This window comes from Psychrobacter sp. 1Y10 (assembly GCF_052259005.1).
Taxonomy (GTDB): Bacteria; Pseudomonadota; Gammaproteobacteria; order Pseudomonadales; family Moraxellaceae; genus Psychrobacter; species Psychrobacter saeujeotis.
This window is the reverse complement of sequence record NZ_JBQQES010000007.1, coordinates 1-188,642: the sequence shown is the minus strand read 5'-3', so window position 1 is coordinate 188,642 and position 188,642 is coordinate 1. Positions and strand designations below refer to the sequence as shown.

The 188,642-nt window shown below is 41.8% G+C and carries 148 protein-coding genes, 4 tRNA genes, 1 other RNA gene and 2 pseudogenes; 96 read left to right on the top strand and 59 right to left on the bottom strand.

Translation table 11 applies throughout. The annotated features are described in order from the left end of the window. The first annotated feature begins 220 nt into the window (after positions 1-220). Positions 221-631 carry an OsmC family protein gene (locus ACTXGH_RS10560; RefSeq protein ID WP_439261282.1) on the top strand — a complete coding sequence of 137 codons (411 nt, stop codon included), beginning with the start codon at positions 221-223 and terminating at the stop codon, positions 629-631. A gap of 385 nt (positions 632-1,016) precedes the next feature. On the opposite strand, the gene ACTXGH_RS10555 is transcribed toward ACTXGH_RS10560, so the two are convergent. The 3 genes from ACTXGH_RS10555 to ACTXGH_RS10545 form a co-directional block, all read right to left on the bottom strand. Further along, positions 1,017-1,991, bottom strand: coding sequence for a purine-nucleoside phosphorylase (locus ACTXGH_RS10555; protein WP_439261281.1), 975 nt, complete (start codon positions 1,989-1,991; stop codon positions 1,017-1,019). 319 nt (positions 1,992-2,310) lie between these two features. Then, positions 2,311-3,657, bottom strand: coding sequence for a DUF1501 domain-containing protein (locus ACTXGH_RS10550; protein ID WP_439296433.1), 1,347 nt, complete (start codon positions 3,655-3,657; stop codon positions 2,311-2,313). Between the two features lie 76 nt (positions 3,658-3,733). Beyond that, positions 3,734-5,218: a hypothetical protein gene (locus ACTXGH_RS10545; protein ID WP_439296432.1), complete on the bottom strand. Its 1,485-nt coding sequence runs from the start codon at positions 5,216-5,218 to the stop codon at positions 3,734-3,736. 410 nt (positions 5,219-5,628) lie between these two features. On the opposite strand from ACTXGH_RS10545, the gene ACTXGH_RS10540 reads away from it, so the two are divergent. Both ACTXGH_RS10540 and ACTXGH_RS10535 read left to right on the top strand, forming a co-directional pair. Beyond that, the gene (locus ACTXGH_RS10540) at positions 5,629-6,093 is read left to right on the top strand and encodes a flavodoxin family protein (protein ID WP_439261276.1); all 465 of its coding nucleotides are present in this window, start codon (positions 5,629-5,631) and stop codon (positions 6,091-6,093) included. An 81-nt stretch (positions 6,094-6,174) separates the two neighbouring features. Further along, positions 6,175-6,831, top strand: a complete 657-nt coding sequence (locus tag ACTXGH_RS10535) for a DUF938 domain-containing protein (RefSeq protein WP_439261275.1) — start codon at positions 6,175-6,177, stop codon at positions 6,829-6,831. A 38-nt stretch (positions 6,832-6,869) separates the two neighbouring features. Here the strand turns inward: ACTXGH_RS10535 and ppc are convergent, their stop codons facing one another. Next, a complete protein-coding gene (gene ppc / locus ACTXGH_RS10530; RefSeq protein ID WP_439296431.1) occupies positions 6,870-9,650 on the bottom strand; it encodes a phosphoenolpyruvate carboxylase in 2,781 nt (926 codons plus the stop codon). A gap of 84 nt (positions 9,651-9,734) precedes the next feature. Then, positions 9,735-10,547, bottom strand: coding sequence for a dienelactone hydrolase family protein (locus ACTXGH_RS10525; RefSeq protein WP_439296430.1), 813 nt, complete (start codon positions 10,545-10,547; stop codon positions 9,735-9,737). A gap of 407 nt (positions 10,548-10,954) precedes the next feature. Here ACTXGH_RS10525 and ACTXGH_RS10520 point away from each other — a divergent pair, with 407 nt between their 5' ends. Next, positions 10,955-13,042, top strand: coding sequence for a catalase (locus tag ACTXGH_RS10520; protein WP_439261270.1), 2,088 nt, complete (start codon positions 10,955-10,957; stop codon positions 13,040-13,042). A gap of 236 nt (positions 13,043-13,278) precedes the next feature. Then, the gene (locus ACTXGH_RS10515; RefSeq protein WP_439296429.1) at positions 13,279-14,073 is read left to right on the top strand and encodes an MBL fold metallo-hydrolase; all 795 of its coding nucleotides are present in this window, start codon (positions 13,279-13,281) and stop codon (positions 14,071-14,073) included. A 79-nt stretch (positions 14,074-14,152) separates the two neighbouring features. Here the strand turns inward: ACTXGH_RS10515 and ACTXGH_RS10510 are convergent. From ACTXGH_RS10510 to leuS, 7 genes are all read right to left on the bottom strand, one after another. After that, positions 14,153-14,228: transfer RNA gene (locus tag ACTXGH_RS10510), tRNA-Lys, on the bottom strand. Positions 14,229-14,449: 221 nt separating this feature from the next. Next, a tRNA-Lys gene (locus tag ACTXGH_RS10505) sits at positions 14,450-14,525 on the bottom strand. Between the two features lie 378 nt (positions 14,526-14,903). After that, positions 14,904-16,853 carry a MacB family efflux pump subunit gene (locus tag ACTXGH_RS10500; RefSeq protein WP_439296441.1) on the bottom strand — a complete coding sequence of 650 codons (1,950 nt, stop codon included), beginning with the start codon at positions 16,851-16,853 and terminating at the stop codon, positions 14,904-14,906. Positions 16,854-17,051: 198 nt separating this feature from the next. Beyond that, entirely contained in the window at positions 17,052-18,392 is a 1,341-nt protein-coding gene (locus tag ACTXGH_RS10495) for an efflux RND transporter periplasmic adaptor subunit (protein ID WP_439296428.1), read from the bottom strand. 264 nt (positions 18,393-18,656) lie between these two features. After that, positions 18,657-19,727, bottom strand: coding sequence for a DNA polymerase III subunit delta (holA, locus tag ACTXGH_RS10490; RefSeq protein WP_439296427.1), 1,071 nt, complete (start codon positions 19,725-19,727; stop codon positions 18,657-18,659). Positions 19,728-19,802: 75 nt separating this feature from the next. Continuing rightward, positions 19,803-20,480, bottom strand: a complete 678-nt coding sequence (locus tag ACTXGH_RS10485; RefSeq protein WP_439296426.1) for an LPS-assembly lipoprotein LptE — start codon at positions 20,478-20,480, stop codon at positions 19,803-19,805. Between the two features lie 61 nt (positions 20,481-20,541). Further along, entirely contained in the window at positions 20,542-23,229 is a 2,688-nt protein-coding gene (leuS, locus tag ACTXGH_RS10480) for a leucine--tRNA ligase (RefSeq protein WP_439296425.1), read from the bottom strand. Positions 23,230-23,443: 214 nt separating this feature from the next. Here leuS and ACTXGH_RS10475 point away from each other — a divergent pair, with 214 nt between their 5' ends. Beyond that, on the top strand, positions 23,444-23,821 hold the full coding sequence (locus tag ACTXGH_RS10475; protein ID WP_439296424.1) for a Spx/MgsR family RNA polymerase-binding regulatory protein: 378 nt from the start codon (positions 23,444-23,446) through the stop codon (positions 23,819-23,821). 85 nt (positions 23,822-23,906) lie between these two features. Here the strand turns inward: ACTXGH_RS10475 and argB are convergent, their stop codons facing one another. From argB to ACTXGH_RS10425, 10 genes are all read right to left on the bottom strand, one after another. Further along, a complete protein-coding gene (gene argB / locus ACTXGH_RS10470) occupies positions 23,907-24,818 on the bottom strand; it encodes an acetylglutamate kinase (RefSeq protein WP_439296423.1) in 912 nt (303 codons plus the stop codon). 148 nt (positions 24,819-24,966) lie between these two features. After that, positions 24,967-26,859 (bottom strand): phosphohexomutase domain-containing protein, encoded by a 1,893-nt coding sequence (locus ACTXGH_RS10465; RefSeq protein WP_439296422.1) that lies wholly within the window; start codon positions 26,857-26,859, stop codon positions 24,967-24,969. 113 nt (positions 26,860-26,972) lie between these two features. Further along, the gene (dut, locus tag ACTXGH_RS10460; protein WP_439261253.1) at positions 26,973-27,437 is read right to left on the bottom strand and encodes a dUTP diphosphatase; all 465 of its coding nucleotides are present in this window, start codon (positions 27,435-27,437) and stop codon (positions 26,973-26,975) included. 155 nt (positions 27,438-27,592) lie between these two features. Further along, on the bottom strand, positions 27,593-28,996 hold the full coding sequence (locus ACTXGH_RS10455; protein ID WP_439296421.1) for a magnesium transporter: 1,404 nt from the start codon (positions 28,994-28,996) through the stop codon (positions 27,593-27,595). Between the two features lie 238 nt (positions 28,997-29,234). Continuing rightward, positions 29,235-31,268, bottom strand: a complete 2,034-nt coding sequence (locus ACTXGH_RS10450; protein WP_439261249.1) for a UvrD-helicase domain-containing protein — start codon at positions 31,266-31,268, stop codon at positions 29,235-29,237. A gap of 310 nt (positions 31,269-31,578) precedes the next feature. Beyond that, positions 31,579-32,586 carry a porphobilinogen synthase gene (gene hemB / locus ACTXGH_RS10445; protein ID WP_439261247.1) on the bottom strand — a complete coding sequence of 336 codons (1,008 nt, stop codon included), beginning with the start codon at positions 32,584-32,586 and terminating at the stop codon, positions 31,579-31,581. 238 nt (positions 32,587-32,824) lie between these two features. Beyond that, positions 32,825-34,618 (bottom strand): efflux transporter outer membrane subunit, encoded by a 1,794-nt coding sequence (locus ACTXGH_RS10440; protein ID WP_439296420.1) that lies wholly within the window; start codon positions 34,616-34,618, stop codon positions 32,825-32,827. Further along, positions 34,615-37,839 (bottom strand): efflux RND transporter permease subunit, encoded by a 3,225-nt coding sequence (locus ACTXGH_RS10435; protein ID WP_439261244.1) that lies wholly within the window; start codon positions 37,837-37,839, stop codon positions 34,615-34,617. The genes ACTXGH_RS10440 and ACTXGH_RS10435 overlap by 4 nt, the downstream gene beginning before the upstream one ends. A gap of 35 nt (positions 37,840-37,874) precedes the next feature. Continuing rightward, positions 37,875-39,272, bottom strand: a complete 1,398-nt coding sequence (locus ACTXGH_RS10430; RefSeq protein ID WP_439296419.1) for an efflux RND transporter periplasmic adaptor subunit — start codon at positions 39,270-39,272, stop codon at positions 37,875-37,877. Between the two features lie 879 nt (positions 39,273-40,151). Beyond that, positions 40,152-41,177, bottom strand: coding sequence for a polyprenyl synthetase family protein (locus tag ACTXGH_RS10425; protein WP_439261240.1), 1,026 nt, complete (start codon positions 41,175-41,177; stop codon positions 40,152-40,154). 436 nt (positions 41,178-41,613) lie between these two features. Between ACTXGH_RS10425 and rplU the strand changes: the two genes are divergently transcribed. The 17 genes from rplU to ACTXGH_RS10340 all read left to right on the top strand — a co-directional run bounded on the left by rplU (position 41,614) and on the right by ACTXGH_RS10340 (position 61,578). Continuing rightward, on the top strand, positions 41,614-41,925 hold the full coding sequence (gene rplU / locus ACTXGH_RS10420) for a 50S ribosomal protein L21 (protein WP_439261238.1): 312 nt from the start codon (positions 41,614-41,616) through the stop codon (positions 41,923-41,925). A 91-nt stretch (positions 41,926-42,016) separates the two neighbouring features. Next, positions 42,017-42,274: a 50S ribosomal protein L27 gene (gene rpmA, locus ACTXGH_RS10415; protein ID WP_068034744.1), complete on the top strand. Its 258-nt coding sequence runs from the start codon at positions 42,017-42,019 to the stop codon at positions 42,272-42,274. A 491-nt stretch (positions 42,275-42,765) separates the two neighbouring features. Next, entirely contained in the window at positions 42,766-43,458 is a 693-nt protein-coding gene (lolA, locus tag ACTXGH_RS10410; protein ID WP_439296418.1) for an outer membrane lipoprotein chaperone LolA, read from the top strand. A gap of 872 nt (positions 43,459-44,330) precedes the next feature. Further along, positions 44,331-44,954, top strand: a complete 624-nt coding sequence (ndhC, locus tag ACTXGH_RS10405; RefSeq protein ID WP_439296417.1) for an NADH-quinone oxidoreductase subunit A — start codon at positions 44,331-44,333, stop codon at positions 44,952-44,954. Positions 44,955-45,024: 70 nt separating this feature from the next. Next, positions 45,025-45,693 (top strand): NuoB/complex I 20 kDa subunit family protein, encoded by a 669-nt coding sequence (locus ACTXGH_RS10400; protein ID WP_299219093.1) that lies wholly within the window; start codon positions 45,025-45,027, stop codon positions 45,691-45,693. A 148-nt stretch (positions 45,694-45,841) separates the two neighbouring features. Then, positions 45,842-47,617, top strand: a complete 1,776-nt coding sequence (gene nuoC, locus ACTXGH_RS10395) for an NADH-quinone oxidoreductase subunit C/D (RefSeq protein ID WP_439296416.1) — start codon at positions 45,842-45,844, stop codon at positions 47,615-47,617. A 140-nt stretch (positions 47,618-47,757) separates the two neighbouring features. After that, the gene (nuoE, locus tag ACTXGH_RS10390) at positions 47,758-48,267 is read left to right on the top strand and encodes an NADH-quinone oxidoreductase subunit NuoE (protein ID WP_299219096.1); all 510 of its coding nucleotides are present in this window, start codon (positions 47,758-47,760) and stop codon (positions 48,265-48,267) included. After that, the gene (nuoF, locus tag ACTXGH_RS10385) at positions 48,264-49,688 is read left to right on the top strand and encodes an NADH-quinone oxidoreductase subunit NuoF (protein WP_439296415.1); all 1,425 of its coding nucleotides are present in this window, start codon (positions 48,264-48,266) and stop codon (positions 49,686-49,688) included. Before nuoE ends, nuoF begins: the two co-directional genes overlap by 4 nt. A 10-nt stretch (positions 49,689-49,698) precedes the next feature. Further along, the gene (gene nuoG, locus ACTXGH_RS10380) at positions 49,699-52,836 is read left to right on the top strand and encodes an NADH-quinone oxidoreductase subunit NuoG (protein ID WP_439296414.1); all 3,138 of its coding nucleotides are present in this window, start codon (positions 49,699-49,701) and stop codon (positions 52,834-52,836) included. Between the two features lie 52 nt (positions 52,837-52,888). After that, on the top strand, positions 52,889-53,881 hold the full coding sequence (gene nuoH / locus ACTXGH_RS10375; protein ID WP_439296440.1) for an NADH-quinone oxidoreductase subunit NuoH: 993 nt from the start codon (positions 52,889-52,891) through the stop codon (positions 53,879-53,881). 44 nt (positions 53,882-53,925) lie between these two features. Continuing rightward, a complete protein-coding gene (nuoI, locus tag ACTXGH_RS10370) occupies positions 53,926-54,474 on the top strand; it encodes an NADH-quinone oxidoreductase subunit NuoI (RefSeq protein WP_058368352.1) in 549 nt (182 codons plus the stop codon). Beyond that, positions 54,471-55,178 (top strand): NADH-quinone oxidoreductase subunit J, encoded by a 708-nt coding sequence (gene nuoJ, locus ACTXGH_RS10365; protein ID WP_439261226.1) that lies wholly within the window; start codon positions 54,471-54,473, stop codon positions 55,176-55,178. The genes nuoI and nuoJ overlap by 4 nt, the downstream gene beginning before the upstream one ends. Before the next feature lie 98 nt (positions 55,179-55,276). Further along, positions 55,277-55,585 (top strand): NADH-quinone oxidoreductase subunit NuoK, encoded by a 309-nt coding sequence (gene nuoK, locus ACTXGH_RS10360; protein ID WP_439261304.1) that lies wholly within the window; start codon positions 55,277-55,279, stop codon positions 55,583-55,585. 4 nt (positions 55,586-55,589) lie between these two features. Beyond that, positions 55,590-57,464 (top strand): NADH-quinone oxidoreductase subunit L, encoded by a 1,875-nt coding sequence (gene nuoL / locus ACTXGH_RS10355; RefSeq protein WP_439296413.1) that lies wholly within the window; start codon positions 55,590-55,592, stop codon positions 57,462-57,464. A 1-nt stretch (position 57,465) separates the two neighbouring features. Then, positions 57,466-59,094 carry an NADH-quinone oxidoreductase subunit M gene (gene nuoM, locus ACTXGH_RS10350; protein WP_058368355.1) on the top strand — a complete coding sequence of 543 codons (1,629 nt, stop codon included), beginning with the start codon at positions 57,466-57,468 and terminating at the stop codon, positions 59,092-59,094. 3 nt (positions 59,095-59,097) lie between these two features. Beyond that, positions 59,098-60,576: an NADH-quinone oxidoreductase subunit N gene (locus ACTXGH_RS10345; protein WP_439296412.1), complete on the top strand. Its 1,479-nt coding sequence runs from the start codon at positions 59,098-59,100 to the stop codon at positions 60,574-60,576. 168 nt (positions 60,577-60,744) lie between these two features. After that, a complete protein-coding gene (locus tag ACTXGH_RS10340; RefSeq protein WP_439296411.1) occupies positions 60,745-61,578 on the top strand; it encodes a ferredoxin--NADP reductase in 834 nt (277 codons plus the stop codon). A gap of 114 nt (positions 61,579-61,692) precedes the next feature. Here the strand turns inward: ACTXGH_RS10340 and ACTXGH_RS10335 are convergent, their stop codons facing one another. Continuing rightward, positions 61,693-62,463, bottom strand: coding sequence for a hypothetical protein (locus tag ACTXGH_RS10335; RefSeq protein ID WP_439296410.1), 771 nt, complete (start codon positions 62,461-62,463; stop codon positions 61,693-61,695). A gap of 399 nt (positions 62,464-62,862) precedes the next feature. On the opposite strand from ACTXGH_RS10335, the gene ACTXGH_RS10330 reads away from it, so the two are divergent. Both ACTXGH_RS10330 and ACTXGH_RS10325 read left to right on the top strand, forming a co-directional pair. Beyond that, positions 62,863-63,750: an energy transducer TonB gene (locus tag ACTXGH_RS10330; protein ID WP_439296409.1), complete on the top strand. Its 888-nt coding sequence runs from the start codon at positions 62,863-62,865 to the stop codon at positions 63,748-63,750. Positions 63,751-63,930: 180 nt separating this feature from the next. After that, positions 63,931-64,806 carry a mechanosensitive ion channel family protein gene (locus ACTXGH_RS10325; protein ID WP_299219117.1) on the top strand — a complete coding sequence of 292 codons (876 nt, stop codon included), beginning with the start codon at positions 63,931-63,933 and terminating at the stop codon, positions 64,804-64,806. A 45-nt stretch (positions 64,807-64,851) separates the two neighbouring features. Here the strand turns inward: ACTXGH_RS10325 and ybeY are convergent, their stop codons facing one another. Then, complete coding sequence (ybeY, locus tag ACTXGH_RS10320) at positions 64,852-65,457, bottom strand: rRNA maturation RNase YbeY (RefSeq protein ID WP_439296408.1); 606 nt, start codon at positions 65,455-65,457, stop codon at positions 64,852-64,854. Positions 65,458-65,730: 273 nt separating this feature from the next. Further along, entirely contained in the window at positions 65,731-66,828 is a 1,098-nt protein-coding gene (locus ACTXGH_RS10315; RefSeq protein ID WP_439296439.1) for a PhoH family protein, read from the bottom strand. 584 nt (positions 66,829-67,412) lie between these two features. Between ACTXGH_RS10315 and ACTXGH_RS10310 the strand changes: the two genes are divergently transcribed. From ACTXGH_RS10310 to ACTXGH_RS10295, 4 genes are all read left to right on the top strand, one after another. Beyond that, positions 67,413-68,666: an FAD-dependent monooxygenase gene (locus tag ACTXGH_RS10310; RefSeq protein WP_439296438.1), complete on the top strand. Its 1,254-nt coding sequence runs from the start codon at positions 67,413-67,415 to the stop codon at positions 68,664-68,666. Positions 68,667-68,913: 247 nt separating this feature from the next. Next, positions 68,914-70,167, top strand: coding sequence for an FAD-dependent monooxygenase (locus ACTXGH_RS10305; RefSeq protein WP_439296407.1), 1,254 nt, complete (start codon positions 68,914-68,916; stop codon positions 70,165-70,167). Positions 70,168-70,184: 17 nt separating this feature from the next. Next, positions 70,185-70,775, top strand: coding sequence for an OmpA family protein (locus ACTXGH_RS10300; protein WP_439296406.1), 591 nt, complete (start codon positions 70,185-70,187; stop codon positions 70,773-70,775). A 77-nt stretch (positions 70,776-70,852) separates the two neighbouring features. Further along, positions 70,853-71,533, top strand: coding sequence for an OmpA family protein (locus ACTXGH_RS10295; RefSeq protein WP_439296405.1), 681 nt, complete (start codon positions 70,853-70,855; stop codon positions 71,531-71,533). Positions 71,534-71,557: 24 nt separating this feature from the next. On the opposite strand, the gene ACTXGH_RS10290 is transcribed toward ACTXGH_RS10295, so the two are convergent. The 3 genes from ACTXGH_RS10290 to nadA form a co-directional block, all read right to left on the bottom strand. After that, positions 71,558-72,466: a LysO family transporter gene (locus ACTXGH_RS10290; protein ID WP_439296404.1), complete on the bottom strand. Its 909-nt coding sequence runs from the start codon at positions 72,464-72,466 to the stop codon at positions 71,558-71,560. Positions 72,467-72,575: 109 nt separating this feature from the next. After that, on the bottom strand, positions 72,576-74,489 hold the full coding sequence (nadB, locus tag ACTXGH_RS10285; RefSeq protein WP_439296403.1) for an L-aspartate oxidase: 1,914 nt from the start codon (positions 74,487-74,489) through the stop codon (positions 72,576-72,578). Between the two features lies 1 nt (position 74,490). After that, on the bottom strand, positions 74,491-75,630 hold the full coding sequence (gene nadA, locus ACTXGH_RS10280) for a quinolinate synthase NadA (protein WP_439296402.1): 1,140 nt from the start codon (positions 75,628-75,630) through the stop codon (positions 74,491-74,493). Between the two features lie 313 nt (positions 75,631-75,943). Here nadA and ACTXGH_RS10275 point away from each other — a divergent pair, with 313 nt between their 5' ends. The 4 genes from ACTXGH_RS10275 to ACTXGH_RS10260 all read left to right on the top strand — a co-directional run bounded on the left by ACTXGH_RS10275 (position 75,944) and on the right by ACTXGH_RS10260 (position 80,596). Beyond that, positions 75,944-76,999, top strand: coding sequence for an NUDIX hydrolase (locus ACTXGH_RS10275; protein ID WP_439296401.1), 1,056 nt, complete (start codon positions 75,944-75,946; stop codon positions 76,997-76,999). Positions 77,000-77,303: 304 nt separating this feature from the next. Then, positions 77,304-78,185 (top strand): carboxylating nicotinate-nucleotide diphosphorylase, encoded by an 882-nt coding sequence (gene nadC, locus ACTXGH_RS10270; protein ID WP_439296400.1) that lies wholly within the window; start codon positions 77,304-77,306, stop codon positions 78,183-78,185. 165 nt (positions 78,186-78,350) lie between these two features. Then, a complete protein-coding gene (locus ACTXGH_RS10265) occupies positions 78,351-78,992 on the top strand; it encodes a MarC family protein (RefSeq protein ID WP_439261204.1) in 642 nt (213 codons plus the stop codon). 317 nt (positions 78,993-79,309) lie between these two features. Next, positions 79,310-80,596, top strand: coding sequence for an NAD(P)-binding domain-containing protein (locus tag ACTXGH_RS10260; RefSeq protein ID WP_439296399.1), 1,287 nt, complete (start codon positions 79,310-79,312; stop codon positions 80,594-80,596). A gap of 106 nt (positions 80,597-80,702) precedes the next feature. Here ACTXGH_RS10260 and ACTXGH_RS10255 read toward each other — a convergent pair whose 3' ends face one another. Further along, positions 80,703-81,305: a LysE/ArgO family amino acid transporter gene (locus tag ACTXGH_RS10255; RefSeq protein ID WP_439296398.1), complete on the bottom strand. Its 603-nt coding sequence runs from the start codon at positions 81,303-81,305 to the stop codon at positions 80,703-80,705. Positions 81,306-81,488: 183 nt separating this feature from the next. On the opposite strand from ACTXGH_RS10255, the gene ACTXGH_RS10250 reads away from it, so the two are divergent. Both ACTXGH_RS10250 and ACTXGH_RS10245 read left to right on the top strand, forming a co-directional pair. After that, on the top strand, positions 81,489-81,737 hold the full coding sequence (locus ACTXGH_RS10250; RefSeq protein WP_439296397.1) for a hypothetical protein: 249 nt from the start codon (positions 81,489-81,491) through the stop codon (positions 81,735-81,737). 608 nt (positions 81,738-82,345) lie between these two features. Then, positions 82,346-83,056 (top strand): hypothetical protein, encoded by a 711-nt coding sequence (locus tag ACTXGH_RS10245; protein WP_439296396.1) that lies wholly within the window; start codon positions 82,346-82,348, stop codon positions 83,054-83,056. A gap of 232 nt (positions 83,057-83,288) precedes the next feature. Here the strand turns inward: ACTXGH_RS10245 and ACTXGH_RS10240 are convergent. After that, positions 83,289-83,474 (bottom strand): annotated as a pseudogene (locus ACTXGH_RS10240) (IS110 family transposase); the annotation flags it as partial. 108 nt (positions 83,475-83,582) lie between these two features. Between ACTXGH_RS10240 and ACTXGH_RS10235 the strand changes: the two are divergent. Further along, positions 83,583-84,155, top strand: a complete 573-nt coding sequence (locus tag ACTXGH_RS10235; protein WP_439296395.1) for a hypothetical protein — start codon at positions 83,583-83,585, stop codon at positions 84,153-84,155. A 334-nt stretch (positions 84,156-84,489) separates the two neighbouring features. Here the strand turns inward: ACTXGH_RS10235 and ACTXGH_RS10230 are convergent. Continuing rightward, positions 84,490-84,986 (bottom strand): annotated as a pseudogene (locus ACTXGH_RS10230) (transposase); the annotation flags it as partial. 268 nt (positions 84,987-85,254) lie between these two features. On the opposite strand from ACTXGH_RS10230, the gene ACTXGH_RS10225 reads away from it, so the two are divergent. From ACTXGH_RS10225 to ACTXGH_RS10215, 3 genes are all read left to right on the top strand, one after another. Continuing rightward, the gene (locus ACTXGH_RS10225; RefSeq protein WP_439296394.1) at positions 85,255-85,977 is read left to right on the top strand and encodes a hypothetical protein; all 723 of its coding nucleotides are present in this window, start codon (positions 85,255-85,257) and stop codon (positions 85,975-85,977) included. A 154-nt stretch (positions 85,978-86,131) separates the two neighbouring features. Beyond that, positions 86,132-86,740, top strand: coding sequence for a hypothetical protein (locus tag ACTXGH_RS10220; RefSeq protein WP_439296393.1), 609 nt, complete (start codon positions 86,132-86,134; stop codon positions 86,738-86,740). Positions 86,741-86,754: 14 nt separating this feature from the next. Beyond that, positions 86,755-87,312, top strand: a complete 558-nt coding sequence (locus ACTXGH_RS10215) for a hypothetical protein (protein WP_439261197.1) — start codon at positions 86,755-86,757, stop codon at positions 87,310-87,312. A gap of 133 nt (positions 87,313-87,445) precedes the next feature. Here ACTXGH_RS10215 and rluB read toward each other — a convergent pair whose 3' ends face one another. Further along, positions 87,446-88,372, bottom strand: a complete 927-nt coding sequence (gene rluB / locus ACTXGH_RS10210; RefSeq protein WP_439261196.1) for a 23S rRNA pseudouridine(2605) synthase RluB — start codon at positions 88,370-88,372, stop codon at positions 87,446-87,448. Positions 88,373-88,979: 607 nt separating this feature from the next. On the opposite strand from rluB, the gene ACTXGH_RS10205 reads away from it, so the two are divergent. The 19 genes from ACTXGH_RS10205 (at position 88,980) to ACTXGH_RS10115 (ending at position 110,443) form a co-directional block, all read left to right on the top strand. After that, on the top strand, positions 88,980-90,044 hold the full coding sequence (locus ACTXGH_RS10205; protein WP_439261194.1) for a polysaccharide biosynthesis/export family protein: 1,065 nt from the start codon (positions 88,980-88,982) through the stop codon (positions 90,042-90,044). 15 nt (positions 90,045-90,059) lie between these two features. Then, positions 90,060-90,491 carry a low molecular weight protein-tyrosine-phosphatase gene (locus ACTXGH_RS10200; protein WP_439296392.1) on the top strand — a complete coding sequence of 144 codons (432 nt, stop codon included), beginning with the start codon at positions 90,060-90,062 and terminating at the stop codon, positions 90,489-90,491. A 9-nt stretch (positions 90,492-90,500) separates the two neighbouring features. Further along, positions 90,501-92,714, top strand: a complete 2,214-nt coding sequence (locus ACTXGH_RS10195; RefSeq protein ID WP_443561737.1) for a polysaccharide biosynthesis tyrosine autokinase — start codon at positions 90,501-90,503, stop codon at positions 92,712-92,714. A gap of 27 nt (positions 92,715-92,741) precedes the next feature. Then, positions 92,742-94,703, top strand: coding sequence for a polysaccharide biosynthesis protein (locus ACTXGH_RS10190; protein ID WP_439296390.1), 1,962 nt, complete (start codon positions 92,742-92,744; stop codon positions 94,701-94,703). A gap of 73 nt (positions 94,704-94,776) precedes the next feature. After that, positions 94,777-96,054, top strand: coding sequence for a Vi polysaccharide biosynthesis UDP-N-acetylglucosamine C-6 dehydrogenase TviB (gene tviB / locus ACTXGH_RS10185; protein WP_439296389.1), 1,278 nt, complete (start codon positions 94,777-94,779; stop codon positions 96,052-96,054). A gap of 31 nt (positions 96,055-96,085) precedes the next feature. Further along, positions 96,086-97,114 carry an NAD-dependent epimerase/dehydratase family protein gene (locus tag ACTXGH_RS10180; RefSeq protein ID WP_439296388.1) on the top strand — a complete coding sequence of 343 codons (1,029 nt, stop codon included), beginning with the start codon at positions 96,086-96,088 and terminating at the stop codon, positions 97,112-97,114. A gap of 12 nt (positions 97,115-97,126) precedes the next feature. Beyond that, on the top strand, positions 97,127-98,383 hold the full coding sequence (locus ACTXGH_RS10175) for a flippase (RefSeq protein ID WP_439296387.1): 1,257 nt from the start codon (positions 97,127-97,129) through the stop codon (positions 98,381-98,383). Continuing rightward, positions 98,373-99,455: a sugar-transfer associated ATP-grasp domain-containing protein gene (locus tag ACTXGH_RS10170; protein ID WP_439296386.1), complete on the top strand. Its 1,083-nt coding sequence runs from the start codon at positions 98,373-98,375 to the stop codon at positions 99,453-99,455. The genes ACTXGH_RS10175 and ACTXGH_RS10170 overlap by 11 nt, the downstream gene beginning before the upstream one ends. Before the next feature lie 132 nt (positions 99,456-99,587). Next, positions 99,588-100,622 (top strand): ATP-grasp domain-containing protein, encoded by a 1,035-nt coding sequence (locus ACTXGH_RS10165; RefSeq protein ID WP_439296385.1) that lies wholly within the window; start codon positions 99,588-99,590, stop codon positions 100,620-100,622. A gap of 205 nt (positions 100,623-100,827) precedes the next feature. Beyond that, the gene (locus tag ACTXGH_RS10160) at positions 100,828-101,943 is read left to right on the top strand and encodes a glycosyltransferase (RefSeq protein ID WP_439296384.1); all 1,116 of its coding nucleotides are present in this window, start codon (positions 100,828-100,830) and stop codon (positions 101,941-101,943) included. A 203-nt stretch (positions 101,944-102,146) separates the two neighbouring features. Further along, positions 102,147-103,136, top strand: coding sequence for an O-antigen ligase family protein (locus tag ACTXGH_RS10155; RefSeq protein ID WP_439296383.1), 990 nt, complete (start codon positions 102,147-102,149; stop codon positions 103,134-103,136). 21 nt (positions 103,137-103,157) lie between these two features. Beyond that, a complete protein-coding gene (locus ACTXGH_RS10150; protein WP_439296382.1) occupies positions 103,158-104,285 on the top strand; it encodes a glycosyltransferase family 4 protein in 1,128 nt (375 codons plus the stop codon). Between the two features lie 134 nt (positions 104,286-104,419). Further along, the gene (locus ACTXGH_RS10145; protein ID WP_439296381.1) at positions 104,420-104,974 is read left to right on the top strand and encodes a sugar transferase; all 555 of its coding nucleotides are present in this window, start codon (positions 104,420-104,422) and stop codon (positions 104,972-104,974) included. Continuing rightward, a complete protein-coding gene (locus tag ACTXGH_RS10140; RefSeq protein ID WP_443561736.1) occupies positions 104,974-105,933 on the top strand; it encodes a methionyl-tRNA formyltransferase in 960 nt (319 codons plus the stop codon). Before ACTXGH_RS10145 ends, ACTXGH_RS10140 begins: the two co-directional genes overlap by 1 nt. Then, entirely contained in the window at positions 105,930-106,610 is a 681-nt protein-coding gene (locus tag ACTXGH_RS10135) for a PIG-L deacetylase family protein (RefSeq protein WP_439296379.1), read from the top strand. The genes ACTXGH_RS10140 and ACTXGH_RS10135 overlap by 4 nt, the downstream gene beginning before the upstream one ends. Before the next feature lie 120 nt (positions 106,611-106,730). Continuing rightward, positions 106,731-107,384 carry an acetyltransferase gene (locus ACTXGH_RS10130; RefSeq protein ID WP_439296378.1) on the top strand — a complete coding sequence of 218 codons (654 nt, stop codon included), beginning with the start codon at positions 106,731-106,733 and terminating at the stop codon, positions 107,382-107,384. 48 nt (positions 107,385-107,432) lie between these two features. Further along, positions 107,433-108,395, top strand: coding sequence for a DUF4184 family protein (locus ACTXGH_RS10125; RefSeq protein WP_439296377.1), 963 nt, complete (start codon positions 107,433-107,435; stop codon positions 108,393-108,395). A gap of 305 nt (positions 108,396-108,700) precedes the next feature. After that, positions 108,701-109,036: a hypothetical protein gene (locus tag ACTXGH_RS10120; RefSeq protein ID WP_439296376.1), complete on the top strand. Its 336-nt coding sequence runs from the start codon at positions 108,701-108,703 to the stop codon at positions 109,034-109,036. Between the two features lie 195 nt (positions 109,037-109,231). Next, entirely contained in the window at positions 109,232-110,443 is a 1,212-nt protein-coding gene (locus ACTXGH_RS10115) for a DegT/DnrJ/EryC1/StrS family aminotransferase (protein ID WP_439296375.1), read from the top strand. 27 nt (positions 110,444-110,470) lie between these two features. On the opposite strand, the gene scpB is transcribed toward ACTXGH_RS10115, so the two are convergent. The 8 genes from scpB to mrdA form a co-directional block, all read right to left on the bottom strand. Then, on the bottom strand, positions 110,471-111,016 hold the full coding sequence (scpB, locus tag ACTXGH_RS10110; protein WP_439261173.1) for an SMC-Scp complex subunit ScpB: 546 nt from the start codon (positions 111,014-111,016) through the stop codon (positions 110,471-110,473). A 22-nt stretch (positions 111,017-111,038) separates the two neighbouring features. Further along, on the bottom strand, positions 111,039-111,845 hold the full coding sequence (locus ACTXGH_RS10105; RefSeq protein WP_439261300.1) for a segregation and condensation protein A: 807 nt from the start codon (positions 111,843-111,845) through the stop codon (positions 111,039-111,041). A gap of 211 nt (positions 111,846-112,056) precedes the next feature. Then, on the bottom strand, positions 112,057-113,124 hold the full coding sequence (trpS, locus tag ACTXGH_RS10100; RefSeq protein ID WP_439261172.1) for a tryptophan--tRNA ligase: 1,068 nt from the start codon (positions 113,122-113,124) through the stop codon (positions 112,057-112,059). Between the two features lie 123 nt (positions 113,125-113,247). After that, positions 113,248-114,339, bottom strand: coding sequence for an LpxL/LpxP family acyltransferase (locus ACTXGH_RS10095; protein WP_439296374.1), 1,092 nt, complete (start codon positions 114,337-114,339; stop codon positions 113,248-113,250). A 341-nt stretch (positions 114,340-114,680) separates the two neighbouring features. After that, complete coding sequence (rpsI, locus tag ACTXGH_RS10090) at positions 114,681-115,067, bottom strand: 30S ribosomal protein S9 (protein WP_299188314.1); 387 nt, start codon at positions 115,065-115,067, stop codon at positions 114,681-114,683. 10 nt (positions 115,068-115,077) lie between these two features. Next, complete coding sequence (gene rplM, locus ACTXGH_RS10085; RefSeq protein WP_299219188.1) at positions 115,078-115,506, bottom strand: 50S ribosomal protein L13; 429 nt, start codon at positions 115,504-115,506, stop codon at positions 115,078-115,080. 196 nt (positions 115,507-115,702) lie between these two features. Beyond that, positions 115,703-116,386, bottom strand: a complete 684-nt coding sequence (rsmD, locus tag ACTXGH_RS10080) for a 16S rRNA (guanine(966)-N(2))-methyltransferase RsmD (RefSeq protein ID WP_439261170.1) — start codon at positions 116,384-116,386, stop codon at positions 115,703-115,705. A gap of 12 nt (positions 116,387-116,398) precedes the next feature. Further along, the gene (gene mrdA, locus ACTXGH_RS10075) at positions 116,399-118,378 is read right to left on the bottom strand and encodes a penicillin-binding protein 2 (protein ID WP_439296373.1); all 1,980 of its coding nucleotides are present in this window, start codon (positions 118,376-118,378) and stop codon (positions 116,399-116,401) included. Between the two features lie 511 nt (positions 118,379-118,889). Between mrdA and ACTXGH_RS10070 the strand changes: the two genes are divergently transcribed. The 6 genes from ACTXGH_RS10070 to adk all read left to right on the top strand — a co-directional run bounded on the left by ACTXGH_RS10070 (position 118,890) and on the right by adk (position 125,840). Further along, positions 118,890-120,224, top strand: a complete 1,335-nt coding sequence (locus tag ACTXGH_RS10070; protein ID WP_439296372.1) for a DUF445 domain-containing protein — start codon at positions 118,890-118,892, stop codon at positions 120,222-120,224. Positions 120,225-120,483: 259 nt separating this feature from the next. After that, positions 120,484-122,499, top strand: a complete 2,016-nt coding sequence (locus ACTXGH_RS10065) for a heme lyase CcmF/NrfE family subunit (protein ID WP_439296371.1) — start codon at positions 120,484-120,486, stop codon at positions 122,497-122,499. A 1-nt stretch (position 122,500) separates the two neighbouring features. Continuing rightward, positions 122,501-123,154: a DsbE family thiol:disulfide interchange protein gene (locus tag ACTXGH_RS10060; protein WP_299219197.1), complete on the top strand. Its 654-nt coding sequence runs from the start codon at positions 122,501-122,503 to the stop codon at positions 123,152-123,154. A 68-nt stretch (positions 123,155-123,222) separates the two neighbouring features. Beyond that, positions 123,223-123,708 carry a cytochrome c-type biogenesis protein gene (locus tag ACTXGH_RS10055; RefSeq protein ID WP_439296370.1) on the top strand — a complete coding sequence of 162 codons (486 nt, stop codon included), beginning with the start codon at positions 123,223-123,225 and terminating at the stop codon, positions 123,706-123,708. Further along, a complete protein-coding gene (gene ccmI / locus ACTXGH_RS10050; protein WP_439296369.1) occupies positions 123,705-124,985 on the top strand; it encodes a c-type cytochrome biogenesis protein CcmI in 1,281 nt (426 codons plus the stop codon). The genes ACTXGH_RS10055 and ccmI overlap by 4 nt, the downstream gene beginning before the upstream one ends. A gap of 198 nt (positions 124,986-125,183) precedes the next feature. After that, the gene (gene adk, locus ACTXGH_RS10045; protein WP_439296368.1) at positions 125,184-125,840 is read left to right on the top strand and encodes an adenylate kinase; all 657 of its coding nucleotides are present in this window, start codon (positions 125,184-125,186) and stop codon (positions 125,838-125,840) included. A gap of 161 nt (positions 125,841-126,001) precedes the next feature. Here adk and secB read toward each other — a convergent pair whose 3' ends face one another. The 4 genes from secB to rsgA all read right to left on the bottom strand — a co-directional run bounded on the left by secB (position 126,002) and on the right by rsgA (position 128,859). Then, entirely contained in the window at positions 126,002-126,454 is a 453-nt protein-coding gene (gene secB / locus ACTXGH_RS10040; protein WP_299219203.1) for a protein-export chaperone SecB, read from the bottom strand. A 199-nt stretch (positions 126,455-126,653) separates the two neighbouring features. Beyond that, a complete protein-coding gene (gene grxC, locus ACTXGH_RS10035; RefSeq protein ID WP_299219205.1) occupies positions 126,654-126,917 on the bottom strand; it encodes a glutaredoxin 3 in 264 nt (87 codons plus the stop codon). A gap of 232 nt (positions 126,918-127,149) precedes the next feature. After that, complete coding sequence (locus tag ACTXGH_RS10030) at positions 127,150-127,605, bottom strand: rhodanese-like domain-containing protein (RefSeq protein ID WP_299219207.1); 456 nt, start codon at positions 127,603-127,605, stop codon at positions 127,150-127,152. A 150-nt stretch (positions 127,606-127,755) separates the two neighbouring features. Next, positions 127,756-128,859, bottom strand: coding sequence for a ribosome small subunit-dependent GTPase A (gene rsgA, locus ACTXGH_RS10025; RefSeq protein ID WP_439296367.1), 1,104 nt, complete (start codon positions 128,857-128,859; stop codon positions 127,756-127,758). Positions 128,860-129,087: 228 nt separating this feature from the next. On the opposite strand from rsgA, the gene orn reads away from it, so the two are divergent. Continuing rightward, positions 129,088-129,675: an oligoribonuclease gene (gene orn / locus ACTXGH_RS10020; RefSeq protein WP_439261162.1), complete on the top strand. Its 588-nt coding sequence runs from the start codon at positions 129,088-129,090 to the stop codon at positions 129,673-129,675. A 230-nt stretch (positions 129,676-129,905) separates the two neighbouring features. On the opposite strand, the gene ACTXGH_RS10015 is transcribed toward orn, so the two are convergent. Further along, entirely contained in the window at positions 129,906-130,751 is an 846-nt protein-coding gene (locus ACTXGH_RS10015; protein ID WP_439296366.1) for a UDP-2,3-diacylglucosamine diphosphatase, read from the bottom strand. A 56-nt stretch (positions 130,752-130,807) separates the two neighbouring features. Then, positions 130,808-131,323 (bottom strand): peptidylprolyl isomerase, encoded by a 516-nt coding sequence (locus ACTXGH_RS10010; protein ID WP_299219215.1) that lies wholly within the window; start codon positions 131,321-131,323, stop codon positions 130,808-130,810. 246 nt (positions 131,324-131,569) lie between these two features. Here ACTXGH_RS10010 and ACTXGH_RS10005 point away from each other — a divergent pair, with 246 nt between their 5' ends. The 6 genes from ACTXGH_RS10005 (at position 131,570) to ACTXGH_RS09980 (ending at position 138,101) form a co-directional block, all read left to right on the top strand. Then, positions 131,570-133,297, top strand: coding sequence for a glutamine--tRNA ligase/YqeY domain fusion protein (locus ACTXGH_RS10005; RefSeq protein ID WP_439296365.1), 1,728 nt, complete (start codon positions 131,570-131,572; stop codon positions 133,295-133,297). 125 nt (positions 133,298-133,422) lie between these two features. Next, positions 133,423-134,436 (top strand): patatin-like phospholipase family protein, encoded by a 1,014-nt coding sequence (locus ACTXGH_RS10000; protein WP_439296364.1) that lies wholly within the window; start codon positions 133,423-133,425, stop codon positions 134,434-134,436. Between the two features lie 142 nt (positions 134,437-134,578). Then, on the top strand, positions 134,579-135,325 hold the full coding sequence (locus ACTXGH_RS09995; protein WP_439296363.1) for a phospholipase D family protein: 747 nt from the start codon (positions 134,579-134,581) through the stop codon (positions 135,323-135,325). Positions 135,326-135,523: 198 nt separating this feature from the next. Next, entirely contained in the window at positions 135,524-136,162 is a 639-nt protein-coding gene (locus ACTXGH_RS09990; RefSeq protein WP_439296362.1) for a peroxiredoxin, read from the top strand. Positions 136,163-136,325: 163 nt separating this feature from the next. After that, positions 136,326-136,982, top strand: a complete 657-nt coding sequence (locus ACTXGH_RS09985) for a glutathione S-transferase family protein (protein WP_439296361.1) — start codon at positions 136,326-136,328, stop codon at positions 136,980-136,982. A gap of 252 nt (positions 136,983-137,234) precedes the next feature. Continuing rightward, positions 137,235-138,101 carry a DUF4377 domain-containing protein gene (locus ACTXGH_RS09980; protein ID WP_439296360.1) on the top strand — a complete coding sequence of 289 codons (867 nt, stop codon included), beginning with the start codon at positions 137,235-137,237 and terminating at the stop codon, positions 138,099-138,101. Between the two features lie 131 nt (positions 138,102-138,232). Here the strand turns inward: ACTXGH_RS09980 and ruvC are convergent, their stop codons facing one another. Beyond that, complete coding sequence (gene ruvC / locus ACTXGH_RS09975) at positions 138,233-138,817, bottom strand: crossover junction endodeoxyribonuclease RuvC (protein WP_299219227.1); 585 nt, start codon at positions 138,815-138,817, stop codon at positions 138,233-138,235. A 143-nt stretch (positions 138,818-138,960) separates the two neighbouring features. Here ruvC and ACTXGH_RS09970 point away from each other — a divergent pair, with 143 nt between their 5' ends. Next, complete coding sequence (locus ACTXGH_RS09970) at positions 138,961-139,581, top strand: FxsA family protein (RefSeq protein ID WP_439261149.1); 621 nt, start codon at positions 138,961-138,963, stop codon at positions 139,579-139,581. A 110-nt stretch (positions 139,582-139,691) separates the two neighbouring features. Here ACTXGH_RS09970 and ssrS read toward each other — a convergent pair. Next, positions 139,692-139,887: non-coding RNA, 6S RNA (gene ssrS, locus ACTXGH_RS09965), on the bottom strand. A gap of 241 nt (positions 139,888-140,128) precedes the next feature. Here ssrS and gpmI point away from each other — a divergent pair. Together gpmI and ACTXGH_RS09955 are read left to right on the top strand one after the other, a co-directional pair. Then, on the top strand, positions 140,129-141,766 hold the full coding sequence (gene gpmI / locus ACTXGH_RS09960; RefSeq protein WP_439296437.1) for a 2,3-bisphosphoglycerate-independent phosphoglycerate mutase: 1,638 nt from the start codon (positions 140,129-140,131) through the stop codon (positions 141,764-141,766). 355 nt (positions 141,767-142,121) lie between these two features. Next, entirely contained in the window at positions 142,122-143,621 is a 1,500-nt protein-coding gene (locus ACTXGH_RS09955; RefSeq protein ID WP_439296359.1) for a S41 family peptidase, read from the top strand. A 95-nt stretch (positions 143,622-143,716) separates the two neighbouring features. Here the strand turns inward: ACTXGH_RS09955 and ACTXGH_RS09950 are convergent, their stop codons facing one another. The 3 genes from ACTXGH_RS09950 to ACTXGH_RS09940 all read right to left on the bottom strand — a co-directional run bounded on the left by ACTXGH_RS09950 (position 143,717) and on the right by ACTXGH_RS09940 (position 148,032). Continuing rightward, positions 143,717-145,378: a sigma-54-dependent transcriptional regulator gene (locus ACTXGH_RS09950; protein WP_439261146.1), complete on the bottom strand. Its 1,662-nt coding sequence runs from the start codon at positions 145,376-145,378 to the stop codon at positions 143,717-143,719. Between the two features lie 173 nt (positions 145,379-145,551). Further along, positions 145,552-147,333: a sensor histidine kinase gene (locus tag ACTXGH_RS09945; RefSeq protein ID WP_439296358.1), complete on the bottom strand. Its 1,782-nt coding sequence runs from the start codon at positions 147,331-147,333 to the stop codon at positions 145,552-145,554. A gap of 63 nt (positions 147,334-147,396) precedes the next feature. Beyond that, positions 147,397-148,032 carry a response regulator gene (locus ACTXGH_RS09940; protein ID WP_299219237.1) on the bottom strand — a complete coding sequence of 212 codons (636 nt, stop codon included), beginning with the start codon at positions 148,030-148,032 and terminating at the stop codon, positions 147,397-147,399. A 500-nt stretch (positions 148,033-148,532) separates the two neighbouring features. Between ACTXGH_RS09940 and ACTXGH_RS09935 the strand changes: the two genes are divergently transcribed. Both ACTXGH_RS09935 and ACTXGH_RS09930 read left to right on the top strand, forming a co-directional pair. Then, entirely contained in the window at positions 148,533-149,606 is a 1,074-nt protein-coding gene (locus tag ACTXGH_RS09935) for a serine hydrolase (RefSeq protein ID WP_299219239.1), read from the top strand. A gap of 101 nt (positions 149,607-149,707) precedes the next feature. Then, positions 149,708-150,385: a thiamine phosphate synthase gene (locus tag ACTXGH_RS09930; RefSeq protein ID WP_439296357.1), complete on the top strand. Its 678-nt coding sequence runs from the start codon at positions 149,708-149,710 to the stop codon at positions 150,383-150,385. A 40-nt stretch (positions 150,386-150,425) separates the two neighbouring features. Here the strand turns inward: ACTXGH_RS09930 and ACTXGH_RS09925 are convergent, their stop codons facing one another. Further along, positions 150,426-150,755, bottom strand: a complete 330-nt coding sequence (locus ACTXGH_RS09925) for a TraR/DksA family transcriptional regulator (RefSeq protein ID WP_439261143.1) — start codon at positions 150,753-150,755, stop codon at positions 150,426-150,428. Positions 150,756-151,118: 363 nt separating this feature from the next. Here ACTXGH_RS09925 and ACTXGH_RS09920 point away from each other — a divergent pair, with 363 nt between their 5' ends. From ACTXGH_RS09920 to ruvB, 5 genes are all read left to right on the top strand, one after another. Then, on the top strand, positions 151,119-152,336 hold the full coding sequence (locus ACTXGH_RS09920; protein ID WP_439296356.1) for a phosphoglycerate kinase: 1,218 nt from the start codon (positions 151,119-151,121) through the stop codon (positions 152,334-152,336). Positions 152,337-152,661: 325 nt separating this feature from the next. After that, positions 152,662-153,048 carry a hypothetical protein gene (locus ACTXGH_RS09915; RefSeq protein ID WP_439261139.1) on the top strand — a complete coding sequence of 129 codons (387 nt, stop codon included), beginning with the start codon at positions 152,662-152,664 and terminating at the stop codon, positions 153,046-153,048. A 458-nt stretch (positions 153,049-153,506) separates the two neighbouring features. After that, positions 153,507-154,544 carry a class II fructose-bisphosphate aldolase gene (gene fba, locus ACTXGH_RS09910; RefSeq protein ID WP_299219248.1) on the top strand — a complete coding sequence of 346 codons (1,038 nt, stop codon included), beginning with the start codon at positions 153,507-153,509 and terminating at the stop codon, positions 154,542-154,544. A gap of 114 nt (positions 154,545-154,658) precedes the next feature. After that, positions 154,659-155,279, top strand: coding sequence for a Holliday junction branch migration protein RuvA (gene ruvA, locus ACTXGH_RS09905; protein WP_439296355.1), 621 nt, complete (start codon positions 154,659-154,661; stop codon positions 155,277-155,279). A gap of 170 nt (positions 155,280-155,449) precedes the next feature. After that, positions 155,450-156,430, top strand: a complete 981-nt coding sequence (ruvB, locus tag ACTXGH_RS09900; RefSeq protein ID WP_299188522.1) for a Holliday junction branch migration DNA helicase RuvB — start codon at positions 155,450-155,452, stop codon at positions 156,428-156,430. 78 nt (positions 156,431-156,508) lie between these two features. Here the strand turns inward: ruvB and ACTXGH_RS09895 are convergent, their stop codons facing one another. The 5 genes from ACTXGH_RS09895 to ACTXGH_RS09875 form a co-directional block, all read right to left on the bottom strand. Then, a complete protein-coding gene (locus tag ACTXGH_RS09895) occupies positions 156,509-157,951 on the bottom strand; it encodes an FAD-binding oxidoreductase (RefSeq protein ID WP_439296354.1) in 1,443 nt (480 codons plus the stop codon). A gap of 29 nt (positions 157,952-157,980) precedes the next feature. Beyond that, positions 157,981-159,642: an ABC1 kinase family protein gene (locus ACTXGH_RS09890; protein ID WP_439296353.1), complete on the bottom strand. Its 1,662-nt coding sequence runs from the start codon at positions 159,640-159,642 to the stop codon at positions 157,981-157,983. Between the two features lie 81 nt (positions 159,643-159,723). Continuing rightward, positions 159,724-160,431 carry a ubiquinone biosynthesis accessory factor UbiJ gene (locus ACTXGH_RS09885; protein WP_439261129.1) on the bottom strand — a complete coding sequence of 236 codons (708 nt, stop codon included), beginning with the start codon at positions 160,429-160,431 and terminating at the stop codon, positions 159,724-159,726. Positions 160,432-160,528: 97 nt separating this feature from the next. Next, the gene (gene ubiE / locus ACTXGH_RS09880; protein WP_439296436.1) at positions 160,529-161,488 is read right to left on the bottom strand and encodes a bifunctional demethylmenaquinone methyltransferase/2-methoxy-6-polyprenyl-1,4-benzoquinol methylase UbiE; all 960 of its coding nucleotides are present in this window, start codon (positions 161,486-161,488) and stop codon (positions 160,529-160,531) included. Between the two features lie 319 nt (positions 161,489-161,807). Then, positions 161,808-162,521: an FFLEELY motif protein gene (locus ACTXGH_RS09875; protein ID WP_439296352.1), complete on the bottom strand. Its 714-nt coding sequence runs from the start codon at positions 162,519-162,521 to the stop codon at positions 161,808-161,810. Positions 162,522-162,819: 298 nt separating this feature from the next. Here ACTXGH_RS09875 and ACTXGH_RS09870 point away from each other — a divergent pair, with 298 nt between their 5' ends. Further along, positions 162,820-164,421, top strand: coding sequence for an ATPase (locus tag ACTXGH_RS09870; protein WP_439296435.1), 1,602 nt, complete (start codon positions 162,820-162,822; stop codon positions 164,419-164,421). A 444-nt stretch (positions 164,422-164,865) separates the two neighbouring features. Beyond that, the gene (locus tag ACTXGH_RS09865; protein WP_439261123.1) at positions 164,866-166,473 is read left to right on the top strand and encodes an inorganic phosphate transporter; all 1,608 of its coding nucleotides are present in this window, start codon (positions 164,866-164,868) and stop codon (positions 166,471-166,473) included. A gap of 105 nt (positions 166,474-166,578) precedes the next feature. Here ACTXGH_RS09865 and ACTXGH_RS09860 read toward each other — a convergent pair whose 3' ends face one another. Beyond that, positions 166,579-168,231 carry an aminotransferase class I/II-fold pyridoxal phosphate-dependent enzyme gene (locus ACTXGH_RS09860; protein ID WP_439296351.1) on the bottom strand — a complete coding sequence of 551 codons (1,653 nt, stop codon included), beginning with the start codon at positions 168,229-168,231 and terminating at the stop codon, positions 166,579-166,581. Positions 168,232-168,619: 388 nt separating this feature from the next. On the opposite strand from ACTXGH_RS09860, the gene msrB reads away from it, so the two are divergent. The 13 genes from msrB (at position 168,620) to ACTXGH_RS09795 (ending at position 186,827) form a co-directional block, all read left to right on the top strand. Then, a complete protein-coding gene (gene msrB / locus ACTXGH_RS09855; protein WP_439296350.1) occupies positions 168,620-169,045 on the top strand; it encodes a peptide-methionine (R)-S-oxide reductase MsrB in 426 nt (141 codons plus the stop codon). A 109-nt stretch (positions 169,046-169,154) separates the two neighbouring features. Next, on the top strand, positions 169,155-169,640 hold the full coding sequence (locus ACTXGH_RS09850; protein ID WP_439261120.1) for a glutathione peroxidase: 486 nt from the start codon (positions 169,155-169,157) through the stop codon (positions 169,638-169,640). Between the two features lie 296 nt (positions 169,641-169,936). After that, positions 169,937-170,012: transfer RNA gene (locus tag ACTXGH_RS09845), tRNA-Val, on the top strand. A gap of 36 nt (positions 170,013-170,048) precedes the next feature. After that, positions 170,049-170,125, top strand: a tRNA-Asp gene (locus tag ACTXGH_RS09840). Between the two features lie 1,475 nt (positions 170,126-171,600). Beyond that, positions 171,601-171,972: a hypothetical protein gene (locus tag ACTXGH_RS09835; RefSeq protein ID WP_439296349.1), complete on the top strand. Its 372-nt coding sequence runs from the start codon at positions 171,601-171,603 to the stop codon at positions 171,970-171,972. A gap of 108 nt (positions 171,973-172,080) precedes the next feature. Then, the gene (locus ACTXGH_RS09830) at positions 172,081-174,375 is read left to right on the top strand and encodes a tyrosinase family protein (RefSeq protein ID WP_439296348.1); all 2,295 of its coding nucleotides are present in this window, start codon (positions 172,081-172,083) and stop codon (positions 174,373-174,375) included. Between the two features lie 903 nt (positions 174,376-175,278). Continuing rightward, positions 175,279-175,548, top strand: coding sequence for a hypothetical protein (locus ACTXGH_RS09825; RefSeq protein WP_439296347.1), 270 nt, complete (start codon positions 175,279-175,281; stop codon positions 175,546-175,548). A gap of 111 nt (positions 175,549-175,659) precedes the next feature. Further along, a complete protein-coding gene (locus ACTXGH_RS09820; protein ID WP_439296346.1) occupies positions 175,660-178,602 on the top strand; it encodes a tyrosinase family protein in 2,943 nt (980 codons plus the stop codon). Positions 178,603-178,985: 383 nt separating this feature from the next. Next, complete coding sequence (gene phbB, locus ACTXGH_RS09815; RefSeq protein WP_439296345.1) at positions 178,986-179,747, top strand: acetoacetyl-CoA reductase; 762 nt, start codon at positions 178,986-178,988, stop codon at positions 179,745-179,747. A gap of 123 nt (positions 179,748-179,870) precedes the next feature. Then, positions 179,871-180,590 carry a phasin family protein gene (locus ACTXGH_RS09810; protein ID WP_439261093.1) on the top strand — a complete coding sequence of 240 codons (720 nt, stop codon included), beginning with the start codon at positions 179,871-179,873 and terminating at the stop codon, positions 180,588-180,590. Between the two features lie 241 nt (positions 180,591-180,831). Further along, entirely contained in the window at positions 180,832-182,979 is a 2,148-nt protein-coding gene (gene phaC, locus ACTXGH_RS09805) for a class I poly(R)-hydroxyalkanoic acid synthase (protein ID WP_439296344.1), read from the top strand. Between the two features lie 111 nt (positions 182,980-183,090). Then, the gene (locus tag ACTXGH_RS09800; RefSeq protein WP_439296343.1) at positions 183,091-185,616 is read left to right on the top strand and encodes a DUF3141 domain-containing protein; all 2,526 of its coding nucleotides are present in this window, start codon (positions 183,091-183,093) and stop codon (positions 185,614-185,616) included. A gap of 209 nt (positions 185,617-185,825) precedes the next feature. Beyond that, positions 185,826-186,827, top strand: coding sequence for a D-cysteine desulfhydrase family protein (locus ACTXGH_RS09795; RefSeq protein WP_439296342.1), 1,002 nt, complete (start codon positions 185,826-185,828; stop codon positions 186,825-186,827). A 244-nt stretch (positions 186,828-187,071) separates the two neighbouring features. Here ACTXGH_RS09795 and ACTXGH_RS09790 read toward each other — a convergent pair whose 3' ends face one another. Next, positions 187,072-188,052 (bottom strand): glutathione S-transferase family protein, encoded by a 981-nt coding sequence (locus ACTXGH_RS09790; RefSeq protein WP_439296341.1) that lies wholly within the window; start codon positions 188,050-188,052, stop codon positions 187,072-187,074. Positions 188,053-188,642: the final 590 nt, after the last annotated feature.

The following is a 188,642-nucleotide window of genomic DNA, read 5'->3' as shown; positions in this document are numbered from 1 at the left end:
CAGAAGTGAAACATCATCGCGCCAATGGTAGTGTGGCTCCGGCCATGTGAGAGTAGGTCATCGTCAGCTCTCTATTCTAAAAGCCCCCTTTGCATAAGCAGAGGGGGCTTTTTTTTGTCTGGGATTGGGTAGGGCTTTAAGGAATAGCTACTGGTCATTGCTGCTGCATTCTATTACACTATTTCTATATTTAAGTTAACTTCCTTAGAAAGGATAGAGTATGACAACATCAAAAGTAACCTACCAAGGCGACCTACGTACTACTGCCATACATTTGCAATCAAACAATGAAATCATTACTGATGCTCCGACTGATAATCAGGGTAAGGGCGAAGCATTTTCACCGACTGATTTGCTAGCGACCAGCTTAGCCAGTTGTATGTTGACGATTATTGGTATCAAAGCGCAAGATATGGAAATTGATATTGCAGGCACTACGGCTGAAGTGACCAAAGTTATGGCAGCTGACCCCAGACGAGTCAGTGAAGTTCATGTTGCTATTACCTTTAATCAACAGCTTGATGAAAAAACACAAAAGATATTCTATAACACCGCGCTCATGTGCCCGGTTGCGAAAAGTATCCATCCTGATATCATGCAAAAGGTGACTATTGATTCTAAAGAATATTAATTCTAGAAACTAGCACAAGTGATTTTCGATGATGTTAATCGTGTATATCTCGGTACTAATTTGGTGTCAAAGCCGTCGATACAGTGACTGATGTTGTAGCTACTATTGAAGAGAGTCAGTAAAGTGAATATGATCATTATATTACCAAGGCAGCTTGTGGTGTGTGAAATAAGCTTTGCCGTCAGCCTATTTTAGTTAATTATCTTTCACTTTTTCAAATAATTTTAGGTTTAATTGTATAGGGGTAATGCAACGAACCTAAAATGATAAAGCTTGCCAAAACCGAATTCTGGCAAGCTTTACTACTGTTATAACGTTCAAACAACGTTCATGAAGTGCTTTTTTGGAAATGAATCAGCTAGATATAAATCCTGAATCTTGGTTCTTATTTTTGCTCAAGTTTTGGTACACCGTCTTCCCAAACATCCCAGTTATCAACGATATGATCGACAGTTTCTGATCCTACCAATACTATATTTTCCACTGTTTCTGAAAAGCCACCAGCGGTTTCTCCTGGAGCCGGATCTAGGTGTTGAAGGGTAGTCTCATTTGGATGACCTTGATCAAAGTTCACCGCACCACGTAAGCTCATTATCCGCTTAGTCCCTACAGTTCTATCTAGTACTTGCGCTATGGCAGCGGCTTCCATTTCAGTGATCACGTAATCATCTGCGTTATACAGCTCAGTGATATATTGAGCTTGTTTTGACAAGCCTGGACCATGAAAAAACGTATCTCCTGTCATATGAGTTCCTACCGTTATAGCTGGACTACGTCTTGCCTCAGCATTTGGGTATCTCATTCGATAGTCATTGGCTTCTTTTGAATCTTTTAAAGAAACTGACTCACTCAAATGTAGATTCCATTTAAGTAATTCAGGGTTGAGTTGATAGCGACGAATATCCTCATAGCCTTTGCGCGGTGTAAAAGTAGGCGCGCCTTTTTCACCTTCTTCTGCTTTCCAGCGGTGACCTAAGTCATAGTCCACCAGCCAAGATGCCCAGCTGACATCTCCTATAGTACCTTTATTAGGTGGTGTGCCTGCGACGCCACTTAGAATGAAATAACTCTTTGTAAAGTCAAATTTAGGAGAGAGTGTTATTGCTTGCACAGATGCTGAAGATCCTACTTTACCCATGCCTAATACTGACCCACAAACACCCTCAGAGTTACAGTAGACTGGGCTGTGAGCACCTTTTACTTTTATGGGCTTACTATCTGCGAAATATTGATTATACCAATGCTGAAATTCGCCGGCTTTATCTCCACTATTTTCACCAATTTCAAACATCGCGGCGATAAATACTTTTACTTTGATCTCATCTTCAGGAGTTTTAGCTTGCGCACTACTACAGAACATAAGCATGGTAGTAAAAAAGGATAAATAGAAAAAACGTTCTTTTATAAACATGTTTGATGCCTATTTGAAATATGGGGTTCTAGGTTAATTGTTTGATTAGAAGTAGCTAAAATTTCTGCTAAAACTAGGAGAGTTTACTTTGCGTAGAATAACATAATCTGCAAATAGGCTGCAGAGGGCGGTATGCACTACTACTGTTTATTATAAAGGTAATATAACGAACCTAAAACGATAAAGCTTGCCAAAATTGAATTCTGGCAAGCTTTATTGCTGTTATAACGTTCAAACACCTTTCATAAAATGCTTTTTTAAAAACTAATCAGCTAGACATAAAGCCTAAATCTTGATTATTAAATTTATGCAAATTCGGCGCTACCATGGTTAGATTATTATCTGAGACACCAAACCATTTAGCCAAAGTCGCTGAATACTGATCGATAGATGTCGTAGGTAACCACGCACCTTCACCGACATCAATGGCTGTATTTAGACCTATCTCTGGAGCTTGACCATAAAAATCTCTACCTTTTACAGCGCCGCCCATAATGAAATGGTGACTTCCCCAGCCGTGCTCTGATCCGTTACCATAGCTATTCAAAGTTCGACCGAACTCTGACATCGTGAAAGTGGTAACATTTTGAGAAACGCCTAACTCTTCAGTAGCTTCATAAAAACTTCCTAATGCATCATCAAGTAGACGCATCAACGTATCATGTCGCCCAAGTAGATCATTATGTGTGTCGAACCCTTTAAGTTTCACAAAGAATATTTGACGTTTGGCACCCAGCTTATCTCGTGCTTTGATAAGTGATGCTACTGTTTTTAACTGTTGCGCTAATGTATTTTCGGCTGAAAATTCAGTTGAAATAGTTTTTGCGTCTTGGATGGCAGATAACATCATTGATTCATTGGTGGAGTTTGCAACTGTACTGTCATCGGACGAAGTAAATAAACTACTTAGTGCTTCTGAAAAGGTCGTCGTACCAGATACTGATGACCCTTCTTCAATACCTCCAGTAATTTTGAGACCATCAGAGGTAACTGTCAATGGGTTGGTCTTTTCGCCTGTTAGAAATACATTATCATCATCGGTACTGATACAAGAAAACGTTCCATGGGAGTTTTGTTTTATGATTGCATCACCAATTCTTCCACCCCAGCCTTCTCTAAAAGAATCCGACGCGGTGCTTTGCCAGTTTTGTTTTTGATTATAGTGAGCAAATAAGCCTCTGGGTAACGCTACTGATCGATTCTTATACTGATCCATTGAGGTAGGTTGCACTAAAGATCCTACGTTTTGTAAAACTGCCAGTTTTTTTAAGTGAAACAAGCTATTTAGACGCTTAAGATTAGGGTTAAAACCCCATTTTAGACCGCTAGCTAGCTGAGTTGTAGGTATTAAAGGTAGTACATTTGATCGATCTAATGCAATGTCTTGACGTATCTTATGATAAGTTGCATAGCTGGATGTGTCGATAGGAATCAAAGTATTGGCTTGATCATTACCTCCGTCTAATAGGACACAGACCAAGGCTTTATAGTCTGAGCCTGCTGTTGCTGCTCTCGCTTTGTTAGCTGATAAGCCCATAGCCATAGGTGCAACAACACCAGCACCTGCTAAATAACTTAAACGCTGTAAAAAGGCTCTTCTTGATAACTCATTCACAATAACTTTCCTATAATCTTTATTACTTTATTGGGTACTAGACCATTGAACTGCGTTACTACTAATAAAAATATTATTAACTATAATTTTTATTACCTGTGACATTTTGAACAACGACATTGGTCGAAGGATCAACTTTAAAGCTTGCAACTTTAGTATTAGTTTTAGTATTAATATTTCTGGCAATACAATCTTCGCCAAGAGTAATTAGCCAGCTAAAAGATATCGTATTATCTAGTTTAATATTCTGAAACGTACAGTCCTCAAGTAACTTTTCATACTTTGATGTCATAATAACGCGGTTATTATATGTACCACCTTCAACAGTAATGCCTCTAAATGCTTTCTGTTTAGATTTTGATGTCAGCCTGATGTATGGGGCATGTCCATCGTGATTACCTTCTTTGATCATAAGACAGTTACGGATAGTAATATCAAAGTAATTGCGATTATTACGATTGTTATCTTGTATTATGATCTGACGACCTCCAGACGAGTTGCTAGCATTGATAAACTCAATGTCTTCATATAATACATTGCCCCATTGAAGAGAAGAGGTAGGTGGTTCAATATCAGCAAGGTATAAACCGCCATAGGTTGGTGAAGAGTCATTTCGGCTGGGGTTTGTAGAATAGACATATACATCTTTTTTAAACCGAACGACGCCATTTTTAAGCGTTATACCAAAGCCTGATGCGATAGTAAGACAGTTTCTGTTAGATGGACCTATTTTAAAATCACTGGCTTCAAAGTTCATTTCCCCGTTGCCACGTATATATAAGCTGTCGTATATCGCTCCTTCAGAGGTAAAGTTGCTAAACTTACAATCTTTGCCCCATATCCACATGCAATAGATAGAGGTGGCCAATGGGCTGTTAGTGTCAGCATGCTTTATAGTTTGACCTCTAAAATGGATGCCGGTCGCTTGAAAGCCATTTCCTTTTTCACGAACTTCAAGCACTGCCGATCTAGATTTAGCATAAAAGTAGGTTTCACCCGTACCGAACAGCCGAATATTAGGTACTCTAGGCTTCAACGCTACCTCATACCTACCATCTGGAAATATAATGTTCGCCCCTCCGCGCTTAGCTGCATCTTCAAGGGCTTCTTCGGGTGTACTATAATTACCCTTATAATAGATGGTGTCTTGATTAGGGTCAGGGTATACGCCCTCAAAATTTTGAGGAGGCAGTACTTCGCCATCCTTTACAAACATACGATTGTGGTGGTAGGCACGGCCACCATTCATATTGAGGCGCGCATAATGAGCATCTGTAGGGGCAGTAACAGTGATGCTTTTAGAATATCTGTCTCTTGCGGATACCCGTTTGATAAAATCTCTGTTGCTATCGTAATAGGCAATATAAATAAATGTGTCACGACCTCTAGGTTGTTCGCTAGAGATGTTATATTTAGCATTTGGCTCTACTTTAATAAAGTCAGATATATCACAACCACGATTATTAACAACGATACCGTCGCTTCTAACCATTTTACCTTCTGAAACTGTATTCAAATTTAATAAATTATCATTAGCAGATCGATTCTGGCTAATACTCATAAATACTCCGTTTGTTTAACTCAAATTGGCTCAATTACTTAAATTTGTAGGACTACAATATGGTTTCGTTTTACATATGTTGAGAAGTTAACGTTTAATTTTAACTTTGGTATCGCGATTGTGAGTATAGACTAGCTTTATTTCTATAAAACCTGTAACAACTGAAAAATTGTAGTAATCGAGTTTTTGAAACTGTGTCCATTTGCATAAGTCTTATACCTATGTAAAATAGTGTAATGAGATCATTCTATATAACCACTATCACTAACAGGCATAACAACTTGAGCAACCTTGGATCGATAGTATGCAAAAAGTATTCCATAACAATGCTATTGAGTGTCTTTTCCCCAAAATTATCTGTTGTGATATTATTCAAAAAATGACTATTAACCGTTATAAAGGTGATTAATATGGCTACCAAAACCTTACTTATTGTCGCGCATGCGCCATCACCGAATACCGTAAAGCTCGCACAAGCGGCTTATGACGGTGCTAATCATCCTGATATAGATATCAATGTCATTCTAAAGTCGCCCCAAGATACGCAGCCTGAAGATGTATTGGCTGCTGATGCATTATTATTAGGGACGACAGAGAACTTGGCTTATATGGCAGGTTTGACCAAAGATTTTTTTGATCGCTGCTACTATCCGGTGCTCGAAAAAAAGCAAGGGATGCCATTCGCTTTATATATTCGGGCAGGACAAGATGGCACAGGGACCAAACGTGCGCTACAAACGATTACGACGGGGCTACGTTGGGAATGGATTCAAGAAGCACTTATTTTACAAGGCGATTGGCAAGAGACGTTTAGCGAGCAAGTAGAAGAGCTGGCAATGACATTGGCCGCGGGTGTAGAGGCGGGTATCTATTAGGTCAATGTGGTAGGTTGTTGTTGCCTATATCCATTATTGATATCAGTGCTTTATTAAAACAGCATTATAAGGATGGCCGTAGTGTTTAATAATAATTCAGATAATACGCAATCCATTTCTCCAGACGGAATGCCATTTTCGCAAGCGTGTGAAAACAATAAAGCACCTATCTTAGATGTACTGCAAAAAGAGCTACAAGAGCATACTCATGTCTTAGAAGTCGGCTCAGGTACCGGTCAGCATAGTGTTTACTTTGCACCAAGATTGCCACACCTACAATGGCAAACCAGCGATGTAATTGATAATCATCAGGTGATACAAGCTTGGCATAATGCCTATCCCGCATCAAACCTGTATGCACCGTTGGCTTTTAATTTGTTAACAGATTCTATTCCAAAAACTAATACTGACGAACCTTATGACGCTGTATTTACCGCTAACACGTTACATATTATCGCTTGGCCTTTGGTTGAGAGGTTGTTTGAGTTGGTCGGAGAAGCATTACCGTTAGACGGCAAGCTGATTGTTTACGGGCCATTTAATGAAAACGGACGCTATACCAGTGCGAGTAACCAGCAGTTTGATAGCAGTTTGCGCCAGCGTGATGCTGGTAGCGGTATCCGGCATAAAGAAGATATCATCGCTTTAGCCAACACTCACCATTTAACATTAATAACTCAATATCAAATGCCAGCGAACAATCAAATTTTAGTTTTTCAAAAAGTAACCGCTAACTAAGTCAGCGGTTATTTGCGTCTTAATATCAGTATCAAGTTCTAACCAGTATTACGTAGTCCTGCTGCTAGGGCGTTGATACTGCGAATTAGCGGATCTTCTACGGCCAGTTTGTCAGTATTTTCGGCATTATTATTATTAGATTGTCGCATACGCTTTAGTAGCTCGATCTGAATATAGTTGATCGGGTCTAAGTAAGCATTACGCCATTGTAAAGAGGACGCCAGCTCTTGCTGTGTGGACAATAATGAGGTTTGTTCAAGTAGGGAGTTCAGACCAGAGTGGGTCAGTTCGTGCTCTTGCTCGACGGCCTGCATGACTTGTGTGCGTAAGTGTTCGTCTTTACACAGCTGACTATAAGCATGGGCGATATTCATCTCCGATTTGGTAAAAGCCATTTCAATATTGCTGATAAAAACACTAAAAAATGGCCAGTTCTTATGCATCTCTTTCATTAAGTCTTCATTTTGTTTGACACTGTCTAAAGCAGTGCCGACCCCATACCACGCTGGCAGAGTAAAGCGTGCCAACGACCAGCCAAATACCCAAGGTATCGCCCGAATCGTTGATTTGCTTGGTAGACCTTTTTTGCGGTGGGCAGGGCGTGAGCCGATATTTAGTAAAGAAATCTCTTGTACGGGCGTGGCTTCGGAGTAAAACTGGTAAAACCCTTCTGTATTATCTGTCAGTGCTCGATATTGCTGCTCGCCTGCATCGGCCAGATCCGTAAACAGTGCTTCATAGCTATCAAGCTGGGCGGGCTGCTCTACAAAACGTGACGAGCTGGCTTTTAGTGCGCCTGTGATACCCATGGTCAGCTCAAATACCGCCGTATCTGGATTGGCGTACTTGGCATAGAGCACTTCGCCTTGCTCGGTAAACTTGATTTGTCCGTTTAACGTACCAGCAGGCTGAGCGGCGATAGCCTGATGGGTTGAGCCGCCGCCGCGACTGACAGAGCCGCCACGGCCATGGAACAGACGGGTGCTGATGCCGTAATGGTTGGCAATACGAGTGATGGTTTGCTGGGCGCTATACAACTGCCAAGCCGAGGTAATAATGCCGCCATCTTTTGAAGAATCTGAGTAGCCCAGCATAATCTCTTGAATATTGCCTGAGTGCTCAAGCAGCTCGCGATATAGGGGGTTGTCCAGTACCGTTGGCATGATTTTATCGATGTTTTTGAGGTCTTCGATGGTCTCAAACAATGGCGCTACCGGCAAGGCGGCAAATAAGTGTCCGTCGTCATCGATACCAGATAAACCAGCAAAACGCATCAGCAGCAGTACTTCTAGCAGCTGACTGGCGTTATTGGTCATGGAGATGACATAGCTGCCAAAGGTATCGTCGCCGACCAGTTTGCGCAGTTTGGCCACTGATTGCATCAATGCCAGCTGCTCACGGGTTTGCTCGCTTAAATTATCGGTATAAATCAGCGGCGTGCCTGGTTTTTGTAGTAGGCGGGTTAGCCACTCTTGGCGCTCTGCTTCGCTTAGCGTTTTATAATCGGGCAAGTTGGAGGCATTGGCAAAAATATCGGCAATGACCTCGCCATGATAGCCTGAGTCTTGGCGAATATCGAGCGCGGCCAGATGAAAGCCGCAGGTTTTGACCAAGCGGATGGTATCTAGTAGCAGCCCTTCGGCATGTGCACTATCATGTGTGTTGACGCTTGTACGGATAAGACGTAAATCATCCAATAGCGCAGTCGGTGACAGATAAGCATTTTGTGCTGCATTCTCGTCTGTGCCTTGGCTTTGGATATGCTGGTTAGTGGCTTTTATTTTAGCGAGGATAAGCGACAACAATCTACGGTATGGCTCATGGTTGTAATCATCAGGGTTGTAACAAAAGACCTGTTGCTCCAGCTCGCTATAGTCTTTAATTCGCTCATAAATCTCGGGCGCGATGGTAACAATGCTATCGCTATGGATCAGCTCACGGCGCAGCTTTCGGATCAATACTTGATAATGGCGCAGCACAGTATTGGCATGCATCAACACTGCCATTACCGTGGTTTCATGAGTGACAAAGGGGTTGCCGTCTCTGTCGCCACCAATCCAAGAGCCAAAATTGACAAAAGCGGGCAGCGCATAGTCACTAAGCTCTGGATAAATCTCTACGATCGCGTCTTTGATATTGCGATAGACTTTAGGAATAGCGGTAAAAAGACTGGCGTTAAAATAATGCAAGCCATTATTGATTTCGTCATAGACCAAAGGCTTGCGAGTACGGACTTCATCTGACGACCATAGTAGATCAATGGTTTCGGCCGTTTTTTGTTTGGCCTGCTCAAAGGCAAGGCTGCCCTCAGGGTAAGTGCTCATGGCATCCGTGTGCTCATATAACGTTTGCAAAATATTCATCGTCGTACGGCGGCGCGCTTCGGTAGGATGCGCGGTAAAAACAGGCATAAATTTTAATTGATCAATCAGCTCTTTGATTTGTGCAGGTTCAATCTGACGCTCGCGGCACTCTGATAAAGTGCGACGAAAGGAGCCTTCCCAGCTTTGGTTCGACTCTGCACGCATCGTGCGGCGCTGTTCTCGCAAAAAGTTTTCTTCGGTTAAGTTTGCCAAAAAAAAGTAAATAGAAAACGCGCGAATGACGTTTTTTAGTGTTTGATTGTCTAGTGAAGCGATAAGCTCGATAAGTTGTTGCTTTTGTCCTTCATTATGCTCGCGGCGCTCTTGAATAAAACCTTGGCGTAAGGTCTCAATGGTATCTAACGTCTGCTGCCCAGATTGACGAGAAATGGCCTCACCCAAAAACGATCCTAATAGTCTAGTGCGCGCACGCAATACCTCATTATCTAACAACATAGCTATCCTTATTAATGAAAAATAGGGAATATACCCAGCAAAACCGTGCTGCTCTTATAATCTAACTGATAATATAGCTTAACGCTATTGATATTCTTCAGCTAAAAAATCCAAATAACGCTGCCAAGAGCGCTCATCTGCGCGAGCATCGTATCTATCAGGGTTATTAAAATCAGTAAAGGCATGAACTGCGCCGCTATACGTAATCATCTCATGAGGTACTTTGCTTGCTTTTAAAGTTTTACCCAAAGTAGTGAAGTCTTCTAACGGAACCGCTTTGTCAGCTGTACCATGAAAAACTAAAATCTCGCCACTCGTTTTATCATAATTTTGACCTTTTGGAATTTCGAGTCCACCGTGAAAGGGTACAAACGCTTTTTGCGGGAATCCTGATCGTGCAAGCTCTAAAGCAACGGTACCACCAAAACAGTAACCCATCGTCACGCCTTCGCGGACATTATTACCTTGAGCCTGTCCAGTGTTTAAAGCGGCCGCTAGAATACGGCGCATTTTACTGCGATCGTCGTATAGCGCCGTGGTCAAACGTTTTTTGTCTTCCAATTCAGTGGGGCGAATACCTGTGCCAAAAATATCGGCGGCCAACACGTTGTAACCTTTTCCGGCCAGCATATCAGCACGTTTACGCTCGTAGTCCGTTAATCCATCCCAGTCATGAATCAATAAGATAAAAGGCGCATTGGGCTGGTCAGCTTTGGCGTAATAGCCTTGATAAGGCTGATCGTCGACTTTATAGGTAATGTCTGTAGAGGTAATAGCTGCAGCTGTTTGGCTAAAAGTGAGAGCAATTAAACCTAATGAAGTTCCCAGCATTAATGAGCGATAAAGGCTCTTATAAGAAGAGTTAGATGTGGTTAATGACGTTAGTAACGGTGACATAGTAGATAGCCTCATAATTTAATAAAAGAGAGATAAATAGGTGGCTAACTATGGCGTCCAGTTATTTATCATCGGCGTTTATTACTTTATAAAATAATACCTTAAAGAAGATCTACATTACAAGAATCGTTTTTTAAGAGACGTAAGCTAAAAAAATAAAGGTCTTTCTAGTTTAAATGTATAAAATTTAACTAAATATCAACAAGGTTCACCATATAAGCAACTTATTTTTTGGGTAAGATAGTTTGGAAACTTATTATTTACTTTCGTTTTAACAATAATTGGTAGTGCTATCAACACAGACAACTGAACGACATATGAAGTCATCATTATCTCCAAGGATATAAAAACTGTGTGGGCACTTTACTCATGGTCCTAAAAGGCCTATTTATTAGCTAGGATATATTATGAAGAAGAATATCGATCATACTGACCCCGCAAAAGATATGAACCCAGCACGTGGAAATGGCGGTGAAACCCATCAACGTGCAGACGAGGATGGTAAAGTTTTGACAACGCAACAAGGCGTTGCTATTTCTGATAATCAAAATTCGTTAAAAGCTGGCCCACGTGGTCCTACTTTGTTAGAAGATTTCGTCATGCGTGAGAAGATCAACCATTTTGATCATGAACGCATTCCTGAACGTATCGTCCATGCTCGTGGTAGTGCTGCTCATGGCTACTTTGAGTTGACAGAGTCGTTAGAAGAATTTACGACAGCAAAGATCTTGACAGAAACTGGTAAGCAGACACCTTTATTTACTCGTTTCTCAACTGTTGCTGGTAACAAGGGTTCAAAAGATACGCCGCGTGATGTCCGTGGTTTTTCAGTAAAAATCTATACCGAAGAAGGTAACTGGGATATTGTTGGTAACAATATGCCAATCTTCTTTATTCAAGATGCTATCAAGTTTCCAGATTTAATACATGCAGTAAAACCAGAACCAGATCGCGGCTTCCCGCAAGCCGCTTCTGCACATGACACTTTTTGGGATTTTGTTTCATTAAGCCCTGAAACTATGCATAATCTTATTTGGTTGATGAGTGATCGTGCCTTACCGCGCAGCTTTAGCATGATGGAAGGCTTTGGCATTCATAGCTATCGTCTTTTAGATAAAGATGGTAAGAGTACCTTTGTACGTTTTCATTGGAAGCCAGTAGCAGGTGTGCAGTCACTTATTTGGGATGAAGCAGTTAAAATTTCTGGCGCTGACCCTGATTACAATCGCCGTGATATGTATGAAGCGATTGATAATGGCAAGTACTTTGAGTGGGAGTTTGGTGTTCAGTTATTTACTGAAGAAGAAGCCAATGAGTTTCCATTTGACCATCTAGATGCGACGAAACTGATTCCAGAAGAGATGGTACCCGTCAAAATCATCGGTAAAATGGTCTTAAATCGCAACCCAGATAATTTCTTTGCTGAAACAGAGCAAGTAGCATTTTGTCCATCGCACTTGCCACCTGGTATCGATTTCAGTAACGATCCCTTATTACAGGGACGTCTGTTTAGCTATTTAGATACGCAGCTTAAGCGTCTGGGTTCACCAAACTTTGCTCAAATTCCAATCAATGCGCCAAAATGCCCATTTGCCAATAACCAGCAAGATGGACATATGCAAATGCAAGTGCCGAAGACCCGCGTACTTTACGAGCCACAAAGTTTGGATTTAGATCGTCCACGTGAAAGCGTCAAAAAGGGCTTTGAGTCGTTCCATGAAAAGCTAGATGATGGCGTTAAAGGACGCATTCGTGCAGAAAGTTTTGCAGACCACTATAGTCAGCCGCGTATGTTCTATCGTAGTCAAACACCAGCCGAGCAAGCGCATATTGCGACTGCTTACGCATTTGAGCTTGGTAAAGTAGATACCCCTCATGTACGTACCCGTATGCTTGGGCATTTGCTACATATCGATGAAGACTTAGCAAATCGCGTAGCAACTGCATTGGGTATGGAACTGCCAGAACCTGCTGATGCTGCAGCGCCCGTACAGGATATGGCAACTTCTGAGCCGTTGCAGACGATTGGCCGTACGCCCAAATCTTTAAAGGGACGTTTGGTTGGTATCTTAGTTGCTAAGGGTTCAAAACATAGCGAAATCAAGAAGTTTGAAGACGCCATTAATGCTCAAGGCGGTATGGTAAAAATCGTTGCACCGAGTAAAGAGGTCGAATTAGATGACGGTACACGTATACAAGCAGATGAGCGTGTAGCAGGCGCACCCTCGGTATTCTTTGATGCAATAGTAAGTATCATCATGCCAGATCAAGCCAAAAAGCTGGCCAAAGACAGCTCAACCTTAGATTGGTTTACTGATGCTTATGTCCATTGTAAAGCGATTGCGTATTGCGGGGCGACTGAAGAATTCATCTTAAGTAAGCTACCAGTAGAAAAAGACAGTTTTGTCACGCCACTTGCTGATTTGGATGCTTTCATCGAAAATGCTAAATCGCGCTTATGGGAGCGTGAACCAAAGGTTCGTGATCTTGCATAGTTGACTAATACTGTATAATTTTTAATCTCTATCTTAAACTCAGCCTCTGTGCTGAGTTTTTGCTTTTTATTGATAAATATATAGGTTTTTGGTTTAAGCCTGCTGCAAGGTTATCTATAGTCACAAGCGTTCACTCAAAGTCGTTTATTTTAAATTGATGAACGCTATACTAAAGACTTTGTTGACATTGAAAGGAAGCCTCGCGATAAGAATGAATAATGAGGTAGGGAATCCAAATGAGCTTATGTGAAATCATGCGTTTAGAAGGGTATATTCAAAGTATATATCTTGCGGTATATCCGGACAAGATTATGTTATTAGATGGAGGGTGTCGACCTGACGTAGCGCTGGTACTCGACTATATTATGACGACGCTGCAACGACCGATAACGGATCTAAAAGTTGTTGTGGTCACTCATATGCATCCAGATCATGCCGGTGGCGCGCACAAATTCAGAGAAGCGACAGGTTGCATGATTGTATCTGCGGACAAAGATAATCAATGGTATAAAGGTATCGCTGGCCGTACCATGCATGTTGTGGATATGAGCCTTGCTCAATACGTCGCTAAGCGGCAAGGACGTCCACCTAGGAATTTGTATTATCCAGCTCATCTTAAACCCGATATCACCGTCAAAGGTAAAGACCATATACCGTATTTTGAGGAATGGCAGGTCATTGAGACGCCAGGGCATACAGATAGAGATTTATCACTATTTCATATACCAAGCCGGCAAGTATATACAGCAGACTTAATTATCAAACTGCGTCATAAGTTTGTAGTGCCTTTTCCTATTTATGATCCTAAAATCTACATTCAATCTTTGCAACAGATAAAGGATCTAAAGCCTTCAATAGTCATGATGGCACATGGGCGTCAGCTGCCTATAGATGGAGCAACTTTTGATATGTTGATTGCTCAAGCTCCTAAGGAGCCGCGTACGGTGAAAGATACGATTAAACATAAACTGCTATGGCGAAAAGATGCTGGTTTTAATTTCTTTAAGCGCGATCGCAATACTAAGCGTTAAAGAATGAATAAACGTTAAGAGATAACAAACGAAAAAAAGCCCTATCACTATATTGTATAGTGATAGGGCTTTTCAAATATGGTGGGCCGACCGCGACTCGAACGCGGGACCAATTGATTAAAAGTCAACTGCTCTACCAACTGAGCTATCGGCCCTGAGAAGCGTATAAAAAAGCACTGCTTTTTTAGCTTCGCAAGAGAAAATCCTTTAAATAGGATTTTCTAATACTTATGCATATAATCAATGTATCTGACTGTATGCAAGAATAATTTCCTTAAAGGGAAATTACATAAAACTTAATACCTTAGAGGTATCTTTTTACTTATTAACCAACTACCGGATAGGGTAGAACGATAAACAAGCGTCAAACTAAATATGGTGGGCCGACCGCGACTCGAACGCGGGACCAATTGATTAAAAGTCAACTGCTCTACCAACTGAGCTATCGGCCCTGAGAAGCGTATAAAAAAAGTATTGCTTTTTTAGCTTCGCAAGAGGAAATCCTTTAAATAGGATTTTCTAATACTTATGCATATAATCAATGTATCTGACTGTATGCAAGAGAATTTCCTAAAAGGGAAATTCTAAAAGCTTAACTTCTTTATATATCAAGTTATCAATATTAAAAGAGGCATTAAGCTTGGCTTCTCGTTCAGAAATTTTGTATCCCTAAACGTGAGAGCACATTATATATATTATTGTGACAATTACAACCCCGCTTTATAAAAAAAGTCCAAATCTTGTGTAAATTCTTCTATTTCTTTAACGTTTTTTCATTCTCTCTATTTTACGTAGCGTATATTTTGACAGATTACATCGATCATCTGCCGCTAATCTCTAGAAAGTGCTTCAACAGGGTCCAGTTTAGCTGCATTGCGAGCAGGTAAGAAACCAAAGACGACCCCGATAAGCGTCGAGCAAACAAAAGCTGCAATGATAGACGTTGGTGAGTAAATAACTTTAAAACTATCACCGCCTACATTATTGATTAATTCACCGATAGCAAACGCTAACCCAATACCTAATAAGCCGCCCAAAATACAGACGAGTACGGCTTCTATCAAAAACTGCTGCATGATATCGTTTTGACGAGCTCCAACAGCCATACGTACACCAATTTCATTAGTGCGTTCCGTGACCGATACTAGCATAATATTCATCACACCAATACCACCAACGATCAATGAGATAACAGCAACCGATGAGATGAGCAGTGTCATCGTACCTGTGGTCGATTCAATGGTCTGACGAATAGAGTCTGAGTTAATAATATTAAAATCATCTGTACCATGGCGACCTTCTATTATGTCGGAGATAGCCGACTCAGCTACACTAGATGAGACACTATCATCTAACAGTGCTATAAAACTATCAATATTTGCACTACCAGTTATACGTGACATCACAGTGGTATAAGGCATATATATGGCGGGTGTCGTGCTACTTGGCCCAAAGCCACTGTCGCTTGCCTCAAGGACGCCAACCACGCGTCCAGGCACACTACCGATGAGTATGACTTCGCCGATAGGGTTATCTATATCTGCAAAAAAAGCACTTTTAGCATTGTCATCGATAATAATATCTTGACTGCGAAGGTCGATACTTTGCGAATCGAAACCTTGACCTAATGCCAGCGTCTCACCAGTGACCTCTAGGTAATGCTCACCAACACCATTGATGGTCGAGTCTTCTTGCACGCTGCGATAGCGTACACTAGAGCTGGTATTGACTTGAGGGCTCACATTGATAACATACGGTTGACTGCTGACCGCTTCTGCATCTTCTGGTGTGAGGTTGTCATCATTATATTTACGTCGCGGGTCGCCTCTAGGGTAGCCGTCATTGACGGTGATGGTATTGGTTCCTAGCGAGCTAATATTTGCGAGAATTTGCTGCTGAGAGCCTTGACCAAGACCAACGATAGACACAACTGCAGCGATACCGATGATAATGCCTAACATGGTCAGCAAGGTGCGCATCTTGTGTGCACGCATGGCAAGTAATGACATCTTTAATGCTTCAAAAAAGCGATCGATAAAGCTAGCAAACGCACTTTTTCGGTGTTGACTAAGAATAGGTTCTGGCTGTTTTTCGGTTGGTTTGTAGTGCTCCGTTTTATAATCTGCTATAACGTAGCCATCTTTTAGTTCAATCACGCGCTCGGCTTGGGCCGCAAGTTTGGGATCATGGGTAACCATGATGATGGTATGACCTTGAGCATTTAGGTCATGTAAGATGGCCATCACGTCTTCGCCAGATTTACTATCTAGGGCACCTGTTGGTTCATCTGCTAAGATGACATCGCCACCATTCATCAGGGCGCGAGCAACAGAAACACGCTGCTGTTGGCCGCCTGAGAGCTGGCTAGGACGATTATTTACCTTTTCGCCAAGACCTAGATCGGTCAAGAGCTTTTCGGCGCGATTGATTCGTGCCTCAGTGTTCATACCAGCATATACGGCAGGGACGGCGACGTTGTCTTTGGCGCTAATGTCACCAAGCAGGTGGTAGCGCTGAAAGATAAAGCCAAAATGCTCTCGGCGTAACTCAGCCAGCTCATCTGCCTCTAGTTTGTTTGCTGATTGACCATAAATCTTATAGTCACCTGCTGTCGCCTGATCTAAGCAACCTAAAATATTCATTAGAGTAGACTTACCAGAGCCAGATTGCCCGATAATCGCGACCATTTCACCTTGATTAATCGTTAAATTAACGTCGTGCAATACACGAATGGTTTGCTCGCCGGCAGCAAACTCTCGAATAATACCCGACAGCTCCATAATGGGCTTGTCAGCGGTAGCTGCAGTATTGATATTATTCGGTGAGTTTGTTTCTATCGAAGCGCTAGTGCTGTCGGTCGGCTGTTTAGCAGATTGAGATATAGTCATAGCAATGTCTTTAATCAAAGATAGTGAGTGTCGTGATAAAAGGGCTAATATTTTTAAGCCCTTTTATCCTTAACATAGTCAAAGAATGAGTTACCTCCTTGGAGTAGCACCAGGTATACGAGTACCACCACCACGGTTTTCTGAAGCATTGGCACTACCTTCACCAATAATGACTTGCTCACCTTCTTCTAATCCGCTTAAAATTTGCGCATTTACTCGGTTATCAATGCCTACTTCTACTGTGCGAGGCTCTACTGTGCCGTCATCACTTAGTACGCGTACAATTTTATTGGTTTTGGCTTGTCCTTCACTTGTATTTTTTGCGGGTCTTTCTTGTATGGCTGCTGATGGTACAAGTAGGGTATCTTTAGCTTGATCGATAACAATATAAACCTGTGCTGTCATGTCAATACGAAAGCGCCGGTCCGTGTTAGGCACTTCGATGTAACCCACATAATAAATCGCAGAATCCGTTGAGCTGGTGTCACTGATGTTCTCAGGTGCAGGCTCAATGGCCTTGAGTATAGAATCAAACTTTTGATCAGGATTGCCAATGATATTGAAATAGACTGGCATGCCAGCTTTAACATTGATTACATCAGCTTCAGAAATCTGCGCATTGATACGTACGGTCGATAAGTCCGCTAAGGTAACGATGGTCGGGGCTGTTTGATTGGCATTGACGGTAGTGCCTTGTTCAGTAGTAACAGAGACTACAGTCCCTGACATGGGCGCGCGAATAGTGGTATAGCTTAAGTCTTCCTCAGCAGTACTGACGTTGGTTTGGGATTTGCGTAGTGCTGCTTGCTGACTATTGATATTTGCTTCTGTGGTGGCGATAGCAGCCTTAGCCGTATCGATAGCTGCACGCGCATTGGCAACGGCAGCTTTTGCTGTCTCAACACTCGTCGCTTGGGTGTCATACTCCTGCTGTGATATTGCGTCAATGGCAACCAAATCTTGTAAGCGAGCAAAATCAGATTGTGCTTGTTTGAGCTCAGATTGACGGCTGGCAAGATCGGCATAGGCGCTTTTAAGGCTGGCTTGTCGACTTAAATATTCTGCTTGTGCGCTTTGAATGGCCGCTTCACTTTGCTCAAGGCTTGCTTGCTCATTACTTAAGTTGTTTTTTTGCGTGACTTGATCGATCTGAGCAATGAGATCGCCTTCTTGTACTTCATCACCCACCTCTACATAGAGGCGTGTTACTTCACCAGATACCTGTGCACCGACGTCAACGGTATTCAGCGCTTTAACTTTGCCTGAGGCCATGACATTGTTTTCAATATCACCAATTTCTGCAGTCGCTGTTAGATAGCTAGGTTTTTCTTCTTCTGGTTTTAAAGTAGCATAAGCCAACGCAGATAATGCCACGATAACTAGGACGATGATGCCCCATTTGATAGCAGACTTTTTGCTTATTTTGCGCATAAAAAACAATCCAATCACAGTGAACACAAGTGTAGGTATGATAGAGCCTTGATAGGCAAAATGGAAACATAATTAGTTTGCGAAAGGTTAAGGTTGCTCTAAAAAAACAAAAGTGTAGAAGGTAAGTTGAGGCTGAAGATAGATTATCTGAAGTAGGCTATATAAAGATCAGTCGAAAAATAAGAAAGATGACTGTCGTAATTGTTGATGTAATTGGTTTTACAATAATACTTATAAAGAGCAGATGAAATATATTTCTGTTACTTATTGCATAGCGAACAACCTGCGCCCTGATAGCTCTAATGCTGCTTGTAATAGTAGCTCCCAAGCTGGCTGACGAACAAGACCTTTTATCGCTTGGTCACAGCGATACAATAGGGCAGGCCATTTGGCTATTTGCGCTCTTGTTTGGCGGCGGCACGCCTGCTGATATAAGCCTTGTTTGCTACGCCAAATGCCAAGAGCTTGCGGGTCTTGTCCATCCATCAGTTGCATAATTTGGCGCATGTCTTTACTGATCGCCCATAATACTAAGGTCGTTGGCTCATCAGTTGCTTTCAGCTGAAACATGATTTTCGCTACTTGCGCGCTATTACCTGCAAGCATTGCATCCGATAGATCAAACACGCTAAATTGGGCGTCATTGACTAAGGCAGCTTGTAAGTCTTTGACGTCTAAGGCGACGTTGGTAGCAGGCTTAGAGATGTTGTTTTCTGTAGTCTTATCGCTATTTGCCATCAATTGCGGTGCGAACAGATAAGACAATCGCCATAACGTTTGATAAGCACTTAAGAGATGATGCTCGGTATGGGACATGAGTAGTTGCCACGCTTCTTGCGATAGTTTCAAGCCAAACTGCTGTGCTTGTATCTGCAATAGCTGCTGACGTTGTTGTTCATTATATAAATTGCAATCAATAACGTGACCATATTGAGCAAACGGTGCGAACCATTTACTGCTCTGAGACCGCTTGTCTTGTTTAGATGTTAACCATAACAAACTATGACTATGCGCTCCTGTTTGTGCCTCTTGAGCGAAGCGTTCTAGCTCAGCGATGACGGCTTTGTCTGGTTTATGGTTGCCCGTCACGATGAGCGCGCTGGCATCGTCGAATAAAGATTGGCTACCCAGCTCTGACAAAACTTCTTGCCAGCTTTTAACAGATATTAGCTCAATACGCTTAATCGCGTAGTTTTGTGCGCGCCAGTGTGGACGCATGGCATCGATAAGCCATTGACTCAGTAACGGCTCATCACCATGTGCAAGCCACAAGCCTGCGACTGCAACGGTAGGTTGTAGTAGCTTTGGATAGGCTTGTATAAAGGTGTCTTGCATAAGGATTGAGCCATAACCTTTTAAGGTTGAAAAATTAAGGTATAAAAGTAAACAATAATAGCTTGAGCTACCGATCTAAGGGTTGGGTGCAACAATGTTGGTAGTCTCTGGGCTTTCAATCATCGGAGCTGAGTTAGGAGCAACCTTAGGTAAAGATATGGCCACATATTGATCTGTGATCCGGCGTGCTAAGCTATCATAAAGCCAATCGCGGATTTGGTCGCCTTGCTGATCATCAGTACTAACGGACGCCTCATTATACTGATAGCTACGCTCGACTTGGATTGGATTGGTTAAAGTCACAGGTTTGCCATTTTCGACAGTTTGATAATTAACATCTGCTGTCAAGACTAAGCGAATCTCTGTTAATACGCCAACCAGCTCATAACGCTTAAAACGTATGTTTTTTACTGTAATAGCAGCGATTGGTGCAGCATCAGTACTTTGATTGTTGTTCGCTACATCGGTCAGAGTCATGTTATCAATGACATCGACCCCCAAGGCTTCTAAGCGCAGTGTTAATGGCAATTTTAAAGGAAAGGAGGTGCGATCATCTTCAACAATCACTGCTGTTTTGGCAACATCAAATAGCATTGGTGTATCGTAACCACGTAATTGAAAGCCGCAGCCACTAAGTGCTGTCGCGGCACCAAGTACTGTCATCATTGGCAAAGCGGCAAGTAACGCTGTCGCTAGTTTTTGTGCGCTTGCGCTTTTGGGTTGTGACTGTGCAGCTTGATGCTTATACGACATAATCGCTATCCTTACGTTTTAAAAAGGCTTGGGGTCATCAAAATCTCCAAGCCTAAAAGATCTAACCTACCACCACGATATTGACCAATTTATTAGGGACAACGATTTCTTTTTTGATGTCACCAGTTAAGAATTTTGCCACACCTTCAATCTCTTTTGCCTGCGCTTTTAGCAGCACAGGATCGCTGTTAGGGGCGACATCCATCTTACCGCGCATTTTACCATTGACTTGCACCACCATCGTGATCGTGTCTTGCACAAGTGCGCTTTCGTCAACGGCTGGATAATTTAGCGTGACCGTATCGAGTCCCAACTGCTCAATTAAGTGCTCACCGACGTGCGGGGCATAGACTGACAACATAATTAACAAGTCAATCAAAGCCTCATGCTGTACTTGCAGATCTTGCTCATTAGTTGCTTTAAAGCTTGCAAGCTCGTTTGCAAGTTCCATAAGGCTTGATACTGGAGTGTTCAAGGCCAAACGATCACCCAAGTCACTATCAATCTTAGCAATTGTCTCATGCGTCTTGCGGCGTAAATTTTTCGCTTCTTTACTTAGGCCGTCAGTTTGCAGCGCTTCATTGTTTAGCGTATCAAGGCTCAAATTGGCCGCTGCTAACGCTTGCATATGCTCGGTTGCGATACGCCAAACCTTTTTAACAAAGTTATACGGACCTTTTAGTGCGTCATCTGACCATTCTAGCGTTTGATCGGCAGGGGCGGTAAATAGCGTATATAGACGCACCGTATCAGCGCCATACTTATCAATAGTGATTTGCGGATCGACACCATTATTTTTTGACTTAGACATCTTTTCGATTTTACCAATCGTGACTGGCTGTCCGTCAGTTTTTAAAATTGCTTTAATCGGCTGACCACGGTCGTTGTAATCAATCTCAACATCTTCAGTGAAATAATATGTGGTACTGCCATCAGCATTGACGCGGTAGAAAGTACCAGCAAGTACCATACCTTGCGTCATTAAATTGGCAAATGGCTCATCACCTGATACTAGAGACTCATCGCGCATCAATTTATGGAAAAAGCGCGCATAAAGTAGATGCATAACCGCATGCTCGACACCGCCGATGTATTGATCGACAGGCAGCCATTTATTGGCAGCAGATTTGTTGACCATATTTTGCGCATCGTTTGGACTAGCAAAGCGCGCGTAGTACCAACTTGACTCAACAAAGGTGTCAAACGTATCCGTCTCACGCTCAGCAGGATTGCCACACTTAGGACAAGTAGTATTCACAAACTCTGGCATGTTTTTCAAAGGATTACCGCGGCCGTCTGGAACGACGTCAGTTGGCAGTACAACGGGCAAATCCTGCTCTTCAACAGGGACTGTGCCGCAATGCTCACAGTTGACCATTGGGATAGGGCAGCCCCAATAGCGCTGGCGAGAAACACCCCAGTCACGTAGGCGATATTGGATTTTTTTCTTAGCTAGCTCTTGTGGTTCAAGCTTGGCAAGCATAGCTTCAAACGCTTGATCAAAATCCATACCGTCAAATTCATCTGAATTGACTAGGGTGTTGCGCTCAGTATAAGCAAGGTTTGGCTCAGAACTATCTGCTTTGGCGTCAGCGATGACAGACTCAGCATAACCATCAGGAGACTGGATGACATGTTTGATAGGTAGATTGTATTTGGTTGCAAACTCGTAATCGCGCTCATCATGGGCAGGAACCGCCATTACCGCACCTGAGCCATAGCTCATCAGTACATAGTTGGCAACCCAAACTGGCACTTTTTTGCCAGTCAATGGATGCGTCACGGTAAGGCCAGTATCCATACCGATCTTTTCAGCTTTAGCCAAATCTGCTTCAGCGACTGAGCCTTTTTTACATAGCGCATTAAACTGTGCGATGAAGTCATCTTTTTCAGCAGCATATTGAGCCAATGGATGCTCGGCCGCGACTGCCACATAAGTCACACCCATCAAAGTATCAGGGCGAGTAGTGAACACGTCTAAAGTATTGGTTTCGCCAGCCAGCTCATAAGGGAAGTGTACTTCCATACCAGCACTACGACCAATCCAATTGCGCTGCATAGTCAGTACTTCAGAGGGCCAGTGACCTTCTAGCTGGTCTAAATCGTCAAGCAGCTCATCGGCATAATCAGTGATGTTAAAGTAATACATGGGGATGTCGCGCTTTTCAACTGCAGCGCCACTACGCCAACCTTTACCATCAATGACTTGCTCGTTGGCTAATACAGTATTGTCGACCGGATCCCAGTTAACTGTCGCAAGCTTTTTGTAGACCAAGCCTTTTTTGTATAGCTGTAAAAACAACCATTGCTCCCACTGATAATATTCAGGGCTACAAGTAGCAAATTCACGTGACCAATCAATCGATAAACCAAGCAGTTTGAGCTGTGCACGCATGTTGTCAATATTGGCAAACGTCCATTCAGCAGGGGGCGTTTGATTGGCAATCGCTGCGTTTTCAGCTGGCAAGCCAAAACCATCCCAGCCCATTGGCTGCATGACCTCGAAACCTTTAAGACGATAATAACGGCTTAAGACATCAGAGATGGTATAGTTACGCACGTGACCCATATGCAGCTTGCCACTTGGATAAGGGAACATCGAGAGCATATAGCGAGCAGGCTTGTCGCTTGGCTCATTACCAACTTCAAAGCGCTTGTCTGTTGCCCATTTGGCTTGCTGCGCCGTTTCTATCGCTTGCGGATTGTAATGATTGTTTTGTATTTGATCGGATGTCACAGTATTGCTCATAGTCGGCTCGAAATTGAATATTACAGATAAATGGGGTGAAATTTTCCAATGCCATAGCATAGCCTAATTCGGCAAAAATTGCGATGATATGGTATTGTCTTTAATCAATCGTTTTGCTGTTTGAATAGTACATTTGGTTATTGAAGTTTGACTATTATCAGCCCGTGACAATATTTAAATATTATAAAAAAACATAAGTTAATAAGGAAAAGCAATGACCATTACTATTTACGGTATCAAATCTTGTAGCACCATGAAAAAAGCTTTTACCAAGCTTGATGAGCTAGATGTAAGCTATAATTTTCATGATTATAAAAAGCAAGGCATCGATAAGAAAAGCGTACAGCGCTGGGTAGATGAGCTTGGTATTGATAAAGTACTAAACAGGCGCGGAACCACGTGGCGTAAGCTGACAGATGAGCAAAAACAAGTGGCTAATGCCAATGTAGAGAGTGCCATTGATTTGCTCATAGAAAATACCAGCATGATTAAACGACCAATCGTAGAAGGTGAATGGGCAGCCAAAAATAAAGGGCAGCCAATATTGCTTTGCGGCTTTGATGAAGAGGCATTTAAAATGACTTTTTCATAAACGATGCTGATGTAGTCAATTATAAGAAAGCCCGAACTTAATATATAAGTTCGGGCTTTCTTATATGAATGATCGTCACAGCCTGTTAGCTCATTGAAGAGTCTAAATTGCGACTAATCAACGTACCGACACCTTCATTGGTGAAAATCTCTAATAGCGTAGCATGCGGCACACGGCCATCGACGATAACTGCGCTTTTTACACCGCTACGCACCGCATCAAGCGCGCATTGAATCTTAGGAATCATGCCACCTGAAATCGTACCATCTTCGATTAGGCTGTCGACTTTCTTTGGTGTTAGGCCAGTGACTACTTTTCCATCACGGCCTAGTACGCCTTTAATATTGGTCAGCAGCATTAGCTTTTCTGCTTGCAAAAACTCCGCCACCTTACCCGCAACCAGATCCGCATTAATGTTATAAGTGTTGCCTTCTTCATCGACCCCAAGCGGTGCAATGACTGGAATGAAGTTGGAAGCAATGAGCATATTAATCACGTCTTTATTGACGCTGACTACGTCACCGACGTAGCCTAAATCCACAGGTACCGCAACGCCGTCTGCGCCGGGTTTTTCTACTAGCAGCTTTTTAGCTTGAATAAGATTGGCATCTTTACCAGTCAGGCCAATAGCGCTGCCGCCATGTTTATTAATCAGGCTGACGATAGATTTGTTAACACTGCCACCAAGTACCATTTCTACGATATCCATGGTGCGCTTATCTGTCACACGCATACCGTCAATACGGTCAGACTGTCGACCAAGCTCTTTCAATAAATTATCGACTTGTGGACCACCGCCATGGACGACTACTGGATGTAGGCCGACCGTCTTTAGGAGTACGATATCACGTGCAAATGAGCTCTCAAGTGCAGGATCGGTCATCGCATTACCGCCGTATTTGACCACGATAAGCTTACCGACAAAGCGTTGAATATAAGGTAGTGCCGTGGTTAGCACCTCAGCAGTGTTTTTGGCATCATCTAAATTAAGCGACATCAGGCCCTCCTAAAATACAGTAATAAAGTGCAAGTTGTTTATGCACTTTTAGCTTATTATTGTGCCAGTAGTGGCAAAAGTATTGTATTAAACGCTATTTCTCAAGTAACGTTATTATTAAAAATAAAGCACTTATGTCTATTGAGTTTTACTCAGCAGAGATAGCCGCAATTTGCTCAGCCAACTGCGTATCAAAAGCTTGACATAAGGCGATAAAACGCGTTTGCACCTCTGTCATAGCAGCCAAATCATCTCCTGCAAAACGTACCGTAAGACTATGACTAGTGTTTGATTGACGCAATACGCCAAAACCATGCGCAAAATCTAGACGTACGCCGTCGATACGAGACAAAAGCGTACCCTTTGGCAACAGCTGCTCAGCCTGGGCTGGCGTTATGTGTTGCACGCTATCAAAACAATGACAAGGTGGCAACGCGACGTCATGAGTATCCTCAACCAAATGCTGTAAATAATGACAAAGGACTGCCAAATGATGCACAATTGAACAGGTAGTAGTAGCACTCTTAGGCAAGGGCAGGTAGTTGTCAGCGGTACTGACAAGCGTAGGTAGATACCATGTAATATCAGTTAGTCGATACGGCAGAGTCGCTCTTCTACGCGCCCCCCATGCATCGTAAGCTGGCGGTAGCGTATGAGTATTGGAATGAGTATCGTTACCTAATAGTGCGGTAATATCAGACTTGATAACGGTTGATGCCAGCCAATGCAGCAGACGTAGTCCAGCATACATAGCATCATCATAAACAATAAAATAATCGTCGTTAAAGATAAAATGTCCTGATAACTCGCCAGCAAAAATAGCACGATTGTCATGTGATTGAAGCTGTTGGCGCAGTAAACTGCTACCCGTTTTACTCATGACTGGTATTGCGTCGAGTTTTTTGAGTAATCGTGGTAAATGGTGAGAGCACTTTACATCAAATAAAACTTGCGGTGCAGTGGGCTTTTTATTGGATATGGGACGCTCTACAATGGCGACTCGCGCTAGCAAATACAATAAATGATCCGGCGTTACAACCTTACCACTGTTATCAACGATCATCAGTCTATCACCATCACCATCAAAAGCCAGACCCATATCTGCTTCATTAATAATAACGGTTTGCTGAAGCTCGGCTAGACGATTAGGCTCAGTAGGATCTGGATTGCCTGTCGGAAAGTTACCATCAGGAATATCATTTAGCACAATGACTTGCTGACAAAAGCGTTCAAATAAAGGCAGTGCAATTTTACTGGTTGCTCCATTTAGACAGTCAATAACGATTTTTAAATCAAGTTTATTGGTAACATTAGAGCGGTCAGGGGAGTAGTTTTGCGTTTCGATCCGAGTAAACACTTGCGCGATAGCGTCAATGTAAGTAGACACAACGGTATCGGTAGGTAGGCTAACAGGATCGGTTGCCTGTATCTGCGTACAGTAATTATTCGAAGATGGCGCTTTGGGTTTATTGGCAGGATAATCAGCAAGGCTTTTATAAATAGCTTGAATGTCGGCGTCACTAGGAGAGCCGTTATTAACCAACCATTTTATGCCTAAAGTGTTTTTTTCAGAGTGGCTGGCAGTGACTATAATGCCATGCCCCGTATATTGCTGCGCCCAAAATGCCATCATCGGCGTTGTGATAAGCCCCAGCTGGATAACCGTTAACCCATGTTGACTTAAACGATTGGCAAGCATATGCGCTATGGTATCGCTATCACAGCGTACATCATAGCCAATGACCACCACATTAGCTGATGGCACAGAGCGATAAGTTTGAGAATGAGGGTGAACTAAAAATTCTTCTTTATTGTGTTTGTTTTTTAGATTAGGATTTTTTAAATTGTGCTTTTGTATGTCATGTCTTTTTGAATAACGGTTTTTTAGAAAACGACTTTTTATTGAGTGGCTGGCTTGTGTTTTATATAGCTGTGCAAAAACTTCACCCAACGCCGCGATAAATTCAGTAGTAAAATACTGGCGTGCTCCGCGAATATCATAAGCACGAAATAGAGGGAGCTGGGCGGCAAAAGTCGGCATGACTATAAACTCCTCATATCCCTATTTATAATAAATGGCGTACTTACTTACTAAGTTCACCGCGGCTATATATATGTTACTCTGATCTAGGTTTTAACGCAGTTGTTTTAAATTTAATGACGGCCTGAATGTCCAAAGCCACCTGCACCGCGAACACTTTCATCGCTAAAATCTGTTACCACTTCAAATTCTGGGCGGGCAACGGGTACCACAATGTACTGTGCCATACGCTCAGCAGGATTAAGTACAAAGTCGTCACTACTACGATTCCAAACACTGACCATCAGCTCCCCTTGATAGTCGGCATCGATAAGACCCACTAAGTTGCCAAGTACAATACCATGCTTATGACCGAGTCCTGAGCGCGGTAGTATCATTCCGGCATAGTTAGGGTCTTGAATATAGACTGCCAAGCCTGTACCTACTAGATGCGTTGCTCCTGCCTTAATTGTCATAGGCTCATCAAGACAGGCACGCAAATCGATACCTGCTGATCCATCTGTGGCACGGGTCGGCATAGGAAAATCAGGATGCGTACCAATTTTGGAATTAAGAACTTTGACTTGTACAGCTTGCATAACACACTCACTTATAAAATTAGATTACGTAACGATTTTATATCGAACTGGCTATAGCCATTAGTAAATAGATAGCGATTATAAAGAACAACTACTCTTTGTCACGTTGTAGTTTTGGACTCAAATCTTTGCTCATACCTTGCAAAAAGTAACCACTATAATAGCAATACACTTGCCAGTCCTAAAAAGGACATAAAGCCGACGATATCGGTCACTGTGGTCAAAATAACTGAGGCAGATAGCGCAGGGTCAATGTTCATGCGCTTGAGCAGTAGTGGAATACTAATACCAGATACATTGGCAGCCGTCATATTGATGGCAATAGCAAAACCAATCACTGCACTAATCTTACCATCATGAAACCACATTTGTGCAATAATCGCCATGATAAATGCCCAAATAAGTCCATTAATTGCACCAACCCACAACTCTTTATTAAAAAGCCACCAACGGTTAGAACCACCAATTTGGCCCATGGCCATACCTCGAATTACGACAGTCAGCGTCTGAGAGCCGGCGATACCGCCCATACTAGCCACGACTGGCATGAGTATCGCTAATGCCACTACTTTTGCCAGCACTGCCTCAAATTGACCAATGACGATAGCGGCCAATAGAGCAGTACATAAATTGATGCCTAGCCAGACACTGCGGCTTTTGGCACTGGTCAAGATAGGCGCAAATAACTCCTCATCTTGACTAACACCTGCTAAGTTTTTCATTGTGCTATCGACATCATCTTGGATAATTTCCATGATGTCTTCGCCGTTTAATTGTCCAACCAGCTCGCCATGACTATTAATAATAGGCGCAAAACGAATGTCTTCTGAACGAAAAATAGCGGCAGCATCTTGGATGTCTAACCGGTCATTGATAGTAATAGCGTTGTCAGTAAAGCTTGAGACCAGTGAGCTCTGATCATGCTTGATTAGATCAACCAGACTTAGTAGACCCAATAATTGCTGGCCTTGATCAACGACCAACAGCTCTTGGCTTTGGTCATCTAGTAGCTCATCGTTTTCTCGTAGCCATTCTTGTACATGTGCCAAGTTCACATCATCTTGAACCTGAATGATATCAGGGTCCATATAACTGCCAACTTCCCAATCTGCATAGGTATCAAGTTTATTGACTTGCAGACGGATATCTTCGTCTAACGTTGCCATTACCGAAGTACGCACGGTGTCGGTAACTGTCTCTAAGATTTCTGAGATGTCTTGGGCATCAAGATCTTGCGTAAATAAAGAGATCTCTTTTGAGGAGATATTCTCCATCAGCGGCTGACGTGTATCAACTTCTAGCTCGGCAAGCACTTCGCCCCTCAGGTGTTCAGGAACCTGTGCCCAGATAATCTGCCGGTCTTGATTAGGAAAGGATTCTAATAAATTGGCAATTTCGTATTCAGACTGCTGTGTTAAAAAATCAGTAATTGCTGCATACGCATTGTCAGCCACCAGTCCTTGCAGATGGAGTAGCTTATGTTCAGCGTTATACTCTATCAAATTATATTCTGACTGCGGTTTGAATGGTTGTTCTGAGCTTGGCGTGGGGGCAGGCATAGGCATTCCAAAAAACAAAAATAAACGATGAAAAATAAACAACCATCAAGCAAAAATTAATATAGTCGATTCTAAATAAAACAGCCACATTATATGTCAACGCGGAACTGGTATAAATTTTTCTGGCGTGCTGTGGCTGTGCAGACAGAGGCTGCGTAAAATTCATCCCAGTCCCACTGTATCGGTTTTATACCGATCTACTTATAATAAAACAATTAACCTACGATAAAAACGGGCCTTAGCGATTACCAAGTAACGCACGGATATTAGCCAAATACTCATCAGCGACTGCTTCTGGATCTTTGGTGGCTTTTTTCTTTTTCGCTTTGGCTGGCCAGTCAATATGGTCTTCAGGCAGCTCATCCAAAAACCTTGATTCTGAAGTCACACGCATCTGCCCACCAGCGCGGCGCTGGGTTGCAAGTGTCAGTGTCAGCTCACGGCGCGCACGGGTGATTCCCACGTACATTAACCGTCGCTCTTCTTCGATCGTTTCACTCAAGATAGAGTTGCGGTGCGGCAGCATCTCTTCTTCTAGTCCCATGATATAGACAAAATCAAACTCCAAGCCTTTTGCGGCATGCAAGGTCATCAAGTTTACTTTGTTCGTATTCTCTTCTTCTTGCTGCTGCTCGAGCATATCGAGTAGTACTAATTTGCGAATAATGGTATCAATCGTTCGATCTTCATCTTCTTCAGCGCGGTTAATCAAAGACTGAATACTGGTATACAGCATATCAATATTATCGATACGATTTTTTTCTTGTTGCGGGGTTTTGGCGTCGCTACGGACAAAGTCAATATAGCCGGTCTCATCAATCATTTGGCGCACGATTGGTACAGGGTCAGGATGTTGATCCAGTTCACGAGTATAATGCTCGATAAATTCACCGAACTCCTTTATCGTGCCATAAGCTTTAGACGGTAGCACATGGCTAAGACCTGCATGGGTACAAGAAGCGAGTAGGGAGATGCTATGCTCTTGCGCAAATAGACCGAGCTTCTCAAGCGTGGCAGGTCCCATCCCGCGCTTGGGCGTATTAATAATGCGCAAAAAGGCACTGTCGTCTTCGGGGTTTAAGATGAGACGCAAGTAGCCCATGATGTCTTTGATTTCACTACGTGCAAAGAAAGATTGACCACCAGACAATTTATATGGCACTTGCAGCTGACGCAGCTGCGCTTCTAACATTCGCGCCTGAAAGTTACTGCGATACAGGACAGCATACTGCTCCCATTCATTACCAAAGCGTAGTTTATGCGTGACAATCTCTTTTGCCACGCGCTCAGACTCATCGTCATCGTTGCGACAATTGAGAATGCGAATCTTCTCACCATGACCTTTATCTGACCATAGCTTTTTTTCAAATAAATGCTCGTTGTTGGTAATGACGGCGTTGGCAGAGGTCAAAATACGCGTGGTTGAGCGATAGTTTTGCTCGAGCATAACGATTTTGAGCTTAGGAAAGTCCTCTTTTAGTAACGCCATGTTTTCAGGTTTGGCACCGCGCCATGCGTAGATAGATTGGTCATCATCACCCACGACGGTAAAGCGCCCTTGTGGTCCAACCAGATATTTAATCATCTCATACTGGGCAGTATTGGTATCTTGATACTCATCGACGAGTAAATAGCGAATACGGTTTTGCCATTTATCACGCAGCTCTCTGTTTTCACGCAGTATCTTGGTCGGTAGTACGATTAAGTCATCAAAATCAACGGCATTGTAAGCACGCAAATTACGCTCGTATAGCGCATATAAGGTAGCAAATATCATATCCTCTGGATCGTCTAAGGTCTCCATCGCTTTATCTGGCTCAATCAGATCGTTCTTCCAATCTGAAATCATCTTGATAGCCTTTCCGACCAGTTCACGACTCTCAGCACCGCTTAAGTTGTCGCGCATCATCAGCTCCATCAGTAAGCGTTTGCTATCATCGCTATCCATTATAGAGAAGTTGCCCTTTAGAGGCGTATGAATCAGCTCATAACGCAAAAACTGCAAGCCAAATTGGTGAAAGGTTGAGACCGTCAGTCCGCGCGTCTTTTCACTAGGCAACAGTTTACTTACCCGCGCTTTCATCTCACGAGCGGCTTTATTGGTAAAGGTCACTGCCGTGATACGCTCAGCTGGCATGTTGCACTCTTCAATAAGGTAGGCAATTTTGCGCGTGATTACCGAGGTCTTGCCTGAGCCTGCGCCTGCCAATACCAGTAGCGGCCCTGATACATAGAGCATGGCTTCTTGTTGTCTAGGATTGAGTTGACTCATAACGTAACCTGTAGGGCAAAAGCAAAAAAGAGGGTAGGCGCTGATATGTCATCGCAAAAGTGATGAAACATCGAGCACAATAACTGTAATAAAATGTAGAGGATAGCGTCAACACGCCATCAAAATTAGGTGGGTTATTATAAAGTAAAAATGCCACTTTTGGGCAGAAGATAATTAAGAAGCTAAAGCCTTGTATCTTTAGATTATAGTCATATCGTGCTTATAATAAAAAACGACAATCATGGTAATAAAATCGCGCCAACAGACATAAAGCTGTAGACGCGAAAAAACTTTAAAAATTATAAGCAGATTACGCATTATTTAGCTGACGAGCCGCTTCCAATGCAAAATAAGTCAAGATTCCATCGGCACCGGCACGGCGAAAGCCAATGAGCGATTCTAATATTACCGCGTCACTGAGCCAACCGTTTTGAATGGCTGCCATATGCATCGCGTATTCGCCTGAGACTTGATAAGCAAACGTCGGTACACCAAAGGTGTTTTTGACTTCGCGAATCAGATCAAGGTAGGGCTGACCAGGCTTAATCATCACCATATCGGCGCCTTCATTGATATCCATGGCAACTTCATGTAACGCTTCTGCGCGATTGCCAAAGTCCATTTGGTATTGTTTTTTGTGGCCGCCTTTTAAGTTGCCTGCACTACCGACTGCATCACGGAAAGGCCCGTAATAAGCAGAAGCATATTTGGCAGAGTAGGCCATGATAGCCGTATTCACAAAACCCTCGGACTCAAAAGCATCACGCATGGCTTTGATACGGCCATCCATCATATCGCTTGGCGAGATGATATCAGCGCCAGCGCGTGCGTGGACGAGTGCTTGCTTGACCAACACTTCGATGGTTGCATCGTTGATGACATAACCGCTGTCATCGAGTAAACCGTCTTGACCATGTGAGGTATAAGGGTCAAGTGCCACATCCGTCATGACCACCATTTCGGGTACGGCATCTTTAAGCGCTTTGACCGCGCGCGCAGTAAGACCATTTTCGTCGTATGCAGCTTTACCATCAGGCGTTTTTAACGAGTTATCGATGACAGGGAAGATGTCAACAGTCGTGACGCCCTCACTTAGTAATTCTTTTGCATAGTTGATAAGTAGGTCGACTGATAAGCGCTCAACCCCCGGCATGCTCGCAATCGTTTCACGCTGGTTTTTACCTTCTAGTACAAATACTGGCGCGATAAAATGCTTAGGATGTAGCTCTACTTCTCGAATCATTGCCCGTACATTATCATTGTAACGTAGACGGCGTAGACGAGTTTCAGGGTATTGGCGGTTAAAGGTATAAGACATAATCGTTCCTTATTATTTTTTCAGTAATTATGGTTGCAACAGCCTTTTTTCATTTGATATGGCTTTATCTATATCAGTTACACATGAGCGTGTCACCATTTATAAAGTTGGTCTGTATAAAAAGCTATTTAATATAATGACACTACTATAACCAAAAGTAGTCTGCGAAAGCAAAAAGCCCCACCAAGGCGGCAGGGCTAATTGTAGAGTAGCTATTCGCTTGATACCTTGTAATTGTTTAAGGTTCAATAATTTGTGTTACGGGTGCCTGATCGGTAGGGGTTTCTTGCGTCACGATACCGACTGCTGCCTCTTTTTTACCATCGTTATCGACATCGACAATAGCGGTAGGCTTAAAAGTAGAGGTCGCTGGCGTCTTAGCTTGTTTGATCTCTAGCGCTTCTTGTGGAGATGCCACGCGTGCTGACCCTGCAGCGTTGACAGCGTAAGCCGCTTTTGCTTTTGCACTATTGGCCGGTAAGTTAGCGACTTGAGCCAAGTTGGTATATTGCGGTACAGGAATGGCCGTCGGTATATCTAGGTTAGCACCGCCACCAAGCGCTTGGTATAGCTCAATTTGGCTAACGATTTTTTGTAGCTCTAAATCTAGGATACCTTGTTGAGTTGAGAACAGTGAACGCTGTGCATCAAGCACATCTAGATAGTTTGAAATACCTGCTTTAAAGCGGGCATCCGCTATCTGATAGGTTTGTTCAAAATTATCTTGTAAACGATACTGCGCCGCCAATTGCTCACCTAAAGTGGCACGTGTGGCAAGCACATCAGACACTTCACGAAAAGCTGTTTGAATAGATCTCTCGTAGCTTGCCAGTGTCTGCTCGCGCTCGATTTTAGCCACGTCGTAGTTGGCATCTAAGCGCCCTGCGTCAAATATAGGCACGCTAATATTGGGCCCAAAAGACCAACCAAAAGCACTATTATCGAACAAGTCGCTCAAACCATCACTACGCACACCAACGCTACTAGCGAGACTGATCGTTGGAAAATAAGCGGCCCGTGCTACCGCTATATTAGCACCAGCAGCTTTTAGGTTGTATTCTGCTTGTAGTACATCTGGACGATAACGTAGCAATTCGCTTGGCAGACCTGCACTAAATATTTCGTGAGTGGTAATGTTGCTGATCGCAGGCGATGGAATAAGCTCGCTTGGAATAGGAGTACCAACTAAGAACTGTAGGGCGTTACGTGAAGTCAAAATGCTGCTTTGTGCTCGTAAAACTGCAAGCTTGGCATTTTCAAGTGCGGCAGAAGATTGTAGTGAAGGCAGTTTGGGGTCAATACCTGCTTCAAAACGTTTATCAGCAATAAACAAGGATCGCTCACGGCTCTCTACCGTCGCTTCTGCCAATTTTAATTGAGCCAGACTATAACTTAGGTTGGCATAGCTTTGAGCAATATTACTTACTAGGCTGATCTGGGTAGCATCTTTGGCTGCCGCAGTTGCTAAGAAGTTTTGTAAGGCTTGATCTTTTAAGCTATCAATTCTTCCCCAAAAGTCCAACTCATAACTGGCCAAACCCAAATCGACATTGTAACTGTCACTGGTTTGATTGCCAAACTCACTACCTTGACGAGAGCGTGAATAACCCGCCTGACCATTAATCGTTGGTAGATCGTTGATGTCAGTAATACGGTACTGCGCACGCGCTTTTTCGATGGCCAAACGAGCACTTTCAAAGTCTTTATTGTTGTTAAGACCTAACGCAATGAGTCCTTTTAAACGCTCATCACTATAAAAGTTTTGCCAGCGCTGACTGGCAAGGCTTGGCTGCTCAGTACTACTAACCGTCTCACGATCAAACGCGCCATAGCTTTGCCCAACAGGAATGTTAGGCTCAGCGAGTACAGGGCGCGTATCAGCTTTTGGAATGGTATTACAAGCTGCCATACTGACCGCTAAAGCGGTTAGGCTTAAGAGACGAGCGCTATTTTTGCATGTTTGCGACAGCAGCGGTTGTGCAAAGCTCACTAACGCCGCTGATCTTAAGGTAAAGGTTTTTTGAACACTCATTGTGTATTATCTCCAAGACTTGCAGGCTGATATTCCTCAGAAGAAGTAGGTTTTTGTAGATCAGGTGTATCATCGCCGCCGTCATTTGGCCCATTATTCTTATATTTATACGGGAACAAACTACGCACCCAAATATAGAACATAGGAATAAAGAAGATACCTAAGAATGTCGCAGTAATAACCCCGCCAACCACACTAGTACCAATGGCGTTTTGGCTACCAGAACCAGGACCTGTAGCGATGAATAATGGCACAACCCCTAACCCAAAGGCAAGCGAGGTCATGATAATCGGACGCAGACGTTGTCTTGCTGCCGTCATGACGGCCTCTCTTAGACTATAGCCTTCTTCTTGGTGTTCTTTGGCAAACTCAATAATCAAGATGGCGTTTTTGGCTGATAGACCAACCACGGTTAATAGGCCGACTTGTAAGTAAATATCGTTGTTAAAGCCGCGTAGCCACGTAAATATTACCGCTCCTAATACCCCAAGAGGAATGACAAGTAGTACAGAGAAGGGGATAGACCAGCTTTCATACAAAGCAGCCAAACATAAGAATACTACTAAGATTGAAAGGGCATATAGCATTGGCGCTTGAGCACCTGACTTTTGCTCCTCAAGTGACATACCCGTCCATTCGTAACCGACACCGTCAGGCAGTTTTTCCATCATAGCTTCCATTGAGCTCATCGCTTCACCGGTACTAAGACCAGGCGCGGCGCTACCTTGGATGTTCATAGATGGCAAGCTGTTGTAGCGCGTCAGACGCGGTGAGCCGGATTGCCATTCGCTGCTAGAGAACGCATCGAAAGAAATCATATCACCTATGTCGTTGCGCACATACCATTTACCGATATCATCAGGGTTGGTACGGCTGCTAGGCTCACCTTGAACAAAGACGCGTTTGATACGACCGCGGTCGACGAAGTCATTGATGTAGCTTGAGCCCCAAGCGGTAGAGATAACGCTGTTGATACTACCCATTGATAAACCATAGGCAGCTGCTTGTTCTTGATTGATATTTACTTTTAGCTGCGGTGCATCTTCTTGACCGTTAGGACGCACACCTGCGACTTGATCGTTCTGTGCGGCCATACCGAGCAGCATGTTTCGTGCTTCAAGTAAGCCCTCGTGTCCAAGGTTACCAGTATCTTGAATCATCAAATCAAAACCACTGGCATTACCAAGTTCGGTAATCGCTGGCGGTACGATCGCAAATACCTGTGCTTCGTTTAATTGAGTGAAGAAGTACCCCATCGCGCGATCTGCGACTGCTTGTGCGGTATTTTCTTCTCCAGAACGGTTCTCCCAGTCTGATAAACGCACAAAGGCCAGTCCCATATTCTGTCCTTGACCAGCAAAACTAAAGCCTGCGATGGTAAAGACAGAGGCAATATTATCGCCCTCTTGGGTATCATAATAGTTACTGACTTTATCGAGTACATCTTGCGTTTCATCCAGTGTCGAACCAGCTGGTAGCTGAACCAAGGTAAACATAATACCTTGGTCTTCTTCTGGTAAGAATGAGCCTGGAATGCGTAAGAATACAACAGCCATGATACCGATGATGGCGGCATAACCTATTAGGTAAAGCCATTTAAAACGGAAGCTCTTACCAACTGAGGTTTCATATTTGCGGCTAAGCTTAAAGAAACCACGGTTAAACCAACCAAAAAAGCCTTTTTTCTCTTCAGTATTGCCTTTTTCATGACTTTTACCACGCTTTAGTAGCGTCACGCATAGCGCTGGAGTGAAGATAAGCGCAACTAGGGCAGAAAATACCATAGCAGTAATTAAGGTAATCGAGAACTGTCGATAAATTACCCCTGTTGAACCGCCAAAGAAGGCCATAGGAACAAACACTGCTGACAAGATAATGGCAATACCAATAACAATCTTACTGATTTCGCCCATAGATTGAACGGTGGCATCTTTAATAGAAATATCAGGATCTTCTTCCAAAATACGTTCAACGTTCTCCACGACGACGATCGCATCATCGACCAAAAGACCAATGGACAGTACCATTGCAAACATTGTGAGAACGTTAATACTAAAGCCTGCGACATACAATACTGCAAAGGTACCCAGTAGAACGACAGGAACGGCAAGGGTAGGAATAATAGTAGCACGCCAGTTCTGTAAGAAAATAAACATGACGATGAATACTAGTACAATCGCTTCGATAAGCGTATGAACGACCTGCTCGATAGATAAACGGACAAACGGTGTGGTGTCATAAGGTACAACTGAGGTGAGACCTGCTGGAAAATTGGCCTCTAACTCTGCCATACGGGCGCTGACAGCTTCGCGAGTCTCTAACGCATTAGCACCACCCGCTAATGAGATACCTAAACCAGCTGCTTCTTGACCGTTATATAGCGAGATAACACTATAGTTTTCACTACCAATTTCAACATCTGCGACATCACCCAAACGCACTTGTGCGCCTGAAGTATCGGTTTTTAACAAAATATCTTTAAATTCTTTGGGGGTTTGCAGATAGCTCTGTACAGTCACAGTTGCATTGATGACCTGTTGATCAGTATCGGCAGGTGCTTGACCTAATTGACCTGCAGAGACTTGTGCGTTTTGCGCTCGCACTGCATTGACCACATCAGATGGCACCATGTTGTAGCTACGTAAGCGTGCAGGGTCTAGCCAGATACGCATGGCATAAGCAGAACCAAACACCTGTACTTCACCAACCCCTTCGACACGGCTTAGTTGGTCAACGACGTTTGAGTTGATATAGTCGGCGATATCCGAACGATCCATACCCCCATCTTCAGAGATAAAACCCTGTACCATTAAGAAGCTGCTAGAAGATTTGTTAACGTTGACGCCCTGACGCTGTACCGATTCAGGTAATGAGCTCATTGCCGCTTGTAGTTTGTTTTGTACCTGTACCTGAGCGGTATCAGGGTCTGTACCGTTTTCAAACGTCAGCGTAACAGAGGCACCACCATTTGAGGAGCTCGATGACGACATATACATCAGGCCGTCAAGCCCTTTCATGCGTTGCTCAATGATCTGTACGACTGAGTCTTCAACGGTTTGCGCATTCGCACCAGGATAGCTTGCACTCACCGATATAGTTGGCGGTGCAATACGTGGATACTGTTCAATCGGTAGGTTGATGACCGATATCACCCCGATGAGCATGACCAAAATAGCCAGCACCCATGCAAAAATAGGGCGATTAATAAAAAAACGTGACATAGTATATCCCTAAGTCTTCCTATCTTTGAATGGAATTAGTTAGCAGCGGCTTCTGTTGATTTTTCGTTAGAAGTATCATTATCAGATGGTTTCTCATCCATCGTTTTTGCCGCTTGCTGTGGGGTTTGAGCGTTAGCAGTGTCTTGAGCTGAAGGGGCTGAATTGGCACTCTCTAATGGCTTGACCACTACTTCTTGCTCAGGCTTGACTTTCGAGCCGCCAATCACAACCACTTTATCACCCGCTTTTAGACCATCAGTGACAACCCATTGTCCATCGTAAGTACCATTAATAGTGACTGGACGTACTTGGATTTTGTTATCTTTATCAGCGATATAGACCTGCGTATCACCTTTAGGCGTACGCATGACCGCGCTTTGTGGTACCAGTGCTGCATTAGTAATGACACTTTGGGTTAGACGTGCTGTCACATACATACCTGGTAGCAAAATATTATTGCTATTTGGGAAGATAGCTCGCAAAGTAACTGCACCTGTCGATTCATCAACTTTTGCTTCAGATAGTGCAAGCTTGCCGCGCACTGGATAGACTGACCCATCTTCTAGTACCAGCTCAACCGAGTTCATTCCTGGCTGTACTTTGCCTTCAGATATTTGTTGACGTAGCTTCAAAAGCTCAGAAGATGACTGACTGATGTCAACATAGATAGGGTCTAGACGTGAAATGGTTACCAACGGATCTGGTTGTCCTGCACTGACCAGCGTACCAGCGGTGACGCTAGAGCGATCAGTACGACCAGTCAATGGCGCACGTACAATGGTGCGATTAAGATCTAAGGTGCTGGCTTCTAGTCCAGCTTTTGCCGTTTGGATGCCAGCTTTGGCGCTTTCTATACCAGCTTGGGTCTGTCCAACCGCTGCCGCGGCGCTTTGTACGGCAGCTTGTGCTGTACGCACTTGCGTTTGTGCCTGCTCATATTGCTGCTTAGAGATGGCATCTATATCGACCAATCCTTGTAGACGTTGTAGGTCGTTTTGAGCCTGAGCAAGTGATGCTTGACGGCTTGCTAGTTCAGCTTTAGCATTGGCATTGTTGGCCAATGATGTCTGATAGTTGGCTTGTGCTTGCTGTACCGCTGCTTGTCCACTAGTGACAGAAGAGGCATAGTTGTCAGTGTTTATACGATAAAGCGGTTGACCTTTTTTGACGTTACCGCCTTCACGGAATAGTACTTCGTCAATGACACCATTCACCTGTGGACGGACGTCGGCGGTTTGGTAAGCTGTGGTACGTCCAGAAAAAGTCTGTACTTGAGGTACGGTGTCGAAAGTGACAGTCTGGACGTTGACGACGGCTGGCGGCATCTGCTGCTGTGCGGCGGCATCTGCTGAGTCCTCGTTTTTGTCACAGCCAACCAGTACAGCTCCAGATAGTACAGATGCTATTACAAGCGCTAGAGTAGAGTGCTTCATCAATGTCCTCGTCAATAATATAGGTACGGTATAGATAAAATTTTAATAGTGCATCGTAACGTCACACGAATGTAGATGCTACGACTAGTAACTGTTTCTTTGAGCCATCATAATGACTAATATAGAGTAAATGTATAATGTAAACCTTACCGCATAAAAAGCTGAACCGACTTATATTCTATGTGGTCATACATGATTTATATCTTATAAATTAAATCATAAAAACATGCAGGCGAGGTTTTAGCACTAAGAACAACCAAACAATAAAAGTTGGTAAGTAAATTTAGTGCCGTATTATAAACTATAGGGTATACCCTACAGTCAAGCTAATAAAAACAGATCTTTTGCAAAGGAAAGCTATACTTCTTCTTATGAGCTGTACAAACGTTGAAGAGACAAGCATCACAAGAGATAAGACCTATTAAAACACAGCATTATTGATAGCGTGACATAGTGTTGCTTTTTTGTTATAGAAGTTATTTTTACATACATATATGAGATTTTGATTAAAAGATATGATGTAGGCAGTAAAAATGTAGTTTTAGCAACACATAAAACGATTTTTAACCTTAAAAGATACATGAAGCATTCATAGAAGGTTATTGATTGAGCATCGTCAAATTATCAAAACAATCTTTACATGATTATAATACTGCAAATATTTATGAAACTTAAAGAAAGGTAACGATGCCGATAACCTGTTATTTTTAAAAAGGTTAATTTTAGCTTGTTAGTTTCGAATGCAATAGTCGTTAAAAAACTCTATTTAAATAGCGTCCAAATCGCTACTTAGGTAGAGTTTGGACGGTTCAACTACTAAATAGTACTTAGAAATAGAGTTGCCTTTGTCAGTTGATAGTACAGATGACACAGAACTAACTATAGCAATCGCGCGCTGGCAAGCTCTGTGAGTTGATACAAGCCATGACGATAACGGTTGTCAGGTAGCGTGTTTAGTGCCTGCTGCGCCAAGGCTGTCTCTTCTAGCGCGCGTTTTTTACAGTAGTCTAACGCGCCTGAACTACGAACCAATTCTATGAGCTGTTCTGCATTTGGCGTTTTGCCTGTCTGTACGGCAATACGCAGTTGCTCATAACCTTCTGTATCGCTGTCTTTGAGTAGTTCAAGCGCTTTGATTGTGGGTAGAGTTGGCTTACCTTCTGCCAAATCATCACCAAGGTTTTTGCCCATCACTTCACTATCACCACTATAGTCGAGCACATCATCGATAATCTGAAACGCATTACCAAAGTGTTGTCCAAAGTCTGCTAATGCAGATAAATACTGCGTTTGCTCTTGCAGAATAGCGGCACCTTGAGTTGCCATCATGAATAGCCGTGATGTTTTGCCGTCTATGATATTAAGGTAGTCGGCTTCAGTAGCAGTAGGGTTGTGTTGATGCTGGAGCTGTAAAACCTCCCCCTCAGCAATATCACAGGTACCATCCGAAAATAGCTGCAATAACGGTAAACTCTGAAAACTTACTAGTAAATTAAAGGCACGGGCAATGAGATAATCTCCAACCAAAACGGCTGTCGCATTGTCCCATGTGGCATTGGCTGTCGGTTTGCCTCGGCGCTGTCCTGACTCATCAATCACATCGTCATGTACCAAAGTTGCCGTATGCAGCATCTCAGTAATGGCTGCCAAATGCATCGCTTCGCGTGATGGCTCGTCATTAAGCATACGCGCACATAATAGGGTAATTAATGGACGCATACGTTTGCCACCTGCATTGATCACATGCTGGGAGACGCTCATAACAAGCTGTACTTTTGAATTAAGACTGCCAAACACCTGTTTATCCATGATCTCAAAGTCATCAACAACGATACTTTGAATATCGGCATAACTTGGGGCAGATAAAGAGGTGGTTAAGGTGTTCGATAAAGAGGTGGTCGTCATAGTAAATAGTCATATTAATAGAAGATAGAAAAAATCGTTTGATAGCCGTCTCTTATAACACTATCAGCATGCTTATAGTAACATAGCTACATTATCAAATCGGTAGTTAAAGTAAAGCGGGTGTTAATAATGCATTGTAAGTTACTGATTGTATAAGTTATAATAGTGGTACTTAAGCTTAAACTAATCGTTGGCATAATTGCTAATACGGTTTATTTTGTAAAATTTTTGCTTACATAAATTGGTCAGCTCATTGTCAAAATACACAGTACCAAGACATTGAGTAAATATCACCAACTTTCAAAAACAAGATAGGTGGCTTGCTTTTATGAGCAAAAAGCCGTAAAATCTTGCCTTTAATTTTTCCCTGTCGTGTTCGTCGTCGAAGCGTTGGTATGATATCAGCCACGGCACACGGGTTAAACGGAGTCAGACAATGTACGCAGTAATCAAAAGTGGTGGTAAACAGCATCGTGTAGTCGTCGATGAGCTTTTAAGAGTTGAATTGTTAAAAGCAGAAAAAGGCGAGACGATTAGGTTTGAAGACGTGTTGATGGTTGTAGATGGTGATAACGTCAAAATTGGTCAGCCTGTTGTAGATGGTGCAAGCGTAGAAGTTGAAGTGGTTGAGCACGGTCGCGGTGATAAAATCCGTATCATCAAGCACAACCGTCGTAAGCATTATCATAAAGAGCAAGGTCACCGCCAATGGTACACCTTGTTAAAAATCAAAGCGATTAACGCGTAGTTATCAGTTTAGCTATTGATGCTAAATAGCGTACTAACTGCTTAAGATGTATCGCAATAGCGATAAATTATATTAACAAGGAGATTTTCTCATGGCACATAAAAAAGCTGCCGGTTCGAGCCGTAACGGTCGTGATTCAAACCCAAAAATGCTCGGCGTAAAAATCTTTGGTGGCCAAGCTATTACTGCTGGTAACATCATTGTACGTCAACGTGGTACAGAGTTCCACGCAGGCGAAGGCGTTGGTATGGGTCGTGACCATACTTTATTTGCACTAAATGACGGTGTAGTAAAGTTTGCGACTAAAGGTAAATTTAACCGTCGCTATGTAATGGTTGAAGGCGAGTAATTATCGTTTTAAAGCATAAGCTACTTTATTATTTGTAAATAATGTAGTTTGTTACATATAAAAGCTCCTATTACTGATTGGTAATAGGAGCTTTTTTTGTGCTTACTTTTATTTTTAATTAACAGAATAAAGTAGTGAAAGGGTAGAGTAGTGTAACTACTGCCGTTACAAGCGCGTATGGCAGGCGTAGTATTGATTGCAATTGAAGACTAGGCGTGTAATAAAAAAACTGGCACACTGTGCTCATTGGTTATTAGTACTATTTTGTTGAGAGTTGAAGCGATATTAAACAAACAAGCAGCTGATAACTGACGGTTAGATCACTACTAAATATTGTTATAATTATATAGTTGTATACTTACGATATTCATAGGCTTATTGCGATAACTCACACTGCACATGATCTTGTGCAATAGATGAACACAACAAAAACGCGATGATCTAACTTTTATATTCATTGATATTTTATTTTTACTACGAGAGGAAAAATCATGACTTTATCTACTAAAGTAAAATCTACTACAGTAAAACAAAAAATGATGAGCGGCGCACTGACTGGTGTATTAATGACCACGTTGGGTGTTGCAGCGCCAATGATGGCATTGACCCAATCTGCGACAGCGGCCCCTGCTGACAATTTGGTCGCAGCCAAACGTTTAAACAAGCTGTTAACCAATACTAAAAGCATGACTGCCAACTTTACTCAAACGACTAAAGGCGCAACCAATGGCACGTTTAAAGGTTCAATGAGTGTTCAACGTCCAAATAACTTTCGCTGGGAAACCAAGTCACCATCAGAACAGTTGATTGTTGCAAATGGCAACTCAATGTGGATCTATGATAAAGACTTGGAGCAAGCAACCAAACAAGGCGTAGATAGTCAAGTAGGCAATACGCCAGCATTGTTGTTATCAGGTGATCCAAGTAAAATTGATAAAAATTTTAAAGTGACCCAACCGTACGAAAACAAAAATTACTACGTGTTATATCCTAAAACCGGTGATGCTAGCTTTAAAAATCTATCTGTAAGCTTTAGTGGCGGTAAACCGGTCATGATGGTATTAAATGATACACTTGGACAAACCACATCAATTAAGTTTAATGACATCAAGCTTAACCCAAGTGTCAGCAGCAGTCAGTTTAAATTTACGCCGCCAAAAGGGGTAGATGTCATCAACCAATAATCAATTGATGCAAGACGATAGTATTGATTGATTTATAATTTTATTATTGACAAAGAGGTAGTCCATTACTTGGATCTACCTCTTTTTTATTGACTAAAAACCCTATAGCAACACCACGCATAGCAATGTTTATTTAAAGTAGCACTATGGGCAGTTTGCAATTGGATGTATTTGGTTTACAATACTCGCAGTCTTGCCACGCATGTCAAATACTCTGCTGTATAGTGCTATTATATTTAGATAGATCAGTTATGATTCTTGATTCTTGACTACATTGTTCAGGATTTTTTCCACTAATATTGGACTGTCAATCAAACGATCTGTCCTGCTATAGTTTTAGTAGTGGATAGCACATTTTGTTTTATAAAATACATATTTTGTAGCATATAAAATGACTACATAATACTGTTAAAAACTGGCTTTTAATGGGTGATATGCGTATAGTGAGCAAACAGTTTATGCCAGTTGTCATACCATTGTTGATTACGCGTAATGAGTTATTAAATCAATTAAATGTCTAAATATGATATTGATTTAATAAATTTATCTTGCGTCCTTATTAGATGGATTTGATGACCAGCCTTTATCTAGATATGCTACAGTTTTTGTCTGATAGCATAGCTAAAGACTATCAGTGTCTCTGTTCTGAGTGTCAACATCGAAGATCAGTAGATTGCTTTACTGTTTTTAGTACTTAGATAAATTTACGGTTGGTATCGTCTTATACCGTCGTCAATAATTTTGATAATTGGTTGTTACCAGCACAGTCTTTGTGTTTTCGTCTGCGTCAGGTAATGCTATGCTATTATTCTTTGTAGAACAATGGTTTGCGTTATTTATGACACTAGATTGGGTGAGGAGCACGTATTATCATGTCTGCTTTTAATTGGTCAGCAGTCGCCTTTATTCTAGCCGCTATAGGACTAGTCGTTTTTATGCTGGTCGTGCCGCGTTTACTTGGCGGTCGCTCTCAGGGTTTACAAAAAGAAGAAGTGTTTGAAGCGGGCGTTGTCGGATCTGGCAATGCCCGTATTCGTTTGTCTGCCCAATTCTATTTGGTGGCTATCTTCTTTGTTATCTTTGATTTAGAAGCATTGTATTTGTATGCTTATGCGGTCTCAGTTCGTGAAGCCAGTTGGCTTGGGTTTGCGGCGGCGGCTGTGTTTATTGGTATTTTAATCATCGGTTTGGTATACGAGCTGAGTTTGGGTGCGATGAATTGGGCACCTGCCGATAAACGCCGTAAAAAAGAGCGTCTTTACGCTGCACCAGCAGGCTTTAATCTGGCTGATATTACCAAGTTCAATGGTACTCATGAGCTGATGGTAGACCCTACTGGTAAAATACCTGCGCAATCTTCGGGACAAGTCAATGTTTCAAACAACATTGAAACCAATCGTCGCCATCTACAAAGCATAGACCATATCAATACTACAGGTAATATTACGTCTGTAGATTTTGCAGCAGCTGCTCAGCAAGAGAAAAATAAACGTTAACTATTTTGTTTATAGCAATAGTGATGGTAAGTTGATTAGCCAGCTTTGCTTAATATAAAGGTTGTATGTTATGAAATACACATTAACAAAAGCCAACCCTGATGCAGATACCTATCCTGCACAGTCTCGCCAAACGGTCAATGACCCTATCGAAGATGAAGTCAATAAAAATGTCTTTATGGGTCGCCTAGAAGATCTGGTTCATTCAACAGCAAACTGGGGGCGCAAGCACTCACTGTGGCCATTTAACTTTGGTACTTCTTGCTGTTATGTCGAATATGCAACAACACTTACTGCGGTTCATGATCTATCACGCTTCGGTGCAGAGGTTATTCGTGCCTCGCCTCGACAAGCAGATGTGATGATCGTTGCAGGTACTTGTTTTATTAAGATGGCGCCCGTCATTCAACGTCTCTACGAACAAATGCTTGAACCAAAATGGGTTATCTCAATGGGGGCATGTGCCAACTCTGGCGGTATGTATGATATCTACTCAGTAGTACAAGGTGTCGATAAAATTATTCCTGTTGATGTTTATGTTCCAGGTTGCCCGCCGCGTCCAGAGGCATTGATTCAAGGTCTTATGCTATTGCAAGAGTCTATTACTCATGAGCGGCGTCCGCTAGGGGTTCACGTTAATGATCAGGGTATCTATCAGCCACAAATGACCCCTGAACGCGACCGTAAACAAGCAGATCGTATCGCTGTAAAAAACTTGCGTAGTCCAGATAGTATTTAGTACTGCTTATATTTGGCCAGACTTTATAGTATGTATTGGTTTGGTCAGTCGTAAATAACTCGTAAAAATGCGAAGTGCGCATACGCTTATCATAGTTTGATTATGATTAACATCGTTTAGTTATGATTAATGAAGGAATGTATCATTCATGGTCACGGTAGTCGAAAACAAAGATTCTAAGATAAAGTCTGTACCTGCAGTTATTAGAGAACTGGGGCACAATTATGCAGGTAAGTTTGTCGTGCAGCAGACTGTTGATGATATTCCAACGGTTTGGGTGGCGCGTGCCGATTTGCTTGATGTACTTTTATTCTTACGTAAATTACCAAAGCCCTATGTCATGTTATTTGACTTATCAGCGATAGATGAGCGTCTGCGTCAGCATCGGGCCGGATTACCTGATAGTGACTTTACCGTATTTTATCATCTCATGTCGCTTGAACGTAATAGTGATGTACGTATTAAGGTTGCTCTGAGCGAAGAGGATTTAAGTTTACCGAGCGCCACTAATATCTGGCCAAATGCCAACTGGTATGAGCGCGAAGTGTGGGATATGTTTGGCATCGTTTTTAGTGGTCATCCACATCTGACTCGTATCTTGTTGCCTAAATATTGGGAAGGCCATCCACTGCGCAAAGAGTACCATGCACGTGCGACCGAATTTACGCCGTACTTCTTGAACACTGCCAAACAGCAGTATGAACAAGAAAACCTACGTTTTGTGCCAGAGGAATGGGGCATGAAACGCTCAGGGCGTGATGAAGACTTTATGTTCCTAAATATCGGTCCCAATCATCCCTCTGCTCACGGTGCATTCAGACTTGTATTGCAGCTTGATGGTGAAGAGGTGGTCGATTGTATTCCTGATATCGGTTATCACCATCGTGGCGCTGAAAAGATGGCAGAGCGCCAAACATGGCACTCATTTATCCCTTACACCGATCGTATTGATTATCTTGGTGGGGTGATGAATGAGTTACCGTACATCATGTCGGTCGAAAAGCTTGCGGGTATTACTGTACCAGATCGGGCGCAGACCATTCGCGTGATGATGAGTGAGTTTTTCCGCATTACTAATAACCTGCTATTTGTCGGTACTTTTATTCAGGATGCAGGTGGTATGACCCCTGTGTTTTATATGTTTACCGATCGCCAAAAAGCGTATGACGTTATCGAGGCTGTGACGGGTTATCGTATGCACCCAGCGTGGTTCCGTATTGGAGGTACAGCTGCTGATCTACCGCGCGGCTGGCAACGTCTGGTTCGTGAGTTTTTAGATTGGATGCCAAAGCGTCTGGATGAATATGTCAAAGCAGCCCTACAAAACAGTGTGCTAAAAGGACGAACCCAAGGCGTTGCGCAGTATAATGCCAAGCAAGCATTAGCTTGGGGCGTTACTGGAGCTGGTCTACGTGCGACGGGTGTGGATTTTGATTTGCGTAAAGCGCGTCCTTATATGGGTTATGAAAACTTTGATTTTGAAGTACCTATTGGTTACAACGGCGATGCTTATGACCGTTGTATGATCAAAGTCGAAGAGATGCGTCAGTCGTTACGCATTATTCGACAATGTATGGATCATATGCCGCAAGGCCCTTACAAGGCTGACCATCCACTAGCCGTACCACCGCCAAAAGATCGTACATTGAATGACATTGAAACACTGATTAACCACTTTATATCCGTATCTTGGGGTCCTGTAATGCCAGCGGGCGAGTGTACAACGATAGTGGAGGCCACCAAAGGTCTGAACAGTTATTACATAACGTCTGACAAAGCCACAATGAGCTATCGAACCCGTATTCGTACCCCAACATTTGCACATTTGCAGCAAATGCCTTCTGTGATTAACGGCTCATTGGTATCTGATGCCATTATGTATCTGGCATCAATTGATATTGTGATGGCAGACTGTGATCGATAAAACATTGAAAAAGATAAGTTAATCAATGCGTTATTGCTAAGCGGTATGCCAAGTTTGGTAACGTCTTAAAATAACGCCAATCGCAATAAAATATCCTTGTAGTGTGGTAAAGCGTGATGATTGAGGAAAGATAGAAGACTATGAAAATTGTTTCCGACAAAATGCCAAAAGTAGATGTGGCCAGCATCCTCACTACCGAGGAGATTGCAGCGATACATGAATTTATGCACCATTACCCACATGCTCGCGCAGCCTCATTAGATGCATTAAAGATCGTACAAAAACGCAACGGCTGGGTAGATGACGCGCAAGTAAATGCAATCGCCAATATTCTAGACATACCAGTGACAGACATGGACGGGGTTGCCACTTTCTTTAATCGTATTTATCGTCAGCCTGTTGGTCGCCATGTCATCTTAATTTGTGATTCTGTTGCCTGCTACTTGACTGGCTATGAAGCATTATCAGCTGAGCTTAGATTACAGCTTGGTATCGAATATGGTCAGACGACACCTGATGGCCGTTTTACTTTACTACCAATTTGCTGTTTGGGTAATTGCGATAAAGGGCCAGCTGTACTGATTGATGAAGACACTTATGGTCCTATTCAGCCCTCCGAGGTCGCACAGTTATTGGAGCTATACGCATGAGATTAACACTGTCAGAGCAGATCGCTCGCCGTCGTCAAGGTCAAGCACCAAGCCAGCTTAATGATCAGCGTGTGCCAATTTATGGTGACAAAGCTACAGCCAATAGCAAAACCAAGCCATTAACATGGCGCTTAGCTTATCACGATGCTGTATTAGATTTGACGACGTATCAGTCTTTAGAAGGCTTTACTGGCCTAAAACAAGCTTTAAATAAAGCCCCTAAAGCTGTTGAAGATATGATTAAGGCGGCCAATGTTAGAGGCCGCGGCGGTGCAGGTTTTAATGCTGGCCTAAAATGGTCATTTATGTCACCGCCAGATGGTTTGCCGCGTTATCTTATCTGTAATGCTGATGAGATGGAGCCAGGTACCTTCAAAGACCGCTTGTTAATGGAACGTCTGCCATTTCAGCTTATCGAAGGCATGCTTATCACTGCGCACGCTATTGGCGCAACCGATGGCTATATCTTTATCCGCGGTGAGTATATTTTGGCAGCTGAGCGTTTGGTTGCGGCCATCGAAGAGTGTTTGGCTAACAACCTAATGGGCGACAACATCTTAGGCTCAGATTTTAGTTTTCATTTACATGTGCACACAGGCGCTGGACGCTATATATGCGGTGAAGAAACCGCGCTTATCAATTGCTTAGAAGGCCGCCGAGCCAATCCACGTACCAAGCCGCCTTTTCCGCAAATCTCTGGCGCGTGGGGTAGACCAACAGTGGTCAATAACGTCGAGACGTTGAGTAATATGCCAGCTATTTTAAACCATGGCGTAGACTGGTATCAGTCGTTGTCTGAAATTAAAGGCAAAAGTAAAACCCCTGGTACAAAAATATTTGGCTGCTCAGGCTTGGTCAACGATCCAGGCTTATGGGAGCTACCATTTGGGTATACCGCTCGTGAGATTATCGAAGATTTGGCTGGTGGTATGATCGAGAGTAAAAAGCTAAAAGCTTGGTTACCAGGTGGGGCATCGACTGACTTTTTAACGGCTGATCACTTAGATGTGGTAGTAGATTTTGACACCATTCAAGAAGCCGGTAGCCGCATGGGTACTGGACTGATTATGGTGGTCGATGAAGCACAAGATATGGTGCCACTGCTGCGTAACCTTGAGATTTTCTTTCAGCGCGAATCTTGCGGCTGGTGTACGCCATGTCGTGATGGCCTGCCATGGGGCGTTAAGCTACTCACCGCTATCAACGATGGTGAAGGGCAAGTGGGCGATGTGGAAAAACTAGAGGGCTTAACACGTGACTTATGGATTGGTAAAACTTTCTGTGCCCATGCGCCAGGTGCGATGGAACCACTGATGAGTGCGATTAAATATTTCCGACCTGAGTTTGATCAAAAAATCGCACAGGCGGTTGGTGTAGATGTTATTGAAGCAGCAGCTCATCAACAGCCAGTAGTGAAATAAGGAGAACGGCATGGCAGTCATACATATTGATGGGACCACTGTCGAAGTAGATAGCAGCGACAACTTGCTACAAGCCTGCTTGTCACTCGGCATTGATGTGCCATACTTTTGTTATCATCCAGCCTTAGGTTCAGTGGGCTCGTGTCGTCAGTGCGCCGTCAAGCAGTATCAGAATAAAGAAGATATGGAAGCGGGTAAAGGTCGTCTTGTGATGTCGTGTATGGTTGCGCCAGACGATGATATGTACATTTCAGTCACCGATGATGAAGCCAAAGCGTTTCGTAAGTCGATGATTGAGCTACTGATGACCAACCATCCGCACGACTGTCCAACTTGTGAAGAAGGTGGCCATTGTCACTTGCAAGATATGACTTATATGTCAGGTCATAACAGTCGTCGCTACCGCTTTACCAAACGCACGCACCATAATCAAGAGCTTGGGCCGTTTATTGCGCATGAAATGAACCGCTGTATCGCTTGCTATCGCTGCGTACGTTTCTATAAAGACTACGCTGGTGGCGAGGATTTGGGTGTTTATGGTTCAAATAACCGCGTTTATTTTGGCCGTGATAAAGATGGCCAATTTGAAAGTGAGTTTTCAGGTAACTTAACCGAAGTTTGTCCCACTGGTGTATTTACCGATAAAACCCATTCTGAGCGCTACAACCGTAAATGGGATATGCAGTATGCGCCTAGTATCTGTCACGGCTGCTCGGCTGGCTGTAACATCTCACCAGGTGAGCGCTATGGGGAGCTACGCCGTATTGAAAACCGCTATAACGGTGAAGTAAACCGTTACTTCTTATGTGATCGTGGTCGTTTTGGTTATGGCTATGTCAACCGTGCTGATCGTCCTACCCAAGCGCTCGAGCGTATCAATGATAAACACGTCAAAATCAATATTGACTATGCCTTAGACGAAACTATCAAGCGTATTAAAGACAAAAAGGTCATTGGTATTGGCTCGCCACGTGCCAGCTTAGAGACCAACTTTGCGCTAAAAAACCTAGTAGGTTTCGATAACTTCTCGACGGGTCTCAATCATCAACAACAAGCGCTGGTTAATAAATGTATCGAAGTACTCAGTACTGAAGGTATCTACAACCCGAGTCTGACGGATGTTGAAAGTCATGACGCAGTATTGGTTTTGGGTGAAGATATCACGCAAACCTCATCGCGCGTCGCATTATCAGTACGTCAAGCTGCAAAAAACGAAGGCCTAAAAATGGCCGCCACACTGAAAACACAGGCTTGGCTTGCTGAACCGGTTAAGCGTATTGCACAAGATGCGCTAAGTCCAGTCTATGTGATTGATGTGACCCAGACCAAGCTTGAAGACATCAGTAAAGCTAGTGTGGTCGCAACGCCAGAAGATATTATCAAGCTCGGCTTTAAAGTGGCTAATGAGATTGCTAATTTTGCAGATGATTTAAAACAAATTCAAGATCCACAAGCGACTGAACAACAAGATACAGATGTCAGTGCTGATACTGACGGTATGCAGGCACTGGCTCAGCAGATCGCCTATGATTTGATTCAAGCAGAAAAGCCACTAGTCGTCTCAGGTAGCAGCTTATCATCGACTGCGCTGATAGAAGCAGCGGCACAGATTACTCAGGTACTCACGCAAAAACGAGTGGCTATCAAAGCAACCGAGCAACAACAAGTTGAAGCACATAACGCTAAGGTTACCGCCGCTCAGGCACAGGCAGCGGACGATCAGCCTGAAGAAGATAAAGAGCTCAAAGCCAAACCAGAAAAACCGAATACTGGTACTGATAAAGACGCACAAGATGATATTAAGCGTGAGCCTGCCGACAGCGATGAGCTAAGAGAAAATAGTCTTGAGCTAAAAGAGACAAATGACAGTTATCATGCACAAGCCGGTATTTATTTAGCGGTTCCAGACGCTAATAGTATGGGTGTTTGCCTACTTGGTGGTCAATCTACAGAAGAAATATTGGCCACTGATTTTGATGTTGTTATCGTTGCCGAAAATCAGCTGACTGATGCGATCGATGCCAACAAACTAACACAGTTGCTCGCTGACAAGACAGTCATTGCTTTAGATCATCAGCTGCTTGACTGGCACAAAGATGTCGATATTGTATTGCCAGCGGCAAGCTTTGCTGAAGCGGATGGTACTTTGGTGTCAAGCGAGGGCCGTGCTCAGCGCTTTTTCCAAGTTTACGATAACAACTACTACCATCCGATGAGCAGTATTAAAGAAGGCTGGCGCTGGTTGCATGCGGTCCATAGCAGCTTGGAAGGTCGAGATGTTGACTGGACACAGCTAGATGATGTAATTAACGCCCTAGTAGCGACTCATCCTAAGCTTGCTGGTATTAAGGACGCAGCTCCTAATGCTGATTATCGTATCACAGGTCTTAAGATTGCTCGTCAGCCGCGTCGTTACTCTGGTCGCACCGCAATGCGTGCGCCAATATCTGTGCATGAACCAATGCAGCCAAAAGACTGGGATACCAGCTTAACTTTTTCGATGGAAGGCTATAGTGGCAAACAAACCCCAAGCTCGATGATTCCTTTTGCTCATGCGCCAGGTTGGAATTCTCCACAAGCATGGAACAAGTATCAAGATAAAGTTGGCGGTCATCTCAAAAACGGTGACCCAGGCGTACGTTTGTTCGATACGACAGAGCGTCTCTCAAAACGTCAATATATCGCACCAGAAACAAGTTCGATCACAACGACAGACATAGCGCAAGGTCAAGCCAAATTAGTACCTATTTATAATATCTACGCCAGCTCAATAATGGCATCACGCAGTCCAATCGTTGCAGAGCAATTACCTGTAGCAGCGTGGCATATCAGTGTTGACGATGCCAAAGACTGGAATATCGCGACTGGTGATTACCTAGCTATTGAGATCAATAAGCAACAAATTATCTTGCCCGTTCAGCTTGTTGGTTATTTAGCAGAAGGCTGTATCGGCTATCCAGTTGGACAAGTAAACATCATTCATCCATCAATGCCAGCTTCGGTACAAAAAGTAGATGCACCAGTAACGATGGTAGGCGATATGGCTGATGACCGTTCTTTGACTCATACTAGTGAAGCTTATAATGGTCTTGATGATAATCGCTCAACCCAAACAACGATAGCTCCGACCACTACACAGGAGATGTAATATGCAAGTGACCCGTATTATTCCTGATGTACCAACATTTTTGGCTGACAGCATGACCTTTGACACTTGGTCTATCCTGTTTTTGGTCGGGCAGTCTTTGATGATTTTTTTGGTCGTCGTTTTGGTAGCCGCGATTATGATTGTCTACGAGCGTCGTATGTTAGCACTATGGCAAGATCGTTATGGTCCTAATCGTGTTGGGCCTTTTGGTTCTTTGCAGCTGGTCGCCGATATGCTCAAAATCTTCTTTAAAGAAGATTGGATACCAAAATTTACCGATAAGTTTATGTTTACCTTGGCGCCTGCAGTAGCTATGTTCACTGCGTTGGCCTCATTTGCCATTATCCCTGTTTCGCCAATGCTTGGTGTTGCTGATTGGGATATTGGCATTCTGTTTTTCTTTGCCATGGCAGGTATAGCTGTCTACGCGGTTATGTTTGGCGGTTGGGCTTCTGCAAACAAGTTCTCACTACTTGGTGGCCTGCGTTCAGCAGCACAAACAATTAGCTATGAGGTGTTTTTAGGCTTGTCATTAATGGGTGTGGTTGCACTGACAGGCTCTTTTAATTTGCGCGAAATCGTTGAGTCACAAATTGATGGCTGGTATATCATTCCGCAGTTTTTTGGTTTTTTAACCTTTGTGGTCGCTGGTGTTGCAGTGACGCATAGACATCCATTTGATCAGCCAGAAGCAGAGCAAGAGCTTGCCGAAGGTTATCATGTCGAATACTCAGGTATGAAATTTGGCATGTTCTTTATTGGTGAGTATGTCAATGTGGTACTCATCTCTGCGCTGATGACTTGCTTGTTCTTTGGGGGCTGGCTTGCACCCTTTAATTTAGATATTCCATTTATCCCGCCAGCTTTTTGGTTCATGATAAAAACGCTATTTTTTATGACCATGTTTGTTTTGGCTCGAGGCTCACTCATGCGTCCGCGTTATGATCAGGTGATGAATTTTGGTTGGAAAGTCTGTCTGCCAGTTACTTTGATCAATCTACTGATTACTGCTGCTGTTATATTGATGTTTTCTCCAGCACTGTAGTTTTGGTAAAGATCTAAAGTAATGCTGATAAGGATAATAATCCCATGTTTACTACGATAAAAAAGATTGTCATTGGTATTTTTACCATTGTCCGCAGCATGTGGATGGTCAATAGCCATGCGATTAGGCCACGCGATACAATATTGTATCCTGAAGAGCCTGTGCCAGTACCGCCGCGTTTTCGTGGACGTATTATATTGTCACGTGATCCAGACGGTGATGAGCGCTGCGTTGCTTGTAACTTATGTGCAGTGGCGTGTCCAGTTGGTTGTATCTCGTTGCAAAAAGCTGAGCGTGATGATGGACGCTGGTATCCAGAGTTTTTTCGAATTAATTTTTCACGCTGCATCTTTTGTGGATTATGTGAAGAAGCGTGTCCAACGACTGCAATTCAAATGACACCAGATTTTGAGTTGGGTGAGTATAATCGTCAGGATTTGGTCTACGAAAAAGAGCATTTACTTATTTCAGGACCAGGTAAGTATCCTGATTATAATTACTATCGCGTATCTGGTATGGCCGTGGCAGATAAACCAAAAGGGGCTGCACAAAATGAAGCCGCACCTATTGATCTTCGGAGCTTGTTGCCATGATGAATATCTTAAACAACCCTGAGTTAGCAGGTTTTTATTCACTTGCGGCAGTCGCTATTTTTGCTAGTCTGCGTGTGGTCACTCATGCCAACCCAGTACATGCTATTTTATCAATGATCGTATCATTGTTAGCGATAGCCGGTATATTTTTTGTATTGGGTGCGCCCTTTGCTGGGGCGCTTGAGATCGTTGTATACGCTGGCGCAATTATGGTGCTTTTCGTCTTTGTGATTATGATGCTCAATCTTGGTATGGCTAATGATGCTCGTGAAGAGCGTTGGCTCAATGCAGGAACATGGGCAGTACCAACTGGATTGACGGTAATTATTGCGGTTGTGCTGTATGCGATGATTGGTCTTAACCATAATGAAGTCGCCATGATTGGCGGTACGACCATTTCTGCCAAAGCGGTTGGTACGGCACTGTTTACTAAGTATGTCATGTTGGTTGAGGTAGCCGCGCTGCTATTATTGGCAGCCCTAGTTGCTGCTTATCATTTGGGCAAAGAGTCTGTAGATGATGAGATCACTGGTAACGATAGCCAAAACTTTCATCCAAGTGTGGGTAATATCATAGAACATGAGAGTAATGACAGTTATGCAGATAATGAAGCTGTCAGAATAGCTGAACCATACGAATACAAAGAAGTAGATCCACATGACTATGTAGGTGTGCAACGAGTCACGCGTAAGGAGTCCGACTGATGATATTAGCAGCGAGCGTGGCACAAGATGTGTCCACCGTCCCGTTTGCCCATGAAGTAGCAGGCTTCGTGCAGCCAGTTGCTGAGGCGCAGGGCGTACTGGGTATGATACCTATGAGTCATGGACTCATCTTGGCAGGTGTATTGTTTGCTATTGGACTATGCGGTGTCATGGTACGTCGTAACTTTTTATTCATGCTAATGAGTCTTGAGATTATGATGAATGCAGCGGCATTAGCATTTGTAGTGGCAGGTAGCCGCTGGGTCGACCCAGACGGACAGATCATGTTTATCTTTATATTGACATTAGCCGCCGCTGAGGCAGCCATCGGTTTAGCGATATTACTACAGTTTTACCATAAGCGTGGACATCTCGATGTCGATAGCGCCAATGAGATGAAGGGATGATGTCATGAGTTTATTACCATTAACCTTTATACTTCCGCTCATTGGCTTTTTAATATTAGCCTTTATGCGTGACAAGCTGACTGAGCAAGCCGCTGCATTCGTCGGTGTTGGAAGCATGCTGTTATCAGCATTGTGTACCTTGGTTGCCAGTTATGCTTTTTTAATGGACAATCCAGCAGGTACGGTCGTGCAAGTACCGCTATGGACGTGGTTTCAAGTTGGCGACTTTGCACCAAGCTTTGCTCTAAGCTTTGATGGTTTAGCATTGACCATGACTGGGATTATTACTGGTATTGGCTTTTTAATCCATCTGTTTGCCGCTTGGTATATGAAAGGTGATAAAGGCTTTGCCCGTTTTTTTAGTTATATGAACCTATTTGTCGCCAGCATGCTGTTGCTGGTACTCGCAGACGATTTATTACTGCTCTATCTTGGCTGGGAAGGCGTAGGTATTTGCTCATACCTATTGATTGGTTTTTACTTTGAAGATCGTGCCAATGGCCGAGCTGCGATGAAAGCCTTTACTGTTACTCGTGTCGGTGATGTCTTCTTAGCATTTGGACTGTTTTTACTGTTTCGTGAATTTGGTACGCTCAATATTCAAGAGATTATTACGCGAGCGCCAGAGATGGTTGATCTTAACAATCCAACGATGATGTTGACTACTATGATGCTGGTTGGCGGTGCAATGGGTAAGTCCGCACAGTTGCCACTACATACGTGGCTTGCCGATGCGATGGCAGGCCCAACACCCGTTTCGGCCTTGATTCACGCAGCGACCATGGTGACCGCGGGCGTTTATCTAATCGCACGTATGCATCCGTTATTTATTTTGACTCCTGGTATTCTTTTATATTGGGTCGGGGCAGTAGGCGCGTTGACACTTGTTGTCGCTGGTTTTTGCGCATTAGTGCAAACAGATATCAAGCGTATCTTAGCGTATTCGACCATGAGTCAAATCGGCTATATGTTTTTAGCATTAGGCGTTGGTGCATGGCAAGGTGCGATCTTCCATTTGATGACCCATGCTTTCTTTAAAGCCTTGCTATTCTTATCATCAGGTGCAGTCATCCTTGCAGTCCATCATGAGCAAGATATCTTTAAGATGGGCGGCTTACGCAAAAAGATACCATTGGTATTTTGGTGCTATATCGTCGGTGGCGGTGCGCTTGCAGCCATACCTTGGGTGACGGTAGGTTTTTACTCCAAAGAAGCCATTCTTTGGGAGGCCTATGCTACTGGTCATCAAGTCTTATTCTATATGGGTGTATTCGGTGCATTCTTAACGGCAATCTATACTTTCCGTATGATTTGGATTGTCTTTTTTGGCGAAGAGAAAACACCTGCACATAAGTTATCTGGTGTGTCGTATTGGTTGCCATTGACTGTACTGTTAGTACTATCCACGGCAGTGGGCGCACTCATAACGCCACCGTTACAAGGTGTGTTGCCAGAGAGCGTAGGGCATTTATTAGAAGTTGCAGGTCAAGCGCACGCCAAACATACGGCGGAATATATCGCGATGGGTGCAATGCTGGCTGGATTGATAATAGCCGCTTTATTATATGTGGTTGATAAGGGCCGGATGTTATCGCGCTTTAAACAATCAAGTATTGGTGGCGCGCTATATTACTGGTGCTATAACGGTATGGGCTTTGATGCGCTATACGATTTGATTTTTGTAAAACCCTTTTTATTCATTGGTCGCTTATTTAAAGCCGATCCCATTGATAAAACATGGAACATATTACCTATGTTGGCATCAGCAGGGAACAAAGCGATGTCTGCAACGCAAACAGGGTCACTTCGAGGTTATGCTGCAAGTTTTGGCTTGGGTATGGCTGTGCTGTTAGTGCTGGTAATGATGATGGTGGTATAAGATGATAGAGTTACAACAAACGTGGATGCTGCCAGCATTGATTGCAATTCCATTTATTGCAGGGTTGTTATGCTGGTTGGTTGAGCGAATAAACAAGCGTCTGCCGCGGTGGATTGCTTTGATCGGCATGATGCTGACCTTTGGGTTGTCACTTGTATTATGGCAGTATGGCGACTTTTCAGGCATGAGTAAGCAAGTCATAGCACCGCAATCTGCTGTGCCATGGGTCGCTGAATATAATGTGCCATGGATACCAAGTTTTGGTATTAGCTTTCATTTAGCAATAGATGGTATGTCGCTGCTGATGATTGCACTGACAGGGTTACTTGGTGTTGCTGCTGTTGCTTGTTCATGGAATGAGATTCAACGCCGTGTTGGGTTTTTTCATCTGAACTTGTTATGGAGTTTGGGCGGCGTTATAGGCGTGTTCTTAGCGATTGATATGTTCCTCTTCTTTTTCTTTTGGGAGATGATGCTGGTTCCTATCTATTTCTTGATTGCTATCTGGGGTCATGATGTCGCTGGTGGTAAGACTAAAGAATACGCTGCCACCAAGTTCTTTATCTATACCCAAGCTTCTGGGCTTATCATGCTCATTGGTATCTTGTTATTAGTACTATTCAATTATGCCAATCGCGGTGTGGTTAGCTTTAATTATAATGACTTGCTCGGTACGCCACTTGGCGGCTGGGAATATCCAATCATGCTTTGCTTTTTTATTGGTTTTGCCGTCAAGTTGCCAATTATTCCTTTTCATGGCTGGTTGCCTGATGCTCACGCGCAGGCACCAACAGCAGGCTCGGTGGACTTGGCAGGGGTACTAATTAAGACAGCAGCTTATGGTTTGATTCGTTTTGTATTACCTTTATTTCCTGCAGCGTCTCAAGAGTTTGCACCGATTGCGATTACGTTAGGTACGATTGGTATCTTTTATGGGGCATGGCTTGCCTTTATGCAAACCGATATGAAGCGCTTGCTTGCCTATACCAGTATTTCGCACATGGGCTTTGTGGTTTTGGCGATTTATGCAGGCACATTACTCAGTCTGCAAGGCTTAATGATTCAGATGCTCGCGCACGGGCTTAGCTCGGCTGCGCTATTTATCATGGCAGGGCAGCTCTATGAGCGTCTACATACTCGCGATCTGACTTTGATGGGCGGTATGTGGGGACAGTTTCGTTATTATGCTCCGATATTAATGTTCTTTTGCGCGGCACTTCTAGGTATTCCTGGTACAGGTAACTTTATCGGTGAATTCATGATTTTATTTGGCGCATTTGCTCAGTACCCCGTATTTGTAGTACTAGCAACCTTTAGCTTAGTGTTGGCTGGTTTATATTCTTTAATCTTAATTTACCGCGCACTGTTTGGGATTAATAATATCGAAGAGGTGGCGTTGCACGAGACCAAATCACATGGTTTGCCAACACGCAAATTAAAAGACCTGGGCAAGCGTGAGCTGTCATTACTACTGATGTTAGCGGCTGGATTGGTATGGCTTGGCCTTTACCCGCAGCCGATACTGGATACATCAAGTCAAGCCATGCAGTGGATTAATAATGCATATGTCTACAGTGAAATCACTCAAGTAGATGCGTCACAGTTACTTGATGCAATGGAGGCACGTTAAGTCATGAATGATATTACGATGAATGATTTGATGGGGCTAATGCCTTATGCACCAATCATTGCAGTAGTGGTTACAACGTTATTGGCCATGATTGCGATTACTATTAAGCGCTCGCATGTTATCACTGGCACTATTACCGTGACTGGACTAAACGTTGGTCTATTTATCCTACTTGCACAAATAGGAGGAGTAGTAGACAGCAGATATGCATTGCCAAGCGCTGAGCAGTTATTTGTAATCGATAATTTTGCTCAGTTTAATATGGTCGTTATTTTTATCTGTGCATTGGCATGTTGTACATTAGCTTACGCGTATTTGGCCAATCTTAAAGACAATAAAGATGAGCTGTACTTACTGATGTTAGTGTCGACCACTGGCGCGCTCTTAATGGTATCGGCGCAGCATATGGCGGCATTCTTTATGAGCTTAGAGCTGTTGTCTATACCGCTATATGGTCTGCTGTCTTATACTTTTTTACGTAATCGCTCACTTGAATCGGGGCTTAAGTACTTAGTATTGTCAGCGACTGCCTCTGCTACCTTATTGATGGGGATGGCTTTCATTTATGCCCAAGTTGGCTCATTGGCATTCAAACCTATTAGCTTAGTATTGGGTGATATATTTGAATCACCATTACTGATATTGGGTACGGCATTAATGATGTTTGGTATTGCTTTTAAGCTATCAGCAGCTCCTTTTCATATGTGGACGCCAGATGTATACGAGGGAGCGCCAGCTCCTATAGCGACTTATCTGGCTTCAGTCTCTAAAGTTGCTATGATGGCACTTGCTGTCCGCTTTTTGATTGATACGGCTTTATTGGCATTACCATCAGTACAGATACTAATTATGGTCATGGCAACCTTGTCTATTTTGGTCGGAAACTTATTGGCAGTACGTCAAACCAATTTAAAGCGCTTACTGGGGTATTCTTCTATTGCTCATATGGGTTATGTGCTGATTGTAATCGTTAGTATTGGTAGTGCCGCTGATAGCATCACTAGTATGTATATGGCCGTTTATGCCTTTACTTCTATCGGTGCGTTTGGTGTTGTGACTTTAATGTCTAGCCCTTATCGATTGGCCGGTGAAGCTGATGAGCTGATACATTATCAAGGATTGTTCTGGCGTCGTCCGGTACTAACGGCTGTTATGACAATTATGATGCTCTCATTGGCTGGTATTCCATTGACGGCTGGCTTTATTACCAAGCTATTTGCCATACTGGCAGCTGTTCAGGGTACGAACTGGTTCTTGGCTGCGATGATTGTTTTGGGTAGTGCTATCGGGTTGTTCTACTATTTACGTGTCATGCTGACACTGTTTAAACGTCCAAAAGAGTTTATTGAGTTTGATGTGGCAGGACAATGGGGCATTCGCATGGGTGGACTGATGGTCATCGGTGTGACCGCAGTGATTATTTTCTTTGGTATATTACCCAACAGTATGATTGTATGGTCGAGTATGGCTCGTATCTGGTAATATAAGCTATATATAAAGAGGCTTAATAAGCTTAACTTAAGCTGCGCTGTAGCAGTTACTGATAGAAAACCAAGATGCGCTGAGTTTATGATAAGCTTGGCGCATCTTTTTTATTTGTTCGTTTTAATAACCACGCAAAAATTAACAAAATATAAGTGACTAATTATTATGAGTGAAGACAATATTCAAACCGTTAAAGTACTGAGTAAGACCACTTGGACACCCAGTCTGTTTAGCTTTACCGTAACGCGTCCAGACAGCTTTAAGTTTACTGCCGGGCAGTTTGTACGTTTGGGCGTCAATCCTAGTAAGCTACAATACTACAAGCAGCAAGACAAGACACCAAGCCAAGTAACTGACGCCGCGCCGGACGAGGATATATTCCGCGCTTACTCGATAGTATCTTCACCGTTTGATGAAGTGCTGGAGTTCTTCTCTATTGTGATTCCTGATGGGGCGTTTACCTCACAGTTGCAGCATCTCCAAGTGGGAGATGAGTTACTCCTCAATACTATGCCATTTGGCTTTTTAACTTTGGCTCGCTATCAACAGCCGTTACCAAAAGATTTATGGTTGCTTGCAACTGGCACTGGCTTGGCACCTTTTTTGTCGATGCTACAAGATTTGCAAACATGGCAAGACTACGAGCATATCGTCCTAGCCTATAGTGCGCGCTCAAAAGAAGAGCTGGCGTACGTTGAGCAGATAAAGCAGTTGCAAGCTGATTTTGGTTCGTTAGTTGATGATCCTGCCCGCTTAATCTTTGTGCCGATTGTGACTCGTGAACCTATGGAGGGTGCACTTACCGAGCGTTTGCCACAATTATTACTAAATGGTGAGCTTGAGAAGCAGGCTGGCATAAAGCTAGATAATGATAGCGCTCATGTGATGCTGTGCGGTAATCCAGAAATGGTGGAAGATACCAAAGAGACCTTGAAAGAATTAGGCTTTGTTATGAACCGCCGCGGTGAAGGAAACATTGCAGTAGAAAACTATTGGTAATCGATAGATAAGTCATTGGCTTTGAGAGAAATGACAAATGATTAAAAAAACGCTGCAATCTAACCATTGGCAGCGTTTTTTGTTACCCAATAAAAGCTGTAATATAGATCGTAGCTATTCTGTACTGGGCTCAGTTGCGTCATTTATAGGATTGATAGGTCCATGCATTAATTCGGGTTCATCATCATCACCAATGATATCTTCGCCACTACTACTGCCCAATAAGTCGCGATAATTGATCTGCGCTTTTAGAATCAATTGATCTTCTTCAACCTCTCCGTAATTTACCTGTACCTTGTGTAGGGTACTCATGATTTTTTGGTTCTTCTTAAGCCAGCGATTGATATCGAGATAAATGATATCTTCTTTAGCACGGGCGATATTGATATAAGTTAAAATTACGCCTAAAGGGTCTTTTTTTAGGACGCTATGATAAAACCAGATAGCAAGTTTGATACCTTGAAGCTTTAAGAATGATTCGCAGCGTAAGTTAAGCACATCTGTATAGGTCAACTGACCAAACACAAAACGCTGCACATTACGATCAAGTTGGGCATGTACTAAACTAAAATTACCAGCTACTTCAGCATAAATGCCAGCAGCATTTACTGTACAGTATAGGCGAAACCAATCATCGTGTAACTCGACTCTCAACTCTAAAATAGATTTGACATTGTCCGTGACGAACTTTTGCAGCGCATCGTTGACGTATTTTTGGGCAACTGGCAAAGCCAATTCATCATCCAGCTTATCAGCAGTTTTATTATAAATATTCTTAATACTTTGGGTTAGGCCCTCCCAACCGTCACTAAACGACTCGTTGAATTGATAGCCAAGATTATCGGAGAAGTCATCGAAATTATCGAAGTTATCGAAGTTACTCAAACTTGTTATCCTTATGATTATAGTAGGATTGTTTTTACCAGATGATTAATCGTCAGACGCTAATCGATAGCGTAGATAGCACTATGACGAGTGAAAATAGTATATAGCAAAATAGCATACCAAAAAACGCAAGGCCTTATATTGTAGCAAATAACCTAAAAAACATAACGAAGAGTGTCAAGCAAGCACAAGTTGGTCGCAAGGCTTTTAGTCACAAGCTTTATTTGCACTTTGATTATGATAAAGTGTCGTATAGCGACATAACTGCTGCCCATGTTATGATAGCGCGAATACCATGATTGGTCGGCATAATTATTGCTTATAAGAGAGCTGCATGATGCGGAATAATCAGACTAAAATGATGTCCGGTGTTTTTACGCTTATAATTTGAGATTGATTGTGGCCCATATTAAAGACTCTCAAAGCTATCATTTTTCTGCGCAAACTGCGACGCGTGATTTTAGCTTACCCGTTGCTATTGTTATTGCGTTGTTAACACATGCTGTCCTTATCTTTGGTATCAGCTTTTCTATGGGACAAGATCCTGCTGCGTTGATGCAAGATGTGGCAAAAGCTTTGACAGATAATATGCAGCCAAACGAAGATGCTCATTATATTGCTAATGCTTCACAGCAAGGTGGAGGCTCAGTGCGCCAACAAGTGCGACAAGAAAGCACTCAAACGAGTCCATTAACATCAGAGCAGATAAGTAAAACGCAAGATGCTATCAATCTGCAGCGCCAAGTACGTCAACAGCGTTATCAAGAAAGCTATCTACGTACTACTTTGAGTTGGCGTAAAGCCGATGTAGAAGCAGATAATGACAGCAAGCAAGCACAAGATGATATGATGGCGCAAGAAGAGAGACTACGGCAGCAGATTGCAACTTTAGAGGCTCAGTTGTCTCAGCGTCAACAGATATATGCCACCAAATCTAAAGTGGTGACCATTGATAGTAACTCGACGACACGCGGCGCTGCAGCAGATTATATCGAAACCTTCCGTGAGCATGTCGAACGGGTTGGCAACTTGCACTATCCGGCTCAGGCGCGTGCCCAAGGTATCACAGGTGAAGTACGCCTTATGGTGATTATTAGTAACGATGGCAACATCAAAGCCATCCGTTTGCTTGAAAGTTCAGGCTCAACGATATTAGATGAAGCCGCCAAGCAATCAGTACGCCAAGCTGCACCTTTTGGGAAGTTTACTGTAGATATGAAGGATATTGTCGAGCTGCGTTTGATACGTACCTATCGTTATAGTGATAAAGTAGAAGTCACCTATTAAGAGTAAGTAAGTGAAGAGCAGTGGGTTTACAGATAGGGTATCAAAGAACCGTTAGATAAAACAGAATACAAACCATTGGCATAAGCAGGTTAAGATACCAGAGTCATTAAAGAGATAACTGGTATCTAATTGTGACCGTAAATCTGATAAACAAACGAAGCTATAAAATAAAGAGTCGGTATGGAATTTTTAGGTTTTACTATTGATGTTGCGACATTAACGAATAATGCATTAAGCTTAATGTTTAAAGTGGCTTTAGCGATACTAATATTTGTAATAGGTCGCTGGCTTGCCAAAAAGGCCGTGACATTTGCTCATCGTATCATGCTACGTAGTCGTTTGGATGATACTGTCGCCAGTTTCTTAGGTCGTCTTATATACGGCGTATTGCTGGTCATTGTGGTCTTAGCCGCACTGAGCAAAGTTGGCGTACAAACCACCTCAGTCGTTGCTATCTTGGGCGGTGCTGCGGTCGCGATTGGTTTGTCGTTAAAAGATCAGTTGTCAAACTTTGCCGCTGGCATTATGATTGTGACTTTTCGGCCGTTTGTAACTGGTGACTATGTACAGATTAGCAGTTACACAGGGACAGTTACTGAAATTACTTTGGTTAACACTCATCTAACTACGATAAACAATCACGATATCATCATCCCAAATGGCGATATCACCACATCAGCTGTAATCAATTATACTGCATTGCCCAATCGCCGCGTCGATATCACGGTCGGTATTGGCTATGATGCCAACATTAAAACCGCTAAAGAGGTGATGCTAAGCTTGGCCAGAAATAATCCGATGGCCTTTACTGACCCTGAGCCTATTGTACGAGTGACCAATCTGGGTGATAATTCTGTTGATCTGACGCTAAATGTTTGGACAACCAATGCAGATTGGTGGACCATGCAGTGTGATTTGCTTGAGCAGTTTAAATATGCGCTGGATGATGAAAAAATCGAGATTCCATTCCCGCAGCGCAGTGTCCATGTTAAAGGCTTGGATCAGATGATTAACCAGATGGGCCAATCACAAAAACTGCCCATGACCAAGGACTGATTGTTTTAAGAGATTGATTAGGTCAAAAAACTGACCTCGTCAAAATCAAACGTTTGGTAGATAGGGGTTTGGTAGGTTCAAACTTGCCAAAACCTCTATCTCAAACCTTTCCATCTCATCTTGTTCGGCCTGTCCAAGCTCGTGATCAAAACCCAATAGATGCAGCAAGCCATGTATTAGTAGATGGCTGATGTGCTGTTCCACTGTTTTTTGTTGCTCTACTGCTTCGCACTCCACGACGTCATGACATATGATTAGCTCACCAAGTGGCAGCATTGGCATTAGCTCGATAATATTAGCTGGCATCTCACTTGGGTACGACAGAATGTTGGTTGCGTAATCTTTGCCTCGCGCTTCTAGGTTCAGTTCACGACCTTCAGTCTTGTCGGTAATATATACATCCAACGCTTTGACTTTATCCTGCCATATCTCAAGGCTGATATTAGCGAAGTAGGGGAGCGTCAGTCCGTTCTCGATATGTCTATCTATATATTTTAAAGTCGCTACTATGATTGGTAATAGACACTCTTCACTATAGTAACAACTGATTAACCCCTCATCGATACTATCAATAGCGCTGACATCAAGCTCAACCTTGTCTAGTTCACTTGTCTTTAGTACGTTTATATTATCGTTGTTAGATTGGTTCATAGCTTCACCTTAAGGAGAGGTATAGTTGATTCTAAATAAAACAGATACATTGTATGTCAACGTGGAACTGGTATAAATTTTCCTTGCGTGCTGTGCCTGCGCCGACAGAGGCTGCGTAAAATTCATCCCAGTCCCACTGTATCGTTTTTGTACTGAACTCATTATATTACGCTTATCAAGACTAATTTTATTTAATGTTAATTAAAAGACCGGATCACTATTTTTAGTAATCCGGTCTTTTGAGTTAGACGTACACTGTTTAAAGATGCTTAGCTACAGCTTGGAGACTGCATCCGCCACCGCTTGTCTACGCTCTTGCTCAGCAATACGCTCTTGTTTGCGTTTTTCTTCCAATATCAACTGCTCACTGTCAAACACATCGTAAGCTTCAACGATTTGTTGTACCAACTGATGGCGTACCACATCTTTTGAATCAAACCGAGTGATATGGATCTCTTCGATACCGCTTAAGATATCTAGCGCTTGCGTCAGTCCAGATTTAGTACCACGTGGCAGATCGACCTGCGAGATGTCCCCTGTAATGACGGCTCGCGAGCCAAAGCCTAAACGTGTCAAAAACATTTTCATTTGCTCAGGTGTGGTGTTTTGCGCTTCATCTAAAATCACAAATGAGTTGTTTAACGTGCGCCCACGCATATAGGCCAATGGCGCAACTTCGATAATTTGACGTTCAATCATTTTGCCAACTTTTTCAAAGCCAAGCATTTCATATAGTGCGTCATATAAAGGGCGTAAGTAGGGGTCAATTTTTTGTGCCAAGTCACCCGGTAAAAAGCCCAGCTTCTCCCCAGCTTCTACCGCTGGACGGACCAGCAAAATGCGCTCGATCTCATTACGCTCTATCATATCGACAGCACAGGCTACCGCAAGATAAGTCTTACCCGTACCGGCAGGGCCAATACCAAACGATACATCGGAGCTGAGCACGTTTTTTACATAACGCTGCTGGTTGCCACCGCGTGGGATAATTTTGCCTTTACGAGTACGTAGACTGATGGGGGTAAAGTCACTTGCCGACTCCAAATTATCCAAATCGTCTTCGTTATCAGCAGCTTGCTCTTGTTGTTCATCTTCTCTATCTTGCTCACGCGAGATACTAGACTGAATGATAAGATGCAACTCTTCTGCACTGATATCTTTGGTGTTTTGAGCTTCGTCAACCAGCTTATAAATGATGCGTTCACCGCGTTCAACAGCAGTCACATCACCGCTCAGGCAAAAGTCGCCTTGACGTTGGCTGATTTTGATATCGAGACGGTCTTGTAGGTATTTCATGTGATTGTTATATTCACCAAGCACAGTTTTGAGCTGCGCTGGCGTCAATGATTCAAACTTTATACGGCGGTTCATAGAATCAGTCAAGCGATTATCCTTGTATTTGTTCCCAATGATGCTCTTAGATATCAGCGAATCTAGGGTCTTAATAAATAAAACAATGGTAGAAACTTATTAATTTTGAGTAGTAGAAAAACGACAGTAAAATTGTTAGATATATAAAGGGTGATAAGTAACTATCCTGCCTTTATTATGGTTGATAGTTTTTAAATTTCAAGCCATACCTAAGGCCGGATAGCTTGGTTTTTGTATGGGGATTGCAACACTTACACTGGTTATCAGTTTTCTGTTGTATGAAAAAATTGTTGATGGACGACATCGGTTTAAGCTTACTGTAAAGGACACAGAGATTTGGGCAATTTGTGGTAATCTATCAGCTATCAAAACATGGCCTAGTCGTTATATAAATGCCTCAAAATCGGTTGAATCATTGTCAATAATGCAGTAAAAAATACTTAGTAAGCGTGTATAACAGCTCTATCCAATCAGTTCCAATAGGAATAATAATGATACAAGATACTCATTCAAATATGTCAGCGCAGACAAATGCTATGCAATCGAGCACCAGCAATCAGACTTTCGATACGAAAAATAATAAAATGGCCATGACTGAGCAGCAAGTACTGATCGCAGGCGGCGGTCATGTAGGGTTATCCTTTGCTTTGTTACTGGCCCATCATGGTATCGCCAGTACTTTGCTAGAAAAGATGAGCTACCCAACTATTAGCCCAAATGATGACAGTACGCGCAGTCATTATTTAGACAGTCGCAATACAGCATTATCACGGCGCACAGTACAGATTTACCAAGAGATAGGATTGTGGGATGAGCTGCAAAGTCATGCCTGCCGCATTGATGCCGTGCAAATCAGTGAGCAAGGTAGCTTTGGGCGCGCACAGCTTAATAAAGCAGAAGAGCAGGTAGAGTCATTCGGACAAGTGATGGAAAACGCTTGGCTTGGACGTAAGCTATTACTGGCGGCTCAGCAAGAACCGCTAATTACTTTGATTGATAATGCTAGTGTCATTGCCGTGGAACAACAGAGCGATGGTATAACGCTCAGCTTTAGCTATTATGGCGAAGCAGAGCACGAACAACAACTAGAGGCCAGTGTGTTAGTTGCTTGTGATGGGCGGGACTCTACCGTGCGTCAGTTATTAGATATTGGTACGACGACCTATGATTATCAGCAAACCGCTATCGTCGGTGTGGTAGAGACAGACAAGCCGCATGAGCATAAAGCGATTGAGCGATTTAGTCCAGCAGGGCCGCTTGCAGTGTTGCCCTTGACCGATCCAGCAGGTGACGGCAATGATGAGTACCAAAAGGGCTATAGACGCTCGGTGGTCTGGGTCTGTCCAACAGGTGAAGAAGATAAATACCTAGAAGACGACGCGCATTTTTTGGCGACCTTACAGCAAGCATTTGGTGAGCGTGCTGGCAAGTTTGTCGCTGCTGGTCGCCGCGGTGCTTATCCGCTGACACGCGTACTGGCAGATAAGCAAGCAGATGGTCGCTGCGTCATCATGGGCAATGCTGCTCATACCTTGCATCCTGTGGCCGGCCAAGGCTTTAATCTGTGTATGCGTGATGCACATGTATTAGCGCAAATGATGAGTGCACAAGTCCTTAAGGGTGCAGATATCGGCGACCCAACGCTGCTTAAACGCTATGAAAAAGCGCGTCTAAGCGATCAAAAACGCGTTATTCGCTTTTGCGATGCGGTCGTTCATGGCTTTACTCATCCCAATCCAGCAGTAAAGCTGGCGCGTAATGTTGCTTTGATTGCTTTTGATAAGCTGCCCAACATTAAGCCGCTGGTGGCAAATTATGCGATGGGTTTAAAATCGTAATATAGTTAATCCTAAATAAGAAGAATACAGCTATGCCAGCGTGCTACTGGTATAAGTTTTCTTTGCTTGCTATGTGACTTCATCACTCCAGAGGCTGCATAAAATCCATCCCAGTAGCACTGTGTTTATTTTATAGTAGAACGACTATATCCATAACTAAAGTGATGCGCTATTTTTAGTCCATTTAGATAACTATCAATTGAATTGAAGACACGCCCTAACACGTCCTGATATCGAGAGCTAACTTATGACAAACAACCATACACTCATTATCGGCGGCGGTATCGTCGGTGCGACGCTGGCGCTAAAGCTGGCGCAGGCCAAAATGCCCGTGACCTTAATCGATGCGCGTCCTGTCCGAGATAAGTCTGCATGGCAGCAAGTGCTACGCCGCCGCGATGCCCGCGTTTATGCGCTGAGCATCGCCAGTATTGTGCTGCTAAAAGACGTAGGCGCTTGGCAAAAGATAGCACTATCTGGACGCAAGGCGGATTACTCGCAGATGCAGGTATGGCAGCTCAATGGCATAGGCGAGCTATTATTTGGCGATAGTGAGAGCATTGCGCCAGAGCTACTTGGCAGTATGGTTGAACCAGCGGTCATCGAGTATGCCTTGTGGCAGTGTCTGTCTGAGGAAGATGTCAGTGACTATCTGACTGTCATCGCTGGACATAAAGTTGTGGGAATGGATTGGTTAGGAGCACAGCAAGGCTACCGTGTGACTTTAGATAATGATACAGCTATCGATGCCCAACTGTTGATTGGTGCAGATGGTCGTGGCTCATTTGTGCGTAAGCAAGCCGGGATTGAGATTGACATCCTTGATTATAATCAAACGGCGATTTGCTGTGCGATTCAAACTGCCAAACCCCATCAAGCCACCGCCCGCCAAGCCATGTTACCGACCGGCACGCTGGCACTGTTGCCATTAGCGGATATCACTGATGAAGATAAAGCCAGTCCGCAACATTGGCAGTCGATTGTCTGGACACTACCGCGCAATCAAGCATTAGCATTGCTTGAAGAAGAGCCGCGCTACATCGCTGATAAACTGGCTGCTGCCTGTCATTACGAGCTGGGCGCTATCCATAAGATTGAATCAATCGCCAGCTTTCCACTGACCGCGCAACAATCGAAGAGTTATGTCGCTGATAATTTGGTATTAATTGGTGATGCTGCGCATGGCGTGCATCCACTCGCTGGACAAGGGCTAAACCTAGGGATGCTCGATGTTCAAGCGCTAAGTGAACAGCTGATGCATGACTTTGCCCGTAGTGGCAGTACGCTTTGGGGCACCAATCAAACCCTACGTACTTATGAGCGTCTGCGCCGTCCCCATAATAGTCTAATGATGCATAGCTTTTCAGCGCTTAATTGGCTATTTGCAGGAGACATCGCTCAGCTACGTCCCATCCAGCAGATACGTAGCGAAGGTATGTACCGTGTGGGGAAGATTAAGCCATTAATGCGGCTATTTGCGAAGCAGGCGAGTGGAGTTTAACTGAAAAGGAGTTTGCTATGAAAAAAAGTATATATTCGGCGATTATTATTTTTAGCAGCGCTTTGAACTTATATGCATGTCAAACTACGCCACAATTAGTAGCGGCTAATCAGCAAGCGCCTATCGTAGCGCTCGTCGTTCCAGCGATTTTAGACTCAGATGGCGATGGCGTTCCTGACGACATCGACCAATGTCCTGCTACGCCGTGGAATGTAGTCATCGATGAAAGAGGCTGTCCCCATTCCTTACTTTTTGGTGAAAACGAATTTATGATGGAAGCTAGAGCCTATTATGATGAAAATAGCAGTGAGATAAAAAGTGAGTATTATGAACAGCTAGATAACGCAGGCAAAAAAATGCAAGATCATTTGGACGCTGTCATGCGTGTTGAAGGGCATATATCCAAGCGTGAAGAAACTAGCGCCAATCAAACATTATCAAGATACCGTGTGGAAGGGATTAAAAATTATATGATCATGAAACATAATATTGATCCTGATCGTATTAAGACCGTTTACTATGGATCAGAGCGCCCGATTGCGCTAAATGATGCCGAAAACAGTTGGCTCAACCAGCGTATTTATGCGCTTATTAGTAATGTTGAGTAATATATTGAGCATTTTAAAAAACGTGAAAGTGATGATAGGCAAGGCCTTTAGTTATTCTAGATGAAGAGAGCGTAATAATGACCATTAAAACCCATCGCACGTTGTTGTTACTAGCAGCATCTATAATATTAGCTGGCTGCCAAACTACCGAAACTATACCGCAATATGAAAACATCAGGACGATGCAGGCGGATAGCGATTTAGATGGCGATGGTGTGCTTGATGCCATAGATGAATGCCCTGAAACGCCACCTAACGTAGTGGTCGATGCTAAAGGCTGTCCAGTAGTGGTTTATACAGGTTCGCTAGAAATGCAGTTGCAAGGATTTTTTGAACCGATGAGCAGTCAATTAACTGACGAATATGATCAAGCACTTGCAATAATTGAAGAAAACCTTCATGAACAACCAGATGCCAAGGTTTTTATTTTTGGTCATGTAGCATCAAACGAGCTTGCGATGATAGCGCCTGATGAAAATAATTTATCACGTAACCGTGCTATTAATGTCAGGAATAGGTTAGTAGAAAAACATCACATTACCTCTGATCGTATTTCTACTTATGATTGCTCAGATAGATATCCATTTATAGCTACAGACTTTAGCGAAAGTGATCTTTCAGGTATAGAGTCAAAAGATAGAAGGGTAACTGTCAAAGCAAGTACGCAAGTCAAAGACCTAGCAAATATAGAAAACCCAAGTGATTGGAAAAACTATGAACCATATCTAAAGCGCTGCGAGATATTTAAATCTGAATGATAACGTCAAAAAAACGGTCGGTTTTTAAAAAGCCGAAAACAGCACCATCAACACCGGCGAGACGATATTAATAATAAAACCAAAGCTAATTGCCAGTGGCACGACCTTTAAACCGCCTGACTGTTGAATAATTGGCAGCGTAAAGTCTAAACTGGTTGCGCCGCCAAGGCCGACCGCAGCTGATGGATACTTACGCATAAACACAGGAATAAATATCAAGGCAAAAAACTCACGTATCAAGTCATTAAATAGGGCGACACTGCCCCAAACTGCGCCATAAGCATCGGTCATAACGATTGCTGATAGCGAATACCAACCAAAGCCAGACGCTAGTGCCAAACCTTTCGTCCACGACACTTCACTAAATAGCAGGGCAAAAACAAGACCGCCTGCTAATACGGCAAAGGTAAAGACGATGCTCATCTCAACGCCCCGCTTATTAAGCAGCACCTCTTTCAAAGTAATGCCTGAACCTTTGAGACCAATACCGACCAGTAAAATTAATATCATTAGCATGACGGTCATAGTATTTTCAGGCGGCATATAATCAGCGGGTAAGAAATAGCCAATGATCATACCTAGCATGACACAAAAAACTTGCGCTAAGCTACCTCGAATACTGACGCGGTGCTCTTTAGATTTTGCGACAGGTTTTTTGGCTTGCCAAGGTTTTAGATGATCAAATATCATCAGGCCAAATAGCCCAGTACCGATAGTCAATATCGATAAGATGGTGACATACAGCGAGATTTCACCTATTTGACTACTCAGCCCTTCTACTTGCGACAGCTCAATACCAATCAAAGTTAAGATGATAAAAACCAAATAAGACAAGCCTTTATCGGCAAGCCTAGTCATTTTAGGATTAGAGGGAATGGCAAAGCCAATAAACATTGGCATTAATACCAAAACAAGGGTAACTAGGCTTTGCATGATGATGGGCTCGCAGCTTTTGAAGGCGTTTTTAGGAAGCTGGAGATTGTATCATATTAGGCTATAAATGCTGGAACAAGCAGACAAAAATTGCCATATTCTCACTATTTTATAAGGTGCTAATAGCTGATCGCGAAAGCTTATCTTGTTGGCTATATTCTTGACCGACTACAGCAAATTTATCAGATGCGTAAATATGACTAGGCAAACTGTTCAATAAAGGGGCAATTACACTCACTTTAGGCTTACTTGCTAGGTTTGGATAATCCTTTCGGTAATGTCCACCGCGACTCTCATGACGCTGATAAGCAGACTGAATAACCAAGATCGCCAATCGCAACTGTCTTGCTAATTGAAAGTAGGGCAACTCATTCAGAATAGTGGCGTTATCTTTGTTACTGATATCCGTTTGATTGGGGTTTGTACAGCCAAGCTGTTGTTGCCACTTTTGAATTTGTACCAGTGCTTGTGCTAATGATTTAGCTTCTCGAGTAATACCCATATGAGACGTCATCAAAGCTTTTAATTCTGCGGTTATTGCAGTGATGTCGGCATTCGTATTGATGCTGACGTTGACGTTGTGATTAACGTTAAAGTTACTTTTACACTCAATAAACGGTGGCAAAGTAATACGCTGACAATCTTCAAACGTTGGCAATGTCCAAATGTCATGGATTGATTGGTCTAAACTGGTATAAATTGACGTTGTATCTAACTTTTCAGTTGCTTTTAGATAGCGCGGTAAGTCAGCCGCGATATTGCGCCCAACCACCACACACTCCGACAATGAGTTGCTCGCTAAGCGATTGGCTCCATGTAGCCCTGTATAAGCAACTTCACCTGCCGCATACAGCCCTAGCACATCGGTCAAACCATTAGCAGACGTCACCACGCCACCGCAACTATAATGAGCGGTAGGGGCGACTGGAATGGGATCGGTAGTAATATCGATACCGATGTCTAATAGTGTTTGATAAATCTGCGGAAAATGCGCTTGTATAAATGCAGCTGGCAAGTGACTAATATCAAGATGTACGTAGCCAAGTTCATTCTCATTAATTTGCTCAGCAATCGCTCGGGCGACGATATCTCGCGGTGCTAACTCTGCACGCTTATCAATATCGAGCATAAAACGCTTTCCGGTTTGCGGACAATACAACCGCCCACCTTCACCGCGCAGTGCTTCAGAGATTAAAAAGCTGCTATCATCTAACGCTAACCCCGTCGGGTGAAATTGAATAAATTCTAAATTGGCTAGTCGACAGCCTGCTTGCCATGCCATCATCACGCCATCGCCGACACAGACATTGGGGGCGCTGGCACGTTTAAATAGTTGCCCCAAGCCGCCACTAGCCATTACGACAGCGCGACTATGAAAGGTAAGCTTACGATTATTAATGTGGTCAAAAACCAGCGCACCTTGGCATTGGTTATTTTGATTAGCGCTATTTTTTAAAAGGTTAAGTGCTTCATGGTAGGGAAGGATAGTGATGTTAGATGCAGCTTGCGCTTTTAAAATCAAAGCTTCCATAATATGTCGACCGGTTGCATCATCAGCATGGGCAACTCGTCGGCAGCCATGCCCACCTTCTTTGGTTAGATGTAATTGAGAGAGCTCAAAACCTGATTTTATATGATCTTTTGATTCTTGCTGAGGAATTTTAGTAAACGGTACGCCTTGCTCGCACAGCCACTGTACCGCTTGCTGTCCAGCGCTTAGAATATTGGTGGTATTATCAGTTTCACATAAGCCTGCGCCAGCGACCAAGGTGTCAGCGATATGGGCAGCTATTGAATCGTTTTTGTCCAAGCTGGCTGCGATACCACCTTGCGCGTAATGACTTGAGCAAACCTCCAATGCTGCTTTACTTAGTATCATAATGCTCAGCGATTTTGGCAAAGCAAGAGCAGTGCTTAGTCCCGCTAGGCCAGCACCAATAATAAGTACGTCTGTTTTCCTAACATCATTAACATCAGTAGTAGCGTTATTGTTTGCTCTAGCCAATACGCGCGCCTCATTCATATTAGGCAGCTCCAACGTTAGCAAATAGCGCACGGTCTTTGACAATATCTCCGCTCGCGGCCACACGTTGCTTTTGCGCTTCGGCAAAATCAAGCATGCGTTGTAGTGGTTTTTTTGCACCTGCTGCCAGCTCAGGCGTCATTAATATTTCACCGCTGCGCTGAGACAGACACTGCTCAATTCCTTTTAGGCCATTCATCGCCATCCATGGACAGAATGCACAGCTTTTACAACTGGCGCTCTCACCAGCGGTCGGCGCAGCTAAGAAACGTTTGTGTGGCGAGCGCTTTTGCATCTCGTGCAAGATACCCAGGTCGGTAGCGACAATAAAGGTATCGGCATCCAGCTCATACGTTGATTTTAATAGTTTGCTGGTTGAGCCAACCACATCAGCGAGGTCGACCACGTTATCAGGTGATTCAGGATGTACCAAAACCTTAGCGTCAGGGTGTTCTTCTTTTAATTGTATCAGCTCAGTCGCTTTAAACTCGTTATGTACTAGACAAGACCCTTGCCACAGCAACATGTCTGCGCCAGTCTCTTGTGCAATGTATTTACCCAAATGACGGTCAGGCCCCCAAATGATAGGCTCGCCTTGGGCATGCAAGTGACGCACGATGTCGATACCAACGGACGAGGTCACGACCCAATCAGCTCGCGCTTTAACTGCAGCGCTGGTGTTGGCATAGACCACCACCGTACGTTCAGGATGAACATCACAAAATGCTGAAAACTCATCGGCAGGACAGCCCAAGTCAAGCGAACACTCAGCCTCCAAGTCTGGCATAAGTACCGTTTTTTCCATGCTTAGTATTTTTGCCGATTCGCCCATAAAACGTACGCCAGCGACGATCAATGTTTGCGCACTATGCGCTTGCCCAAAGCGTGCCATCTCCAATGAATCACCAACACAGCCACCTGTTGCTAATGCTAAGTCTTGAATAAAAGGGTCGACATAGTAGTGGGCGACCAATACTGCATTGTGCTCTTTTAATAGCTGCTTAATGTTTTCTTCAACTGCGAGACGTTCGGTGCGCGTCAGGTCTGCTGGTATTCTAGCTTTGGCATATTCGATGTTCATTTGAGTAGCAATACGATTATCAGTACTCATGATGGGCGCGTCATAAGGATAAGTTTTCATAAGTGCAAGCCTTTTGTGCGGTAACGACAAGCAATATGTCGCTAAAATAAATCAATTAAAAACAGCTAATAAATAGAACTATATTAATTATGCTCATTTTGAGCATAAAAACAAGATGTTTTTGTATGTTTTATAATTAAAATAATAAGTTTGGACAGTATTAATGCTCTTATTGATTTGAACTAAGCGGTATTCTCAGTTAATAATTACAACCGTTTCCTACGATAAATCATGATTCACGCTATACTGATCCTTGTCCAACATAAATCGCAAATTATCAATCATTAGCCATTAAGGATAATAATAAAGAACTATGACGTTGTCTTACTCACATGCACATCAGCAAGGCAGTGGTACCACAGAAGTGGTCGCTGTATTAGTGTCGATTAACGAGCATACCGCTCGTGTTTTAACGGTTGATCAAGGCAAGCTACTACCTAATGGCCCCCTCATGCCATTGCATCGCTCGTTGCAAGCTGGCGTACGTCAATGGGTCGAAGAACAAACACAGCAGCCACTTGGGTATATAGAGCAGTTATATACCTTTGTCGATACCAATAGACGTAGTGTCGATGGGCATGCGTTGGTTTATGTCAGCTATCTGGGTTTGGTACAAGAAACCCAAACACAAGAGCTGCAGAGCCAAGCCATATGGCGCGACTGGTACGATTATTTTCCTTGGGAAAACCACTTAGAAGGTATGCCAAGTATTATCATGGATTTTATTGTGCCAACACTGTTAGATTGGGCAAATGATACGGAGGATACAACCGCGCAGCGCCGTCGTCATCAGCGCATCAGACTGTGTTGGGGGTTGAATGAAGCGTTCTTGGCAGATGAAAATGTCAAACACAAAGACGCTGGTACTAATTCAAATAGTGATAACAATAATGAAGGCAGAAAGTGGGTGGCTGAGCATGTACTGCTACGCTATGAAATGCTTTATGAAGCAGGGTTGATACCTGAAGCGCCAAGCTATCCAGCAAGCTATTTATCCAACGCTAAAACCGCTCACTTACCTGAAAATTGGTCGCAGCTAATAGGCGTACCCATGTATTACGATCATCGCCGGGTGATAGCTACTGCCATTTCACGCCTGCGAGCCAAGATTGAATATCGACCACTGATTTTTGGTTTGATGCCCGATGTTTTTACCTTATCGCAGCTACAAAAAAGCGTTGAGGCATTATCAGGAGTACGGCTACATAAGCAAAATTTTCGCCGTTTGCTTGATTCTCAAAACTTGGTAATAAAGACAGGAGAGAGCAGTAGCACTCAGCGCGGTAGGCCGGCCAAACTGTATCGTTTTTGTCATGACATTGAGCTACAAAGTTTGCTTATGGACAGTAAGCTTCCAAAGCGCAAATAGGTAGCAAACTACTATAGCGAGTCCTAAATAAAAGTAGTAAAAAAATTATAATACGCTACTGAGATAATTTTTCCTTGCTTGCTGTGCCTACGCAGACAAAGGCTGCGCAAAAATTACCTCAGTAGCGTTGTATTTAATTTGTAGTAGATCGGCTATATCATTTTCACTATTCATAAAATTATTGAAATAATGAAAGTTATTACCTTATCTTGCGAGCTTACTCATTTTAAGTTATATTTATGCTCATTTTGAGTTTAATTAAATAAAATTCATATCAAGCATTGCGCATAAAAAAGGACTAAAGATGACAGTCATACAAGAACCAGCATTAGATAAGGTATTGCTTAAGCCATTGGTTGAAGTGGCACTAACAGAAGATTTGGGTAGACGTGGTGATGTCACATCTCAAGCAACTATCCCAGCTGATATGCAAGCACAATTACAGATTAAAGCGCGGCAAGCAGGCGTGATATGTGGGATGGATTTGGCACGATTGTCCTTTGCTTTGGTTGATGCGCAAATTGAGTTTACTGCTCAAGTTGCTGATGGTGAGTTGGTTGATGCTGATACAGTATTAGCAACTGTCAGCGGCAACGCGCGTCATCTATTGACAGCCGAGCGTACCGCATTGAACTTTATGACGCATCTAAGTGGTATTGCGACAGCGACGCGGCAGATTGTCGATAGTGTGGCAGAGTATCCCGCGCAAATTACCTGTACGCGTAAAACTATTCCAGGTCTGCGTACGGTACAAAAGTACGCGGTACGCTGTGGCGGCGGGCGCAACCATCGCTTGGGTTTGGACGATGCGATTTTAATTAAAGACAATCACATTGCCATTGCAGGTGATATCAAGACTGCCATCAAGCAGGCACAGAATTTCGCCGGTCACCTGATCCCGATTGAAGTTGAAGTCGATACGTTAGAGCAGCTACAGCAAGCGCTAGATGCTGGTGCAACTTTAGTTTTATTAGATAACATGTCACCTGAGATATTGACGCAAGCAGTAGCAATGTGTAAAGGTCGCGCTAAAACTGAGGCATCAGGTGGCATTACCCCTAAAACGGTACAAGGGGTCGCAGAGACGGGCGTTGATTTTATTGCAATGGGCTATTTGACGCACAGTACGACCGCATTAGATATCGGTCTTGATTTCAGTACTGAATTAGTGCTGAATGAGCAATAATTCGCTCATTACTAAGAGGTGTAAATATTAACCAAAGTTAATGATTTAATTAGGTTATCTGCCTATGCTACAATGCCGCTGTTAACCGATTATTGGGTCATCGTTGCACTCGCACGATGGCCTTATCTTTTGCCTGATTTTTATCGTTAAACAAGCGAGCGCTCAGTGAATACTGAAATTATCAAGATTATCTTAGCCTTTGTGGTATTGATTAATCCTTTCGCAGCTTTGACGCTGTTTTTAGATTTAACCCGCGGCTACTCGATGATTGATCGTCGTAGGGTTGCTCGGGTAGCTTGTGTCACGATCTTTATTACTATTAGTTTTTTTACTGTAGCAGGCGAGATCTTGCTGAGAGCTTTGGGTATCTCGATTGGCTCGTTTCAGTTGGCAGGTGGCATACTGATATTTTTAATTGCTCTTAATATGTTGAATGGTGAGGGGAATCCAGTCAAACCTGACCAAGAAAACTTTGATGTCGAATTTGACAAATATGCAGCACCAAGTACCGCCTCAGCAGTAGTACCCTTAGCAATTCCTATGATGATCGGACCTGGCGGCATCTCAACTGTCATTATTTATTCGTCACAAGTCTCAGGTATATTGCAGGTATCTGCAGTCATTATCGCAGGGTTATTGATTAGTCTGTTTTGTTATTTAGCATTAATGGCAGCAGGCCGTATCAGTCGCTTATTAGGTGATACTGGGCTTAATATTATGAGCCGAATCATGGGCATGCTCTTGGCAGCAGTTTCTATTGAAATTATCGTTAGCGGCCTACGTACGCTGTTCCCTAATTTAATATAGAATGTTTGAGCGTTTAGTCACCTAATCATCTAACCTTTCACTTTTAATCAAAAGCCATCGTATTTGTATACTCTTGCACAAAAAATAGTAGAAATTCTGTCTTGTTTAAGAATGTTTTAAGTTCTGGTTTTGCTCATTTATAACTAACTAGCAGTGCTCCTAAATACCATTGATAATTATGTGTTATAGTAATTGTCCACTATTTTTAGCAGGAGTTGATCTTGAGTAAGAACAGAATTGCTATTTTGGGTGCAGGACCGAGCGGTTTAGCATAGCTGCGTGCTTTTGAAGCGGCTCGTTTAGCAGGCGTAAAAGACTTGCCTGAAATAGTTTGTTATGAAAAACAAAACGCTATTGGCGGTATGTGGAATTATAGCTGGCGTACAGGTTTGGATAGAAATGGTGAGCCTGTGCACGGTAGTATGTATCGCTATCTATGGTCAAATGGACCCAAAGAGTGCTTAGAGTTTGCGGATTACTCTTTTGATGAGCACTTTGGTGAGCCTATCCCCTCATATCCTCCGCGTGAAGTCTTAAAAGACTACATCATGGGCCGTATTGACAAGCAAGATATTCAAAAGTACATACGTTTTGAATGCCCGGTACGTTGGGTGTCTTTCGACGATGACACGCAAAAATTTACCGTGACGGTGATGAACCATAAAACCAATGAGCAAGAAGTCGAAGAGTTTGATTATGTCGTGGTTGCAACGGGTCATTTCTCAACGCCAAATATGCCGTATTTTGCAGGTTTAGAGACTTTCCCAGGTCGTATCTTGCATGCTCATGACTTTCGCGATGCATTAGAATTTAAAGACGAAGATATCTTACTGATTGGCAGTAGCTATTCTGCTGAAGATATTGGCACGCAGTGCTATAAGTATGGGACCAAATCAGTCACTATCAGCTATCGCACGCAAGCGCTTGGTTACGACTGGCCAGAGGGTATTAAAGAAGTGCCGTTAGTGACGCATTTTGAAGATGATGTGGCGCATTTTGCAGATGGTACCAGTCAAAAATTTGACGCTATCATTATGTGTACAGGCTACTTGTTTCATTTCCCATTCTTGCCTGATGAGCTGCGTCTACAAACGCACAACTGCTTGTATCCAGCCAACTTGTATAAGGGTATCTTTTGGCAGCCTAATCCAAAGCTTATCTATCTAGGAATGCAGGATCAGTACTTTACCTTTAATATGTTTGATGCCCAAGCATGGTATGCACGTGATGTAATGATGGGTAATATTGAATTGCCTGACTTGACGACACGGGAAGCAGATGAGCAAAAGTGGCTAGCGACTTATGATAAATCAGTAACGGTTGATGATTCTATCGATTTCCAAGCCGCGTATATTCGCGACTTAACCAATGCGACTGACTATCCTGAGTTTGCAGTAGAGAAGCAAGGCGAGATCCTAAAAGAATGGCAAGAGCACAAAAAAGACGGCATTATGACCTTTAGAGAAAAGGCTTATCGTTCTACTTTGACAGGTACACTAGCACCTGAGTTGCCAGAGCCTTGGTTAGATGTTCTTGATGACTCGTTAGAGCATTTTTTGAATTTAAGCTTCGTTAAGCCTAAAAAACGCAAAAAGGCATCATAAACTGTAAATCATAAATCGTTATAATGGTTAACCAAGCATGTTCAATGAATGTGTTTGGTTTTTTCGTTTTTGTAGCCTTTGTTTATAGTTGGATTTACTCACTGTTTTAACTTTGGTATAGATGCCATGCCAAATACAGCATCAGTATGCCGACTAAGGCATCTAGTATGTTCCAAGCTTTGGGTTTGGCAAATAATGGTCTTAGTAAGCGTGCGCCATAGCCTAGTGCAAAAAAGAAAAAGAACGAGGCACTGACTGCCCCAGCCGCAAATACAACTTTACTGCTTGCTCCTGTTGAAACCATCCCAACTAGCACCAATGTATCTAGATAGACGTGCGGATTAAGCCACGTAAAGCCAAAGCAGAGGAGTAGCGCCTTTTTTAGACTGGTGACTACTTGTCCGTCGACATCAAGAGCATGCGATAAACGTACACTAGCATACAAACTTTGTAACCCGTAGCCTAACAAAAATATGACACCAGCGAATTTGGCAATATCGACTACTTGTGGATAGCGTGCCGTGACTGCACCAAAACCGCCAACGCCAGCAGATATTAAGATTGCATCACTGAGCGCACAAAACAGGCAGACGAAAAATATATGCTCGCGTTTGAGGCCTTGCTTTAAGACAAAAGCATTTTGTGAACCGATGGCTATAATGAGTGATAAACCAAGTAAGAAGCCAGAGATATAATCGGGAGCATTCATAATGATATTAAAACACTTAAAGGTAATTACCAACAACTGATAGAAAGTTATAAACAATCAATAATAAGTGTTGGTAAGGCATGCATTGGTGCTGTGTGTTAGAACTTTATATCTGTTGTTAACTGGACACGCATAAATTTAGGTTATGCGCTTGAACATACAGGTTCCACACTTTGATTCGATATGATCGATTTTGTAGCGTATGAAATTTTTGTTCTTGAGCACCCAGATGCTAAACAAAGCTATAGTGAAACGCGTATTGAGCAAGCGTATGCTCACTTTAACACAATGAATGACGCGCAAATTAACTTACTTGAACAAAATATAATTACAGGGCCGCCTGATGGCGAAGGGTCATGTATAAGTGAGTCAATTACAGCTGCAATTGCTCAACTGTTGGCAGCCATGAGCAACTTTGGCGCGTGCGGATAATAATTTGGTCGATATGACCGTTGAGTTTGGGTCTTAAATTCACTTTGTGCATTTAAGAAATGTTGTTCGTGAGGACAATGGTTCGTTTTATGAAGCTGAGCACCTTGATGACGATAATGATATGGCGGGCTTATTGATGGATTGCTTAATGAAGAAAAACGCCGTGAAAAAATGCATGGCATAGCGATGCCAATTTCAATGCGCCTTCATCATGGTCATTTATTAGATGGGGAAGGGAAGCGAAGCGGGACAGCCTAATGCTGAGCCTGGTTATTCCTACCTTGGGCGTTTAAAGGGGTTAGCTGAACTACGCAGTATAATTCATGCTATTTCGCATTTTAAGTACTCATGATTTAAATAAGTTTAGCCGCTCATATCTATTTTATAGTTTCGATGAATAGGTTAGGGCTTGATATAAAAGGCTGCTATGAGCGATAACCGGACATTGAAAAAGTTAAATTTATTCCTGCTTTTTTGAGTAGAAGCCTAATTTTGTCCGATAACATTATTAACCGCCGTTTTGGTGTGCTATAAACCACCAAAATGGTGTTTCATAAGTTGTTAGCTTGCAAAAGTTACTTCATCGCAAATTTTAATAAAGAATGTTTATGTTACTTACATTAAATGAACTAGAAAAATCTCAAGATATTACCTATTTAGCACTTAAAGAAAGTTTCTTTGTTTTTCCAGAAGGAGAAAATTCGAGTGAAAGGTTTGATTTGAGATTAAAAGCCAAGCAGAGAATTGATGATATTGTAATGTTTCATCGGTATGTTATGACGATATATGAAAGCAATAAAGAACAATACGAGCCGATATATGATCAATTTAATGAGCATCATGCACGTATGTTCGATGAAGTTTCTGATGAAAACAAGCATTTAGCTAGAATTTCATTTCCCAACTTTAATTGGAAAGAAGAACAAGAGCAAGTTAAGGCAATTTCTAATGAAAGTCTAATCATAAACTTATGGGCGACTATAGAACAATTTACTAATCGGGCAGCGAAATTGGTTAACCCTGATGATAACTCTTCCCATCGTTGGAATGTAGTGGAACAAAGCCTGTCAAATTTCGGAGTTGATGTTACAGCTATAAGTTCATATGGCAATATTAATGAACTGCGAGTGGTTAATAATAAAATAAAGCACTTATATTATGTTGATGAACAACTATCTCAGTTTGAAAGTTTTAATGGTTACCAAGGTCAAAGTTTAAACTCAATTGATTTTGAATTACAACGATATATATCTTCTTCATACCATTTTTTAATTGCACTCATAAATTCAGTCGGTGAAAGCATTTACTACCCAGAATAGGATAGGTATTCGCCACAAGCTAACAATCTGTTTAAGAGTGATTCGCAGCGCGTGGCATTTTTACTATGCATTGAGTTTAGTGTTCAAGCTGGTATAAGGAAGCTTCGGTATTGCGTTGCTCACGCCTTAACAGGGCTACATAGACTCCCCTTTGTCAAGCAATAGCATTTCTGACAACAAGAAGATCTGACAGCAGCTCTACATTCGGCGTTTATTAGCTTTGTTACGCTATCGCCCAGTAATGCGCGCCAGAGCAGGCTTCCATACCAATAATACACGGTGGTAATTTAGCTATTTCAACTAATAGGTTGTTTCGTTTAACAGTTTTGCGAAATTTGCACTTGTCATGCTCATCAATAGCGTGAATACTAAACACTAACTTGGCTAAATCAATGCCAACAGCTTTAATTACAGACATATGGACTCCTCATATTTGAAGCTTATAATCAACTTCACTATGGCACATTGGTAAAAATGTGCTGAGTGGGGAGTCCATATCATTCGTTATGTGATAGAGGAGGCTCAGGTGGTTGAGTTCACAAGAAAGGAGCTAATAGAAATAGTTCCTGTAGGTATAGCAACTTTGATTGCTCTTTTAGGTTGGGGCGTTACATATTTCCATAAATGGCACTTTGAGAGAAGAGCTAACCGCCTTGAAAGAATTAACAGGCAGCTAAAAGAATTATATGGACCCCTTTACATAACCTTAAAAACTGCGCATGAAGCATGGGAGTCCTTCGTTGAAAAATATTGGCCTAATCATGGAGGTAAGTTCTATTTTTCAGGAGAGCATGAGCCAACTGAAAATGAAAAGGAGCGTTGGCGCACTTGGATGAAAAATGTATTCGAGCCGCTACACAAAAAAATTGAAAACATAACTATGGAGAATTGTGATTTATTTGAAAATGGTGAAATCCCTGAATCCATACTTGCGGCATTAGCTCATGTTAGTGTTTACAAAGCAGTATTAGCTCAATGGGAAGATAATAATTATAGTGAGCACATTTCAATAAACTCCTGGCCCACTGAAGCGTTAATGAGTGAAATAGAACCGAAGTATAAGAACCTAGTAAAAATGCAACAGGAGTTATTAGGGTAATCACATAACAAGAATTTAAAGCGGGACTGCTAACAGTTTGCTCGGTTTCGCTACGCTACACAATTTTAGCAAACTATTATCAGCTCCTTAATTGGGCTACATGGACTCCCCTTTGTCAAGCAATAGCATTTCTGACAACAAGAAGATCTGACAGCAGCTCTACATTCGGCGCTTATTAGCTTTGTTACGCTATCGCCCTGATGATTTGCGCTTGAGCATTGCCTCATTCGTTAAACAGAGTGTTAATTAATAACCTCTTCCCGATTAAACAGGCTTTTTTGCTCTCGGTCTGACCGTATTATCGTCAATTGCTAATGCACAGACTCGGTGGGGTTTACCTTACTACTTTAAAAAACCATTTCACATAGTCAGCCTGATACTCTTTTTCTGAGTGTAACAGCGCCCATATTAGACGGGCATTTTTAGCGGCCAGCGCAACAGTGGCTCGTTTGAACCCTCGTCGTTCAACAAGGTCTTTTACCCACATACTCGTACGGTCGGTTTTGTTTTTACAGTTAGCAATGACAGCTATTGCGCCATGAATAAGTGAAGTGCGGATATGTTTTTCACCGCGTTTGCTAATTCGCCCTAGGTGCGCTTTTCCGCCTGTTGAATATTGTCGTGGAACTAAACCAATCCATGCAGCAAATGATCTACTGGTATTAAAATGCTTAGCGTCATTAACGGTCGCTACAACAGCTTTTTCCCCCGTAATCGATTGATACGTGCGGTTCTGTCTTTTATAGCGCCTTGCCTAATGCGATGTAAACATAAAACGGCTTGTTGCTCTTCACTTTTGATACTGACAAAGCGTGTTTTAGCTTTAAAAACTCAATTAAGTAATTTGACGAAGTCTCAAGAAACTCCCGATATTCTGAAATTAACATCATTCTGAAATTAACATCTAACATAAAAAATGGGTCGCTTAGCATCTAAAGAGTGAAAGTCGAGAGTAGGAATGGTGACATTTTGCCTACTGGCAGGCTAGCAAAAACCTGCTAAGATACGCTATTGATTTAATCTATGCAATACAAGATAAACACAATCTGACTGCAAGGGATGAGGGGCACAGTACGTCATGGTCGTAAGTCTGACAAGAATGCTACAATCATTTGGTCAAGCTCAAGATGACTTGCCAACAATAGCGGCTCAAAATATCCAACAGACGGCAAGCAGCCCTGAGGTAGAAACGACTAAGGCCAGCGACCAAAGTAGTAGTGAGCACTCTATATTGACCCCTCCTGAGCGTGCAGATCGTATCTGTGCGGCGCTGGCACATGTTAATGACATTCAAACGCCAACGCCATTAACTGACCGTTATTTGTCCAATCGTTCCCAGATGCGTCCGGCGAATAGACCTCCTTTTGACCCAGATACGTTATGGTATCTAAAACATGGAAGCTGTCCGATTATGACTGAGCTTGTTGATGTGGTCGATGAAGCCACCCTAAATGCGATGCCGATTGAGGCTGTTGCAATACTAGACCGAATCAACGGTAAGCTTAAGCGCTATCGTGAGTGGAGTAGTGAGCTTAATGAGCAGCAACAACAGCAACATAACGAACGTCAATTTGTCATCGATAAACTGATATCTGAGAGCATTCCAGAGGCATTGCATCACTATGAGCAACTTCAACGTTTTAGTCCGCACCGTACTAAGAACAATATGGTACAAGGAAAAATGACTGCAGGCGATATGTTGACAGATTTGTTTTTGGAGATTGATTACGAGCTTGATGAATTATTGGATGAGTTGCATCAAACGGTTATGGATCGTCTTGCTTCAACACATCGTTATGTGAAAAGCCGCACCCAAAGCTGACGTTACCAACATAAGGCAATTGAGTAGTATTGAACATAGGGGGTTCAATACATAACAAAATAAGGCTTTAGTACAGCCTTATTTTTTTGTTTAATGTTTATTTAAAATAATAAAAGTTTGCCAAACAATTCTGCCAAATGACGAGGACAATCTAATGACCCAAGTAACTGCAATGTTAGTGATGTTTGTTTTATATGGGTTGCTACCAGCAGCAGGGTTATATTTGGGGTATCGTGGCATCAAAAAAGTAACCGCTCCTAAAATGCTAGAATATGAAGCCATGCCGCAACTGGGTTATATCCCCGAAAAAAGCTTGCCAATTGAGGTCAAGACGACACTCGCCCAAATCAATCAAAAAGGCGAAAAGCTACGTACTATTTATGGAGATACCAATAATGATGGCAAAATTGATGACACAGATACGGTAACCGAGACCTATGTCATGATTCAGAATTTGATGGACATACATATCCCAGAGGCGGTAGCTGATTATCGCCGCTTGCATGACTTGGATGATGGTCGCGCTGATAACACCAAAATCAAGCACTCTAATGTCACGGGTAAAGAGGCGCTGCTTGAAGTGCTGAACACCATTAATACACAGTTTGACGATTTAATTAATGCTTCGTATCATCAAGATGGTCAAAAGCTACTCGCAACCAATCGTTATTTGCAGCAACGTTTTGATGGCGCTGTCTCTAATGCTCAGAGCTTACAAATAGACGATGATAACGACGTTAGTATCAACAAAAACCAAAGCTAGAAGAGTAAGAGTATATGAGTGTGCTGATAGGTGTTGGTATTGTGACCACGATTACTACTATTTATTTGGGTAAAAAAGGCTGGCAAGCGTTTCATAAAGCAGTCGGCATTACGCCAGGCGTGCTCAAATATCATGATCGTCATGCACCACTATCATTATCTACGATAAATTGGCAACAGCTAAACTTAAATAAAAAACACTTACAGGTTTTGCCCGATCATCAGTTACGCCAGTTGCAACGTATCGATGAAAAAGTAAATAGCTACTATGAGTACCAAAAAGCGTTATCAGGTCAAAATAAAACATCAGTGGTGACAGAGCAGCAGTTTATAGTAGACAAAATGCTGCATAATCGCTTGCCTGAAATGCTGGCCAGTCGTTACCATCTAGCGAGTGTTCATACAACTGTCAATCAGATAGAGGATCAAAAAAATATCGAAGCCGATGAATTATCACAACAGGTATTGGACAATATTGAACAGCGCTTAGATGGGTTGTTAGTACAAACGCAGACGCAGCACTTACAAGAGCTACAAGTTATGAAAAATTATATCGATAATCACGACAGCTAACTTATGCGTTAATACTATTATTGCAAAAGCTGTATAAAAAAGCTGCCAATGATCATGTCTCATTGGCAGCTTTTTGCTAAGTTGCGCTAAACTTTTAAAGCTTTATAGAGCAAAGACTTAAATAGCATTTTAATCAACGCTTATCACTACGATCTCGAGTATTACGCGTTCCACGACTTGCAGGGCTAGCACTACTCTTAGGTTTTGTGCTGTTACTGCGACTGTCATTGCGATTATCACTACGACGCGCTTTTAGTGGTTTGTTTTTGATGCGTTCTTGCTTTTCTTTGGCCGCGCCATGCAGACCCGTACCATAACGTGGACGTAAACTTACTAGATCCGTTAACGTATTAATGTCTTTTTTATCCAATTCTAAAAAACGTCCAGTACGTAACTCTTTTGGTAATGAGATCGTACCGTAGCGGGTACGTAGTAGACGACTGACCTTGAGACCTTGCGACTCAAACAGACGACGTACTTCACGGTTACGCCCTTCTTTTAGCTTAACGTGATACCATTTATTGACACCCTCACCGCCACCTTCTTTAATGTCTTCAAATTGTGCCATACCGTCTTCTAACATGACCCCAGCGGTAAGAGTGCGCGCAATCTCAGAGGTCACTTCGCCAAGTACACGTACCGCATATTCGCGAGTAATTTCGTTAGATGGATGCATCAAACGGTGTGCCATTTCACCATCATTGGTAAACAGCAACAACCCAGTAGAATTGATATCGAGACGACCAACCATTACCCAACGGTCATGAGTTAGCTTTGGTAAGCGTTCAAAAACCGTTGGACGACCTTCTGGATCTTTAGCGGAGCAGACTTCCCCTTCAGGCTTGTAATAAGCGATCACACGGCGACGCTTCTCGTTTTCGGCCGTGTATTTTATTTGACGACCATCAACGCGAATCTCATCACCTTGCTCAACGCGATCGCCAATCGTTGCTGGTCCATTGTTGACAGTTACTCGTCCTGATTTAATGACTTCTTCCATCTGACGACGTGAGCCAAGTCCCATACGGGCGAGGGCTTTTTGCAGTTTTTCATCTTTCATAATCGTGTCCTTGAGTCGGTTAAGTTACATTTCGCAATGTATCAACATCATTGAGTGAGTTTTAACGTGTATTCTACGCTATTTTAAAACATTTAGCGCATAAATTGCTTTATTCCTCATTTTTTAGGCATTTTTGTATGTCTCAGGTTATCAAGAGACGCTAGATGTTAATAATCATTCATACCTTAAATGTCGCGTTCATATTTTACTGGTGAGATTTTACAGGTTATTTTCTGTTGTTTGAACCGTTAAAAGTGTTATTAACACCGTTCATGCTATTAATAGATATTTCTATTTCTCTTAAGTTATGTCGGTTGTTATTATATGAGTTGTAAGAAAAGAAACCTTTAATGTCGAGAATCCCACATTAAGTGAGTATTCTTCCATTACAAAAGTTTATAGAATATTGCGTTGTATTTAATTTAAGTGTATATTCATCGTTAATTAATTCGCTATTTCGAATACATGTATTTTTTTAATCCGTTTTTACGAATATATGTAACAAATATACTCGTTTTGAAGGATATAAGGTTGAGTAGACATCATGGTCAATAAGCATTTTATCCCTACGCAAAATTCCTCAAAAAAGTTGTTGAACGCATTATGTTTGTCGACTGTTGTATTTCTTACTGGTTGCGCGACCACCATCAACGCAGGTTTGCAATCTGGAGATTTACCACCTAATGGTACTTTTGTAGCAGAGAACGGTATTCGATTTAATGTTCAGCCGTTAAACCTAGCTACCCTACCACCCAAGCAAGTTGCTGTACGCAATGATGATGTGACTCGTTTGATTCAATCTTCTAATCCAATGAATTATCGTATCGCGGATGGGGATATCTTAAGTATCGAGCTTGTTGGTTATCCAGATATCTCATCTTCATCATCCGCTGGAAGCTCTAATCCTTATGCGTCAGGTTTTCCTGTTGATCAACAAGGCTTTATTCAGTTCCCTATGATAGGTCGAATCAAAGCAAGTGGTTTGAGTGTACCGCAATTTACGAACATCTTAAGCGCAAGATTACAAAAGTATCTTAAGTATGCAGACCCACAAGTAAAGGTTATTAACTATCGTGGTAATAAGTTCTTTATTGATGGTGCAGTCAGACAACCTGGTGAATTTAATATTGAAGATGCGCCGGTAACGCTTTATGGAGCGATATCTATGGCGGGCGGAGCAACTGAAACTGGCGACTCAAACAATATTATATTGAATCGCAATGGGAAGAGCTACGAGCTAGGTCTACAGTCACTACGTGAAATGGGTTCATCAGCCAACCAAATATACTTACAAGATGGTGACTCTATCCATGTCAACAGCCAAAGCCGTAATAGGGTGCTTGTTTTGGGAGAGTTTGGACAAATCGAGCCTATCCCAATTCTTGAACAAGGTTTGAGCTTATCTAGTGTATTGGGAGAGTCAAGAGGACTCAACGCTAGTACTGCCGATGCTGCCAAGATATATATCGTTCGTGATAATAAACAAGCGCAATATACTAATATTTATTATGTCGATATGCAGACCATTACAAGTTTTGCTTTGGCCAATCGTTTTGAGATGCAGCCTAACGACATCGTTTATGTCGATCCAACCGGTCTTACTCGCTGGAACCGTGTGATCAGTGCCTTATTACCATCGACTTCTGCGGCAAGCCTAATTTCAGATTTTTAGATAAAAGCGTTGATTATGGCATTTGATAATATTTTAGTCGTTTGCGTAGGCAATATATGCCGTAGTCCGATGGCAGCTGCGATGTTAGCCAAGCGCTATCCGCAAAAGCGTATTGATTCTGCTGGCGTGTCAGCATTGGTCGGTTATCCTGCTGACGCTAAAGCGATTGAAGTAATGGCCACTGACGATACAAATATTGACTCACATATTGCCAAACAGATTAGTGAAGATTTAGTAAGACAGGCAGATTTGATTTTGACGATGTCAATCAGTCAAACCAAGTGGATTGAAGATAGGTGGCCACATTGCCGAGGCAAAACGTTTCGAATTGGCCATTGGATTGGTAAAGATATTGAAGACCCTTATGGGTTACCTACATCGGTGTTTGAGGTTGCTAAGAGCAATATTATTGATAGTCTCGAGCAATGGAATGAAAAAATCATTTAAGTAGCGGATATGAATATGAAAACAGACTCACAGAAATTATCAACATCTGGCAATGATCGAGATAACAAAGAAATCGATCTCTCAAGCCTACTTGGGTCGTTGTTACGTGGTTGGAAAATTTTGCTTTTTTTCACCTTATTGGGGCTGATAGCAGGAATAATATATACCCGCTACGTCAATCCGACGTTCCAATCAGATGCCTTGGTGCAAATTGATGCCAATCCGCAAGGTGTCTCAGCATTGGGTGAAAACATCTCTAACTTGGTGGGTTCTGGCAGCAGTCAGTCTCAAGAGGAAGCCGAATTAATAAAGTCACGGATGGTATTAAAACCAGTCGTTGATTCATTGCATTTACAGATTCGTCTAAAAAATCCTGAGATTAACGCGATAGACAGAATAGTAGAAGATCGAATTGACACGCCTGTCCACTCTGAAGAAGGAGTATCACTACAGACTGAAACTGGCGAAGTAAGAGTTAGTCAGTTTGATGTATCAGAAGAATACCTAGATCAAAGTTTCACTCTGAGCCGATCAGATACTGGTTTTGTGTTAAGTAGAGGCGCTGATACTTTTAAAGGCCAATTTAATCAACCTCATCAATTCAAAGGAACAAGAGGCTCAATTGACATTACGGTAGAAGATCTACCGACTAATGGTCAGTCTATTGATATTACTAAGCAGTCGCTAAAAATTACAACTGATGCCATAAACGGTAATTTGACAGTCGAAGAAACAGGCAATATGACTGGTCTTATTCAGTTGTCTATGACTGGTCCAGACCAGCAACAAACGACCTTGATTTTAAATGAAATCGTGATGTCTTATGTTAATCAAAACAAGGCTCGTAGCTCTGAAGAAACTACTAAAACGCTTGATTTTATGGAAACACAAATCCCTGTCCTAAAGCAAAAGCTTGAAGAGTCTGAGGCAGCGTTTAACGAGTTTCGTAAAAGATACGGCACTATCGATGTCGCTCAAGAAGCCCAGCTATTGTTAGCTGAGGAATCTCGAATCGATGGTCAGTTGAGTGATCTAAAGCTGCAACAAGCCGAACTATCTACTTATTACACTGATGAGCATCCATTGGTTGTCCAGATTAATGACCAATTAAGAGTATTAAATAATAGAAAGCAAGAGATCAACAATACTGTTGCAGGCTTGCCTGAGATTCAAAGAGAGTTTTTGAAGTTATCAGAAGATGTCGATATTAACAGAGAGATTTATCTCACTATGCTCACAAACTATGAGCAACTAAAAATCGTCAAAGCAGGTCAAATTGGTTATGCACGTATTGTTGACCTACCTGTTAGCACTTATAACCCTATCGCACCAAAAGATAAGTTGGTAATTTTATTAACTACCGTGTTAGGCGCGTTAATAGGTGCCTTGATAGTGCTACTAAGAAGTGCAATGCGTAATGTGGTTCGGGATCCTGAAACGGTTGAGTCTAATACTGGTGTTCCAGTGATAGCAACCGTTCCGCGCTCAAAAGCACTAAAACGTCTGGGTAAGAATAAACGCGTAACCAATAAATTGTTGTCTTACTCTGATCACAATAGTGCAACTTATGAAGCCATAAAAAGTTTAAGAACCTATTTAATGTTTGGTATGCCAAGCGTTGCCAAGACCAATCAGCGCAGCCGTATCATTGTTGTCACAGGCGAGAGTCCAAACGTTGGTAAGTCTTTTATCGTCGCAAATTTGGCAGAAGTCTTTGCTCAATTGGATAAAAAGGTTTTGGTCATAGATGCAGACATGCGTCTTGGTAGTCTTCATAACGTGTTCAATATGGAACAAGATATGGGTCTTACGGACTACTTCAAAGAAGAGCAAAGTACAGCGGTGAGTATCACTCATCCTACCAATATAGACAATCTTGATTTTATTTCACGTGGTCACAATGCCCGTAATCCATCGTCTATGTTAGCCAGTGAAAAGTTTAGTGGTTTGATGAACGAGCTGGCGGCTCATTACGATTACATCATTATTGACACGCCGCCTGTGCTTGCAGCCACGGATGCCGTCCTACTTTCTAAATACGCTGATCAAGTGGTTATGGTCACACGTCATAACGATTCATCAGAAGGTCAGTTGAACTATGCTGTCAAGCAGATGAATAAAGCAAATATTGAGGTGGACGGCATCATCATCAATGACCTGCAGCAAGGTATCTTGAGTAAGAATAGTTATCATTACACTTACACTTACGGCAATGCCCAATAATTGCGCTAACACAACCAGTTGAGTCTTATGTCTATGAAGCCAGAGCTTAATAAAACGTATTCTGCAAACAACAACACTGGTAATCGGTTATACAATACTGCCCAGCGATTGTTAGAGATGCCACGTGTCGCAAAGCGTGGGGTCTTTCTGACCACAGATATTGTGATGTCAATGGTCTGTCTATTTTTTGCCTTAGCTTTACGGTATGGCGACGTTGCTAACCATTTGAGTCCTTTGGCACTGTTTTTATATGCCTTACCTCCTGTTATTGGGCTTTACTTCATAGGCTTTTATAGGGGCGTTGCTCGTATCTTCTCTGATAGAGTCATGCGTAACGTATTACAGCTATTTATAGTACTGATCATTGCGTATGAAGTGATGAATTTTTTCGATATCTTGACTGATATACCGCGCTCAGTACCTATCTTGTATCTATTCTTATTCTTTGTTTGGTTGTGGGGCAGTCGCTTAAGTATACGTGAGTTTTTAGAGCGTAGTAATGGTGGTCAGCATAACCGTCTTAGTGATAAAGAAATTCAAGAGAACGTCATTATATATGGAGCAGGTGCAGCAGGTAGAGAACTGTTCGATGCGTTAGAGCGCTCAAACAAATACCGTACAGTTGCTTTTGTCGATGACAACCAACAGCTGGCTGGTGGTTACTTATTAGGCAAGAGAATACATGACGCTGCTGAAACCGTAGAGTTGGTAGATAAACTAGAGGTCTCACAAGTATTTTTGGCCATGCCATCTATCAGCCGCGCTCGCCGCAGACAGATCATCGAAGAGTTTGCAGAAGTATCGGTCAAGATTAAACAGCTGCCAAGCTTACATGAGATTGCTGCTGGACAAGTGACCGTAAGCACCATGCGTCCTGTTGATATCTTGGATGTACTAGACAGACAAACCGTTGAGCCTGACGCTGTTTTATTAAGCAAAAATATATCAGGTAAAAATATATTGGTTACTGGTGCTGGAGGCTCTATTGGCAGCGAGCTATGCCGGCAAATAATTAAAAACAAGCCTCAGTGTCTCATTCTTTATGAATTGTCTGAATATGCTTTATATAGTATTCATCAAGAGCTTAAAAACCAGCAAATGCTCAACTCTGATTATAGTGATATTCAAATCATTGCCATGATTGGCAATGTGACCAATGAAGACAAACTTATTAGAGTCTTTAAAAAGTACAAGATTCATACGGTATATCACGCTGCTGCATATAAGCACGTACCTATTGTTGAGCACAATCCTTTTGAAGGTGTCATCAATAATTCTAAAGGGACTTATCACTGCGCTTATGCAGCATTGCAAGCCAAAGTTGAGACTTTTGTGCTTATCTCTACTGATAAAGCTGTAAGACCTACTAATATTATGGGAGCGTCTAAACGCCTGGCTGAGCTTGTGTGCCAAGGGTTGAGTCAAGTTAATAGTAAAACCTGCTTTAGTATGGTGCGTTTTGGAAATGTACTTGGTTCTTCAGGGTCGGTAATTCCATTATTTACCAAACAAATTGAGCAGGGCGGTCCGATTACAGTGACTCACCCAGATGTAACTCGTTACTTTATGACCATTCCTGAAGCGGCAAGTTTGGTGATTCAAGCGGGCGCGATGGCGACAGGTGGTGAAGTATTCGTATTAGATATGGGAGAGCCTGTCAAAATCGTAGATCTTGCTAAACGTATGATTTATCTAACAGGTTGTAAGCTTAAAGATAAAAATAACCCAGATGGAGATATGGAAATTGTTGTCAGCGGACTCAGACCTGGAGAAAAACTCTACGAAGAGCTTATCATCGGTGATGACAATGTAGAGCCTACGCAGCATCCCTTGATTAGACAGGCGATGGAGCAAAGCTTCCCGCTAATGGATATCGAAAATATGCTGTCTCAATTAACCCGTAGATCGCAGCCACATGATGTGGAATGGCTAAAAGAAGAGTTCAAATATTTTGTAGAAGGCTATCATGAAGGTTCAGCGCCTTCGTAAACCTTCTCAAATAAAACAACCATTACGCTAAATGATCAAAACTATTTTATAAACTTATCTAGTAAGGAACGTTATGAGAAACATAGAAGATATAAAGATAGCAGTTATTGGCCTAGGTTATGTGGGTCTACCGCTGGCAGTTGAATTTGGCAAAAAAGTCCCTGTTATAGGCTTTGATATCAACGCAAATCGTATTGCTGACTTGCAATCAGGTACAGATCATACCTTAGAGGTGAGTGACGAAGAGTTATCTCAAGCCACGCATCTGAGTTATACCTCAGATATTCAAGCACTCAAAGACTGCAACTTTTTTATCGTCACGGTACCGACACCGATCGATGATTTTAAGCAGCCTGATTTGACACCTTTAATTAAAGCCTCAACAGCAATAGGTGGCATTATCAAAAAAGACGATATCGTTGTCTATGAGTCTACCGTTTATCCAGGGGCAACAGAAGAAGTATGTATCCCTGTACTTGAAGAGGTGTCTGGATTGGTATTTAACCAAGACTTCTATGCAGGTTATAGTCCTGAACGTATTAACCCAGGTGACAAAGAGCATAGAGTAGTCAATATTCTAAAAGTCACTGCAGGCTCTACGCCTGAAATAGCAGACTTCGTCGACGATGTATATAACCTAATTATCATTGCTGGTACGCATAAAGCTGCGAGCATCAAGGTTGCAGAAGCAGCAAAGGTTATCGAAAATACTCAAAGAGACGTGAATATTGCTCTGATTAACGAATTAGCCGTTATCTTTAACAAGATGGATATCGATACCGAAGCAGTACTTACCGCAGCAGGTACTAAATGGAACTTTTTACCGTTCCGTCCAGGTCTAGTTGGTGGGCATTGTATCGGTGTCGATCCTTACTATTTGACGCATAAAGCACAGGCTATCGGTTATAACCCTGAGATCATTTTGGCCGGTCGTCGTCTTAACGATGGTATGGGAGAGTATGTTACGACTCAGCTCATCAAAAATATGATCAAAAAGCGTATTCAAGTAGAAGGGGCAAAGGTGCTCATACTTGGACTAAGTTTTAAAGAAAACTGTCCTGACGTACGTAATACCAAAGTTATCGATATTGTCCATGAGTTAAAAGAATATAACATCGAAGTCGACATTTATGATCCTTGGGTAGATAAGGAAGAAGCTCAGCGTGAATATGGCATCACACCAATCAGCGAGCCTCAAGCAGAAAATTATGACGGCATTATTCTAGCAGTTGCTCACTCAGAGTTTACTGAAATGGGTGTTAGCAGTATCAGAAAGTTAGGTAAAGAAAAACATGTACTTTATGATTTAAAATACGTATTTGCAAAAGATGAAACTGATATTCGCCTGTAAATACAAGATATATAGATAATAAGGAAGTACCATGACGCAATATGAACAAACAACACAAACACTGGCCAATAATCCAAAGCAATGGCTAATTACTGGCGTGGCAGGTTTTATCGGCTCAAACTTACTTGAGACCTTATTAAAGCTGAACCAAACTGTAATAGGTTTGGATAATTTTGCGACAGGCCATCAAAAAAACTTAGATGAAGTACAGTCATTAGTATCTGCAGAGCAATGGCAACGTTTTCGCTTTATTGAAGGCGATATCAGAAAAGTAGATGACTGTCATAAGGCTTGTGAAGGTGTGGACTACGTATTGCATCAAGCTGCGCTAGGCTCTGTTCCTCGCTCTTTGGCAGACCCTATTGCCACTAATGAGACTAACATCTCAGGGTTTTTGAATATGTTAGTAGCGGCACGTGATGCAGAAGTTTCGAGCTTTACTTACGCAGCAAGCAGCTCAACCTATGGCGATCATCCTGCATTACCTAAAGTAGAAGACGCTATCGGTAAGCCATTGTCTCCATACGCTGTGACCAAGTATGTCAATGAGTTGTATGCAGAAGTATTTGCACGCAGTTATGGATTTAACTCTGTCGGTTTGCGCTATTTTAATGTATTTGGCAGACGCCAAGATCCAGACGGTGCTTACGCTGCGGTGATCCCAAAGTGGACAGCTGCTATGATCGCTAATGATGACGTCTATATTAATGGCGATGGCGAGACTAGTCGTGATTTTTGTTATATCGACAATACCGTGCAAGCGAACATATTAGCAGCAACATCTACCAATCCCGAAGCCAAGGATCAAGTCTACAACGTAGCAGTAGGTGATAGAACGACGTTAAATGATTTGTTTAACTCGATTAAGTCAGCATTAGCAGAAAATGATGTGAAGTATGATAAAGAGCCTGTATATCGAGACTTTAGGGAGGGTGATGTAAGACATTCTCAAGCAGATGTGACTAAAGCAAAAAACTTATTAGGGTATAAGCCTCAGTTTGATATTAGTCAAGGTATCGATAAAGCAATGCCTTGGTACGTTAAGTCGTTAGCAAATTAATAGTTGAGTTTTATGATTAGTAAAGTTCGCACCATGCTACGTAATAAAGATACTAGCCAATTGCTAAAAAACTTTTTTTCACTAGCAGTTTTAAAGCTTGTTAATGCTGTATTACCTTTCGTTACTTTGCCTTATTTGATTAAGGTGCTAGGGATACAGCAATATGGGGCGATCGTATTAGCACTGTCATTGATGGCTTATTTTCAAGCAGTAACAGACTATGGTTTTAATCTGTCAGCGACACGAGAAATTGCAAGGCATCGAGCCAATAAGAGACAACTAAGTTTTATTTACAGTAAAACAATCATTACTAAAATGTACTTACTGTTATTCTCTTTAGCTGTATTAGTACCGATAATTTTGCTTGTACCACAGTTTAGAGAGGATTTACTCGTATATCTATTAATGTGTTTGATGCTTATAGGCCAAACCTTATTCCCTGAGTGGTTTTTTCGGGGTGTTGAAAGAATGGGTTATATAACGGTTTTAAATCTTATAGTTAAGCTTTCATTTACTATAGGCGTTTTTATATTGATAAAAGCTCCACAAGACTATTGGATATACCCATTTTTATTAGGGATAAGCTATATTATAGTGTCATTTATTTCACATTATATAATAATAAGTAAATTCAATTTAAAGCTGATTTTTGTGGGTATTAAAAGAGTTAAAAAAACATTAAAGATTGGTTTTCCATTATTTATAAACCAATTCGTTCCAAATCTTTTTAATAATACAACCAATTTTCTTGTTGGAATGATACTGGGTAAGGCATCTGCAGGTTATTTTGGTGCTACAAGACAAGTTGTACAGTTATTGACTGTCTTTAATTCTGTGGTATCAGGTGTGGCTTTTCCATACTTAATTAGGTATAAAGAAAAGTTTGATATTTTTAGCAAGTATTATTTAATTTTGATAGCAGCTATTTCAGTTTTCTTATTAGTAGTACATCAGTATATTTTTGATATTATTGGTATAAAGTATAGTTTTGACTCAGAAGTCTTTTATATTCTTATTGCTGGATTTTTAGCTATTGTTTTCTACAGTGTTTACTCTACTAACTATCTAATCTCAAGAGGTTACGATAAGATAGTAATGAGAATTACAATAATAGCATCAACCATAGGATTTATATTATCCTTCCCGCTTATTTATAAGTTTGGACTATTAGGGGGAGCTACTAATATATTTATAGGTCAATTAATTTTAGGGTCTGGATCCTACTACTATTTCAAAAAAATAAACGAGGGCGTAAAGCATGCAAGCTAAAAAAATTGTAAAAAATAAAGTTGTTGGGAGCTGGAAATTTTTGTCAGCGTATTCTGCATTCCATAAGCTTCATAAGTCAATATATAACTCTCCCGGCTTCCAAAAAGTAAGTCTAACAAAAGATGAAAAGACAGAATACCGTAATTATTGGAAAGCTGTATCCCCAGTTATTAGCTTCAAGACAGTAGAGATATCAAAATCGTTATCGGGCTCTTTTAATAAGCGTATTATTCCTGAGGAGTTTTATAGCTTATATATTGAAAGATTCTTAAACAATGAAAGAAATGTTGAGTTTCTAGCGCACAAAAGCGTATATAACAAATGGTTTGGTAGAGGTATTTTCCCAAAAGACTTCTTTCATAAGTTAGATGGTAGTTATTATACGTATGAATTTGAAGCTATAGACGATATTGAAGCATTTATTGATAAAGAAGTTGACAGTAATGACTTTCCCATTGTGATTAAACCCAATAAAGACAGTTATGGTGGTAAGGATGTTTACTTTGTTAATAGCAAAGAAGATATCAAAGAAATTATAAAACAACATCCGAACTTAGTAGTCCAAGAAAAGATAGAACAGTCTGAACTAATAAATGCTTTTAATAAGGATAGTATAAATACTGTTCGTGTAAGCTTATATAAAGATAAAGATAAAGATAATGTAGTACATATGCTCAATTCCGGTATACGTATAGGAAAAGATGGAAGCTTGGATAACGTATCTGATGGTGGAATAGTCTGTAGTATAAAACTCAATGGAATGCTGAATGAGTATGCAACCGATATAGATGAAAAAAAATATTTAAGTCATCCCAATTCAGGTTTTGTGTTTGAAGGAAAGAGCTTACCACTATATGAAGATTTGGTTGAAGCCAGTAAAAGCATTGCCAGATCTGTTATAGGTGCTCGTATAATCAGTCTGGATATGGCTCTAGACTCTACTGATAGATGGCGATGCATAGAGATAAATCTGTTTGGTCAAACTATAAGAATTCCACAAAACGCAGGGGAATCATTCTTAGGTGAATATACTGATGAAATCATCAATGATCTAATTAAGTCTAGAAGATGATCTATTTTTATCAATGCTTCATCTAATAATGACAATAAATTTACAATCAGTAGCTAAAGAACGTAATTTTATAGTTAAGGTCATATTATTTTTAGATAAAAATAAAAATGTTAATTATAGGGGCTTAGGATTATGAAGGTATATATCGCCACACTACCTAATGGATTTTTTGGTAGTACTGGTCAAAGCTGGCAGAGTCTAGATATCAATAAAGTGTCAAGTCTTTTAAATTTTGATAGTGAAATTATAACTATCAATGATTTGATGCATATTGACTTTGATGAAACGGATATAGTTTTTTACACTTCTAGTGATGAGGAAAATATTAGACTGTATCTAAGAGATGTCATGTATTTCATTAATAAAAAATGTAGAATCATACCAAGTTACGATATACTTATGAGTCACGAAAATAAAGGATTTCAGGAGTTGTATAGAACTGAATTAGGTTTTGGTAATCTAAAAGGGAACTACTTCTTTGATATCGATGACTGTAACTTGCCACTACCAAAGGTATTAAAAACAGTAAGTGGGTCAGGTAGTAGTGGTGTATTTTTAGTAAAGAATGAAAAAGATCTGTTAGATATTAAGAAAAAACATTTCAATGTATCGAATAAGAGAAAAGTAATAAAATTTCAACGAAAAATTAAATTACAAGCTGAAGAGTTTTCAATATACAACTACAGGCATAAAGGGTTTAATAGATTTGTTGAGCAAGACTTTATACCTAACTTAACGAATGATTTTAAGATTTTAGTATTTGGGGACAGATACTATAGTTTAAAAAGAAATATTAAAGAAGGTGACTTTAGAGCGAGTGGTAGTGGACTGTTTGAGCATGTAAAGCCTCCGAAAGAGACTTTAGACTATGCGAAGAGTATATTTGATGAAATGAACAATCCTTATGCTTCGTTAGACATTGCTCAATCACCTGATGGTTGTCATTTAATAGAGTTTCAAGGTACTAATTTTTCGCCGGGTACTTTACTGAAAGCGCCAAGTAGATATGTTTGTACAAATGGAGAGTGGGTTAAAGAGAAGAATAATCAAGATCTTGAGGAAAATTTTGCATATGCCCTAAATTTTTTTATGAAAAGTAATGAATCGATATCCTTACAAAATATTTTAAATATGAAATTTAAAAATGAAAGTTTAAAAGTTTTATAAGAACCTAGGAAGTAGATACAGCTAATATACCTCGAACATTATTTTCATATAAAAATAGTTAAATTTTTTACAGTATTAACCGTTTTTTCAGGAATACTGGAATGTATACGAGGTTTATCTTATTCTTAGACCTATGCTGATAAAGAAAAATTATTAAGCAAAGAGAATTTTCCTTGTAACTTTTTACACTATGTGGAACGTAAAAATGACTAAAAAAATAACACACGTAATTATTGGCTTAAATGTAGGCGGTGCTGAGTTGATGCTTAAGCGATTAATACTGCACAGTCAAAAAACAGGTCAGTTTCAACATAGTGTTATTTCTTTGACAGACATTGGTATTATTGGTTCAGATTTACAGAGTCAAGGAATAAAGGTGTATAGTCTTGGCATGAAGTCTACAGCATCGGTACCTAAGATTTTCTTGCGACTTAAGAGACTACTTAAAGAACTTAAACCTGATGTAGTACAGACCTGGATGTATCATGCTGACTTTTTAGGTGGTCTAGCTGCAAAGAGTGTAGGTATTGATAATATTATTTGGGGTATCCGTACTACAGATGTATCTCAAGGTGCTTCCAAGCAAACAGTTTATCTTAGTAAGTTATGTGCAAAACTGTCTCACTACGTCCCTGATTCTATCGTTTGTGCGGCTCATGTATCAAAAGACTATCATATAGGTATTGGTTACGATAAGTCTAAGATGGTTGTTATTCCTAACGGTTTTGATGTGGAGGCATTTTCTTCTACAGAAGAAGATGGACTTAATGTTCGTAAGCAATTTGACTTGTCCTCTGATGATATCGTCATTGGATCAGTAGGTAGGTTTAATCCAGTCAAAAATCAAAAGCTTTTTGTAGAGGTTGCTTCCACATTAATAAAAGACTTTCCAGATTTGAAGTTTATGTTAGTAGGTAGAGATAATGATGCGAAGAATAAAGAGCTAGTTTCTTGGATTAAACAACATGACCTTTTAAATAGTTTCAGACTGCTGGGTCAGAGGGATGATGTACCTAAATGTCTAAAAGCTATGGATATTTTTTGTTTACATTCCAAAACTGAAGGATTTCCAAATGTAGTAGGAGAAGCTATATTATCAAACACTACATGTGTGGTAACTAGTGTAGGAGATGTCAAAGTACTTCTAGATGAGGAGTCTATTGCCCTAAGTAATGATGCAATTGGAGTTAGTGACACTATAAAAAAATACCTTACCTATCCGAAAGATAAATTACTTAAAAAAGCTCATGAAAACAAATATAATATTATTGATAAATATTCTATGGAAGTAATTATAGACAAGTTCCACAGTTTATATTAGAAAAGTCAATACACAATACTGTAGTGAATAATATGAATATAAAAATTCCTAGTTTTATTAGTTTAAACTCATTTGTATTGACTTCAATACTTATAATTTTTGTTATAAGTTTTTCGAACTTTGCTTATTTGAGAGCGCCTTTAGTAGTTGTACACTTTACTTTGTTTTATATTCTTGTGGTATATAAGCACCAAATAGTAATAATGAATAAAAGTCTAATTGCTATTCTCTTTCTTGTGCTATTTATTGTAATTCAGAGCATTATTTTCCAAGGTAGTGTGTTGATTATTTTTCAATCTATAGCTATGGTGTTATTTTTATTCTTTGCATCTCAAATAGCGTTGACTGAAGGGATGAATTTTTATAATAAAGAGCAGTATAAAACATTATCTAAGACGCTACTTATTTTACTACCGCTTTTTCTTATAAGTTTTACAAATTGGTCTGACTTCCGAAAGCCTGGTTTGTTCATGAATCCAAATATTACCAGTCACCTATCTGTAATGTTACTACCCTTTTTACTTTTGGGTTTAGATAAAAAAAGATATAAGTTTCTAGGTATTGGGACAGTCTTACTAATCCTAGGTATTACTGCTTCTAGAAGTGCAACTTTGGCATTTGTATTAAGCTTATTGTCTTATGCTTTTGTTGCAAAATTTCCTAGAAGTAATTTTTTCTCCTTATTTGTAGTAATAGCAATTGTGCTAGGTTTATCTATTTATTCTGTTGAGATCGCAGATTGGGTATCTGGTAACTTTACTAATGTAGCGAGTTCATCTGATTCAAGGTTATTAGATACAGGTTACAATGGGCGTGATGTACTCATGCAGCTAGCACTCGAAAGATTTAAGAGCCAACCTATTATAGGTTTAGGTTTTGATGGTGTTAAATTTGAAATTGATGGACATGAGCTTGGAACACACAATGGTTTAGTAGAGACGCTAATCAAGTTTGGTATTGTTGGAACATCTATTTTTACAGTATTTTGTTTATCTCTAATTTGGATGACTTCTAAGCATACGGCTCGATTTAAGGCCGCTACAACAATGTCACTTGCAGCGATATTTTCTTTATCTACTAATAGTTCAACTTTTCTTCTACTCAATTATTTGTTCATTTATACCGTTCTCTTAGTTTATCTTGGTTATAGAGTAAGGAATGCAAACGTTCAAAAACTTTCTGTCGAACATTAATTCATTTTAATAGAGTAATTTATGAGATTTCTAATTATAGCAAGCTATGCACCTTCCTTACTTAATTTTCGCGGCGCTCTATTAGCTGCTTTACAAGATGCAGGGTTTGAAGTCCATGTTGCTGCTCCAGGACTTCAGGATCATATGAAGGTTGTTGAGCGTCTTGATGCCCTTGGTTATGCGGTTCATGATATTCCTATGCAACGTACAGGTACTGATCCTATTAACGATGCTAAAACTCTAGGCACTTTATATCGTTTAATGAAAGAGATTAAGCCTGATTATGTGCTCAGTTATACCATCAAACCAGTCATTTACGGCATGTTAGCTGCTTGGCTTGCTAAAGTACCTCATCGTTTTGCCCTGATTACAGGGTTAGGCTACGCTTTTCAGCAAGTTGAGGTAGCAAAAAAACGCACTAAACTACAAAAATTAATTCATGAATTATATCGTCGTGCCTTATCTAAAGCCGATAAGGTTTTCTTTCAAAACCCAGATGATGAAATGTTGTTTCGTGATTTAAAAATCGTATCTAAGAATGCAGATACTTGTATCGTAAACGGTTCAGGTGTAGATGTGTCGCAGTTTAACGTTGTGCCTTTGACTGAGCAGTCTGCGCCAAAATTCTTGATGATTGCTCGATTGTTATGGGATAAAGGGGTCCGTGAATATGCACAGGCAGCCCAACAAGTCAGAAAAACTCATCCTGAGATAAACTTTGATTTGGTAGGTTGGCTTGATACCAATCCCCATGCTATTAAACAAACTGAGCTGGACGAATGGATTGCAGAAGGAACAATTAACTTCTTAGGTAAGCTGGACGATGTACGACCAGCTATTGAAGCAAGTTCTGTCTATGTACTACCGTCTTATCGTGAAGGCACTCCTCGTACAGTATTAGAAGCAATGTCTATGGGCCGAGCAGTGATTACTACAGATGCGCCAGGCTGCCGTGAAACTGTTGTAGATGGTGATAACGGTTTTTTAGTACCGGTAAAAGATGTTGATGCTTTAGCCCAAGCGATGCTTCGTTTTATTGAAGAGCCTGAATTAGCTGTAGAGATGGGGGAGCGCTCACGGACTATAGCTGAAGAAAAATATGATGTGCACAAGGTTAATGCCAAAATGTTTAAAGAGATGGGTCTATAGTCACTCCTCTCATAAGTTTATTGTCGCACGTAGAAATGTCATGAAACTGATTATATTGTTGCGAGACGAAGATTTAAAAATATAGTAATTTTTATAACACACTATAAACGCATATTTAAGCTATAAGGTTTTCTATGAAACGCTGTTTTGACTTTCTTATAAGTATTTTTATATTGGTCATACTATCTCCGCTGCTCATCGTAACGGCGGTATTAATAAAATTAACCAGTAAAGGCCCACTGTTTTTTAAACAGCAACGAGTGGGTAAAAAAGGTAGAGTATTTTCGGTCTATAAGTTTAGAACCATGACGGACAAAGTGAGAGAGATTAAACAGACTTTCAACGATGACCCTGAGGTTACTAAAGTTGGTAAGGTAATACGTAGACTAAAGATTGATGAATTGCCACAGCTTTTTAATGTAGTTAAAGGCGATATGTCTTTGGTTGGGCCAAGACCTTGCTTACCAAATCTAGTAAAAGAGTTTAATGAAAGTGCGAAAAAACGTTTATTGGTTCGTCCAGGTCTAACGGGATTGGCACAAGTAAATGGAAACATTCATTTAACTTGGAAAGAGCGCTGGGAGTTTGATAAAGAGTATGTCGAAGAACAATCACTGCTATTGGACTTAAAAATTCTTTCTAAAACAGCGTTGATAGTTTTGTTTGGTGAGAAATGGGGTAAAAAATAATGAGAGTTGGATTGATTGGTGGCGTGGAATCAAGCGCTCTTACCTTGCGAAAACTACATGAGCATGGATTAGACGTAGTCGGAGTATTTGGCTATAAACCAAATATAACCAAATTTGTCAGTGGGCACTGTGATCTGGAACCATTTTGCTTAGAAAATTCAATTAGTTTTACGCCATTTACTAAAATTAATGACCATATTGAAGAGATACAATCTTTAGATCTTGACTATTTGTTTGTCGTTGGTATTTCTCAATTAGTGTCTAAAGATATCATTCACGCTCCCGAATTAGGCGCTATAGGTTTTCATCCGACTAAATTACCTGAAGGAAGAGGTCGGGCGCCTTTGGCTTGGCTTGTTCATGAAGCGCAAGAAGGAGCAGCTACCTTTTTTATGCTTGAAGAAGCTGCCGATGCTGGCGCTATTGTAGCGCAAGAAGGATTTGACGTTTCTTGTGAAGATACAGCTAAAAGTGTAAAAGAAAAAATCCACGAGGCCATGAGTCTAGCGTTAGATTCTTTATTACCTCAGCTAGCTAATGGTGAATTAATAGCTATTGAACAAGACGATTCATTAGCGACAGAATTTGGCATTAGAAAACCGGAAGATGGATTGATTGATTGGTCCTGCTCAGCGTACGATATAGACCGTCTTATCAAAGCTGCCTCTGAGCCACATCCTGGTGCGTTTACTTTTTCAGGTAATAAAAAACTAGAAGTAAAATCTAGTAGAGTGGAACAAAATCTAAAAATAAAAGGTGTTGAAGGTCGTATCTTGAAGAGTCAAAAAGATGAGTTCTTGGTTCAGACAGGTAAAGGGCTTATTTGGATTACAATTGCTTTTGATGATTCAAGCAGACTGAGAGTAGGAAGTTTGTTGGGCTACAAAGTTGAGCTTGAGATATACGAGCTTAAAAAACAAATTGCAGAGTTAAAAGAGATTATTGGGAAAATGTCATGAAAAATGTTTTAGTAGTAGCGCCTCACGCTGATGATGAGGTTTTAGGGTGCGGTGGCACAATAGCGAAACATGTACGCCAAGGGGATAATGTATACGTCGCGATAATGACAAATGCAGCAGTTGGTGCGCCAGAGCTTTTTAATTCTGAAAGAATAGAGTTTGTGCGCTCTGAAGCGTTGAAATCTCATGAGGTATTGGGAATAAAGGAAACACTATTTTATGACTTTCCTGCGCCGCAATTGGAGCAATATCCACAGTACAAAATCGCTGGTACATTGAACGCGTTGATAAAAGAAAAGAATATAGACACTCTGTATATACCTCATAAAGGTGATTTACATCTCGACCATGGTGCTATATATAATGCTTCTCTTGTGGCTGCTAGACCATTACCAGGTCAGAGTGTTAGGCACATTTATGCCTATGAGACACTATCTGAAACAGAGTGGGGCCACCCAACAGTAGAGGCTGTTTTTATTCCGCGTTACTTCAATGTGTTAAGTGAAAATGATTTTGCAACTAAAATCACTGCTATGAAATGCTTTTCTAGTCAACTTAAAGCGTTCCCGAATACGCGATCCATTAAAGCAATAGAACATCTAGCCGCTCTTAGAGGTGCTTATGTTGGTGTAAATACGGCAGAAAGTTTCGACATTATTAGAAGTATCAATGATTAAACGACTAATTTTATCTTCGCATCTTAAATGATCTTTTGATGCTTGATCAAAGAAGACATAAATGCAAATAATAACGTGACAATGAGCAGATTTACTGGTAATCCGCAATAAGGAAAATAGATGCAGCAATTAATTGGAATATATGGTGCAAGTGGTAATGGGAAGCAAGTTGTTTCTTTATTGAAGTTGCAATATCCTTTGCTGGATAAATTCCGTATTGTGTTTATTGATGATTTTAGTAAGCTTAATACGCTTATGGGTCATCAAGTGTGGAGGTATGAGCAATTTTTGAGCGACCCTTCTAAGAATAAAGCGGTAATCATCGCTATCAGTGATAGTAGAGTTCGTGAGTTATTGGCAGACAAGATTGAACAAGACAGTATACCTACTCTCTCTATTCATGCACCTACAGCTATTATTTTGGATCCTGAATCAATAGAGGTAGGTGAAGGTAGTATTCTTTCACCACATACTTGTTTGACAAATACCCTGAAAATAGGAAAGTTTTTCCATGGTAATTTGTATTGTCATGTATCGCATGACTCAATCATTGGGGATTACGTCACCTTTGCGCCTAGAGTGAGCTGTAGTGGAAATGTGCATATACATGATCATGTATATGTTGGTGTTGGAGCGGTTATTAAACAAGGAACATCAGATAAACCTTTGGTTATCGGCAAGGGCGCGGTCATTGGTATGGGTGCTGTGGTCACCAAAGATGTTCCAGCAGGCGCCATTATGGTTGGGAATCCAGCCAGAGCCTTAGTTAAGTAAGTATTGGTGTCCGCTTTACAGGCTAAAGTTAGGTAACAGGATACATATATGGCATTTACGTTAGCGCATATGGCTGCAGCATTGCCACTTTATCGTAGTAAGAATAAAAATCGTAGTATACGCGGTTTTCATTTTGAAGCATTACTCATCGGTACGATGATGCCAGATTTTCCTTATTACATCGGTGCTAGTAGCGCAACTGGTGATCTTTCCCATCAGTGGGTAGGTATCTTTACTTATTGTCTACCTTGGGGGTTGTCGATATTTGCATTGTGGAAATGGGGTCTAAAACCGGCTGCTTTTGCGCTAGTTGAACCATTTTTGATGAAACGTAGAACAAAGTTTCCTAATATTCAAGATACGGACATCAGTGCTAGCCATAATAAAACTGTAAGGCATTTTACTGGTTACGCTGATAGATATTGGTCGTTTGCAGGTATCAAAAAACGAGTCATACACAAGGTAAAGTCTTTTTGTTTGCCGGTAGTATTTGGATTGATCTTAGGCGCAGCCAGCCATCTAGTTTGGGACGGTATTACTCATGCTGATGGCTCTATTGCTCGTCATATTGACTGGTTACAATACCCTCTATACTTTTATCCTTTTAAAGGAACGAGTATCGCCAGATTATTACAGTATTTAAGTTCAATGGTAGGTTTAGCGGCATTATTTTGGTTTGCCTTGTTACACCTAAAAAACTGGCAAATTAACAACAAAGACGTGGTCAAAGAAAGATTAGGAATAGACAACATAGTCAGGCTGGTCTTTTCTAAAAAGCAGAGTGCAATAATCATTGCGTTAATGGTTACCTTAACTCTGATATGGGGTATGCAGGCAGTTTTAAGTTGGTATCCATCTTTGACTAGCAGTCCCTACAGGTTTGCGGCAGGGGTATCAGTGAGTTTGTTAAAAAGAGTTACTTTATTATGTGTTAGCTATGCTGCTCTATATCATTTGACGTACTTTGTTCAACGTACTTATCGACAGTATAAAAACAATAAAGTAGGTTGATTGTGTCACGTAGTTTTAAAGGTTTTTACTGTATTGAAAATGCATAGGGATTTTCAGACAGAGCTTTGATGTAATAGTATTGGTTATTTATTTTTTGTATAGTTGAAATAAAGTGATTTATAAAGTTGATGATTTACTTTGTAAACCGATGATAATTACCAGAATTTAACTCATACATTTATAAAGAATATAACTAACCTGCTTAATATAATTCGAATACGACTAGAATTTTATATTATATTCGGATAATAGAATATATATGAAAATTTTATTAAATTATTTACATATCAAAACTTGGAAACGTCATGATTCTTATACACAATGCACTTATCAATAATATAAAACGCTGTGAAGCGGCTTATAAAGTTTATCAGAAAGGTTTGACTTATCATCAAGCTTTGCATATTTTTCATGCTAACAAAAAGATATATGACGAACTTATTCTTTTACTAAATGATAATAGTTTAGATGCGTCTATGAGTAAAAAAATATTTAACTATATTTTTTATCTCGAAGATTGGTTTGTCCAATTCTCAAGATTAGAAAAAGAAGTTGATAGTCTTGAAGATCGTTTTTCTTTTGAATCTCTTAAGAATAGTATAGATTATCCAGCAAGTTTTCTTGATGATGTTATAAAATAGAATATAGTTATATCTATCAAACTTTTATGGCTAAGGCGTATCGTTATAACTGAACTTCTAAAAAATAGATTTGGTTAGTATTATTTTATAACTTATATAAAATAACGCACGATGAAATAAAACCGTAAGAATAAATAGTTTAAAACAAAATGAGGTATTACTACTCATTAATTCGATAATAAATAAGGAAGCTATATGCTAAATTCCCCTTTTTCACCGTGGCCAAGTTTTACCCAAGAAGAGGCTAATGCAGTCAGTAAAGTACTATTGTCTAACAAGGTAAACTATTGGACAGGACAAGAATGTCGTCAATTTGAGCAAGAGTTCGCTGAGTGGGCAGATAGTAAGTATGCCATCGCATTGGGCAATGGTACTCTAGCTTTGGATGTGGCTTTGCAGGCGTTAGATATCGGTGCAGGTGATGAAGTTATCGTTACGCCACGTACCTTTATTGCCAGTATTTCTAGTGTGGTTAATGCAGGCGCTACGCCTGTGTTTGCAGATGTTGATGAGTCTACTGGTAATATTACTCCAGAGACGATTGCTGCCGTTCTAACGGACAAAACCAAAGGCATCGTGTGCGTGCATCTAGCAGGTTGGCCATGCGATATGGATGGCATAATGGCGCTTGCAGATGAGCATGATCTATATGTCATTGAAGACTGTGCACAGGCGCATGGCGCACATTATAAAGGTCGTAGTGTCGGTAGTATCGGGCATGTTGGCGCATGGAGCTTTTGTCAAGATAAGATTATGACGACTGGCGGCGAAGGCGGAATGGTCACTACTAATGACGAAGATCTGTGGCGTAAAATGTGGTCATATAAAGACCATGGCAAAAGCTACGCTGCTGTGTATGAAAAGGAGCACCCACCTGGTTATCGTTGGTTACATGAAAGCTTTGGTACTAACTGGCGCATGACTGAGATGCAGGCAGTGATAGGACGTATTCAGCTTGAGAGAATGTCAGATTGGACGGCCAAGCGTACGGTTAATGCACAAGCAATTTTGCAAGCATGCACTCAGTGGGAAAATAAAGGCTATGTACACGCACCAAAGCTAGAAGAAACACCAGAATTTGCCGATTCTAAGCATGCTTATTATAAGTTATATGTTTATATAAATACCGACAGCCTGCCTGATGGCTGGTCACGTGATCGTATTATTGAAGAAGTCAGTCAGCTAGATGTCCCCTGTTTTTCTGGAACTGCCTCTGAAGTCTATCTAGAAAAAGCGTTCGATGGCACAGGACTGCGTCCTGAAACTAGAATGCCAGTTGCAAAAGAGCTTGGGGAGACAAGTTTGATGTTTTTAGTACACCCGACGCTTACTGAGGCCGAAATTGATAAAACGGTCGAAGCAATCAATACGGTATTCAATAAGATAGATATCTCATCTCAACCATAACAGCTACCACACTAATCAAATTATAAATCAAGACATTCCACCAATAGCTGCTATATCTGGCATTGGTGGTAACTCATCTAAATTGGTCAGCCCAAACGCATCTAAGAATTGCGACGTAGTATGTAGCAAGGCTGGACGACCCAATGTTTCTTTATAACCATCCTCAATGATCCAGCCTTTATCAAACAGCTGCCGTAGTATGTTGCTCGATAGCGTCACACCACGTACATACTCTATGTCGCTGCGAGTCACTGGTTGTTTATAAGCAATGACACTTAGTGTTTCGAGTAATGCCTGACTTAAGCGTTCTTGACGCTGCGGAAAAACACGCTGTATTAATGCACTATAGTTATCTGCTATTTGTAGGCGATAACCGCTAGCAGTCTCGTGTAAGCTTAGGACGCCAGTGTCTAAGCGCAGCTTTAATAGCTCTAAAGTCTGCGTTAATTCTTTACCAGATAAAGATAAATGTTTCTTGATAGCGTTTGCAGTGAGCGGCGCTTCTGACGCATGTAATAGCACTTCTATCTGTCTACTTATCTCATCAAGATGCTGATGTTTAGTATCTGTCATTACACATTCTCTATTAAGACTGTCAAGCCAGCCATTGTAGCGTTAATGGTTCGATTAGATGGTGCTTTGCAACCTCATTATTAATCGTGGCCTTATCTATCAAATCAGTACTCACCACACCAACCAACTGCCGTTTTATCAGTTCTAGTACTGCGACAAAGCTGACCACGACACCTATCTTACCTTGTGCTTTATCTAGTAGCTCATAAAAAGAGTGTGTGCCATCAGTACTTAGCTGACGGCTGATACTGGCAATACGATCGGACAGGGGAACGGCATCGACCTTGATGGTATGCATTTGATAATCGGGTTGTAATTGCATTTTAAACAAGCTATCAATTAATAAGTTTGGAGAGTAGCTAGGTAATTCGGCAGCCATAACATCTTGATTAGGCATACTCACCATCGCCAAAAACACATCGCGCTCAAGACGAATCAGGCTATCTAAACGCTGACTAACGGTTTTGATTTGTGCATATTCTTCTAAACGTACAATCAGCTCAGCCTTTGGGTCGCGTTCATCATTAAGTGTCTCAGGTATCGGTAGCAATAACTCGGTCTTTATCGCAATCAATGTCGATGCCATGAGTAAATAGTCACCTGCCAGCTCAAAATGTTCAGTATCCAACTCACTAATATAAGCCAAATACTGCTCCGTAATAGGCAATATCGGCATTTTGGTCAAATCTACATTGTTTTTTTTAACCAAATATAATAGAAAATCTAACGGCCCTGCAAACTGCTCTAGCCAAATGGCAAACGCTTGCGGGGGTACGTACAGATCTTCAGGTAGCTGCTGTATTGGGGTTTGATAAATGCGCAAAGACATATCATTGATAACTGAGCCATCGTGATTGTTGTTATCAGATAGTGAAATAGAAGCTTGAGAGGCTTGACTTGGGCTTGCAGACAAAGCAGGTTTTGACAAAGCTACACGTTTGTTTTTTGGCTCAGTCTGCACGTTTAATATCCGTCTTCATTATGACAAGTTATGATAATCAAAAGGTGGTTTAAGCCATATGGTTATTTAAACCAAATAATTACTTAAGCTTAGCAAGTGGGCGAATACCGATAGCACGGCGGGCTTTATCTAACTGTTTACGGCTATGACGACGGGCTTTGTCTGCGCCCATTTGTAAGATTGCTTCCAGCTCTTTTGGATTAGCCATCAACTCTTCATAACGTGCGCGAAACGGCGCAATTTCATCATTGATTTTGTCAAACAGTACTTGTTTGGCATCACCCCAGCCGATACCGGACGCATAGCGTGCGCGCATATCAGTAATTTCTTCAGGCGTTGCAAAAGCTTTATAAATCTCAAAAAGAGCTGAGTCGTCGGGATCTTTTGGCTCATCAGGCAATTGTGAATTGGTCACAATTTTCATGATGGCTTTATGCATCTGCTTTTCAGGACTAACTTGCGGATTAGGATCGCCAAATAGTGGTATGGTATTACTATAGCTCTTACTCATTTTACGACCATCAAGCCCTGTCAGTAGCGGAATATCTTCATCAACGACTGCTGAGGGCAAGGTAAAGAGAGACTTATAACGATGATTGAAAGTGCCAGCGATATCACGTGCCATCTCAATATGCTGCACTTGGTCACGGCCGACGGGCACATGAGTGGCGTTAAACATCAAAATGTCAGCTGCCATGAGTACTGGATAGCCAAACAGACCCATAGTAATGCCTTGATCTGGATCAACATCCGCTTTTTCTACATTAATATCGACGGCTGCTTTATACGCATGAGCGCGGTTCATAAGACCTTTGGCACACGAGCAGTTTAAAATCCAAGCAAGCTCGGGAATCTCAGGCACGTCCGACTGACGATAGAAGGTCACACGCTCAGGGTCAAGACCACAAGCAATCCAAGTCGCTGCTATGATTTTAGTCGATTCATGAATAACCGCTGGGTCATAACAACCGATAATCCCATGATAATCTGCCAAAAAGAAAAACGCTTCATCATCACTGTTTTGGATAGACTCAATCGCTGGACGAATAGCGCCAACGTAATTACCTAAGTGCGGAATACCGGTAGGCTTAATGCCTGTGAGGATACGTTTGGTTTCTTTTTTAGGTGCATCAGTTTGATTACTCATGGAAAATCCGTAGTTGGGTTGTTAGTTTATTGCAAATTTAATATCGTACACTTAAGTCAACGACTCAATTTAGTGGCGCAAATTATAACAAATTTATCTACTGCTTTGTTTGTGTATAAACGCCTACTTATAGATTTCAGTGCGACCATCTGGGCTGTTTTTAAAGCGCCGATGAAACCACATCCATTGGGTTGGATCAATACGAATGAGTCCTTCTAAGACTTCATTAATACGAGTGGCATCAGCGACTTCATCATTACTAGGGTAGTCATCCAGTTCTGGTGTAATGGTTAGATGGTAATGGGGGCGCTTGCCGCTTGGTAGGTTATCCGGTGTTTGCCGATAGGTGTGCAGAGCCATTAGCGCTGGAGGATATTGCTTGTCGCCTAATTTTGCCATGCGCCGTGAAGCTGTGATAGTGGCTGCTGGCACGCCAAAAAACGGTGCCATTACGCCTTGCTTGAGACCATAATCTTGATCAGGCGAGTACCAAATCACATGCCCAGCTTTAATTGAGCTGACCAAACTGCGCATATCACGGCTGGATATTTGCTTTCCAAAGATACGCGTACGACCGTTATAAATAAACCAATCAAGAAGTACATTATTTTGTGGTCGATACATTGCATCTAACGCAAAAAACTGAGCGCAAAATACCCCCCCCAAATCGAGCATGGTGTAATGAGCGCCTAACAAAATAACAGGACGATTGTCTTTTTGGGCATTGATAAGATGTTGTAGCCCTGAAATAGAAACCGTACGGGTAAAAACATTAGGGCGAAACCAAGCACAAAGCGTCTCAAATACTCCAATACCTTGATTGACAAAAACTTGCTTTGCCATCAGTTCTCGCTCAGCTTCTGGCTTTTCAGGAAAAGCCAGCTTAAGGTTAATCAGCGTATCCTGTCTGCGTGAGCCTGCAACTTTATAAATCAAGATGCCAAGCTTACGACCCAACCAAAACTGCCAACGTAACGGCAGATAAATCATGGGCAAAAATATCACAAATAACAGCCAAATACCCCAGTATTTAGGCAGTAAAAATTGCCACTGAAAAGGCTTTTTATCAGCTTGTGCTGTGCGTTTATGAGTCTGCGTAATAGTTGGTGTACCAGTAGGAATAGCCGGCGATTTAGCAGACTGCTGTACGCTCTGCGATAGTGTACTGTTCTTTGAGGGTGTTTTACTTGGATCGTATTGTTCGGGCGCTTTCATAATGTCCTTTTACAGCACTGTTTGTGGCATCTATAGCATTGGGCTATATCGTCGAGGCTAATGATGAAAAGTTACTATCATGATGGGGTAGCGGTAGCTGGTTTGCAAGTTGGTTTTGACTATAAAAGCGAAGTGTTTAACAGTTTATAAAGCCAGTTTATAAAGTCAGGCTATTGAGTACATTAGCGTTTAATATGACTACTATTAAGCTTTAAGCATAAAAAAACCTTATAAGCTGTGACCAGCTTATAAGGTTTTGCAAATCTAGCGTTTTACTTGATGCTATTAGTATAACTCTGAGAAAAAGACAACTATAACAGTAAAACGATAAACAGCTTTTATTAACGCTTCGAGAATTGTGGACGTTTACGTGCTTTACGTAGGCCCAATTTCTTACGTTCAACTTGACGTGAGTCACGAGTAACAAAACCAGCGGCTTTTAGCGTAGATTTGTTGGTGTCGTCAAGTTCGATTAATGCACGAGTAATACCGTGACGAATAGCACCTGCTTGACCACTAATACCACCACCTTTTACGGTGATATAAAGATCGTAGTCATTAGGAGTATCTAATAGCTCTAATGGCTGACGAACGACCATACGTGAAGTTTCACGGCTAAAGTACTCATCAAGTGGCTTACCGTTAACGACGATACTACCAGTACCTTTTGCTAAAAAGACACGAGCAGTAGACGTCTTGCGGCGACCAGTTCCGTAATTGCGTTCCATAAGTGTTTCCTTAGATGTCTAGTTCTTTAGGTTGCTGTGCAGTATGTGGATGTTCTTCCCCTGCATATAGCTTTAGCTTCTTAATCATTGCATAGCCAAGAGGACCTTTTGGAAGCATACCCTTAACTGCTTTATGTAGAACATCTTCAGGCTTATGTGCAATCAGCTTTGTGAAGTTGGTTTCTTTAATACCGCCTGGGTAGCCACTGTGACGATAGTACTTTTTATCTTGCGCTTTTTTACCCGTTACCGCGATTTTTTCTGCGTTGATGACAACGATAAAGTCACCAGTATCTACGTGCGGAGTATAAGAAGTTTTATGCTTGCCACGTAAGCGAGTAGCGATTTGGGTGGCTAAGCGACCAAGGGTTTTGCCGTCAGCATCTACGACGTACCAGTCATGGGTCACTTCAGCTGGTTTTGCACTAAGTGTTTTCATGATAAAACCTTAAAATTAGAATTCATTGAGAGTTTAGCTGGGAACGGGGCTCTCAAAAAACAGACTGCATATTATAAGCAGTAGCGCCTACGCTTGCAAGCTGCATTGGGGTTTATTTTCGCCTTATATACATTAAACTGCAGCGTTAGACCAGTTTTTCAGCGGTTTTTAGCATTCATTAATGCAAGTTGCATGATTATGACGATTCTAGTCTATAAAGTCCAGCGACAACTTGTCCCACTTTGGTCTGTTTGATTGTCTCAAACCCGCTTAACCCTTGCATTGTAAAGACTGCGCTTAGGGACTGAGCCAATTCATTTAATTGCTCATTTAAATCTTTATCCGCTTCTAGATAAATAAGCGTCTCTGTCGTAAATAACGACTGTTCGATTAAAGTGGTCAAAATTGGTTGCCATAACTCTTTGGAATAGGGCGGATCAATAAAAACAATGTCGAACGGTTGTTTGAAATTCTTGTTTTGCGATAAGACGTGCTCAGCATGGCCATGAAGGATTAGATAACCGTCAGTGTCGATGTTTAACTGCTGAGAGCTTTCTAGTAGCATTTGGTACTGAGATTGATTGGTTTCGATAAAGGTGCAGTGAGCTGCACCGCGAGATAAGGCCTCAAATCCTAATACACCGCTGCCTGCACAGCTATCAAGGACACGTGCGCCATGCATATCGGCGAGTAACCAGTTAAACAGTGTTTCTCGCAAGCGATCTGGAGTCGGCCGTAAGCCATCAGCATCGATAAAATTTATGCTACGACGTTTAAACTGTCCACCGATAATGCGTACCTTGCCCGCAGTGGCTTGTTTTTTATGATTTGTGTCACGCTTTAGGCTGCGCGATGTCGATGTTTTTGTATTTTTTTTCATAATGACTATTCTTTATTCGGACGCTGTAATGGTTGCTGCCTGTGCTTCTGCCTGTTCCTTTAATGCTTGTTCTTGATCGCGAATAGCATCATGTTTGGCTTTATCCAATGCTCTTTGGTATTTAATAGCTTTTAGCTCATCAGGTGTTGGTGGCGTAATAGGGTCGCTTTTACGCTGCAGGACCCAATAATCAAATAACGCACGTCCAATAGGTGCTGCTACTGCGCTACCGCCGCCGCCGTTTTCAACCAGTACCGCAAGGGCAATTTGCGGGTCTTCTACGGGTGCAAAACCATTAAACCATGCATGATCCCAATGACGCTTATCTATTGCCGATTTATTATAACTTTTGCCTTGAGCGATAGATTTGACCTGAGCCGTACCTGTTTTGCCAGCGATACGGTAGCGTGAGGTATAGATACCACGAGCAGTACCAGCTTTGACAGTGTCTTCCATCGCATCATGCATACGTGTCCAGTCAGAAGGTTTGCCATCATAGTCAATCTTACCGTCAGATTTGGTGATGACATTCACTTCTGCAGCGCCATCACTACGTTTTAGCAGATGCGGGGTAATATGATTACCTTTATTTGCCATCATGGCAGTCGCATTGGCAATCTGTAGTGGCGTTGCTAAAAAATACCCTTGACCGATACTGACTGAGATGGTCTCTCCTGATAACCAGCCTTTGTCATAAGTGTCTTTTTTCCATTTTGGAGAAGGCATAATACCTGACTTTTCATTCGGCAAATCAATACCAGTATCTTCACCAAAACCAAAGCGCACCATCCAGTCATGTAAGCGCTGAATCCCCATCTCGTATGCCAGTTTATAATAATACGTATCCACTGACATCATAATAGACTTTTTGAGATTCACTGAGCCGTGACCACCGCGTTTCCAGTCACGAAAACGATGCGAGTCACCAGGTAAGCTAAAGTAACCTGGGTCATAAATAGTCGTCTCCCAATCTCGCAAACCGTAATGTAGTCCACCCAACCCTTCAAATGGTTTGATAGTAGAGGCTGGTGGATACATCCCTTGAAGCGCACGGTTATACAGGGGCTGATCGATATCTTCTCTTAATGCATCGTAGTCTTTAAAAGAGATGCCTGAGATAAAAGGATTGGGATCGTAACTTGGATTACTCACAAACGCTAACACATCGCCATTTTTTGGGTCTATCGCCACAATGGCACCGCGGCGACCGTCGAGCTGCTGCTGAGCAATCGTTTGTAAGCCGTAATCTAAACTTAAAGTAATATCGTTGCCAGCAACGGGCGGTTCGGTGTCTAACTGCCGTAGAATATTGCCATGAACATCTGTCTCCACCGACTGATAACCTGGTTCTCCAAGCAAAATATCTTCGTAAAAATCTTCAATACCAATTTTACCGATGAGGTCAGTACCAGCATAACGATCTTTATCAATACGCTTGGTCTCTTTGTCATTGATACGGCCAACATAACCGATAACATGGGCAAACAGCTCATCGTAGGGGTAGGAGCGAGTTAATTTACTCTGGATAGTAACGCCAGTAAAAAAAGGCTTTCGCTCGCTAAATTGTGCGACCTGCTTTTCTGTCAAATCAATTTTAATGGTCACCGGATCGTTCTTACTCTTACTTAATCTCGCCAAGATGTCAGTAATATCAGTGTCTGTTAAATCAAAAATAGGCGCAAGCAAGCTTAGAGTGCGTTCTGGATCTTGTACCTCATCTGGGCTGAGCATGGCAGTAAATACAGGCTGATTATCAGCAAGCAATATGCCATTACGATCGTAAATATAACCACGGCTAGGCGGTGCAGATATGAGCTTGATACGGTTATTGTCAGCCTGAGTTTTATATTTATCATGAGCGTATACTTGCAAGTACCCGTAACGCAGTAATAAAACACTCATACCCAAGAATATGAATAAACCAAGAATAAAAATACGGCGCATAAAAATGCGGTTGATCTGCTCAGTGTCTGGGATAAGCGATTTATTCATGTAAAGTTAGTACCAATGAGCGCAGTAGATAAAACAAAAATTACTTTGATAAAGGAATGTTGTGACAAGGTATTTAAGCAAATGCAGACGATAAAAACAATCATTTCAAACACATAGAGTAAGTGACCCTATAATATTGAAGTATGAACTTAAAAGCGTATTGCTATTATTGCTGTGCGACAAATTATAACAGAATGTAATAAGCTGCGCTGATCCTGTCCGCTTATTTGTTGATGAATTCACACATGTCATTGATAGTACTATTTATAAGCTATTTTATCGCTCCAGTTTGTAGTAACAAATATAAGTCAGACATATGATGTTGTCATGTATAGTCACAACTTGGTTTAGCTGTATATGTGCTAATGAGTAGCAAGTATGCTAAAATCGGGCGATTTATTTTGTAGTGTTTACTTGGCATTAAAGTGCTGTTTTTATTAAGCGTTTTTTAACAATATTAACAAACGACTATAGATTAACGAGTATCGTTACGTCAGAGGCAGGAAGAGTCATGGTCGCAACCTCAATATGGCAAATGCTCGCTGAGCATCCAGAGTTTCTTGCCATGCTGACCATCCCACCAGTGACTGCATTTGTCACTTGGTTGCATGTATGGATGGCATTGAAAATGCTGTTTTACCCCATTAAATTTTGGGGACTACGTATACCTAATTTTCCATTTTTTGGTTTGCCTGGACTTGGTTGGCAAGGTATCGTCCCGCGTAAAGCGGGGAAAATCTCTGGAGTTATTGTCGATCAGACACTCTCAAAGCTTGGCTCACTTGAAGAGTTTTTTCAGGCGATGGAGCCTGAGCAGATGGCAGCTTTTATCACTGATACGGTTGATAAAAACCTTGAACCACTGATTGATGAGATTATGCTTGAGCATTCGGGTGCATTGTGGGGCAGTCTGCCATACGCACTAAAACGTCGTATCTATACGCAAGCCCATCAAGAGCTGCCAGACATCATGCAATCTTTGGTGACTGATATGACCTACCATGTCGAGGACTTGGTCGATATGCGTCAAATGATCGTCAATAAGATGGAAAGTGATCGTCGCTTAATGGTGAATATGTTTTTAAGGGTTGGTCAACACGAGATCAACTTTATTTGGCATATCAGTGCTTTAATTGGATTGATTTTTGGTATTATCCAAATGTTTATCTTTTTGGTGGTGCCGCAACATTGGACAGTGCCATTTTTCGCTGCCATTTGGGGCTTGTTGACCAATTGGATCGCAATCTGGATGGTGTTTAATCCAGTAGAGCCACGCTTTATCTCTTATATAAAAGTTTTTGAGCGTTGTGACGGTTTTCCTTTTACAAAATTGAGGCTACCGCACATCGCGCAGTTTCGTTTTCAAGGCGGCTTTATGAAGCGCCAAGAAGAAGTATCTGAAGTTTTTGCTGAAATCGTAGTCAACGATTTAGTGACTTTAGAGAATATTATGAATGAGATGATGTATGGTGATCGATCGGCGCAAACGCGTGAGCTGATGAAGTCGCACCTTTACCAGATATTAGAGTCGCCAGTGGTTAGAACGACTTTGCGTATGGGACTTGGTCGCCGTGAGTACGGGCAATTGAAAAATACCATTATCAATAAATCAATCACCGCTACGATGGTACCGCTACGAGATCCTGAACTAAACGAGAGTCGAGCCAGCAAAATATTCGGTCTATTTCGTGATCGTATTCGCGCTTTATCGCCTTATGAGTTTCAAAACTTATTGCGTCCAGCATTTCGTGAAGATGAGATGACGTTGATCGTACTTGGTGGTTTGACTGGATTTTTGGCAGGTTGGTTGCATCTTGTTTTAGTGTTCTTTCCGGCGGTGCAGTAAACCAATGATTTTGTTATAAAAATATTTTATAATTATCCATGGTCAATGAATGTATATGGAAAGTTAGTACTAAGTTAGATAGTTCATTCAAAATTTGTCTTGACAAGGAAGCTTCATGTTAATCATACAGTTGTATGGTTGGCAAAGCTTGTGTTGTTTTGATTTTGTCATGAGTAGACTATAGGTGCTTTTCAATAAATAAGAGCCCAATCCGCCACAGTAAACTATGACCGTATTAGGGTAAACAGGGTTAGATTGTATGTTAATCACAGAATTGGGTTATTTTGCCTTACTGGCTGCCTTTGTGTTGGCAATTTTGCAAGTTGTATTGCCAACCATTGGTGTTATGCGTCATCAGATTGCTTGGCAGCGTCTTGCACCAAGTTTGGCGTGGGCACAGTTTGCAGCGCTGATCGTGTCGTTCGCAGCGCTGATGGCAGGCTTTTATTATAATGATTTTAGTCTAGTCTATGTCGCACAGCACTCTAACACTTTATTGCCTTGGTATTATAAGTTATCGGCAACTTGGGGTGGTCATGAAGGGTCTTTGCTACTATGGATGACTATCATGGCGACATGGTGTGCGCTAGTGTCTTACTTTAGTCGCGGCTTGCCATTATCGATGCGAGCACGAGTATTGGTCATTTTGGCAGCAGTACAAATGATGATGCTAGCGATGCTGATTTTTACCTCATCGCCATTTAACCGCACTTTGCCAAACATACCTGTTGATGGTGCGGATCTAAACCCAGTATTACAAGATTTTGGTCTGATTATTCACCCACCCATGCTATATATGGGTTATGTAGGTATGGTTGTACCCTTTGCTTTTTGTATGGCGGCGCTGTGGGAAGGACGCTTAGATGCAGTATGGACACGCTGGTCACGCCCTTGGGCGCTAGCTGCGTGGGGGTTTTTGACCATCGGTATCGCTTTAGGGTCTTGGTGGGCTTACTACGAGCTTGGCTGGGGCGGTTGGTGGTTTTGGGATCCAGTAGAAAACGCGTCGCTCATGCCATGGCTTGCTGGTACAGCGTTATTACATTCGTTAGCAGTGACTGAGAAGCGCGGTGTATTTAAAGCATGGACAATTATGCTAGCGATTTTTGCGTTTGCATTGAGTCTACTAGGGACATTTTTGGTACGCTCTGGGGTCATTACCTCAGTCCATTCGTTTGCAGCCGATCCCACGCGTGGTTTAGTTATTCTAGTCATCCTTGGCATCATCGTGGGCGGTGGACTGTTGATGTTTGCAGTACGTGGCTGGCGCTTGACGGTTGAGAGTCAGTATCAGCTGATCTCACGTGAGTCGTTTTTGGTTATTAATAACGCCATTATTTTGATTGCCACTTTAGTGGTCCTGCTAGGTACGCTTTATCCAATTATTGCGGATGCTTTTAATCTAGGTCAAGTATCCGTTGGCCCTCCTTACTTTAACGCTTTGTTTGTACCTTTGACTTGGTTGTTACTGCTTGCTATGGGCATGGGTTCTAATATTCGCTGGAAAAAAGACAAGCGTCCACTGCTTGGCGTTGGTATGGTCATCGCAGCCAGTAGTCTGATATTGGCGGCGATCATCGCTTACTTTGTTCATCCATCATCTATGCTAAATATCGGTGTGACCTTGGCAGTAAGCTTTTGGGTACTATTATGGATGGTTATCGATTTTAAAGATAAAACCAAGAATGCACCGAATATGATCAGCGGACTGCGTCAATTACGTCTTAGTTATTGGGGACAACAAACTGCTCATATTGGGGTTTTAATCGCAGCGATTGGCGTTGCTTTTACTAGTAGCTTAAGTATTGAGCGTGATGTAGCACTTGGACCGAATGATACTGTTCATGTTCAAGGTTATGATTTTACTGTCAAAGACTTTCGTGAAGTAAAAGGCAGCAATTTTGATGGTATTCAAGCTGAGGTTTCAGTCACAAAGGATGGGCGCGACGTTACAGTTTTATACCCTGAAAAACGTACCTATATTATTAGTATGATGCCGATGACAGAAGCTGCGATTGACGCCAGTCTTATGCGCGACTTGTATGTTGCGCTTGGTGAGCCAATCGCTGAAGGCAGCAATCAATGGGCAGTGCGTATCTATGTAAAACCTCTGATTCGCTGGATATGGCTGGGGTCGATTATCATGGCTTTAGGAGCACTAATAAGTATGTTTGATAGTCGCTACCGTATCAAAAAAGTCAAAGCGTCACATAAGGTCGCGGCTGATACTACTGCTAGTACAACCATACCGACAACAGCGTTTGGGGAGAAATAAGATGAGCCAATCGGACAATACTCCCAACAGCCAGCAGAGCAATGCACAGCATCGTAAAATGACGAACAAAAAACAGCTGAAAGTATGGTTTCTAGTGCCACTTATTGTGTTCTTAGGGCTAATAGTGATGCTTTATATGCGCTTGGGTAAGCCTACTGATATCGTGGCTAATATGGCGCTTGAGCGTCCAGTTCCTGCATTTGAGCTGCCGTTGTTGTCAGACACCAGCCGTATTATGACCAATGACAATTTACCCGACAAACCGTTTTTGATGAATATCTGGGGTTCTTGGTGTCCAACTTGTATTATTGAGCATCCGTTCTTAATGGAGCTAGAAGAACGCGGGGTCAATTTGGTTGGCGTCAATTACAAAGATGATATTGGTGATGCATTAAGCTATTTGAACCGAGGTGGCGATCCGTTTTCGATGTCCATTCAAGATTTGTCAGGTCAGTTTGCACTAGACCTTGGTTTAACTGGGGCTCCTGAAACTTTCATCGTCGATGGTGACGGTATTATCCGCCAGCATATCATTGGAGAAGTCAATGAGGCCAACTGGCAAGAGCGTATCATGCCTTGCTTAATGGTACTAAACGAAGCAAATAAAAATGGCAACAGTCCTGATCCAAGTCAAGTTGGGGAGGCATGCAAATGAGAGGCGCTCAAATAACAACGGCTATTGTTATAAGGCTAGGAAGCCTTATACTGGCGTGCCTACTGAGTATGACAGCTTATGCAGCAATCGATGTTTACGACTTTGATTCAGTGCAGCAAGAAGCTCAGTATCGCGGTCTTATTGAAGAGCTGCGTTGCCCTAAATGCCAAAATCAAAACCTTGCAGGATCTGATGCGCCGATTGCACAAGATCTAAAACAAAAAACTTATGATATGGTCAAAGACGGACGTAGTGATGCAGAGATACGTAGCTATATGCAAGAACGTTACGGCGATTTTATTACCTATAAGCCACCTGTCCGTCCATCAACATGGATACTGTGGTTTTTTCCGCCATTATTATTGATCTTTTTGATTACCGGCTGGTTTTGGCAGAGTAAACGCCGACAGCTGGCCGCTCGGGGCGATACGGATAAGATGATTGATACCCCTGCTACAGCTTTGACACCTGCAGAAAAAGCTGAGCTGGATCGTCTTTTATCACGTTCGCATAGTACCGATCATGATGTCACAAGCACAGAGGACAAAAAATGACCCTATTTTCTACTGCTGGCTTATTTATTGCCCTAAGTTTACTCGTTGCCTTAATCCTTGCTGTCATCGTCATCACGCCATGGCTACGTGCAACTCGCTTAAAAAACAATCCTGTAGACAACCAACTGTTAGACATCAACGTAACCGTGTTTCGTGAACGTTTGGCAGAGCTTAAAGCTGATAAAGACAGCGGCACTATTGATGATAACCATTACCAAAATCAAAAGCTTGAGCTTGAACGCCAGCTATTAGATGCGCAACGTCAAGTAGCACCGATGATAAACCCTGGTGTCAAAAGCCGTTTAATAATTATTGTCTGGGTGCCAGTGATGGCCACGATGGCATATTTACTGATAAGCGATCGCACCCCAGTATTTGAGCTATGGCAAGCAGAAGATAAAGTTGGACAAGTAGCTGATGACCTTTTGACAGGTAAGATTGATCAGCCGCCAGAATGGGCTATTGAAGATGGCCGTCAACTGATTACTGCCATGCAGACCAATGTCCATCGTCATGCTGACGATCCTGATCGCTGGATGCGCCTATCAGAGCTGTTTTTGTCACTTGAAGTAACTGACTCTGCATTAGAAGCTTTATCTAGAGCGTATCGTTTATCTCCTGACAACGAAGAGATTGCAACCACTTATGCGCAAATTAGCTTTTTTGCTAATGAAGGTCAACTGGATGCTAATAGCCGTCGCGTCTTGCAAGATGTGCTGAGTAATAACCCCCAACATGAAGGCGCGCAAATGTTAATGGCAATGGGTGAAGCACGGGCTAGCAACTTTGAACAAGCACAAGGCTGGATCAAAAGATTACGAGCGAGTATCGCAGCCAAACCAGGAGATCATACCCGAGCGCTGGCAAGCCTAGACGAGTTGAGCGCCAACGTAACAGGGCAGCAGCAACAAGCCGCTGAAGGTGTTGATGTCACTATAAGTGTTAATCCTAGCTTATTACCATTGGTCAAAGGCGATGACGTATTGTTCGTTGCCATTCGCGATGTTAATGGCGGCCCACCATATGCAGCCAAGCGTTTGCCGATTAGTGTGATTCAGCAAGGTGAGGCTAATATAAGTTTAAGTGACATTGATGCTATGATACCTGAGCGGACGCTACAATCAGCACGCGCAGCAAAAACTCAACTGGCTGTCATTGCCCGTATTAGTCATAGTGGCAATGCTAGTGCAGAGTCAGGCGACTTGTCAGCCAATCCTGTCGTAATTACTGCTGACCAAAAACAAGTCAATATCGAAATTAACCAGCAAATACCATAACTTTGAAAAATTCAACAATCTGGGCGCTGTAGTGATTGCTACGGTGTGCAATTGTGTTATATGAACAGCTAAGTCATACCTACATACGGTACTAATACCAAAAAAACTTGAGCTTTATAATGTCACAAGGTAAGGTATATCTGGCATTCGCGCAATTAACAAATCCCTAACATCCCATCCACCAAGGAGAGACGTATTATGATGCGTATTATTTTGCTAGGTCCACCTGGCGCTGGTAAAGGCACCCAAGCACAGTTTATTTCGAAAGAGTTTGATATCCCGCAAATCTCTACTGGCGATATGCTACGTGCAGCGATTAAAGAAGGTAGCGAGCTTGGTAAGCAAGCTGAAGGCATTATGAATGCAGGTGGTCTGGTTTCTGATGAACTTATCATCAACCTAGTAAAAGAGCGTATCTCTAAACCTGATTGTGCTAATGGCTGTATCCTTGATGGTTTTCCGCGTACCATTCCGCAAGCTCAAGCCCTTGCAGACGCTGACGTTGCTATCGATCATGTGGTCGAGATTAGCGTACCTGACGATGAGATTGTAAAGCGTCTATCTGGTCGCCGCCAACATCCAGGCTCAGGCCGTGTATATCATGTCGATCATAATCCACCAAAGCAAGATGGTGTCGACGACGTCACTGGCGAAGCACTTATCCAGCGCGAAGATGACAAAGAGTCTACTATTAGAGAACGCCTCGCCACTTATCATCAGCAGACATCAGCCTTGGTAGGTTTCTATCAAGACAAAGCCAAAGAAGGTGAAAACGCACCCAAATATGACAAGTTTGATGGTACACAAGCTATCGATGACGTCAAACAGCAAGTTTTGTCAGCGTTGAGAAGCTAGTCTTTTTCTATTATTCTTTGTGCTAATAAAAACCTTGCTCATTAGCAGGGTTTTTTGTTGATACTTTATAACAATACAATACTAAAAAGACCCGCCCATAAAAAAGCCATCTACCTAAGTGAGGAGATGGTTTTTTAAAAATATAAAATCTTTTTTGAAATTTATGCATTACCTTCAGCATCAACTTGCGCTTGTTGTTGGCTTTGCGCGTACGCTTGATCAAAATTGACTGGTGCAAGCAACAGCTGCGGGAAGCTACCACGAGTAACAATGTCACTAATGACTTCACGCGCATATGGGAACAACACATTAGGGCAATAAGCGCCTAAAATCTGTCCAATTTGATCATCAGGGATATTTTTTAATAAAAAGATACCTGCTTGATGAACTTCAGCAATAAACGCTGGTTCTTCAGCGTTCTTAGCGGTAACGCTTACTGTCAAGATAACTTGATAGTGGTCGTCATCTAGCTTTTCAGCGTTACTTGATAGATTGATATCAAGCTCAGGATTCCACTCTTTAGTAAATACTCCAGCGCCTGGTACTTCAAGAGACATATCTTTTACATAAATGCGTTCTAATGCCAGTTGCGGTTGTGCTTGTTCTTCAGCCATGTTGATTCCTCGAATAAATAATGCAATGTGTCGTTATTGTCTTGATAGAAATGTTTTTATAACAACGTGTGATATCAAGCTACATTATTACAAGCTAGGACAATAATAACAATAGTTTGTCATCAATCACCTAATACTATAACTAGATTTGCTAAAAGTGATCACTGTCGTCGTTATATAAACTGTTTAAAATCGCAAATTAACCTGCTAGTAACTCATCCAGCTTACCTTGCTGATTCATCTGATTTAGTTCATCAAAGCCACCAACAAAAGTATCACCAACAAAAATTTGAGGCACAGTACGATAGTTATTGGTTTTTTGCATCAGTGCACGGCGATCGTCGCTACTCATATCGTGCATACCGATTTCTTCATAATCAACGCCTTTATTCTTTAATAGTTGTTTGGCGTTTGTGCAATAAGGGCAGATAGGTGTTGTATAAACTTTAACTGAAGCAGTCATAAGATATCCTTAATTATTAAATATTATATAAAATCTTTATTGTCTTAAACTGAATAGACTGATAATGAATGTATGTTTGATTGCGCTCATTATAAAGTGGGGGTAGGGTTAGTAAATTCAAGTCAGCTTGTTATAAAAGCTCATAAAACGCTGTTAGAAGCTTATTAGCTAAGTTCCCATAAAAAAAGACACAACTAAAAGTCATGTCTTTTTATTCATACCAAGAGCAAGCTTACTTGTGCAAGCTAGGTTTAGTTTTGCCTTTATTCTTAGGTTTGGCATCTTTTAATCCTACTAATGGCATGCCAGCTCCTTGCCAGCCACCCACACCACCTTCTAGGCGATAGACGCTGTCTTTACCAATCATCTGGATAGCCGCGCCTGCTTGTACGCCCATATCACAGACGATGATCACTGGCTGTTCAATTGCGCGGATCTCATCTAAATGATCTTTGAGCTCAGTAAAAGGAATATTACGACTGCCTTGGATATAGCCGGTGGCAAACTTCTTTTTGGCGCGAATATCAATAAGCTGCGCATTTTGAGAGTTAACCATCATGCCGAGGGTATTGGGCGACACTTTTTTGCCGCTACGTTTGTTTTCAATGGTAAAAAACAGTACGGCAAGTACGGCCAATATACCAAATAAAAACGGGTGGTTGCCCACAAATTCAAGCGCACGATCCAAACCAAACCTCCAAAAAATAAGCGTTCTATTAAGCTGAGAAGACAGCTCAATGATTTTGAACAAGGCGCTATTATACCGATTAGGTCATCTATAGTAAATGTATAAGGAGCAACCTATGTTTTGATAGTATTGATTCAATAAATAGGGCTACTAGTATGGCTTAGTATCCGCTTCTGCTTGTAACGTCACAAGGTTTTCAACACGGCGCTGTAGCACATTACCATCAGCCACCGCTTGCCATAGCGCGCAGCCTTTGCTGTTATAAGTGTGACGACAGTCACGAAATTGGCAATCGCCTGCAAGTGGCGCAAGTTCAATAAAACCTGAAATAATATCGTCAGGATCTAAATGCCAGATACCATATTCACGAATGCCAGGCGTGTCGACGATACCGCCTTGAGTAAGATCGTCTGGATTAAATGGCAATAAACGACTGGTGGTGGTGGTATGTTGACCAAGTTTTGAGTTTTCAGAAATGATATTAACGCTCTGCGCGGAGTCAGGCAACAATGCATTAATTAAGCTGCTTTTACCGACGCCAGACTGACCGGCGAAAATGACCAGTTTTTTGTCTATGTGGCGCTTTAGCTCACCAAGACCCTGCTGCTCATCGTTATCGGCAATGTTTTCGGGACAATCAACTGAGGTCAGTACGCTTTCATAACCAAGGGCTGCATACTGTGCCAATAACTCATTGGTATCGACGCCATTTTCTTGGGCAAGAAGGTCCGCTTTATTAAGCACCAATAGCGGTTTGACACCAGCGTGATGACAGACAACCAAGTAGCGATCAATGAGTGTCGGCGCAGCAGCTGGCAATGGGGCAAATACAATGGCTAAGATATCGATGTTGGCAGCGACAGGTTTAAGCTTATGATAGCGGTCTGGACGTGAGACAAGAGAAGCCCGTGGCTGCACGGACTCGATACGGCCAAAACCAGTATTGGGATCTGCAGTCCAGCGCACATGATCGCCTGCAGCTAGCATCGGTAAATTGGTACGCACATGGCAGCGCCAGATGTCGCCCATCTCAAGTGCTTGCCAAAACGGCTCAGGGTCATCAGGCGCAATTTCTGGCTGCACGGGTATCATCGCAGGCAAGCTTGTGACTTGTACTTCTAGTTGCTTACCATAATGCGCCATGACCACACCATCCATTAAGCTTTCATCGATGATTTCTTGACTCTCAAGCTGCTGCTTGTCGATGCGACGAATCTGTTGTTTAGTCAGTTTGCGTTGCCGGATTAGTGCCATGGGTTTGTGACCTATTATAAAAATATTGCTAAGTGTAGCGTGAAAATTTGCTAACATACAGCCTAAAGCGTTTATAGCAGACAGGGGTTTTGTAATATTTTGAACCTTTTAAATATCTTAAATCAGCAGACGCGTACTGTTACTAATCAAATACTATTATCGCTGTATGATTTATACACGAAACTTACTTAAATATTGTTTAAAAATTTATTGACCATAGGACAAAATATGAGTACCGATGACCATCCCAATAAAATCAAAATTAAAAACCAAGGTAAAAAAGGGCTGGTATGGATTGATTTAGAAATGACTGGTCTAAATACCTTAACTGATGAGATTATTGAGATTGCGACCGTTGTCACTGACGAAGACTTAAATGTCTTGGCAGAAGGACCAGTATTTGCGATTAAGGTATCTGACCGTATATTAAATGGGATGGATGAGTGGAATACCAAACAACATGGACAATCAGGCTTGGTTGATCGTGTACGTCGTAGCAGCGTGACATTAGCAGAAGCTGAAGCTGAGACCATCAAGTTTTTGAATAAATGGGTCGATAGTGGTAAGTCGCCGATGTGCGGTAACTCCATCTGTCAAGATCGACGTTTTTTAGCGCGGCAAATGCCAGAGCTAGAAAAGTTCTTCCACTATCGCAATCTTGATGTGTCATCTATTAAAGAGCTATGCTTTCGCTGGCGTCCTGATGTCTTAAAGAATTTTGAAAAAGGTGGTAGTCATTTAGCGTTAGACGATATTCGCGACTCTATTCGTGAGCTTAAGCACTATCGTCAGCACTTTTTTAAACTGATGCCATAAAGTTAAGTGGTTTTAGCATAGTCAAAAAAGGGTCTGTTATTTTAATGGACCCTTTTTATCGTAAATAAGAGACGTCCACATATAGTCGAATCTAGATAACTCAGATACATGGCTATCCAGTCGCTCAATAAAACGTTGATTTTCTTACGTGCTGTGCCTACGCCGACAGAGGCTGCGAAAACAACGTTTCATCTCGCTGTATCGTTTTTATATCGAATTAACTATAGATATCATGCCATGAGTCGTTTAAATTCAACCAATTTAAATTCAGCTTTATTGCTATCTGAGTGTTCGTTAGCGATCACCACACCAATCACTGCGCTGACCATTGGTTTACTAGTGTTTTGATTTAGCAGTCGCCAATCTCCCAGTACATAGCGTTTTTTAGTGTCGGTCGCTTGATGGATATCTGGACGATGCGTATGGCCATGGAGTAGAGCATCGCTGTTAGTCACGGCTTGTATCACCGCATCATCGTTGACATCCATAATATGAGTGGCTTTATTGGCATTATTTTGCTGGCTTTTTTGGCGCATTTTATCGGCGATTGCCAAACGTTTTTCTAGGGGTTTATTAAGCAGATACCACTGGGTTAGACGGTTACGCATGATTTTACGAAAAAACTGATATTTCTTATCATCAATACAAAGCGCGTCGCCATGCTCAAGACGATAGTTTTGCTGTCCGACAGTTAAGGTATATGGCTCATAAATCAGCTCACCACCGAATAGGTTACAAAAAGGCTGATCCAATAAAAAATCTCGGTTGCCATGCATGACTAAAATCTCACAGCCTGCTACCCGCAATTGTTTTAATTTAACGATAAGCGGGGTGAGCCAATGGCTTTGGCGCGCGTCATTTGACAGCGTTAAATAAGCGTCATCACCAATCCAGACCTCAAACCAGTCGCCTAAGATAAACAAGCGCTTGAGGACAGGTAGAGCAAGGCAGTCATTGAGCAGTGCTAAAAAAGCCTGCACTAAGGCAGGCTCCTCTGGCGATAAATGCAAATCGCTGATCAATACTTGTCGCACCTCGTGAGGGCGGGTCGTTATCAGGTGATTAAACGTTTGCATTTATCATAATCCTTGTCGTCTATTATCAGACTATAAGTAAAGCTTACTTATATGACTTATTTAGAAACGATGGTCGCAGAGTTAATAACCACTGGCTCTTTTGGCACATCAGCATGCATACCAAAACGACCGGTTGGTACGCCGCGCATTTTTTCGATGACGTCCATGCCACTAGTGACTTTACCAAATACCGTGTAGCCCCAGCCTTGCATGTTTTTGCCAGAGTGGTTTAAGAAATCGTTGTCTTTGACGTTAACGAAAAACTGACTGGTCGCTGAATGCGGGTCTTGCGTACGCGCCATGGCGATGGTGCCTTTGTCGTTCTTTAGACCATTGTCCGCTTCGTTTTCGATTGGCGCATTGGTTGCTTTTTCGTTCATCTCAGCGTCCATACCGCCGCCTTGAATCATAAAGCCATCAATAATACGATGAAAAATCGTACCATCGTAATGACCAGATTTTACGTAGTTTAAAAAGTTTTCTACGGTTTTTGGCGCTTTTTCTTCGTTGAGTTCGATGACGATCGCACCCATACTGGTGTCAAGTTCTACTACTGGTGGCATGTCTACCATGAGATATTCCTTTTTGATTGCAGCGCCTTAAATGACACTGTCAAGTGGTGGTTGAAAGTTGGTGACTAAAAGTTATGGCTAGTCTAACGGCTTTTTTGTCGTCTGTCATGTATCAGGCTGTTAATGCGTTTGTGAAACCTGATAGAATAACGCAACGTTATCTTTTATCAGTCTTTTTTAATTTATCATTTTTAAGCGCGATGATACGCGCTATATCCTGAACACTTGCGCTAGGAGCAATGAGTAATGAGTGAGCACTCAAGCAATAATGCACAAAAAAACGACTTTATTCGCAATATCATTCGTGATGACGTCAACGCGCAAAAATATCCTCAAATCGTGACGCGCTTTCCGCCTGAGCCAAACGGCTATTTGCACTTGGGTCATGTGAAATCTATTTGTCTAAACTTTGGGGTAGCTGAGGAGTTTGGCGGTGTCTGTAACTTGCGCTTTGATGACACCAACCCAACCGCAGAAAAACAAGACTTTATCGACAATATCGAAAACGATGTTAGATGGTTAGGGTTTGAATGGGCAGGCGAGGCGCATCACGCCTCAGGCTATTTTGATCAGCTCTATGCATGGGCAGTGCAGCTCATTGAGCAGGGCGATGCTTATGTGGATTTGCAGTCGCCTGAACAAATCCGCGACAACCGCGGCTCATTTAATGAGGCAGGCACGCCATCGCCGCAGCGTGATGCCAGTGTCGCAGAAAACTTGGCGCTTTTTGATGAGATGAAAGACGGTAAGTTTGCCGAAGGTGAAGCGGTGCTACGTGCCAAGATTGATATGGCCAGCCCCAATATGAACATGCGTGACCCTGTCATCTATCGCGTCATGCATCAATCCCATCACCAAACCGGCGATAAATGGTGCATTTATCCGATGTATGATTTTGCTCATCCGCTCTCTGATGCGCTCGAAGGTATCACCCATTCATTGTGTACGCTGGAATTTGAAGACCATCGTCCATTCTATGATTGGGCCGTAGAAAAAATTGGCTTTGAGGTACCGCCGCATCAGTATGAGTTTAGCCGCTTAAATGTCGATCACACTATGACCAGTAAGCGTAAACTCAAGCAGTTGGTCGACGAAGGGGTGGTGAGCGGCTGGGATGACCCACGTATGCCGACCATTGCAGGTATGCGTCGCCGTGGTTATACGCCAGAAGGTTTGCGCGACTTTTGTGAGCGCGTTGGCGTGACCAAAGTCGACAGCGTTGTTGATTTTCGTTTATTAGAATTCAGTATCCGTCAGTCATTAGAGACGACGACCGCACGCGGCATGGCTGTGCTCAAGCCCTTAAAAGTGACGATTACGAACTTTGCGGAAGCGGTCAGCAGCTGGGAATCACAAAAGGCCGACAGCGTCAATGCACGCTGGGATGAAGGTGCTCAGACTCTATGGCTAAAGCAGCCAAAACATCCTAATATCGATATGGGCGAGCGTGAGATTCCGTTTACCGAAACCCTTTATATCGACCGAGGCGACTATGAGATTGAGCCGCCAGCCGGCTATAAGCGCTTGTCACCAGAAAAGCCAGAAATCCGCCTACGCAACACCTACGTGCTGGCAGTGACTGAGCATATTACTGACGATGCTGGCAATGTGACCGAGCTAAAAGCGACGATTGATCCGGCGACGTTGGGTAATAACCCTGAAGGCCGCAAGGTCAAAGGCGTGATTCATTGGGTGTCAGCCAGCCTTGGCGTCCCTGCGACCGTACGCATGTATGAGCAGTTATTTAGTGTCGAGGACCCAGGTAGCGCCAGTGATGTGCATCAAGTGCTCAATCCCAATTCATTGACTGAGCTTGCGGCTGTAGTTGAGCCGTCGCTCGCCAACGCTGATGCTGGCACGCGCTTTCAGTTTGAGCGTGAAGGCTACTTTATCGCCGATAGCGAGGAGCACACCAGTGACAAGCCTGTATTTAACCAAATCGTCAGCTTACGCGACAGTTATAAGCCAGCTTAATTATTGTCTATCAAGCTCAAAAGTACGATGTTTGGATTAGGGATACAAGCCAGTAGTAAGATGTGTTTGATTGTTTGATTCAATAGACATGCTCAGCGACATATCTAAGGGAGAATAAAGAGATTATGACTAAAAAGTCGATCAATCTAGCATTGCAGGGCGGCGGTTCTCACGGCGCCTTTACTTGGGGCGTACTAGACTATTTTATGGAAGATGGCCGAATCAGTGTAGAAGGTATTACAGGGACAAGTGCTGGAGCCATGAATGCAGCGGTATTAGCTCAAGGCTATATGGATAATGGTGCAGATGGCGCACGTGAGGCGCTTGAGCAGTTTTGGCGTCAAGTGGCTTATATGGGCATGATGAACCCCGTTAAACGTAGTCCCTTAAGTATTTTGACTGGCAAGTGGGATGTGGACGACTCACCAGCGTATCTAATGCTTGATTTATTTAGCCGGGTTGCTTCGCCTTATGATACCAACCCGTTGGATATCAACCCGCTACGTGATCTGGTTGAGTCTACCATCGATTTTGAAAAGGTCAGAGCATGTAGCAAGTTAAAGCTGTTTGTGGCGGCAACCAACGTGCATACGGGCAAAATAAAAGTATTCAATCGTGAAGAGCTGACCGCAGACATGATTTTAGCTTCGGCGTGTCTGCCTTCTTATTTTCAAGCGGTTGAAATCGATGGTATACCGTATTGGGACGGTGGTTATGTTGGTAATCCACCTTTGTATCCTTTGTTTCGTACCACCAAGTCTCAAGATATTATGATTGTGCAAATTAACCCTATTGAGCGCAACGAAACCCCAACAAGTGCCATAGAGATACAGAACCGTATTAATGAGATTTCGTTCAATTCATCTTTGTTAAGAGAGTTACGAGCGATTGATTTTGTGACCCGTCAGCTACAAGAAAACAATTTGGATAAGGAGCGCTATTCTAAAGTATTCTTACACCGTGTTGAAGCCACCGAACAAATCAATCCACTGTCAGCGTCTAGTAAAATAAATTCTGAATGGGCGTTTTTAACGCACCTGCGTGATATTGGCCGCGAATCTGCAAAAGCCTTTCTTGATCAACACTACGAGGGTCTAGGTCAACAGTCTACCTTAGATTTACGCCGTGAATTTTTATAAATGAATTATATAAGTTAAAGTATTGACGTTATATATTAAACTCGACAATAGTAGTTTGCAATTGTGCCTATTTCTAGTACGCTAGAGATGGGCTTTTTTGTGCATAAGTATAAATTTTAATAATAGATATTGGTGGTAAAAAATGGCAAAATTTTTGAACAGTAGTGGCACAACTTATCATTTGGAAGAATTGATCAAAAATGCATCGGATAGATTGGTTATTATTAGCCCATATCTAAAGCTGAATGAACGTATCAAAGAGCTATTAGAAGATCGTAATCGACTAAAAATTGATATCCGAATTGTTTACGGTAAAAACGACTTGCACCCTGAAGAAATAAATTGGCTTAAAAACTTGACCTTTATTCGTACCAGCTTTTGTAAAAACTTACATGCCAAATGCTACCTTAACGAAAACGAGTGCATTATCACAAGCTTAAACCTGTATGAGTTTAGCCAAGTCAACAACAACGAGATGGGCGTGCTTATCTATCGAAATGAAGATGCTAAGCTCTATGCTGATACTTATGAGGAAGCACAGCGTATTATTCGTATTAGCGATGAAGTGCGTATGTCGCTTGAAAAAGTCAGTGAGTCTGAAGATAAAGCGATACCTGCTAAAGAATCAGTAAATCCTAATATCGATACGTTCGATAAGTCTAGCGCAGAAGCGGTAACGCCAAATTATTCGAAACTCACGACCGCAAAGCTTGCAAAAGAGCTGGGTTTAAAGACGCAAGCGTTAAATGATAAGCTAATCGCAGCAGGCTATTTACAAGAGCAAGAAGGGGATCTGGTATTGACGGATGCTGGCCGTGTCGCTGGCGGCACAAGCAAACGTGGTAAGTTTGGTGAGTTTTGCTTATGGGATGCTGGAATGGTGATTTAATCTATATTGATTCCCTTAAACAAAAATGGAATAACCGCATTACAATCCGTCACAAGACATTCATAACCAGTTTGTTAATATAAAATAGAATGCTTACTGACGTGAGCCACGTTATGGTTTCATAACTACGCCCGTCGATGATAATAACAGAGCGCCTTGAGACACTTTAGCGCTCATTACTAATACAAGGAATTAAGTATGGCACATTTACGTCTAGGTGACGCTGCACCAAATTTTGACGCTGTAACCACAGATGGTGATATTAATTTTTATGATTGGGCAGGGGATAGCTGGGTTGTGTTGTTTTCGCATCCTGCCGACTATACGCCAGTTTGTACGACTGAACTTGGACGTACCGCAGCACTGGGCGGAGAGTTCCAAAAACGTAACGTCAAACCCATTGCGCTGTCAGTTGATGGTTTAGAAGATCATAAAGGCTGGGTGGGTGATATTGAAGAGACTCAGGGTACGGCGGTCAATTTCCCTATCATCGCGGACTCAGATCGCACGGTCGCCAATCTTTATGACATGATTCATCCAAACGCTGATAATACTGCCACAGTTAGAAGCGTCTTTATTATCGATCCAAACAAAAAAGTACGCTTGACGCTAACTTATCCTGCCAGCTGTGGTCGTAACTTTGATGAAATCGTTCGAATCATCGATGCGCTACAGTTATCTGATGAATACAATATTGCGACGCCTGTGGACTGGCAAGATGGTGACGACGTTATTATTCCACCAAGCGTCAAAAACGAAGATATCGCTGCCAACTACCCTAAAGGACATACTGAAATTAAGCCATATCTACGTACCACACCTGCACCAAACAAATAAGCTAAGTGCTATAGTCCGGTTAAATCACAGATTAAAACCCAAAACCTCATAACGTAAAGTTATGAGGTTTTTTACTAATATGCTGATAAGTATTAATAAGGCTTTGCTATGATAACTATAGTAGGCTATAACTAGTATTGATCACCCTTCCACGGAGTTTGCCATGAAGACATTGTATGTAACTCGTACTGCCCCTAATCCACGTAAAGCACTTATTTTACTAGCCTCAAAAGGTATCGACGTTGATGATATGGATGACATAAATGTCGTAGATATCGACTTTGCAGCCAATGAGCAGATGTCAGACGCTTTTACCCAAATGAATCCTATGCAAACAGTACCAGTATTAACCCTAGATGATGGTACTGTGCTTAATGATTCTCAAGCGGTTTGCGAATACCTTGATCGCGTCTATGGTGAGCGCTCAGTGATGGGCAATGACGTGGTACAACGTGCACAAGTCTGCTCTATGCGCCGTATTGCTGAGTTTGAAGTTTTATACAACCTTATGCTGGCATTTCAACACAGTCATCCCTCTAAAGCCCAGCGCGTTGAGCAAGTACCAGAGTTTGTAACACCGTCTATAAACCGTGCAATCAAAGCACTGTCTTATTTTGAAAAAGCGTTAGATGGTCATGAGTACTTAGTGGGGGAGCAAATAAGCTTTGCTGATATTGTGCTATATTTAGGATTAGATTTTGGCAAGATTCTTAAGGTTAATCCCAATGAGCAAGGAGAAAATTTAGCGCGCTTTTATCAAATGATGAATGAGCGTTTTAATATCAAAAAAACGGCCAAACCTACAAAGAATTGCAGATAAAAAAGCTCGGTATAACGCTATATTTTATACAACATTCAATAATGGATAGTTAAGAGATTGACTATCCATTGTTATTTGGAAGAATAGTACGGACAGTTATATGTGAATATAATAAAATTAAACATTTAGTTACATAAGGTAACGTAGTTATTCTTACAGTAGTTATACTATTTGATATCGTTCATATCACCTGATAAAAGAAACCGAATACTTGTAAGCAAGTTTAAATAACTGTCGTAAGAGAGATGTAACATGGTAAGTAAAATTTTAAAATTCTCTTTGCTGCCAAGTTTGCTAGCATCTGGCTTAGCGTTAACTGCCTGTAATAATACTTCAACCAATAATAATTCAAGCGATACTACTGTAGAAAATGCGGCTATCAATACTGATGCTCAATCAACACCTACTACTCAAAAACTTAGTGCTGAAGAAAAAATGAGTGCCAAGCTTGCTCGTTACCGCTGGACATTGGATACTGCAACTGATGCCGATACCCAGCCGATAACATCGTTAATGGATATTAACGACCAAGTTGTTTTAAACTTTAACAAATATCAAGGACAAAATACCATCAGCTATAGTGTAGGCTGCAATACTGTTAATGCTGTTTATCAGCTGCAAGATAATATACTGATGACTGAAGATGGTATGGGTACAAAAATGCTGTGTAATGATTTGAATACAGCTGAGAATAAACTAAATGAGTTAATGCAAAGTGAAAGCCAGCTAAGTTTGACAAATGAGGTGCCTCCAACCCTTACTCAAATCACAAGCGACAGCACTACTCTCGTTTGGAGAGGCAGAATGACAGCGCAAGCAAAGTATAATAGTAGAGGTGAAACAATATTTTGGGCAGTGGACGCAAACACAAAACTTTGTCCTAATGATAAGGCGCAAAGTTGTTTACAAGTAAAACCTATTACCTATGATGATCAAGGTATTAAGATAGACGAAGGTGAGTGGACAGCGTTCAAAGGTAATATTGAGGGTTATGAGCATAACCCTGGTCATGATGAAATATTGCGCTTACAGCGTTATAAGCTTGTAGCGGATGGCGACACAGATACAAAGTATGCTTACGTGCTTGATATGGTGATAGAAAGTTCGGTATCCAATTAAATACAATAGCTTAAAAAGCAAAACATGGCCATAAAAAGCACGTGCCTATATAATAGCGCGTGCTTTTTGTTTAATGGTTACCGATATTACAATGTGTTGCTTGATCGCTCATATATAGGACAAACAAGTGCTTAACGCAAATTCCCCAAGTCCTCTTCGGTTAGACGCCAGCGGCCCTTTTTCTTAGAAGCACCGCGTCCACGCATAGAGCTATTGAGCAATAATTTATTCATCGAATGACTAGAGTGCGCATGGCAGATGGCACAGGCTAGGCCGTCAGCAGCATCTGCTTGTGGCACCACATCTAAAGATAATATTCGACAAACCATTTCTTGTACTTGCTCTTTAGCTGCTGCACCGTAACCGCAAACTGCTTGTTTGATTTGACGGGCGGTATATTCTGATACTTCTAAATCCAGTGCGACCATTGCTGCAATAGCAGCGCCGCGAGCTTGCCCAAGCTTGAGCGCAGAGTCGGGGTTTTCTGCCATAAATACTTGCTCAATAGCAGCATAAATAGGTTCATTGGCATATTTTAGATGATACTGGGTAATACGAGTTAGACCATTAAAGATACGCTTAAGACGTTCAGGCATCTCTTTTGTGTCAGTACGGATAGTACCTGCATCAATATAAGTTAGCTTGTCGCCCGTTTGCTGAATAACCCCGTAGCCCGTCATACGTGAGCCAGGATCAATGCCTATAATAATTGTCATAGTATTCCGTCTTGCTTTCATTTTTTTATGGCTTAAAAATCAACCTCAAGTTTGATAGTATAGCAATCAATCCCCATATACATGACATGTTAACCATTTTAATTTTATGGTGCTTAATTTTTTATTTGATAGGATGACACTTTATGGGTCAGATAGTTGGTATTGCCATCGTTTGGTTTATTATTGAGATGCTAATATGGTATTTGCTTGCTCAATTTATGAGTGGCTGGCTTGTGTTTATGTGGTTTATTGTCGCTGCTGTCATTGGTATTTCTCTTATTCGTAAAGGCATGTCGGCTCTTAATCCGATGGCTCAGCAGATGAAAGCAGGAGGTATGATGAACCCTGCCATGCGTCCGCAAGAATCGACGATGCTCAAAAGTGTGGCAATGGCGGCGGCTGGAATTTTACTATTAATTCCAGGTATTATTAGCGATGTGTTAGCGTTGCTCGTGGTGCTACCTCCTGTCCAGAAGAAGCTCAAAGATGTAGCCAATAACTATGTCATGAATAATCAACAAAAAATGATGGAGATGATGGCCAAACAGATGGGTGGGCAAATGGGCGGTCAAAACCCGTTCGGTGGGATGGGTGGTCAAAACCCATTCGGCGGTGCAGGTGGGATGGGTAGTCAAAACCCATTTGGACAACAGCAACAGAATCCATTTGGCGATGTGTTCAAACAACATACCACGGTTGATGGTACGGCTAAAAACATTCCAAAAGATGTCAAGAAAATTAGTAAGTCTGCCAATGATGAATAGTTTTTTAATCGGTAAATAAGAGATTAGTTAACGATCAGACATAAGAAAAGCCCCCTTGTTCAATAAACAAAGGGGCTTTTAATGGCGTAACCTAGAAGGTGCGACCGAATATAACAACCAGAGTGCCGCCGTAAAATGGTGACCCATGAACCGTGAAGTTCAGGGCGGATGTGTCACTGCCTCGGCAGGTTTCCTGATACACCGCAAGCGGTGCAGGCATACACAATGAAGCAATAGATAGCACATCCAGGTAAAGCATTATCGGCTCAGGGAATAAACATTCACTAGCTAACACTCTAGAATATTTTTATCTTAACCAATGATATAACTGATTGCAAGCTGATTTACAGATTGATACTTTGTCTTAATCTTCGTTTTACTTATCAACGGCTTTAATTTAGTAACGGTTTAAAAAGCTTCATAAAATATATTGACTGAAAAATGTTGAGTTTTCAGCTATTTTGAGTTTTGTGGTAGTATAGACACTTTAATCTAATACAGTACTATAGGCGTTCATTCATTTGAGGAGCGGTAATCTATGTCCAATATGCAACAACAAGCAGAACATACCACAGACAGTAAAGCTAAGTCTAATAACAATCCTAACAAAAAAGTGCCACATGTCCTAATGATACTAGATGGTTTTGGACATCGTGAGGAAGCTGAAGACAATGCCATTGCCGCCGCAAACATGCCAAATTTGGATAATATTTATCAGCAGTATCCGCATGGGCTTATATCAGCTTCAGGAGAAGATGTTGGTTTACCAGATGGTCAATTCGGTAATTCAGAAGTAGGGCATATGAATCTTGGTGCTGGCCGTGTTCTTTACCAAGACTCAACCCGTATCTCAAATGAGCTTAATAATCGCGAATTTTACAAAAATGACGCGTTGGTTGAAGCAGTAAAAGCGGCTAACGAGTTGGGTGGTAATGTTCATATTATGGGACTACTATCTGATGGTGGCGTGCACTCACATCAAGATCATATTGAAGGTATGTGTCATTCTGCATTGGTTCATGGGGCAAAAAACGTTTTTGTCCATTGCTTTTTGGATGGTCGCGATACGCCGCCAAAATCTGCGGATAAGTATATCAATCGTCTGCGTGACTATATTAATAAACTCAATGCCCATTATGAAGGCGGCCGCGTACAGATTGCCAGTATCATTGGGCGCTATTATGCGATGGATCGTGACAACCGCTGGGATCGTGTACAAAAAGCCTATGAGCTTATTACTGAAGGAAAGGCTGATCGTCTAGCAACGCGAGCAGATGGGGCTGTCCAAGCGGCTTATAAAGCACGTGAGACCGATGAGTTTATCAGTCCAACGACCGTGATTGGACGTGATGAGATGCCATATACTGTTGAAGATAATGATGCATTAATATTTATGAACTTTCGTGCTGACCGTGCTCGTGAGCTTGCGCAAGCGTTTGTGCTACCAGATCATAAGTTTTCAGGTTTTGCTCGTCAAAAGCAGCCAAACCTTGCAGCTTTTGTGATGTTGACCAAGTACTCTGACGTTTTAGCAGATAACACTAAAACTAGCATAGCGTATTATCCAACCTCACTTACCAATACACTGGGTGAGTATCTGCAGAATCAGGGCAAAACCCAGCTGCGTATCGCTGAAACTGAAAAGTATGCGCATGTGACTTTCTTTTTTAGTGGTGGCCGTGAAGCAGAGTATGAGGGTGAAGAGCGTATCTTAGTGCCATCTCCAGATGTAGCCACTTATGACTTAAAACCAGAGATGAGTGCCCCTGAAGTGACTGATAAGCTAGTGGCTGCTATAGAATCAGGAAAGTATGATGTGTTGGTTGTAAATTACGCCAATGGTGACATGGTCGGACATACAGGTATTTTTGATGCAGCGGTACAAGCTGTGGAAGCGCTTGATGTATGTATCGGACGTATTGAATCAGCAGTACGGGCAGCTGGCGGTGATATGTTAATCACGGCAGACCATGGCAACTGCGAGCAGATGCAAGATTATGAAAGCGGGCAAGTGCATACTCAACATACGACAGAACATGTCCCTCTTATCTACGTTGGTGAGCAAAATATACGAGTACGTAGGGGAGGCAAGTTAAGCGATGTCGCTCCCACTATCTTGTCATTAATGAATATCGAACCACCAGCTGAGATGACGGGTAAGAGTTTGTTAATTCCTACCTTGTAGTAAACACGATTTTTTAGAAAAAAAGGGGAAAGACAGTATTTATCTTTCCCCTTTTTGTTTGCAGTATTACGCTATTTTCTAGTGGTGTCTTAATGCTATAGTCGATCCTACATAGAAAAAGTACAAAAATATAATAAGCTACTGAGCTAAATCTTGCATAGCATCGAGCTGTATAGGTACAGTAAATAAGTAAAAGTTATCTTAGTAGCATGGTACTTACCTTATACTGAAGCGCCTATATATTATCACTTGTTATCGTATCGCTGCTGTAGACCCATTAGCTTTTTTTAGGGCGTCGGCATTCATGTGGCAATGATAGATCTGTACATATTCTTTATCCTATACGAGTTTCTTTATGCCTTTATTACCTTTAAAACTACCAGCCATACCGCTCAAGTTTGATTTGGTACCGTTTGCTATCTGTGAGTCTGCGCTAAAGATAGGTTTAGTGGGAGTCCTTGGTATAACTGGTGTCAATATATCTGCACAGGCAGCCATTACAGAACCTGTAGGGATGGGTGTAAACACTGATAATCCTACTGCAGACTTGCAACTGATCAGCTTGAACATTGATGACAATACAGTAGGTAGTGACGCGGTAGGCGCAGATGACTTGAGTAGCGAGAATCAATCAACTGGTCAAACAGAGGATGATATAGATGCTGTAGCCGATGAGACAGCAGTTGATACAGTAGAAGATGATTTGTCTGATATACCAGCTGACGTTGCGCAGGTGTCCTTAAATGCAATCTCCCCTGAGACACTAAAAACCTTTGTCGCAGTAGTGGACTTAGTACGTCGTCAGTACGTCGATCCTGTCAATGATGAAGCATTATTTGATAATGCGATGAGTGGTATGCTGACCAAGCTTGATAGCCATGCTGAATTTTTGGATGCTGAAGCGTATGAAAACTTACGCGCATTTACTGAGGGAGATGTTGGTGACGTTGGTTTAAAAGCAGTATATAAACCAGATGAGGGGTATTGGGTAGTGACTGATATTGTAGATGAGTCACCTGCTGATAAAAAAGGTATTACCGTTGGCGATTATATTCATCAGATTGGTGAGTTTAAGGTTGATGGTGAACGGCAGTCTGATGATGTAGAGCAGCTACTTAACGGGATTGCCGGTACGCAAGTTGATGTAACTGTGTCTAAAGCCGGTCGCCGCAAGCGTGTCATTACCTTGCAGCGCAACAATACTCATCAACAAGATATTGAGACGCGGCTTGTTAATGGTATTGCTGTTATCAAACTCCCCGCTTTTCAAAATAATACCCGTGAAAAGATTTTGCAAAGTCTAACCAGTCTTGATGCACCCATTACCGGAATATTGCTTGATGTGCGTGACAATCCAGGTGGCGTACTGACATCGGCTGTGAAAGTAGCCAGTCTATTTATGAACGACACTGACGTGGTGCAGGTAAAGAGTAGACAAAGTGAGCTACGTACTTTATCTACCCAAGATACAGCCTTACTTAAATCTTTACCTGTAGTGATTTTACAAAATCGTTATTCTGCTTCGGCAGCAGAAGTGCTGGCAAGTAGTCTACAAACACAGAAACGTGCAACTATCGTCGGTGAAGTCAGCTATGGTAAAGGGTCTGTACAGTCAGTCATACCGCTTAATAACGAACAAGCCGTCAAGTTGACTGTGGCTCATTATTTAACAGCAGCAGGCAAAAAGATAGATAAAATAGGTGTACAACCTGATATAGCACTATCTGGTAATGAGCGCACATGGGAGCAACAAGCTATCGATGTGTTGCGACCGCAAGTACACTCTTCAGGACTTCATTTTGTAAAAAAAGACAACACCTATAGCATGACTGATACTGAAAAAGGGGATTTATAAAAAGTGCTAAAAACATTATCAGTGAGTTTTATTTGTTAATAAGGCTAGGGCGTTTATACTCATTCCATAACACTAATATAATCTAAGGTATTGCGCTACTCTTCATCAATCTCAAGCTTTTTCATCCGGTAGCGTAGCGAGCGAAAAGTCGTACCTAACAACTCTGCTGCTTGCGTCTTATTTCCATCAGTCTGATTAAGCGCTTTAATGATCAAACGTTTTTCTTGCTCCTGCAAATAGGCTTCTAGACCTTTTTGAGGCAATTCAGCTTCAGAAATACTGACGAGTGATGGTTGCGTATGTATGTCGTCAACAAACTGGTCAGGCTTGCGGCGGTCTTGGTTGTAGACAGATGAAGTATTAACACTGTCAGACTTAGTAGTAGACATCTGAAATGCTGAAGAATAACGTTGGCTATGAGTACGATATGGATGCAAATTGTTCGAAAGATGTCCGCTATTATCATTTTTGATGCTTTGTTTGGGGCCATCCACTTGTAATATCATAGGCTCATCATTTATTGTAGAGACAGTATTGATATCCTCGCGTTCTGCCATCTCTTTTGAGCCTACAGTATCGCTATCATTAAGTTTGGGCAACCCTAGATGGGTATCATTTATCATGGTAGTTTCTGCTAGAGTAATTGCACGCTCTAATATATTGCGCAGTTCACGAACGTTTCCAGCAAATTCATGCTGCTGCAGACGCTCGCAAGCACTTTCAGTCAGCTCTGCTGGTGTACCTAGCTGCCACTCTTCAGATATCAGCGCTAAAAAGTGCTTGGCGAGTAAAGGAATATCGTCACGGCGTGTATTGAGTGTGGGAAGCTTAAGCTCTATCACATTAATTCTATAGTACAAATCTTGCCGGAACTCTCCGTCTTTTACCAACTGGCTTAAGTCTTTATGGGTAGCTGATAAAATCCGAATATCTACAGGTACCTCTTTGGTGTCACCAATAGCGCGCACTGTCTTTTCTTGGATAGCACGTAATAGCTTTACTTGCATAGCAAGTGGTAAATCTGCCACTTCATCTAAAAATAATGTACCACCACTGGCTTGTTGAAACAAACCTTGCTTATCTGCAACCGCACCAGTAAAGCTACCTTTTTTGTGGCCAAAAAACTCTGACTCCATAAGCTCAGATGGAATCGCACCACAGTTGACTGGGACAAAACTACCATCACGGCGTGGACTTAAATCATGGATGAGTCTGGCGACCACTTCTTTACCAGTACCAGAAGCACCTGATAAAAATACGGGCGCCTGTGAGCGGGCAAGCTTAATGATGGTGGTTTTTAGGGTTTGCATGACAGTAGAGTTGCCAATCAGGCGACTGTCTAATAACTGCTGTTCAGGCGTAATTTCATCAGTTGCTTGAACACTTTCATCTTGATGAATAACTTTGAGGGCATTTTCGACCAGTTGGCGTAGTCGCGGTAATTCAAGCGGCTTGTTCACAAAATCAAAAGCGCCAATCTTAAGTGCTTCAATAGCCAGATCCATACTACCGTGTGCCGTGATCACAGCAACTGGTGTATTAGAGCTACTACTAATCTGCTTAACCAACTCCAATCCTGAACCATCTGGCAGTTGTAAATCTGTCAAACAAAAGTCATAGTGGTTATTTTCTAGATAAGATTTTGCTTGCGATAAACTGTAAGCCACGTCACTTTTGATGCCCATCTTTGTCAGCGTAATTTGCATAAGTCGGCATAAATCTACTTCATCATCGACGACCAGCGCGATTGCTGTCATATACAACCTCATTATTGCTTAATTGATACAAGGGATTGAACGAATATTCATTATAAATAAAAAACCTTTATCTGTAAGACTTTTTATCTTTTATTAATTGCACACATGTGTTGTACTGACTATGGGTCAAAATCAATGTATTAGCAGTAGATGCATCATTGACACCTTGAACCTTAATCTTCGTCATCCCATACTACTTCTGAACAAGAGCCCATGGGTGTGATTAAGCGAAAACAGGTCTTTTCGTGTTCAGCGACATACAGTAGCCTGGCATGATTGGCTTCGCTGAAGGCCTGAGACAAGTAAAGCCCCAGTCCCGTACCTGCTTTATCAGTAGTAAAAAACGGATCAAATAAGCGCTCTACATCAGCTGGAGCGATTTTTTCACCTTCATTTAAAACATCGATTATAACATCGTTCTGCACGCAATATATTTCCACCTCAGCATAAGCATGCGGATGTACAAGACCGCAATAACGCAAACCATTGTTGATTAAATTAATCAGTATTTGCTCTAATTGATGATTATCAAACTGTATCACGGGATGAGAGATATCATGCAAAAAAATATCATTGCCACGAAAATAGTTCTCTAAAAATTGTGGCATCCAAGTACCAAGCTCTATGGTCTGTTTGTTAGAGCGCTGCTGACGTGATAGTTTTAACACATCTTCAATAATACGATTAACACGTTTGGTTTGTGCAAATATCATCTTATACAGCTCATTATTACCACTAGTATTCATAGCAGTTTGACTGTGGCTCTCGTCTGCGTCAGCCACATCGTTCATATCTTCCAATAACAACTGACTGGCTTGTGAGATAGCAGCAAGTGGATTGCGAATTTCATGAGCAATGCTGGCTGTGAGCTGCCCTAAAGAGGCCAGCTTTAATTGTTGGGCATTGGCTTGTTCGCGGCGCAAATCTTCAAGCAATATCAATTGACTGCCATCTTCTAGCGGGATTACTTGTACACGCAGTTTGTTGGTAATAGACGCAGTGGCCGCTTCAGGCAATTCGTAAACAAAGTTCCTTGACTGATTAGTAGGGACAGATAAGCAACTGTTGAGTAGCGCTCTATGCTGATGGGCCAAGGCCTGTTGAAAAGCATATAATGGATTATGATGATTTTTAAAATTACGCTGCTGTTGCCTAAGAGTTGGTTTTGGATCCCTATAATTAGTAGGTACCTCTTTAAACGGTGATGCTTCGGTCTCAGGAATACCTAGCAGCTGATAAGTTGCATGATTGGCCAACACAATGTGCTGCTTATCAATCACCATAATGCCGTTTAGCATCTGACTAATGACTTCTTGGTTAATCGTATTTAGACGCTCTACTTCCTCTGCTTGACGCGTTATAAACCTTTCGACATGCACCAAGCGCTGAGAGATTGACCAACTTAAAAAGCCAACTGCTAAAAAGCTGGCTGACATGAGTAGGGCATCACCTAAATTGGTCAGGCTCATACTATTGGAAATCGCGTGGAAAAATTGCTGATAAATGACGAATAAAATTGCAAGTAAGGTAATGACCAGCGCTTGTGAGCTACGCAGCAACATAAAACTGGCTGCTACCACAACCATATATAGCATTGCCAATTGTAAGTCTGGGGCGCCGTTAGTATATAGCAGTAAACTTAATACAATAACATCAATGCCTAGACCAAACACTAACTGGCGTTGTAACTGCTTGGTAGCAACTAAGAATAAACTGAGTAAAATCAAACTAAGAATGACGTAAAACCCAAGTGCAGTTTGTTGCAATAAGCTCAGTAATAACAAATCGGTGTCAGCTTTAATATTGGCATATGCCATTAATAGCAAAAACGCACTAACTACTAATCGATAACCATTATAAATTATCCCAAGCTTACGCAATTGTGATACAGGTAAAGTATTATCCTGCTTTAAAGTCTGCAAAATGACGTTGATGGTTCTAAAAGCAGATTTCATAAAATAACCGAAGGGGAGTAGTAATGAGCAATAGACCAATTAAAAGTACAGATAAGTCTAGTATTAAGGCTGAATCAGCCCATGGCGGATGGCTAGATGCGTCAATTTAACGTCACTATCTACCCCAACTTTTTCATAAATACGGTAGCGATAGGTGTTAATGGTTTTTACACTTACAAATAACTGGTCAGCAATTTGTTGAGGACTTTGACAGTTGACCACCATCATAGCGACCTGTTTTTCGCGATCACTTAGCAAGTCAAAAGGCGAAGAGGCATTATCTGATAGTAATACTTCTGCTAGCTGCTCGGCAACGTCATGACTAAAATAACGGCCACCTTGATATATTTTTTTGATACCGCGTATCATCTCATCAAGTGGTGTGCCCTTAGTAATATAACCATTGACCCCAGCTTTAAGAAGCATTGATGGGTATGGCTGCGCTGACATGCTACTTACCGCTAGTATTTTTATTCCCATGTCCAACTGTACCAAACGCTTTGTCGCCTCAAGACCACCGATATTAGGCATGTTGACATCCAATAAGACCACGTCTGGACTAAGCTGCTTAGCAAGTTTTAATGCCATATCACCACTATCAGCTTCACCGACTACTTCAATATCTGCACTGTCAGACAACATCCGACTGATACCCATACGCACCAAGTCGTGATCATCTACTACTAATACTCGAATCATAGTTATACTCTTTACTATTTGATAGATTAATATGCATTAGAATAGCCAAACGCTAATGAAAGCTGGCTACCATACAAACATGTTATTTAATAGTGACTTGTCTTATATAGTTTAGTACAAGTATTTAATTCTATATCGATGTTGCTATTTATAATAATCTTGTTCTATAGTCACTTATATAAGATTGCTTTATTTACGGAAATAATACTTAACGATAACGGTAGAGAAAACTCAATACTTGACTAAGATATGGAACTATAACAAATATTTTTCGAGTATTATTTATTATTACCCAAATCCAAAGCAATTGTAGTAATCTTCGTATATATACAAAAAAATCTTGCGAAGTCAGCCTGATACGTTAAACTTATGTAAAAACCATGATACACTAAAAGTACAAAAACTCTATACGAGTGTCTACAAACACCATCAAAAACGCTACGTTACCCAATTGTGCATAATAATATGCAATTGATGTGAGACCAATAGCAGGGGGAAGAATGAAACATTTACCATTAACCAAACAGCAACTGGTTGCTGCCATGATTTCGTTAAGCTTAGGCAGTGCTGCACAAGCTGCGCTAAGTATTAATGGTAGCCCTGCTGAGTCTAGTGCACGCGTCAGTTGGGGCGGCGCTGATAGCTTATCAGAAGCACGCAACATTATGTACAGCTCTAAAAGTGCTACTACGCCTCTCAAAAAAGTCGACAATGGCTATGGCACTACCAGCATTACCAATTCTAACAGCTACGGTAGCAGTAGTAACAGATATAACACCACTTACCGTGGTAGTTTTGGTAGCAGTAGCATGATTCCGATCAGCACTGACTCACGCAGTGTAGCAGTAATCGATGCTGAAACTGGTGAGTCCATTTATGAAAAAGATGCAAATATTGCTCGTCCTATGGCCAGTATTACTAAGGTAATGACAGCAATGGTTGTGTTAGATGCGGGTCTTGATATGCGTGAAGAGATTACGCTTGATCCAGAGGATTTTGTAGGTCCTAAACGTGCAAGCTCACGTTTAAAGTCAGGCGATCGTATGAATCGTGCCGAACTGTTACTGATGTCTTTAATGAAGTCAGAAAATCCTGCTGCAAAAAGCTTAGCGCGTAATTATCCAGGTGGTTACAATGCCTTTATACGGGCCATGAACCGTAAAGCTCAAGAATTAGGAATGACAACGGCATTCTTTGGTGATCCAACTGGTCTTGATAAGCGTAATGTTGCTTCGTCAAATGATTTGGTAAAAATGGTACGTGCGGCTGGTAATTATGACGTTATTCGTCGTTTCTCTACTACCAAAAGCTACGACTTTTTTGTGGCCAATTATTCAAGTGGCAATCGTACTTATAAAGCCAATAATACCAGTAGCCTTGTGCGCTCAGGGAACTATCCAATTGGTATCTCCAAAACAGGCTTTATCAATGAGGCAGGTCGTTGCGTCGTCATGGAAACCCGTGTCAACAACCGCCCTGCTATTATTGTGATTTTGGGTGCTAATAGCTCAGCGACTCGCTGGGGTGATGCCAAAAACATTTTGACCAGTTTAGCCACGCGTCAGACAGTATAAGGTGCTGATATAAACGGTTGTAAAGCTAAAGTTTGTAGACAAAAAAGGCTGTTATCTAAGATAACGGTCTTTTTTTTATTAATTAAACTTAAGGATAAATAATGACTAAAACATCAGTTTCGGATATACCAAAAAAAGGGCCTACATTGTATTTGCTGACTAACGATGATGAGTTTGATTTGCTTTATGCCAAGTTAGCGGCAGCTTTAGCGACAGGTACGATAGGGTTGTTACAAATCAGAAGAAAGCGGGTATTGGCACAGCCAAATGGTAAAGAGCAGTTGTATGGTGAAGCCGTAAAAATAGTCGCACTGGCTAAACGATACAGGGTGCCAGTCATCATAAACGACGATGTTACTTTGGCTGCCAAGCTTGGCGTGGGGGTACATCTTGGACAACAAGATGGTGCTATCGACGAAGCTAAACAACAATTAAAAACCAACCAAATTATTGGTCGCACTTGTCATGGGAATATGGCCCTTATTGAAGAAGCGATTTCTTCAAACGCAACTTATATTGCTATGGGCGCTATATTTGCCTCATCTACTAAACCCAATGCCAATATTATTACTCGACAGCAACTTATCGATGGCTGCCAATATGCCATTCACAATAATACTGATGTTTGTCTTATCGGGGGACTAACGGCTGAAAATATTCGTCAATTAAAAGGACTGCCTATCGCTTATATTGCCGTGGTTGGGGATATCATGGATTTGCCTGTACAGTCGATAGAGAAGCGCTGTCAAGAGTGGCAACAGGCACTTACCAACTGGTAAATACCTGTCTAAAAATTCAATAGGGTGTTGTGCAAAAAGCCTATTCAGCGTGATCCATACATAAGGTAGCATAAGGCAATGCTTCTAAACGCTTTTCTTCTATTGGTTCACCGCACACTTCACATTCACCGTAAGTGCCGTTTTCGATACGGCTTAAAGCGTTTTCGACATAAATAAGACTTTGTCTTGCTTCACCCAGTAAATTTTTTCGCATATCGTTTTGACGGTATGAGATGGCTTGATCATCCCAATGCTCGTTCAAGCTGTCTTGTGGATGTTGAATATGATCTTCAATTTTGTTGATGCGAGTTTCATATTCTTCTTTTAACTTTAATAAATCTTGTTTGGCAACGTCAAAATCAATGCTCATTATACTCTCCAAATGGGTTGTTGTTATTTTCTATAAAGTTATTATCTATACATCGAGGGTCATAAAGTTTTTTGCGAATAGATAGCCTCTTATACTAAGACGATTGATCAATCAGTGCCACCACGAAATGTTACTAACTCTTCAACATATCTTGTCATTCTGACCACTGATTACGAATATATTCTTAATAATGAATATTAAATGTTTGTAGCGGCAGATTTTTGTTAAAAATTTATGGTCATGCTCGTTTTTTGCCTAGAATGAATGCGCTCTATTGTATAAACTACGGCTCATAAAGTAATAACAGTTAATGTGACTTGTTAAAACGATAGACAAAATAATCAATGTAGCCTAGGAGCGATCATGAATTTTTTACGTATGAGTGAGCTGACCTTAACGGATAAAGTAGTATTGATCCGAGAAGACCTTAATGTGCCTATTAAAGACGGAAAAGTTGCGAGTGATGCACGCTTGCAGGCCAGCTTGCCAACCATCAAGATGGCGTTAGATAAGGGAGCAGCTGTCATTGTATGCTCGCATCTAGGTCGTCCAACAGAAGGCGCTCCTGAACCAAAATACTCTCTTGCGCCTGTCGCTGAGTATCTGACAGATAAGCTAGCTGAACAAATAAAACAGCCAGTAATGCTTAGCAATGATTATCTTGAGCAAGGCGTAGATATTAAAGCTGGTGAAATGGTCTTATTAGAGAATGTTCGTTTTAATAAAGGCGAAAAGAACAATGACACTGCGCTAGCGGAAGCTTATGCCAGTTTGTGTGATGTATTTGTAATGGATGCATTTGGTACGGCTCATCGGGCGCAGGCTTCTACAGAAGGGGTGACTCAAGCAATGCGTCAAGCTGATAAGACGGTATGTGCCGGTCCATTACTCGCCGCTGAGCTAGATGCACTAAGCTTAGCGCTCAAGACTCCAGCTCAGCCGATGCTAGCCATTGTTGGTGGCTCCAAAGTCTCTACCAAGCTTGAAGTTCTTCATAGCTTAGCGGATATCTGCAGTCAAATTATTGTTGGCGGCGGTATAGCGAATACCTTTTTGGCAGCGCAAGGATATAGCGTCGGTGCATCATTGTATGAAGCAGAGTTAGTCGATACAGCTCGTCAAATCATGACTAAGACTGATATCTTGTTGCCTGAGTTTGTGGTTGTTGCTGATAAAAATGACATTAATTTTGATGATTTTATAGGCTCATTACAGCAAGCAAAAGCCACTGTTAAAGCAGTGAGCGATATTGGCGACGATGATATGATATTAGACATTGCGCCGCAAAGTGCTGAGCAACTGGCTGATGCCATTATCAACGCCAAAACTATACTGTGGAATGGTCCAGTTGGTGTATTCGAAGTAGATGCCTTTGGCGCTGGTACTGAGATTTTAGCGCAAGCAGTAGAAGACAGCGATGGGTTTTCGATAGCGGGTGGAGGTGACACTTTGGCTGCCATTGATAAATATAAAGTGGCTGATAATGTAAGCTATATGTCTACAGGTGGTGGGGCGTTCTTAGAGTTTGTTGAAGGCAAGACTTTACCTGCTGTAGCTGCCTTACAAATTGTAGAAAAATAACTGTTTAAAGATAAACGGTTCTAAATACAGTATAAAAGGTAACAGAATTATTACTGTAAAATTACCAAATATTAATATAAGTCACGCTAATAGTAACATTACGCGTACAAATAAAATTTAATATTTAAGGTAGGCTATATAGATGTTATCGACTGTGCTTATTATCCAATAAGAACAATGAGTATATAAAGTTGATAATTGAGGATTATTATTAAGCAGTTATTATTTGTTAATATACTGAAAATTATTATTGCATGTATTATTTGCTACCTATAAAATAGCGCCACCATGTATTTTGACATGCATTATTTATGAGGGGTTTATTATGTTAAAACGTCATTTGTTACTTGCTAGTGTCCTTGCTGGTACGTTTGCAGTCACTGCGTGTAGTCAACAAACCGAAGAGCAAACAGAAGCTGCGGTTGAATCTGCTGGCGATGATGTTGCTGCCAATACAGAAGAAGCTGCTAATGAAACTGAAGCTGCTGCACAAGAAGCTGAAGTAGCGGCTCAAGAAGCTGGTACAGAAGTCGCTGAAGGCGCTGAAACAGCTGGTGCTGCTGCTACTAATGCTTTAGAAAATACTGGTGATGCTATTGCTGAAGGCGCAAACGAAGTTGTCGAAGGTACTGCTGCAGCGGTATCTGAAGGTGCTGACGCTGTTGCTGAAGGTGCAAACGAAGTTGAAGTTGAAGCTGAGCAACAATACTAAGTAATTTAGCTTAGTAATCTAATAGTCAATATATAGATTACTGTTAGATGAGACGTTAAGCTATAATCATTAGACGAATACTTACTCTATAAGCCCTGAAAAATTTAAAAAGCCTTGACAGTAGTCAGGGCTTTTTTGTGTTCGTTATTTGACATAGACCATGAAAGTTAGATTACTGTAAATATCAACGACTTGGAAAACTGACCAGATAAATAAATACTGGTGTAACTGCTACGAGGCGTAGATAATTTTTGCTATAATCACCCCGCTATAATTTGGGTAAGTAAACACTGTGATTATTGTTTGTGGTTGCAGTTTGCGCTTAACGCTGAGTAATTGTTAGGTTTAATCTGATTTTTAAGCTTACTCTATTTTTTAGTATACCTATCATGCTAAGTGCATGATATTTTGCAGTTTTCAATAACGTTATTATTTTAAAACCAATCAGAGAGCGTTTTATGGCCTTAATCTCCTTACGTCAACTTTTAGATCACGCCGCTGAGCACAACTACGGTGTGCCTGCTTTTAACGTAAATAATTTGGAGCAAATGCGAGCGATTATGATGGCCGCCGATGCTTGTGATTCTCCTGTCATTGTACAAGCCAGTGCTGGCGCGCGTAAATACGCTGGTTCGGCATTTCTACGACACTTGATTATTGCCGCTATCGAAGAATGGCCTCATATCCCAGTTGTTATGCATCAAGATCATGGCATGTCACCAGCCATTTGCCAGCGCTCAATTCAGCTTGGATTTTCTTCAGTTATGATGGATGGCTCACTGGGTGAAGATGGTAAAACGCCGATGGATTATGACTATAATGCGAGTGTGACGCGTGAAGTCGTCAAGCTTGCTCACGCTTGCGGCGTCTCTGTAGAGGGTGAGATTGGTTGTCTAGGTAGTCTTGAGACTGGTATGGCTGGCGAAGAAGACGGTTCAGGGGCAGAAGGCGTTCTTGATCATGAGCAGCTGTTGACCAGTGCGGACGAAGCTGAGCAATTTGTCAAAGACACCAATGTTGATGCACTAGCGATTGCGATTGGTACCAGTCATGGTGCTTATAAGTTTACGCGTCCACCCACAGGTGATATCTTATCAATTGAGCGTGTAAAAGAGATTCATGCACGTATACCCAATACTCATCTTGTCATGCATGGCTCATCATCAGTACCGCAAGAATGGTTGAAAGTCATCAACGAGAATGGTGGAGATATTGGCGAAACCTACGGCGTGCCAGTTGAGCAGATCGTAGAAGCCATTAAGCACGGTGTACGTAAGGTGAATATCGATACTGATTTACGTTTAGCGTCGACAGGTGCTATTCGTGAATACTTGGCAAACAATCCTAGTGAGTTTGATCCGCGTAAATATTTTAAAGCTTCTATGGTAGCAATGTCAGATATCTGTAGCAACCGCTTTGAGGCCTTTGGTTCTGCTGGTCAGGCGCATAAAATTCGTCCAATTAGCCTTGAAGGCATGGTTGATTTTTATCAATAAGCTCATTTATTGAAAAGTTCGATTTAGGACTTGCCTAAGGGGTGTTAGATGTATGTATACTAATGCTCCTTATATAAAAGTTTCTTATAAATTGTTTGTGACAGGTGAGGTACTATGATTGGTCTGATTACTGGGCAAGTACAATATTTAATGGCACCGACAGCCTGTATCATAACAGCCTCAGGCGTAGGTTATGATATCGAGCTACCATTACCCTCATTTTGTCAGCTACAGTTGGAACAGCAAGCAAGCATCTGGACGCATTTTCATGTCCGAGAGGACGCGCAGTTGCTGTATGGCTTTATCGATCGAAAAGAGCGTGATGTCTTTCGCCAGCTTATCAAGATTAATGGGGTTGGGGCCAAGATGGCGCTTGCCATGCTGTCTGCTATGTCGGCAGCTGAACTAAAAATGCATGTGGCGCAGGACTCAGAAACTGCGCTTACTCGTATACCAGGTATCGGTAAAAAAACAGCACAGCGTTTATTGATTGAGCTTAAAGATAAGCTCAAAAATATCGAAGTCGATGATAGTCATTTAGAGTTTGACATTCAGCCAGTGCCGGTCACGCAGGAAGGAAGTATCATTGCTGAAGTAGAAGGCGCACTGATTAGCTTGGGCTATAAAGAAAAAGAAGCACAGCAGGCAATTAAAGCTGCCAAAAGTAACGGTGATGTCTTTGCTGATACGCAAAGCTTGTTAAAAGCCACCTTACAGCAGTTATCTGGTTTTTAGCCTGTTTGTCTTACATACACAGTTATCTATGGATAAGCGACACTAGTTGTCGCTTATTTTCGTTTTAATGCATACTTTAAAACGTTTTACATGACTTATCCGCTAGGTTTGGTTATGCTATTTATTACCTTTACCTTGTTTACCCTCTTAATATAATGATAGAACCTATGATGCAAGACCGCTTAATTAATCCGCTAGAAGGGGGAGATGATGCCCCTGATAGCAACATTCGTCCTTCGCTTCTGTCTGAATATATCGGTCAGCCAGTCGTGCGTGAACAGATGGAAGTCTTTATTGGTGCCGCGCGAGGTCGTGATGAGGCATTAGATCACACTTTGATTTTTGGTCCGCCTGGTCTGGGTAAGACGACGCTTGCTAATATTATTGCTCGTGAAATGGGTGGTAATCTGCGTTCGACATCAGGCCCTGTACTTGAGCGTCCAGGTGACCTAGCCGCTATGCTAACCAATTTAGAAGCTGGTGATGTGTTGTTTATTGATGAAATTCATCGTTTAAGCTCAGTCATTGAAGAGATACTATATCCAGCAATGGAAGACTTTCAGCTTGATATTATGATTGGGGAAGGCCCTGCTGCACGCTCTATCAAACTTGATTTACCGCCTTTTACTTTGGTCGCAGCGACGACGCGAGCAGGGCTTTTGACTTCACCACTACGTGATCGTTTTGGTATCGTTCAGCGCCTTGAGTTTTATAATATTGCTGATCTGACGACTATTGTAAGCCGAGCGGCGCGCCTAATGCGTGTGTCAATGAGCGAAGATGGTGCTATCGAGATTGCACGCCGTGCGCGAGGTACGCCAAGGATTGCTAATCGCTTATTACGGCGAGTACGTGATTATGCTGAAGTAAGAGGGGATGGCAGTATCAACGGTGTTATCGCTGCTAGTGCGCTAGATATGCTAGCAGTCGATCGGCGTGGTCTAGATCATCTTGATAGACGTTATATTGAAATTTTGCATGAACGCTTTGACGGTGGTCCGGCAGGCGTGGAAGCAGTGGCGGCAGCCATGGCAGAAGATCGCGGCACACTTGAAGATGTGATCGAGCCCTATTTGATTCAGCAAGGCTATGTATTACGTACCGCTCGTGGTCGAATACTAACTCAAGTGGCGATTGATCAGATACAGTAAAAACCATCTGACCGCTTGAATGAAAAATGCGCCGACTTTATGGATATAAAGTCGGCGCATTTTTCATGTAGGCTTATTTTATACTTCTACTGCTTGAGGTGTTTCTATTACTAAAGGTTGAGGCCAGATTTTACCAGGGTTTAAGATATTATTAGGATCAAGAGCGGACTTGATGGCTTGCATTAGCGGTATGGCGTTGCCATGTTCTTGATCCATGTATTTTTGCTTACCTTGACCGATGCCATGTTCACCAGTACAAGTGCCATCCATCTCGATAGCACGTATAGCCAACCGTCCGATGATCTCGTCAGCTTTGGCAGTCTCTACTGGATCATCAGTATCAACCAATAATAAAACATGAAAATTGCCATCGCCAACATGACCGACCATAGGGCCTATCATTCCAGCATCGGCAATGTCTTTTGCGGTAGCGCTGACGCATTCAGCTAAGCGCGAAATAGGCACACAGGCATCAGTCGATAAGGCTTTTGCTTCTGGACGCAGGGCTGAGCTGGCATGATAAGCATTGTGGCGCGCTTGCCACAGACGTTTGCGCTCAGCTTCATTAGTATCCCAAACAAAGTCAGTACCGCCAAACTCTTCGATAATATCATTAAAAGTCTGTGCTTGTTCGCGTACGCTCGCTTCAGTCCCATGAAACTCTACAAACAGGGTAGGTGTCTCAAGTAGATCAAGATTTGCGTATTGGTTGCAGGCTTTTACTTGTAAAGCATCAAGCAATTCGATTCGAGCGATAGGTAAGCACATCTGAATGGTAAGCATGACGGCCTGACAGGCATCTTCAATCGTTGGAAAATGACAAAGACCACTACCAACACATTCACTAAGCCCAAACAGTTTGAGTGTGACTTCGGTGACGATACCAAGCGTACCTTCAGAACCTATCATTAAGCGCGTCAGATCATAACCTGCAGCCGACTTCTTGGCACGCGTACCAGTTCGTACGATCTCTCCGTTTGCTGTCACCACTTCAAGCGCCAGTACCACATCTTTCATCGTGCCATAGCGTACTGCGTTAGTACCTGAGGCGCGGGTCGCAACCATACCGCCGATACTAGCATTGGCGCCTGGGTCTATCGGGAAAAACAAACCTGTATCACGCAGATAATGATTCAGCTGTTCACGCGTGACGCCTGGCTGTACAGTCACTGTCAAATCTTCGTTATTGACTTGCAAGATAGCATCTAGCGCATGCATATCGATTGATAGTCCGCCATGAGGAGCATTTAATTGACCCTCAAGCGATGAGCCAATGCCAAAAGCAATGACTGGCATTTTATGCTGGTTACAAATCGCGACTGCTTTAGCGACGTCGTGTTTATCTTGCGCAGTCAGTACGGCATCTGGTGGCTGGTTAGCAAGCCATGTCATGGTATGGCCGTGTTGTTCACGGACTGTCAGATTGGCACTGAGTTGCTCACCAAACTGAGCTTGTAGCTCAGCGATAGCGGCACTATAGTCTGGTTTAGAGGGTATAGCATTAACCTGAGAGCTGATCATAACTTATCCTTGTTAGTAAAGCGGCAGCTTTAAGCTAAGATGCGCCAAATAACCGCTAGTATAGCCAAAATATAAAACACAGGTGATAGCCAGCCGACCACTTGCGTTGCTATAGCGACACATAAGCCAAATCCTGCTAATGCTAGCCAGTCGCGGCGGCGATCATTGAGCATGTCTGCACGTATCTGCTGAATCTCACGTAACTGACTGTCTTGACGCGACCCTTGTGAAGCAAGACTTTGCAGACCTTGATCTAGCAGTTTTGGAATGTCAGTACTGGACAATAAAATCTCTGGAAGTTGTGCGCGTATTTGTTGGAAGTTACGCATAGGATCAAGCTGCTCTTTAATCCAGCTGCTTAAGATCGGTTTGGCCAATGACCAGATGTCCAAATCTGGATACAAGTCACGACCAAGGCCTTCAACATGTACCAAAGTTTTTAATAACAACATCAATTGAGGTGGGATGCTCATATGATGGCGACGGGCAATGTCTAAAATTTGCATTAAGACACCAGCAAAGTCAATCTCATCGATAGACTTTTGTAGCATCGGACCAACGGTGCGTTTCATATCGCGCATCAAAGCATGTTTGTCAGTATTCGGTGGGATCCAGCCAGCACGGCTAACGATATCGACCATAGCAGTGAAGTTATTGTTCATGACGGCCAATAGCATACGCGCTACAATCAACTGATCGTCTTTCGATAGCGTGCCCATGATGGCACAATCAAGACCAATATAACGCGGTTCATGACCAAGGTCGACTGCTTGTATGTTATCACCCAATGTCTTAACTGGTGGGGTCTCTACAAATACATTCCCCGGATGCATATCAGCATGAAAGAAGTTATCTCGAAAAACTTGGGTAAAAAATATCGTTAATCCTTTTTCTGCGAGTGTTGCCCGATCATAGCCTAACTGATCAAAGATATGCGTTTGTGAGATCGGTACGCCTTGAATGCGTTCCATGACCATGACGTTTTTTGCAGCGTCGTAAACCTCAGGTACATACATCAATGCCGAACCCAAAAAGTTGTTACGCATCTGAGTGGTGTTGTCTGCCTCTAAAGTCAAATCCAGCTCGTTGAGCATGACTTGACGATAGTCTTCAACGATATCAACTATATGTATCGCACGTGCCGCTTCAATCCGTGCCGATGCCCAATTAGCCAGTTCACGCAGCAGCTCAAAATCTGCAATAATGGTTGTGCGGATATTGGGCCGCACGACTTTTACTACGACTTCACGACCGTCTCTCAATGCTGCGGTATGTACTTGAGCAATGGAGGCTGCGGCTAATGGTTTGACGTCAAAGCGAGCAAATAGCGTCTCAATAGACTGACCCAGACCATGTTTTGAATTTTGAATTTGAGAGATGGCGATATCAGCGTCAAAAGGTTTTACCTTATCTTGTAACTGAATCAGTTGTTCAATAATTTCAGGTGGCACTAAGTCACGACGGGTGGATAGTAGCTGACCAAGCTTTAAAAACAGCGTACCCATATCTTCTAGTGCATACTTAATCGCGTTTGGCTGATGTTTTTTACCCCAAGCCGCTGGGTGCATCCGAATCAGACGTAAGATTGGCTGCAGCTGAGGAGATTCCTCAGCCGTAAAGTGAGTATCAATACGGTAGCTTGCAGCGATGCGCCAAAGTTCGAGAAGACGGGCGCGGTAGGATAATAGCATGGGCGGTGGTTACTCTAAGTAGTTACTTGAAATAAACAGTCTAGATAAGAATGCGGATAAGATGAATAAGGTAAGTTATATTTATCTATCGGTTAAGCGCGCTTGCTCAGCTTTAATCGCTGCTAACCGTGCCTCTTCACGCTCAATATCAGCACGTAGCTTAAGAATTTGCTGCTTAAGACTGTCTGCTTCTGCTTTTTCGATAGGGTCAGGTGGGCTGTTGCCGGCTACGTCATTGGCCCAATCACTCACATCGTCAAAAGTACGTTTGGCAGTATGGCGAAAGCTGCCTTTGAGCTGAGATATCAGTAATTGCAACTGGCTAGCCATCGGCTTGCCAATAAAAGGTTCGAGCTGTCCTGCAATATCAGGGTCAAATCCGGCGACCAGCTGTTTGAGCTGCATCAATACTTTATAGTCACCGTCAATCGGCAGATTGCCTTCAGCGCCGCGTATCAAGTTTAAGAGCTGAGCGGGGTTTTCGACATTAATAGTGCAGTCTGGACGACTATGGCCAATACGTCCCATATCCTTGTTTGCTTGTTGACGCTCATCAGCATCTCGACCAAAGCTTTGCCCGCGTGGCTCAAACACACTATTGGCAGTAATGGGCTCAAAACGCAGATGCTCATGGTTAAATAAAATATCTACTTGTACCTTGGGCGTGACCATATTTAATCGCAGTACTTTACCAGCAAGCGGTGTCAGGCCAGCTTTAGTAATATCATCACTAGCAATAGCCATATTGATGAGTTTTTCGGCACTTGCCAAAAGTAATACCGTTAGCATAATACTCTCGCATATCAAAAATAGTTATGGTCATGCTGTAGCGTTATCAGAATTGTCAGCACTGTTTTGAGGGTTAAATATTATTGAGCAGTCAGCGTTATGCCTTAAAGCCTCTATGCACGGCAACGATACCAGCTGTCAAATTATGGTAATCACAGTTTTCAAACCCTGCTTGTTCCATCATCTGCTTTAAAGTGTGCTGATTCGGATGCATACGAATCGACTCTGCTAAGTACTGATAGCTTTCTGAATCGTTCGCCACAAGCTTACCCATAAGAGGCAACGCAGTAAAAGAGTATAAGTCATAAGCTTTAGATAATGGCTCAAAAATAGGTTTTGAGAACTCTAAGATTAATAAACGCCCGCCTGGCTTTAATACACGGTACATTGAACGTAGAGCCGCATCCTTGTCAGTGACGTTACGTAGACCAAAGCTAATCGTCAATAAGTCAAAACTCTCATCTTCGAAAGGGGCGAGAGTTTCAGCATTGGCAAGGACAAAGTCAACGTTGTTACAGCCGGCATTAATCAAGCGCTCACGGCCAACTTCTAGCATCGCTGCATTAATGTCTGACAAGACAACATGACCATTGCGACCTACTTCACGGCTAAACACTTTAGCCAAATCACCTGTACCACCTGCGATATCTAATACGTGTTGACCTGCACGTACGCCAGATAAACTAATAGCAAAACGCTTCCAAAGACGATGAATACCAAAAGACATCAGATCGTTCATGATATCGTATTTTTTGGCAACTGAGGTAAATACATCAGCCACGCGCGCTTGCTTTTCAGCTTTGTTGACAGTCTTGTAACCAAAATGAGTCTGTTCTGAACCATCAGTATCCAGTGTATGCGGGTTGTTGATATCATCACGTTGATTAAAGGCTGTTTGTGGCTTTTGATCGTTTGAGATCGGTGCTGAGTGGTTGCTCATTTTATTGTCATTATATGGCATAGTGGTTTGTTGACCTTGCGGTGTTCCTGTTGGTAAGTCTTGTAGTTGAGTAAAGTCGCTATTGTTGATATTTGCAGTACTGGCATTGTTTGCCATTGAGTTAGGACTCGGCGTATTAAAAGTAGGGTTTACACGAGCTTGAGCCTTGGCACTAATGCTTTCATTATGAGCGATACTATCTTTAACTAGTTTATCTTGAATATGGCTGTTCGTAGTGAACTTGTGATTGGTTTTTTTTAAGTCATTGGTCATAGAGTCGTCCTGTGGCCTATTATAGTGTCTATTTGGCTCTTGCAATTATTCAATCATAATTACTCTTTGTCCAAATGTAAAAGCATTTTGCTAGCATTAAATGACCAACAGTGATTGATCATTACAATGCGCGCAAAATGCTCAACTTAGCGACTGTTCAAGACTATGATACAGCAAATACTTCGACGTTGTTGTTACTATCAGCCTGATGAACTTGATCAATGATTTGCAGTTCACGTTTACAGAATGGTTCAATAAAATCACTCACACTTTTAAGAGGCTTCATCGCGGTAAAGCCTGCATCGATAAAGTCGTATAAAGGTTGATAGCCACGGCTATATGCCGTACTTTTGGCAAAAGAAAAAGCCTTACGTAGCATAAAGGAGTTGAGATACTTATCTGTACGATAACAGACCTCTTTGAGGTTGTTAATCTGTAGACGGCGTTCGTCTGCTTCATCGACCGCACGATAGGCGGCAAGCATGTTCTCTTCATTAACTGCTAAATCTTGCTCTATTAACCACTGTGCCAAATGCATATCCAGCTCAATTGCCAAAATAGCGGCCTGAACAGCCATAGTGCCAGTCTGTAATACGGACTCTTTGGCAAGTTTCTCAAGCTTTTTTGCTTTTGGAAGTATACGTTCTAATTGCTTGGCCAACAGTTTAAATTCATCGCCACCATATAGTTGGGTGAGAAAATAATTTGCCATAGGCTTATTCTTTGGCTGCCCAAATAGCTCTGAATGAGTACGCTGAATACGTGCCCGTTGCCATGCTTGTACGTCCTTGAGCTTAGCATCTAATGCTTCATCATCGTGATAAGGAAGTGCCCAATAGCGCGTTAAATGCTGTTGTAAATCAGATAAAGCAGACATAGAAGTTTGTCCTGTATGGTTAGGTATATATTTTTAAATGAAAATGACTTTTATTTAAAAGTTATAAATGTTGGTAAATAGCATCGCTAGCGTAATATATTACCTTAAAAGAATTTAAGTTAGAATACAAATGTCAAACTGTTACATAGCACTGTAATTTACTGCTTAAGCAAGTGCTATTATTATGAAAGGTCGATAACTAATAACCTCTCGCATAAAAATAAAATGGAACTGACATATGTCTTATAATAAATCAGATGAGGCACAAAAAGCCACAGGCATTCAAATTGAAAAACCGATGATAGATCAGCGTTTGACTCCCAACCCTTTAAGTCAGTTTTCATTAGACAAGGATGCATTGAGATTGGCGTTGGTGACGGCGCAATATGCACTACGAGAGACGCGGCAGCAAACGACATCTCCTACCCACAAGCCAACCGGACTATTGGTACTCGTCAATGGTATGGAGCAAGCAGGCAAGGGGACGGCGGTCAAACAGCTACGTCAATGGGTCGATCCAAGATTATTAAAAGTGGAAGCAACCATTGGCCATCCGCCACTGGCGTATCAGCCTATTTGGCAAGCCCATACTCAAGCCATGCCGCGACATGGCGACGTCATGGTCTATTTTGGCAACTGGTATGCAGATCTTTTGTATCATGTGATGCACATGGCGACCACCGCTATGCAGGACGATGAACATCAGGTGCTCCCCATTACCAAATGGCAAGATTATTTACGGCAAGCCCTGCGCCAGTTGCAAGTATTTGAGCGTGATCTAGCTACAAACCAAACCAAACTACTCAAGTGCTGGTTTCATGTTGAGGTTGAAACCTTACAAGCACGTCTAAAGGATAAAGAAGCTGATCCCCAGTTTTTGTATCAAATTGATTGGGGTGATAGCGACGTAGTCGCGCAGTTTAATCGTGTGGCAGCTGAATTATTGAGGCAGCAAGATGACTGGATCGTTATCGATGGCAGCGACAAATCACAAGCAGCAACTGAGTTTTGCCATCAGGTATTACAAGCGATGCAAGGAGCGCTGGCAAGTAGTATCAACATACATGCATCTGCCGACCTTAAAAGGAATAGTAAAACTATCAATACGATTACTAGTACGCCTAAAAGTGACGCCAGCCTAAGTGACGACAACAGGCAGCCAAAACTTGTCTCTGTAGATATACCCGATCAATTAATAGATATTAAGAATCCTGATATCGATAAGTCCGACTATCATAAACAACTTGCAAACAAGCAGTCTGAGCTTGCAGAGTTACTACGCACGCGTAAAGGTCGTCATGTGGTATTTGCCTTTGAGGGAATGGACGCAGCAGGTAAGGGCGGCGCTATTAAGAGACTGGTTGCGCCACTCGACCCACGTGAATATCAAATTTATAATATTGGCGCACCGATGTTGTATGAGTTGCAGCATCCTTATTTATGGCGGTTTTGGACACGTTTGCCAAATGAACAAACGGATCGTATGAGCCGTATCGCTATTTTTGATCGTACTTGGTATGGACGGGTATTGGTCGAGCGTGTCGAAGCATTGATAGATGAGTCAGAATGGCAACGCGCTTATGATGAAATCAATCGTTTTGAGGCAGAGCTCATGGCATCAGGAACGATTGTCATAAAGTACTGGCTTGCCATTGATAAAAAAGAGCAGTTGAAACGCTTTGAGGATCGCCGCGAGACGCCGCATAAGCAATTTAAACTCACTGATGATGACTGGCGTAATCGTGATAAATGGTCAGACTATGTTCAAGCAGCAGCTGATATGCTGGCACGTACCAATACTACTAGCGCGCCCTGGTGTGTCATCGCAACCAACCAAAAGCGTTATGCTCGTTTACAGGTATTAGACCATGCTATTGCACAGCTAAAATCTCACTTATGAATGTCAGGTATTGTGTTGTTTTTTATAGCAAAGCAATTAATGAGTAGGCATCAAGTTTTTTGGTCAGAATAATTCGTATGTTTTCTTTGACAATTCATTGTGAATATCGATAATAGGACAAACGAAAATTAAAGGTTTTATCAATTCTATATTTAGCCTAAGTATTAGGCTAATAAAAGACAGATTTTAGCGTTTTAGTTACAAATCTTGTAGTATCGTCATGCAATATGTCTGATTATTTAATATAATAGGCGCGTGATAAAAACGACCAAATAGCATTATTTCAATTACAACTATTATGAATGAACTGTTAAGCCGCAAGATGCTTTAATCGAATGATTTAGCGTGATACTTGCGGCTTAATGGTATGATAAACGCGCTACTTTCTATCATACATTCACATCGCAAATATTTTCAATCAGCTTACGCAAGGCGCATTAATTTATGGGTATTAGCAGCAGTTCTACAGGGTCGACCAAACAAGTTGGCACTATGAGAATCAATTTATTTTTTGCTATTTTACTGATTGCGATGACCGGCTATTTTTTATGGTGGGGACTCGATTATACAATGCGTCAACAGACGACGCTATTTATTGTGGCAACCGCTTTTGGTGTCTTTATGGCATTCAATATCGGTGGTAATGATGTCGCCAACTCATTTGGCACTTCAGTCGGTGCTGGTACATTAACTATTCCACAAGCACTGGGTGTGGCGGCGATCTTTGAAGTATCAGGAGCGGTGCTGGCAGGCGGCGAGGTTACCGATACTATTCGTAAGGGTATCGTTGATTTAGACGGCTTACCTGTTAGCCCCAACCAGTTTATTTATGTCATGTTATCTGCGTTAATTGCCGCCGCATTTTGGCTGTTGTTTGCTACGCGTAAAGGTCTGCCAGTATCCACTACCCACTCTATTATTGGTGGTGTGGTTGGTGGCTCTATTGTGTTGGGTTTTGATTTGGGTGGTAGTGCAAGTGCATTTTCTACTGTTGATTGGGGTACGATAGGGACGATTGCCATTTCTTGGGTACTGTCACCATTGTTAGGCGGTGTATTGGCTTATCTACTTTATGGACAAATTAAGAAAAACATCATTGATTATAACGATAAAGCTGAAGCTCATATCGGTGAGCTAAAAGCCAGTAAAAAAGTCTTGAAACAAGACCATAAAGAGTTTTTGGACAGTCTATCAGAGTCAGAACAGCTGGCTTATACCTCCGCGATGCTACGCGATCAAGAGATTTACAAAGATGATGACTGCGTGGTTGAAGACTTAGAAACAGATTATTATAAAGAGCTTTATAAGATTGAGCATGAGCGCAGTAATCTTGATACGCTAAAAGCCATTAAGCAGTGGGTACCCATCATTGCTGCCATGGGTGGTATGGTGATGACCTCTCTTGTGGTCTTTAAAGGCCTCAAAAACGTCAATAGCAATATGACGACCCTGCAAGGTTTTTTAATCATGGGCATGATAGGGGCGCTGGTTTGGTTAGCTACCTTTATCTATACCAAAAGTATCCGTGGTAAGCACAAAGAAGATCTTACCAAAGCGACCTTTATCATGTTTAGCTGGATGCAAGTATTTACAGCATCGGCATTTGCCTTTAGTCATGGCTCAAATGACATTGCCAACGCTGTTGGACCTTTTGCCGCGATTATGGATGTTATTCGTACTAATGAAATTGCATCACAAGCGGCTGTTCCGCCTGCTGTGATGTTGACTTTTGGTGTGGCACTTATCGTCGGTCTTTGGTTCATTGGTAAAGAGGTCATTCAGACAGTCGGTACGAATTTGGCAAAAATGCACCCAGCCTCAGGGTTCTCCGCTGAACTTGCTGCCGCAGCCGTTGTTATGGGTGCATCTACAATGGGATTACCGGTATCGAGTACCCATACATTGGTTGGCGCTGTATTAGGGATTGGTATTGTTAACCGTGATACCAACTGGTCGCTTATGAAGCCTATTGGTTTGGCTTGGGTAATTACTTTACCGGTGGCGGCAGCATTATCGGCCATCAGCTATCTGATCCTCAAGCAAGTTTTCTAGTTAAGCTGTCGTAAAAACCTAAAAAAACGCTTATCAACATCATGCTGATAAGCGTTTTTTTGTAGAGGGTTTAAGATTTAATATCAATAAAATAATATTAAAAAACTAAGCAGTACCAAACTGCTGGCGTTTTTTGGCAAAGAAGCGATCTAGCCGATCCATAGCATCTTCTAAATCGTGAAGATTAGGTAAGAACACCACGCGGAAATGATCAGGTGCATCCCAGTTAAAGCCACTCCCTTGTACCATCAATACTTTTTCTTCAAGTAATAGCTCCATCATAAACTGCATATCGTCCTCGATAGGATAAACGGCAGGATCCATCTTTGGAAAACAATAAAATGCGCCTTGTGGCATAGTACACGAGATACCTTTTATGGCGTTAAGACGAGAAACAGCCATTTCACGCTGCTTGTATAGACGTCCTTTTTCTGAGGTCAGCTCTTTGATACTCTGATGACCACCCATCGCGGTCTGAATAGCATATTGCCCAGGTACGTTTGAGCATAGGCGCATGGAGGCCAGCATGTCTAAGCCCTCGATAAAGTCACTGGCATGTTGTTTTTTGCCCGAGACCATCAACCAGCCAGCGCGAAAACCTGCAACGCGATGCGACTTAGATAGTCCATTGTATGACAAGATAAGCACCTCATCAGACAAAGTGCTCATAGGCGTATGGGCCATATCATCATAGAGTACGCGATCATAAATTTCATCTGCCATGATGACCAAATCATGCTCGATGGCAACTTCGATAATTTGCTTGAGAATTTCGTCTGAATAAAGCGCACCCGTTGGGTTGTTAGGATTGATAACGACAATGCCCTTGGTTTTACTAGTAATCTTTGATTTGATGTCTTCAATATCAGGGTGCCAATTGTCGTCTTCATTACAGCGGTAATGTACGGCGGTGCCGCCAGAGAGATTGGTCGCTGCTGTCCATAGTGGATAATCTGGCATCGGAATCAATACCTCATCCCCATCATTCATTAGCGCTTGCATGGTCATAACAATCAGCTCAGAGACGCCATTACCCAAATAGACATCACGCACATCTACAGCAGAGAGCAGGCCTTTTGATTGGTAATATTGTAATACGGCTTTACGTGCTGAAAAGATACCCTGCGAGTCTGAATATCCAGTGGCTTCAGGCAAGTTCATTGCCACGTCACGCAATATTTCATGGGGGGCACTAAGTCCAAAAGGCGCAGGGTTACCAATGTTCAACTTTATAATACGCTGACCTTCCGCTTCCATCTTATTCGCTGTTTGCAGCAATGGTCCTCGAATGTCATAGCAAACGTTTTGTAATTTAGTAGATTTTTTGAGTGATGTCATAGTATTACTACCTGTATTTATTTTATGTTTTGAGTCTGCTTGGTGATCTGTTAACTGTAGTGCGCTATTAGTTTCTTTACTGACAGGTCTTTCTTGTAGATGAAGAGGCTGTTGTTTGGCTTGGTCGTTTGATAGGTTAGCTGTTTTATCGTTATTGGCAGCGTTTTGTTTCATAGCCTCTTTTTGTATATCGCCACGAAGTAAATAGCCTTCGCTGCATCCTAAAATACGTGCGAGGGTTGGCAATTTAGAGGAAACAATACCGTTAGTGCCACGCTCCCAATTAGAGATAGCACCGCGACTAACTTTTGCACCAGCTGCAGTCATCGCTTGGGCCAATTGTTCGGCAGTAAATCCTTTTTCACGGCGTAGCGCTACTAAGCGTTCAGCTTGTGCCATATTGCTTTTATTATCATTCATAGTTGTCTTAGCCTATTATTTTGATAAGTTTTATCATTATCTATTGCAAGATATTATTGCATTATCCATATAGATGCAAGTTTTTTAATTATTGTCTTTGCAAGTTATTCTTGCATTCGACTATGTTAAAGTAAGAAGGCTGCAGCCAACACGTTGTAGTTAGATTTTTTGCATCTGATATATTGGTTGTCATAAGTATTAATAAGTAATGGCTATCGTAGATGACATATATATGTAACGGAAATTGTATAGTTACCTTGAATAATCGTTATATAGTCAATAGATAGAAGGTGTTAGATTAGTCTGCCAATGTATTTATAGCAGGGTAGTGTTTGTAACAAAACGCTATATACAGACTAGATAACCCATACTCTAATAAGGATAAACCATGCAATATAACCAATTAAGCAAAGAAGAAATCAGCCAATTGACTGAAGCTGACTGGAAAGAGCGTTTAAGTGCTGATGAATACCATGTGATGCGTGAGAAAGGTACAGAGCGCCCATTCACAGGTGTGTACAATGATGCGACCGATGATGGCGTTTATCGCTGTAAAGGCTGCGGTGCTAGCTTGTTTGATTCGAGTAGTAAGTTTGATGCTAGCTGCGGTTGGCCAAGTTTTGACCAAGGTATTGACAACAGCGCGATTGACGAGCACGTTGACAACTCGCTAGGCATGACTCGCACAGAAGTCACCTGTAGCAATTGCGGTGCTCATTTGGGTCACGTATTTCCAGATGGTCCTACCGAGACGACTGGTATGCGCTATTGCATCAACTCAGTATCTATTGATTTAGATAAGTCCGAAAAGTAAGTCATGTAGATGATTTTAGAAGTGTGAGAGGGAAGTACTTGGTGCTTCCTTTTCAATAGTATTTGCTTGAATGCTCAAAAAAATAAAAACCTCCATTTAAGGATGAATAATGAGTACGATTTATGATTTTACCGCTGAGCGCATGGACAGTAGCTTGCAAGCATTTTCTGATTACAAAGATAACGTATTACTAATCGTTAATACGGCAAGTAAATGCGGTTTTACGCCGCAGTTTGAAGGGTTAGAATCATTATACCAACAGTACAAAGATCAAGGACTGGTCGTCATTGGTTTTCCTTGTAACCAATTTGGCAGTCAAGATCCAGGCAGTAACGATGAGATTGGTGCGTTTTGTCAAAAGAACTATGGTGTCAGCTTTCCTATGATGGCAAGAACCGATGTCAATGGCGCAGATGCCCATCCTATTTACGAATGGCTCAAGAATCAGAAAGGCGGGGTATTAACCGACGGTATCAAATGGAACTTCACCAAGTTTTTGGTCGATAGTAAAGGGCAAGTTATCGAACGCTATGCCCCAACGACTAAGCCAGAAGCCATCAAAAGTGATATTGAGCAAGCACTGGCGAATAAATAAATAGCATATTCAAAAAACTTTGATTTTTTAGAAAATATAAAAGTAATAAAAACAATTGCTTGCTAAAAATTTGAAGAAAAACGTCAAAAATATCTTAAAAAGTGGAAAATAGCGTTTGACAGTCATGTGTAAATCTATATAATACACACCCACAGCAAGGGGACTTATTAAACAACCCTAGCTGATTAAGTTAACCTGAGTGTGACAGCTTATGTTAACAAAGCAATACAGAAATTCTATTTAAAGAATTTCTCTTGCGAACCTGAAATTGCAGTGCAATTTTTTAACGGTTCTCAGGGTGATTAGCTCAGTTGGTAGAGCGTCTGCCTTACACGCAGAATGTCGGCGGTTCGAATCCGTCATCACCCACCACTTATTAGCTTGTGGTAAAAAAGCTAAACGACCTAAGCAGCGGTAGTTCAGTTGGTTAGAATACCGGCCTGTCACGCCGGGGGTCGCGGGTTCGAGTCCCGTCCGCTGCGCCATATTTAAAACTTAGTTTTAATACAAAAGTTTCAACCTCAAATATTAGTTTACTTGAGGTTTTTTTGTGTCTGAATTTTCTCTTAAAGCCTTTATCTATAAAGGTCGGTTATTCTGTGTGTATCAACCTATAAGAAGTAGTCTACTCTTTAATAAAATATTCGCGATAAGTTTATATTTTTATTATACTTTCAAAATTAATGATCACCTACTAACGGTAAGAACAAAGCATCGGCTCTAGCGGCGCTAACACTGGTAGCATAGGGTGGCCTGATCGCTTATGTGATTTTGACTCTATCTTCTCTTATATTGGAAGCTGACGCATGGCAGGTGGTGACATTTATGCAGGCATCACTTAAGTCTTGGCTGTCGCTTAAATCTATTGTCTATATCTCAACGCTGATTGGCTTTGAACTGTAGGCGCACCTGCTGGCGCAAAATATGGCTTCAAAGGTTGCATCATTTGCCTTGTTGGTGTCTGTATCCGGTATGGCAAACTCAGTGCTGCTTATGAGAGAAGTTGTAACGTGGTGAAAGATCCGGCTATAGTGCTGATTTTATCTTGGCTTGTGCTGGCAAATGTGAAGATAGGGGTAGATACAAAGTCTGCTACTAACTAAATCGTGTTAACACTCTGTCTTTTAGATAAGGTATAGTTTTAAACAATACATCAAGACAAGCATATTCCTCAAACATTAGCTTGTTTGAGGTTTTTTGTATTTGATGACTTGCTATTAAATAGGGGAGTATTACTGTGGCATACTTCACTAGAAACGATATTAATATTCTTTATCTATCATAGGCTTACAATGAAAAATTATATTCTAGAAATAGAATACTGTATAAAGTAGAGTATTGTATAGTCTACAAGTTAGAATTCATTAAACTGTAATTTACGTATTCTTTAATAGATTCAGCTTGCGTTGTCTTTACGAGAGAGTTATGGTTGTTATATAGCTGATACTAAATAAAATAAATACGCTGTATCTTTATACGATAATGGGATAAGTTTTTTAAGCGCTGTCTTTGTTAGGCAGTGCTATAAAAAGTTATTCTAATATCATTATATTTTTATTTTAAACGAATGATATATAGTTTATACACCGTTCTCAGGCTGTATAGTCAGTCCACTATAAAATGAATACAGTGTAAGTGACTGGGGTAGATTTTACATAGCTTCTGGCTGTAACGACACCGCAAGCAAGTAACATGCGCACCAGTAACAGGTTATGATGTTTGTACTTTTTTTATTTAAGGATAGCTACACTCAAATATATTCATATGAGAGAATAAATTTGAGTATATGGTAATCGTTATTGCTTCATTTGATAGAAGTCTTCTAATCAAATGAGCTTAAGATAATTATCAAAATTTTAAATTCAATGTCGAACCTATTCGGCAATGAACCAATGATCCATGCTTTTGTAACATCAAAATAAACAGCTGTAATAAATATTTAGCTAATGGAGAAATTGAGATGACTAAAAAAGACAAACTTACCTCAGATAAAAAGTATCCTAAATCTACAGAATACAAAGGACGTAAAATTAAGTTTTCTGATCTTTCAAGCTCTGAATTACAAAGCTCTGAATTACATGATAAAAAAGCACTTGAAGTTGAGAAACGTGCTGGTCTACATGATAAAAGAGCACTTGAAGTCGAAAAACGCGTTGACCACAGCCAAAAGCACTTACGAAAATTAAAAGTTGAAGTTGATGAAAAAGAATTTGAAGTTGTAGAGCTGCAAGAAGGAGTATTTGAGTCTGGCCTATTACCATATTCTTCATATGAATCACCAGTTGAATTGGCACAAGACGTGATTGATTACGTATCAGAGTTTAAAAAATAACGCCTCTTAAATATACAGTTTGTTCAAATTCACACTGCCTGGACGTTTGCTTCTAGTCACTAATGCCAAGCATTTGTTTCCAAGCATATTAAAAAGGAATTTTCACTCATGACTTGTAGAAAAAATGTGAATGCTCTGACGACAGAAGAAAAGGCCGCTTTCATTACCGCTATTAAACTCATGAAGGCGGAAGAGTACGTATATGTCGACAATCCAAACGATCCCGCACATGTACGTGATAGATATCCTAATATAACCAATACTTATGATAAGTATGTACTCGATCATCATATCGGTATGTATACAGGAACCCCAGGGGGCTGGGGAAGCAATTTTCTAACTCGCAATGCAGTGTATCGTGGTCCAGCGTTTTTACCATGGCAACGTGAGTTTATACGCCGTTTTGAGCTGGACTTGGATAGATTGGTGCCGGGGGTGACTTTGCCCTATTGGGACTGGGCGTCAGATGCCGCGGATCCTATGAATGCCGCTATCTGGGCTGATGATTTTATGGGCGGCAATGGATCTGGTGCGAGTAGAGTGGTGCAAAGTGGGCCATTTGCTTACGATGATGCAGATCAAGAGAACAGTTGGGTTATTATCAATTATTTGGGACTGCCTGACGGTGGCTTGGTTCGGAATTTTGGTTCTCGGCGCAATACTCCAGATTTGCCCACGCAAGCTGACATTGATGAAATTCAGCAGATATCTACCTATGATAGCGGTAACTTCAATACGAATAGCATGGGTTATCGAGGGGCGAATGAAGGACGCATACCTGTCAACGGCAAAACCCCTCCGCCTGGTAATACCCATGCCCTCGTACATGAGTGGATAGCTGGCTCTATGATGCTTGGTACATCGCCTAATGACCCGATATTCTTTTTGCATCATTGTTTTGTAGATAAACTATGGGCTGATTGGCAAGCGCTGCATCCAACAGTGCCTTATGTACCCGACGATACAGCAAGCAATGATCTCAATGGTCATCGTTTAAACGACGAGCTTTTTGGTTTGGGTACGCTGATATCTGCGACACTAGATCATCACGCTATGGGATACTCGTATGATACGGATACACCACCCATAGTAACACCGGTCAATACGGAATTAGTGTTTAACGACACGCCTATAGGTACGACAGCGGTACAAGCTGTAACTTTTAACATTAGTGCCCCCATTCCTGATAACAGCTTTTGTAGAGATCTGGTATTCACTATTACGGCTGGCCCGACAGGTACAGGGTTTGGCATTCCTAACGGCGATAGAGTCGTCATTAATAGAGACAATACCAATGTAGCAGAAGTTTGGTTTTCTTACACGGCTACTAGCGACACTGATCCAGTCACAGGAACCGCACAAATTTCCTGTGTGCAAACGGGGCAGACTTGGTCCATTAATTTATCTACCAACACTATGCCTGCCGATAATACTACTAGAAAAAATTTAAATACCCTGACGACAGAGGAAAAAGCTGCTTTCATTAATGCTATTAAGCTTATGAAAGCGGAAGAGTACGTATATGTCGATAATCCAAACGATCCAATATACGTACGCACCAGATATATTAACATTACCAACACCTATGATAAGTATGTACTTGACCATCATATCGCTATGTACACGGCAACACCCGGAGGTTGGGGTGGAAATTTCATGAATCGAAATGGAGCGCATCGCGGTCCCTCATTTTTGCCATGGCATCGCGAGTTCATACGCCAATTTGAGCTGGACTTGGCCAGATTGGTACCGGGGGTGACCTTACCTTATTGGGACTGGGCGTCGGATGCCGCGGATCCTATGAATGCTGCTATTTGGGCCAATGATTTTATGGGCGGCAATGGATCTGACCCGAATAGAGTGGTGCAAAGTGGGCCATTTGCTTACGATGCAGCAGACCTACAGAACAGTTGGGTTATCATTAATTATTTTGGACAACCTGATGGCGGATTGGTTCGGGATTTTGGAGGTAGTACGCCCAATCTGCCGACTCAAGCTGACGTTGACGAGATTCAGCAGATCCCTACTTATGATAGCGGTGATTTTAACCAAGCCAGTGTGGGCTATCGCGGGGCGAATGAAGGGCGTTTACCTGTCAATGGCAAAACACCTCCGCCTGGTAATACCCATAACCTCGTACATGAGTGGATAGCTGGCTCTATGTTACCTGGCACATCGCCTAATGACCCGATATTTTTTATCCATCACTGCTTTGTCGACAAACTGTGGGCTGATTGGCAAGCGCTGCATCCAACAGTGCCTTATGCACCTGACGATACAGCAAGCAATGATCTCAATGGTCACCGCTTAAACGACGAACTTGTTGGTTTGGGTACGCTAGTATCTGAGACGCTAGATCATCATGCTATGGGATACTCATATGATACCGATAGCCTGCCATAATGACATCGCTCAATACAGCGTTAGCGTTTGATGACATGGCTATAAGTAGTACAATCATGTAAGTTGAAAGTTTTAATATTAATACATTCAATCATGATGGTAATAGCGTTGTGATTGATACATAAAAGCCAAAGGGACGACATAGATTGTCCCTTTGGCTTTTTAATGCTTAGCTTTTATAGCTTAGTATTAAGAGTTAGGTGATTCCTACTTTTCAATCAGTATATTTTTCATTGTAAACCTTTTCTTATCTAGCATAGTGCCAATTAGTGTAGTGGCAATAAATAAGTATCTAATTAATCCATCGACATATAATCCATTACTTATGAATGTAGCCTTGGCTCATTTAAAACATTATATTTCTCCTAAAACAACATTAATCTACTATTTCGTTTTTACTTCACACTTATAAGTCATTCTAAAAATCGTATTTAAAAATTGTCATGCATCATTCCACGAGATAAATTTTATTTATTGAGTATATTTGTAATTATAAATCTATTAGAGAGCTAAATTTTTTAAATAAATTAACAATAGTTTTTAAGATATTAATACAACGCTTACCCTCGTTCAAAGCTATGTATTCAAGGCTTTATTCTTTTCTACTATCAATATTAAAAAATACCAAAACAAACATGGACGGACAAATATTGTTAAGCCACTAATCAAAACCTCTGCTAATGAAGCATTATAGGTTTGACAATTTAAATTAGACTGTGTATAGGTAAAGGTGATAAACCATTGATGTAATGGGTAATTTCCAAGCATTAGTACATTTATTTTATGTGTTTGGTAATCATTTCTACATCTGCTCGTGCTGCTGACTTTCAGTTGTGATGTCTGCCGCAATGCAACGCTAAACCAAATAATCGTAATAAATATCTGGCTAATGGAGAGTTTAAAATGATTAAAGACAACAAGCATATCCCAGATGAAAAGTATCCCAAATCCATAGAGTATAAAGGACGGCAAATTACCTTTTCTAAACGGCCAGTCTCTGATAAAAGCCAAAAGATTTTACAGGTATTAAAGGTTGAAATCGACGAAGAAGCATTTGAAGTCGTAGAGTTCCGTAATGGAGCATTTGAGTCCGGTTTATTACCATATTCTTCATACTCATCGCTGGTTGAGTTGGTACAAGACGTGATTGATAACACACCGGATTTCAGATAACAAGCAATCTTACATACACGGTTTATTCTAATTCACAATGCCTGGACCTTTGCTCCTAGTAATTCATTTCAAGCATCTAATTCCAAGCATCTAATAAAGGAATTGTCACTCATGACTTGTAGAAAAAACGTGAATTCTCTGACGACAGAGGAAAAGGCTGCTTTCATTAATGCTATTAAACTTATGAAAGCCGAAGAGTACGTGTACGTCGACGATCCAAACGATCCAGAACACGTACGTACCAGATATTCTAACATCACCAACACCTATGATAAGTATGTACTTGACCACTATGTCGTCGCGCGAACAGGAACACCAGGAGGTTGGGGGGTAAATGATGGGGTACGAAATGGAGCGCATCGCGGTCCAGCATTTTTGCCGTGGCACCGTGCGTTTATACGCCAGTTTGAGCTAGACTTGGACAGATTAGTACCTGGAGTAACATTGCCGTATTGGGACTGGGCGTCAGACGCGGCAGATCCTATGAATGCGGCCGTCTGGGCCAATGATCTTATGGGCGGCAATGGGTCTGGTACGGGTAACTTTGTTCAAAGCGGTCCGTTTGCTTATGATGCTTCAGACATAAATAACAGTTGGAATATCATTGATATATTCGGAAATAATACCGACTCATCGGGTATGCATTTTGGGTTGGTACGAAATTTTGGCTCTCGTCCTAACACTCCGGACTTGCCCACTCAAGCTGACATTGATGAAATTCAGCAGATCTCCATTTATGACAGCGGTAATTTCGATGCAACGAGCACGGAGGGTTATCGTAGCGCGAATGAAGGACGCATACCTGTCAATGGCAAAACACCTCCGCCCGGAAATACCCATAACCTCGTCCATGAATGGATAACTGGCTCTATGCTGCCTCCCACCTCACCCAATGACCCGGTCTTCTTTCTACATCATTGCTTTGTGGATAAACTGTGGGCTGATTGGCAAGCGCTGCATCCAACAGTGCCTTATGTACCTGGAGACACAGCAAGCGATGATCTCGAAGGTCACCGCTTGAGCGACACACTCTTTGGCTTGGGTACGCTGGTATCTGAGACGTTGGATCACCACGCTATGGGATACTCATATGATACGGATACGCCGCCTATAGTGACACCGACTAACACGACGTTAGTGTTTAATGCCACACCTGTAGGTAGTACAGCGGTGCGGGCTGCAACTTTTAACATAAGTCCTCCTAGTCCTGACAACAGTTTCTGTAGAGAGCTAATCTTTACTATCACGTCCGGCCCAACAGGTACAGGGTTTGGAACGCCTGACGGTGATAGGGTCGTTGTTAATAGAGACAATACCAATGTAGCGCAGGTTTGGTTTTCGTACACGGCTACCAGTGTTGGTAGCTCAGGTCCAGAAACCGCGGAAGTTAGCTGTGTGCAAACTGGGCAGACATGGCTCATTAGTTTATCTGCCACGACTATCCCCAAACCAACGGTCGCCACCGTTTTGGTATTGGATAAATCTGGTAGTATGGCTTGGGACGCAGGCGATGGTCGGTTACGTATTGAAGTGCTCAAAGACAGCGCGCCTGTATTCGTCGATCTATTGGGTGACGAGGACAGTATTGGTGTGGTGTACTTCGACAACGATGCGACTCTGGGGACTTCGATTGCGGTTGCGGGCGCGTTAGGGACGGGCTCTGGGCGTATAGCTGCGAATGAAGCCATCACGGATCAACCATCACCTGGCGGTTCGACGTCTATTGGTAGTGGGATCGAGTTGGCCAGTAGCGAGTTGGATGATTTGACTCCTAGCAGCTATAATCATACCGCTATAGTGGCGCTAACGGATGGTCGCGAAAACCGAGCGCCTTACATTAGCCAACTTATAGATGATGGTATCATTGATGGTAGCGTCTTTGCTATTGGCTTGGGCACGGCGCAACAGATCAGTCCTGCTGCTTTGGAAGCATTGACTGGTAGTACAAATGGTTATGTCTTAATGACTGGTACTTTGGATACTGATGACTACTTTACGCTTCAAAAATATTTTTTGCAGATACTGTCAGGAGTTAAAAATACAGAGGTAGTGATGGATCCCGAGGGTTGGATTCAACCTGCCCGCGAGATACGTATTCCGTTTAATCTTAACGAAGCAGATATCACAGTAGATGCAATCTTGTTGACGGGAGACGCTCTACCAGATGTTTTTGACTATATGCTTGAAACTCCGAGTGGCAAAATAATCGACCCAAGCATTGCCAACGCTTCTGTTGAGTTAGCGTTTTCAGCAAGTGAACATGTGCAGTTTTATCGCATGACTTTACCGACCGCTGTTGCAGGGCTTGAAGAACGTGAAGGTCAATGGCATGCAGTCCTCAATCTGAATGAAAAAGTGTTCGCTAAATATTTAGCCGGCCTCGAAAATGACCGTGAAAAATTTGATGAGGTCAAGACACACGGGCTACGCTATTCTTTTAATGTGCATTCTAGTTCTGATCTACGCTTTAGAGCGCAGCTTGAGCAGGCTACCCGAGAACCAAGTGGTATGATAACTTTATCAGCTCAATTGACTCAATACGAGCGCCCCTTAGACAATGGTGCGTCCATCCGAGCAGAGTTAGAAAGACCTAATGGCACTAAAATAAACCTAACCTTATCGGAGGTTGAGCCTGGTGTTTTCAATGTCGCATTCCATGCTGCTTCAGCCGGTGTCTATAAGGTACGGGTTTTGGCGAAAGGTCAATCAATACAAAACAACCCCTTTACAAGGGAGCAGCTCTTAAGTGCTTCTGTCTGGATAGGCGGTGATGATCCGTTCCCAAGCAGTAATACGGATGGATATGATCAAAAACTCTGCCGTCTGCTTATGTGTTTGCTAGAGAAAGATAGTATTCGCAGCTTTCTCAAACGACAAAAGATTGATGCCGAAGAGGTGAGTGAATGCCTTAAAAAAGCTTGTGCAGATAACCGTCGATCAAAGTTACGACCAGAGGTTACTAACAATAAAGAATTGACCGATGCCTTGGTCGCGTTTGTTAAAAACCCAAGCCTCATAGTAAAGTGGCTTAGAAATGCAAAAAACAAGCCGTAATCTTATGGACGTATAGCAAGATGGATGTATAACAAGCCAAAGGAACGGCATACTGCGTTTCTTTGGCTTTATAATTAATATATGAATGATTTTCAAAAATTTTTCAACATTACTCAGATTGGTACCTAAGTTTAGATTGTTACTTGAGTTTAGATTGGTATCTAACATGGTAGTTTTGATAAATATCTAAGTAACTTGACCTTTATGTTGTATTGTTAAACGCAGTCGTTTTCTTTAATACTAAACCCCTACAAATAACAATGGTTTATTACCAACATGGAATAACTACTATGAAATAACTGTGCTATATTCTAATGAAAGAATACGACTGTGCACTCATTGGTCATTAATAATTAATCCTCACTCATATAAGGAAGTTTTTTATGTCAAAGTCAGATGTTTCGGATAAAAAAGTTGCTTTAGTAACAGGTGCGCTTGGTGGAATTGGTACAGCTATTTGTGAGAAGTTAGTGACTAATGGCTATCATGTCATAGCGACCTTGAGTCAAGAAGATCCTGAGCGTACAAAAAAGTGGTGCGAAGATAATGGATTTGACTCGGATAACTTTGAGTTTCTTGCTGTTGATTTGAGTAATCACGAAACTGCGATGGCAGCGATTAAGCAGACAATCGACAAGTACGACAGTATTTATGCTTTGATAAATGGAGCGGGTATCACTCGTGATAGCAGCTTCAAAAAAATGAGCTTTGCGCAGTGGCAGCAGGTGATAGAGACTAACTTGACGTCTCTTTATACCATTGTCCATCCAGTTTTCGTCAAGATGCTAGAACAAAAAACCGGTCGCATCGTCAATATCAGTTCGATAAATGGCTTACGTGGTCAGTATGGTCAGACGAACTATTCAGCCGCCAAAGCAGGTATTATTGGATTTACTAAGGCATTGGCATACGAAGGAGCTTCTTCATCAGTTACCGCCAACGTCGTTGCTCCTGGTTATACATATACACCCATGGTAGAGAGTGTACCTGAACATATCATGGATAAAATTAAAGAAACCATTCCAATGAATCGTTTGGCTAGTGCAAACGAAATCGCTGCTGCTTGTATGTATCTTATCAGTGAGGATGCCATATTCGTCACAGGTGAAACCATATCAGTTAATGGTGGTCAGTATATGTCTTGACTTTACTGTTAAACATTTTTGTTACAGTACTGTATAAAGTGACAAACTTAATAATATTATAATGTTTTCTTAACCTTCAACGCATACGATTTTTTCTCAACCGTCAATATACGGAGCAATAAGATGTCACAACAAACCCCGCAAGATTATATGAACCAGTTCAATGAAAATGCAAAAAAAATGTTCGAACCTTGGACAAAGCTAAACCAATCGTTCGATACAAGGAGTAATGATATGTCACAACAGACCCCGCAAGATTATGTCAATCAGTTCAACGAAAGCGCCCAAAAAATGTTTGAACCTTGGACCAAGTTGAACCAAGCTTTTTTAAAAAACGCTGAAATGATGACCGAGTTTTCACTTAATACTATTAAGACCTACGCAGAAATGGGTTTAGAAAACATGCGTCAAGTTTCAGAAATAGACTCTCCAGAAGCTGCCAAAGACTTTAGCAGTAAGCAAGCAGAGATGCTTAATACTATCAGTCAGAAAATGCTATCAGACGCTCAGCGCATGACAGAGCTTGGCAGCAATATGCATGATGACGTTATGAAAGTTTTGGGTGAAGTTCAGGGTCAAACCAGTGAGCAAATGCAGTCAAGTATGCAGAAAACTGCTGATCAAGCAACAAAAAAAGGTCAAGAGTACGCAGCAAACATGAACAAAATGGCTGAGCAGTTTACTGAACAAGCCACAAAAGCTGCGAAAACTGCGACTGGTGCAAATACCAAATCAGGTGCAAAGACAAATACCAATACTAACTCGAATACCTCAAATACGAAAACGAGCACAAAGACTGGAACTAGTAATACCAGCAGTACTGGAAAATCAACAAATAAGTAATTGTAATTACTGATAAATTTAATCATCTTATTGGTTGTTATTGATGAGATATCATGTAATTATTAAACCTAAAAGGTGGGTTAGAGAACTCTATCCCATCTTTTTTCTATTGTGCTAGCTTTATTGGATCAATAGGCTTGCACTTTTGTACAAATTAGAAGTGTTTTATAACTATATATCGTTTAAAGCTGGATACTGTTTAAATCCAGTATCGTTTATGGATAGGAAAATAGGTAAAGATATGGATAATCATAAGTCCGATAAAAACAATCAGCAATCCGATGACCAATCAAATACATCATCGCAAAAACCAAATACACAACAGTCAAATACACAAGATAGTCAAAACAACACTAGCGATGCCTTTAACTTTAATAGCTTTGGTCAACAATATTTAGATCAGTTAAACCAAGTAAATCAGCTTAATCAATCTTTATTTGATCAATCTAATCAAGCTTCAAATCCGTTCGAAGCCAACATGAAGCTATGGCAGAACTCAATCAATAATTTTGGCAATTTTATGATGCCAAGTACTTCTGAAAACGTTGATTCGCAAAAGCCAGACTCACAGCAAGGTGATCAAAACAAGGACCAACAAAGCGCTGACAGCGATATGGGTGATCTTAACGAGTTGTCCCAAAAGTTTTTTAGCGAAACGTTAAAACGAGTTGGCCAAGATGACAACATAAGCCAATCTCTGATGCTCAATATGATAGATGGATGGCAGAAGTTTAGCACAGGCGTAGCAGACAAAAGCCCCACTGCATTAATCGAACAACAGATGAATTTATGGAAACAACAGTTCCAGCTGTATCAAAATACCCTGATGAAGGGCTCTGAAGACCAAATACAACCTCTTGTCACTCCAGAAAAAGGCGATAAACGCTTTACAGACGAAGAATGGACCAACAATCCTATTTTTGACTTTCTAAAACAAAGCTATCTTCTAACCGCTAATGGCATGATGGATACCATTGATAATACTGAGGGAGTTGATGAAAAAACCCGTCAGCGCTTATCATTTTTTACTCGTCAATGGTTAAATGCAATGGCGCCAAGTAATTTTTTATGGAGTAATCCTGAAATACTGCGCTTGACCATGGAGTCAAAGGGACAGAATCTGGTAAGAGGACTCAAGCAGCTAACAGAAGACATGGAAAAGAGCTCCAAAATGCTGAGCATTCGCATGACGGATCATGATGCTTTTAAGCTTGGTGAAAACATCGCTACAACGACAGGCAAAGTGGTGTTCCGTAATCGGTTGTTTGAGTTGATACAATATAATCCAACGACAGCCAAAGTTAAAAAACGTCCTTTATTGATTGTACCGCCATGGATTAATAAATTTTATATCATGGACCTAAAAGAGAAGAACTCATACATTCGTTGGGCGCTCAATGAAGGCCATAGTGTCTTTGTGATGTCGTGGGCCAATCCAACGCGGGCTTATAAAGACGTCAATATGAAGGATTATATGCACGAGGGACTGCTGACGGCTTTAGATGTCATTAAGGAGATTACAGGGGAGTCAGCCGCTAACGTCATCGGTTATTGTATCGGTGGTATGTTACTGGCGTTGACGCTATCTTGGTTGACTGAAAATAAGCAGGCAGATCGTATAGCCAGTGCAACTTTTTGGGCCACGATATTTGACTTTAGCGATCCTGGAGACTTAGGCGTATTTATTGACGAACGTACGGTCAGTGCGCTTGAGCAAGAAGGAGAGCAGCAAGGGGTGTTTGACGGACGTCTGATGGGCGCCGCCTTTAGTCTATTACGTGAAAATAGCCTTTATTGGAATTATTATGTGCAAAATTACCTAAAAGGGGAGCGTCCAATTCCTTTTGATCTTTTATATTGGAATTCTGATGCTACCAACGTGACTGCCGCATTGCATAGCTTTGTATTGCGCGAGCTGTATTTGGGCAACAAAATGATTGAAAAAGGCGAGTTGGCATATGACGGAGTAAAGGTTGATTTGTCAAAAGTGACTATCCCAACCTATGTCGTCGCAACATTACAAGACCATATCGCCAAATGGAAAGGAAGCTATGCGTCTACACAAGTGCTGGGTGGTGATGTTACCTTTGTACTCGGTGAGTCAGGGCATATCGCTGGCATTATCAACCCGCCAACGGGTAAGTATGGCTTTTATACCCATGAAGATTATGTCGCCGATCCTGATGAATGGTATGCCAAAGCAGAAAAGCACGATAAGAGCTGGTGGCTACATTGGAGCGAATGGATCAATCAGCACAGTGCAGGTGAAGTAGATAGCAGACAACCGGGTATCACGTATACAGGTAAAGAGTGGCAGATACTCTCTGATGCTCCAGGGGAGTATGTACATGTCAGGGCAGATGAAGCTTTACGCTCAACTGAACCTTAATAAATCTTGTCTGTTAGTAAACAATTAGCCTTAGTGGAATTAGCCTTAGAGGATAATCAATAATAGCAGTATATAAAAAACATTATCGTCAACTCAAAATTGGAATCACCTATGTCAGACACTATTGAAAAAAATATTGAAAATCCAAACAAAGCCGAGGTGTGGTTAAGTCGTAGCAACCCACATCATAGAGCTACAGGTTTGATACCAAACTTTCAAGAGATGGTAAACCATCAGTTTTACAAAAATGAAAATACCATAGACGAGCTCAACCTACAAAATAACTATAGAACAGACGGCGCAGGTTTACTGATAGAGGTTACTTGTAAGCATTTACAACAAAATCATAAGCAAATTCAAGAAAATATCCAGACACTGAATCAAGATAAGAATGCCATCATAAAAAGTTGGCAGAAGATCTCTACGCCAAAAAAACTATGGCAAGAATGGTTGAGCTACAGTACAGATAGTAGTAAACGACTTTTACAAACAGTCGATGTACTTAAAGAGCGTGGTGATATTTTTCTTGAGCATGAGCTGGCTGGCTGCCCGCCAGTCTTAGATTATGACTACCAAGTAATCATGGATGCAACCAAGTTTGAACGCCCATGCAATTACGTCTTGCTAAGAATAGAACCACCTAAAGGGATTGTCACCAACGACGATGAGCGCCCTTATATCGTGATTGACCCCAGAGCTGGCCATGGTGCAGGTATTGGTGGCTTTAAGCATGAGAGTCAAGTCGGTGTCGCACTTAACAAAGGCCATCCTGTGTATTTTGTGGCATTTAAGCGTCTTCCTGAGCCGACGCAAACCATTGCCGATATTACTTATGCTGAAGGAAAGTTTGTCCGTGAAGTAGAAAAAAGACATCCCCATGCACAATCACCAGTAATCATTGGTAACTGTCAAGGTGGGTGGGCGGCGCTTATTTTGGCTGCAACCAACCAAGATATCAAAGGGCCTATCGTCTTGAATGGTGCGCCCATCTCAGCTTGGAGCGGAGAGGTTGGAGTCAACCCGATGCGTTACAAAGCAGGCGTCAATGGCGGTACTTGGCTATCTATGCTTAGTGCTGACATAAATAATGGCGTATTCGATGGGGCAGCACTGGTTGATAATTTTGAAAAAATGACCCCTTATCGTAACTATGTCGGAAAATATTACGATCTTTACAAGAACCCAGAAGCTAATCGTCAGCGCTTTCTTGACTTTGAGCGTTGGTGGGGTGGTTTCTTTTTAATGAATGACAAAGAAATTCAGTGGATTGTAGAAAACATCTTTGTTGGCAATCGTCTTGCTCGCAATACCGCACAGTTAGAAAAAGGGACAAATATTGACCTGCGTAATGTCAAAGCACCTATTATCGCTTTTGCTTCACATGGTGATGATATTACCCCGCCTCCTCAGGCATTATCGTGGATTCTAGATGCTTATAGTGATGAGCGAGATGTTGAGGTTTGCGGTCAACGTATTATCTATATGATTCATGAGCAAGTAGGCCATCTAGGTATCTTTGTCAGCTCCAAAATAGCCAATCATGAGCATACAGGTATAGCCTCAATCATGGATATGATTGAAGTTTTACCACCAGGATTGTATGAGTTGCACATTGACCATATTGAGGGATCGGGGCAAGAAAAAACGTTTACCGTTGATCTAAAACGTCGTACTTTTAAAGATTTAAACCAAGCGCTAGGAGACGACCGAACCGATGAAGAATTATTCAAAGCGGTACATCGGTATTCTATGACTCAGACTCAAGCTTATGAACATAATTTGCGCCCACTAGTAAAAGCTATGAGCAATGAAACTTCCGCTCAATTTCTTCGTACTATGCACCCATTGAGACTCCAAAGAAGTATATGGAGTAGTAGAAACCCGCTAGCAGTAGCTACTTGTCATTTGAGTAAAGCAATGACTGGTACAACTGATAACCAGCAGAGCGAAGACTTCGTCCCTGCAAAAAAAGCTAAAAAAGCGCGTCATTCTTCTGATAGTTATGCCAGAGTGAAACTGCCAGCCATCGAATCTATGCAGCAGGACAACCTTTTCTTGCAAGTCGAAAAAATGTTTATGGATAGTGTCAGAGTGACGCTAGACTTTTGGCGAGATTGGCAGGGTAGATATACAGAGAGTATGTTCTTTGGGATTTGGTCAATGCCTTGGTTTCGTGAATATGGAGAATCAGTAGGCTCACGTCGTCTGTTGAATAAAGACGAACTGCATGAATTGCCAAAGGTAGAAGAGGCACTGACCAAAATCTCTGAAGGCAGTTTTAATGAAGCTGTCGTGCGTATGATGATTTTGTGTAATATAGTTGCTGATGACAATATAGACCGTGACCAGCTGATGCGTTTGACTGAAGTGCTGACTGAACAAGAACCATTTAGTCAACTTTTGAACACCGAATTGGCAGCCATGATACATACTCAGACGCTTATCGTTCGTTTTGCTGAAGATGCCTCTATTGAGTCTTTGAGCACACTCATCGAAACCAAGTCAGAACGCATCAAAGCATTCAAACTGGTTTATTATGTGGTTGGCGATAAATCAGAAGATAGGAATTATAGGACGCTATCGATGATGAATGATATCAAAGCTGCATTGGGTTTAGCTGATACTGATATTAAATAGTAGTTTTCACAAATGTGAAAACCTCAAGTATTGGTTTACTTGGGGTTTTTTTGTCTGATGGCTTGTTGAGCATAGTGCATGATTAAATAAATATTTTTGCAGCTTGAAACTATGCTGTTAACATTAGCTAAATAACCACTTTGCATAACGGTTGCCAGTGGATAAGGCTTAGCATTATCTATCATTTTCTATTATAAAATGGACAAGACATGGAATATAACCATATACCTAGACAGTCGTTAGGATTTTTCCCAACACCATTAATTGAGCTCAAAAGATTGAGTAAAAAACTTGATGGCCCTAAGATTTTTATGAAAAGAGATGACAATACGGGGCTAGCATTGGGTGGTAATAAAACCCGTAAGCTTGAGTTTATCATCGGTGATGCGCTGGCCAAAGGCACTGATACCATCATTACGGCGGGTGCTGCGCAATCCAATCATTGTCGCCAAACGGCAGCTGCTGCGGCAAGCTTGGGTCTTGAATGTCATTTAGTATTAGGCGGAGAGGAGCCTGAGCAAGTCAGTGGCAATCTATTATTGGATAAAATATTTGGTTGTCATATTCATTGGGCAGGAGCCAACCGCAAAGGTGAGGACATTCCTCAAATCGTTGAGCAATTAACCAAAGCGGATAAAAACGTTTATGTGGTGCCTTATGGTGGCTCAAGCGAGCTCGGTGCTCTAGCATTTGTAGAAGCTTTTAAAGAGCTAGAGTTGCAGCGTGAAAGCATCAACGAGACATTCACTCATATCGTCTTTGCATCCAGCTCTGGTGGCACACAAGCAGGCTTAATGCTTGGGAACAAGATTTTCAACTTGCCTTATCAGATAGTAGGCATCAACATTGATAAGGGCGAAACCGATAAAGTGCCGTTTGATCAATATACTGTCGCACTTGCTAACAGTACAGCAAAACTCATCAATGCAGATTATAAGTTTTCAGAGTCCGATTTGATGCTTAATTCTGATTATGTTGGCGAGGGTTATGGGGTGGTTGGCAAACTCGAAAATGAAGCTATTGAGATGATGGCGCAAACAGAGGGAATATTACTAGATCCGGTTTATACGGGTCGTGCGATGGGTGGTCTCATAGACATGATTCGTACGGGCCAAATCAAGAAAACGGATCGTGTTTTGTTTTGGCATACGGGCGGTGCGCCTGCTTTATTTGCCTACTCAAGTGATTTGGATGTCACTCAAAAACGCTAACATGAGTGACGTTTAAAACATCCAAAAAAAGAGCTACCCAAGATTATGCTTATAATCTTGGGTAGCTTATTTCTTATGCAAACACTTTTTTATTTACTATAATCGATACTAAATAAAATGGATACGTTATTTAATAACGCAAAACTGGTATGAATTTTACTTACTTACTTGCTGTAGCTAGCAGATAGATGCTGCGAAAAACTCATACCAGTCGCCCTGTATCTTGTTATCGTTACCTTTTTATTTACGATAACTGTTCGCGATCATGCGGCGTATTAAAGTCAAGATAAGGTCCGATAGGTACGATACCAGTTGGGTTGATGTTGGCATGACTGGTGTAATAATGGGCCTTAATATGATTCATATTGACGGTCTCAGCTATACCTGGCACTTGGTATAAATCTCGCAGGTAACCCCAAAGGTTAGGGTAATCAACGATACGGCGCAGGTTACATTTAAAATGACCGACGTACACGGCATCGAAACGCACTAGGGTAGTAAACAAACGCCAATCGGCCTCGGTAATGGTATTACCAACCAAATGACGCTGATTCTCTAAGCGCTTTTCTAATACATCTAACGCATCAAATAGCGTATTCACAGCTTCTTCGTAAGCTGCTTGCGTGGTTGCAAAGCCGGATTTATAAACCCCATTATTGACAGCAGAATATACAAATGCATTAATCTCATCAATCTCTGCTAATAGCTCTGACGGTATAAAATTACCTGGTAGCGCACCAACCTCATCAAAGGCTGAATTGAACATGCGAATGATTTCAGATGACTCATTGCTAACGATAGTGTTGGTTTTTTTGTCCCATAAAATAGGGACAGTGACGCGCCCTGTATAGTCTGATTTTGCTCTAGTGTATATCTCATAAGCGTAGTTAGCATGTGAGATAGGGTCGGCAATGACACCCGCACCTTCTCTAAATGTCCAGCCGTGATCACCCATATAAGGATGAACGACCGATAGCGAAATCATATCTTCCAAACCTTTAAGTTTACGATAAATAGTCGTACGATGCGCCCAAGGGCATGCTAGAGATACATACAGATGATAGCGATTAGGCTCAGCCTTAAAGCCACCTGCACCTGTTGGTCCTGCGCTACCGTCTTTGGTAACCCAGTTTCTAAAGCCTGACTCTTCGCGTTTAAAATGGCCGTCACTAGCGTCGGTATCGTACCATTGGTCCTGCCATTTACCATCGACTAATAAGCCCATACCGATCTCCTGTCTATTTTGATTTTAGTATTGATTTTCAATTTAAGTTTGAATTAAAAACGACGATAACTAATATTGACAAAGATAGGTGATCGTTCAGCTTGAGTATTTATTAAAAAGGGTATGCAAAGAGGTGCTATCTTCTTATAATTTTGTAGTTATCACCAAGCGTTTATCTCGTTCGTAATCAATCCTACCGTTATATAGTCATTATAGTTTATGGGCTATAGACAGATAAACAGCAATAATCACAAATGAAAGTTCTTGTTTAAAGAACAATGATAAACCAGGTTAGGATGTATTGGGCATTAACGACAAACCAGCCGTAAAAAATAGCGAAGCAGTAAGCTTTTATTTTTCACCCCAAAAGTTACCGTTCGCTATGTCTTGTACAATGCTTATTATTGAAACTTGGACAGTACCAAAATCCAGTCAGTGTTACTATTTAGCTGTGACTTACTTGAGTATCATAATCAATCAGTCGCTCTGGTTCAGACGACTCACTAAGAATACTGAGCTATGCTGAAGAAACCGTACAACTAAACTTGGTAAACTAAGCGTATTGACAGGAGTTTACCATGACCAAGAAA

Excerpts from the sequence above, each read along its gene's own strand:
- nadC (WP_439296400.1), top strand. The coding sequence starts at position 77,304 with ATGACAGTCATACAAGAACCAGCATTAGATAAGGTATTGCTTAAGCCA.
- ACTXGH_RS09985 (WP_439296361.1), top strand. The coding sequence starts at position 136,326 with ATGAAGACATTGTATGTAACTCGTACTGCCCCTAATCCACGTAAAGCA.
- ACTXGH_RS10525 (WP_439296430.1), bottom strand. The coding sequence starts at position 10,547 with ATGTCACCGTTACTAACGTCATTAACCACATCTAACTCTTCTTATAAG.
- hemB (WP_439261247.1), bottom strand. The coding sequence starts at position 32,586 with ATGTCTTATACCTTTAACCGCCAATACCCTGAAACTCGTCTACGCCGT.
- ACTXGH_RS10315 (WP_439296439.1), bottom strand. The coding sequence starts at position 66,828 with ATGAACCGCCGTATAAAGTTTGAATCATTGACGCCAGCGCAGCTCAAA.
- ACTXGH_RS09915 (WP_439261139.1), top strand. The coding sequence starts at position 152,662 with ATGTTAAAACGTCATTTGTTACTTGCTAGTGTCCTTGCTGGTACGTTT.
- ACTXGH_RS10180 (WP_439296388.1), top strand. The coding sequence starts at position 96,086 with ATGACGCAATATGAACAAACAACACAAACACTGGCCAATAATCCAAAG.
- ACTXGH_RS10560 (WP_439261282.1), top strand. The coding sequence starts at position 221 with ATGACAACATCAAAAGTAACCTACCAAGGCGACCTACGTACTACTGCC.
- ACTXGH_RS09945 (WP_439296358.1), bottom strand. The coding sequence starts at position 147,333 with ATGAAATCTGCTTTTAGAACCATCAACGTCATTTTGCAGACTTTAAAG.
- ACTXGH_RS10425 (WP_439261240.1), bottom strand. The coding sequence starts at position 41,177 with ATGACGACCACCTCTTTATCGAACACCTTAACCACCTCTTTATCTGCC.
- ACTXGH_RS09885 (WP_439261129.1), bottom strand. The coding sequence starts at position 160,431 with ATGCTAACGGTATTACTTTTGGCAAGTGCCGAAAAACTCATCAATATG.
- nuoL (WP_439296413.1), top strand. The coding sequence starts at position 55,590 with ATGAGTTTATTACCATTAACCTTTATACTTCCGCTCATTGGCTTTTTA.
- ppc (WP_439296431.1), bottom strand. The coding sequence starts at position 9,650 with ATGTTGTTAGATAATGAGGTATTGCGTGCGCGCACTAGACTATTAGGA.
- ACTXGH_RS10190 (WP_439296390.1), top strand. The coding sequence starts at position 92,742 with ATGTCTATGAAGCCAGAGCTTAATAAAACGTATTCTGCAAACAACAAC.
- orn (WP_439261162.1), top strand. The coding sequence starts at position 129,088 with ATGAGTACCGATGACCATCCCAATAAAATCAAAATTAAAAACCAAGGT.
- nuoE (WP_299219096.1), top strand. The coding sequence starts at position 47,758 with ATGAAAATTGTTTCCGACAAAATGCCAAAAGTAGATGTGGCCAGCATC.
- trpS (WP_439261172.1), bottom strand. The coding sequence starts at position 113,124 with ATGAGTAATCAAACTGATGCACCTAAAAAAGAAACCAAACGTATCCTC.
- argB (WP_439296423.1), bottom strand. The coding sequence starts at position 24,818 with ATGTCGCTTAATTTAGATGATGCCAAAAACACTGCTGAGGTGCTAACC.
- ACTXGH_RS09850 (WP_439261120.1), top strand. The coding sequence starts at position 169,155 with ATGAGTACGATTTATGATTTTACCGCTGAGCGCATGGACAGTAGCTTG.
- ACTXGH_RS10000 (WP_439296364.1), top strand. The coding sequence starts at position 133,423 with ATGACTAAAAAGTCGATCAATCTAGCATTGCAGGGCGGCGGTTCTCAC.
- ndhC (WP_439296417.1), top strand. The coding sequence starts at position 44,331 with ATGTCTGCTTTTAATTGGTCAGCAGTCGCCTTTATTCTAGCCGCTATA.
- lolA (WP_439296418.1), top strand. The coding sequence starts at position 42,766 with ATGACTTTATCTACTAAAGTAAAATCTACTACAGTAAAACAAAAAATG.
- ACTXGH_RS10450 (WP_439261249.1), bottom strand. The coding sequence starts at position 31,268 with ATGAGTCAACTCAATCCTAGACAACAAGAAGCCATGCTCTATGTATCA.
- leuS (WP_439296425.1), bottom strand. The coding sequence starts at position 23,229 with ATGAGCAATACTGTGACATCCGATCAAATACAAAACAATCATTACAAT.
- secB (WP_299219203.1), bottom strand. The coding sequence starts at position 126,454 with ATGGCTGAAGAACAAGCACAACCGCAACTGGCATTAGAACGCATTTAT.
- nuoF (WP_439296415.1), top strand. The coding sequence starts at position 48,264 with ATGAGATTAACACTGTCAGAGCAGATCGCTCGCCGTCGTCAAGGTCAA.
- ACTXGH_RS09860 (WP_439296351.1), bottom strand. The coding sequence starts at position 168,231 with ATGAATGATAATAAAAGCAATATGGCACAAGCTGAACGCTTAGTAGCG.
- rsmD (WP_439261170.1), bottom strand. The coding sequence starts at position 116,386 with ATGAAAAAAAATACAAAAACATCGACATCGCGCAGCCTAAAGCGTGAC.
- ACTXGH_RS09820 (WP_439296346.1), top strand. The coding sequence starts at position 175,660 with ATGACTTGTAGAAAAAACGTGAATTCTCTGACGACAGAGGAAAAGGCT.
- rsgA (WP_439296367.1), bottom strand. The coding sequence starts at position 128,859 with ATGGCACTAATCCGGCAACGCAAACTGACTAAACAACAGATTCGTCGC.
- ACTXGH_RS09995 (WP_439296363.1), top strand. The coding sequence starts at position 134,579 with ATGGCAAAATTTTTGAACAGTAGTGGCACAACTTATCATTTGGAAGAA.
- ACTXGH_RS10465 (WP_439296422.1), bottom strand. The coding sequence starts at position 26,859 with ATGCCGACTTTTGCCGCCCAGCTCCCTCTATTTCGTGCTTATGATATT.
- ACTXGH_RS09935 (WP_299219239.1), top strand. The coding sequence starts at position 148,533 with ATGAAACATTTACCATTAACCAAACAGCAACTGGTTGCTGCCATGATT.
- ACTXGH_RS10295 (WP_439296405.1), top strand. The coding sequence starts at position 70,853 with ATGACCATTAAAACCCATCGCACGTTGTTGTTACTAGCAGCATCTATA.
- nuoH (WP_439296440.1), top strand. The coding sequence starts at position 52,889 with ATGACCTTTGACACTTGGTCTATCCTGTTTTTGGTCGGGCAGTCTTTG.
- mrdA (WP_439296373.1), bottom strand. The coding sequence starts at position 118,378 with ATGAATAAATCGCTTATCCCAGACACTGAGCAGATCAACCGCATTTTT.
- ACTXGH_RS10245 (WP_439296396.1), top strand. The coding sequence starts at position 82,346 with ATGTTACTTACATTAAATGAACTAGAAAAATCTCAAGATATTACCTAT.
- ACTXGH_RS10060 (WP_299219197.1), top strand. The coding sequence starts at position 122,501 with ATGAGCCAATCGGACAATACTCCCAACAGCCAGCAGAGCAATGCACAG.
- ACTXGH_RS09810 (WP_439261093.1), top strand. The coding sequence starts at position 179,871 with ATGTCACAACAAACCCCGCAAGATTATATGAACCAGTTCAATGAAAAT.
- ACTXGH_RS10345 (WP_439296412.1), top strand. The coding sequence starts at position 59,098 with ATGAATGATATTACGATGAATGATTTGATGGGGCTAATGCCTTATGCA.
- ACTXGH_RS09925 (WP_439261143.1), bottom strand. The coding sequence starts at position 150,755 with ATGAGCATTGATTTTGACGTTGCCAAACAAGATTTATTAAAGTTAAAA.
- ACTXGH_RS10455 (WP_439296421.1), bottom strand. The coding sequence starts at position 28,996 with ATGCCTGCCCCCACGCCAAGCTCAGAACAACCATTCAAACCGCAGTCA.
- ACTXGH_RS10055 (WP_439296370.1), top strand. The coding sequence starts at position 123,223 with ATGACAGCTTATGCAGCAATCGATGTTTACGACTTTGATTCAGTGCAG.
- nuoM (WP_058368355.1), top strand. The coding sequence starts at position 57,466 with ATGATAGAGTTACAACAAACGTGGATGCTGCCAGCATTGATTGCAATT.
- ACTXGH_RS10095 (WP_439296374.1), bottom strand. The coding sequence starts at position 114,339 with ATGAAAGCGCCCGAACAATACGATCCAAGTAAAACACCCTCAAAGAAC.
- ACTXGH_RS10515 (WP_439296429.1), top strand. The coding sequence starts at position 13,279 with ATGAGCTTATGTGAAATCATGCGTTTAGAAGGGTATATTCAAAGTATA.
- ACTXGH_RS09980 (WP_439296360.1), top strand. The coding sequence starts at position 137,235 with ATGGTAAGTAAAATTTTAAAATTCTCTTTGCTGCCAAGTTTGCTAGCA.
- ACTXGH_RS09870 (WP_439296435.1), top strand. The coding sequence starts at position 162,820 with ATGATAGATCAGCGTTTGACTCCCAACCCTTTAAGTCAGTTTTCATTA.
- ACTXGH_RS10485 (WP_439296426.1), bottom strand. The coding sequence starts at position 20,480 with ATGTCGTATAAGCATCAAGCTGCACAGTCACAACCCAAAAGCGCAAGC.
- tviB (WP_439296389.1), top strand. The coding sequence starts at position 94,777 with ATGAGAAACATAGAAGATATAAAGATAGCAGTTATTGGCCTAGGTTAT.
- ACTXGH_RS10195 (WP_443561737.1), top strand. The coding sequence starts at position 90,501 with ATGAATATGAAAACAGACTCACAGAAATTATCAACATCTGGCAATGAT.
- nadB (WP_439296403.1), bottom strand. The coding sequence starts at position 74,489 with ATGAATGAGGCGCGCGTATTGGCTAGAGCAAACAATAACGCTACTACT.
- ACTXGH_RS09950 (WP_439261146.1), bottom strand. The coding sequence starts at position 145,378 with ATGACAGCAATCGCGCTGGTCGTCGATGATGAAGTAGATTTATGCCGA.
- ACTXGH_RS10305 (WP_439296407.1), top strand. The coding sequence starts at position 68,914 with ATGACAAACAACCATACACTCATTATCGGCGGCGGTATCGTCGGTGCG.
- ACTXGH_RS09825 (WP_439296347.1), top strand. The coding sequence starts at position 175,279 with ATGATTAAAGACAACAAGCATATCCCAGATGAAAAGTATCCCAAATCC.
- ACTXGH_RS10065 (WP_439296371.1), top strand. The coding sequence starts at position 120,484 with ATGTTAATCACAGAATTGGGTTATTTTGCCTTACTGGCTGCCTTTGTG.
- ACTXGH_RS09875 (WP_439296352.1), bottom strand. The coding sequence starts at position 162,521 with ATGTCTGCTTTATCTGATTTACAACAGCATTTAACGCGCTATTGGGCA.
- rluB (WP_439261196.1), bottom strand. The coding sequence starts at position 88,372 with ATGAAAGATGAAAAACTGCAAAAAGCCCTCGCCCGTATGGGACTTGGC.
- ACTXGH_RS10120 (WP_439296376.1), top strand. The coding sequence starts at position 108,701 with ATGATTCTTATACACAATGCACTTATCAATAATATAAAACGCTGTGAA.
- adk (WP_439296368.1), top strand. The coding sequence starts at position 125,184 with ATGATGCGTATTATTTTGCTAGGTCCACCTGGCGCTGGTAAAGGCACC.
- ACTXGH_RS09970 (WP_439261149.1), top strand. The coding sequence starts at position 138,961 with ATGGGTCAGATAGTTGGTATTGCCATCGTTTGGTTTATTATTGAGATG.
- ACTXGH_RS10290 (WP_439296404.1), bottom strand. The coding sequence starts at position 72,466 with ATGCAAAGCCTAGTTACCCTTGTTTTGGTATTAATGCCAATGTTTATT.
- ACTXGH_RS10175 (WP_439296387.1), top strand. The coding sequence starts at position 97,127 with ATGATTAGTAAAGTTCGCACCATGCTACGTAATAAAGATACTAGCCAA.
- ybeY (WP_439296408.1), bottom strand. The coding sequence starts at position 65,457 with ATGAACCAATCTAACAACGATAATATAAACGTACTAAAGACAAGTGAA.
- dut (WP_439261253.1), bottom strand. The coding sequence starts at position 27,437 with ATGCAAGCTGTACAAGTCAAAGTTCTTAATTCCAAAATTGGTACGCAT.
- ACTXGH_RS10400 (WP_299219093.1), top strand. The coding sequence starts at position 45,025 with ATGAAATACACATTAACAAAAGCCAACCCTGATGCAGATACCTATCCT.
- gpmI (WP_439296437.1), top strand. The coding sequence starts at position 140,129 with ATGCAACAACAAGCAGAACATACCACAGACAGTAAAGCTAAGTCTAAT.
- nuoC (WP_439296416.1), top strand. The coding sequence starts at position 45,842 with ATGGTCACGGTAGTCGAAAACAAAGATTCTAAGATAAAGTCTGTACCT.
- rplU (WP_439261238.1), top strand. The coding sequence starts at position 41,614 with ATGTACGCAGTAATCAAAAGTGGTGGTAAACAGCATCGTGTAGTCGTC.
- ACTXGH_RS10250 (WP_439296397.1), top strand. The coding sequence starts at position 81,489 with ATGATCGATTTTGTAGCGTATGAAATTTTTGTTCTTGAGCACCCAGAT.
- ACTXGH_RS10150 (WP_439296382.1), top strand. The coding sequence starts at position 103,158 with ATGAGATTTCTAATTATAGCAAGCTATGCACCTTCCTTACTTAATTTT.
- ACTXGH_RS10430 (WP_439296419.1), bottom strand. The coding sequence starts at position 39,272 with ATGAAGCACTCTACTCTAGCGCTTGTAATAGCATCTGTACTATCTGGA.
- ACTXGH_RS10015 (WP_439296366.1), bottom strand. The coding sequence starts at position 130,751 with ATGCAAACGTTTAATCACCTGATAACGACCCGCCCTCACGAGGTGCGA.
- ACTXGH_RS10275 (WP_439296401.1), top strand. The coding sequence starts at position 75,944 with ATGACGTTGTCTTACTCACATGCACATCAGCAAGGCAGTGGTACCACA.
- msrB (WP_439296350.1), top strand. The coding sequence starts at position 168,620 with ATGCAATATAACCAATTAAGCAAAGAAGAAATCAGCCAATTGACTGAA.
- ACTXGH_RS10555 (WP_439261281.1), bottom strand. The coding sequence starts at position 1,991 with ATGTTCTGTAGTAGTGCGCAAGCTAAAACTCCTGAAGATGAGATCAAA.
- rplM (WP_299219188.1), bottom strand. The coding sequence starts at position 115,506 with ATGAAAACACTTAGTGCAAAACCAGCTGAAGTGACCCATGACTGGTAC.
- ACTXGH_RS09865 (WP_439261123.1), top strand. The coding sequence starts at position 164,866 with ATGGGTATTAGCAGCAGTTCTACAGGGTCGACCAAACAAGTTGGCACT.
- ACTXGH_RS09955 (WP_439296359.1), top strand. The coding sequence starts at position 142,122 with ATGCCTTTATTACCTTTAAAACTACCAGCCATACCGCTCAAGTTTGAT.
- ACTXGH_RS10130 (WP_439296378.1), top strand. The coding sequence starts at position 106,731 with ATGCAGCAATTAATTGGAATATATGGTGCAAGTGGTAATGGGAAGCAA.
- nuoI (WP_058368352.1), top strand. The coding sequence starts at position 53,926 with ATGTTTACTACGATAAAAAAGATTGTCATTGGTATTTTTACCATTGTC.
- nadA (WP_439296402.1), bottom strand. The coding sequence starts at position 75,630 with ATGAAAACTTATCCTTATGACGCGCCCATCATGAGTACTGATAATCGT.
- ruvC (WP_299219227.1), bottom strand. The coding sequence starts at position 138,817 with ATGACAATTATTATAGGCATTGATCCTGGCTCACGTATGACGGGCTAC.
- ACTXGH_RS10340 (WP_439296411.1), top strand. The coding sequence starts at position 60,745 with ATGAGTGAAGACAATATTCAAACCGTTAAAGTACTGAGTAAGACCACT.
- ACTXGH_RS10005 (WP_439296365.1), top strand. The coding sequence starts at position 131,570 with ATGAGTGAGCACTCAAGCAATAATGCACAAAAAAACGACTTTATTCGC.
- scpB (WP_439261173.1), bottom strand. The coding sequence starts at position 111,016 with ATGACAGATACTAAACATCAGCATCTTGATGAGATAAGTAGACAGATA.
- phaC (WP_439296344.1), top strand. The coding sequence starts at position 180,832 with ATGGATAATCATAAGTCCGATAAAAACAATCAGCAATCCGATGACCAA.
- ACTXGH_RS10500 (WP_439296441.1), bottom strand. The coding sequence starts at position 16,853 with ATGGAGCTGTCGGGTATTATTCGAGAGTTTGCTGCCGGCGAGCAAACC.
- ACTXGH_RS10140 (WP_443561736.1), top strand. The coding sequence starts at position 104,974 with ATGAGAGTTGGATTGATTGGTGGCGTGGAATCAAGCGCTCTTACCTTG.
- ACTXGH_RS10160 (WP_439296384.1), top strand. The coding sequence starts at position 100,828 with ATGACTAAAAAAATAACACACGTAATTATTGGCTTAAATGTAGGCGGT.
- ACTXGH_RS10540 (WP_439261276.1), top strand. The coding sequence starts at position 5,629 with ATGGCTACCAAAACCTTACTTATTGTCGCGCATGCGCCATCACCGAAT.
- ACTXGH_RS10325 (WP_299219117.1), top strand. The coding sequence starts at position 63,931 with ATGGAATTTTTAGGTTTTACTATTGATGTTGCGACATTAACGAATAAT.
- ubiE (WP_439296436.1), bottom strand. The coding sequence starts at position 161,488 with ATGGCAAACAATGCCAGTACTGCAAATATCAACAATAGCGACTTTACT.
- ACTXGH_RS10215 (WP_439261197.1), top strand. The coding sequence starts at position 86,755 with ATGAGTGTGCTGATAGGTGTTGGTATTGTGACCACGATTACTACTATT.
- ACTXGH_RS10520 (WP_439261270.1), top strand. The coding sequence starts at position 10,955 with ATGAAGAAGAATATCGATCATACTGACCCCGCAAAAGATATGAACCCA.
- ACTXGH_RS09990 (WP_439296362.1), top strand. The coding sequence starts at position 135,524 with ATGGCACATTTACGTCTAGGTGACGCTGCACCAAATTTTGACGCTGTA.
- grxC (WP_299219205.1), bottom strand. The coding sequence starts at position 126,917 with ATGACTGCTTCAGTTAAAGTTTATACAACACCTATCTGCCCTTATTGC.
- ACTXGH_RS09795 (WP_439296342.1), top strand. The coding sequence starts at position 185,826 with ATGGAATATAACCATATACCTAGACAGTCGTTAGGATTTTTCCCAACA.
- ACTXGH_RS10125 (WP_439296377.1), top strand. The coding sequence starts at position 107,433 with ATGGCATTTACGTTAGCGCATATGGCTGCAGCATTGCCACTTTATCGT.
- ACTXGH_RS09830 (WP_439296348.1), top strand. The coding sequence starts at position 172,081 with ATGACTTGTAGAAAAAATGTGAATGCTCTGACGACAGAAGAAAAGGCC.
- ACTXGH_RS10135 (WP_439296379.1), top strand. The coding sequence starts at position 105,930 with ATGAAAAATGTTTTAGTAGTAGCGCCTCACGCTGATGATGAGGTTTTA.
- ACTXGH_RS10495 (WP_439296428.1), bottom strand. The coding sequence starts at position 18,392 with ATGCGCAAAATAAGCAAAAAGTCTGCTATCAAATGGGGCATCATCGTC.
- ACTXGH_RS09790 (WP_439296341.1), bottom strand. The coding sequence starts at position 188,052 with ATGGGCTTATTAGTCGATGGTAAATGGCAGGACCAATGGTACGATACC.
- ACTXGH_RS10170 (WP_439296386.1), top strand. The coding sequence starts at position 98,373 with ATGCAAGCTAAAAAAATTGTAAAAAATAAAGTTGTTGGGAGCTGGAAA.
- ACTXGH_RS10440 (WP_439296420.1), bottom strand. The coding sequence starts at position 34,618 with ATGAGTGTTCAAAAAACCTTTACCTTAAGATCAGCGGCGTTAGTGAGC.
- ACTXGH_RS10165 (WP_439296385.1), top strand. The coding sequence starts at position 99,588 with ATGAAGGTATATATCGCCACACTACCTAATGGATTTTTTGGTAGTACT.
- ACTXGH_RS10475 (WP_439296424.1), top strand. The coding sequence starts at position 23,444 with ATGACCATTACTATTTACGGTATCAAATCTTGTAGCACCATGAAAAAA.
- ACTXGH_RS10225 (WP_439296394.1), top strand. The coding sequence starts at position 85,255 with ATGCTACAATCATTTGGTCAAGCTCAAGATGACTTGCCAACAATAGCG.
- ruvA (WP_439296355.1), top strand. The coding sequence starts at position 154,659 with ATGATTGGTCTGATTACTGGGCAAGTACAATATTTAATGGCACCGACA.
- nuoG (WP_439296414.1), top strand. The coding sequence starts at position 49,699 with ATGGCAGTCATACATATTGATGGGACCACTGTCGAAGTAGATAGCAGC.
- ACTXGH_RS10200 (WP_439296392.1), top strand. The coding sequence starts at position 90,060 with ATGGCATTTGATAATATTTTAGTCGTTTGCGTAGGCAATATATGCCGT.
- ACTXGH_RS09895 (WP_439296354.1), bottom strand. The coding sequence starts at position 157,951 with ATGATCAGCTCTCAGGTTAATGCTATACCCTCTAAACCAGACTATAGT.
- ACTXGH_RS10105 (WP_439261300.1), bottom strand. The coding sequence starts at position 111,845 with ATGTCTTTGCGCATTTATCAAACCCCAATACAGCAGCTACCTGAAGAT.
- rpmA (WP_068034744.1), top strand. The coding sequence starts at position 42,017 with ATGGCACATAAAAAAGCTGCCGGTTCGAGCCGTAACGGTCGTGATTCA.
- ACTXGH_RS09940 (WP_299219237.1), bottom strand. The coding sequence starts at position 148,032 with ATGATTCGAGTATTAGTAGTAGATGATCACGACTTGGTGCGTATGGGT.
- fba (WP_299219248.1), top strand. The coding sequence starts at position 153,507 with ATGGCCTTAATCTCCTTACGTCAACTTTTAGATCACGCCGCTGAGCAC.
- ACTXGH_RS10310 (WP_439296438.1), top strand. The coding sequence starts at position 67,413 with ATGGCCATGACTGAGCAGCAAGTACTGATCGCAGGCGGCGGTCATGTA.
- ACTXGH_RS09835 (WP_439296349.1), top strand. The coding sequence starts at position 171,601 with ATGACTAAAAAAGACAAACTTACCTCAGATAAAAAGTATCCTAAATCT.
- phbB (WP_439296345.1), top strand. The coding sequence starts at position 178,986 with ATGTCAAAGTCAGATGTTTCGGATAAAAAAGTTGCTTTAGTAACAGGT.
- ACTXGH_RS10220 (WP_439296393.1), top strand. The coding sequence starts at position 86,132 with ATGACCCAAGTAACTGCAATGTTAGTGATGTTTGTTTTATATGGGTTG.
- ACTXGH_RS09890 (WP_439296353.1), bottom strand. The coding sequence starts at position 159,642 with ATGCTATTATCCTACCGCGCCCGTCTTCTCGAACTTTGGCGCATCGCT.
- ACTXGH_RS09920 (WP_439296356.1), top strand. The coding sequence starts at position 151,119 with ATGAATTTTTTACGTATGAGTGAGCTGACCTTAACGGATAAAGTAGTA.
- ACTXGH_RS10070 (WP_439296372.1), top strand. The coding sequence starts at position 118,890 with ATGGTCGCAACCTCAATATGGCAAATGCTCGCTGAGCATCCAGAGTTT.
- ACTXGH_RS10155 (WP_439296383.1), top strand. The coding sequence starts at position 102,147 with ATGAATAAAAGTCTAATTGCTATTCTCTTTCTTGTGCTATTTATTGTA.
- nuoJ (WP_439261226.1), top strand. The coding sequence starts at position 54,471 with ATGATGAATATCTTAAACAACCCTGAGTTAGCAGGTTTTTATTCACTT.
- ACTXGH_RS10255 (WP_439296398.1), bottom strand. The coding sequence starts at position 81,305 with ATGAATGCTCCCGATTATATCTCTGGCTTCTTACTTGGTTTATCACTC.
- ACTXGH_RS10300 (WP_439296406.1), top strand. The coding sequence starts at position 70,185 with ATGAAAAAAAGTATATATTCGGCGATTATTATTTTTAGCAGCGCTTTG.
- ACTXGH_RS09930 (WP_439296357.1), top strand. The coding sequence starts at position 149,708 with ATGACTAAAACATCAGTTTCGGATATACCAAAAAAAGGGCCTACATTG.
- ccmI (WP_439296369.1), top strand. The coding sequence starts at position 123,705 with ATGACCCTATTTTCTACTGCTGGCTTATTTATTGCCCTAAGTTTACTC.
- ACTXGH_RS10115 (WP_439296375.1), top strand. The coding sequence starts at position 109,232 with ATGCTAAATTCCCCTTTTTCACCGTGGCCAAGTTTTACCCAAGAAGAG.
- rpsI (WP_299188314.1), bottom strand. The coding sequence starts at position 115,067 with ATGGAACGCAATTACGGAACTGGTCGCCGCAAGACGTCTACTGCTCGT.
- ACTXGH_RS10435 (WP_439261244.1), bottom strand. The coding sequence starts at position 37,839 with ATGTCACGTTTTTTTATTAATCGCCCTATTTTTGCATGGGTGCTGGCT.
- ruvB (WP_299188522.1), top strand. The coding sequence starts at position 155,450 with ATGCAAGACCGCTTAATTAATCCGCTAGAAGGGGGAGATGATGCCCCT.
- ACTXGH_RS10145 (WP_439296381.1), top strand. The coding sequence starts at position 104,420 with ATGAAACGCTGTTTTGACTTTCTTATAAGTATTTTTATATTGGTCATA.
- holA (WP_439296427.1), bottom strand. The coding sequence starts at position 19,727 with ATGCAAGACACCTTTATACAAGCCTATCCAAAGCTACTACAACCTACC.
- ACTXGH_RS10545 (WP_439296432.1), bottom strand. The coding sequence starts at position 5,218 with ATGAGTATTAGCCAGAATCGATCTGCTAATGATAATTTATTAAATTTG.
- ACTXGH_RS09800 (WP_439296343.1), top strand. The coding sequence starts at position 183,091 with ATGTCAGACACTATTGAAAAAAATATTGAAAATCCAAACAAAGCCGAG.
- ACTXGH_RS10010 (WP_299219215.1), bottom strand. The coding sequence starts at position 131,323 with ATGGTAGACATGCCACCAGTAGTAGAACTTGACACCAGTATGGGTGCG.